The 230686-nt window shown below is 71.5% G+C and carries 205 protein-coding genes, 4 tRNA genes and 1 pseudogene (1 of these 210 running past the window's edge); 98 read left to right on the top strand and 112 right to left on the bottom strand.

What is annotated here, in order from left to right; all coding sequences use genetic code 11:
* Positions 1-231: 231 nt before the first annotated feature.
* Both FXF68_RS00235 and FXF68_RS00240 read left to right on the top strand, forming a co-directional pair.
* A complete protein-coding gene (locus tag FXF68_RS00235; protein ID WP_246178036.1) occupies positions 232-1539 on the top strand; it encodes a sensor histidine kinase in 1308 nt (435 codons plus the stop codon).
* Entirely contained in the window at positions 1491-2135 is a 645-nt protein-coding gene (locus FXF68_RS00240) for a LuxR C-terminal-related transcriptional regulator (protein WP_148353715.1), read from the top strand. Before FXF68_RS00235 ends, FXF68_RS00240 begins: the two co-directional genes overlap by 49 nt.
* Positions 2136-2274: 139 nt before the next feature.
* Here the strand turns inward: FXF68_RS00240 and FXF68_RS00250 are convergent, their stop codons facing one another.
* On the bottom strand, positions 2275-2694 hold the full coding sequence (locus FXF68_RS00250; RefSeq protein ID WP_148756807.1) for a cupin domain-containing protein: 420 nt from the start codon (positions 2692-2694) through the stop codon (positions 2275-2277).
* Positions 2695-2755: 61 nt separating this feature from the next.
* Between FXF68_RS00250 and FXF68_RS00255 the strand changes: the two genes are divergently transcribed.
* Both FXF68_RS00255 and FXF68_RS44340 read left to right on the top strand, forming a co-directional pair.
* Entirely contained in the window at positions 2756-3259 is a 504-nt protein-coding gene (locus tag FXF68_RS00255; RefSeq protein ID WP_148756808.1) for a MarR family winged helix-turn-helix transcriptional regulator, read from the top strand.
* Positions 3260-3454: 195 nt separating this feature from the next.
* Positions 3455-5293: a glycosyl hydrolase family 18 protein gene (locus tag FXF68_RS44340; protein WP_148756809.1), complete on the top strand. Its 1839-nt coding sequence runs from the start codon at positions 3455-3457 to the stop codon at positions 5291-5293.
* Between the two features lie 144 nt (positions 5294-5437).
* Here the strand turns inward: FXF68_RS44340 and FXF68_RS00265 are convergent, their stop codons facing one another.
* Positions 5438-6016 carry a YceI family protein gene (locus FXF68_RS00265; protein ID WP_148756810.1) on the bottom strand — a complete coding sequence of 193 codons (579 nt, stop codon included), beginning with the start codon at positions 6014-6016 and terminating at the stop codon, positions 5438-5440.
* Between the two features lie 132 nt (positions 6017-6148).
* Between FXF68_RS00265 and FXF68_RS00270 the strand changes: the two genes are divergently transcribed.
* Positions 6149-6514 (top strand): winged helix-turn-helix transcriptional regulator, encoded by a 366-nt coding sequence (locus FXF68_RS00270; protein ID WP_148756811.1) that lies wholly within the window; start codon positions 6149-6151, stop codon positions 6512-6514.
* A 181-nt stretch (positions 6515-6695) separates the two neighbouring features.
* Positions 6696-9320: an alanine--tRNA ligase gene (alaS, locus tag FXF68_RS00275; protein WP_148756812.1), complete on the top strand. Its 2625-nt coding sequence runs from the start codon at positions 6696-6698 to the stop codon at positions 9318-9320.
* A gap of 41 nt (positions 9321-9361) precedes the next feature.
* Here alaS and FXF68_RS00280 read toward each other — a convergent pair.
* Positions 9362-9438 (bottom strand) — tRNA-Pro (locus tag FXF68_RS00280).
* A gap of 129 nt (positions 9439-9567) precedes the next feature.
* Here FXF68_RS00280 and FXF68_RS00285 point away from each other — a divergent pair.
* From FXF68_RS00285 to fdh, 3 genes are all read left to right on the top strand, one after another.
* Positions 9568-9638 (top strand) — tRNA-Gly (locus tag FXF68_RS00285).
* A 579-nt stretch (positions 9639-10217) separates the two neighbouring features.
* Complete coding sequence (locus FXF68_RS00290; protein WP_148756813.1) at positions 10218-10955, top strand: VOC family protein; 738 nt, start codon at positions 10218-10220, stop codon at positions 10953-10955.
* A gap of 79 nt (positions 10956-11034) precedes the next feature.
* The gene (gene fdh / locus FXF68_RS00300) at positions 11035-14286 is read left to right on the top strand and encodes a formate dehydrogenase (RefSeq protein ID WP_222869735.1); all 3252 of its coding nucleotides are present in this window, start codon (positions 11035-11037) and stop codon (positions 14284-14286) included.
* On the opposite strand, the gene selA is transcribed toward fdh, so the two are convergent.
* Positions 14283-15647, bottom strand: coding sequence for an L-seryl-tRNA(Sec) selenium transferase (gene selA / locus FXF68_RS00305; protein ID WP_148756816.1), 1365 nt, complete (start codon positions 15645-15647; stop codon positions 14283-14285). The two genes, fdh and selA, sit on opposite strands and share 4 nt — an antisense overlap.
* Positions 15648-15744: 97 nt before the next feature.
* Here selA and FXF68_RS00310 point away from each other — a divergent pair, with 97 nt between their 5' ends.
* From FXF68_RS00310 to FXF68_RS00330, 5 genes are all read left to right on the top strand, one after another.
* Entirely contained in the window at positions 15745-16266 is a 522-nt protein-coding gene (locus tag FXF68_RS00310) for a MarR family winged helix-turn-helix transcriptional regulator (protein ID WP_148756817.1), read from the top strand.
* The gene (locus tag FXF68_RS44345) at positions 16263-17105 is read left to right on the top strand and encodes an EamA family transporter (RefSeq protein ID WP_222869736.1); all 843 of its coding nucleotides are present in this window, start codon (positions 16263-16265) and stop codon (positions 17103-17105) included. Before FXF68_RS00310 ends, FXF68_RS44345 begins: the two co-directional genes overlap by 4 nt.
* A 46-nt stretch (positions 17106-17151) precedes the next feature.
* Entirely contained in the window at positions 17152-18333 is a 1182-nt protein-coding gene (locus FXF68_RS00320; RefSeq protein ID WP_148756818.1) for an MFS transporter, read from the top strand.
* 151 nt (positions 18334-18484) lie between these two features.
* Positions 18485-19762: a family 2 encapsulin nanocompartment cargo protein terpene cyclase gene (locus FXF68_RS00325; protein WP_222869737.1), complete on the top strand. Its 1278-nt coding sequence runs from the start codon at positions 18485-18487 to the stop codon at positions 19760-19762.
* 107 nt (positions 19763-19869) lie between these two features.
* A complete protein-coding gene (locus FXF68_RS00330; RefSeq protein WP_148756819.1) occupies positions 19870-20724 on the top strand; it encodes a geranyl diphosphate 2-C-methyltransferase in 855 nt (284 codons plus the stop codon).
* 63 nt (positions 20725-20787) lie between these two features.
* On the opposite strand, the gene FXF68_RS00335 is transcribed toward FXF68_RS00330, so the two are convergent.
* Complete coding sequence (locus tag FXF68_RS00335) at positions 20788-21606, bottom strand: MarR family winged helix-turn-helix transcriptional regulator (RefSeq protein ID WP_148756820.1); 819 nt, start codon at positions 21604-21606, stop codon at positions 20788-20790.
* 195 nt (positions 21607-21801) lie between these two features.
* Here FXF68_RS00335 and FXF68_RS00340 point away from each other — a divergent pair, with 195 nt between their 5' ends.
* A complete protein-coding gene (locus tag FXF68_RS00340) occupies positions 21802-23262 on the top strand; it encodes a carbon-nitrogen hydrolase family protein (protein ID WP_148756821.1) in 1461 nt (486 codons plus the stop codon).
* A gap of 1 nt (position 23263) precedes the next feature.
* On the opposite strand, the gene FXF68_RS00345 is transcribed toward FXF68_RS00340, so the two are convergent.
* On the bottom strand, positions 23264-24055 hold the full coding sequence (locus tag FXF68_RS00345; RefSeq protein ID WP_148756822.1) for an IPT/TIG domain-containing protein: 792 nt from the start codon (positions 24053-24055) through the stop codon (positions 23264-23266).
* Between the two features lie 223 nt (positions 24056-24278).
* Between FXF68_RS00345 and FXF68_RS00350 the strand changes: the two genes are divergently transcribed.
* From FXF68_RS00350 to FXF68_RS00360, 3 genes are all read left to right on the top strand, one after another.
* Positions 24279-24596: a hypothetical protein gene (locus tag FXF68_RS00350; RefSeq protein ID WP_148756823.1), complete on the top strand. Its 318-nt coding sequence runs from the start codon at positions 24279-24281 to the stop codon at positions 24594-24596.
* A 120-nt stretch (positions 24597-24716) separates the two neighbouring features.
* Complete coding sequence (locus FXF68_RS00355; protein ID WP_222869738.1) at positions 24717-27236, top strand: bifunctional YncE family protein/alkaline phosphatase family protein; 2520 nt, start codon at positions 24717-24719, stop codon at positions 27234-27236.
* Positions 27237-27302: 66 nt separating this feature from the next.
* Positions 27303-28292, top strand: a complete 990-nt coding sequence (locus tag FXF68_RS00360; RefSeq protein WP_148756824.1) for an LLM class flavin-dependent oxidoreductase — start codon at positions 27303-27305, stop codon at positions 28290-28292.
* Between the two features lie 4 nt (positions 28293-28296).
* Here the strand turns inward: FXF68_RS00360 and FXF68_RS00365 are convergent, their stop codons facing one another.
* The 8 genes from FXF68_RS00365 to gabT all read right to left on the bottom strand — a co-directional run bounded on the left by FXF68_RS00365 (position 28297) and on the right by gabT (position 38178).
* Complete coding sequence (locus tag FXF68_RS00365) at positions 28297-29088, bottom strand: SDR family NAD(P)-dependent oxidoreductase (protein ID WP_222869739.1); 792 nt, start codon at positions 29086-29088, stop codon at positions 28297-28299.
* Positions 29089-29098: 10 nt separating this feature from the next.
* Positions 29099-29818, bottom strand: a complete 720-nt coding sequence (locus FXF68_RS00370; protein ID WP_148756826.1) for an ABC transporter ATP-binding protein — start codon at positions 29816-29818, stop codon at positions 29099-29101.
* 6 nt (positions 29819-29824) lie between these two features.
* Positions 29825-31003 carry an ABC transporter substrate-binding protein gene (locus FXF68_RS00375; RefSeq protein ID WP_148756827.1) on the bottom strand — a complete coding sequence of 393 codons (1179 nt, stop codon included), beginning with the start codon at positions 31001-31003 and terminating at the stop codon, positions 29825-29827.
* 217 nt (positions 31004-31220) lie between these two features.
* Positions 31221-32939 carry a branched-chain amino acid ABC transporter ATP-binding protein/permease gene (locus FXF68_RS00380; protein WP_148756828.1) on the bottom strand — a complete coding sequence of 573 codons (1719 nt, stop codon included), beginning with the start codon at positions 32937-32939 and terminating at the stop codon, positions 31221-31223.
* Positions 32926-33783 carry a branched-chain amino acid ABC transporter permease gene (locus tag FXF68_RS00385; RefSeq protein ID WP_148756829.1) on the bottom strand — a complete coding sequence of 286 codons (858 nt, stop codon included), beginning with the start codon at positions 33781-33783 and terminating at the stop codon, positions 32926-32928. The genes FXF68_RS00380 and FXF68_RS00385 overlap by 14 nt, the downstream gene beginning before the upstream one ends.
* Positions 33776-34951, bottom strand: a complete 1176-nt coding sequence (locus tag FXF68_RS00390; RefSeq protein WP_148756830.1) for an ABC transporter substrate-binding protein — start codon at positions 34949-34951, stop codon at positions 33776-33778. The genes FXF68_RS00385 and FXF68_RS00390 overlap by 8 nt, the downstream gene beginning before the upstream one ends.
* 1 nt (position 34952) lies before the next feature.
* Positions 34953-36653 carry an amidohydrolase gene (locus tag FXF68_RS00395; RefSeq protein ID WP_148756831.1) on the bottom strand — a complete coding sequence of 567 codons (1701 nt, stop codon included), beginning with the start codon at positions 36651-36653 and terminating at the stop codon, positions 34953-34955.
* A 163-nt stretch (positions 36654-36816) separates the two neighbouring features.
* Positions 36817-38178, bottom strand: coding sequence for a 4-aminobutyrate--2-oxoglutarate transaminase (gabT, locus tag FXF68_RS00400; protein ID WP_148756832.1), 1362 nt, complete (start codon positions 38176-38178; stop codon positions 36817-36819).
* 91 nt (positions 38179-38269) lie between these two features.
* On the opposite strand from gabT, the gene FXF68_RS00405 reads away from it, so the two are divergent.
* A complete protein-coding gene (locus FXF68_RS00405; protein ID WP_148756833.1) occupies positions 38270-39760 on the top strand; it encodes a PucR family transcriptional regulator in 1491 nt (496 codons plus the stop codon).
* 4 nt (positions 39761-39764) lie between these two features.
* Positions 39765-41192 carry an aldehyde dehydrogenase family protein gene (locus tag FXF68_RS00410; protein WP_148756834.1) on the top strand — a complete coding sequence of 476 codons (1428 nt, stop codon included), beginning with the start codon at positions 39765-39767 and terminating at the stop codon, positions 41190-41192.
* Between the two features lie 16 nt (positions 41193-41208).
* Here the strand turns inward: FXF68_RS00410 and FXF68_RS00415 are convergent, their stop codons facing one another.
* The 3 genes from FXF68_RS00415 to FXF68_RS00425 all read right to left on the bottom strand — a co-directional run bounded on the left by FXF68_RS00415 (position 41209) and on the right by FXF68_RS00425 (position 44978).
* Positions 41209-42288, bottom strand: coding sequence for an alpha/beta hydrolase (locus tag FXF68_RS00415; RefSeq protein WP_148756835.1), 1080 nt, complete (start codon positions 42286-42288; stop codon positions 41209-41211).
* An 85-nt stretch (positions 42289-42373) separates the two neighbouring features.
* A complete protein-coding gene (locus tag FXF68_RS00420) occupies positions 42374-43627 on the bottom strand; it encodes a cytochrome P450 (RefSeq protein WP_246178052.1) in 1254 nt (417 codons plus the stop codon).
* Between the two features lie 10 nt (positions 43628-43637).
* Positions 43638-44978 carry a glutamine synthetase family protein gene (locus tag FXF68_RS00425; RefSeq protein WP_222869740.1) on the bottom strand — a complete coding sequence of 447 codons (1341 nt, stop codon included), beginning with the start codon at positions 44976-44978 and terminating at the stop codon, positions 43638-43640.
* A 160-nt stretch (positions 44979-45138) separates the two neighbouring features.
* Between FXF68_RS00425 and FXF68_RS00430 the strand changes: the two genes are divergently transcribed.
* A complete protein-coding gene (locus FXF68_RS00430) occupies positions 45139-45927 on the top strand; it encodes an acetoacetate decarboxylase family protein (protein WP_148756836.1) in 789 nt (262 codons plus the stop codon).
* Here FXF68_RS00430 and FXF68_RS00435 read toward each other — a convergent pair.
* Positions 45879-46526 (bottom strand): hypothetical protein, encoded by a 648-nt coding sequence (locus FXF68_RS00435; protein WP_148756837.1) that lies wholly within the window; start codon positions 46524-46526, stop codon positions 45879-45881. The genes FXF68_RS00430 and FXF68_RS00435 overlap by 49 nt on opposite strands.
* A gap of 71 nt (positions 46527-46597) precedes the next feature.
* On the bottom strand, positions 46598-47248 hold the full coding sequence (locus FXF68_RS00440) for a maleylpyruvate isomerase family mycothiol-dependent enzyme (RefSeq protein WP_148758111.1): 651 nt from the start codon (positions 47246-47248) through the stop codon (positions 46598-46600).
* A 100-nt stretch (positions 47249-47348) separates the two neighbouring features.
* On the opposite strand from FXF68_RS00440, the gene FXF68_RS00445 reads away from it, so the two are divergent.
* On the top strand, positions 47349-47789 hold the full coding sequence (locus FXF68_RS00445; protein ID WP_067897134.1) for a MarR family winged helix-turn-helix transcriptional regulator: 441 nt from the start codon (positions 47349-47351) through the stop codon (positions 47787-47789).
* 6 nt (positions 47790-47795) lie between these two features.
* Here FXF68_RS00445 and FXF68_RS00450 read toward each other — a convergent pair whose 3' ends face one another.
* A complete protein-coding gene (locus FXF68_RS00450; protein ID WP_222869833.1) occupies positions 47796-48599 on the bottom strand; it encodes an SAM-dependent methyltransferase in 804 nt (267 codons plus the stop codon).
* Between the two features lie 310 nt (positions 48600-48909).
* Here FXF68_RS00450 and FXF68_RS00455 point away from each other — a divergent pair, with 310 nt between their 5' ends.
* Entirely contained in the window at positions 48910-49482 is a 573-nt protein-coding gene (locus tag FXF68_RS00455) for a MarR family winged helix-turn-helix transcriptional regulator (RefSeq protein ID WP_148756838.1), read from the top strand.
* Between the two features lie 69 nt (positions 49483-49551).
* Positions 49552-50484 (top strand): TIGR03619 family F420-dependent LLM class oxidoreductase, encoded by a 933-nt coding sequence (locus tag FXF68_RS00460; protein ID WP_148756839.1) that lies wholly within the window; start codon positions 49552-49554, stop codon positions 50482-50484.
* On the opposite strand, the gene FXF68_RS00465 is transcribed toward FXF68_RS00460, so the two are convergent.
* Genes FXF68_RS00465 through FXF68_RS00475 form a run of 3 tightly spaced genes read right to left on the bottom strand, consistent with a single transcriptional unit; the run spans position 50481 to position 53667 of the window.
* A complete protein-coding gene (locus tag FXF68_RS00465; protein ID WP_148756840.1) occupies positions 50481-51329 on the bottom strand; it encodes a fumarylacetoacetate hydrolase family protein in 849 nt (282 codons plus the stop codon). The genes FXF68_RS00460 and FXF68_RS00465 overlap by 4 nt on opposite strands.
* Positions 51326-52231 (bottom strand): DODA-type extradiol aromatic ring-opening family dioxygenase, encoded by a 906-nt coding sequence (locus tag FXF68_RS00470; protein ID WP_148756841.1) that lies wholly within the window; start codon positions 52229-52231, stop codon positions 51326-51328. The genes FXF68_RS00465 and FXF68_RS00470 overlap by 4 nt, the downstream gene beginning before the upstream one ends.
* The gene (locus tag FXF68_RS00475; protein ID WP_148756842.1) at positions 52219-53667 is read right to left on the bottom strand and encodes an aldehyde dehydrogenase; all 1449 of its coding nucleotides are present in this window, start codon (positions 53665-53667) and stop codon (positions 52219-52221) included. Before FXF68_RS00475 ends, FXF68_RS00470 begins: the two co-directional genes overlap by 13 nt.
* Before the next feature lie 108 nt (positions 53668-53775).
* Here FXF68_RS00475 and FXF68_RS42915 point away from each other — a divergent pair, with 108 nt between their 5' ends.
* Both FXF68_RS42915 and FXF68_RS42920 read left to right on the top strand, forming a co-directional pair.
* Positions 53776-55245, top strand: a complete 1470-nt coding sequence (locus FXF68_RS42915) for an aldehyde dehydrogenase (protein ID WP_222869742.1) — start codon at positions 53776-53778, stop codon at positions 55243-55245.
* On the top strand, positions 55242-55961 hold the full coding sequence (locus FXF68_RS42920; protein WP_222869743.1) for a gamma-glutamyl-gamma-aminobutyrate hydrolase family protein: 720 nt from the start codon (positions 55242-55244) through the stop codon (positions 55959-55961). Before FXF68_RS42915 ends, FXF68_RS42920 begins: the two co-directional genes overlap by 4 nt.
* On the opposite strand, the gene FXF68_RS00485 is transcribed toward FXF68_RS42920, so the two are convergent.
* The 3 genes from FXF68_RS00485 to FXF68_RS00495 all read right to left on the bottom strand — a co-directional run bounded on the left by FXF68_RS00485 (position 55906) and on the right by FXF68_RS00495 (position 58892).
* Positions 55906-56625 (bottom strand): type 1 glutamine amidotransferase, encoded by a 720-nt coding sequence (locus tag FXF68_RS00485; RefSeq protein ID WP_148756843.1) that lies wholly within the window; start codon positions 56623-56625, stop codon positions 55906-55908. The genes FXF68_RS42920 and FXF68_RS00485 overlap by 56 nt on opposite strands.
* Before the next feature lie 162 nt (positions 56626-56787).
* A complete protein-coding gene (locus FXF68_RS00490) occupies positions 56788-57405 on the bottom strand; it encodes a class I SAM-dependent DNA methyltransferase (RefSeq protein ID WP_148756844.1) in 618 nt (205 codons plus the stop codon).
* Positions 57402-58892 carry an acetyl-CoA carboxylase carboxyltransferase subunit alpha/beta gene (locus tag FXF68_RS00495; RefSeq protein ID WP_246178055.1) on the bottom strand — a complete coding sequence of 497 codons (1491 nt, stop codon included), beginning with the start codon at positions 58890-58892 and terminating at the stop codon, positions 57402-57404. The genes FXF68_RS00490 and FXF68_RS00495 overlap by 4 nt, the downstream gene beginning before the upstream one ends.
* A gap of 135 nt (positions 58893-59027) precedes the next feature.
* Between FXF68_RS00495 and FXF68_RS00500 the strand changes: the two genes are divergently transcribed.
* Positions 59028-60455, top strand: a complete 1428-nt coding sequence (locus FXF68_RS00500; protein WP_187437785.1) for an amidase — start codon at positions 59028-59030, stop codon at positions 60453-60455.
* 22 nt (positions 60456-60477) lie between these two features.
* On the opposite strand, the gene FXF68_RS00505 is transcribed toward FXF68_RS00500, so the two are convergent.
* Positions 60478-61824, bottom strand: coding sequence for a sensor histidine kinase (locus FXF68_RS00505; RefSeq protein WP_148756846.1), 1347 nt, complete (start codon positions 61822-61824; stop codon positions 60478-60480).
* Between the two features lie 452 nt (positions 61825-62276).
* Between FXF68_RS00505 and FXF68_RS00510 the strand changes: the two genes are divergently transcribed.
* A complete protein-coding gene (locus FXF68_RS00510) occupies positions 62277-63395 on the top strand; it encodes a serine/threonine-protein kinase (RefSeq protein WP_148756847.1) in 1119 nt (372 codons plus the stop codon).
* Positions 63396-63414: 19 nt separating this feature from the next.
* Here FXF68_RS00510 and FXF68_RS00515 read toward each other — a convergent pair whose 3' ends face one another.
* Positions 63415-64533, bottom strand: coding sequence for a PP2C family protein-serine/threonine phosphatase (locus FXF68_RS00515; RefSeq protein WP_148756848.1), 1119 nt, complete (start codon positions 64531-64533; stop codon positions 63415-63417).
* 120 nt (positions 64534-64653) lie between these two features.
* Here FXF68_RS00515 and FXF68_RS00520 point away from each other — a divergent pair, with 120 nt between their 5' ends.
* Both FXF68_RS00520 and FXF68_RS00525 read left to right on the top strand, forming a co-directional pair.
* A complete protein-coding gene (locus tag FXF68_RS00520; RefSeq protein ID WP_148756849.1) occupies positions 64654-64881 on the top strand; it encodes a hypothetical protein in 228 nt (75 codons plus the stop codon).
* 44 nt (positions 64882-64925) lie between these two features.
* The gene (locus FXF68_RS00525; RefSeq protein WP_148756850.1) at positions 64926-65402 is read left to right on the top strand and encodes a ribose-5-phosphate isomerase; all 477 of its coding nucleotides are present in this window, start codon (positions 64926-64928) and stop codon (positions 65400-65402) included.
* A gap of 17 nt (positions 65403-65419) precedes the next feature.
* Here the strand turns inward: FXF68_RS00525 and FXF68_RS00530 are convergent, their stop codons facing one another.
* On the bottom strand, positions 65420-66541 hold the full coding sequence (locus FXF68_RS00530; protein ID WP_148756851.1) for a hypothetical protein: 1122 nt from the start codon (positions 66539-66541) through the stop codon (positions 65420-65422).
* 43 nt (positions 66542-66584) lie between these two features.
* The gene (locus FXF68_RS00535; protein WP_187437635.1) at positions 66585-67532 is read right to left on the bottom strand and encodes an ATP-binding protein; all 948 of its coding nucleotides are present in this window, start codon (positions 67530-67532) and stop codon (positions 66585-66587) included.
* A gap of 272 nt (positions 67533-67804) precedes the next feature.
* Between FXF68_RS00535 and FXF68_RS00540 the strand changes: the two genes are divergently transcribed.
* The gene (locus tag FXF68_RS00540; protein ID WP_246178066.1) at positions 67805-68344 is read left to right on the top strand and encodes a sigma-70 family RNA polymerase sigma factor; all 540 of its coding nucleotides are present in this window, start codon (positions 67805-67807) and stop codon (positions 68342-68344) included.
* A complete protein-coding gene (locus FXF68_RS00545; RefSeq protein ID WP_148756852.1) occupies positions 68341-69444 on the top strand; it encodes a TolB-like translocation protein in 1104 nt (367 codons plus the stop codon). Before FXF68_RS00540 ends, FXF68_RS00545 begins: the two co-directional genes overlap by 4 nt.
* Positions 69445-69463: 19 nt before the next feature.
* On the opposite strand, the gene FXF68_RS00550 is transcribed toward FXF68_RS00545, so the two are convergent.
* The 5 genes from FXF68_RS00550 to FXF68_RS00565 form a co-directional block, all read right to left on the bottom strand.
* Complete coding sequence (locus FXF68_RS00550) at positions 69464-70228, bottom strand: energy-coupling factor ABC transporter ATP-binding protein (protein ID WP_148756853.1); 765 nt, start codon at positions 70226-70228, stop codon at positions 69464-69466.
* A complete protein-coding gene (cbiQ, locus tag FXF68_RS00555; RefSeq protein WP_148756854.1) occupies positions 70225-70989 on the bottom strand; it encodes a cobalt ECF transporter T component CbiQ in 765 nt (254 codons plus the stop codon). The genes FXF68_RS00550 and cbiQ overlap by 4 nt, the downstream gene beginning before the upstream one ends.
* Complete coding sequence (locus FXF68_RS42925; RefSeq protein ID WP_222869744.1) at positions 70989-71333, bottom strand: PDGLE domain-containing protein; 345 nt, start codon at positions 71331-71333, stop codon at positions 70989-70991. Before FXF68_RS42925 ends, cbiQ begins: the two co-directional genes overlap by 1 nt.
* Positions 71334-71346: 13 nt before the next feature.
* On the bottom strand, positions 71347-72072 hold the full coding sequence (locus FXF68_RS00560) for an energy-coupling factor ABC transporter permease (RefSeq protein ID WP_222869745.1): 726 nt from the start codon (positions 72070-72072) through the stop codon (positions 71347-71349).
* A gap of 121 nt (positions 72073-72193) precedes the next feature.
* Positions 72194-72808, bottom strand: a complete 615-nt coding sequence (locus tag FXF68_RS00565; RefSeq protein WP_246178070.1) for a mycothiol-dependent nitroreductase Rv2466c family protein — start codon at positions 72806-72808, stop codon at positions 72194-72196.
* 168 nt (positions 72809-72976) lie between these two features.
* Between FXF68_RS00565 and pepN the strand changes: the two genes are divergently transcribed.
* Positions 72977-75511, top strand: a complete 2535-nt coding sequence (pepN, locus tag FXF68_RS00570; protein WP_148756856.1) for an aminopeptidase N — start codon at positions 72977-72979, stop codon at positions 75509-75511.
* A 108-nt stretch (positions 75512-75619) separates the two neighbouring features.
* Entirely contained in the window at positions 75620-76618 is a 999-nt protein-coding gene (locus FXF68_RS00575) for a hypothetical protein (protein WP_148756857.1), read from the top strand.
* Here the strand turns inward: FXF68_RS00575 and malQ are convergent.
* Entirely contained in the window at positions 76599-78680 is a 2082-nt protein-coding gene (gene malQ, locus FXF68_RS00580) for a 4-alpha-glucanotransferase (RefSeq protein ID WP_148756858.1), read from the bottom strand. The two genes, FXF68_RS00575 and malQ, sit on opposite strands and share 20 nt — an antisense overlap.
* 28 nt (positions 78681-78708) lie before the next feature.
* Entirely contained in the window at positions 78709-80133 is a 1425-nt protein-coding gene (locus tag FXF68_RS00585) for an amidase (RefSeq protein WP_187437636.1), read from the bottom strand.
* A 234-nt stretch (positions 80134-80367) separates the two neighbouring features.
* On the opposite strand from FXF68_RS00585, the gene FXF68_RS00590 reads away from it, so the two are divergent.
* From FXF68_RS00590 to FXF68_RS00600, 3 genes are all read left to right on the top strand, one after another.
* A complete protein-coding gene (locus tag FXF68_RS00590) occupies positions 80368-81210 on the top strand; it encodes a nuclease-related domain-containing protein (protein WP_246178073.1) in 843 nt (280 codons plus the stop codon).
* A gap of 359 nt (positions 81211-81569) precedes the next feature.
* Positions 81570-83423, top strand: coding sequence for a dihydroxy-acid dehydratase (ilvD, locus tag FXF68_RS00595; RefSeq protein ID WP_148756860.1), 1854 nt, complete (start codon positions 81570-81572; stop codon positions 83421-83423).
* A gap of 94 nt (positions 83424-83517) precedes the next feature.
* Complete coding sequence (locus FXF68_RS00600; protein WP_148756861.1) at positions 83518-83865, top strand: DUF1330 domain-containing protein; 348 nt, start codon at positions 83518-83520, stop codon at positions 83863-83865.
* On the opposite strand, the gene FXF68_RS00605 is transcribed toward FXF68_RS00600, so the two are convergent.
* Both FXF68_RS00605 and FXF68_RS00610 read right to left on the bottom strand, forming a co-directional pair.
* Positions 83862-84074: an FmdB family zinc ribbon protein gene (locus tag FXF68_RS00605; protein ID WP_148756862.1), complete on the bottom strand. Its 213-nt coding sequence runs from the start codon at positions 84072-84074 to the stop codon at positions 83862-83864. The two genes, FXF68_RS00600 and FXF68_RS00605, sit on opposite strands and share 4 nt — an antisense overlap.
* Before the next feature lie 199 nt (positions 84075-84273).
* On the bottom strand, positions 84274-84783 hold the full coding sequence (locus tag FXF68_RS00610) for an HNH endonuclease (RefSeq protein ID WP_067897030.1): 510 nt from the start codon (positions 84781-84783) through the stop codon (positions 84274-84276).
* Between the two features lie 278 nt (positions 84784-85061).
* On the opposite strand from FXF68_RS00610, the gene FXF68_RS00615 reads away from it, so the two are divergent.
* Together FXF68_RS00615 and FXF68_RS00620 are read left to right on the top strand one after the other, a co-directional pair.
* Positions 85062-87164, top strand: a complete 2103-nt coding sequence (locus FXF68_RS00615) for a prolyl oligopeptidase family serine peptidase (RefSeq protein WP_148756863.1) — start codon at positions 85062-85064, stop codon at positions 87162-87164.
* Entirely contained in the window at positions 87161-87931 is a 771-nt protein-coding gene (locus FXF68_RS00620) for a methyltransferase domain-containing protein (RefSeq protein ID WP_148756864.1), read from the top strand. The genes FXF68_RS00615 and FXF68_RS00620 overlap by 4 nt, the downstream gene beginning before the upstream one ends.
* A gap of 43 nt (positions 87932-87974) precedes the next feature.
* On the opposite strand, the gene FXF68_RS00625 is transcribed toward FXF68_RS00620, so the two are convergent.
* On the bottom strand, positions 87975-88346 hold the full coding sequence (locus tag FXF68_RS00625; RefSeq protein WP_148756865.1) for a hypothetical protein: 372 nt from the start codon (positions 88344-88346) through the stop codon (positions 87975-87977).
* A 337-nt stretch (positions 88347-88683) separates the two neighbouring features.
* Positions 88684-89097, bottom strand: a complete 414-nt coding sequence (locus FXF68_RS00630; protein ID WP_148756866.1) for an ATP-binding protein — start codon at positions 89095-89097, stop codon at positions 88684-88686.
* Positions 89098-89208: 111 nt separating this feature from the next.
* Between FXF68_RS00630 and FXF68_RS00635 the strand changes: the two genes are divergently transcribed.
* Positions 89209-90357, top strand: a complete 1149-nt coding sequence (locus FXF68_RS00635) for a helix-turn-helix domain-containing protein (RefSeq protein ID WP_148756867.1) — start codon at positions 89209-89211, stop codon at positions 90355-90357.
* 367 nt (positions 90358-90724) lie between these two features.
* Here FXF68_RS00635 and FXF68_RS00640 read toward each other — a convergent pair whose 3' ends face one another.
* Positions 90725-91336 carry a GNAT family N-acetyltransferase gene (locus FXF68_RS00640; protein WP_148756868.1) on the bottom strand — a complete coding sequence of 204 codons (612 nt, stop codon included), beginning with the start codon at positions 91334-91336 and terminating at the stop codon, positions 90725-90727.
* Positions 91337-91342: 6 nt separating this feature from the next.
* On the bottom strand, positions 91343-92989 hold the full coding sequence (locus FXF68_RS00645; RefSeq protein WP_425458574.1) for an NsdA family TPR-like regulatory protein: 1647 nt from the start codon (positions 92987-92989) through the stop codon (positions 91343-91345).
* A gap of 422 nt (positions 92990-93411) precedes the next feature.
* Here FXF68_RS00645 and FXF68_RS00650 point away from each other — a divergent pair, with 422 nt between their 5' ends.
* The 3 genes from FXF68_RS00650 to FXF68_RS00660 all read left to right on the top strand — a co-directional run bounded on the left by FXF68_RS00650 (position 93412) and on the right by FXF68_RS00660 (position 95398).
* Complete coding sequence (locus FXF68_RS00650; protein ID WP_148756869.1) at positions 93412-93693, top strand: hypothetical protein; 282 nt, start codon at positions 93412-93414, stop codon at positions 93691-93693.
* A gap of 258 nt (positions 93694-93951) precedes the next feature.
* The gene (locus tag FXF68_RS00655; RefSeq protein WP_148756870.1) at positions 93952-94947 is read left to right on the top strand and encodes a mechanosensitive ion channel family protein; all 996 of its coding nucleotides are present in this window, start codon (positions 93952-93954) and stop codon (positions 94945-94947) included.
* Positions 94948-95008: 61 nt separating this feature from the next.
* Positions 95009-95398, top strand: coding sequence for a globin (locus tag FXF68_RS00660; protein WP_148756871.1), 390 nt, complete (start codon positions 95009-95011; stop codon positions 95396-95398).
* 177 nt (positions 95399-95575) lie between these two features.
* Here the strand turns inward: FXF68_RS00660 and FXF68_RS00665 are convergent, their stop codons facing one another.
* From FXF68_RS00665 to FXF68_RS00735, 15 genes are all read right to left on the bottom strand, one after another.
* Complete coding sequence (locus FXF68_RS00665; protein WP_148756872.1) at positions 95576-96982, bottom strand: S28 family serine protease; 1407 nt, start codon at positions 96980-96982, stop codon at positions 95576-95578.
* Between the two features lie 354 nt (positions 96983-97336).
* A complete protein-coding gene (locus FXF68_RS00670; protein ID WP_148756873.1) occupies positions 97337-97930 on the bottom strand; it encodes a GNAT family N-acetyltransferase in 594 nt (197 codons plus the stop codon).
* A complete protein-coding gene (locus FXF68_RS00675) occupies positions 97927-98364 on the bottom strand; it encodes an acyl-CoA thioesterase (protein ID WP_148756874.1) in 438 nt (145 codons plus the stop codon). Before FXF68_RS00675 ends, FXF68_RS00670 begins: the two co-directional genes overlap by 4 nt.
* A gap of 101 nt (positions 98365-98465) precedes the next feature.
* Positions 98466-100130 (bottom strand): energy-dependent translational throttle protein EttA, encoded by a 1665-nt coding sequence (ettA, locus tag FXF68_RS00680; protein WP_148756875.1) that lies wholly within the window; start codon positions 100128-100130, stop codon positions 98466-98468.
* A 73-nt stretch (positions 100131-100203) separates the two neighbouring features.
* Positions 100204-101493, bottom strand: a complete 1290-nt coding sequence (locus FXF68_RS00685) for a GGDEF domain-containing protein (protein WP_148756876.1) — start codon at positions 101491-101493, stop codon at positions 100204-100206.
* A gap of 491 nt (positions 101494-101984) precedes the next feature.
* Entirely contained in the window at positions 101985-102446 is a 462-nt protein-coding gene (locus tag FXF68_RS00690) for a single-stranded DNA-binding protein (protein WP_148756877.1), read from the bottom strand.
* 98 nt (positions 102447-102544) lie between these two features.
* The gene (locus tag FXF68_RS00695) at positions 102545-104251 is read right to left on the bottom strand and encodes a GTPase family protein (protein WP_148756878.1); all 1707 of its coding nucleotides are present in this window, start codon (positions 104249-104251) and stop codon (positions 102545-102547) included.
* A complete protein-coding gene (locus FXF68_RS00700; protein ID WP_246178079.1) occupies positions 104248-106272 on the bottom strand; it encodes a dynamin family protein in 2025 nt (674 codons plus the stop codon). Before FXF68_RS00700 ends, FXF68_RS00695 begins: the two co-directional genes overlap by 4 nt.
* The gene (cobA, locus tag FXF68_RS00705) at positions 106269-107507 is read right to left on the bottom strand and encodes a uroporphyrinogen-III C-methyltransferase (protein WP_148756879.1); all 1239 of its coding nucleotides are present in this window, start codon (positions 107505-107507) and stop codon (positions 106269-106271) included. The genes FXF68_RS00700 and cobA overlap by 4 nt, the downstream gene beginning before the upstream one ends.
* Before the next feature lie 162 nt (positions 107508-107669).
* Positions 107670-108737 (bottom strand): nicotinate-nucleotide--dimethylbenzimidazole phosphoribosyltransferase, encoded by a 1068-nt coding sequence (cobT, locus tag FXF68_RS00710; RefSeq protein WP_148756880.1) that lies wholly within the window; start codon positions 108735-108737, stop codon positions 107670-107672.
* Positions 108738-108759: 22 nt separating this feature from the next.
* Complete coding sequence (gene cobC / locus FXF68_RS00715; protein ID WP_148756881.1) at positions 108760-109785, bottom strand: Rv2231c family histidinol phosphate aminotransferase CobC; 1026 nt, start codon at positions 109783-109785, stop codon at positions 108760-108762.
* On the bottom strand, positions 109782-110408 hold the full coding sequence (locus FXF68_RS00720; RefSeq protein ID WP_148756882.1) for a precorrin-8X methylmutase: 627 nt from the start codon (positions 110406-110408) through the stop codon (positions 109782-109784). The genes cobC and FXF68_RS00720 overlap by 4 nt, the downstream gene beginning before the upstream one ends.
* A 72-nt stretch (positions 110409-110480) precedes the next feature.
* On the bottom strand, positions 110481-111767 hold the full coding sequence (locus tag FXF68_RS00725; protein ID WP_148756883.1) for a bifunctional cobalt-precorrin-7 (C(5))-methyltransferase/cobalt-precorrin-6B (C(15))-methyltransferase: 1287 nt from the start codon (positions 111765-111767) through the stop codon (positions 110481-110483).
* Between the two features lie 14 nt (positions 111768-111781).
* A complete protein-coding gene (locus tag FXF68_RS00730; protein ID WP_148756884.1) occupies positions 111782-112315 on the bottom strand; it encodes a hypothetical protein in 534 nt (177 codons plus the stop codon).
* Complete coding sequence (locus FXF68_RS00735; RefSeq protein ID WP_246178082.1) at positions 112312-112884, bottom strand: GNAT family N-acetyltransferase; 573 nt, start codon at positions 112882-112884, stop codon at positions 112312-112314. The genes FXF68_RS00730 and FXF68_RS00735 overlap by 4 nt, the downstream gene beginning before the upstream one ends.
* A 50-nt stretch (positions 112885-112934) precedes the next feature.
* Between FXF68_RS00735 and FXF68_RS00740 the strand changes: the two genes are divergently transcribed.
* The gene (locus FXF68_RS00740) at positions 112935-113546 is read left to right on the top strand and encodes a TetR/AcrR family transcriptional regulator (RefSeq protein ID WP_148756886.1); all 612 of its coding nucleotides are present in this window, start codon (positions 112935-112937) and stop codon (positions 113544-113546) included.
* 9 nt (positions 113547-113555) lie between these two features.
* Here FXF68_RS00740 and FXF68_RS00745 read toward each other — a convergent pair whose 3' ends face one another.
* Entirely contained in the window at positions 113556-114158 is a 603-nt protein-coding gene (locus FXF68_RS00745) for an ATP-binding protein (RefSeq protein WP_246178097.1), read from the bottom strand.
* A gap of 195 nt (positions 114159-114353) precedes the next feature.
* Between FXF68_RS00745 and FXF68_RS00750 the strand changes: the two genes are divergently transcribed.
* From FXF68_RS00750 to FXF68_RS00765, 4 genes are all read left to right on the top strand, one after another.
* Positions 114354-115199, top strand: a complete 846-nt coding sequence (locus FXF68_RS00750; protein WP_148756887.1) for a helix-turn-helix domain-containing protein — start codon at positions 114354-114356, stop codon at positions 115197-115199.
* A complete protein-coding gene (locus FXF68_RS00755; RefSeq protein WP_148756888.1) occupies positions 115196-115396 on the top strand; it encodes a DUF397 domain-containing protein in 201 nt (66 codons plus the stop codon). The genes FXF68_RS00750 and FXF68_RS00755 overlap by 4 nt, the downstream gene beginning before the upstream one ends.
* 159 nt (positions 115397-115555) lie before the next feature.
* Complete coding sequence (locus FXF68_RS00760; RefSeq protein ID WP_148756889.1) at positions 115556-116575, top strand: LLM class F420-dependent oxidoreductase; 1020 nt, start codon at positions 115556-115558, stop codon at positions 116573-116575.
* Positions 116576-116708: 133 nt separating this feature from the next.
* The gene (locus FXF68_RS00765; protein WP_148756890.1) at positions 116709-118364 is read left to right on the top strand and encodes an acetolactate synthase large subunit; all 1656 of its coding nucleotides are present in this window, start codon (positions 116709-116711) and stop codon (positions 118362-118364) included.
* Positions 118365-118377: 13 nt separating this feature from the next.
* Here the strand turns inward: FXF68_RS00765 and FXF68_RS00770 are convergent, their stop codons facing one another.
* Positions 118378-119178 (bottom strand): methyltransferase domain-containing protein, encoded by an 801-nt coding sequence (locus FXF68_RS00770; RefSeq protein WP_148756891.1) that lies wholly within the window; start codon positions 119176-119178, stop codon positions 118378-118380.
* A gap of 136 nt (positions 119179-119314) precedes the next feature.
* Positions 119315-119542: a hypothetical protein gene (locus tag FXF68_RS00775; protein ID WP_148756892.1), complete on the bottom strand. Its 228-nt coding sequence runs from the start codon at positions 119540-119542 to the stop codon at positions 119315-119317.
* 429 nt (positions 119543-119971) lie between these two features.
* On the opposite strand from FXF68_RS00775, the gene FXF68_RS00780 reads away from it, so the two are divergent.
* The 4 genes from FXF68_RS00780 (at position 119972) to FXF68_RS00795 (ending at position 123100) form a co-directional block, all read left to right on the top strand.
* On the top strand, positions 119972-121180 hold the full coding sequence (locus tag FXF68_RS00780; RefSeq protein ID WP_246178111.1) for a sensor histidine kinase: 1209 nt from the start codon (positions 119972-119974) through the stop codon (positions 121178-121180).
* 54 nt (positions 121181-121234) lie between these two features.
* Complete coding sequence (locus FXF68_RS00785) at positions 121235-121882, top strand: response regulator (RefSeq protein ID WP_148756893.1); 648 nt, start codon at positions 121235-121237, stop codon at positions 121880-121882.
* Positions 121883-121964: 82 nt separating this feature from the next.
* Positions 121965-122312: a hypothetical protein gene (locus FXF68_RS00790; protein WP_246178115.1), complete on the top strand. Its 348-nt coding sequence runs from the start codon at positions 121965-121967 to the stop codon at positions 122310-122312.
* 83 nt (positions 122313-122395) lie between these two features.
* Positions 122396-123100, top strand: coding sequence for a DUF4328 domain-containing protein (locus FXF68_RS00795; protein ID WP_148756895.1), 705 nt, complete (start codon positions 122396-122398; stop codon positions 123098-123100).
* A gap of 15 nt (positions 123101-123115) precedes the next feature.
* Here FXF68_RS00795 and FXF68_RS00800 read toward each other — a convergent pair whose 3' ends face one another.
* The 3 genes from FXF68_RS00800 to FXF68_RS00810 form a co-directional block, all read right to left on the bottom strand.
* Positions 123116-126475, bottom strand: coding sequence for a DNA polymerase III subunit alpha (locus tag FXF68_RS00800; RefSeq protein ID WP_246178117.1), 3360 nt, complete (start codon positions 126473-126475; stop codon positions 123116-123118).
* 1 nt (position 126476) lies between these two features.
* Positions 126477-126752 carry a DUF6504 family protein gene (locus FXF68_RS00805; protein WP_148756896.1) on the bottom strand — a complete coding sequence of 92 codons (276 nt, stop codon included), beginning with the start codon at positions 126750-126752 and terminating at the stop codon, positions 126477-126479.
* A gap of 137 nt (positions 126753-126889) precedes the next feature.
* The gene (locus tag FXF68_RS00810; RefSeq protein ID WP_246178120.1) at positions 126890-127162 is read right to left on the bottom strand and encodes a hypothetical protein; all 273 of its coding nucleotides are present in this window, start codon (positions 127160-127162) and stop codon (positions 126890-126892) included.
* Between the two features lie 325 nt (positions 127163-127487).
* On the opposite strand from FXF68_RS00810, the gene FXF68_RS44350 reads away from it, so the two are divergent.
* The 4 genes from FXF68_RS44350 (at position 127488) to FXF68_RS00830 (ending at position 132594) form a co-directional block, all read left to right on the top strand.
* Positions 127488-128309, top strand: coding sequence for a TetR family transcriptional regulator (locus FXF68_RS44350; RefSeq protein WP_148756897.1), 822 nt, complete (start codon positions 127488-127490; stop codon positions 128307-128309).
* A gap of 78 nt (positions 128310-128387) precedes the next feature.
* Positions 128388-129350: a quinone oxidoreductase family protein gene (locus tag FXF68_RS00820; RefSeq protein ID WP_148756898.1), complete on the top strand. Its 963-nt coding sequence runs from the start codon at positions 128388-128390 to the stop codon at positions 129348-129350.
* Between the two features lie 71 nt (positions 129351-129421).
* Positions 129422-130765: a serine/threonine-protein kinase gene (locus FXF68_RS00825; protein WP_148756899.1), complete on the top strand. Its 1344-nt coding sequence runs from the start codon at positions 129422-129424 to the stop codon at positions 130763-130765.
* A gap of 77 nt (positions 130766-130842) precedes the next feature.
* Positions 130843-132594 carry a serine/threonine-protein kinase gene (locus tag FXF68_RS00830; RefSeq protein WP_148756900.1) on the top strand — a complete coding sequence of 584 codons (1752 nt, stop codon included), beginning with the start codon at positions 130843-130845 and terminating at the stop codon, positions 132592-132594.
* A gap of 12 nt (positions 132595-132606) precedes the next feature.
* Here FXF68_RS00830 and FXF68_RS00835 read toward each other — a convergent pair whose 3' ends face one another.
* On the bottom strand, positions 132607-133560 hold the full coding sequence (locus FXF68_RS00835; protein WP_222869746.1) for an alpha/beta hydrolase: 954 nt from the start codon (positions 133558-133560) through the stop codon (positions 132607-132609).
* Positions 133561-133650: 90 nt separating this feature from the next.
* Here FXF68_RS00835 and FXF68_RS00840 point away from each other — a divergent pair, with 90 nt between their 5' ends.
* A complete protein-coding gene (locus FXF68_RS00840) occupies positions 133651-135369 on the top strand; it encodes a serine/threonine-protein kinase (protein ID WP_187437637.1) in 1719 nt (572 codons plus the stop codon).
* Positions 135370-135379: 10 nt separating this feature from the next.
* Here FXF68_RS00840 and FXF68_RS00845 read toward each other — a convergent pair whose 3' ends face one another.
* The 5 genes from FXF68_RS00845 to FXF68_RS00865 form a co-directional block, all read right to left on the bottom strand.
* On the bottom strand, positions 135380-136021 hold the full coding sequence (locus tag FXF68_RS00845) for a LysE family translocator (protein WP_148756902.1): 642 nt from the start codon (positions 136019-136021) through the stop codon (positions 135380-135382).
* A 104-nt stretch (positions 136022-136125) separates the two neighbouring features.
* Positions 136126-136767, bottom strand: a complete 642-nt coding sequence (locus FXF68_RS00850) for a DUF1444 domain-containing protein (protein ID WP_148756903.1) — start codon at positions 136765-136767, stop codon at positions 136126-136128.
* Positions 136768-136837: 70 nt separating this feature from the next.
* On the bottom strand, positions 136838-138346 hold the full coding sequence (locus FXF68_RS00855; protein WP_148756904.1) for a cobyric acid synthase: 1509 nt from the start codon (positions 138344-138346) through the stop codon (positions 136838-136840).
* Positions 138343-139230: a cobalamin biosynthesis protein gene (locus FXF68_RS00860; RefSeq protein WP_148756905.1), complete on the bottom strand. Its 888-nt coding sequence runs from the start codon at positions 139228-139230 to the stop codon at positions 138343-138345. The genes FXF68_RS00855 and FXF68_RS00860 overlap by 4 nt, the downstream gene beginning before the upstream one ends.
* Positions 139214-139948 (bottom strand): phosphotransferase, encoded by a 735-nt coding sequence (locus FXF68_RS00865; protein WP_246178123.1) that lies wholly within the window; start codon positions 139946-139948, stop codon positions 139214-139216. The genes FXF68_RS00860 and FXF68_RS00865 overlap by 17 nt, the downstream gene beginning before the upstream one ends.
* Before the next feature lie 179 nt (positions 139949-140127).
* Here FXF68_RS00865 and FXF68_RS00870 point away from each other — a divergent pair.
* Positions 140128-140201 (top strand) — tRNA-Arg (locus FXF68_RS00870).
* Positions 140202-140409: 208 nt separating this feature from the next.
* On the opposite strand, the gene FXF68_RS00875 is transcribed toward FXF68_RS00870, so the two are convergent.
* From FXF68_RS00875 to FXF68_RS00925, 11 genes are all read right to left on the bottom strand, one after another.
* Complete coding sequence (locus FXF68_RS00875) at positions 140410-141792, bottom strand: tyrosine-type recombinase/integrase (protein ID WP_148756906.1); 1383 nt, start codon at positions 141790-141792, stop codon at positions 140410-140412.
* Complete coding sequence (locus FXF68_RS00880; protein ID WP_067899665.1) at positions 141789-141983, bottom strand: helix-turn-helix transcriptional regulator; 195 nt, start codon at positions 141981-141983, stop codon at positions 141789-141791. The genes FXF68_RS00875 and FXF68_RS00880 overlap by 4 nt, the downstream gene beginning before the upstream one ends.
* A complete protein-coding gene (locus FXF68_RS00885) occupies positions 141980-143605 on the bottom strand; it encodes a replication initiator (protein ID WP_148758125.1) in 1626 nt (541 codons plus the stop codon). The genes FXF68_RS00880 and FXF68_RS00885 overlap by 4 nt, the downstream gene beginning before the upstream one ends.
* Positions 143606-143661: 56 nt before the next feature.
* A complete protein-coding gene (locus FXF68_RS00890; RefSeq protein WP_246178127.1) occupies positions 143662-145128 on the bottom strand; it encodes an FtsK/SpoIIIE domain-containing protein in 1467 nt (488 codons plus the stop codon).
* A gap of 87 nt (positions 145129-145215) precedes the next feature.
* Positions 145216-145638, bottom strand: coding sequence for a plasmid replication, integration and excision activator (locus FXF68_RS00895; protein ID WP_148756907.1), 423 nt, complete (start codon positions 145636-145638; stop codon positions 145216-145218).
* 125 nt (positions 145639-145763) lie between these two features.
* On the bottom strand, positions 145764-146495 hold the full coding sequence (locus tag FXF68_RS00900) for a GntR family transcriptional regulator (protein WP_148756908.1): 732 nt from the start codon (positions 146493-146495) through the stop codon (positions 145764-145766).
* Between the two features lie 109 nt (positions 146496-146604).
* Positions 146605-146958: a hypothetical protein gene (locus FXF68_RS00905; protein ID WP_148756909.1), complete on the bottom strand. Its 354-nt coding sequence runs from the start codon at positions 146956-146958 to the stop codon at positions 146605-146607.
* Positions 146958-147176, bottom strand: a complete 219-nt coding sequence (locus FXF68_RS00910) for an excisionase family DNA-binding protein (protein ID WP_148758127.1) — start codon at positions 147174-147176, stop codon at positions 146958-146960. Before FXF68_RS00910 ends, FXF68_RS00905 begins: the two co-directional genes overlap by 1 nt.
* Positions 147177-147211: 35 nt before the next feature.
* A complete protein-coding gene (locus tag FXF68_RS00915) occupies positions 147212-147472 on the bottom strand; it encodes a helix-turn-helix domain-containing protein (RefSeq protein ID WP_148756910.1) in 261 nt (86 codons plus the stop codon).
* Positions 147472-147693: a hypothetical protein gene (locus FXF68_RS00920; protein ID WP_148756911.1), complete on the bottom strand. Its 222-nt coding sequence runs from the start codon at positions 147691-147693 to the stop codon at positions 147472-147474. The genes FXF68_RS00915 and FXF68_RS00920 overlap by 1 nt, the downstream gene beginning before the upstream one ends.
* Positions 147690-148052 carry an ATP-binding protein gene (locus FXF68_RS00925; RefSeq protein ID WP_148756912.1) on the bottom strand — a complete coding sequence of 121 codons (363 nt, stop codon included), beginning with the start codon at positions 148050-148052 and terminating at the stop codon, positions 147690-147692. Before FXF68_RS00925 ends, FXF68_RS00920 begins: the two co-directional genes overlap by 4 nt.
* 517 nt (positions 148053-148569) lie before the next feature.
* Between FXF68_RS00925 and FXF68_RS00930 the strand changes: the two genes are divergently transcribed.
* Entirely contained in the window at positions 148570-149847 is a 1278-nt protein-coding gene (locus FXF68_RS00930) for an NsdA family TPR-like regulatory protein (RefSeq protein ID WP_148756913.1), read from the top strand.
* On the opposite strand, the gene FXF68_RS00935 is transcribed toward FXF68_RS00930, so the two are convergent.
* From FXF68_RS00935 to FXF68_RS00950, 4 genes are all read right to left on the bottom strand, one after another.
* On the bottom strand, positions 149828-150487 hold the full coding sequence (locus FXF68_RS00935) for an HAD family hydrolase (RefSeq protein ID WP_148756914.1): 660 nt from the start codon (positions 150485-150487) through the stop codon (positions 149828-149830). The two genes, FXF68_RS00930 and FXF68_RS00935, sit on opposite strands and share 20 nt — an antisense overlap.
* Before the next feature lie 1015 nt (positions 150488-151502).
* Positions 151503-152003 (bottom strand): hypothetical protein, encoded by a 501-nt coding sequence (locus FXF68_RS00940; protein ID WP_148756915.1) that lies wholly within the window; start codon positions 152001-152003, stop codon positions 151503-151505.
* Between the two features lie 999 nt (positions 152004-153002).
* Positions 153003-153260: a hypothetical protein gene (locus FXF68_RS00945; RefSeq protein WP_148756916.1), complete on the bottom strand. Its 258-nt coding sequence runs from the start codon at positions 153258-153260 to the stop codon at positions 153003-153005.
* The gene (locus FXF68_RS00950) at positions 153257-153556 is read right to left on the bottom strand and encodes a DUF6247 family protein (RefSeq protein WP_148756917.1); all 300 of its coding nucleotides are present in this window, start codon (positions 153554-153556) and stop codon (positions 153257-153259) included. Before FXF68_RS00950 ends, FXF68_RS00945 begins: the two co-directional genes overlap by 4 nt.
* 629 nt (positions 153557-154185) lie before the next feature.
* Between FXF68_RS00950 and FXF68_RS00955 the strand changes: the two genes are divergently transcribed.
* The 3 genes from FXF68_RS00955 to FXF68_RS00965 all read left to right on the top strand — a co-directional run bounded on the left by FXF68_RS00955 (position 154186) and on the right by FXF68_RS00965 (position 156908).
* Positions 154186-154422, top strand: coding sequence for a hypothetical protein (locus tag FXF68_RS00955; RefSeq protein ID WP_148756918.1), 237 nt, complete (start codon positions 154186-154188; stop codon positions 154420-154422).
* 634 nt (positions 154423-155056) lie between these two features.
* The gene (locus FXF68_RS00960; RefSeq protein WP_148756919.1) at positions 155057-156211 is read left to right on the top strand and encodes a GNAT family N-acetyltransferase; all 1155 of its coding nucleotides are present in this window, start codon (positions 155057-155059) and stop codon (positions 156209-156211) included.
* 73 nt (positions 156212-156284) lie between these two features.
* Positions 156285-156908 (top strand): GNAT family N-acetyltransferase, encoded by a 624-nt coding sequence (locus FXF68_RS00965; RefSeq protein ID WP_148756920.1) that lies wholly within the window; start codon positions 156285-156287, stop codon positions 156906-156908.
* A gap of 13 nt (positions 156909-156921) precedes the next feature.
* Here the strand turns inward: FXF68_RS00965 and FXF68_RS00970 are convergent, their stop codons facing one another.
* Positions 156922-158682 carry a TauD/TfdA family dioxygenase gene (locus FXF68_RS00970; RefSeq protein WP_187437641.1) on the bottom strand — a complete coding sequence of 587 codons (1761 nt, stop codon included), beginning with the start codon at positions 158680-158682 and terminating at the stop codon, positions 156922-156924.
* 128 nt (positions 158683-158810) lie between these two features.
* On the opposite strand from FXF68_RS00970, the gene FXF68_RS00975 reads away from it, so the two are divergent.
* The 5 genes from FXF68_RS00975 to FXF68_RS00995 are packed head-to-tail and all read left to right on the top strand — an operon-like array spanning position 158811 to position 163798.
* A complete protein-coding gene (locus FXF68_RS00975; RefSeq protein WP_148756922.1) occupies positions 158811-159335 on the top strand; it encodes a GNAT family N-acetyltransferase in 525 nt (174 codons plus the stop codon).
* A gap of 51 nt (positions 159336-159386) precedes the next feature.
* Positions 159387-160685 (top strand): DegT/DnrJ/EryC1/StrS family aminotransferase, encoded by a 1299-nt coding sequence (locus tag FXF68_RS00980; protein ID WP_148756923.1) that lies wholly within the window; start codon positions 159387-159389, stop codon positions 160683-160685.
* A 41-nt stretch (positions 160686-160726) separates the two neighbouring features.
* A complete protein-coding gene (locus FXF68_RS00985; RefSeq protein ID WP_148756924.1) occupies positions 160727-162010 on the top strand; it encodes an inositol-3-phosphate synthase in 1284 nt (427 codons plus the stop codon).
* A 41-nt stretch (positions 162011-162051) separates the two neighbouring features.
* The gene (locus tag FXF68_RS00990) at positions 162052-162843 is read left to right on the top strand and encodes an inositol monophosphatase family protein (protein WP_222869747.1); all 792 of its coding nucleotides are present in this window, start codon (positions 162052-162054) and stop codon (positions 162841-162843) included.
* Positions 162836-163798 carry a Gfo/Idh/MocA family protein gene (locus FXF68_RS00995; protein ID WP_148756926.1) on the top strand — a complete coding sequence of 321 codons (963 nt, stop codon included), beginning with the start codon at positions 162836-162838 and terminating at the stop codon, positions 163796-163798. Before FXF68_RS00990 ends, FXF68_RS00995 begins: the two co-directional genes overlap by 8 nt.
* 47 nt (positions 163799-163845) lie before the next feature.
* On the opposite strand, the gene FXF68_RS01000 is transcribed toward FXF68_RS00995, so the two are convergent.
* Genes FXF68_RS01000 through FXF68_RS01010 form a run of 3 tightly spaced genes read right to left on the bottom strand, consistent with a single transcriptional unit; the run spans position 163846 to position 166445 of the window.
* Positions 163846-164664 (bottom strand): ABC transporter permease, encoded by an 819-nt coding sequence (locus FXF68_RS01000; RefSeq protein WP_148756927.1) that lies wholly within the window; start codon positions 164662-164664, stop codon positions 163846-163848.
* 30 nt (positions 164665-164694) lie between these two features.
* Positions 164695-165456: an ABC transporter permease gene (locus tag FXF68_RS01005; protein WP_148756928.1), complete on the bottom strand. Its 762-nt coding sequence runs from the start codon at positions 165454-165456 to the stop codon at positions 164695-164697.
* Positions 165456-166445: an ABC transporter ATP-binding protein gene (locus tag FXF68_RS01010; RefSeq protein ID WP_148756929.1), complete on the bottom strand. Its 990-nt coding sequence runs from the start codon at positions 166443-166445 to the stop codon at positions 165456-165458. The genes FXF68_RS01005 and FXF68_RS01010 overlap by 1 nt, the downstream gene beginning before the upstream one ends.
* Positions 166446-166612: 167 nt before the next feature.
* On the opposite strand from FXF68_RS01010, the gene FXF68_RS01015 reads away from it, so the two are divergent.
* Positions 166613-168949, top strand: a complete 2337-nt coding sequence (locus FXF68_RS01015; RefSeq protein WP_187437642.1) for a lantibiotic dehydratase — start codon at positions 166613-166615, stop codon at positions 168947-168949.
* A 30-nt stretch (positions 168950-168979) separates the two neighbouring features.
* Here FXF68_RS01015 and FXF68_RS42930 read toward each other — a convergent pair whose 3' ends face one another.
* Positions 168980-170689: a HalD/BesD family halogenase gene (locus tag FXF68_RS42930; RefSeq protein ID WP_222869748.1), complete on the bottom strand. Its 1710-nt coding sequence runs from the start codon at positions 170687-170689 to the stop codon at positions 168980-168982.
* A gap of 242 nt (positions 170690-170931) precedes the next feature.
* Between FXF68_RS42930 and FXF68_RS01025 the strand changes: the two genes are divergently transcribed.
* The 10 genes from FXF68_RS01025 to FXF68_RS01070 all read left to right on the top strand — a co-directional run bounded on the left by FXF68_RS01025 (position 170932) and on the right by FXF68_RS01070 (position 182069).
* A complete protein-coding gene (locus FXF68_RS01025; RefSeq protein ID WP_148756931.1) occupies positions 170932-172161 on the top strand; it encodes an acyl carrier protein in 1230 nt (409 codons plus the stop codon).
* Positions 172158-173648: a class I adenylate-forming enzyme family protein gene (locus tag FXF68_RS01030; RefSeq protein ID WP_148756932.1), complete on the top strand. Its 1491-nt coding sequence runs from the start codon at positions 172158-172160 to the stop codon at positions 173646-173648. Before FXF68_RS01025 ends, FXF68_RS01030 begins: the two co-directional genes overlap by 4 nt.
* Positions 173641-174873 (top strand): type III PLP-dependent enzyme domain-containing protein, encoded by a 1233-nt coding sequence (locus tag FXF68_RS01035; RefSeq protein WP_187437643.1) that lies wholly within the window; start codon positions 173641-173643, stop codon positions 174871-174873. Before FXF68_RS01030 ends, FXF68_RS01035 begins: the two co-directional genes overlap by 8 nt.
* A 3-nt stretch (positions 174874-174876) precedes the next feature.
* Positions 174877-175200, top strand: coding sequence for a phosphopantetheine-binding protein (locus FXF68_RS01040; RefSeq protein ID WP_222869749.1), 324 nt, complete (start codon positions 174877-174879; stop codon positions 175198-175200).
* Entirely contained in the window at positions 175197-176348 is a 1152-nt protein-coding gene (locus FXF68_RS01045; RefSeq protein ID WP_148756933.1) for an acyl-CoA dehydrogenase family protein, read from the top strand. Before FXF68_RS01040 ends, FXF68_RS01045 begins: the two co-directional genes overlap by 4 nt.
* Positions 176341-177522, top strand: coding sequence for an acyl-CoA dehydrogenase family protein (locus FXF68_RS01050; RefSeq protein ID WP_222869750.1), 1182 nt, complete (start codon positions 176341-176343; stop codon positions 177520-177522). Before FXF68_RS01045 ends, FXF68_RS01050 begins: the two co-directional genes overlap by 8 nt.
* Positions 177504-178433, top strand: coding sequence for a hypothetical protein (locus FXF68_RS01055; protein ID WP_148756934.1), 930 nt, complete (start codon positions 177504-177506; stop codon positions 178431-178433). The genes FXF68_RS01050 and FXF68_RS01055 overlap by 19 nt, the downstream gene beginning before the upstream one ends.
* The gene (locus tag FXF68_RS01060) at positions 178430-180037 is read left to right on the top strand and encodes an amino acid adenylation domain-containing protein (RefSeq protein WP_148756935.1); all 1608 of its coding nucleotides are present in this window, start codon (positions 178430-178432) and stop codon (positions 180035-180037) included. Before FXF68_RS01055 ends, FXF68_RS01060 begins: the two co-directional genes overlap by 4 nt.
* A gap of 70 nt (positions 180038-180107) precedes the next feature.
* Complete coding sequence (locus FXF68_RS01065; RefSeq protein ID WP_246178143.1) at positions 180108-181169, top strand: SAM-dependent methyltransferase; 1062 nt, start codon at positions 180108-180110, stop codon at positions 181167-181169.
* A 3-nt stretch (positions 181170-181172) separates the two neighbouring features.
* Complete coding sequence (locus FXF68_RS01070) at positions 181173-182069, top strand: LLM class flavin-dependent oxidoreductase (RefSeq protein ID WP_222868807.1); 897 nt, start codon at positions 181173-181175, stop codon at positions 182067-182069.
* 63 nt (positions 182070-182132) lie between these two features.
* Here FXF68_RS01070 and FXF68_RS01075 read toward each other — a convergent pair whose 3' ends face one another.
* The gene (locus FXF68_RS01075) at positions 182133-183941 is read right to left on the bottom strand and encodes a gamma-glutamyltransferase family protein (protein WP_246178145.1); all 1809 of its coding nucleotides are present in this window, start codon (positions 183939-183941) and stop codon (positions 182133-182135) included.
* A 155-nt stretch (positions 183942-184096) separates the two neighbouring features.
* Here FXF68_RS01075 and FXF68_RS01080 point away from each other — a divergent pair, with 155 nt between their 5' ends.
* Complete coding sequence (locus tag FXF68_RS01080) at positions 184097-184438, top strand: Rid family hydrolase (RefSeq protein ID WP_281292144.1); 342 nt, start codon at positions 184097-184099, stop codon at positions 184436-184438.
* 74 nt (positions 184439-184512) lie between these two features.
* On the opposite strand, the gene FXF68_RS01085 is transcribed toward FXF68_RS01080, so the two are convergent.
* The 4 genes from FXF68_RS01085 to FXF68_RS01100 all read right to left on the bottom strand — a co-directional run bounded on the left by FXF68_RS01085 (position 184513) and on the right by FXF68_RS01100 (position 189268).
* Complete coding sequence (locus FXF68_RS01085) at positions 184513-185403, bottom strand: L-tyrosine 3-hydroxylase (protein WP_148756938.1); 891 nt, start codon at positions 185401-185403, stop codon at positions 184513-184515.
* Between the two features lie 124 nt (positions 185404-185527).
* Positions 185528-186010 (bottom strand): VOC family protein, encoded by a 483-nt coding sequence (locus FXF68_RS01090; RefSeq protein ID WP_148353592.1) that lies wholly within the window; start codon positions 186008-186010, stop codon positions 185528-185530.
* Positions 186011-186021: 11 nt separating this feature from the next.
* Complete coding sequence (locus FXF68_RS01095) at positions 186022-186873, bottom strand: aspartyl/asparaginyl beta-hydroxylase domain-containing protein (RefSeq protein WP_187437644.1); 852 nt, start codon at positions 186871-186873, stop codon at positions 186022-186024.
* A gap of 37 nt (positions 186874-186910) precedes the next feature.
* A complete protein-coding gene (locus FXF68_RS01100) occupies positions 186911-189268 on the bottom strand; it encodes a lantibiotic dehydratase (protein WP_246178150.1) in 2358 nt (785 codons plus the stop codon).
* A 218-nt stretch (positions 189269-189486) separates the two neighbouring features.
* Here FXF68_RS01100 and FXF68_RS01105 point away from each other — a divergent pair, with 218 nt between their 5' ends.
* Both FXF68_RS01105 and FXF68_RS01110 read left to right on the top strand, forming a co-directional pair.
* Positions 189487-191409 (top strand): FAD/NAD(P)-binding protein, encoded by a 1923-nt coding sequence (locus FXF68_RS01105; protein WP_148756940.1) that lies wholly within the window; start codon positions 189487-189489, stop codon positions 191407-191409.
* An 83-nt stretch (positions 191410-191492) separates the two neighbouring features.
* On the top strand, positions 191493-192914 hold the full coding sequence (locus FXF68_RS01110; RefSeq protein ID WP_148756941.1) for a condensation domain-containing protein: 1422 nt from the start codon (positions 191493-191495) through the stop codon (positions 192912-192914).
* Here FXF68_RS01110 and FXF68_RS01115 read toward each other — a convergent pair.
* The 4 genes from FXF68_RS01115 to FXF68_RS01130 all read right to left on the bottom strand — a co-directional run bounded on the left by FXF68_RS01115 (position 192880) and on the right by FXF68_RS01130 (position 196704).
* A complete protein-coding gene (locus FXF68_RS01115) occupies positions 192880-194253 on the bottom strand; it encodes a TrpB-like pyridoxal phosphate-dependent enzyme (protein ID WP_148756942.1) in 1374 nt (457 codons plus the stop codon). The genes FXF68_RS01110 and FXF68_RS01115 overlap by 35 nt on opposite strands.
* Positions 194250-194525, bottom strand: coding sequence for a phosphopantetheine-binding protein (locus FXF68_RS01120; protein ID WP_148353587.1), 276 nt, complete (start codon positions 194523-194525; stop codon positions 194250-194252). The genes FXF68_RS01115 and FXF68_RS01120 overlap by 4 nt, the downstream gene beginning before the upstream one ends.
* Positions 194526-194594: 69 nt before the next feature.
* Positions 194595-195446 (bottom strand): phytanoyl-CoA dioxygenase family protein, encoded by an 852-nt coding sequence (locus FXF68_RS01125; protein ID WP_148756943.1) that lies wholly within the window; start codon positions 195444-195446, stop codon positions 194595-194597.
* The gene (locus tag FXF68_RS01130) at positions 195439-196704 is read right to left on the bottom strand and encodes an ATP-grasp domain-containing protein (RefSeq protein ID WP_148756944.1); all 1266 of its coding nucleotides are present in this window, start codon (positions 196702-196704) and stop codon (positions 195439-195441) included. Before FXF68_RS01130 ends, FXF68_RS01125 begins: the two co-directional genes overlap by 8 nt.
* Positions 196705-196844: 140 nt before the next feature.
* Here FXF68_RS01130 and FXF68_RS01135 point away from each other — a divergent pair, with 140 nt between their 5' ends.
* Positions 196845-197219 (top strand): VOC family protein, encoded by a 375-nt coding sequence (locus tag FXF68_RS01135; RefSeq protein ID WP_222869752.1) that lies wholly within the window; start codon positions 196845-196847, stop codon positions 197217-197219.
* Here the strand turns inward: FXF68_RS01135 and FXF68_RS01140 are convergent, their stop codons facing one another.
* The gene (locus FXF68_RS01140) at positions 197220-199040 is read right to left on the bottom strand and encodes an AfsR/SARP family transcriptional regulator (RefSeq protein ID WP_148756946.1); all 1821 of its coding nucleotides are present in this window, start codon (positions 199038-199040) and stop codon (positions 197220-197222) included.
* A gap of 1655 nt (positions 199041-200695) precedes the next feature.
* Positions 200696-200977 (bottom strand): hypothetical protein, encoded by a 282-nt coding sequence (locus tag FXF68_RS01145; RefSeq protein WP_148756947.1) that lies wholly within the window; start codon positions 200975-200977, stop codon positions 200696-200698.
* A 366-nt stretch (positions 200978-201343) separates the two neighbouring features.
* Here FXF68_RS01145 and FXF68_RS01150 point away from each other — a divergent pair.
* Both FXF68_RS01150 and FXF68_RS01155 read left to right on the top strand, forming a co-directional pair.
* A pseudogene (locus tag FXF68_RS01150) lies at positions 201344-202443 on the top strand (IS256 family transposase).
* A 384-nt stretch (positions 202444-202827) separates the two neighbouring features.
* A tRNA-Ser gene (locus FXF68_RS01155) sits at positions 202828-202902 on the top strand.
* Positions 202903-203308: 406 nt separating this feature from the next.
* Here the strand turns inward: FXF68_RS01155 and FXF68_RS01160 are convergent.
* Positions 203309-205180, bottom strand: coding sequence for a CocE/NonD family hydrolase (locus FXF68_RS01160; protein WP_222869753.1), 1872 nt, complete (start codon positions 205178-205180; stop codon positions 203309-203311).
* Positions 205181-205951: 771 nt separating this feature from the next.
* On the opposite strand from FXF68_RS01160, the gene FXF68_RS01165 reads away from it, so the two are divergent.
* Complete coding sequence (locus FXF68_RS01165) at positions 205952-206914, top strand: sulfotransferase domain-containing protein (RefSeq protein ID WP_222869754.1); 963 nt, start codon at positions 205952-205954, stop codon at positions 206912-206914.
* On the top strand, positions 206911-207090 hold the full coding sequence (locus FXF68_RS01170; protein WP_148756948.1) for a hypothetical protein: 180 nt from the start codon (positions 206911-206913) through the stop codon (positions 207088-207090). Before FXF68_RS01165 ends, FXF68_RS01170 begins: the two co-directional genes overlap by 4 nt.
* A 188-nt stretch (positions 207091-207278) precedes the next feature.
* Here FXF68_RS01170 and FXF68_RS01175 read toward each other — a convergent pair whose 3' ends face one another.
* The 5 genes from FXF68_RS01175 to FXF68_RS01195 form a co-directional block, all read right to left on the bottom strand.
* Positions 207279-209126: an AMP-binding protein gene (locus tag FXF68_RS01175; protein WP_187437646.1), complete on the bottom strand. Its 1848-nt coding sequence runs from the start codon at positions 209124-209126 to the stop codon at positions 207279-207281.
* Positions 209123-209560: a VOC family protein gene (locus FXF68_RS01180; RefSeq protein WP_246178155.1), complete on the bottom strand. Its 438-nt coding sequence runs from the start codon at positions 209558-209560 to the stop codon at positions 209123-209125. Before FXF68_RS01180 ends, FXF68_RS01175 begins: the two co-directional genes overlap by 4 nt.
* 226 nt (positions 209561-209786) lie before the next feature.
* The gene (locus FXF68_RS01185) at positions 209787-210482 is read right to left on the bottom strand and encodes a three-helix bundle dimerization domain-containing protein (protein ID WP_148756951.1); all 696 of its coding nucleotides are present in this window, start codon (positions 210480-210482) and stop codon (positions 209787-209789) included.
* Positions 210483-210824: 342 nt separating this feature from the next.
* Positions 210825-212024, bottom strand: coding sequence for an epoxide hydrolase family protein (locus tag FXF68_RS01190; RefSeq protein ID WP_222869755.1), 1200 nt, complete (start codon positions 212022-212024; stop codon positions 210825-210827).
* A gap of 326 nt (positions 212025-212350) precedes the next feature.
* Positions 212351-213145, bottom strand: a complete 795-nt coding sequence (locus tag FXF68_RS01195; RefSeq protein ID WP_148756953.1) for an alpha/beta hydrolase — start codon at positions 213143-213145, stop codon at positions 212351-212353.
* A gap of 223 nt (positions 213146-213368) precedes the next feature.
* Between FXF68_RS01195 and FXF68_RS01200 the strand changes: the two genes are divergently transcribed.
* The 4 genes from FXF68_RS01200 to FXF68_RS01215 all read left to right on the top strand — a co-directional run bounded on the left by FXF68_RS01200 (position 213369) and on the right by FXF68_RS01215 (position 218333).
* Positions 213369-213869, top strand: coding sequence for a DUF3237 domain-containing protein (locus FXF68_RS01200; RefSeq protein ID WP_148756954.1), 501 nt, complete (start codon positions 213369-213371; stop codon positions 213867-213869).
* Between the two features lie 38 nt (positions 213870-213907).
* Positions 213908-216703 carry a helix-turn-helix transcriptional regulator gene (locus FXF68_RS01205; RefSeq protein WP_148756955.1) on the top strand — a complete coding sequence of 932 codons (2796 nt, stop codon included), beginning with the start codon at positions 213908-213910 and terminating at the stop codon, positions 216701-216703.
* 150 nt (positions 216704-216853) lie between these two features.
* Positions 216854-217228, top strand: a complete 375-nt coding sequence (locus FXF68_RS01210) for a hypothetical protein (protein ID WP_148756956.1) — start codon at positions 216854-216856, stop codon at positions 217226-217228.
* Positions 217229-217298: 70 nt separating this feature from the next.
* Positions 217299-218333: a serine/threonine-protein kinase gene (locus FXF68_RS01215; protein ID WP_148756957.1), complete on the top strand. Its 1035-nt coding sequence runs from the start codon at positions 217299-217301 to the stop codon at positions 218331-218333.
* Positions 218334-218497: 164 nt separating this feature from the next.
* Here FXF68_RS01215 and FXF68_RS01220 read toward each other — a convergent pair whose 3' ends face one another.
* The gene (locus tag FXF68_RS01220) at positions 218498-218929 is read right to left on the bottom strand and encodes a DUF6010 family protein (protein ID WP_148756958.1); all 432 of its coding nucleotides are present in this window, start codon (positions 218927-218929) and stop codon (positions 218498-218500) included.
* A gap of 244 nt (positions 218930-219173) precedes the next feature.
* Between FXF68_RS01220 and FXF68_RS01225 the strand changes: the two genes are divergently transcribed.
* From FXF68_RS01225 to FXF68_RS01235, 3 genes are all read left to right on the top strand, one after another.
* On the top strand, positions 219174-220121 hold the full coding sequence (locus FXF68_RS01225; protein ID WP_148758136.1) for a GlxA family transcriptional regulator: 948 nt from the start codon (positions 219174-219176) through the stop codon (positions 220119-220121).
* Positions 220122-220529: 408 nt separating this feature from the next.
* On the top strand, positions 220530-220940 hold the full coding sequence (locus FXF68_RS01230; protein WP_222869756.1) for a ribonuclease domain-containing protein: 411 nt from the start codon (positions 220530-220532) through the stop codon (positions 220938-220940).
* Between the two features lie 42 nt (positions 220941-220982).
* Positions 220983-221303: a barstar family protein gene (locus FXF68_RS01235; protein WP_222869757.1), complete on the top strand. Its 321-nt coding sequence runs from the start codon at positions 220983-220985 to the stop codon at positions 221301-221303.
* 106 nt (positions 221304-221409) lie between these two features.
* Here the strand turns inward: FXF68_RS01235 and FXF68_RS01240 are convergent, their stop codons facing one another.
* From FXF68_RS01240 to FXF68_RS01250, 3 genes are read right to left on the bottom strand one after another with little or no spacing between them, the layout of a single operon-like run.
* Entirely contained in the window at positions 221410-222138 is a 729-nt protein-coding gene (locus FXF68_RS01240; protein ID WP_148756960.1) for a hypothetical protein, read from the bottom strand.
* Positions 222135-222929: a hypothetical protein gene (locus FXF68_RS01245; protein WP_148756961.1), complete on the bottom strand. Its 795-nt coding sequence runs from the start codon at positions 222927-222929 to the stop codon at positions 222135-222137. Before FXF68_RS01245 ends, FXF68_RS01240 begins: the two co-directional genes overlap by 4 nt.
* Complete coding sequence (locus FXF68_RS01250; RefSeq protein ID WP_148756962.1) at positions 222926-223297, bottom strand: hypothetical protein; 372 nt, start codon at positions 223295-223297, stop codon at positions 222926-222928. The genes FXF68_RS01245 and FXF68_RS01250 overlap by 4 nt, the downstream gene beginning before the upstream one ends.
* 69 nt (positions 223298-223366) lie before the next feature.
* Here FXF68_RS01250 and FXF68_RS01255 point away from each other — a divergent pair, with 69 nt between their 5' ends.
* From FXF68_RS01255 to FXF68_RS41990, 5 genes are all read left to right on the top strand, one after another.
* Complete coding sequence (locus tag FXF68_RS01255; RefSeq protein ID WP_148756963.1) at positions 223367-224173, top strand: hypothetical protein; 807 nt, start codon at positions 223367-223369, stop codon at positions 224171-224173.
* Positions 224174-224485: 312 nt separating this feature from the next.
* Positions 224486-225994: a substrate-binding domain-containing protein gene (locus FXF68_RS01260; protein ID WP_148756964.1), complete on the top strand. Its 1509-nt coding sequence runs from the start codon at positions 224486-224488 to the stop codon at positions 225992-225994.
* A gap of 582 nt (positions 225995-226576) precedes the next feature.
* On the top strand, positions 226577-227233 hold the full coding sequence (locus FXF68_RS01265) for a class F sortase (protein ID WP_246178161.1): 657 nt from the start codon (positions 226577-226579) through the stop codon (positions 227231-227233).
* 349 nt (positions 227234-227582) lie between these two features.
* Positions 227583-228626 (top strand): glycosyltransferase family 2 protein, encoded by a 1044-nt coding sequence (locus FXF68_RS01270; protein WP_148756965.1) that lies wholly within the window; start codon positions 227583-227585, stop codon positions 228624-228626.
* A gap of 2 nt (positions 228627-228628) precedes the next feature.
* Positions 228629-228793 (top strand): hypothetical protein, encoded by a 165-nt coding sequence (locus FXF68_RS41990; protein ID WP_187437647.1) that lies wholly within the window; start codon positions 228629-228631, stop codon positions 228791-228793.
* Between the two features lie 113 nt (positions 228794-228906).
* On the opposite strand, the gene FXF68_RS01275 is transcribed toward FXF68_RS41990, so the two are convergent.
* Positions 228907-230686 carry the 3' portion of a GDSL-type esterase/lipase family protein gene (locus FXF68_RS01275; RefSeq protein WP_187437648.1) on the bottom strand. It continues 1211 nt past the right edge of the window, so 1780 of the gene's 2991 nt are visible here — the last part of the coding sequence; its start codon lies beyond the right edge, outside the window; it ends in the stop codon at positions 228907-228909.

The following is a 230686-nucleotide window of genomic DNA, read 5'->3' on the forward strand; positions in this document are numbered from 1 at the left end:
CTGGATGTCGCCGTTGCATTGTCCAGGGATCCGGGCCCGTTGTCTTGTCGACCGCCGTGTCGGTCGCCTTCCCGCCTGCCCGTGACCGCGCGATCACGGACCGGGGCGGGGTAGGGGTAACTCCCCCGGAGGGTGCCGGTGAATGGGGGCTTAGCACCACCGATCCCTGGACGGCCACCGAACACAATGATGGGGTCGGATCGCCAGGGAACGCACTCCATGGAGGAACACGTGAGCGACAGCGAGCGCCTCGCCGAGCGACTCGGAGGGTACGCGCGGCGTGCCTTCGTCGGCCTCGTCCGGGGCGTGATCCAGATCGTCCTGGCGTTCACCGTGAACCTGCCGCTGTTCATCCTCGCCGTGCTGTCGATCGCGTTCATCCCGCTGGGCGTGGGCGTGCTGCTGGCCCCGGCCGTGTTCGGCGCGATCAGGTCGATCGCCAACCAGCAGCGGGTGTGGGCGGACGAGTGGCACGGGGTGCGGATCGCCGTCCCGTACCGGGCGGAGCCCGCCGGGGGCCTCGGCCCGTTCGGACGGCTGGGCCGGCTGCTCACCGACCCGGCCACCTGGCGCGACCTGCTGTGGACGATCCTGAACGTGCCGGTCGCGCTCGTCCTCGGGATCTTCGGCGGCGGGCTCGTCCTGTACGGCCTGGAAGGCGTGTTCGTCGCGCCGTGGCTGTCGATCGTCACCGCCTACGGCTGGGGCCCGTTCTGGCCGCTGGAGGACTGGGGCGCGGTCGGCATCGTCGGGTCCGTCGTGCTGGGCGCCGCGCTGATCGCGGTGTCGGTCCCGGTCGGGCCGATGTTCCTGAAGGCGCACGCGCTGTTCTGCCAGTCGCTGCTCTCCCCCACGCGCTCCGCGCTGACCGAGCGCGTGCAGCGGCTGACCGAGACCCGGTCGGAGACGGTGGACGCGTCCGCCGCCGAGCTGCGCCGCATCGAGCGCGACCTGCACGACGGCGCGCAGGCCCGGCTCGTCGCGCTGAGCATGAACATCGGGCTCGCCGAGGAGATGATGAAGCACGACCCGGAGACCGCGCAGCAGCTCCTCGCCGAGGCGCGCGCGGCGAGCGGGACGGCGCTGACCGAGCTGCGCGACCTCGTCCGCGGCATCCACCCGCCGGTGCTGGCCGAGCGGGGCCTCGACGGGGCCGTCCGGGCGCTCGCGCTCGGCCTGCCGCTGCCCGTCGACGTCCGGGTCGACCTGCCCGGACGCGCCGACGCCCCGGTCGAGTCGGCGGCCTACTTCGCGGTCGCGGAGATGCTCGCGAACGTCGTCAAGCACTCCGGCGCCGCGCGGGCCTGGGTCCAGATCGAGCACACCGGCGACCGGCTCCTCATGATCGTCGGGGACGACGGGACGGGCGGCGCCGACCCCGCGCGCGGGTCCGGCATGCGCGGGATCGAGCGCAGGCTGGCCGCCTTCGATGGCACGATGGCCGTGACGAGCCCGCGCGGCGGGCCGACCGTCGTGACCATGGAGCTGCCGTGCGCGTTGTCATCGCCGAAGATCTCGCCCTCCTCAGGGACGGGCTGATCCGCCTCCTCGGCGCCTTCGACTTCGACGTGGTCGAGGCGGTGGACAACGGCCCCTCCCTGCTGCGGGCGCTCACCACGCACCGCCCGGACGTGGCGGTCGTGGACGTCCGCCTCCCGCCGACGTTCACCGACGAGGGCCTGCGGGCCGCGCTCGCGGCCCGCAAGGAGATCCCCGGGCTGCCGGTGCTGGTGCTGTCGCAGCACGTGGAGCAGCTCTACGCGCGCGAGCTGCTGTCCGACAGCGGCGGCGGCATCGGCTACCTGCTGAAGGACCGCGTGTCCGACGTCAAGGTCTTCGTCGAGGCGGTGCGCCGGGTCGCGGGCGGCGGCACCGCCCTCGACCCGGACGTCGTCTCCCAGCTCCTCACCCGGCACGCCCGCGAGGAGCCGCTGCAGCAGCTCACCCCCCGCGAGCGCGAGGTCCTCGGCCTGATGGCGGAGGGACGGTCCAACGCGGCGATCGCGGCGAAGCTGTTCGTCACCGAGAAGGCGATCAGCAAGCACACGAACAACATCTTCGGCAAGCTCGGGCTGCCGCAGTCCGAGGACGACAACCGCCGTGTCCTCGCCGTCCTCGCCTATCTGGGCGCCTGAGCCGCCGGGCCCGGCCGTGTCAGCGCGCCCCGTGTCAGCGCGCCCCGTGTCAGCGCGCCCCGTGTCAGCGCGCCCCGTGTCAGCGCGCCCCGTGTCAGCGCGCCCCGTGTCAGCGCGCCCCGTGTCAGCGCGCCCCGTGTCAGCGCGCCCAGGGCGGGACGAGCCGCTCGGCGCCCTGCGGGGCGATGGCGCAGCGCGTGTCGTCCACGAGCTTCTCCGGGTCGTAGACGAGGCATCCGGCGTGGGCAGCGACCACCGCGGTGAACCCGGCGTCCGGCGGGGTGGTCATCTGGCGCGGCACGTCGGCGGGCAGGACGAGCGTGTCGCCGGGGCCCGCCTCCAGCGTCCGTCCGTCCAGGTCGATGGACACGGTTCCGGTGAGGAACGTCCAGACCTGCTCGGTGTCGAAGGCGTGCAGCGGCCCCGTCCGGCCGGGCGCGAAGTCGACGCGCCAGACGGCGATGCCCTCGGTGCCGCCCTGGGTGGGCGTGGCGAACGTCGTCATCGTGCCGTTGGGCGTCTCGGTGCGGCGGCTCTCGGCGGCGCGGATGAGCGTCATGGTCCTCGATCCCCTAAGTTAGACAATGCAGTTGTCCATATAGTCAACGAGGTTGTCTTTTATGTCAAGCGATGGTGACCCCGGCGGCCCTGGCGAGCCCGCCGACGCGCCCGGCTACGAGCTGCCGCTGCGCCTCTTCCTGGCCTTCCGCGGGATCGTCGACGAGCTGAACGCCGAGCTGGCCCGCCAGGGGCACCCCGACCTGCGTCCCATGCACGGCTTCGTCTTCCAGGCCATCGGCCCGCAGGGCACGACGGCGGTCGAGCTCGGCCGCAGGCTCGGCGTCTCCAAGCAGGCGGCGGGCAAGATGATCGAGTCGCTGGAGCGCGCCGGGTACGTCGAGCGCGGCGCCGACCCGGTCGACGCGCGGCGTAAGATCGTGCGGCTGACCGCGCGCGGGACCGACTCGCTCGACCGCGCCGCGCTGATCTTCGAGCGGATCCGGGACGACTGGGTCCGGCGGCTCGGCGCGGACCGCGTCCGGGCGCTGGAGCACGATCTTCGGCAGGTCACGCCCGCCGATCCGTGGCGGCTCGACGTCCCGGGCTGGTTCGGTGCCGGTTGAGATTTCTTTGCGAGGTTCCGACCCATATGTGCCCAGGCAGCCGCTTAGACCACCCCGCGCGGGGCGATCACGGCGCGCGCAAGCCCTTGAACGCACCGTTCCACCCGGTTACCATCCACCCAATTCTTAGGAAAGTTTCCTAAGAGTTGCTGGGAGATTCCTGTTTGTTTCGGGGGCCGGACCGAACGGAGAATCATGTCAAGACCGGGCGGACGGCGAGCGATCGCGCTCGTCGGCGCAGCTACTCTGGCGGTCGGCACCGCCCTGCTCTCGGCGCCGCCGGCGTCGTCGGCGGGGACGGTCACCGCCACCTGTACGAAGACCTCTGACTGGGGCTCGGGCTTCGGCGGCTCGTGCACGGTCACGAACGGGACGAGCGCCGCCCTGAGCGGGTGGAAGGTCGAGGGCGACCTTCCTTCCGGCACTTCCGTGACCTCTGTGTGGGACGCGACCAAGACCGTCTCCGGGAACCACTACACCTTCACCAGCCTCGGGTGGAACGGCGCGGTCGCCGCCGGGTCCAAGGCCACCTTCGGCTTCAACGGCACCGGCTCCGGCTGGTTCACCGGGTGCAAGATCAACGGCGTGGCGTGCGACGGCTCCGGCGACCCCGGCGGGCCGGGCGACGACACCGAGGCTCCCACCGCTCCCTCCGGTCTCCGCGTCACCGGCAAGACCGCCACCAGCGTTTCGCTCTCGTGGACCGCCTCCACCGACAACGTCGCCGTGTCCGGCTACGACGTCTACAACGGCAGCACCAAGGCCGCCTCGACCACCGGCACCAGCGCCACGGTCACCGGCCTCTCCGCCAAGACCGCCTACACGTTCAGCGTCAAGGCCACGGACGCCGCCGGGAACACCTCCGCCGCGTCCGCCTCCGTGTCGGCCACCACCGACGAGGGCGGCGGCAACGGCAACGCCGGCGACAAGGTGATCGGCTACTACACCAACTGGGGCGTCTACCAGCGCAACTACCACGTCAAGAACATTGAGACGAGCGGTTCGGCGAGCAAGCTGACCCACATCAACTACGCCTTCGGCAACGTCCAGGGCGGCCGCTGCACCATCGGCGACGCCTACGCCGACTACGACAAGGCCTACGGCGCCGACCAGAGCGTCGACGGCGTCGCCGACAACTGGGACCAGCCGCTCCGCGGCAACTTCAACCAGTTGCGCAAGCTGAAGGCGAAGCACCCGAACCTGAAGATCCTCTGGTCGTTCGGCGGCTGGACGTGGTCCGGCGGCTTCGGCCAGGCGGCGCAGAACCCGGCCGCGTTCGCCGACTCCTGCTACAACCTCGTCGAGGACAAGCGCTGGGCGGACGTGTTCGACGGCATCGACATCGACTGGGAGTACCCGAACGCCTGCGGCCTCTCCTGCGACACGAGCGGGCCGGACGCGTTCAAGAAGCTCCTGGCCGCGGTGCGCGCCAAGTTCGGCTCCGGCAACCTGGTCACGGCCGCCATCACCGCCGACGCCAGCAACGGCGGAAAGATGGACGTCACCGACTACGGAGGCGCCGCGCAGTACGTCGACTGGTACAACCCCATGACCTACGACTACTTCGGCGGCTGGGACGCGAAGGGACCGACGGCCCCGCACTCCCCGCTCACGTCCTACCCGGGCATCCCGCACGAGGGCTTCAACACGAGCGACACGATCGCCAAGCTGAAGGCCAAGGGCGTCCCCGGCAGCAAGCTCCTGCTCGGCCTCGGCTTCTACGGCCGCGGCTGGACGGGCGTCACGCAGGCCGAGCCCGGCGGCACCGCGACCGGTCCCGCGCCCGGCACCTACGAGGCCGGCATCGAGGACTACAAGGTCATCAAGTCCAGGTGCCCGGCCACCGCCACCATCGCCGGAACCGCCTACGCCAAGTGCGGCGACCAGTGGTGGAGCTACGACACGCCGTCCACCATCGGCGGGAAGATGAAGTACGCGGGCGCCGAGGGCCTCGGCGGCGCGTTCTTCTGGGAGCTCAGCGGCGACACGACGAACGGTGAGCTCATCTCCGCCATCAAGAACGGTCTCGGCTAAGCCGCGCCCGTCAAGAACGGTCTCGGCTGAGCTGTTCGCAGAGGGGGTCCTCCCAGCCCCTTCAGTACAGCCGAGACATCGGGCCCCTGACCAACCGGACGCCGGTCAGGGGCCCGCCCTTTTCCCCGCGGTGCGGCCGTGCGCTCAGTCCGTCTGGAGGACGGCCTGGATCTCCAGGACGATCTGGACCTTGTCGCTCAGCGCCAGCCCGCCGCCCGGGATCGTCGTCCCCTCGCCCACGCCGAACTCGAGCCTGCTGATCTCGCCGGTCGCCGTGAACCCCGCGCGGGCGCCCTTGAACGGGTCGTCCTGCCGGAACGGGTCGGGGCCGAACCCCTCGGGCACCAGGTCGAGCGGGACCTCCCTGGTCAGCCCGCGCAGGGTCAGCTCGCCGTCGAGGACGAAGCCGTCGCCGCCGGGACGGAGCCCGGTCGAGCGGTAGGTCATGATCGGAAACTTCTCCATGTCCAGGAAGTCGGCGGACCTGACGTGCTCGTCGCGCTGGGCGTTGCCGGTGTCGATCGAGGTCAGGTCGATGGTCGCGGCGACGGACGAGTCGAGCGGGTCGGCGCCGGTGGTGATCGTCCCCTCGAACGTCCCGAACCGGCCGCGCACCTTGCTGACCATCATGTGCCGGATCGTGAAGCCGACGCCGGAGTGGGCGGGGTCGATCGTCCACGTGCCGGCGACGTAGCCGGGGACCTCGACAAGCTCGGCGGTCATCGTGTCTCCTAAGGTTATGAAAGGTAAGGCGGTTCCGATCAGGAACCGTGGAGCGCGCCTCCATGGTGCGGACGCGCCCGGCCCCGGCACAAGAAGGCACTTTTTCCTGCCCTGGTCACCTGGAGAGAACCAATGGAGTACACGGCGGAACGCTGCCGCGCCCGCGAGACCCTCGACCGGGTCGGCGACAAATGGTCGCTGCAGGTCATCGCGCTGCTCGGCGAGCGCACCAAGCGGTTCACCGAACTGAAGCGCGAAATCGACGGGATAAGCCAGCGGATGCTCACCGTCACGCTGCGCGGATTGGAGCGCGACGGCATCGTCACGCGCAAGGTCTATCCGGTGATGCCGCCGCGCGTGGAGTATTCGCTGACCGAGATGGGCGCGACGCTGATGGACGCGGCCAACACCCTCGTCTGCTGGGCGGAGAGCCACCTGGCGGAGATCGACGCCGCCCGCGCCGCCTACGACGCGCGCAACGCCGACCCGGAGGGGTGAACGCGGGCGGGCGGCGAAATGGACGTGCCGTCGCGGTCCGCGTCGCGTAGCGTGGAAGGCGATATGGACCTTCACGAGGTGGGACGGCGAGCTAGCCGCGCCGAGCTGGGGAACGAGCAGTCGTGCCCGGCCCGGCTCGGCGGTGTGCGCCGTCATCCCATCGACCTCGTGAGGCCGTCCCATGCGCTCTGCTGACATTCGCTCGGCATTCCTCGACTTCTTCCAAGACCGCGACCACCGGGTCGTGCCGTCCAGCCCGCTGATCCCGTCCGACCCGACGCTGCTGCTGGCCAACGCGGGCATGAACCAGTTCAAGCCGTACTTCCTCGGGGAGACGGCGCCGGAGCATTCGCGGGCGGTGTCCGTCCAGAAATGCGCGCGGACGTCCGACATCGAGAACGTGGGCCGCACCACGCGGCACGCGACGTTCTTCGAGATGCTCGGCAACTTCTCCTTCGGCGACTACTTCAAGGCCGAGGCGATCTCCTGGGCGTGGGAGCTCTTCACACGCCATTACAACCTCGACCCGGAACGCCTCTGGGTGACCGTTTACCTGGACGACGACGAGGCGGCGCGGATATGGCGGCGCGTCGGCGTCCCGGCGTCCCGGATCCAGCGCCTCGGAATGGAGGACAACTACTGGTCGATGGGCGTCCCCGGGCCGTGCGGGCCGTCCTCGGAACTGCATTACGACCGGGGCCCTTCCTTCGGTCGCGAAGGCGGGCCCGCCGTGGACGGCGAGCGCTACCAGGAACTGTGGAACCTCGTCTTCATGCAGAACCTTCGCGGTGAGGGGACGGGCAAGGGCGGATATCCGATCCTGGGCGAACTGCCCGCGAAGAACATCGACACCGGGCTCGGACTCGACCGGCTCGCCACCGTCCTCCAGGACGTGGACACGGTGTGCGAGACGGATCTGCTCGCGCCGACGTTCCGGCTCGTCCAGGAAATGGCGGGCCGCGAATATCCGGGACGCGACGGAAGCGACGAGTCGACGTCGTTCCGGATCGTCGCGGAGCATTCGCGGTCGGTCGCGTTCCTCATCGCGGACGGCGTCCTGCCCGCGCGGGACGGCCGCGGCTACGTGCTGCGCCGCCTGATGCGCCGCGCCGTCCGGCACGCGCGCAGGCTCGGCATCGACGAGCCGGTGCTGCCGGAGCTGACGGCCAGCGTCGTCGGAAACCTCGGCAAAACCTGGCCCGAGCTGGCCCGGCAGGAGGACCTGATCCGGCAGGTCGTGTCAGCGGAGGAGGAGGGCTTCGAGCGGACCCTCCGCCAGGGCTCCCAACTCCTCGACGCGGCGATCGCCCGCGCGAGCAGCACGATCTCCGGGCGGACCGCGTTCGAGCTGCACGACACCTACGGCTTCCCGATCGACCTGACCGTCGACGCGGCGCGCTCGGCGGGCCTCACCGTCGACGAGACCGAATTCGCGGAATTGCTCGAAGATCAGCGCCGTCAGGCGCAGCGAGCGGGCCGGGGCCGCAAGGGCGACGCGGTCGCGCGCGCGGACGCCTACCGGCGGAGCACGGCTCAGCACGGCCTCACCGACTTCGTCGGCCACTCCGCGACAAAAGCGGAAACAAACGTCCTCGCGCTGCTGGACTCCCACGGTCCTCTCCAGAGCGCGGCCGAGGGCGACGAGGTCGAGCTGATCCTGACGCGCACGCCGTTCTACGCGGAGTCCGGCGGCCAGGTCGGGGACACGGGCGTCGTGCGCACCTCGTCCGCGACGCTCCGAGTCCTCGACACCCGGCTCGGCCTGGACGGCCTGCACGTGCACACCGTCCGCGTCCTGGACGGCGAGGTGCGCCCCGGCACGGCGGCGGAGGCGGTCGTCGACGCGGACCGCCGGGCGGCGACCGCGCGCTCGCACAGCGCGACCCACGTCCTGCACGCGATGCTGCGCCGCCACCTCGGCGACCACGCGGCACAGCGCGGCTCCCGCGTCGAGCCGGGGCGCCTCCGCTTCGACTTCGCGCACTTCTCGTCCTTCGACACCGAACCCGTGCAGACGCTCGTCAACGAGTACCTCCTGGACGATCCGGACGTCCGCGTGTGGGAGGCGTCGCGCGCCGAGGCGGAGGCGGCGGGGGCGTACGCGCTGTTCGGCGAGAAGTACGGCGACTCCGTCCGCATCGTGGACATCGGCGACGCGTCCCGCGAACTCTGCGGCGGGACGCACGTCGGCCACGGTTCCCAGGCGGGGCCGGTCCACATCGTCGGCGAGTCGTCCATAGGCACCGGCCTACGCCGCATCGAAGCCCTCACCGGCGCAGACGCGCTACGCCACTACGACCACCAGCAGGCGCTCCTCACCGAACTGGCGGAGTTGCTGAACGTCCGCCCAGACCAGGCGCCGGAAAAACTGCGCCAACGCCTGGAAACACTGGCCGAGACCCAACGCCACCTGGAAACTCTGCACCGCGCCTCCCTGGACGCACACGCGGAACGGCTCGCCTCCCAGGCCGCCCCAGTCCCGGGCGGCTGGCTCCTGGCACGGTCAATCCCGTCCCTCACCAGCACCGACCTACGCACCGTCGCGACCGGCGTCCTCACCCGCCGCGGCCCGCGCGGCATCGTCATCCTGGGCACGACGACCGAAGGAAAAGCCGCGCTGGTCGCCGCGACGAACACCACCATCCAGGCCCGTGACGTCCTCTCCACCGCGGCACGCGAGGTAGGCGGCGGCGCGGGCGGCAAGGGCCCCCTGGCGAACGCGGGCGGCCGCCACCCCGACCGCCTCCCCCAAGCGCTCAACACGGCGGCGACGGAGGCCCGCACGATCCTGGCGACACTCCCCTAGCCAGAACGGGCCGCCCGATTCTTCCGGGCGGCCCGTTCCGCTGGTCGGGCTGGCGGGATTTGAACCCACGACCCCCGGCACCCAAAGCCGGTGCGCTACCAAACTGCGCTACAGCCCGCACGTCACGACGACGCGAGAAGTCTAGACCCGATCCGCCACGGCCCGCTCGGCCTCCCGAGGGCACGCCCACCCCCGCGAACCCTGTACGCTACGGGATGGCGGCCGAGGCCTGACACCTCATTCGCACGCGGGCGTAGCTCAATGGTAGAGCCCCAGTCTTCCAAACTGGCTACGCGGGTTCGATTCCCGTCGCCCGCTCCCATCGAAAAGCCCAGGTCGGCTCAGGTGCCCCTGGGCGCCTTCCCTGGCCGCCACCGCGATGACCGCCGAAGCCGCGCAGGTCCCGGACTTCGACCACCGCTGGATGGCATTCAGCCCCGCCAACGTCCAATTCCGCTACGGAACATTCCCCACCTCGGGCGACGCCGCGCCGGTTGCTAAGACGGAGGGTGGGCGCTAGGGACGGCGGTGGGGCAGCCGGGCGGGTTAGGTGGGCTCTTCTCCGAGGCCCGTGGCGAAGGCGAATTTCGCTACGAATTGCTCCGAGGCTGGGGCCCTCTTAGCCGGGTCGCTCGGCGGGCCACAGGAAGGGCACCCGTTCCAGGGAGCCGTTCGAGAATTTGCGGTAAAGGGCTCGGGGGAGACCGGGGGCGCGGCCAGGACGGCATCGCGAGGGGCGAACACGTCGTCGAGGAAGACCTCGTGGAAATGGGCGGTGCCGGTCACCAGCCGGACGGGTCGGACGGTCACCCTAGATGTGTTCATGTCCAGCAGGAACATGGTGAGGCCCCGGGTCCGGGACGGGTGGTCGGTTGGGCGGGCCTACGATCGGGGCGTATGGGGTTGCAGCTTGTTCAGGTGAATTTCAAGGCTCGGGACGACGCGGCGCTCGGACGGTTCTGGGCGGACGTCCTCGGGTGGGGCGTCTCCAGTGAGGGGCCGGGTGTTACCAACGTCGAGCCTGTGGGGTTCGACTGGCCTGATCCGACGGCGGTGTGCGTCGACTTCGTGACCGTGCCGGATCCGGAGACGGTGAAGGATCGGGTGCATCTCGATCTGGCTAGTACGTCTGAGGCCCATCAGGCGGAGTTGGTCGCGCGGTTGGAGGCGCTGGGGGCGACGCGTGCCGATGTGGGGCAGGGAGACGTCCCGTGGACGGTCATGGCCGATCCGGAGGGCAACGTGTTCTGCGTGCTGGAGCCCCGGGAGATCTACCGGGACACCGGGCCGATCGCCGTGGTGGTCGTCGACTGCGCGGATCCGCGGGCCATGGCCCGGTTCTGGGACGAAGCGCTGGATTGGACGCTGCACGAGTTGACCGACGACCACGCGGTGCTGCGTTCGAGCGAGGGCGTCGGGCCGTATCTGGAGTTCCTCCGCAAGTCCGGCGAGAGGGCGTGGTGGAACCGCATCCACCTCGATGTGCTGCCGTCCCCCGTCGAGGACAAGGAGGCTGAGGTGGCTCGGCTGAAGAGTCTCGGCGCGACCGATCTCGACGTCGGCCAAGGTGATGTGCCGTGGACGGTCCTCGCCGACCCGGAGGGCAACGAGTTCTGCGTCCTCGGCAGAGGGTGAGGCGGAGGGCCACGGCGGTGTTTCGCTCGGGGGACGTCGGGTAGGTGGGACGGCGCGCCGCGGTGAGGGGTGGTGTGACGTGGGCGTTCGTACTTGGATCGGGTCGTGGCCCGTCTACCGCCAGTTCACCGGGGACGACCCGCTCGGGCGGGGTGCCGCGGCGAAGAGCGCGGGCTCCGAGCGGATCAAGGCGCGGGTGAGCACGGCCGACAAGGTCGTGAAGTCCGTCTGCCCGTACTGCGCCGTCGGTTGCGGGCAGGACGTGTACGTCCAGGACGGCAGGGTCACCCAGATCGAGGGCGACCCGGACTCACCGGTCAGCCGGGGGCGGCTGTGCCCGAAGGGCTCGGCCAGCCTCCAGCTGACCACCGGGTCCGCCCGCGAGTACCGGGTGCTGTACCGGCGCCCGCACGGAACCGAGTGGGAACCGCTCGACCTCGACACCGCGATGGACATGATCGCCGACCGGGTGATCGCGGCGCGGCGGCAGGGGTGGCAGCAGGAGGAGGACGGCGTCCCGGTGCGGCGCACGCTGGGCCTCGCGAGCCTCGGTGGCGCGACCCTGGACAACGAGGAGAACTACCTGATCAAGAAGCTGTTCACCGCGCTCGGCGCGGTGCAGATCGAGAATCAGGCCCGCATTTGACACTCCTCCACCGTTCCCGGTCTGGGAACCTCGTTCGGACGCGGCGGCGCGACCACCTTCCAGCAGGATCTGCAGAACGCGGACTGCATCGTCGTCCAGGGCTCGAACATGGCGGAATGCCATCCGGTTGGGTTCCAGTGGGTGATGGAGGCGAAGGCGCGCGGCGCGAAGCTCGTCCATGTCGACCCGCGGTTCACGCGGACGAGCGCCGTGGCCGACGCGCACGTACCGCTGCGTGCCGGTAGCGACATCGCGTTCCTCGGCGGGATCGTCAACTACGTCCTGCAGAACGAGAAGTACTTCCGCGACTACGTGGTCGCGTACACGAACGCGCCGGTGATCCTCTCGGAGGACTTCCGCGGCACCGAGGACCTGGACGGTGTGTTCTCCGGCTTCGACCCGGAGAAGCGCGTGTACGACCACACGACCTGGCAGTACGCCGGGATGAACGTCCAGTCGGCGGCCGGTGAGCGCGACATGCAGTGGGACGAGCGCGCCGAGGCCGTGTCGGAGGCGGGACGCGGCGAGGCGCACGGCTCGGGCGGCGCCGCGATCGGCGAGGGCACGCCCGAGCGCGACCTGACGCTGGAACATCCCCGGTGCGTGTTCCAGGTGCTCAAGCGGCACTTCGCGCGGTACACGCCGGAGATGGTCGAGCGGATCTGCGGCGTCTCGCAGGACCGGTTCCGCGAGGTCTGCGAGCTGATCGCGGAGAACTCCGGGCCCGACCGGACCACGGCGTTCGCGTACGCGGTCGGCTGGACGCAGCACACGGTCGGCGTCCAGTACATCCGGACGGCCTCGATCCTCCAGTCGCTGCTGGGCAACATCGGACGGCCGGGCGGCGGAATCCTGGCACTGCGCGGGCACGCGTCCATCCAGGGCTCGACCGACATCCCGACGCTGTTCAACCTGCTCCCCGGTTACATCCCGATGCCGCACGCCCACACCAACGAGAACCTGGACGCGTTCGTCCAGGCGGAGTCGGCGGAGAAGGGCTTCTGGGGCAACATGCGCTCCTACATCGTCAGCCTGCTCAAGGCGTACTGGGGCGACGCCGCGACCGAGGACAACGACTACTGCTTCGACTACCTCCCCAGGCTGACCGGGTCGCACAGCACGTACGAGACGGTGATGGCCCAGATCAACGGCACGTGCAAGGGCTATTTCCTGATGGGCGAGAACCCGGCGGTCGGGTCGGCGAACGCGAAGCTCCAGCGGCTCGGGATGGCGAACCTGGACTGGCTGGTCGTCCGCGACTTCTCGCTGATCGAGTCCGCGACGTGGTGGAAGGACGGCCCGGAGATCGAGACGGGCGAGATGCGCACCGAGGACATCGGCACCGAGGTGTTCTTCATGCCCGCCGCCGCGCACACCGAGAAGGACGGCAGCTTCACCAACACGCAGCGGATGCTGCAATGGCACCACCAGGCCGTGGAGCCCGCCGGGGAGGCGCGCAGCGAGCTGTGGTTCATGTACCACCTGGGCCGCATCATCCGGGAGAAGCTCGCCGGGTCGGAAGCGGCGATGGACCGTCCGCTGCTCGACCTCACCTGGGACTACCCGACCCACGGCAGGCTGGACGAGCCCGACGCCGAGGCCGTCCTCGCCGAGATCAACGGACGGGACGCGGACGGGAATCCGCTGTCGTCCTACACGCAGCTCAAGGACGACGGGTCCACGTCGTGCGGCTGCTGGATCTACTGCGGCTGCTACGCGGACGGCGTGAACCAGCCCGCCCGCCGCAAGCCCGGCTCCGAGCAGAGCTGGGTCGCGCCGGAGTGGGGCTGGGCGTGGCCCATGAACCGGCGCATCCTGTACAACCGGGCGTCCGCCGACCCTGACGGCAACCCGTGGAGCGACCGCAAGGCGCTCATCTGGTGGGACGCCGACAAGGGCAAGTGGACGGGCCACGACGTGCCCGACTTCGTCGCCGACCGTCCGCCCGACTACCGGCCGCCGGACGACGCGACCGGCCCGGACGCGCTCGCCGGGGACGACCCGTTCATCATGCAGGCGGACGGCAAGGCGTGGCTGTACGTCCCGGCCGGGCTGACGGACGGCCCGCTCCCCGCGCACTACGAGCCGCAGGAGTCGCCGTTCACGAACGCGCTGTACGGGCAGCAGCGCAACCCCGTCCGGCATCTGCTCCCGCCGCATCCGGACGACCGGTTCGCGCCGAGTAACGGCGCGCCCGGGGCGGAGGTGTTCCCGTTCGTCGCGACGACGTACCGGCTCACCGAGCACCACACGGCGGGCGGGATGTCGCGCTGGCAGCCGTACCTGGCGGAGCTGCAGCCGGAGTTCTTCTGCGAGGTGTCGCCGGAGCTGGCGGCCGAGCGGGACCTGGAGCACGGCGGCTGGGCGACGATCGTCAGCCCGCGCAATGTGGTCGAGGCGCGCGTCCTGGTCACCGACCGGATGGCCCCGCTCACCGTGGAGGGGCGGACGCTCCACCAGGTCGGCCTCCCCTACCACTGGGGTCCGAACGGCTACAGCAGGGGCGACGCGGCGAACGAGCTGCTGCACCTCGCGCTGGACCCGAACACCCACATCCAGGAGGCGAAGGCGCTGGCGGTCGACATCCGGCCGGGGCGGCGCCCGCGCGGGCGGGACGCGGCGGCGCTCGTCCGCGAGTACCGGGAGCGCGCCGGGATCACCGCCGAGACCGGCACCGAGATCTAACGCACGAGCCGGACGGCCCGGACGATCTCGTCGTCGTCGCCGGGCGGGACCGCGCGCAGGTCGAGCAGGCAGCGGCCGCCGTCGACGCGTCCCATCACGGCGGGCGCGCCGAGCCGCAGCCGGGCCGCGTACGGCTCGGGCAGCGACACCGCCGCGCTCGGCAGGACGACGCCGGGCGCGCCGCCGCCCCCGACCGCCGCCTCGCTCGCGACGGGCCGCGCGTCCACCCCGGCGTCGCGGAGCCGGGCGGCGAGGCGTTCGGCGCGCCCGCGCAGCGCCTCCGGGTCGGCGTGCAGGGCCAGCGCGGTCGGGGTGGCGGGGCCGCGCAGGGTCGCCTCCAGCGCGGCGAGCGTCGTCTTGCCGACCCGCAGCGCCCGCGCGATCGGATGGCGGGCGAGCCGCCGGACGAGGTCCTCTCTGCCGAGGGCGATGCCGCACTGCGGGCCGCCGAGCAGCTTGTCGCCGCTCGCGGTGACGAGGCCGGCGCCGGCCTTGAGCATGGACGCGGCGTCCGGCTCGTCCGGCAGCAGCGGCTCGGGGGCGAGGAGGCCGGAGCCGATGTCGGCGACGACGGGAACGCCGAGACCGGCCAGCTCCGAGACGTCGGCGCCGCGCGTGAAGCCGGTGACGCGGAAGTTCGACGGGTGCACCTTGAGGATGAAGCCCGTCTCGTCGCCGATCGCCTCGGCGTAGTCGGCGGGGGTCGTGCGGTTGGTGGTGCCGACCTCGCGCAGCCGGGCGCCGGTCGCGGCGAGCAGCTCGGGGATGCGGAAGCCGTCCCCGATCTCCACCATCTCGCCGCGGCTGATCACGATCTCCCGGTCGCGCGCGAGCGCGGTCGCGGCCAGCACGAGCACCGCCGCGCCGTTGTTGACGACGTGCGCGGCCTCCGCCTTCGGCACCCGCTCCAGGAGCGCGTCCAGGACGGACCGTCCGCGCCGCGCGCGACGGCCCGTCTCCAGGTCGAGCTCGACGTCGGTCGGGCCGGACGCCATGGCCGCGGCGTCGCGGGCCGCGTCCGACAGCGGCGCCCGCCCGAGGTTCGTGTGCAGCAGGACGCCGGTCGCGTTGATCACCGGACGCAGCCCGGACGCGGTCGGCGGCAGCGCCGCGACGGCGGCGTCGGCCACCGCGTCCGGCGGGATCTCGCCGCTCCGGGCGCGCCGCTGCGCCGCGCCGATCGCGGCCTTCACGATCCCGCGGCCGAGCCGTCCGGCCGCCAGCGCGAGCCGCGGTTCGGCGAGGAGGGCGTCGGTGCGGGCGATCCGCCGCCGCGCGTCCCCGCCCGCCTCCTGGCCCGCGTCCTCGCCCGCGGCCTCACCTGCGGCCGGGGGCGCGCCGGGCACGGCTTCACGATCCATCGGGCGACCTCCGCGGTGTTTCCGCCAGCATCGCACGCGCGCCGCGCCGCACCGGGACCGGCGCACGCCGAAGATCCCGGTGTATCATGCATGAGTCATGCATGATGAACGGTTGGCGAACCTGCTGGGCGCCGCGTCGCTGGCGGTGACCGACCTCGTCCTCGCCGGGACGACGGCCGCGGGACGGGTGAGCGCGAGCGGCGCCGCGGCGCTGATCGTCCTGTCCGAGGCGCCGGGGCTGGGCGTCACCGAACTGGGCAGGCGGGTCGGGCTGACCCAGTCCGCCGCCGCCCGCATGGTGGACGGCCTCCAGGACGCCGGGCTCGCGCGGCGGCGGCCCGGCGGCGGGCGCGCCGTGGAGGTGCGGCTGACCGCAAAGGGCGAGGACGCGGCCCGCCGCGTGCTCACCGCGCGGGGCGCGCCGCTGGCCGAGGCGCTGGCCGTCCTGGACGGCGGCGAGCGCGAGGCGCTCACCGTCATCCTCGGCAAGCTCCTGGCCCGCCTCTACGAGACGATCGGCGACTCGGACGTCCTGTGCCGGCTCTGCGACCGGCGCTGCTGCACCGAGGGCGCGGTCTGCCCGGTCGGCCAGGCCGAGCGGGACGCGGGAGGCGCGTGACCGGCCCGCTCCTCGCCCTCGCCTCCGCGCTCCTCTACGGCGTCGCGGACGTCTGGGGCGGCCTGCTGTCGCGGCGCTCCGGCTTCGCCGCCGTCGCGTTCCTCGGCCAGGCCGGAGGGCTCGTGTTCGCGGTCGTGGCCGCGCTGCTCGTCCCCGCGGAAGGCGTCGCCGCCGCCGACCTCGGGTGGGGCGCGGCGTCCGGCGTCGGGACGGGCCTCGCGATGGTGTTCCTCTACCGGGGCATCAGCCGGGGGAACCTGAGCGTGGTCGTCCCGGTCAGCGCGGTCGGCGGGGTCGCGCTGCCGGTCGTCGCGGGCGTGGTGTTCCTCGGCGACCGTCCGGGGGCGGTGTCGTGGGCCGGGATCGCGGTCGTGCTGCCCGCGCTGTGGCTCGTGTCCCAGTCGCGGTCGGACGAGCGCGGCCCGGTGCGCGCGGCCCTCGTCAACGGGCTCATCGCCAGCGTCGGCATAGGGGTCCAGTACCTCGCCCTCGCGCAGGCGGGCGACGGCTCGGGGCTCTGGCCGGTCGCCGCCGGACGGGTCGCCGCCGTCCTCGCGGTCGCGCCGATGATGTGGCCGTCCGGGCGGCGGCCGCCGCCCGGACGGGCGAGCCTCTGGCCGGCGCTGAACGGCGGCCTCGCGGCGGCGGCGCTCGTCTGCTACCTGCTCGCCACGCGGGAGCAACTGGTGGTCGTCGCGGTCGTGCTGTCGTCGCTGTACCCGGTCGTGCCCGTCCTCCTCGGCGTCACGGCGCTGCGCGAGCGGCTGTCGTGGCCGCAGGCGGCCGGGCTGGCCGGAGCGGGCGCCGCCGTCGTCCTCCTGACGCTCGCGTCCTCCTGAGGGCCAAACAAACGGGGGCGGTCCGGGTGCTTCTACCGTGATGGACATGAGCGAGGCACTTCGCGGCAAGCAGGACGTCGGCGGCAGGCGGCCGCGGCTGGTCGGCAGGCGGCTGGCGCTCGTCTTCGCCGCGACCTTCGCGAGCCTGACGGGCGTCTTCCTGCTGCTGTCGGTCGTCCCGATGTACGCGTCGGCGTCCGGGGCGGGCGGCGTCGGCGCGGGGCTCGCCACGGGCGCGCTGATGCTGTCCACGGTGCTCGCCGAGCTGGCCCTCCCCCGGCTGCTCGCGCGGTTCGGGTACCGGCCGGTGTTCGCGACGGGCCTCGTGCTGCTCGGGCTGCCGCCGATCGCGCTCGTCTTCGCGTCCGACATGGCGACGATCACCGTGGTGAGCCTGGTCCGCGGCCTCGGCTTCGGGGTCTCGGTGGTGGTGACGAACGCCCTGGTGGCGGCGATCGTCCCGGCGGAGCGGCGGGGCGAGGCGCTCGGCCTGTTCGGGCTCACCGCCGGGCTGCCGACCGTCCTCGCGCTGCCGCTCGGCGTCTGGCTCGCCGGGCACGTCGGCTACACGCCGGTGTTCCTCGCGGGCTCGGCCGTGACGCTCGCCGCCCTCGCGACGCTGCCCGGCCTCCCGAGCCTCCGGCCGGCGGCGACCGAGCAGGCGTTCGGCATCGTCGCCGGGCTGCGGACGGCGGCGCTGCTGCGTCCGGCCGCCGCGTTCGCCGCGACCGCGATGGCGGCGGGCATCCTCGTCACGTTCCTGCCCGAGGCCGTCCCGGACGGGCGCGTCGCGGCGGCGGCGCTGCTCGTCCAGCCCGCCGCGACCACCTTCACCCGCTGGTGGGCCGGACGGGTGGGCGACCGCCACGGCGCCGGACGCCTCCTCACGCCCGCCCTCGTCGCCGCGGCGGCCGGGGTCGCGCTGCTCGTCCTGGTGCCGAACCCGGTGGCCGTCCTCGCCTCCATGGCGCTGTTCGGCGCGGGCTTCGGCGTCGCGCAGAACGTGAGCCTCGCGGTGATGTACGAGCGGGTGCCGCCGTCCGGCTACGGGACGGTCAGCGCCGTCTGGAACATCGGCTACGACGGCGGCATGGGCGCGGGCGGCGCCGCCTTCGGGGTGATCGCGGCGCAGACCGGCTATCCGCCCGCGTTCGCGCTCACCGCCGCGGTGATCGCCCTCGCGGTGCCGCTGACGCTGTCCCGGCGCGTGCCCGGACGCCGGAAATGACCCCTGACGGGTGGTTACATGCTGTCACCCTCAAGCAAGGCGATGTCCAGTTGTAGTCGTGCTGAAGCTGTGAGTAACTGGTCCCCGGGAGTCCGGACGGCTCTCCGCGGGGAGCGGCCGTCCACCGCAATGACCAGCGAGGGGACCGATTATGGACGACATCGCGGAGCGGGGGGCCCGGCTCCTGTCCGGCCCGTCCGGGCTCGGCACGTCGGCGGCGCGCATCACGAACCTGCTGAGCCCGCCCAAGGGCCCGCCGACACACCCGCCCGCCACCGAGCCGGCGGGCGTCACGACGGAGGCCCCACCTACCGAGCCCGCCGACGGACCTACGGACCTACCTACGGACGCGCCTGACGTTCCGGCCGCCGGGCTTCCGGCCGATGTGCCGATCCCGCCCACCCGTCCGCTGCCGAGCCCGACCCGCAAGGGCGGCCACTTCTCCCCCGGCTACGCCGCGCGGGAATGGGGCGACGGCTCCCTGCCTCCGCTGTACCTGCCGGTGACCGCCCGGATCGACGACGACCTCGCCCGCGTGGTCAACGACCGGCTGGTCGCCTGGGCTGAGGAGGTCGGCATCTACGCCGACCAGATCGACCAGTTCCGCGAGACCGGGTTCGGACGGCTCGCCGTCCTCGCCCACCCCGAGACCGACGACGTCGACGCGCTGCTCCTCGGCGCCAAGATGAACGCCGCCTGGTGGGCCAGCGACGACTACTACGCCGACGAGACCGACCTCGGCGCCTCCCCCACCAAGCTGCCGCCCCGCCTCGCGCTCGTCACGTCCGCGATGGACCCGCCGCCCCCCGCGGGCCGGTACACCGCGCAGCTCGAGGAGGCGATCCGCGCCGACCCCGTCCTCATGGCGCTGCGCTCGGCCACCGACCACGCGCGGCGGCTCGCCACGCCGTCGCAGATCATGCGGCTCTGCAACATCACGTCCCAGATGTACGTGAGCTGGACGGCCTACGCCGCCTGGCGGCACCTCGGCGAGCTGCCCCCGGTGTGGCGCTACCTGGCCGCGCGGCAGCACGACAGCTTCTACACCTCGATGACGCTGATCGACATCGTCGGCGGCTACCACCTCGACGCGAACCTGTTCTTCGAGCCGCGCGTGCACCGCGCGGTGATGCAGGCCGGCACCGCTTCGGTGATCGTGAACGACCTCCACTCGGCGGAGAAGGAGGCGGCCGACGACCTGCCCGACTGCAACGTCGTGCTGCTGATCGCCGAGGAGGAGGGCTGCCCGCTGCGCGAGGCGGCGGAGGCGGCCGTCGCGCTGCACAACGACTTCGTCCGCGCCTTCGAGGCCGCGCAGAAGGAGCTCGCCGCGATCCCGTCCCCCGAGCTCCAGCGGTTCCTGCTCGGCGTCCAGGGCTGGATGGCGGGCGGCTTCGAATGGCACCAGGGCAGCCGCCGCTACCGGTGACCCCCGGGCCGCCCTCCGACCCGGCCCGCCACCTGACCCGGCCTGTCACCTGACCCGCCCCGCCCTCCGACCCGCCCCGACCACCCTCCGAGAAAGGATCACCACGTATGGCCTCTACCACGGGCAGCCAGGTTCTGAGCAGCCTCTACCAGCACTCGGTCGCCGACTACTGGAACGCCGAGAGGAACCCGGTCAACCTGCGGCTGGGCGAGGTGGACGGGTTCTACCACCACCACTACGGCATCGGCGCCGTCGACTGGACCGTCCTCGACGGCCCGGCCGAGACCCGCGAGGAGCGGACGATCGCGGAGCTGCACCGGCTGGAGTCCGCCCAGGCGGAACTGCTGATGAACCACCTCGGCCCCGTGCACCCGTCCGACCGCCTCCTCGACGCGGGGTGCGGTCGCGGCGGGTCCAGCCTCATGGCCAACCAGCGGTTCGGCTGCCGCGTGGACGGGGTGTCGATCTCCGAGTCCCAGGTCGAGTTCGCGACCGAGCAGGCCAGGCGGCGCGGCGTCGACGACAAGGTGAGCTTCCACTTCAAGAACATGCTCGAGACCGGCTTCGAGACGGGAGCGTTCCAGGCCGTCTGGAACAACGAGAGCACGATGTACGTCGAGCTCGGGCTGCTGTTCGCCGAGCACTCCCGACTACTACGCCGCGGCGGCCGGTACGTGACCATCACCGGCTGCTACAACGACGCCTACGGGCTGCCGTCGCGCGCCGTGAGCGAGATCAACGCGCACTACATCTGCGACATCCACCCGCGCAGCACGTACTTCAAGGAGATGGCGGCGAACCGGCTCGTCCCGGCGAGCGTGATCGACCTGACCCCGGCCACGATCCCCTACTGGGAGCTGCGGGCGAAGTCGTCGCTGGCCACCGGCATCGAGGCGGCGTTCCTCGACGCCTACAAGGGCGGCAGCTTCCAGTACCTGCTGATCGCCGCCGACCGCGTCTGACCGTCCCCGAGGCCCGGCCCGCCACCGTCGCCTGTGGCGGGCCGAGCCCTTGCGCGGCGACGTTCAGGCGTGCCCGGGCGAGGACGGCGATCCTGGCTCCTTGCGGCCGGGCTCTTCGTGTCCGGGGTCTTTGCGGCCGGGCTCGGTATGGCCCGGGTCGGTGTGCCCAGGCTCCGTGAGGTCGTACTCGGCGAATCCCGGCTCGGGGAGGCCCGCCTCGGCGCGGTCCGGTTCGGGAGCGTCCTGCCGGGGACGGCGCGGCACCGCGTCCGGCGAGCGGGGCGCGAGCTCCTCGCCGCGGCCCGCACCGGCGTCGCGCCGGCCGTCGCCCGCGCCCTCGGCGAGCAGGCCGGACGTCTCCAGGTACTGGAAGCCGCGCGGGGTGATGTCCCAGGCGTTGTGCCGCCACTCCTTGCGCCGCCACACGAGCCCCGCGGACAGCAGCCGGCGTCCGACCCGGCTGACCTCGGTCTCGTCGGTGCCGAGCGCGGCGGCGAGCTGCTTGTTCGACATGCCCTGGCGGCGGTGGACCGCGACGAGGAAGCGGGCGGCGTGGCTCTCCGGCCGGAGCCCGAGCTGCAGCCCGGACGGCAGCCGCCGCAGCGCCCAGTGGACGACGTCGATCAGCCCGAGGATCCGGCCGCGCTGCTCGCGCTGCGCGCCGTCCAAGCCGGTGACGTCGAGATAGTGGCGGTGGAGCCACTGCAACCCGTCCTGGCATTCCACGAGGGCTGGTTCGTCTGCGCTCAGCGAGGCGTCGGTGATCAGCATCCCGAGGGCGCTGAAGTGACCGTCGCTGATGACCTTGGCGTGTTCCATCGAGTCGATGAGACGCCGGACCTCCGTCCGGCGGTCACGGGCGGAGGCGGTAACAGCGCTCATGGTCACACTCCCGGAGTAGGCGAGCACCGTTGGACCACTCCAGGGTGCGTCCATGCCAAGTGATTGTCAAGTGACCCAGTCCTCAGTATCGCCAGAAGGACGTATGTGTAGCGGAGGACGCTGAAAGGCGGGGCCTGGCAGAGTTAACATCGGTCCACCACCCGTAACCGCGCGTGTCAACCCCCGGGGGCGCTTATGACGGATCAGTTGGCGGCGGCCGAGTACTCGGCGGAACCAGCTGATCTCTTCGTCCAGCTGTACGACGCGATCCCGGACGACGTCTTCGAGGGCTGGGCGGCGACGCGCTGGTACGCGGCGGAGCGGGTGCGGCGGGAGGCGAACGAGATCGCCGACTCGGTCCTCGCGACCGGCACGTTCGACCCGGCGCGGACGGCGGGCATCGTCGACGCGCGCGGCGACCGCGGGCGCTTCGTCATCCTGCTCGGCCTCGACATCGCGCTCGCCCACGCGAGCCCCTACGGGCCGTACCACGACGCGCCCGCGCTGGCCGGAGTGCTGGTCACCTACCTCACCGAGGGCAAGCTGAACGGGCCCCGCACGACCGGCGCGCTGCTGCCCCGCTGCGCGTTCGCCGGACGCCCGCGCGGGCTGCGGACGAAGGCCGAGTTCTTCGGGGTGCACCGCGTCCCGGCGGCCGAGTGGGCGAGGATCGACCACCGCGTGCTGCCCGCGGTGAACGACCCGCACCTCAACCGGGACGAGCCGGTCGCGGTCGGCTGCGCGCCGGTGCTGGAGACCTACGACGACATCGAGATCGAGTTCGAGGAGCGGGCGGGCCTGACCGTGTACCGGCTCCGCCCGATGGACACCTCGGGCATCCGCAGCCGGGTCAAGGCGATCATCCGGCGGCTGGACGAGTCCGGCGCGCAGCTCGCCGTGATGCCGGAGGCGTCGCTCTCGGACTCGCTGCTGGAGCTGTGGAAGGAGGTCGCGTTCGACACCGCCGCCCGCGACCGCGCCCGCCGCCCGCTGCGCTTCCTGCTGCTCGGCACCGGCCCGATCGGCGGCGGCGACCCGCCGCCGAACCGCGCCGTCCTGCTCGACCGGTGGACGGGGCAGGAGCTCCTCGTCCAGGACAAGCTGTCCGGGTTCACGCTGGACGCCGACCAGATGCGGCTGTGGCGGCTGCCGGACGCGCCGTCCACCGGGTCGGCCGTGGAGTACGCGCGGCCCGGCCGGAAGGTGTCCGTGCTCGACTCCTCGCTCGGCCGCCTCGCCGTGCTGATCTGCGAGGACCTCGCCCGGTCGGTCGACTGGGAGCGGGAGCTGCGCTCGGCCGGGGTGTCGCACCTGCTCGTCCCGATCTTCTCCAAGCCGATCCTGGAGTTCCGCTGGGAGCAGCGCTCCGCCGAGCGGCAGGTCATCGAGCTCGGGACGTGGGTGACGGTGTCCAACAGCCTCGCGGTCGGCGCCGCCATCCCGGACGACGAGCCCCGCGTCCCCGGCCCCCGCTACACCTGCCTCGTCACCGGGCCGAAGAGCCTCGACCGCGTCGCGTACCAGACCGAGGGGCAGTTCGGCGTGGCGCGGACGGGCGCCGAGCTCGGGCGGCTGCCGACGTCCGAGCTGCCGCGCGTGTTCCCGGGCGCCGCCTACGACGCCTGGTTCGACCACTGGCACGACGACAAGCGGTAGCTCAGTCGACGGTGAACGGCTCCGGGCTCACCGCGGACCCGGCCGGGGTGTTCACGACCGGCGGCGCCGTGGTGGCGCCCGCGGGGAGGGTCGTCCGCACCAGCGTGTCCGTCGCGTCGATCACCGCGGCCCGCGCCGCGCCGAAGCGGACGCTGGTCGCCCCGTCCAGCCCGTCGCCCCGGATCGTGACGGCCGTGCCCGGCGGCCCGTTGTCGGGGTCGATGGCGGAGACCTTCGGCGGGATGGCGTGGTCGCGGCCCCGCTGCGCGGGCGCCAGCAGGGTGGCGAAGACCGCGCGGAACTTCTCGGCGGTCTCGCGGGAGAACTGGCCGACGAGCGCCGCGATGGCGGCGACGCCGTACGGGTTGACGTCGTCGGCGCCGCCGAGCGGCGAGGTCAGCCCGCCGCGCACCACGAGGTAGACGATCAGTCCGAACAGCGCGCCGACGATCGGGAGCGTCAGGTACATCATCAGCCAGCTGCGGCGCAGCGCCCGGTTCCCGATGTACCAGTAGAACGACCGCAGGACGTGCGTGACCGCGCCGAGCGCCCCGGCCGCCATGACCACCAGGAACAGGCACGTGTCGCGGGACACCGCGGGCGACCAGCCGAACAGGTGGACGGTCTTGGCGGCGGCGGCCGGCGCGCGGCCGTCCGGCGCGGGGCGCGGCGCGGGCGGCCACGCCTCCACCAGGACGATCACCAGCAGGGCCGTGAGGACCAGCAGGACGGCGAACACGATCACGATGTCGCGGGTGCGGGCGTATTCGCGTCCGACCTCTGAGTCGGCCACGGCTCTCCATTCTGTTGTGCGTGCCTGTTGCGGGCGCCTGTTGCGCGCTGCTCGTCGTCCCCCTGCCGATTATCGAACCGCGCCGGGACGGCGTTTCGCCACTCCGCCCTCACGCGCGGGCGGCACGGCACTCGCTGCCACGAAGGCGTTACAGGACTCTCGCGCGGGAACGTCGCGAAGCGTATGATCCAGGTCACTTTCACAATCGATCAAGGTGGGCGCCATGACCGAAGCCGTGTCCGCAGCCGCCGTCCCCGCGCCGTCCCGCCGCCTCGCGCTCGGCGTGGGCGCCGACGGGACCTACACCCGCCCCGGCCAGGCGGCGGCGTTCGTCCTCGGGCTCGTCACGACGTTCGTGTTCCTCCCGCTCGTCGTCGTGGCCGCGCTGCTCTACACGCGGGCCGAGACGCGGTTCGCGGACGACCCCGCGCGGGCGCGCGTCCTCGTGCGGTGGTCGTGGCTCTGCATCACGCTCTTCCCGATCCTCGCCGCGGGGGCCATTGGGGCCGTCGTGGCGGCCATTGTGGCCCTTACCGGTTGATCTTCTCCGGCGCTTAACCTCGGGCTCACCCGCCGTCCGGAATGACGATCTACGTTCCGGTCGGCCGCCGTTCACGACCACCTTTCCCCCAGGGTGGGACGGCGGCGCCAGGAGGCGCTGATGAGACTCCGATCCAGACGCGCGGTCGCCGCAGCGGCGGCGCTCGTCGTGCTGAGCGGCGGGGCCGCGTACGCGGGCACCCGCAAGCAGGCGGGCCCGCAGGGCGACGGCACCGGCGTCACGCCCGTCGGGCACCTCGTGACACCGGCCGGAACGCAGGTGACGCTGGGGCTGCTCCCGCTCGCGTCCGCGCTGAGCCCGGACGGCTCCCGCCTGCTCGTCGTCAACGCCGGGCAGGGCGTCCAGTCGCTCCAGGTCGTGGACACCTCGTCCGGCGCGGTCGGCCAGACGATCGGCTACAAGAGCCCGCAGGCGCTCTACGCGGGCGTCGCGTGGAGCCCGGACGGGAAGCACGCCTACGCGAGCGCGGGCGGCAACAACAAGATCCGCGTGTACGACGTCGCGGACGGGACGCTCACCGAGAAGGCGTCCATCGCGCTGCCGACGACGAACCCGGACGGCCAGAAGGTGAACATGTTCCCGGCGGGCCTCGCGGTCACGCCGGACGGGAAGCGGCTCCTCGTCGCCGACCAGCAGGCGGACGCGCTGTCGGTGGTCGACCTCGCGTCCGGGAAGGCGGAGACGACGGCGGTCGGGCACCGGCCGTACGGCGTCGCCCTCGGCAAGGACGGGAAGACCGCGTACGTCGCGAACCAGGGCGCCGCTTCGGTGAGCGTAGTGGACGTGTCCGGCACGGCGCCCACCGTCGTAGGGAACGTTCCAACCGGCACGCACCCGAACAAGATCTCGCTCAGCGCCGACGGCTCCCGCGCGTTCGTCACGGCGGGCGACGGGGACGAGGCCGACGTCGTCGACACGGCGCGGAACAAGGTCGTCCGGAAGATCGACCTGAGCCCGTACAACGGCGCGCCGATCGGCAGCAACCCGGTCGCGTCGGCGCCGTCCCCGGACGGGCGGCTGCTCTACGTCGCGAACTCCGGCAACAACGACGTGGCGGTCGTCGACCTGCGCCGCGGCCGCGTCACCGGCATGATCCCGACCGGCTGGTACCCGACGTCGGTGCACGTCCTCGGCGACCGGCTGCTGGTCGTCAACGCCAAGGGGCTCGGCGCCGGGCCGAACGACGGACCCGGCAGGCCGGACCCGCACGGCGGCGGCACGGCCGACAAGTACATCGGCTCGATGATCAAGGGGACGCTGTCGCTGATCGACCGTCCGTCCGACCCGGGGCGGCTGCGCGCGTGGTCGCGGCAGGTCGTCCGCAACAACGGGTTCGACGAGCGGGACCGCGTGCGCGGCGGGCGCGGCGACGGCGGGCACGTCGTCCCGCTGCACCCCGGCGCGAAGACGCCGATCAAGCACGTCATCTACGTGGTGCGCGAGAACCGCACCTACGACCAGGAGTTCGGCAGCATCGGCAAGGGCGGCGGCGACCCGAGCCTGAACCTGTTCGGCGACGAGTCGGCGCCGAACGCGCGCGAGCTGTCCCGCCGGTTCGTCACGTTCGACAACTTCTACGCCGACGCCGAGGTCAGCGCGCAGGGCTGGAACTGGGTGGTGGGCAGCAACTCCAACCCCTACTCCGAGCAGGTGTGGCCCGCGAACTACTCCAGCCGCAACGCGCCGTACCCGTCCGAGAACGGGACGCCGGAGATCGCCCCGAACAGCGACCCGAAGGACGCCTACATCTGGCAGCGGCTCAAGAGGGCGGGCGTCCCGTTCCGCAACTACGGGTTCTACGTGTCGCACGACGCGCAGGGCCGCGCGTCCGCCGAGGACCCGGTGCTGAACGCCGCCACCGACCCCGATTTCCACGGCTACGACCTCGCCTGCCCGGACAGCCCGAACTCGTTCACGCCACTGTCGAAGACGTGCGGCGCGCCGCGGATCAGCCGGTGGCTGACCGAGTTCCGCGCGTTCGAGAAGAGCGGGAAGCTGCCGTCGGTCGAGTTCGTCCGGCTGCCGAACGACCACACGGCCGGGACGAAGGCGGGCTCGCCCACCCCGCGCGCCTACGTCGCCGACAACGACTACGCGCTCGGCCTGCTCGTGGACGCGGTGTCGAAGTCGAGGTTCTGGAAGGACACGGCGATCTTCGTCACCGAGGACGACGCGCAGAACGGCCCCGACCACATCGACGCGCACCGCACGCTCGCGCTGGTGATCAGCCCGTACACGCAGACGGGCAAGGTCGACTCGACGTTCTACAGCACGGTCTCGATGGTCCGGACGATCCAGCTGATCAGCGGCATCCGGCCGCTCACCCAGTTCGACGCCTACTCGACGCCGATGACGGCGGCGTTCACGTCGAGGCCGAACGCGCGTCCCTACGACGCGGTCGTCCCGCAGTGGCCGCGGACGGAGACCAACTCCGCGTCCGCCCCGCTCGCGGCGATCTCCGCCCAGCAGCAGCTCGGCAAGGAGGACCAGATCGACGAGCGGACGTTCAACCAGGCGATCTGGCAGAGCGTCCGCGGCAAGGGCGCCGAGATGCCCGAACCCCGCCACCGCCTCCCCGGCGCCCCGACCGTGGAACACGACGATGACGACGACGACTGATTGACACTGATTGACCAGGAAGGGGGCCGGGGAAGAGGACGGAGACCGGACGGGTTGGCACTGTTCATGAGCGTTCCCTTCTCCGTCCTCGACCTGGCCCCCGTCGTCAGCGGCTCCACGTCCGGCCAGGCCCTGCGCAACACCCTCGACCTGGCCCGGCACGCCGAGCGGCTCGGCTTCCACCGGTACTGGCTCGCCGAGCACCACGCGATGCCCGGCATCGCGAGCTCCGCGACGGCCGTGCTGATCGGGCAGGTCGCGGCGGCGACGTCCGCGCTGCGGGTCGGGTCCGGCGGGATCATGCTGCCGAACCACGCGCCGATGGTGGTGGCCGAGCAGTTCGGGACGCTGGAGGCGCTCTTCCCCGGCCGCATCGACCTCGGCCTCGGCCGCGCGCCCGGCACCGACCAGGCGACCGCGCTGGCGCTGCGCCGCTCCCCGCAGGCCCTGTCCGTGGACGACTTCCCCGAGCAGGTCGTCGAGCTGCGCGGCTACTTCGGCGCGGACAGCAAGGTCACCCCGGCGGCGGGCAACGAGCCGCCGGTGTGGCTGCTCGGCTCCAGCGGGTACAGCGCGCGGCTCGCCGGGCTGCTCGGGCTGCCGTTCGCGTTCGCGCACCACTTCAGCGCGCAGAACACGGTGCCCGCGCTGAACCTGTACCGGGAGTCGTTCCGGCCCGGCGCGCTGGCCGAGCCGTACTCGATGATCGGCGTGGCGGTCACCGCCGCCGACACCGACGAGCGGGCGGTGGAGCTCGCCCAGCCGCAGGCGCTCGCGTTCCTGCGGCTGCGGCAGGGCAACCCGGGGCTCCTCCCGACGCCGGACGAGGCCGCGTCCTACCCGTACACGGCGATGGACCGGCAGATGATCGACTCGCGGCTGGCCGACCAGGTCGTCGGCGGGCCCGAGACGGTGCGGCGCACGATGGACGCGCTGATCGAGCGGACCGGGGTCGACGAGGTCATGGTCACCACCCAGGTCCACGACCACGCCGACCGGCTGCGCTCCTACGACATCCTCGCCGACCTCTACAGCCTCGCGGCGAGCCCCGCGTGACCGCCTAGCGGGGCTTGACCTGGAAGTCGAACGGGACGGTGCCCGGGTCGGGCAGGGCGGTGCCGCCGTCCACGCTCAGCACGGCGCCGTTCACGTACGACGCCTCGGGCCCGAGCAGCCACATGATCGCGGCGGCGGCCTCGGCCGGGCTGCCCGCCCGGCGCTGCGGGACGAGCCGGGTCACCTCGTCGTACGCCTCCTCCCTGGTCAGGCCGTGCGGCTCGCCGAAGAGGGCCATCTCCATGTCCGACATCTCGGTGCGGATCCAGCCGGGGCACACCACGTTGGCGCGGACGCCCTGCGGACCGTAGTCCGCCGCGATCGTCTGGGTCAGCATGGTGAGCCCCGCCTTGGACGTCGCGTACGCCGCGACCCCGGCCGGGACGCGCAGCGCCGCCACCGACGAGACCGTGACGAGGGATCCCTTCGCCTCGATCAGGTGCGGCAGCGCGGCCCTCGCCAGCAGGAACACCGAGGTCAGGTTGGTCCTGATCGTGGCGTCCCAGTCGTCGGGCGACAGGTCGAGGACGGCGCCGTTGCGCAGCGTGCCCGCGTTCGCGACGATCCCGTCCAGGCGGCCGTGCGCGGCGACGACGTCCTCGACGAGGCCGGCGACCTCGTCCGGCGCGGCGACGTCGCAGACGCGCGGCTCGGCGCCCGTCTCCGCCGCGACCCGGTCGAGGGCCTCCTTGCGCCGCCCGCAGATCACCACCCGGTCCCCGGCGGCGGCTCCGGCGGCGGCGACCGCCGCGCCGATCCCGCTGCCGCCGCCCGTGACGATCAGCACCCGTTGCATTCGCATCTCCCTAGTTCCGCCGTCCGCCGCCCTGGGGCACCGATTCTCCAAGGTAGGCCGCGTGGAGCACGTTCGGCGCCTTGCGCAGCGGCGCGGCGGGCCCGCTGTGCGTGAGCCGCCCGCCGGCCAGCACGTGCGCGGTGTCGGCCACCGCCAGCGCGAGCGTCGCGAACTGCTCGACGAGCAGGACGGCGACGCCCTCGTCCGCGAGCGCGCGGACGGCGGGCAGCAGCCGCTTGACGATCACCGGCGCGAGGCCGAGCGACATCTCGTCGATCAGCAGCACCGACGGGGACATCGCGAGCGCGCGGGCGAGCACCACCATCTGCTGCTCGCCGCCGGACAGCAGCCCGGCCTGGACGTCCATCCGCTTCGTCAGCTCGGGGAACAGCTCCAGCGCCCGGTCGGCGCGGGGGCCGCGCCGCACGGCGCGCAGGTTCTCCGCGACGGTCAGGCCGCTGAACACGGTCCGGCCCTGCTCGACGAGCGCGATGCCGCGCTTGGCGCGCGACACCCGGTCGAGCCCGGAGAGGTCGTCGCCGTCCCCGGTGAGCCGTCCGGACGCGAGGGGCAGGACGCCCGCGATCGCCTCCAGCAGCGTCGTCTTCCCGGCCCCGTTCGGGCCGAGCAGGACGGTCACCTGCCCGGCCGGGACGGTCAGCGAGACGTCCCGGACGATCGGGGCGCCGCCCCGGCCGACCGACACGTCCTCAAGCCTCAGCTCCCTCATGCTCCATCAACCATTCGGCAGTTTGATCCAATCTGATGTGAGCACCGCCCAGCCGCCCTGTCCGTCCGGCTGGACGAACTTCGCGGCGAGGTTGGATGCGTGGGCGTCACCGGGGCCGAACGCGAACGGCGTCCCGGTCATCGCGGAGGGCAGCGGCCGCAGCGTCTTCATCGCCTCGGTGACGGACTCGCGGGTGATGTCCCCCTTGATCGAACGCAGCACCGTGACCAGGTGCTTCGCCGCGAGATACCCGCCCTGCGCGAAGGCGGTCAGCGGCACCTTGTGCTCCTCCATGGTGGTGCGCCATTCCCTGTTGGCCCGGGAGGCCGACTCGGTGTACGGCTCGAACTCCGACAGCGCGATGACGCTCCTCCCGGACGAGCCGAGCGCCTTCCCGACCTCCTCGGTGTAGGCGGGCGCGAGGAACAGCCACTTGATGTCGGTGACGTTCTGCTTCTGCGCGGCCTTCACCCAGCCGATCAACTCGGGCTCGACGCCGTTGAACAGGACCGCCTCGCAGCCGGCGTTCCGCGCCCGCAGGATGTAGGGCGTGAAGTTCGAGGGGGCCGTCGCCAGGCTCAGGTCCATGATCAGCGGCTTCTTGCCGGTGAGCCGGGACCAGCGCGCCACGCCCTCCTTGTACGCCTCCGCGGTGCCGCCGATGATGGACAGGAAGACGCAGAGCTTGTTCAGCTTCAGCGTCTCGGACGCGTAGTACAGCGTCACGGTCGAGCCGAAGAACGGGCCGGTGTTGACCGGCGAGATGTTCGCCGAGCTGAAGCAGCCGGGGTCCACCCCGACGCCGCGCACGTCGGTGATCTTGGCGCGCGCGTAGACCGCGCCGTTGACCTGGCAGTCGAGCAGGCTCGCGCCGCCCGCGAGCGCCACGGCCTGCTTCCGCTCGATGACGTCGCGGCCGGCGAGCGCGGCGCCCGCCGGATCGCCCTTGTCGTCGGCCATCGTGTAGACGATCTTCCGGCCGTTGATGCCGCCCTTGTCGTTGACGTCGTCGAAGACGGCGCGGGCCGCGAGCGAGGACTCGGGGAACGTGACCGGGCCGCTGAGCGTCGACACCGACGCGATGTTGATCGGGTCGTCGGTCTCGGCGGTGCCGGTCCCGGCGTCGCCGCAGCCGGCCAGCGGAGCCGCCAGCACGGCGGCGAGGAGGATCTTCGTGATGCGCATCCCAAAATGCCTTCGGTGTGGACGACCATCCGCCGAGGCGGGCACTTGCGGTAGGTCGCGGGGGTCGAGGGCGGTGAGTACGCCGTCGAAGACAGCGACGTCCGCCGCATTGCCAGGTCGAGGACGTCCTTCCGATCCTCGGGCGAATCCTGCCACGCGGCGTTGCAGATGTCGGCGAAAACAGCATTTGGGAGGCCATTGCGGTGTCCGACCCTGGTCACGTGAGAGCCACCTCCTCGTCACCCAGGTAGGCGCGGGCGACCTCGGGCCTCGCCAGCACCTGCGCGGGCTCGCCCTCGGCGATCACCGCGCCGAAGTCGAGGACGACGATCCGCGCGCAGGCGCGCCGGACCATGTCCAGGTCGTGCTCGATCAGCAGCACCGACGCGCCGTAGCGGGCCGGGACCTCGACGAGCCGGTCGGCGAGCGCGAGCGACTCGGCGTGCGCGAGGCCGGCGGCGGGCTCGTCCAGGATGATCAGTTTCGGCTTGGCGAGGATCGCGGCGGCGACCTCCAGCAGGCGGCGGCTGCCGACGTCCAGGTCGGCGACGTGGGCCTCGCCGGGCGGGCAGCCGAGGAACTCGCGGATCTCCTCCAGCTCGTCCCGGGTGACGAGGCGGTGCGCGGCGAACCGCAGGTAGGCGTCGACGGCGAGGCCGGTCGGGACGCGGTCCTGCTGGAACGTGCGGCGCAGCCCGGCCCCCGCGCGGCGGTGCACGGGCAGCCCGTCGAGGCGGCGGCCGTCCAGGGTGACGGACCCGGACGCGGACGGCAGGAACCCCGACAGCGCGTCGATCAGCGTCGACTTCCCCGCGCCGTTCGGCCCGATGAGGCCCATCACGGTGCCCTCCGGGACGACGAGGTCCACGCTTTGCAGCGCGGTGACCTGCCCGTACTTGACGCCGACGCCCTTGGCCTCCAGCAGCGGCTTCGCGCCGAGCGGCGGCCTGCCGCCGCCGGCGGTCTCGCGCGGCGGCGGCACCGCGGCGGGCCGCCGGGCCCGCAGCCGCTTCGCGAACCCCTCGCTGATGCTGGTGCCCTGCGACAGCGCCTGCACGGCGCCGACGCCGAACAGCACGTTCGCCCAGTCCTGGGAGATCCCGGCGCGCCGGAAGAACTCCGGAATGAACATGATCAGGAAACCGCCGAACAGCGCGCCGAACACGAACTCGCTGCCCGCCATCACGGCGACGACGAAGAGGGCGAGGGAGCCGATCGTCCCGAAGTTCTGCGCGGTGATCATGCCGACCTGGCCGGCGAGCAGCCCGCCCGCGAGCCCGGCCGCGAACGCGCTGAGCGCGAACGCCGACAGCTTGGCGCCGGCGACGCTCGTCCCGGCGGCGGCGGTGGCGCGCTCGGAGAACCGGACGGCCCGCCACGACGCGCCGACCCGGGTGCGTCCGACCCATTCGACGCCGAGCGAGAGGACGACGAACAGCAGGCCGGCGTAGACGAAGTACTGGCGGTCGGTGGCGATGAACTCCGGCCGGATGACCTGCTGGTAGCTGTCGACGCCGGGGAAGTTGATCGCGGACACGACGACGTCGGCCGCGGCGGCGAAGCCGAGCGTGACGACGGCGAGGTGCACGCCGCGCAGCCGCAGCGCCGGGAGCCCGATGAGGATGCCGAACGGCATCGCGACGACGCCGCCGGCGACCGTCCACAGGATGAGGGTGCCGGGCGCCGACCACACGTTGAGCTGGGCGACCGTCCACGCGCCGACGGCGGCGAACGAGAGCTGGCACAGCGAGTTCATGCCGGCCCGGCCGACGATGCCGAGGCCGAGCAGCGCGACCGCCGACACGAGCGCCGACGTCGCGAGGAACAGCCAGTACTGCGGGACGGCGACCGCGGCGACCACGACGACGAGGAGCGCCGCCAGCGGCTGCCGGAACATCGCCGTCCGTTTCACCAGGTTGGGATCAACGCGCGGCATCCCACACCTCCCGCCGCTGGGACCAGATGAGAATGGCGAGGATCGCCAGGAAGGGCACCGTGTCGCGGTACTGCTGCAACTCGCTGACGTGGGCGAGCGCGCCCTGGAGCGCGCCAAGTCCGAGGCCGCCCGCGACCGTCCGGCCGAGGCTGCGGAACCCCCCGACGAGCGCCGCCGCCCCGGCCGGGATGATCATCAGCGCCAGCGACGTCTGGTCGCTGGTCTGCTGCGGCGCGACGACGAGCAGGACGGCGGCGGCGAGCAGCCCGGTCGCCGCCCACATGCCGACGCCGAGCCACCGGGACGGGATGGCGTGCAGCTCCGCCGTCGTCGGGCGCTCGGACAGGGCCCGCAGCCGCAGGCCGAGGACCGTCTTGTCGAGGAACAGCCAGGCGCCCGCCGCGACCGCGATCGAGCCGACCGTGCACACGGCCGCCGCCTCGGTGATCGTGATGCCGTTGACGGTGAACAGCGACCCGCCGAACTTGCCCGGGATCCGCCGCGGGTCGGTGCCGTAGGCCAGGTAGGACGCGGCGAGCAGGGACACGAGGAACGCGATGGAGATCGCGGACCGCTGGTCCGCGCCCGCCTCGCCGAACCAGCGCCCCATCACCCAGCCGAGCGCGGCGGCGACGACGGTGGCGACGACCAGCCCGGCGAGCGCGGCGAGCCCGTAGGGCCAGCCGTGGTCGACCGTGAGCGCCATGGTGTAGACGCCGATCACGCCGATCGCGACCTGCGCGAAGTTCACGGCCCTGACCAGTCGGAACATCAGTGTGAGGCACAGGCCGAGGGCGGCGTACGCACCGCCCCCGGCCAGGCCCGCTATCGCACCCTCAAGCATTGGGGAGTTTGATCCAGTCCGGGGTCAGCACGGTCCAGCCGCCCTTGCCGTCCGGCTTCACGAACTTCGCCGAGGTGTTGGGGGCGTGCTTGTCGCCGGGTCCGAACGCGAACGGCGTGCCGGTCATGTTCGAGGGCTGCGGCTTCAGGTCCTTCATCGCCTTGGTGACGGACTCGCGGGTGATGTCGCCCTTGATCCCGCGCAGCACCTCGACGAGGTGGGTGGCGGCCAGGTAGCCGCCCTGCGCGAACGAGGTGAGCGGCACCTTGTGGTCGGTCATGATCTTCTGCCAGTCCTGGTTGGCCGGGGACTTCGCGTCGGTGTACGGCTCGAACTCCGAGAGCGCCACGACGTCCTTGCCCGCCGGGCCCAGCGCCTTCGCGATCTCCACGGTGTACGCGGGCGCCAGGAACAGCCACTTGATGCCCTTGACGTTCTGCGCCTGCGCCGCCTTCACCCAGCCGACCAGCATGGGCTCGGTGCCGTTGAACAGGACCGCCTGGCAGCCCGCGTCCCGGGCCCGCAGGATGTAGGGCGTGTAGTCGGTGGTGTTCGCCGACAGGCTCAGGTCGGTGATCAGCGGCTTCTTACCGGTGATCTTGGACCAGCGGTCGACGCCCTCCTTGTAGGCGTTCGCCGTGCCGCCGATGATGACGAAGAACGAGCAGACCTTGTTCAGCTTCAGCGTCTCGGACGCGTAGTACAGCGAGACCGTCGAGCCGAAGTACGGGCCGGTGTTGACCGTCGAGATGTTCGGCGAGCTGAAGCAGCCCGGGTCGATCCCGATCCCGCGTATGTCGGTGATCTTGTTCTGCGCGTACAGCGGGCCGTTGACCTGGCAGTCGACCAGGCTGGCGCCGCCGGCGAGGGCGACGGCCTTCTTGTTCTGGATGACGTCGCGGGCCGCCAGCGCGGCGCTCGACGGGTCGCCCTTGTCGTCGGCCGCGGTGTAGGCGATCTTCCGTCCGTTGATGCCGCCCTTGGCGTTCACGTCGTCGAAGACGGCGCGGGCCGCCTGCGACGCCTCGGGGAACGTGACCGGGCCGCTGAGGGTCGACACGGACCCGATGTTGATCGGCCCGTCGTCGGAGCCGGAGCCGGAATCGCCGCAGGCCGCCAACGGGGCGGCGACCAGCGCGGCGGCCAGCAGAATCTTTGCGATGCGCATCTCACATGCCTTCGGTGCTGTGGACGACGCGGCCGTCGAAGACCGTCATCGCCACGGGGACGTCCGGGAGGTCGTGCGGGTCGAGGCCGGTGAGGCAGCCGTCGAGAACGGTGACGTCCGCCGCCTTGCCTGGTTCGAGGGAGCCCTTCCAGTCCTCGGCGAAGTCCTGCCACGCGGCGTTCGCCGTGTAGGCGCGGACGGCGTCCGGGAGGCCCACGCGCTCCTCGGGGCCGAACGTCCGGCCGCTCGCCTTGGATTCACGCAACAGCATCGCCGTGATGCCCTGCCGCCAGTTCGGGTAGGTGACGGGGGCGTCGGAGCTCGCCGTGACGGGGATGCCCGCCTCGATCGCCGAGCGCACGGGATACTGGTAGGCGGCCCGTTCGGGGCCGAGCATCTCCTCCAGCATGTCGACGATCGTCCATTTGATCGCCGGGTTCATGTTCGCGCCGAAACGGTGTTCGGCGAGCTTCCGGAGGCTCTGGGCCCCCGGGAGGTCCGCGTGGATCACGTAGTGCCGCGGGTCGTCGCGGGGGTGCTCGACCTGCGCGGCCTCAAGGGCGTCGACGACGGCGTCGAGCGCCCGGTCGCCGGTGACGTGGATGCCGAGCTGGTGGCCCGCGACGTGCGCGAGCCTGACCATCTCGTTGAGCTCGCGGGCGCGCAGCGCGTCGGCCGCGCCGTGCACGCAGAGGCAGCCGAACCCGCCGCCCTCGTACTCGTCGTGCATCCAGGCGGTCTTGTTGGGCGGGGTGCCGTCCGCGAAGATCTTCACGCCGAGGACGCGGAGCAGGCGCGGGTCGACGTCCGCGGGGATCCGCGCGGAGTCGAGGCCCGCGGCGATCTCGGCGGCGGAGCCGCCCATCCCGGTCAGCAGCAGCAGGACGCTGACCCGCGCGCCGAGGTCGCCGGCGCGGGCGAGGTCGGCGTAGACGTCCAGGGTGAGCTGGTCGGCGGCGCCCGCGAACAGGCTCTTGCCGCCGGGGCCGAGGCCCGGCTCGGTGAAGCTCGTGATGCCCTCGCGCTGGAGGACGGCGACCGCCTCCCGGATGGCCTGCTCGACCTCCGCGCGGGTGTAGGCGGGCAGCCGCCCCTGGACGAGCTCCTGGGCGCGCTCGGCGAGCAGCCCGGTCGGGTTGCCCGCGCCGTCGGCGTGGACGACCCCGCCCTCCGGCGCCACCGTGTCGCGGTCGACCCCGACCAGCTCGAGGGCGCGGGAGTTGGCCCAGGTCAGGTGGCCGGTGAAGTCCTGGAGGTAGACGGGGTGGGCGGGCGAGACCGCGTCCAGGTCGGCGCGGTCGGGCATCCGGTCGGCGTCCTTGCACTCGGCGAGGTAGCCGGGGTCCCAGCCGTACCCGCGGATCCACTCGCCCTCCGGGGTCGCGGCCGCGGCCTCCTTCACCGCCGCCTGGATGTCGGCGATCGACCGGACGGTCGGGTAGCCGACGTCCAGCGCGAGCGGCGGACGGGCCACCCCGAAGGCGCAGCCGTGCAGGTGCGAGTCGTTGATGCCGGGAAGCGCGGTGCGGCCGCGCAGATCGACCACCTCCGTGCGCGGACCGGCCAGCGCGCGGATCTCGGCCGTGTCGCCGACCGCGGTGACCGTCCCGCCGGTGATCGCCAGCGCGCGCGCCGCGGAGAACTCCGCGTCGACGGTCAGGACCTCGCCGTTCAGCAGCACCAGGTCCGGGTTTGCGTCCATCCTCCGCCCCTCCTTTGGGCCCAAACGTATTTGCGAACGTACGGGCCCGAAAGACGGAGGGTCAATAACGGGCGCATAACGGAGTGACGCCCTTCACAAGCCCCCGGGCACGATGAAACCACCGACCCTCCCCGAGGGTCGGTGGAATCGGGATCTTGGCAGGTCAGTCCGTGAAGGCGGCGTCCAGTACGGCGAGCCCCTCGGCGAGCAGCCCATCGGAGATCACGAGCGGCGGGAGGAAGCGCAGCACGTTTCCGTACGTGCCCGCCGTCAGCACCAGCAGGCCCCTTTCGTGGCACCGCCGGGCGACCCGCGCGGTCAGGTCCGGGTCGGGGTCCTTCGTGCCGGGCCTGACGAGCTCGACCGCGAGCATCGCGCCGCGGCCGCGGACGTCCCCGATCGCCGGCACCCGCTCGGCCAGCGCGCGCAGCCGGGGCAGCATGACCTCCCCGATCCGGCGGGCGCGCTCGGTCAGCTTGCCGTCCTCGATCTCCTCCAGCACGGCGAGCGCCGCCTCGCAGGCCAGCGGGTTCCCGCCGTAGGTGCCGCCGAGCCCGCCGCCGTGGACCTTGTCCATGATGTCGGCGCGGCCGGTGACGCCCGCGAGCGGCAGCCCGCCCGCGATGCCCTTCGCCGTCGCGACGATGTCCGGGACGACCCCCTCGTGCTCGCAGGCGAACATGTCGCCGGTGCGGGCGAAGCCGGTCTGCACCTCGTCCGCGACGAACAGGATGCCGTTCGCGCGGCAGAACTCGGCGAGCGCGGGCAGGAAGCCGGGCGCGGGGACGATGAACCCGCCCTCGCCCTGGATCGGCTCGATCACCACCGCCGCCACGTTCGACGCGCCGATTTGCTTCTCGATCTGGTCGACGACCTGCGCCGCCGCCTCCGGGCCGCAGTTCTCCGGGCCGGTCGGCCAGCGGAACGGGTAGGCGAGCGGCGCCCGGTACACCTCCGGCGCGTACGGGCCGAACCCCTGTTTGTACGGCATGTTCTTCGAGGTCAGCGTCATCGTCAGCAGCGTCCGGCCGTGGTAGCCGTGGTCGAAGACGACGACCGCGTCCCGGCCGGTCGCGTAGCGCGCGATCTTGACGGCGTTCTCCACGGCCTCCGCGCCGCTGTTCACCAGGAACGAGCGCTTCTCGTGGTCGCCGGGCGTGATCCGGTTGAGGTTCTCGCAGACCGCGACGTACGACTCGTACGGCGCGACCATGAAGCAGGTGTGGGTGAAGCGCTCGGCCTGCGCCTTCACCCGAGCGGCGACGCGCGGGTTGGCGTTGCCGACGTTCGTCACCGCGATGCCGGAGCCGAAGTCGATCAGCGAGTTGCCGTCCGCGTCGACGACGACGCCGCCGTCCGCGTCCGTCACGTACACCGGCAGGACGCTACCGACCCCGGGCGGCACCGCCGCCGTCCGGCGCTCGTGCAGTTCCCGGGAGCGCGGCCCGGGGATCTCGGTCACGACGCGGCGTTCCTGCGGCAGCCGTTCGCCGCTTGCGGGCGGGGCAGGGTCCTGGCTGGTCATGGCCCGAACATAGGCCGGACGCCGCCTACGATGAACAGTACGGGACGGCGAATTCCGTCCCTCCGGATGGACACTTTGCACAGGGATTGCGATGCCGCCCACTCTGGCCACCGTCGCCGCGCTCCCCCAGCTCGGCCTGCGCTCGCGTACCGGGCCGCTCCCGGAGACGCCGGTCGTCTGGGTCGCGGTCAGCGAGCTTGAAGACCCGACGCCCTTCCTGGAGGGCGGCGAGCTCGTCCTCACCACGGGCATGCGGCTGACCCCGGCGAACGCCGCCGCGTACGTGTCCCGCCTGGTCGGACGGGGCGTCGCCGGGCTCGGCTTCGCGGTCGGCGTCATCCACGACACCGTCCCGGCGGAGCTGCTCGCGGCGGCGCGGGCGCAGGGGCTCGTCCTGCTGGAGGTGCCCCGGCCCACCCCGTTCATCGCGATCGGCAAGGCCGTCTCGCGGATGCTCGCCGCCGAGTGGTACGAGGACGTGACCCGCGCGTTCCAGGCGCAGCGGGAGCTGACCCGCGCCGCCCTCACCGGGCCGGGCGCGCTCGTCGCCCGGCTCGCCCGGCTGCTCGGCGGGTGGGCGCTGCTGCTCGACCCGGCGGGCGACGTCCGGCACGCCGAGCCCGCCGCCGCCCGCGACCGCGCCGCCGCGATCGCGCCCGAGCTGCCCAGGCTGCGCCGCCGCACGCCGGACGGCGGGACGGCCGCGAGCCTGGCCCTCGCCGTCCCCGACGACCACGTCGTGGTGCAGCGGATCGGGCTCGGCGGGCGGCCGCGCGGGTTCCTCGCCGTCGGCACGGGCGCGCCGCTCCCGCACGCCGCGCACACCATCGTCGGCGCGGCCGTCGCGCTGCTGACGCTCCAGTCCGAGACCCCGCGCACCGGTCGCGACCTGCGGGCCTCGGTCGCGGCGCTGCTGCTCGACCGGCCCGGCGACGCCCCCGACGTGCCGCGCGGGCCGGTCCGCGTGCTGGCCTGCGCGGGCGGAGCCGCCGTCCCGGACGCGCTGGAGTCCGACCCGGCCGGGGCCCGCTGCCTGACGTTGCCGCTCGGCGGGCACGCCGCGGTGATCGTCCCGGACGGGCTGCTCGGCGCGGTCGAGCCGCTGCTCGCGGGCACCGGCCCGGTCGGCGTCAGCGACCCGGCGGCCGGCGGCCTCCCGGCGGCCCTCCCGGCGGCGCTGCGGCAGGCGGAGGAGGCGCTCGCCGCCGCCGTCCGGGCGCGGCGGGACGTCCTGCGCTACGCCGACCTTCCCGGGCAGGGCGTCCTGCGGCTGCTGGAGCCCGGCCCGGCGGGCGCCTTCGCCGCCGCGCTCCTCGCGCCGCTGCGGGACGAGGGCCTGGTCGAGACCGTCCAGGCGTACGTCGCGGCGAACGGGCAGGGCGAGGCGGCCGCGCGGGCGCTCGGCGTCCACCGGCACACCCTCCGCTCCCGGATGCGCCGGGCCACCGAGGTGCTCGGCCGCGACCCGGACGATCCGGCCGTCCGCGCCGAGCTGTGGATCGCCCTCGCCATCTCGTCCAGCGGCGACGGGCGGATTGGACATCGTGGCGACTCGCATCACGGCTCGCCGGAGATAGCGTGAACGTATGAACGTGACTCCATTCTGGCTGGCCGGCCGGCCCGAGACCGGTGCCGGCGAGCTCACCGTTACGCACCCCTACGACGGCCGCGTGGTCGGGACGGCGGCCGTCCCGACGCCGGAGCAGGTGGAGGAGGCCGTCGCGGCGGCCGACGCGCTCCGGGCGCGGGCCGCCGCGCTGCCGCTGCACGTCCGGGCCGAGGCGCTCGCGCACGTGTCCGCGCGGCTCGCCGAGCGGTCCGAGGAGGTCGCCCGGCTGATCACCGGCGAGAACGGCAAGCCGCTGCTCTGGGCGCGCGGCGAGGTGGCCCGCGCGGTCTCGACGTTCCGGTTCGCCGCCGAGGAGGCCCGCCGGTTCAGCGCCACCACGCAGCGGCTCGACACCGACCCCGCCGCCGAGGGCCGGATCGCCTACATCACCCGCGTGCCGCGCGGCCCGGTGCTCGGCATCTCGCCGTTCAACTTCCCGCTGAACCTCGCCGCCCACAAGATCGCCCCGGCGATCGCGGCGGGCACCCCGATCGTGCTGAAGCCCGCCCCCGCGACGCCGCTGTCGGCGCTGCTGCTCGGCGAGCTGCTCGCCGAGACCGACCTGCCCGCCGGGATGTTCTCGATCCTGCCGGTGCCGAACGACCGGGCGTCCGCGCTGGTGGACGACCCGCGCCTGCCGATCGTCTCGTTCACCGGCTCGGTGCCGGTCGGCTGGGCGATCAACGACCGCGCGCCGCGCAAGCACGTCACCCTCGAACTCGGCGGGAACGGCGCGGCCGTCGTCCTGCCGGACGCCGACCTCGACTGGGCCGCCAAGCGCATCGGGCTGTTCTCCAACTACCAGGCGGGGCAGAGCTGCATCGCCGTCCAGCGCGTCTACGTCGACCGCTCGGTGTACGAGGAGTTCGTGCCGAAGCTCGTCGAGACGGTCGCCGCGCTCGTCACCGGCGACCCGTGGGACGACAAGACCCAGGTCGGCCCGCTCGTCAGCCAGGAGGCGGCGGAGCGCGTCGAGTCCTGGGTGGACGAGGCCGTCGCCGCGGGCGCGAAGGTCCTCACCGGCGGCACCCGCGAGGGCGCGGCGTACGCGCCGACCGTCCTCGCGAACGTCCCCGACGACGCGAAGGTCTCCCGCGAGGAGGTCTTCGGCCCGGTCATGCTCGTCCAGCCGGTGGACGGCGTCGACGAGGCGTTCGCGCTGGTCAACGACTCCAAGTTCGGGCTCCAGGCGGGCGTGTTCACCCGCAACCTCGACATCGCGTTCCGCGCGCACCGCGAGCTGGACGTCGGCGGCGTGGTGATCGGGGACGTCCCGTCCTACCGCGCCGACCAGATGCCGTACGGCGGCGTCAAGGACTCGGGCGTCGGACGCGAGGGCCTCCGGTCGGCGATGGCCGACTACACCGAGGAGAAGGTCATGATCCTCACGGGGCTGCCGCTCTAGCCCGCTCTGGCCCGAGCTAGCCGCGTTTCCGGGGCCCCGCGTACAGACCCGTGCGCAGGGCCCCGGCCGCCTCGGACAGCGCCTCGCGGAACCGTCCGCCGAGCGACCACGTGTTGACGAACCCGTGGAAGAGGTCCTCCTGCCGCCGCAGCGCGACCGGCACTCCCGCCTCCCGCAGGCGTTTCGCGAACTCCTCGCCCTCGTCCCGCAACGGATCGAACCCGGCCGTGACCAGATAGGTCGCCGGGAAACCGCTCAGATCCTCAGCCAGCAACGGCGACGCCTTGGGCTCGGCGCGGCGGCCGACGTCCGGGCAGTAGTGGTCGCTGAACCAGACCATGTCGGCGTCGGTCAGGTAGAAGCCGTCGCCGAACACCTCCCGGGACCTGCGCCGCACCGTCATGTCGGTCGCCGGGTAGATCAGCAGCGCGAAGTCGGGACGGCGCTCGGCGAGCAGCCCGACCACGGCGGCGAGGTTGCCGCCCGCGCTGTCGCCGCCGACCGCGATCGCGTCCGGGTCGGCGCCGAGCGCCCCGGCGTTCGCCGCCGCGTGGGCGTAGGCGGCGAGCGCGTCGTCGGCCGCCGCAGGGTAGGGGTGCTCGGGCGCGAGCCGGTAGTCCACCGACAGGACGCGCACCTCCGCGTGCACCGCCAGGTACCGGCACACCGTGTCGTGCGTGTCGAGGTCGCCGACGACCCATCCGCCGCCGTGGTAGAAGACGAGCAGCGGGGACCCGTCCGGCAGCCCGCGCGGCGTGTAGAGCCGCGCCGGAACCCCGCCCGCGTCCACGTCCTTGGCCCCCACCGGCCGCCCCGGAACGCGCCTCAGATAGATCTGGCTCCGCCCGAGGCCGCGCCGCGCCGCCGCCACCGTGGGCGAGCTCAGCTTCGAGCCCTCCAGGCTGACCAGCCGAAGGAGGAACTGGGCGTCCAGCGAGAGCTCCTGGCCGTCCCGCCGGACCGGGGCCCCGGCGATCAGCCGCCTGACCGGCTCGGGCAGCCCGAACGCCGCCCGCAGGAACGCGCTCACCACCGAGGGCGGAACCTTCTCCGCGACCCGCTCAAGCCCGCTCACCGCGCCATCGCCACCCGCCATACGATCACCCTCCAGCCCAGGTCGACGCCTACCCTACTCTCCAGTAGCCCTGGAGGCGGGCGCCGCACCCGGCCGACCCGTACGCCTAGGCGAGGGTGACGGCGACGGGCATTTCCTTGATGCCGTTGACGAAGTTGGAGCGGACGCGGCGCGGCTCGCCCGCGAGGCGGATGTCCGCCAGGCGGGGCAGGAGTTCCTCGAACATGATGCGCATCTCCAGTCGGGCCAGGGCGGCGCCCAGGCAGTAGTGCGGGCCGCCCTTTCCGAAGGCGATGTGGTCGTTCGGGCTGCGGGTGACGTCGAAGCGGTCCGGGTCGGCGAACACGTTCTCGTCCCGGTTGCCGGACGCGAACCACAGCACGACCTTGTCGCCCTCGCGGATCCGCGCGCCGCCCATCACGGTGTCGCGGGTCGCGGTGCGGCGGAAGTGGTAGACGGGCGACGCCCAGCGCAGGAACTCCTCGACCGCGCCCGGCATCAGGCCGGGGTCGTCGCGCAGGCGCTCGGCCTGGTCGGGGTGGTCGATCAGGGCGCGCATGGCGTGCGTGACGGCGTGCCGTGTCGTCTCGTTCCCGGCGACGACGAGCAGCAGGAAGTAGTTGTCGAAGTCGCGCTCGGAGAGGGGCACGCCGTCCGCCGGGGGCTGGTTGACGAGGCGGCTGATCAGGTCGGTGCCCGTGCCGCCGCGGCGGCGGGCGGCGAGCTCGCGCCCGTACTCGAAGACCTCCAGGGAGGCGGGGCTGCGGAACGGGAGGTCGCGGTACAGCTCGCTCTCCGCGCTGTGCAGCAGGACGTCCGCGTAGTCGGGGTCGGTGTTGGCGATGATCCGGTTGCCCCAGTCGATGAGCTTGCGGGTGTCGCCGTCGGGGACGTCCAGCATCCGGGCCAGCACGTTGATCGGGAAGTCGGCGGCGATCTCCGCGACGAAGTCGAACGTGTCCGCGGTCAGGGCGGCGTCGAGGGTGCGGGCGGTGAGGCCGCGCAGGAACGTCGCGTACCCGGCGACGGCGCGGGGCGTGAACTCCCGGGACAGGAGGCGGCGCAGCGCCAGGTGGCGGGGGCCGTCCATCTCCAGCATGGAGCGGCGGATCCCGGCCTGGCGCTCGTCGACCTCCTCCAGGTTCACGAACTCCTCGGACGTGAACGTGGCGGCGTCGCGGTCGGCGGCGACGATGTCGGCGTGCCGGGTCAGGGACCAGAAGCCGCGTCCGCCGTCCGGCTCGGGGTTCCAGTGGACGGGCGCGGCGCGGCGCAGCTCCGCGAACATCCGCCAGGGCGTCTCGCCGTCCATGAAGTTGTCCAGGTCGGCGAGGTCCACGGCCAGGGTCTCGTGCGGCAACCGGGCCCCCTCAGAGGTGGTAGGCGTACTCGGTGAACTCCCAGTCGGTGACGTGCCGGCGGAAGCGCGCGACCTCGTCCCGCTTGTAGGTCAGGAAGGCGGTGACGAACGGCTCGCCGAGCACCTCGGTGAGGGCCTCGTCGGCGGCGAGGGCGTCCAGCGCGGTCGGCAGGTCGCCGGGCAGGACGGGCGCCTTCGCGGCGTCGTAGCCGTAGCCCTCCAGCGGCGGCGGCGGAACGGCCTTGTCGCGGATGCCCAGGTAGACGGCGGCGATCAGGCCCGCGATGCCGAGGTAGGGGTTGGCGGACGCGTCCCCGAGCCGGACCTCCATCCGGGACGCCTCGCCCCGCTCCGGCGGGATCCGGACCATGGCGCTGCGGTTGTCGAGCCCCCAGTCGGTCAGCCAGGGGGCGAGGCTGTCGGGCCCGAACCGCTTGTAGGAGTTGATCGTCGGGTTGAGCAGCGCGGCGAGCGCGGGCGCGTGCTCCAGGACTCCCGCGATCGCGTGGTGCGCGGTGTCGGAGAGGCCGTCGGGGTGGGAGCCCGCGAAGACGCTGCGCCCGTCTCCGTCCAGGCAGGACAGGTGGACGTGGAACCCGGACCCGTCCTGGTCGTTGAACGGCTTGGCCATGAAGGTGGCGAGCCGTCCCTCCGACCGGGCGATCTCCTGGACGCCCGCCTTGAACCGGAACGCGCGGTCGGCGGCGTCGAGGGCGCCGGAGTGGTGCAGGTTGATCTCGAACTGCCCGCCGCCGAACTCGTGGTTGCCCATCGTGACGCCGAGGCCGAGGTCGCGCAGGTGCCGGAGGGTGCGGAGCAGGTGGCCCTCGGGGTCCCCCTTGCGCCCGGCGGTGTAGACGTTGCCGGTCGCGTCCCCGTACCGGCGCCAGCCGGTCGGCGAGGACGGGTCCGGGTCGCACACGTAGTACTCCAGCTCGGGCCCGGCGACGGCGTCCAGCCCCAGCTCGCCGAGCCGCGCGACGGCCCGCCGCAGGACCTCGCGGGGCGCCTCGGGGCAGGGCTCGTCGCCGTCCGGCTCGAACGCGTCGCCGACGCAGGACGCGACGCCGTCCTCCCACGGGATCGGGGCGATGGTGGACAGGTCGGGCCGGATGCGGATGTCCGGGAGCCCGGCGTCGAGCCCGCCAGGGACGTCGACGGTCCCGCCGCCGGGCGTCGTGTGGTAGACCGCGCGGCAGAACGACAGCCCGTGCTCCATGACCGCGGGCAGCCGCTCGACGAGCACGTCCCGGGCGCGCTCGACGCCGATCAGATCGGCGTAGGACACCCGGACCACGTCGATCCCGTCGGCGGCCAGCCGTTTCACCACGTCCTCGACCGGTCGGCTCACGCACACTCCCTCAGATCATTTGGGCTCAAACCATATGGCGGCCGGGAGACTCCTGACAAGACTCCTGCCCCGAATGCCCTGATCACCAGCGCCGGAGTGGCGGATCACGGCGGAACCAACTATCGTACGGGCCCAAACGACTTGTTTCCGGGAGGACGTGGTGGCGACCGTGCGAGGCTTCCTGCACCCGAGGACGGCGACGGGCCGCTCGTCCCTGATCCCGAGCCCGCCCTGGCACTACTCGGGCGACCTGCTCACCGTCGAGTACCGCACGGACCCGGCCCGCGTCGCCGAACTGCTGCCCGCCCCACTGTCCCCCGCCGAGGAGGACCCGGGCGCGGTCGCGATCATCTGGGCGGACTGGCAGTCGTGCTCCGCGTCCGGCGAGGAGCTGCTCGACCCGGTCCGCGCGCAGTACAAGGAGTGCTTCGTCGTCGTCCGCTGCTCCTTCGAGGGACGGACCTACTCCCGCTGCGTCTACATCTGGGTCGACAAGGACTTCGCCATCGCGCGCGGCCTGCACCAGGGATATCCGAAGAAGCTCGGCTCGATCCACCAGACCCGGCCGCACCCGTACGGCCAGGGCGCGCCCCGCCTCGCCGAGGGCGGCCGGTTCGGCGCTACGCTCGCCGCCGCCGACCGCCGCCTGGCCGAGGCCGTGGTGACGCTGCGCGGCCCGTCCGAGACGAACGGCTTCGTCAACGGCCACCCGATGGCGCACCACCGCTACCTGCCGTCCATCGAGCCCGGACGGCCCGCCGCCCTGGACGAGCTGATCGAGTCGGGTGCGGCGAGCTTCGAGGCGGGCCCGGCCTGGACGGGCGACGCCGAGCTGACCCTCTACGACTCCCCCACCGAGGAGCTCTCGCTCCTCACCGTCGAGGAGCCCATCGCCGCGTACTACCGCCAGGTCGGCGTGGTCTGGGACGGCGGCCGCCGCCTGGCCTGAGCCCGGCGCCGGTAATAGGCGACCGTGACGGCGGCCAGCAGCGGCCCCCACGCCACCAGCGGCACGTAGGCGACGACCCCGAGCACGCCCTTCCAGTCCTGGAAGCCGATGGGGAAGTCGTCCCGCTCCGGGTCTCCCTGGATGGTCTCGTGGAGGACGAGGCTGGTCACGACGGTCCACGTCCACATCACGGTCAGGATCGCCGCCCCCACGGCGGCCGGGACCACGGCCGCCGCCGTGGGGACGCGGCGTCCGCGCAGTCCCGGAATCCAGTGGGGGAACACCTCGCCCCAGCCCGCGATCAGCCCGATCCCCAGGAAGGCGAACGCCTCCGACACGATCGACAGCAGCACCACGTACAGCTCCATGGGCAGCCACGCCGGAACGTCGCCGCGCATGTCCTCGGACCCGGACGCCGGGGGGTCGATGATCGGCAGGTGGAGGGTGAACGCGGCGATCCGCCACAGCCCGGACGGCAGCACCGTGAACGGGATCGCCAGCGCCGCGATCCGCGCCCACCGGGGAACGCCCGGGACGGGTTCGTGCGCGGCTCCCCAGGCCGCGCGCAAGCGTGCGGGCGATGCGGTCACGAGGGTCATCGTTGCCCCTTCCGGCGACGGTTCGTGGACGCCCCCAGTCCACCGCCGCGCGCCGGGGATCTGATCACCCGTCAGCGCGGTGCCGCTCCCCCGGACGGGTGAGATTCCGCGCCGGTCAACGCCGCGACGCCCGGCCCGTCCAGCCGCGCCAACGCGGCGCCGTCCCGCCCGGTGAGCAGCAGGAGAAGCGCGGCGATGGGGCCGGAGACCTCGGGCCCGTCGCCTACCGCCCAGGCGACGTCGGTGGCGGTCAGCCGCACTCCGCGCAGCCGCCGCCGGGCGTGGAAGGGGAACCCGATCCGCCAGGTGATCTCGGCCGAACTGAGCGCCGCCTCCGGCGGCATGGCCCGGTCGATCCCGAGCGGGACGGCGATGTCCTGCCCGTGGACGAGGACGTCGAGCATCGCGTACCCGAGCTTCTGCCCCGGCGCGAGATGCCGGGACCCGGACGCCTCCCTCAGCTCCGCCGTCAGCCGCTCCGGCGAACGGCGGGCGGCCTCCCGCCGGGCGGTGTTGTCGATCATCCGGTTGAAGCCGCCACCGGCCCTGACCGCCTCGACCAGCGTCCACCCGAGCCGGGCGCGCGGCGCGAGGCCCAGATGGGCGGCCACCTCGCGGACCCGCCATCCCGCGCACAGCGAGGGCCGCTCCCACTGCTCGTCCGTGAGCCCGGCGAGCAGATCGGCGACTCCCGCCCGCTCGGCGTCGATGACCCGCCACATCCCCGCAGCATCCACGCGCGCCTCGCCTTGGTACGATCGACTTTTAGTCAGCCTCTCTGTCTAAATTAATTCGAACCTCTGACTAATGTCAAGGAGTCGCATGGCGGCCGAACCCAACATCGGCGTCCTGCTGTTCATCGCCTACCGGTCCTTGGAGAACCACGTCTTCGCGGAGCTGGCGGCGGCGGGCCACGACGACATCACGCAGGCGCAGGCCAAGCTCCTCCAGCGGGTGGACGAGGACGGGTCCCGGCTCAGCGACCTGGCCGAGTCCGCCCAGGTGACCAAGCAGACGGCCGGATACCTGGTCGACCAGTTGGAGAAGGCCGGATACGTGGAGCGCACGATCGACCCGGCCGACGCCCGCGCCCGCCTGGTCCGCCTGACCGCCCAGGCCCGCGCACTCCGCCCCGTGGGCGACGCCGCGGTCGCCGAAGTCGAGGCCCGATGGACGGCCCACCTGGGCAAACGCCGCATGGACCAGCTCCACGACATCCTCACGCGGCTCCGCGAGATCACCGACCCCTACCTAGACCGCTGAACCGAACTAAGAAGGCTTACGAGCCACCGCGGCGTATCCGGCGACTTCCTTGGGCTCTCCCCAAGGCGTGTGCTCAGGACGCCACCGAGACATCGACACCACACCCGGCTCCAGCACGTCCAGCCCCTCAAGGAACGAGCGGATGGCGTCCCGACCCCGCGGCACCATCGGATTCGCGGACTTCTGGTTCCACTCGGCCTGCGCCTCCTCCTGAGCGGTCTCCCCCGCGTCGAAGTCCAGCGTGGCATGCGTCATGACCAGGTAACTGCCCGACGGAACCGCGTCCATCAGCCGACGCAGAATGAGCTGCGCCTCTTGGTCCTCATGCACGAAATGCATGATCCCCAGCAACATGACCCCGACCGGCCGCGAGAAGTCCAGGGTCTCGGCGGCCCTCTCCAAAATCCCGCCGGGATCACGAAGGTCGGCCTGAATGTAGTCGCACACACCCTCAGGGCTACTACTCAACAGCGCCCGAGCATGCGTGAGAACAAGCGGATCATTATCCACGTAAACGATCCGCGACTCCGGAGCGACCCGCTGCGCCACCTCATGCGTGTTGTCCATGGTCGGCAGCCCGGTGCCGATATCCAGGAACTGGCGGATCCCGCCTTCCCCGGCGAGATGCCTCACCGCCCTCCCGAGGAAGGCGCGATCGGCCAGCGCGATGTCCACGATCTGCGGGAACATGGCCTGGAACTGCTCGGCCGCCCGCCGATCGACCTCGTAATTCTCCTTGCCACCGAGTAAGAAGTTCCAGACCCGCGCCGAATGCGGAACGGACGTGTCGATGCGAGGCGCCTCCGACAACGCCACCACCTCCCGGAGTGATCAACTAGCAGGACAACCTAGCGATCAAGACTCCGGAGAGCGTCCCCCCACTACCGATCTGACCGTAGGTGGACGGACCAGTAGCGTCCGTGAGCGCGGACGCCGCCGCCCCGAAGACGCCGATCCGACGCCACCCGGCTCCGGCGGACGAAGCCGGCACGCCCGCGCCCAGCGCGCACGGGCGGCCCCCGTTCGACCTCGCACGGTTTTCCGGACCGCGGGGATCGTACGGAGCCAAACGAGGCCCGGTAAGGGGTAGATTCACATTCTGTCCAAAGAGAGGACGCACGTGACCGGGCACCACACACTGCAAGAGACCGAGCAGGCCATCCAGCGGCGCCTCGGCGACGTCCCCCTGCGGCACGACGCGATGATGGCGGTCTCCAACATCTACCGCGCCGCCGCCGCCATCCGCCAGCACTTCGAGAGCTCGGTCCTGCGCGGCGCCGACCTGACCTGGACGGCGTTCGTCGTCCTCTGGGTCGTCTGGATCTGGGACGAGATGGAGACGCGCCACGTCGCCGAGGAGGCGGGCATCTCCAAGGGCACGCTCACCGGCGTCGTGAAGACCCTGGAAGGCCGCGGCCTGATCGAGCGCGGCTCGCACGCGACCGACGGACGGCTCGTCCTCCTGCGCCTGACCTCGAAGGGCCAGGAGCTGATGCGCGGCCTGTTCCCGGCGTTCAACGCCGAGGAGGCGTTCGTCGTGGAACGTTTGAGCACCGACGACAACAAGGACCTCGCCGAGACGCTCCGCTCCGTCATCGAGCACCTGGAGGACGAGGGCGAGCAGCGCCGGGCGGCCCTCCGCGAGCAGTCGCCGCCCCCGCCCCGCCGCTCGGGCCGCCGCTCCCGCGCCTGAACCGGGCCGGCTCCCGGACAGCTCCCGGTACCCCTTGCCCGCTATCGTTTGGGCCCATACGATACCGGGATGACGCCACGTTTCGTGCTCGTGCTCAGCGAGAACTGGACCCTGACCACCGGCCGCGACCTGCCCGTCCTCGTCCGCTGGGCGCGGGAGGCGGAGGACGCGGGCTTCGACGCCGTCATGGTCAGCGAGCACATCGTCCTAGGCCCGGACGCGGGCGCGAAGGGCGTGATGGGCAACCCCCGCGACTACGCCTACCCCGGCAACCAGGACCCGTTCACCCCGTGGCCGGGCTCGCTGATGCTGCTCGGGGCCATCGCGTCCGCCACCACCCGGATCAGGCTCGCAGCGGCGGCCGTCCTCGCCCCTCTCCGCCACCCGCTGGCGCTCGCCCGTGACATCGGCACGCTCGACCTCCTTTCGGAGGGACGCCTCGTCGTCCAGCCGACCGTGAGCTGGAGCCGGGACGAGTACGCCGCGATGGGCGTCCCGTTCGAGAAGCGGGGCGCGATCCTGGACGAGCAACTGGAGATCTGGGATCTGCTCTGGCGCGGCTCCCCCGTCTCCTACTCCGGGACCCACTTCTCCTTCGAGGACGTCTACTTCGAGCCCCGCGCGTACCGTCCGGACGGGCCGCGCATGTGGTTCGGCGGGCAGCACCTCCACGACCGCCTCCTGGACCGCCTCGTGAAGTACGGCCACGGCTTCCACCCGCTGGGCCGTCCGACCCCGGACGAGGTGGACCGCCTGAAGACCGCGATGTCCGCCGCCGGCCGCGACGCCGCCGACCTGGAGATGATCGGGGGCTGCCGCCCGGTCTTCCCCGACGACGACTCCGTGTCCCCGCTCGAACCGGCGCTGGAGAGCATTCCCGCGCAGCTCGAGCAGGGGTTCACGACGTTCTGCATCAAGCCGTCCCAGTTCACGGACGACCCGGATGCGGTGGGAGCGTTCTGCCGCGAGGTTGTGAACCGCGCGGCAGCCCTCACCTCCTAGGAGGAACGCGGCGGGCGGATCCCACGGAATTCCCAGTCCCCACCGAGCACGGTGGACATGACCTCCTCCGACTCGGTGGGCTGGGCTCCGCAGTCGTCCCGGACCGGCACGGGCCCCGCGACGATGTGGTTGCGGAGCCGTCCGAGCCCTTCCGCCTCGACCTCCACCACGTCCCCCGGCTGGACGGGACGCGAGTTGGCGGGCGTCCCGGAGAGCAGCACGTCCCCGGGGTAGAGCGTGATGGTGCGGGCGATGTCGGCGACGAGGTAGTGCATGTCCCACTCCATCTCGTCCGTACTGCCGTCCTGGACGAGTTCGCCGTTCACGTACGTCCGCAGGTACTTCCCGTGGAAGTCCCAGTCGGTAACGAGACCCGGCCCCAAGGGACACAGGGTGTCGGCCCCCTTCACTCGCAGCATCGACCCCGCGTCCGTGTCACGGAAGTCGTGCAGCCCGTAGTCATTCGCGACCGTGTACCCGGCGATGTAGTCCCCGGCCTCCTTGGGCGACACGTTCCGCGCCGTCCGGCCGATGACGATCGCGATCTCGCCCTCGTAGTTGAGGTACTTGCACCGCTCAGGCCGAACGACCGCCCCGCCATGCGAGTTCAGCGCGGAGATCGGCTTGTGGAAGTACGTCGGAGCGGACGGCAGCTTCGTCTGGAACTCCTCGACACGGCTCCGATGGTTGAGGTGCACCGCCACGACCTTGGACGGCTCACAGGGCGGCAGATGCACGGCGTCGTCGAGCCCGACACGCCGCCCGTCCCCGCTGACCAGCTCGTCGCCGTCCCGGACGACGACCGTGGCGGCGCCGTCCAGCAGGATCCGTCGGTACTCGGTCATCGGCTGGTCCATCCGTTCTCGGGCCGGTCGAACCAGATGTGCACCTGGCCGGTTCCGACGGAGTTCTCGTACTGGCTGTACAGGCGTCCCGGAGCCGCGCAGGCGTGCTCGCCCAGGGCGCCGATCATCATGAGGTAGTGCCCGAAGCGCGCCTCGGGCTTGAAGGTCAGGAACTCCGGCATGGTGTCGAGGACGCGGCCGTGGTCCCCGGCGGTCAGCCACGCGATGCGCTGCTCGTCGGCCGCCCGCGCCTCCGGCGTGAAGATGTGCTCGGGCCCGGACGCCTCGTGGTCGCGGATCACCCGCAGCGGCCAGAACGTGTGCGACAGCGCGCCGGACGCGATCAGCAGGACCCGCCGGTCGGTCTCGGCGATCGCGTCGCCGAGCGCCCGGCCGAGCCGCAGGAAGTCCTCGGTGTCGGCGGTCTGGCAGACCCCGATCGACATCCACCGCTTTCCGGGCAGGCCGAGGTAGGGGTCGTCGCGGACGCCGAGGTGCGTCCACAGGTTCACGGTCGCGTAGTAGATCGGCAGGTAGGGGTCGTCGATCGGGGTGATGTACGTGCCGTGCCTGTCGGCGTACCGGGCGACCGCCCGCGCCAGCTCCGGATCACCCGGGAAGTCGTACGGCATGCGGCACATGCCGCGCGGCAGCTCCTCGGACGTGTAGAGCCCGGCGCGCCGCTCCTGCGCGGTGGTGACGAACTCGACGGTCGTCGCCCAGTGCGAGTCGAGGACGACGACGGTGTCGTAGTCGTCCTTCTCGAACACGTCCAGGCGGAGGCGCTCCAGCCCGGAGACGAGCGTGGTGTCCTCGCCGTTGTTCAGTTCGCGCCGGGTGACCTCGGGGAGCACGATCGTGGGGACGTGCGCGAGGAGTCCCGCGCCGACTATTTCGCCCATGGCGCCGTCACCGTGTTCTTCAGGTCGCAGTAGAAGTCGAAGCTCCAGTCGCCGCCCTCGCGTCCCATCCCGGACTGGCGGGACCCGCCGAACGGGGCCTTGAGGTCGCGGACGAAGAAGCAGTTGACCCACACCGTCCCGGCCACGAGCCGCTCGGTGACGCGCCGCGCGCGCTCCGGGTCGCCCGTGGCGAGCGTGGCGGCGAGCCCGAACCGGGTGCCGTTCGCCATGGCGACGGCCTCGTCCTCGGTGTCGAACGTCTGGAGCGTGAGGACGGGCCCGAAGACCTCCTCGGTCAGGATCTCAGCGCCCTCGGGCGCGCCCGTGAAGAGCGTGGGCCGGTAGTACAGCCCGCCCAGTTCCTCGTTGGGACCGCCGCCCATGAGGGCCTGCGCCCCGTCCGCCTTGGCGCGCTGGACGAAGCCGTCCACGCGTTCGAGGTGGCGGCGGTGGATCTGCGGGCCGATGTCGGTGGTCTCGTCCCGCGGGTCGCCCTGCCTGATCCGCCCGGCCTTCTCCAGGAAGCGCGCGGTGAACTCGTCCGCGATGGACGACTCGACGAGCAGCCGGGTCGCGGCGAGGCAGACCTGCCCGGCGTTGTCGTACTGCTCGACCGCCAGGTCGACGGCGAGGTCGAGGTCGGCGTCGGCGAAGACGAGCAGCGGCGACTTGCCGCCGAGCTCCAGCGACAGCGGCGTCAGGTTGGGCGCCGCGGCGGCGGCGATCGTCCGGGCGGTGGGGACCGACCCGGTGAAGCTGATCCGCCGGACGTCCGGGTGCGCGGTCAGCGGCCCGCCGACCTCCGCGCCGTAGCCCTGGACGACGTTGAACACCCCGTCCGGCAGGCCCGCCTCGGCGGCGATGCCGGCGAGCAGCGACGCGGTCAGCGGCGTCCACTCGGCGGGCTTCAGCACGACCGTGTTCCCGGCCGCCAGCGCGGGCGCGATCTTCCACGTCGCGAGCATCAGCGGAGCGTTCCACGGGGTGATGAGCGCGCACACGCCCGCCGGGTCCCAGCTGACGTGGTTGGTGTGCCCGCGCGTCTCGAAGTCGTCGTGCCCGAGCTTGAGCAACCAGTCCGCGAAGAACCGGAAGTTGTGCGCGACCCGCGGCATCACGCCGCGCCGGTGCGACCGGATCAGCGCGCCGTTGTCGGCCGTCTCGACCTGGGCGAGCTCCTCGATCCGCTTCTCCACGCCGTCGGCGACGGCGTGCAGCAGCCGGGCTCGCTCGTCCCGGCTCGTCCGGGCCCAGGCCGGGAAGGCGCGGCGGGCGGCGGCGACCGCCGCGTCCACCTCGGCCGCTCCGCCCCGCGCGATCTCGGCGAGCGGCGTCTCGCCGATCGGCGAGACGTCGGTGAACGTCCCCGCCGACCGGACGCGCTCGCCGCCGATCCAGTGCCCGGGGTCGACGGCGACCCCCGCGACGGTTGCCATCGCTCCACCTCCATATTGTTTGGTCCCAAATAATCTAGGAAGCGGGGGTGCGATGGTCAAGCCGCGGCGACTACTGTTCGGGATCAAACGAAATTTCGAGGAGGGCCTGTGAACGACGTCCCGTACGAGGAGTGGCGCGCCCGCGCCGCCGGGCTCGTCCCGTACACCGGGCACCACGTCGGCGGCGTGTTCACCGGCACCGGCACGACGCCGGTCGTCTCGCCCCGGGACGGCAGGACGATCGCGCGCGTCGCGTCCGCCGGGACGGCCGAGGTCGACGCGGCCGTCTCAGCCGCCCGCGACGCCTTCGACACCGGCCCGTGGCCCCGCCTCTCCCCCGCCGAGCGCAAGGCCGCCCTGCTCCGCTGGGCCGACCTGGTCGAGCGCGACCGCGCGACGCTCGCCCTCCTGATCAGCCTGGAGATGGGCAAGCCGATCACCGAGGCGTACGGGATCGAGCTGCGCGCGGTGATCAACTGCCTGCGCTGGTACGCCGAGGCCGCCGACAAGCAGCTGGACGAGTCGCCGCGCACCGCGTCCTCGTCGCTGGCGCTCGTCACCCGGGAGCCGGTCGGCGTCGTCGCGGCGGTCGTCCCGTGGAACTTCCCGCTGACGATGGCCGCGTGGAAGCTCGCCCCCGCCCTCGCCGCCGGATGCGCGGTCGTTCTCAAGCCCGCCGAGGAGTCGCCGCTGTCGGCGCTGCACCTGGCCGCGCTCGCCACCGAGGCGGGGCTGCCGCCCGGCGCGTTCAACGTCGTCAACGGCCCCGGCGAGGTGGCCGGACGCGCGCTCGGCGAGCACCCCGGCGTCGACGTCCTCGCCTTCACCGGCTCCACGGAGGTCGGCCGCCATTTCCTCCGCTACGCCGCCGACTCCAATCTGAAGCGCGTGTGGCTGGAACTCGGCGGGAAGTCGCCGAACATCATCCTTCCGGACGCCCCCGATCTGGAGGCCGCCGCCGACACGGCCGCGTGGGGCATCTTCTTCAACGCGGGCGAGATGTGCACGGCGCCGTCGCGGCTGCTCGTCCACCGCTCGATCGCCGCCGAGGTCGTGGACCGCGTCGTCGCCCGCGCCGAGTCGCTGCGCACCGGCGACCCGCTCGACCCGGCCACCGAGATGGGGCCGCTGGTCTCCGCCACGCATCACTCCCGCGTCCTCGCGCACATCAGGGCCGCGCAGTCGGACGGCGCCCGGCTGCGCACCGGCGCCCAGGTCGACGGGCGTTTCATCACGCCCACGGTCTTCGACCAGGTGAAACCCGAAATGCGGGTGGCGCGGGAGGAGATCTTCGGGCCCGTCCTCGCCGTCCTCGAATTCGACGACGTGGACGAGGCCGTCGCGCTCGCCAACGACACCGACTACGGCCTCGCCGCCGCCGTCTGGACGTCGAACCTCTCCACCGCGCACCGCGTCTCCCGCGCCCTCCGCGCCGGGACGGTCTGGGTCAACTGCTACGAGGAGGGCGACATGAGCGTCCCGTTCGGCGGCGTCAAGCAATCGGGCCACGGCCGCGACAAATCCCTGCACGCCCTCGACAAGTACACCGACCTGAAGACGACGTGGATCGAACTGTGACCAGCCCGACGCGCCCGCTGATCGCCCTTCCGGCCCGTTTCTCCGAGTCTGCGTCCGCGCTCCGCTACCGGGCCGAGGTCGCGGCCCGCGCCCTTGTGGAGGCGGTGTTCCAGGCGGGTGGTGAGCCGTTCATCATGCATCCCGCCGCGCCGTTCGACGCGTCCCGGCTGGCGCGCTGCGACGGCGTCCTGCTGCCGGGCGGCGGCGACCTGCACCCGCGCCATTACGGCGAGAAGACCGAGCACGAGGCCCTTTACGACGTCGACGACGAGCAGGACGAATTCGACCTCGCCCTCGCCGCCCACGTCCTGGAGGCGGGCGTCCCGACCCTCGCGATCTGCCGGGGCCTGCAAATCGTCAACACCGTTCTCGGCGGGACGCTCAACCAGCACATGCCCCGCGACCACCGCCACAAGGTGCATTCGGTGAACGTGAAGCCCGGCACCCTTCTGGCCAAGACCCTCGACACCGAGGAGACCACCGCATCCTGCTATCACCACCAGGCGATAGCGACCCTGGCCCCCGCCCTGACCCCGACGGCATTCGGGTTCGACGGCACGATCGAGGGCGCGGAACTGGCGGAACCCGGGCATTGGTTCCTGGCCGTCCAATGGCATCCCGAGGACACGGCCGCCACCGACCGGACGCAGCAGTCGCTGTTCAACGCCCTGGTGCAGGCGTCCGCCCGTTCGTCCGCTCAAGGAAGGCGTCGATGAGGGCGAAGGTGCGGCGGGTCGACTCGGCCTCGTCCCGCTGAACCTCCGCCAGGACCGCTTCGGGGTCGATGCCCCGTGCGCGCATGAGCGCGGCGGCGCCGTGCGCCGCCCAGAGCCCGAACTCCTCGGTCGTGATCTCGGGGTGGAACTGCACGCCCATGGAGCGCCCGAGGACGAACGCCTGCGAGGAGACGGCGCTGCGCGCGACCTCCACGGCGCCCGGGGGCAGGACCCACCGGTCGAAGTGGAACTGGAACCAGGGGCCGGGGCCGACGAGCGAGGGGTCGTCCGTCTCGACGTCCACCCAGCCCATCTCGGGGCTCGGCGACCGCTCCACCGCGCCGCCGAGCGCCGCGGCGAGCGCCTGGCCGCCGAAGCAGACCCCGAAGACCGGAACCCCGGCGCGGTGCGCGGCGGCGAGCATCCGCAACTCGGGCTCGACCCAGGACGCGACGGCCGGGTCGTACACCGACCAGGGCGCGCCCATCGGGACGATCAGATCCCACTCCTCCGGGTCGGGGAAGTCGAAGACCACGCCCGGCGTGTGCTGCCGCTCCTCGGGCACCACCATCAGTTCGGTGACCTCGTACCCGTGATGGACCAGCCGCTCCCCGACCGGCCCGGACGGCGAAACATGATCATGTTGTACCAGCAGCGCGCGCACGGCACCCCCTCCCGGACCAAATCGTAAGCCCCCAAACGACCTTTCCCGTACCGGTTCGCCGCAATGCGTACGGTGGCCGCTTTCCTACGAACCGTCCCCGAATCGGGGCCACCCGGAACAGGGAGCGGCGGGAGGGCGCGGCGAGCCCGCGCCCCACAGGGCTCAGGGCTTGCGGACGATGAGGTGGCCCGAGGGGACGCGCTCGCTCTCCAGGGCCGCGCGGCCGACCCGGCACACCTCCACGAAGCCCGTCTTGCCAAGCAGGGCGGCCATCGGCTCCAGCGGCCAGAGGTAGGCGAGCGCGACCCGGTGGTCGTACGGGACCGGCTCGTCGCCGTCGCAGGACTGGAACCCGATCAGCAGGTGCCCGCCGGGGACGAGCACCCGGTACAGCTCGGCGAAGACCGGCGGCAGGTCGTCCGGGGCGGTGTGGATCGTCGAGTACCAGGCGAGGACGCCGCCGACGCTCTCGTCCGCGATGTCGAGCGAGGCCATCGTCCCCACGTCGAAGCGCAGGTCGGGATGCTCGGCGCGGGCCAGCTCGATCATCTCCGGGGACAGGTCGATCCCGAACGCGTCCAGTCCGAGCGACACCAGGTGGCCGGTCAGCCGCCCCGGCCCGCAGCCGAGGTCGGCGACGGGGCCGAGGCCCCGGACCATGTCGGCGAACGCCGCGAGCATGGCGCGGTCGAGCGTCATGTCGGCGAGGGCGTCGCGGAAGGTGTCGGCGTAGAGCTGGGCGACGGCGTCATACGCCTCGCGCGTGGCGGATTCGGTCATGGGCCGGAACGGTAGCGCGCCTGCCGGGACGCCGCCGTGCCGGGCGCGAGGCCCGCCAGGGCGCGTCCGACGGCGGCGGCCGCGCGGCGGCAGAACGCCTCCGGCTCGTCGGCGGCGTCGGGACGCTCGTCCACGAGGACGTCGGCGAACCCGTCGCGGAGCAGGTCCGCGGACCGGACGCCCTGCGCCGCCGCCAGCTCGTCCGCGCGGGCCGGGGTCCGGTGGACGATCAGCGACGCCCCCTCCGGTGGCAGCGGCGCCAGCCAGCCGTGCCGCGCCACGAGCACCCGGTCGGCGGGCAGCAGCGCGAGCGCCGCGCCGCCCGCCCCCTCGCCGAGCAGCAGGCACAGCGTCGGCGCGGGCAGCGAGATCAGGTCGGCGAGGCAGCGCGCGATCTCCCCGGCGAGGCCGCCCTCCTCCGCCTCGGCGGACAGCGCGGCGCCCGGCGTGTCGACGACGGTGACGAGCGGCAGGCCCAGCCCGGCGGCGAGCCGCATGCCGCGCCGCGCGACCCGCAGCCCGGCCGGGCCGAGCGGGTTCCCGGCGCGCTGTCCGGCCCGGTCCTGGCCGACGAGGACGCACGGCGCCGCGCCGAACCGGGCGAGCGCGAGGACGATCCCCCGGTCGGCCTCCCCCTCGCCGGTGCCCGACAGGGGCGTGACGTCCGCCGCGCCGTGCCGCAGCAGGTCGCGGACGCCCGGACGGCCCGGCCGCCGCGACCGCTCGATCGACTCCCACGCCGCCGTCTCCGGCACCGCCGCCGGGACGAGCGGCACCGGCGGGGCGGCGGCCGGAGGGGCGGACGGCGGGGCGCCGCACAGGACGTCCAGCGCGCGGGCCGCCACCTCGGCCAGGTCGTCGACGCCGACCACGGCGTCCAGCAGCCCCTTCGCGGCGAGGTTCTCGGCGACCTGCACGCCCGGCGGGAACGGCTCGCCGCGCAGCCCCTCGTACACGCGCGGCCCGAGGAACCCGATCAGCGCGCCCGGCTCGGCCGCCGTGACGTGCCCGAGCGACCCCCAGGACGCGAACACTCCCCCGGTCGTCGGATGCCGCAGGTAGACGAGGTAGGGCAGTCCCGCCGCGCGGTGCGCCGCCACGGCGGCGGTGATGCGCGCCATCTGGACGAACGCGGCCGTGCCCTCCTGCATGCGGGTCCCGCCGGACGACGGCGCGGCGAGCAGCGGCAGCCGCTCGGCGGTGGCGCGCTCCACGGCGGCGACGATCCGGTCGGCGGTGGCGAGGCCGATCGACCCGGCGAGGAAGCGGAACTCCGACACGACGAACGCGACGCGGCGGCCCCGCAGCCGCCCCTCCCCGGTGTGGACGGCCTCGTCGCAGCCGCTGCGCTCGCGGGCGGCGGCGAGGTCCCGGCCGTAGGGCGAGCCGGGATCGGGCCCGGTTCGGGGCGGGACGTCCCAGGACGTCCGCCGGCCGCCGTCGAGCACGCGGCGCAGCAGCCCGCGCGCCCCGACCCGTTCCGTCACGTGCTCCATCATGACCGTGAGGGCTGGTCAGGGGCCGTCCGGGGTGGACACTGGAGGCACCGTGGCAGAAGGGACGTCGCCGTGTCCGAAGAGATCACCGTGCCCGCAGAGATCACCGTGCCCGCAGAGATCACCGTGCCCGAAGAAGGCGACGCGGAGGTCCGCTTCGCGTCCGCCCGTGAGCTGGCCCGCCGGATCCGGGCGCGCGAGCTGTCCGCGCGGGAGGTCGTGCAGGCGCATCTCGACCAGATCGAGCGGACGAACCCGCAGGTCAACGCCATCGTCACGCTGGTCGCCGAGCGCGCCCTCGACCAGGCGCGGGACGCCGACGAGCGACTCGCCCGCGGCGCCGCCCCCGGTCCGCTGCACGGCCTGCCCGTCGCGCACAAGGACACGCACGCCACCGCCGGGATCCGCACGACGTCCGGCTCGCCGATCTTCGCCGACCACGTCCCGGCCGCCGACGACCTCGTCGTCGAGCGGATCCGCGCCGCCGGGGCGATCACGCTCGGCAAGACCAACGTGCCGGAGTTCGCCGCCGGGTCGCACACGTTCAACCCGATCTTCGGCGTGACCCGCAACCCCTACGACCCGTCGCGGTCGGCGGGCGGGAGCAGCGGCGGCGCGGCGGCCGCGCTGGCCTGCGGCATGCACCCGATCGCGGACGGCAGCGACATGGGCGGCTCGCTGCGCAACCCCGCGTCGTTCTGCAACGTCGTCGGGTTCCGGCCGTCGCCGGGACGGGTGCCGTCCTGGCCGGTGCCCGCCGGGTGGGCGACGATGGGCGTGCAGGGCCCGATGGCGCGGACGGTGGCCGACGCGGCGCTGCTGCTGTCCGTCCTCGCGGGCCCGGACCCGCGCAGCCCGATCGCGCTGGAGACGCCGGGCTCGGCGTTCGCCGTCCCGCTCGACCGCGACCTCGCCGGGCTGCGCGTCGCCTGGTCCCCCGACCTCGGCGGGACGGTCCCCGTCGACCCCGCCGTGACGGGTGTCCTCGAACCGGCCGTGAAGGTGTTTGAGGAGCTGGGCTGCGCGGTCGAGGAGGCGTGCCCCGACTTCTCCGGCGCGGACGAGGTCTTCCGGACGCTCCGCGCCTGGCATTGGGACGTCGCCCTCGGCTCCCTCCTGGACGAGCGGCGCGCCGACTTCAAACCGTCCCTCGCCGCCAACATCGAGGCAGGCCGCGTCCTGTCCGGCTCCGACGTCGGGCGCGCCGAAGCCCTGCACACGGCGCTCTTCCACCGCGTCCGGGAGTTCTTCGGACGGTACGACGCGCTCCTCCTCCCGGTCAGCCAGGTCCCGCCGTTCGACGCCGGGATCGAGTACCCGGACGAGGTCGCCGGGCAGCCCATGCCCGACTACCTCGAATGGATGCGGTCGTGCTTCCTCGTCTCGGCGACCGGCTGCCCAGCCCTGTCGGTGCCCGCCGGGTTCACCGGGGACGGCCTCCCGGTCGGGCTCCAGATCGTCGGCCCGCACCGGGCGGACCTCGACGTCCTGCGGATCGGGCACGGGTTCGAGCAGGCCACCCGCCATGGGACGCGCCGCCCTCCTCCCGCCTGAGTCCGCTCGCCTGAGTCGGCGCTCAGCCGTCGTCCAGCGGGAGGCGCAGGACGAACCGCGCGCCCTTGTCGCTCTCGGCGGCGACGAGCGTCCCGCCGTGCGCGCGGGCGATGTCGCGGGAGATCGTCAGGCCGAGCCCGGTGCCGCCCGGGTCGCGGCCGCGGCCCTCGGCGAGCCGCTGGAACCGCCAGAAGACGCGCTCGCGGTCCTCGGGGGCGATGCCGACGCCGTCGTCCAGGACCTCCAGGACGGCGTCGCCCCCGTCCGCCGCGACCGTCACCCACACCCGCGACGCGGCGTGCCGCTCGGCGTTGTCGAGCAGGTTCGTCAGCAGCCGGACGAGATGGTGCGGGGTCGCGCTCACCATGATCCCGTCCGGCGCGGCCACCTCGATCGGGACGCGCCGGGGCCGCCGCCCCGTCTCCGCCCGGACCAGCTCGCCGAGATCGATCCGCTCCCGGGAGACGTGCACGCCCGCGCCGAGCTTCGCGAGGATCAGCAGGTCGCTGACGATCCCCTGGAGCCGGTCGGCGTCGGCGAGCGCGGCGCGGGCGACGGCGGGCCAGTCCTCGTCCTCGGGGTGTTCGAGGGCGACCTCGAGCTGCGCGCGGAGGCCGGTCAGCGGGCTGCGCAGCTCGTGCGAGACGTCCGCGACGAAGCCGCGCTGCCGGGTCAGGGCGGCCTCCAGCCTGCCGAGCGTCACGTTCACCGACTCCGCAAGCTCGGACACCTCGTCCTTCGGGCCGGGCACGGTGACCCGGCGGCCCGCGCCGCGTCCGGTGATCTCGGTCAGCTCGCCGCTCATCACCCGCACCGGGCGCAGCGCCCGCCGCACCGACAGCGACACGATCCAGGCGAGCGCGACCGTCGCGATCACCACCAGCCCCGCGAGCAGCCCGGCGAGCAGGCCCCGGTACCGGACGAACAGCGTGCTGGGCGCGCCCACGTGCACGATCCGCCAGCCGCCGGGAGAGCTCACCTTCTCGGAGACGACGTACACCGCGCCCTTCCCCGGAATGTCGATCGTGTGGGACTCGGGATGCCCGGGCCTGCGCGGCGGCGGGACGTCCAGCGGCCCGTGCCCGGCCAGCGAGTCGCTCGACGCGACGAGCGCGCCGTCCGCGCTCACCACCTGGAGGAGGGTGAACTCGGTGTCCTGGACGGGCAGCGTCCCGTGCGGGTCGGTGCTGTGCACGAGCGTGCTCACGTCCGTGACGACGAAGTCGCCGCGCTCGTGCAGCCCGCCGTACACGACGCCCCGGACGGCCTGGTAGAAGATCACGGCGCCGATCGTGAGGAGCAGCGCCACGACGAGGGTCGCGGCGGCGGTCACGCGGGTCCGCAGCGACCAGCGCGACGGCGTCAGCACGCCCCGGAATCTCCGCACCCCGGCGCCCCTCCCCCTTCCGGCACGCGCGGCCCGCACGCGGCGCCGGGCGCCGCGCGCGTCCAGCGCCTGGGGGTTGAACGCAGAACTGGTTGTTACCTGGTCATTGCTCGCCGAAACATGGCCGCACGCTGGGCGGACGTCCCGATCGACCTCCGATCGTCCTCGGGGTGCACGCGGCGTGGCGACCGCGTGACCTCCTCATTTCCGGACGATCCGTCGGCCCTGCGAATGGCGCGTTCCACGGCACGGCCCGCGCACTTCCTGGAAGATCACGCCATAATCCGCCGCCGAACGGGGATGGACGGACTGCGGGAGAGACACCGGGTGCCCGCGGAGACCCCAGAGACCACGGGAACACCGGAGCCGAAGGCCCCGGAGGACGCCGGGGCCCTCGGGAACGAAACCTCGGGAACGGAGTAACGGGAGCGGGCATGGACGGAGACATCAGGCCGCTCGAACCCGCCGACCCGCGCGAGGTCGGCGGCCACACGCTGCTCGGCCGCCTCGGCACCGGCGGCATGGGGACCGTCTACCTCGGCGCCGACCCGGTGTCCGGCGGGCGCGTCGCCGTGAAGACCATCCATCCGCACCTCGCGGGCGACCCGGCCTACCGCCGCCGCTTCAAGGACGAGGCGTACCTCGCCGGGCGCGTCGCGTCGTTCTGCACGGCGCGGGTCCTCGCGCACGGGGAGGAGGACGGCCGTCCCTACCTCGTCACCGAGTACGTGGGCGGCATCTCGCTGCACGACCGGCTCGTCGACGACGGCCCGCTGCCCGCCGCCGACCTGCACGGCGTCGCCGTCGGCGTGGCGTCCGCGCTCGCCGCGATCCACGCGGCCGGGCTCGTGCACCGCGACCTGAAACCCGCCAACGTGATGCTGACGCTGTCCGGGTGCCGGGTGATCGACTTCGGGATCGCGCGGAGCCAGGACATGCCCGGCGCCACCGCCGCGACCGGCAAGGTCCTCGGCACGCCCGGCTGGATGGCGCCCGAGGTGCTGATCGGCGGGCCCGCGACCTCGGCCGCCGACGTGTTCGCCTGGGGCTGCCTCGTCGCCCACGCCGGGACGGGGCGCATGCCCATCGGCGGCGACCCGGCCACCCTGCGCACCGGGGCCGACGAGCCGGACCTGTCCGGGCTGCCGGAGCCGCTCGTCCCGGCGGTGCGGTGGGCGCTCGCGCGGAATCCGGCGGACCGCCCGCCCGCGTCGGAGCTGCTGCTCGCGCTCGTCGCGCAGCCGCCGGTCGGCGTCGGGGCGGCCGCGCGGCCGGCGCCCGCGGCGGCCGTGGCGGCGGGCGGGGTGGAGATCGCCGTGCCGCGCCGGCCGCGTCCGGCGCCGTCCCCGCCGCCGCACGTGCCCCCGCGCCTCGCCGCCGATCCGGTGGAGACGCCGACCAAGGCGTTCACGCCGCTCGGCTGGGCGGTGACCGGGCCGTCGTCCCGGACGCGGCTGCTCGCGGGCCTCGGCGCCGCCGCGGGGACCGTGCTGATCGGCGCCATCATCGTCGGCCGCGCCCAGGCCAGGCTCGACCAGCGGGCACGCCGCTAGCGGGCGCGCCCGCGGCGGGTCAGGTGCGCCAGATCACGACGAGGGCGCAGTCGTCGTCGCGGGCCGCCGCCATCGTCTCGACCAGCTCGCGCGCGCCGCTGCCGAAGCCCTGCGGGACGAGCCGCTCCGCCTCGCCGAGCAGCCGGTCGATGCCCGCGTCGAGGTCGCTGCCGGGCGACTCGACCAGCCCGTCGGTGTAGAGGAGCAGCGCGTCGCCGGGGCGGAGCGTCCCGTGCTCGGGGACGCACCGCAGGTCCGGGACGACGCCGAGCACCACGCCCTTGGCCGAGCTGACCTGCCAGACGCCGCTGCCCGCGTCGAACTGCACGGCGGGCGGATGGCCCGCCGACTCCACCGTGTACTCGCCGGTCTTGAGGTCGACCACGACGTGGACGGCCGTGACGAAACCCTCGTCCCACCGCTGGCGCTGGAGGTAGACGTTGCACGCGGGCAGGAAACGATCAGGCTGGACCGATCCAAGCAGCCCCCCGAACGCACCGGACAGCATGAGCGCTCGTGTCCCGGCGTCGGTTCCCTTTCCGGACACGTCGACGAGCGCCACCTCCAGCGTCCCGCCGTCGCAGGTCGACACGACGAAGTCGCCGCCGAACGACGACCCGCCCGCCTGCAGCAGGACGACCTGCGAGCCCCAGCCGTCCGGCAGCTCGGGCAGCTCGCCCTGGCGCTTCAACCGGTCGCGCAGCTCCAGCAGCATCGAGTCGCCGCGCAGGCCCTGGACGCCGAGCTTCTGCCGCGTCCGGGCGAGGCTCAGCGCGAGCACCGCCGTGATCGTCAGCGTCGCGATCATGCCGGGGCCGATCGCGGCGACGTCCTGCGAGGCGTTGTAGGCCGCCATCGCCACGACGACGCCGAGCAGCGCCAGCAGGGCGCGGACCTTCAGCAGCAGCCCGCCGCCGAGCACGATCAGCACCAGCGCGCCGGACGGGGCGAGGCCGCGCGAGTCGCTGGACGTGGCGAGCCCGATCGCGATCGCGGCGGCCGCCAGCCCGGCGAACATGTACCGCTCCCTGGTGAGCTTGCCCCTCCGGAGCCAGCGGTACAGCGCCACCAGGATCGGGATCCTGCGCAGCACGGCTCGCAGCCTCGGCGGAAGGAAATGCACCAGTCGTTGAAGCATTACTCCGGCACTGTACCGACCAAACACGTCCGGGGGCCCGCATCCGGGGCACCGGCGGGGCCTTGCAACGGTCCAGCCTCTTATGATCCTGATTACCTGCGTTCTTTGAGGGAGCGGCACATGGGGCAGCCCGGCATGCGGATCACGGTGGACGCGGCGATGCGGGCGCGGGACGTGTCCCGGCCGAGACCGGAGGGCGAGGGGCCGCCGCAGCCCGTTTCGCAGCCGCCCGCCCCCGGGGACTCGGCGGCGGGGGCCGCGCGGCGGACGAAGGCCGCCAAGAACGAGCGGCGCCGCCTCGGCAAACGCGGCGGCGCGCCCCGGCGGCCGTCCGCGGACGGGGCCTAGCCCCGGCGCGCCGACGGGTCCCGGAGCCTGCCACAATCGGGCCCATGCGCGTGTTTCTGGGAACCGACCATGCAGGCTTCGAGCTGAAGGAGCACCTGGTCTCCTGGCTGAAGGAGAACGGGCACGAGGCCGTCGACTGCGGCGCGTTCGAGTACGACGCCGCGGACGACTACCCGCCGTTCGTCCTGCGCGCCGCCGCGCGGACGGCCGCGGAGCCCGGCACGCTCGGCGTCGTGATCGGCGGCTCCGGGAACGGCGAGGCGATCGCGGCCAACAAGGTCAAGGGCGTCCGCGCCGCGCTGGTCTGGAACGAGGACACCGCGCGGCTCGCCCGCGAGCACAACGACGCGAACGTCATCAGCATCGGCGCCCGGCAGCACGACCTGGCGACCGCGACCCGGTTCCTTGAGCTCTTCCTCGGCACCGCGTACTCCGGCGAGTCGCGGCACACCCGCCGGATCGACATGCTCTCCGACTACGAGCGGACCGGCGAACTCCCGCCGCTGCCCGACGAAGGCTGACGTCCCGCCCGGCCGGGCTACTCGTCGCGCCGGCGGTCGATCCGGGTGCGGTCGGCGAGGTCGAGGTCGTCGTCGTCCCGCTCCGGGGTGTCCTCGGGCGGGTCGGCGGGGGCGTCGTCCCGCTCGTCCGCCGTCTCGGGCTCCGGCGGCTCCTCGTCGTCCGCCGCGGGCTCCGGCGCGGGCGCCTGCGGAGTGGACGGCGCGGCGGGCTGAGCGGCGGGCTCGGCGGCGGGCTGGGCGGGCTGCTGCGGCGGGACGGGCGGCGCCCCGAACTGCTGCGGCGCGGACGCTCCCGGCTGCTGCTGCGGCGGCACGGGCGCGGCGCCCCACGGCGGCTGCTGCCCCTGGCTCTGCGGCGGGACGTACGGCACCGCCGACGGATGCGGCTGCATCGGCTGCTGCGGTGGCATCTGCTGGTGCGGCTGCATCTGCTGAGGCGGCGCCTGCTGCGGCATGGGCTGCTGGTGCATCTGCTGCTGCGGCAGGTGCGGGCCGGGCTGCTGCGGGACGTACGGCTGCTGCCCGCCGTACGGCTGCTGGCCGCCCGGCGGCATCCCCTGCTGCACGCCCTGCTGCATGCCGTACGGCTGCGCGCCGCCCCCGTACGGCTGCTGGACGCCCGGCGTGCGCGGCCGGGACATGAGGAAGCCGCCCACCGCGCCGAGCCCGGCGATCCAGCCGAACGCGAAGCCGGACGAGACGCCCTGGCTGATGGACGTGAAGATCGCCTCCGACGCGGACCTGAGGTCGAGCGTCCAGTACAGCAGGGGGCCGAACACGAGCCCGGCGATCCCGGCCGCGACGATCGCGGCCCACCAGCCGACGATCAGCGCGCCGAGCGGGCCGCGGTTCGCGTCGAGGATCCGGCCGGCCGCCGCGACGAGCGCCGCCAGCAGGACGTAGAACAGCAGGGTGGTGAAGTCGACGGCGAGGACGAACGTCCACTTCGAGCCGTCGGCCGGGGTGAACCGCCATGCCAGCGCGTGCGACCATGACACCAGCGGGCCGATGCCCTCGTTGTACCTGAAGTCGCTGTCCCTGATGGCGTCGACGACCCACTGGTTGTCGAAGAGGAGAGCGAAGACGGCGACGGGGAGCACGGCGCCGCCCGCCATCATGAGGATCCGGCGCATCGTCATGGTCGAAGGGTAGTGCCGATCACCCGCCGCCGGTAGGCGTTCGTCACCCCGCGTAGGCGACCGGAAACCGGAAATCCGGATCGACCTGCGCCTCGAGGTTCTCGCCCGTCGCGCGGTTCGCCCAGCTCCGCGCGTTCTTGACGTGGAACTCGACGGCCTGGCGCTGGTACTTGTCCCAGTCCTTGACGCGGGCGTCCACCTCGGCGCGCATGCGGTCGAGGGCGGCGGTGTTGGCGTCCTCCAGCGCGACGCCGTCCCGGCCCTGCTCCACGGCGCGGACGGCGGCGGACTGCCCGACCCACGTCAGCAGGTCGTCCCCGACGTGTTCGCGGAGGTAGGCGACGTCGTCCTCGGTCTGGACCTTGTTGCCGACGACGCGGATGGCGACGTCGTAGTCGCGGGCGTACTCGGTGTACTGCCGGTAGACGCCGACGCCCTTGCGGGTGGGCTCGGCGACCAGGAACATCAGGTCGAACCGCGTGAACAGCCCGGACGCGAACGTGTCGGCGCCCGCGGTCATGTCGACGACGACGTACTCGCCGGGACCGTCGACGAGGTGGTTGAGGTACAGCTCGACCGCGCCCGTCTTGGAGTGGTAGCAGGCGACGCCGAGGTCGTCGTCGTTGAACGGCCCGGTGGCGAGCAGCGTGACGCCGCCGACCTCCTGGCCCGCCGCGTGGATCGGGTCGTCGCCGCGGAAGCGGAGCAGCCGCGAGCCCGCGCCGGGCGGGGTCGTCTTGACCATGCTGGACGCCGAGGAGACGCGCGGGTTGTCGCCGCGTAGGTACTCCTTGATCTCGGTGAGCCGGTCGCCCAGGGCGGGGATCTTGGCGGCGCGGTCCTCGTCCAGGCCGAGCGCGACGCCGAGATGCTGGTTGATGTCGGCGTCGACGGCCACCACGGGAAATCCGCGCCCGGCGAGGCGCCGGACGAACAGCGACGACAGGGTGGTCTTGCCGCTGCCGCCCTTTCCCACGAACGCAACCTTCACGAAAACCCCATTTCGGAAATGAAAACCGTAACCGTTGTTCCTTCGGGGTCACGAGTCTGGCAAGCCCGGGAGTACCCGCGCAAGCGGAAACCCCGAACCGAAAATTCACCCGGCGCGAGCACCCGGCGCGAACGCCGTGCGAGGCGGCCCGAGCCCTGTGAACAGGCCGGTTCCCCTCGCCGTGTCCAACGCCGGGACGCCGCCGGGCCCGGGAGCGAAGACGAATCGGCCACGGCGAGCAACCTCGGCGCGGCCTCGCGGGTGTCATAGGCGTGGAAACAGAAGAAGCGGTAGCCCGCGGCGGCGGTCCCGGAGGCGGGGACGATCCGGCGGCCATGCTCACCGCGCTGTTCGCGGACCATCACGTGTCCCTCGTCCGGCTGGCGCTGCTCGTCGTCGGCGACCGGCCGACGGCCGAGGACGTCGTCCAGGACGTGTTCACCGCCATGCACGCCAGGCTGGAGCGGCTGCGCGACCACGACCGGATGCTCCCCTACGCGCGCCGGGCCGTGGTCAACAAGTGCCGCACCGTCCTGCGGCGGCGGAGGCTCGCGGGCCGCCTGCACCGCCACTACGAGCCGCCCGTCTGGTCGGCCGAGTCCGCGGCGCTGCTCGGCGAGGAGCACCGGGAGGTGCTGGCCGCCCTGCGGGAGCTGCCGGACCGCCAGCGCGAGGTCCTCGTCCTGCGGTTCTACCTCGGCCTGGACGAGGCCCAGATCGCCGAGGCCGCCAGGATCTCCCGCGGCACCGTGAAGTCGACGTCGTCGCGGGCGCTGGCCGCGCTCGCCGCCAGGTTGGGGGAGGAAGAATGAGCCAGATCGAGGACCGGCTCGGCCGGGCGCTCGACGCCGCCGCCGAGACGGTGCGGCCCGAGGACCTCAGACCGCTTGCGGCACCCGAGGCCGGAACGTCCCGCCGCCGGGCGGCCCGCCAGTGGGCGCCGGTCGCCGCCGTGCTCATGGTCGTCATGGTCGTGGCCGGAGCCGTGCTGGTGACCAGGCAGAACGATCAGGCTCCGGATAAGCGGCCGGTGTCGGCGGCGACGCGCTACCTGCTCGCGCTGCCCCCCGCCGAGGGTCCGGACGTCCACGACCGGGCCCGGATCGTCGACCCGCACTCCGGACGCTCGCTCCAGGAGGTGTCCGTCCCGCGCGGTGTGGGGCGCTGGTCGGGGGCGGCGGGCACCGCCGACAACCGGACCTTCTTCCTGCTGGGCTCCCCCGGCGACGGCGAGGACGGGCCGGACCGCCTGTACCGCCTGCGCATCGACGACCGCGGCCGCACCGTCGCGCTCGACCGGCTGCCCGGCGGCGACCTCCCCGGCATGTCCGTCGGGCGCCTGACGGCCTCCGCCGACGGCGGCACCCTGGCGTTCACGGTCGACGCGAGCAAGGGGCCGGACCGTCCGGGCGTGGCCCTGACCGTGCAGAAGGTCGCGAGCGGGCACCGTAGGGCCTGGGACCTGACGGGATACGCCGAGTACCTGTCCTTGAGCGCGGACGGCCGCCGGCTGGCCTTCGCGTGGTTCTCCTCGCCCCACGGCGACGGCGTCCGGGTGCTGGACGTCGACACGCTCGCCGGGGACCCGGCCGCCTGGGGACGTCCCGTCGTGTCCGTCCCCGGGCCGCTGGACGAGGTGAGGAACCTGTGGCTGCGGGCGGACGGGCGGAGCCTCCTCGTGGAGTCCGCGCAGACGTCGCGCGCGAGGCTCGTGGAGGTGGCCCCCGCCACCGGCGCGGTCACCGGCACGGTGCTGGAGCGGACGGCGTTCAACGTCTTCTGCCGCTCCGCCGACGGCCGCTACCTCCTTCTGACCACCGGTACCAAGATGCAGTGGCTCGATACCCGGGGCGGCCGTGCCGTCCCCGTCCGCGACACCGGGAACGTCACGGGCAGGGAGGTCGTCTGCTGATCGCGACCGTCCCCCGGGATCAGCGGACGGCGGCGGCCGGGTCGAAGCCGAAGGGCAGTTCGAGCCGGTGCTCGGCGAGCAGGCCGGCGTCGGTCAGCAGGTCCCGGGTCGGACGGTCCGCGGCGATGACGCCGCCGGACAGGATCACCGAGCGCGGGCACAGCTCGGCCGCGTAGGGCAGGTCGTGCGTGACCATCAGGACGGTCACGTCCAGGCTCAGCAGGATCTCGGCCAGCTCGCGGCGACTCGCCGGATCGAGGTTGGAGGACGGCTCGTCCAGCACGAGGATCTCCGGCTCCATCGCGAGGACGGTCGCGACGGCGACGCGGCGCCGCTGCCCGAACGACAGGTGCTGCGGCGGGCGGTCGGCGACGTCCAGCATGCCGACGCGGGTCAGCGCGTCCCGGACCCGGCGGTCCAGCTCGGCGCCGCGCAGGCCGAGGTTGGCGGGGCCGAACCCGACGTCCTCCCGGACGGTCGGCATGAAGAGCTGGTCGTCGGGGTCCTGGAAGACGATCCCGACGCGGCGGCGGATCTCCCGCAGCGCCTTCTTGTCCTTCGGATCGACGGCCAGGCCGCCGACCCGCACCGCGCCGAGGCCGCCGTGCAGGATGCCGTTCAGGTGCAGGACGAGCGTCGTCTTCCCGGCCCCGTTCGGCCCGAGGAGGGCGACGCGCTCGCCGCGCCCGATGGTCAGGTCGACGCCGTAGAGCGCCTGCGTGCCGTCGGGATAGGCGTAGGCGAGGCCCGTCACCTCCAGCGACGGCGGCGCTTGCGCGGTCATGGGACCATCCAAGCAGCCAGCGTCACGAGGGCGGCGGCGAGGGGCAGCGCGGCGGCGGCCGTCCACTGGACGGCGGTCGCGCCGACGTCGTGCGTGACGGGCATCCGCCCGTCGTAGCCGCGGCTCACCATGGCCAGGTGGACGCGCTCGCCCCGCTCGTACGAGCGCAGGAACAGCGCCCCGACCGACTTCGCGAGCACCCGCGTGGCGCGGACGTCGCGGGCCTCGAAGCCGCGCGACACCCGCGCGACCTTCATCCGCCCGAGCTCGGCGGTGACGACGTCGCCGTAGCGCAGCATGAACGTCGCGATCTGCGTGATGAGCTGCGGCATCCGCAGCCGCTCGATGCCGAGGAGCAGCAGCCGGGGCTCGGTGGTGGCGGCGAGCAGGATCGACGCGACGACGCCGAGCGTCCCCTTGGCGAGGATGTTCCAGGCGCCCCACAGCCCGCTCTCGCTGAGCCGCAGCCCCAGCACGCTGATCTTCTCGCCGTTCGCGACGAACGGCATGAGGAACGCGAACGCGACGAACGGCACCTCGATCACGATGCGCCGCGCGACCGTCGGGAAGGGGACGCGGGCGGTCGCGGCGACGGCCGCCAGCAGCACCGCGTACACGCCGAACGCCCAGATCCGCTCCCGCGGCGTGGCGACGACCAGCAGCACGAACGCGAGGACGGCGACGAGCTTGCACTGCGGCGGCAGGCGGTGCACCGGCGACGTGCCGGGCACGTACAGCCGGTGCGCGTGCCCGGCGCCCATCAGCCCTTCCGGGACGGTTCGGCGGACGCCTTCGCCTGCTCCGGAGCGGCGGCGGCGCCGCGCCGCCGGACGGCCCAGAACAGCCCCCCGCCGACCAGCAGGACGGCCCCGACGCCGATCACGCCGGACAGCCCGCCCGACAGCCGCGCGTCGTCGACGCCCTTGACGCCGTAGTCGCCGAGCGGCGAGTCCTTGAGGGAGTGGTCCTTCTCCTTGGCGGAGATGCCCTTGTCGGCCGCGACCTTCTCCAGCCCGTCCGGGTTGGCGCTGGCGTAGTAACTGACGATCCCGGCGAGGATGAGCGAGACGATCAGGAACCCCGCGAAGAACCTCTTGGTGGTCATCGGAACGCTCCTCTCAGACCCGGGACGGCTCGGCCGGCCCGTCGGCGGAACCGGCGGCGGGACGTCCGGCGGTGCGCAGCTCCAGCGGCTTGATCAGCCCGCGCGCCCCGTAGACGAGGTCGGGCCGGACGGCGAGCACGCTCGACACCGTCACCGCCGTGATCAGCGCCTCGCCGATGCCGATCAGCACGTGCACGCCGATCATCGCGGTGGCGACCTTGCCGATCGACACGTCCGCCGTCCCGCCGAGGGCGTAGATGAACGTGAACATGACGGCGGCGGCGGGCACCGAGACGACCGCGGCGGCGAACGACGCCCCGGCCACCGAGGCCCGCGTCTTCGGCAGCACGCGCACCAGCAGCCGGAACAGCCCGTACCCGACGATGACCGTGGCCAGCGCCATCGTGGTGATGTTGACGCCGAGCGCGGTGAGGCCGCCGTCCGCGAACAGGAGCGCCTGCATGAGCAGGACGACCGATACGCACAGGATGCCCGTGTAGGGCCCGACGAGGATCGCGGCGAGCGTCCCGCCGAGCAGGTGCCCGCTCGTCCCGGACGCGACCGGGAAGTTGAGCATCTGCGCGGCGAACACGAACGCGGCGGTCAGCCCTGCGAGCGGCGCCGTGCGGTCGTCGAGCTCCCGCCTGGCGCCGCGCAGCGCGATCCCCACCCCGACGACAGCGACCGCACCGGTCGCGACCGACACCGGCGCATCGATGAATCCGTCCGGTACGTGCATGCTTCACCGCCCCTACCCGTTTTCGATAGGACCAGTTTGAAGGCATCGACCTAGTAGTTGCAACTAAGTCGCAACTACGTCACCGTGGCGGCACCCTCCGATGCCCCGGCGCCCTCCCCGGTCAGTCGAAGATCGGGTCCCTGGTGCGGGTCCGCTTGAGCTCGAAGAAGCCGTCGGTGGACGCGACCGCCAGGACGCCGTCGAAGAGCTTTACGGCGGCCTCGCCGCGCGGGATCGGGGTGACGACCGGGCCGAAGAAGGCGTGCCCCTCGACCTCGATCACCGGGGTGCCGACCTCCTGGCCGACCCGGTCGATGCCGTCCTTGTGGGACGCGCGGACCGCCTCGTCGAAGTCGGTCGACTCGGCCGCCGCGGCGAGCGACGGGTCCAGCCCGGCCGCCGTCAGCGACGCCTCCAGGAACTCGCGGTCGAACTTCTGCCGCTCGTGGTGGCGGCGGGTGCCCATCTCCGTGTAAAGGCGTCCTAGAACCTCAGGGCCGTACTTCTGCTCGGCGGCGATGCAGACGCGCACCGGCTTCCAAGCGTCCTTGAGCCCGCGGCGGTAGTTCTCGGGGATGTCCTTGTCCTCGTTGAGGACGGCGAGGCTCATCACATGCCAGCGCACGTCGATCGGGCGCTGCCGCTCCACCTCCAGGATCCACCGGGACGTGATCCACGCCCACGGGCAGAGGGGGTCGAACCAGAAGTCCACCGGCGTGCGCGCGTCGGTCGTCAACGTCTGCCTCCTTGGCCTGTACCAGGTACGTGAATGCGACAACCGGGGGCCGCCCGTCCTGATTCCCGGCCGCGCGAGGGACCCCAAGACCGTGGCGGGGCGGGCCGGATCGCCGTCCGGTTGGTAGACATGGGGGCACCAGACGATAAAGCCGACCGAGGAGTTCATGTGGCAGGCAACCTCACGCGCGACGAGGCGCGGGAAAGGGCCCGGCTGCTCGCCGTCGAGTCGTACACGGTCGAACTGGACCTGACGACGGGCAGTGAGCGGTTCGGCTCCACCACGGTGGTGCGGTTCGGGAGCGCCGAGACCGGCGCGTCGACGTTCATCGACCTGCACGGCGCCGTCGTGCGGGAGGTGACGCTGAACGGGAACGCGCTGGACCCCGCGTCCTACGACGCCGAGAAGGGGCGCGTCCCGCTGCCCGGCCTCGCCGCCGACAACGAGCTCCGCGTCGTCGCCGACTGCGCGTACTCGCGCTCGGGTGAGGGCCTGCACCGGTTCGTGGACCCGGTCGACGACAGCGTCTACCTCTACACGCAGTTCGAGACGGCCGACGCGCACCGGATGTACACCTGCTTCGACCAGCCCGACCTCAAGGCCACCTTCGAGCTGACCGTCAAGGCGCCCGAGGACTGGGAGGTCGTCACGAACGAGGCCGCCGAGTCGGCCGAGGGCGGGACGTGGCGCTTCGCGCCCACCCCGAAGATCTCCACGTACATCACGGCGCTCATCGCGGGGCCGTACCACGTCGTCCGGGACGAGTACCGCCGCGCCGACGGCACCGCCATCCCGCTCGGCGTGTACTGCCGGGCGTCGCTCGCCGAGCACCTCGACGCGGACGCCATCGTCGACGTCACCCGCCAGGGCTTCGCCTACTTCGAGCGGGTGTTCGGCCGCGCGTACCCGTTCGGCAAGTACGACCAGCTCTTCGTCCCCGAGTTCAACGCGGGCGCGATGGAGAACGCGGGCGCGGTGACCTTCCTGGAGGACTACGTCTTCCGTTCGAGGGTCACGGACGCGGCGTACGAGCGCCGCGCCGAGACGATCCTGCACGAGATGGCCCACATGTGGTTCGGCGACCTCGTCACCATGCGCTGGTGGGACGACCTATGGCTGAACGAGTCGTTCGCCACGTACATGAGCGTCCTGTGCCAGGCGGAGGCCACGAAGTGGAAGGGCTCGTGGACGACGTTCGCGAACCTGGAGAAGGCGTGGGCGTACCGGCAGGACCAGCTGCCGTCCACGCACCCGATCGCCGCCGACATCCCCGACATCCGCGCGGTCGAGGTGAACTTCGACGGGATCACCTACGCCAAGGGCGCGTCCGTGCTGAAGCAGCTCGTCGCCTACGTCGGCCTGGACAACTTCCTGGAGGGCGTGCGGGGCTACTTCGACCGGCACGCGTGGGGCAACACCGTCCTGACGGACCTGCTGGGCGCGCTGGAGGAGAGGTCCGGGCGCGACCTCGCCGCGTGGTCGAAGGAATGGCTGGAGACCGCCGGGGTCAACACCATGCGCCCCGAGTACGAGGTCGACGCGGACGAGAACTTCACGTCGTTCACCGTCCTGCAGGAGGCGAAGCCCGACTACCCGACGCTGCGCTCGCACCGCCTCGCCATCGGGCTCTACGACCGGACGGACGAGGGGCTCGTCCGGCGTGAGCGGGTGGAGCTGGACGTGGTCGGCGCCCGCACCGACGTGCCGCAGCTCGTCGGGCGCAAGCGGCCCGACCTCGTCCTGGTCAACGACGACGACCTCACCTACGCCAAGATCCGGCTGGACGAGCACTCGCAGCGGACGCTGGTCGAGCACATCGGCGAGATCAAGGAGAGCCTCCCCCGGGCGCTGTGCTGGTCGGCGGCGTGGGACATGACCCGCGACGCCGAGATGGCCACCCGCGACTACATCCGGCTGGTCGCCAAGGGCATCAGCGGCGTCACCGACATCTCGGTCACGCAGACGCTGCTGCGGCAGGCGCGGACGGCCGTCCAGCAGTACGCCGACCCCGGGTGGCGCAAGGAGGGCCTCGCGCTGCTCGCGGACACGCTGTCGGCGCTCGCCCGCGACGCCGAGGCGGGCTCGGACTTCCAGCTCGCCTACACGCAGGCGTTCGCGGCGTCGGCGGTGTCCGACGAGCACCTGTCCTTCGTGCAGGGGCTGCTGGACGGCTCCCAGGTCCTCGACGGCCTCACCGTCGACACCGACCTGCGCTGGTCGCTGCTGCGCCGCCTCGTCATCACCGGACGGGCGGGCCAGGCCGAGATCGACGCCGAGCACGAGCGCGACCGGACGGCCGCGGGCGAGCGGCACGCCGCCGCGTGCGCGGCCGCGATCCCGTCCGCCGAGGCCAAGTCCGCCGCGTGGGACCGGATCGTGTCCGGCGACCTGCCGAACGCGGTGTACCGGGCGACGCTCGGCGGGTTCGTCGAGCCCGACCAGGCCGCGCTGCTCGTCCCCTACGTCGACCGGTACTTCGCCGAGGTCGGGCGGGTGTGGAAGGAGTGGTCCAGCGACATGTCGCAGACGTTCGCCGAGGCCGCCTACCCGTACCTCGTGATCGAGCAGTCCACGATCGACCGCACCGAGGCGTATCTGGCCGACGAGAAGCCACCGCCCGCGCTCGCCCGGCTGCTGTCGGAGGGACGCGACGGGGTGGCCCGCGCGCTGCGCGCCCGCGCGAAGGACGCCACCGCGTCCTGACCCGGCCTGACCCCGTATGTATGACCCTGTGCAGGTGCCCCGTGACCGTGCGATCGTTACATGGTCACGGGGACGGCGGCACCGCCGGGGCCATGGGGAGGGGTCGATGTGAAGACGGCTCGGGACGTTCTCACCGCGCTGGCGCGCCGGTACGCCTTCGGCGACCTGGAGGCCCTGATCGCGCAGGGCGCCCTCGGGCCGGCCGGCCGATCCACCGGGGTCGCGGCGCTCTGCGCGTTCGGGCAGCGCGTCCTCGACCTCGACGCCGAGGACTTCGGCATGCCCGAGGACGTCGGCGAGGTCCCGCCCGACCTGCTCGACCGGGCGCGGGCCAGCCGGATGCCGCAGACCGCGCGGGAGCGGCCGCGCGGGGCGCTCGCCAGCCTGCGTCCCGCGTACTCGCTGCTGCTGGAGGTCATCGCGGTCCGCTGGTACCGGCGGGACATGGCGGCGCTGGTCGCCGCCGTGCACATCGCCAGCGAGTACCTGCCGATGCTCGCCTGGGAGCCGGTCCTCGGGCACGCCGGCGACCCGGCCAGGATCGGCGCGGCGGTGAACGGCGAGGGCAGCCGGTTCGGCGTCCCCGTCGACCCCGGGTCGCCGCGGATGTGCGACCACACCCGGCCGGAGCGCGCCGCCTGCGAGCGGACGCTCCGCGTGTCGCGGGAGCCGGGGCCGGGCTGGCGCGCCTACCTGGACCGCCAGCACAGCCAGGTCGCCGCCGCGCTCGGCGACTGCGCGGCCCGCTGCCGCACCCCCTGCACGGTCGTGACCCGGCTGGACGACCTCGTCCGCGCCGACCTCGCCGGCCGGTGCCGGCTCGCCGCCGACTTCACCGACGGCGCGCTCGTCAAGCTCCGGCACGCCGCCCCGGTCGGGCACGGGTTCGGGGTGCCGTCGCCGGAGGAGGTCCAGTCGGCGTGGGCGCGGGCCCGCACGTCGCTCGCGCACCAGCCGGTGGGCAAGGCGGCCCTGGCGGGCGCGGACGACGACCCCTATCCGCTTCCCGGCCTGCCCGCGCTGTTCTCGGCGATCGCCGCCGCCGACCTGCGTCCCGACACGCTGCTCCACGACGTCACGAAGCGGATCACTTCGGCGCTCGGCTGAAGAGGTTCAGCGCGCGGGCGTCGAGGTCCTCCAGCAGGACGGGCGTCCCCTCCGCGTCGGCGAGGGGCACGCGCCAGTTCGGGTACTCGTCGGTGGTGCCGGGCTGGTTCTGGGTGCGGCGCTCCCCCACGGCGTCGGCGAGGGAGATGCCGACGAGGCGGGCCGGGGTGCGGGTCAGGAAGTCGTGGAGCGCCGTCACGATCCGCTCGTCGTAGGCGGTGGAGCCGTCCGCTAGGGCCCGCATGACCTCTTCGGGCGCGGCGTCCAGCAGGCCCTCCCCGTGCAGGACGTCCAGCCAGCCGGAGAGCGCGCGGCGGTGGTCGTCCTCCTCGTCGGCGCGGGGACGGGTGAGGAGTCCGAGCCGGTCGCGCAGCTCGATGTGGTCACCGTGGACGAACCCGGTGATCGGCGGCATGTCGTGCGACCCGACCGTGGCGAGGGACGCCTCGCGCCACCGCTCCGCCGGTTTCGGACGCCCCGACCCGTCGCGCTCGAACCAGAGCAGGGACGTGCCGAACACGCCCCGCCTCGTCAGCTCGTCGCGCAGCCCTTGCTCGACGGTGCCGAGGTCCTCCCCGACCACCACCGCGCCGAACCGCTCCGCCTCCCACGTCAGGCAGCCGAGGAGCGCGTCGCGGTCGTAGCGGACGTAGGTGCCGTCCGCCGGGGACGCGCCCTCCGGCACCCACCACAGCCGCGACACCTGCATGGCGTGGTCCAGGCGGATGCCGCCCGCGTGCCGGAGCGCCGCCGCCGCGAGCTCCCGGAACGGCGCGTAGCCGCCGCGGGCGAGCGCGTCCGGGCGCCACGGCCGCTGGCCCCAGTCCTGGCCGCGCTGGTTGAACTCGTCGGGCGGCGCGCCGACGCTCATCCCCGGCGCGTACAGGGACTCGTCGGCCCACGTGTCGGCGCTGCCGTGAGGGACGCCGACCGCCAGGTCGTGGACGATCCCGACCGCCATCCCCGCGTCCAGCGCCGCCCGCTGCGCCGCCGCGAGCTGGCCGTCCAGCCGCCACTGGAGCCATTCGTGGAACCGGGCGCGGGCGTGCCGGGACGGGTCGTCCATGACCGCGTGGTCGCCCGCCCGCCGGAGCGCGGCCGGCCAGCGCCGCCAGTCGGACGTCCCCTGCTCCTCGCTGATCGCGCACCAGGTCGCGAAGCGGGCGAGGGCCGGGCCCTCCCGGCGGCGGAACTCGTCGAAGAGCGGGTCGGGGGCGTCCCGGCGGGCGCGGTACATCGTCTCGAAGGCCGCGAGCTTGGCCGCCCAGACCGCGTCCCGGTCGAGCAGGCCCGTGCCCGCGCGCAGTGCGGCGGCGGTCGCCGCGAACCGCTCCCGGTCGTCGGCGGGCAGCGCGGCGTACTCGGGCATGTCCTCGACCCGCAGGTAGAGCGGCGAGGGGAAGCGGCGGCTCGCGGGCGAGTACGGGGACGGCCCGACCGGCGGGACGGGCTCGGTCGCGTGCAGCGGGTTGACCAGGACGAAGCCCGCGCCGAGCGTCCGTCCGGACCAGGCCGCGAGGTCGGCCAGGTCGCGCAGGTCGCCGAGCCCCCAGGACGCGCGCGAGCGCACCGAGTAGAGCTGCGCCGTGAACCCCCACGCGCGCGGCGGCGGCCCGAGCGCCGCGGGCGCCACCAGCAGTTGGACATGGACCGGATGCCGGTCGCGGAGGCGGCGGACGCGCAGCCGGTGCCAGCCGGACGGCACGTCGACCCGCTGCTCCAGCGGCTCGAACCCCAGCCCCGGCGGCTCGCCGCCGCCGATCTCGATCTCGACCTCGGCGTCCTCGCCCTGCCCGAGGTAGCGGCGGAGCTCGGCGAGGATGGGACCGGTCGCACCGCCGTCCCCGCGCCGGACGACGAGGGTCGGCGGCAGCGCGTCCTCCCGCGCCCGCTCCCGTTCCAGCGCGTCCCGGACGCCGGCCGGGGACGAGGCGTCCACCCCGAGCGCGGCCAGCACCGCGACGAGCGTGTCCGGCGCGACGGCGACCTCGCGCCCCCGCCAGTCGTCGTACCGGGTCGCGACGCCGTGGTACTCGGCCAGCCTGGTCAGTTCGTCGGCCATCCCTGCACCATGCCCGGTGCGGGCGGGGTCACGCCGTCCAGATCGGGGGCTTCCGGCCGATCCAGGGGCGGGCCTCCTCTAGCTGGGCGGACAGCGAGATCAGCGTCCCCTCGCCGCCGAGCCGCCCGGAGAGCATGATCCCGATCGGCAGCCCGTCGCCGTTCCAGTGCAGCGGCACGTTCACCGAGGGCTGGCCCGAGATGTTGTACATCGCGCAGAACGGGGTGAACCGCTTCTGCCGCTCGAAGTTCTCGGCGGGCTCCTGGTCGTGGAAGTAGCCGACCGGGGCGGGCGGCTGGGCCAGGGTCGGGTGCAGGATGGCGTCGAACTCGTCCATCACGGGGAACGCCGCCCGGAGCGCGCTCTGCAACGCCGCGTGCGCCTGGAGCAGTTCCGGCGCGCCGGTCGCCTCGCCGCGCGCCCGCAGCCAGCGGGTCAGCGGCTGGAGGAGGTGCTCGCTCTCGTCCGCGACGGGCGTCAGCGTCGCCATCACGCCCCAGAGCGTCTCGAAGTGCGGGACGAGGTCGGGCCCGAACACCTGCGGCATCTCGACGACCTCGTGCCCCAGCTCCTCCAGCAGCGCGGACGCCTCCTCGTAGGCGGCGACGCAGTCGGGGTGCACCTCGGCGTCCGGCACGGCGGGCTGGATGCTCCGCGCGATCCGGAGCCGCCCCGGCCGACGCTCCGCGTACGAGGAGAACGTTCCATCGACCGGCGGCGCGGCGTACAGGTCGCCGGGCATATGGCCCGCCATCACGTCCAGGAGGAGGGCGGCGTCGCGGACGGTCCGCGCGATGGGCCCGTTCGCGGACAGCCCGAAAAGGTCCGGGACGATCGGCCCGTGCGACACCCGGCCGCGGGTCGGCTTTATCCCGACCAGCCCGCACACGCTGCTCGGGATGCGGATCGACCCGCCGCCGTCGCTGCCCTGCGCGACCGGCGCCAGCCCGGCCGCGACCGCCGCCGCGGCGCCGCCGCTGGACCCGCCCGCCGACCGGGACGTGTCCCACGGCGTCCGCGCGGGCGGGGACACCGCGCCCTCGGTGTAGCAGGGCAGCCCGAACTCCGGCGCCGCCGTCTTGCCGAGCAGGACGGAGCCCGCGTCCCCGAGCCGGGTCACGACGTTGTCGTCGGCGAACCCGGTCAGGTCGGCGTACACGGCCGAGCCGAAGGTCGTCCGGACGCCGTCGACGAGGTTCAGGTCCTTCACCGGGACGGGGACGCCGTGCAGCGGCGGCAGCTCCGCCGGGTCGGCGGCGTCCAGGACCGCCTTCTCCGCGATCCTGGCCTCGTCGCGGGCCCGTTCCGCGGTGACCGTCGCGTAGGCGCCCACCTGCGCGTCGAGCCGTTCGATGCGGGCCAGATAGTGGTCGACGATCTCGACCGGCGATACTTCCCTGGTGCGGACGGCCGCCGCCATGCGGGTGGCGCTGAGGTCATGAGGTTGTGTCACAGACCGGAACGCTAGACGCCGTGTGCGTGGGCATCAAAAAGGGCAGGCAGGATGACAGCGGTCGAAGGGAGAAGAATACTTACGTACCCATCCCTGACGGCAGTGAATCACTCACGCGCGGCGACAAAACTATTAACCCGGCATGACTAGTCGCCAACCGGACTGATGATTACTCTGCGCACGGAGGATCATGCCCCCGAAGGGAAAGGAATACGGAGCGTCACCATGGCGACCATGGAGCGGGGCAATACGCAGGCGGCCGGGGCGCAGGCCACGGCCGGGTCGGACGAGGCGGCGGCAGAGGAAATGCGTGAGCACCATCACCAGGCTCCGGTGAAGGAGCGTCCCGAGGAGCCCGAAGAGCCCGAGGAGAACCCGGTCGCGACCGTGCTCGACGACCCGCGGACCCGCCGCTGGCTGTGGCGGGGCGGCGTCGCGGTCGGCGCGGGCGCCCTCGTCGGGCTCGTCGCCGGCTGGCGGCTCGGCCTCACGCTCGCGGTCCTCGTCGTGATCGCGGACGTCGTCCGCCGCTCCCGCACGGACTCCACCGTCACCGCCTGGCAGAAGTCGTCGGCGGCCGAGCGGCGGACCGAGAAGCAGCTCAAATCCCTGCAGCGCAACGGATACCTCGTGCTGCACGCGCGGGCCGTCCCGCGCGACGACGAGGGCGTCAGCGACGGGCGGATCGACCACCTGGTCATCGGCCCCAGCGGCGTCTACGCCATCGACTCCGAGAAGTGGGACAAGCGTCTCCCCGTGCGCACCATGTCCCACCTCAAGCTCTTCCACGGCCCCTTCAACAAGAAGGACCGCCTCGACGAGGCCCGCTGGGAAGCGCAGATGGCGAGCAACATCCTCGGCGAGTCGGTCGGGTTCGACGTGCCGGTGCAGCCGTCCGTGGCGATCTACGGACCGTCCATCCCGTGGAAGGTCATGCGGGTCAGGGACGTGGACGTCTACGCGGGCAACCGGGCGCGGGCCTACCTGCGGCGCCGGCCGAAGATCCTGACGGACGGCGACGTCCAGCGGATCTTCCAGGCGGCCGAGAAGGCCCTGCCGCCGAAGTACCCCGACTGAGGACCGGCGCGGCCCGACTTCCCCGGGCCGCCCGGACGTTCCGCGCCCGCCCCGCGCGGCCGCGACGAGCACGGCGGACCGGTGTCCGCCCCGCGTACCGGTACGACGGAGAGGCCGGGACGTCCCGCGTCCCGGCTTTCCGCACGTCTTCGGGCGATTCGGCGGCGGCCCGCGGTTGGTAGCATCGACTGGACACCGGCCCGCCGCGCGAACCTCCGCTGAGCCGGCGGCAGCGCCGCGACCCGCCGCTGCGATCCCAGTACGGCGCCTCGCCCGCCGCGCCCACGTCCGCGCGGCCCGCGACCGCGCGCACGGTAGAACCGCAGGGCACGCCGCCCCAGCTTGGAGAGGTCCCGATCATGCCACCGCTCAGGTCACGCACCGTCACCCACGGCCGCAACATGGCGGGCGCGCGCGCCCTCATGCGCGCCAGCGGCGTCGAACGCGAGGACTTCGGCAAGCCGATCGTCGCGGTGGCGAACAGCTTCACCCAGTTCGTGCCGGGCCACGTCCACCTGGACGAGGTCGGCAAGGTCGTCGCCGGGGCCGTCCGCGAGGCGGGCGGCGTGCCGCGCGAGTTCAACACGATCGCCGTCGACGACGGCATCGCCATGGGCCACGCCGGGATGCTGTACTCGCTGCCGTCCCGCGAGGTGATCGCCGACGCGATCGAGTACATGGTCAACGCGCACTGCGCGGACGCGCTCGTCTGCGTCTCCAACTGCGACAAGATCACGCCGGGGATGCTGCTGGCCGCGCTGCGCCTCGACATCCCGACGGTGTTCGTGTCCGGCGGGCCGATGGAGGCGGGCAAGCCGGTCGAGGGCGTGATGGACGGCAACAAGCTCGACCTCATCGACCCGATCATCGCGTCCGCCGACTCCTCCCTGTCGGAGGAGAAGCTGCTGGAGATGGAGGAGAGCGCCTGCCCGACCTGCGGGTCCTGCTCCGGCATGTTCACCGCGAACTCGATGAACTGCCTCACCGAGGCGATCGGGCTGGCGCTGCCCGGCAACGGGACCGTCCTCGCCACGCACACCGCCCGCCGCCGCCTCTACGAGGACGCGGGCCGCACCGTCGTCGACATCGCCCGCCGCTACTACGACGGCGACGACGACTCCGTCCTGCCGCTGAACATCGCGACCCGCGACGCCTTCGCCAATGCCATGGTCCTGGACGTCGCCATGGGCGGCTCCACCAACACGATCCTGCACCTGCTCGCCGCCGCGACCGAGGCGGGCGCCGACTTCGGGCTCTCCGACATCGACGAGCTGTCCCGCCGCGTGCCGTGCGTCTGCAAGCTGGCCCCGGCCACCGGCAAGTACCACGTCGAGGACTGCCACCGCGCCGGCGGCATCCCCGCCCTGCTCGGCGAGCTGAACCGGGCCGGGCTGCTGCACAGCGACGCGCACTCGATCCACTCGGCGTCCCTGGACGAGTTCGTCGCCAAGTGGGACGTCCGCTCCCCCGACGTCCTGCCCGAGGCGGTCGAGCTGTTCCACGCCGCGCCCGGCGGCGTCCGCAGCACGTCGGCGTTCAGCCAGAGCGCCCGCTGGGAGTCGCTCGACCTCGACCGTGAGAACGGCTGCATCCGCTCGGTCGAGCACGCCTACACCGCCGACGGCGGGCTCGCCGTCCTGCGCGGCAACATCGCCCCGGACGGCGCGATCGTCAAGACCGCCGGGGTGGACGAGGAGCTCTGGACGTTCACCGGCCCCGCCGTCGTGTTCGAGTCGCAGGACGACGCGGTCGAGGGCATCCTCGGCGGCAGGGTCAAGGCCGGCGACGTCGTCGTGATCCGCTACGAGGGCCCGAAGGGCGGCCCCGGCATGCAGGAGATGCTGTACCCGACGAGCTTCCTCAAGGGCCGCGGGCTCGGCAAGGCGTGCGCGCTGATCACCGACGGCCGGTTCTCCGGCGGGACGTCCGGCCTGTCGATCGGGCACGCCTCCCCCGAGGCGGCGGGCGGCGGGATCATCGCCCTGGTCGAGGACGGCGACCGCGTCGTGATCGACATCCCGAACCGCGTCCTGGAGCTGGACGTTCCCGCCGACGAGCTGGAGATCAGGCGCGAGAAGCTGCTCGCCGACCTCGGCGGGTACCGGCCGCGCGACCGGAACCGCCCGGTGAGCGCCGCGCTGCGCGCCTACGCGGCGATGGCGACGTCGGCGTCCACGGGCGCGGCCCGCGACGTGTCGCAGATCGAGGGCTGAGCGCTACGTCGGAGGTAATGGCCTTCGTTCCCCGTCAGGGGCCAGAGTGGCAGGGCCGGGGAAGCCCGGCCCCGCCGCTCGGAAGGAGACCACGATGACCGCGTACGCGCTCGCCCACCTGCGTCCCCGGCCGCCGCTGCACGAGGACGTCTTCGTCTACATGGAGCGCATCCAGGCCACCATGGAACCGTTCGGCGGGCGGTTCCTCGTCCACGCCAGCGACGCGGAGGTGCTGGAGGGAACGCTGGAGGGCGGCTACGTACTGGTCGAGTTCCCCGACATGGCCACGGCCCGCGCCTGGTACGCCTCGGACGCCTACCGCGAGATCCTGCGCATGCGAACCGACCACATGGAAGGCACGGTCGTCCTGCTGGACGGCGTCCCCGAGGACTACGACGCCACGCGGACGGCCGCGGCTCTGCGCAAGGCCCAGGAGGGCTAGGAGCAGCACCCGCCGCCGCAGCACCCGCCGCCGCCCCCACCCGCCGGACGAGTCGGCGCGGACGCACCGGTGACGGCGACCGTGGACAGCAACTTGACCGTGTCGTCATGCCCCTCCGGGCACGGCGCCGGATCGGACGCATTGATCATCGGCCGGGACACCTCAAAGGTCGACCCGCAAGCACGGCAACGATAGTCATAACGAGGCACCCACCCAGAATACGTGTTTGCCCAGGGGGGCGACCCCCTGGAACCCCCGTTACGAGCCGGTCGATCCTCACGGCACGGTACGGGTCGCCGGGACCGTGCGGGTTCGTTGCGTGCCGCTGCGGTCGACCGGCTCGGCGGGCCGTGCGGCCTCCGGGCGCTGGGCGCCCTCCGGCCGCCCGGCCCGGACACCCCTAAGAGATCACGCGGCGGGCTCCGTTACATATGCGGCCCATTGGGGGTCGCCGTCGTGGATCAGGCCTATCAGGCGCCAGTGGGCGCCTCTTGGGACGGCGGGGGTGACGGTCAGGGTCCAGCCGATTTCGGACAGGAGGCGGTCGGCCTTGCGGTGGTTGCAGGTCATGCAGGACGCGACGCAGTTCTCCCAGGTGTGCTTGCCGCCGCGACTGCGCGGGTGGACGTGGTCGATGGTCTCGGCGCGGAGCCCGCAGTAGACGCAGCGGAAGTTGTCGCGGCGCATCAGCGCGGCGCGGGTGAGGGGGACGCGGGTCCGGAACGGGATGCGGACGTAGCGGCGGAGCCGGATGACGGACGGGACGTCGACGGCCATGGTCGCCGAATGGAGCACGGCGCCTGAGGTGTCGTGGTGGACGATCTCGGCCTTCTCCCGAAGCACGAGGCAGACCGCCCGCCGGAGCGGGAGCGTGGTGAGTGGTTCGTACGTCGCGTTCAGGAGGAGGACCTGTCTCATCTCAGACGCCCTCCGCCGGGCTGTCCTGCTGTTCCTCAGCCTCGGCGGGCGCGACGGGGCGCGCCTCGCACCGAGGCCCGATTATCGATTCCGGTACCTGCGCACTCGCCATGAGGACCTCCCCGGGGCGAACCGACCAAAATCAGTGTGGCGTCTGAGGGAGGCCGTCCGCTACCCCAATAGTCCCCCTTCGGGGGGCTGATCGAACGCAAACCCCGGTTCGCGGCGCGTTGGAGAGCGCGGGACGGGCCGCCCGGAAGGCCCAATACAGTGCATCCATGACGCCGTTTCCGCCCGCGCACCGCGCGGACATCGTCGAGGAGATCCACGGACACCGGGTCGCGGACCCGTACCGGGCGCTGGAGGACGCGGGCAGCCCGGAGACCAGGGAGTGGCTCGCCGCCCAGGACCGGCTGTTCCACAAGGTCGCGGACGCCCTGCCCGGCCGGGCGGGGCTGCGGGGGCGGCTCACCGAGCTGCTCGGCGCGGGCAGCGTCGGCGCGCCGGTGTGGCGGGGCGAGCGCCGGTTCTTCACGCGCCGCACCGCCGAGCAGGAGCATCCGGTGCTGTACACGGTCGGCCCGGACGGCTCCGAGCGTGTCCTCGTCGACCCGACGGCCCTCGACCCGGAGGGGACGACGACGCTGGACGGCTGGCAGCCCGACAAGGAGGGGCGCCGCCTCGCCTACAAGCTGTCGACGGGCGGGGACGAGGAGTCGCTGCTCTACGTCATGGACATCGCGTCCGGCGAGCGGGTGGAGGGCCCGATCGACCGCTCCCGGTACTCGTCGGTGGCGTGGCTGCCGGGCGGGGAGGCGTACTACTACGTCCGGCGGCTGCCCGCGCGGGACGTCCCGGCGGGCGAGGAGCAGTACCACCGGCGCGTCTACCTGCACCGGGTCGGCACGGAGCCCGACACCGACGACGTCCTGATCTTCGGCGCCGGGATGGACAAGACCAACTACTACGGCGTGGGGGTCAGCCGGGACGGCCGGTGGCTGACGGTCTCGTCCTCGCAGGGCACGGCGCCGCGGAACGACCTGTGGATCGCGGACCTGTCCGCGTCGCCGCTGGAGTCGCCGGGGCTGCGGCCCGTCCAGGTGGGCGTGGACGCGGGCACCGGCGTGCACATCGGGCGCGACGGCCGCGCGTACATCTTCACCGACCGCGACGCGCCCCGCTCCCGGCTGTGCGTGGCCGACCCGTCCGACCTGGCGTACGAGGCGTGGCGGGACCTGATCCCGCAGGACCCGGAGGCCGTCCTCACCGACTTCGCGATCCTGGACGACCTGGAGAGGCCGGTCATCCTGGCGGGCTGGACGCGCCACGCGATCAGCGAGATCACCGTCCACGACCTGGAGACCGGCGAACAGACCGGGACGGTCCCGACACCCGGGCTGGGCTCGATCGGCGGCATAGTCGAACGCCCCGAGGGCGGCCACGAGGCATGGTTCGGCTACACCGACAACGTGACCCCGTCCTCGGTCATGCGCTACGACGCACGCACACGCGAAACGACACTCTGGGCGTCCGCACCGGGCACGGTCGAGGTCCCGGAGATCGAGACGCGCCAGATGACCTACTCATCGGCCGACGGCACCCAGGTCCGCATGCTGGTCTCGTCCCGCCCCGGCCACACGGGCCCGCGCCCGACCATCCTCTACGGATACGGCGGATTCAACATCTCGCTCACCCCGTCCTACTCGGCGAGCATCCTGGCCTGGGTCGAGGCAGGCGGCGTCTACGCGATCGCGAACCTGCGCGGCGGCTCCGAGGAGGGCGAGGACTGGCACCGCGCCGGGATGCGCGACCGCAAGCAGAACGTGTTCGACGACTTCCACGCCGCCGCCGAGAAGCTGATCGAGGACGGCCTGACGACCCCGTCCCAACTGGCGATCTCGGGCGGCTCGAACGGCGGCCTGCTGGTAGGCGTCGCGCTGACCCAGCGTCCCGACCTGTACCGCGCGGTCGTCTGCTCGGCGCCCCTCCTGGACATGGTCCGCTACGAGCGCTTCGGCCTGGGCCAGACCTGGAACGACGAGTACGGAACCGCCGACGACCCCGAGGAGTTCGGCTGGCTGATCGGCTACTCCCCGTACCACCACGTCCACCCGGGCACCGCCTACCCGGCCGTCCTGTTCACCACCTTCGGCAGCGACACCCGCGTAGACCCGCTCCACGCCCGCAAGATGTGCGCCGCCCTCCAGTACGCGACCGCCTCAGAGGCCCCGATCCTCCTCCGCAACGAGTCAGACGTAGGCCACGCGGCCCGCTCCGTGACCCGCTCGGTCGACCTGATGACAGACACCCTCTCCTTTCTCGCCGCCCAGACCGGCCTCCCCCTGGGCGACGAATTGACGAGTGGTCTAATAACAGGATGACCATGGTGCAGAGCCCCATAGACCGGCTCCTCGCGCTACTGCGCGAGGAGCCCACCCGACCGGACGTCTCACAGGGCTTCTTGGACCTGCTGCCCCCGGAGACGCCCCGCTCCCCCTCGCTAGCCCAATCGGTAATGGAAACGAGTTTCCTACCGAAGATCTACGAGCGAATCTGGCGCCCCATAGGCTTCAACGTGGCGAAGGGCTGGCCGCTAGGCCCGGACACGGCCACCGAACAAGCCATGGCCCGAGACTGGCTGGCCCTCTCTGGAGGCCCAGCGACAGTCCTGGACGTGGCCTGCGGCCCCGGCAACGTAACCCGAGCCCTATCAAAAGGCGTGGGAGAAGGCGGCCTACTCATAGGTCTGGACGCATCGCGACCAATGCTGACGCGCGCCGCGGAAGACACAACAGACCCGAAAATCCAATACGTCCGAGGCGACGCGACAGACCTACCCTTCCGCGACGCCACCTTCGACGCCGTATCCTGCTTCGGCGCCCTCTACCTGTTCAAAGACCCCTGGGCAGCAATAGACGCAATGACCCGCGTCCTAAAACCAGGCGGCCACCTAACAATCCTCGCATCCCGCCACCCAGCCATACTCCCAACCCCACCCGCAGCCCGATCCCTACTACGCCGAGCCACAGGCTACAAAATCTTCGGCGACAAAGAAATAACAGCGGCACTCAGAGATCGCGGCTTTCAAGACCTGAAGCAACACCGCTACCCCTTCATGCAACTGGTAGGCGCAAGCCGACCCCAGTAGGCAGTAAGCCGGGGCCAGGCGCAAGCGGCCCCCACCCGCTCGGTCAGGTGCTCTTCTGTTCCCGGGTAACGGTTGGCGCAACGCCGAGATTCTTGGCGAGAAAAGCGTGCATCTGTTGCTCCACCGAGCTTCGGACCTTCTTGCAACGCCGCCTGGAGCATTCTGCGAGTTGCCAGGTGACGAACAGATCGGGATTGATTCTATAGTGCACGCCGAATCTCATGGGAGTACCGCCTAGCGCAGCGAACTGCTTCGCTTGCGGGTATTGCCGGAGAATGTCCTCACGGATGGCTTCATGCGCCGCCGTAGTGGTGGGGTATCGGTCCCAGCCGAAGAAGAGATTGACGTCAATGGCGTTCTCAGTGGACATCTTCGCGGAGTCGAACTTCAGTCGCAATATATGCCAATGCGTCATCGCACCCCCTCTTTCGCGTTCCCTCCGTCAGCCACTTAGGGCCACCGTCGCCCATGGCGCATTATTCCGAACCAGAAGAGCTTGTCAAACCATTTCAGTTCCGCACGAACCGTCTGGATGTCGCCGTGGACGGCACGGTGAACCTGGCAACGGTTGATGCTCCACATGTCACGGTCCGTCCGAACGATGTCCCATTCCGGGAATCGGCACCGCAACACTTCGAGTTGCCATCTTTCCTGAATCCTTCGGAGTATGTGCACTTAGAACCCCTCAAGAGGCTGGAGACGAAGCGGAGTTAGGCGGCGGGGAGTGTGGGGCTCTCGACCCCGCCGGAGTCTCACTTAGAAGTCTCGACCTCGAACCAGACGTTGCCGCCGGTCTCGTCCACGTACGAGCCCCAGGCGCTCGCGAGCGCGTTGACGAGAAACAAGCCTCGCCCGTGCTCGGGATATTGCGTGCCGGGCTCGGTGATTCTCGGCGTGCTGTGCGCGGAGCCACCGTCGATGACCTCGACCCGGATTCGGTCCCACAGTTCGATGACGAGAAGCAGGACCTTCCCGCCGTTGTCCTTCGAGGCGGAGTGCACGATGGCGTTTGTGACTGTCTCGCTTGTGCACTGCTCGATGACTTCAACAACGTTTTGAGAAAAGCGTTCCGTCAGCATGACACGAATTGCCCGGCGCGCTCGGGAGACTTCTTCAGGAGAGCAGGAGAGCGTCACTCCTTTCATTGGTGACGTGAATGTCTTCATTTTCTCTCCTCGCGTTGCGGCGTCCGCTTCGTACTTTCGAGTGAGTCATATCCTGTCACCATGTCCAAGAAGCGCTAGCGCGTCATGTCCGTACGCGCATACGCTGACATCATGGAGGCACACAACATCTCCGAGGCACTTAAAATGATCTTGGAAGGGCGTGGTTGGACCCAGGGCCGCTTAGGCTCTGAACTGGACATGGATCAGCCCACGGTGTCGCGCCTGATCAGTGGCAAGCGAGACCTGAAGATCAATCACGCTGCCGCGTTGCTAGCCCGTGTAGGCTGGAAAATACGCATAACCCCCGAAAGTGAGGAGTCGGACCCCGTGAAGCGTCGCGAATTCATCATCGCTGCCGCGTCGGTGACCCTGATTCCAACACCCACATCCAGCCCCTACAAAGACTCGACCTACGTCCAGATGCTGGCCAATCGACTTTCCACGTCGGAACTCCAGTTCGGCGGCTCTCCGCTCGTCTCGACAGCACTGCGTCACGTTCGGAACGTGAAAGGTGCAATCACCAGCCGGGACCGCGCCCTTCAACAGGCGGCATCCAACCTCGCAAGGAGCGCATCGCTGATCCTTTACGACGCGCGACTTCCCCGGGAAGCCGAAGAAGTCGGATCAGTCGGACTAACGCTCGCGCGACGTGCGAACCACGTCGAAGGTGTCGCGCACAGCCTCGAGAATCTCTGTTGCTTCACAACCTCAGTCGATTCACAAAAGGCAGCGCACTACGCACGAAGGGGGCTCCTGCTTGAAGAGATCACGAGTGAACATCGGGCACGTTTGAACGCCCGGTTGGCGGTCGCACTCGGCTGGCATGCAAGGACGTCGAGCTTCAGCATCAGTGAATCGCTATCCGCCATGGACACTGCCCGTGAACTGGACGGGCTCTCTCCGATCACTAAGGGCGTGATCGCCGGGAATGCCGGATTATCCTTCGCGAGGATACGGAACTACGACCGGGCCAATTCGGCATTTGACGCGGCCGTCCGCAGGTTCGAGGATCTCCCGTTGCTCGCCGCGACCTGGCGCGGGAGCCAGGTCTTGGCGTCGCTGCGCGCAGGCCAGGTTTCACAAGCGGCGAACCAAATGGAAGACCTGGCCTCAATAGTTCCACTCGTGACCTCAGCACGATCGGACAGGAACGTGAGGCAGATTCTTACCTATGCGAATCAGTGGCACCGTGTCCCCGAGATGCGAGAGGCGATCGGGCACCTCCGCTCCGTTGCGACGCCAGCTCCCCGGCGAACGTAGAGGGATGATCGGGGTTAGCCGACGGCTGGTCAGGTTGGCCAGCGAGAACCTGGCCGAAACCAAAAGCGAAGCGAGCGCAAGCGAGCGAGCAGCACCCACCCGCACCCACTACTGCACAAAACCCCAGCCACCACAGAACCCCGCAACAACCAAAAGAGTCGCGATCGCGTCCGAAGGCAGGTTCGAGCGAAGCGAGAACCCGATCGCGCAGCGAGCCGCAAGGCGAGCCGGAGCGATGCAGCGATCGCACCGCGTTTCTCGACGATGGAGGGCCGCCAAGGCCCGAAGGAGGAGAGAAACGCAATAAACAAGCGGGGCCGTCCCGTCGGGCCGCGCCACCGGCGTGACGACCCCGCGGCTCAGGTGTTCACCGGAGTGGTTTCTCGATGTAGATGTTGACGATGCCGCCGATGGTCTCGCGGCGGGTCTCCGTCCAGCCGAATTTTCGGTAGAGGGCGAGGGCGGGCTCCTGGAGTTCCGTCGTGTCGGCGCGCAGGATGCGGTAGCCGTGTTCGACGGCGCGTTCTTCCAGGGCTTGGACGAGCGCGGCGCCGTAGCCGCGGCGTTGCAGGGCGGGCAGGACGCGGAGGCGGACCATTTCGGCGGCGTCGAGTGCGGGGGCGCCGGGGGCATAGCCGCCGTAGGCGCGGGCGTGGCCGCCGGGGACGAGGTCGGCCCGGCGCAGGCCGCCCATCGCGACGATGCCGCCGTCGAGTTCGCCGACGAGGAATTCGCCGTCGTTGCGGAGGTAGATGTCGTCCATGCGGAAGAAGTCGTGGTCGTAGTAGACGCCGTCGCCGGGGCGCAGGCCGACCTGGGCGAGGCCCTCGCGGTGCAGGGCGAGGACGATGCCGTGGTCGGCGGCGTGGTAGCGGCGCAGCCGGAGGTCTCCGAAGCGCCATTCGGGCGGCTCGTCCCTCAGCCGGACGAGGGTGCGGGCGGGGTGGCCCGGCCAGGAGGCGTTGTCGGGCGTGGCCATGCCGGGTCAGACCTGCTCGGACGGCGGGACGGACGGACGGCCCTGCGTCGGACTCTGCACCCAGGGCCCGGCGAGGGCCTCGTAGAAGTCCTTCAGCCCGGGGATCTCGCCGTGTTTCGCGGAGACCGCGGCGCCGATCTGGCGGGCGCGGTGCACGAGGATGTCGGACCGGTGGTCGGACGGCAGGTCGAGGATGGCCTCCTGCCCGGCGGCGAGCGCGGCGTCGGGGTTGCCGCCGTGGAGTTTGCACATGGCCCGGTCGAGTCGGACGAGGGTGAGGTCGACGCGGTCGGTGGGCGAGTAGAGGGTGAGGGCGTGGCTGAGCGCCTCGTCGCCGTGCTTGTGGTCGCCGAGGCTGGTGAAGGTGTCGCCTTCGTAGAACGCCATCTGCCGGTCGGTGAACCCGAAGACGAGGTCGCCGGTGTCGGTCTTGGAGAGTTGGTCGAAGACCGAGCGGCCGCGGACGAGGGCGCGCCGGGCGCTCGGCGCGGCGTCGCCGCGGCCGCGCAGCGCGAGCATGCCGAGCGCGCGGGCCTCCACGGCGGGGGCCATGGCGGCGGCGACGCCGGGCGTCCGGCCGGCGAGGTCCTGCGCCTTGCGGGCGAGGTGCAGCGCCTCGCGCGGGTCGCCGTAGTACATCGGGACGAGCGACTCCCGGACGGTCACCCAGGCGCGCAGCTGCCGGTCGCCGGTCTCGTCGGCGGCGGTGCGCGCGGTGCGGAAGAACGAGCGGGCGAGCCGGTGGTCACCGAGGTTGATCATGATCAGCCCGGACAGCCCGGACAGCTGCGCGGCGATCCGGCAGAGCCGCTCCTGGAGCTCGACCGGCTGCCGCTTGTCGCACATCCGCCGCACCTCGCTGAAGTCCAGCAGGACGTCGCAGAGCATGCGCAGGGAAGGGGTGGCCTGGTACTGCTGTCCGTAGCCGTACGTGGTCTCCTCCCACTGGTCGAGCATGGTCGGCGAGACGGTCGCGCCGACGAGGGTGTCGTCCATCTTGCGGCGCAGGTTGTCGACCGCGCCGAGGAACTGACCGTCGAGCGCCACGCCCGCTCCGGCCAGAAGTTGCAGCAGGGTCCTACGAAGCACGATGTCCTCCTCTCCCACATCAATGTTCAGGGGGCCGTCTGCGCGGTCGGGGCCCCGTAGGTCGGTCACCGTCGCCCAGGGCCGCTCTCCGGACCTGGGGACGATCGCCCCGACGAGAGCGTCGGGGTCTTGAACCGGGCGCCGCTCGGACACCCGGGGCTGGGGGACGCTCCCGGCGCCTGAACGGACGGCGTGGCCGCGTCCGCAGATGCAGGGGCTCTGGTAGTCGAGCGCGTCGGGCTCGACCCGGTAGACGGCGCACAGGTAGTGGAGGTACTCGGGGCCGGGGCGCTTGTAGCCGCTCTCGTAGGCGGACAGGAGGGTCTCGCCTAACCGGGGCGGGGGCTTGCCGTCCACCTCGTAGAGCGCCTTGACCTGGGCGACGATGTCGGACAGCGCGACGCCGTGGGCGAGGCGGTGCGCCTTGACCCGGCTGGTGCCGAACAGCGGGCCGCACGCCTCGTGGATCTCCTGCGCGATCTCGACCGGGGAGCGCCCTCGGGCGAGGGCATGCGCGCGGATCCGGCGAGCCACGTCCGTTTCTTTACGGGGGGGATCCGACATCGGCTCCGGCCTCCTCCACCGTCGGGCGGGGACGTCGCTTCCCGGGGGGGAGGACGATCGTCCCGGCCACGGCGACCGGTCATTTTGATTGGCCACGAGAGATAATCTCTCGCGCACGCAGCGTAACCCCCGTCACAGTGCGGGCCAAGCGATTCGGCGGAAGTGGTGACCTCCTGGACGGGTCCCGCCCACCGTGGGTAGAGAATCTTCCTCCGTAGGGGTGGAGACTTCCTCTGAGGTGGGGCAATCCGGTTCTCCGCCGGACGCGGCGTCACTTGACCAGGCACCGTGAGAGTTGCAATTCTCGCCGCGGGTGACCGAACGGCTCCACAGAGTCGATCATCAGTCGATCACCCGTCCGGTGCTCGCAGAGCCCGCGCCCGGCAACGCGGCCGGCGCTCGCCTACGGAGGGGGTGCGAAGGTGGTCAGCGACAGACGCGTCGGCTACCTCGAACAGCTTGAGCACGAGCTCGACACGCGGGGGCTCGTCGCCCGCGTCGTCCGGACCCGCTCGGGCCCGGCGTTCCTGCGGGTCGTGAACCCGGAGGCCGCGAGCCTCGCGGAGGACGTGACGTGCGCCCCCGCCCCCGAGACCAAGGACCACTACTTCTGGTGGTCGTGGGGCGAGCGGATGCACCGCGTGGACGACGTCGGCGGCGCCGCCCTCAAGCTCGCGCACGTCCTGCAGCCGCTGCGGCGCTGACCCCGGCGGACGGGCGTTCCGGCGGCCGCCGGAACGCCTCCCAGACCGGGCGCGCCCCGCGCCCCGCGGCCGGAGAGACAGCGCGGCGGTCGCGGGCGCCGCAGGGGCGCGCCCGCCGGTCCAACCCTCCCCGGCCAGCCGTGACCATCCCCGAAGCGAGTATGAACCGGTCGGAAACGTCCCCTACGATCAGGCTCGTACCCGCCGGGGGCACGGCGCGGTGTCCAGGCACCACAATGGCCGGGGAGGGTTCTTCGCATGTCGTTCGCCGTCGCTTCGTCGTTGCCGTGGGCTCAGGACGGCACCCCTGAGGCAGCCTGCGGCGACTCCACGCCGACGACCGCGTGCCGGCTCGTCTGGAACATCTCGCACAACAGCGGGTTCACGAAGTTCTACGCGGACTGGCTGGACGCCCCGCTCGGCACCCTCTCCAAGATCATCCTCACCTTCGTGATCGCGCTGATCGTGCGCAACCTCGCGCACCGGATGATCAGCAAGGTCACGATGCAGATGGCCGAGGGGACGATGGCGGAGAAGGTCCGGGAGCGGTCCCGGACGGTCTTCGACGGCAACCCCGTCCTGCTGAACAAGCGGCGCGCGCAGCGGGCGCAGACGCTCGGCTCGGTGCTGAGATCCATCGCGTCCATCGTGATCATGGGGACGGCGGCGTTCAGCATCCTCGGCTCGATCGGCCTCAACATCGCGCCCATCCTGGCCAGCGCGAGCGTCATCGGGGTCGCCGTCGGGTTCGGCGCGCAGAACATCGTCAAGGACTTCCTCGCCGGGCTGTTCATGCTGCTCGAAGACCAGTACGGCGTCGGCGACATCATCGACGTGGGCGGCGCCAAGGGCACGGTCGAGGCGGTCACGCTGCGGGTCACGCGGATGCGGGACGTGAACGGCGTCGTCTGGTACGTCCCGAACGGCGAGATCAAGAGGGTCGGGAACGAGTCGCAGAACTGGGGCCGCGCCGTCCTCGACATCCCGGTCGACATCCACGAGGACACCGAGAAGGTCAAGGAGATCCTGCAGAGCACCGCCGACGAGATGGTCGCGGACGGGCCGTGGAACGACATCGTCCTGGAGGAGCCGTCGGTGTGGGGCGTGCAGGCCCTCGCCGGTGACGCGATCGTGATCCGCGTCGTGTTGAAGACCGCGCCGGGCAGGCAGGGCGATGTGGCGCGCGAGCTGCGCGAACGGGTCAAGCGGTCGTTCGACGAGGCGGGCGTCACGGTCGCGACCCCGGCGCCGTGACCGTCCAAGATCCGGATCGGGACGCGGCCCGCGCGGGGTCTCGCATAGGGTGGGGAGCGCTATGGCTGAACAGGTGACCTTCTACGAGGCGGTCGGCGGCGAGGAGACCTTCCACCGGCTGGTGCACCGCTTCTACCAGGGCGTCGCGGACGACCCCGACCTCCGCGCCCTCTACCCCGAGGAAGACCTCGGCCCCGCCGAGGAGCGGCTCCGGCTGTTCCTGATCCAGTACTGGGGCGGTCCGTCGACCTACAGCCAGCGGCGCGGGCATCCGCGGCTGCGGATGCGGCACGTCCCCTTCGTGATCGACGAGGCCCAGCGGGACGCCTGGCTGCGCCACATGCGGGTCGCCGTCGAGGAGCTGAAACTGCCCGAGCCGCTGGAGCAGCAGCTCTGGAACTACTTCACGATGGCCGCCCAGAGCCTCGTGAACGCTCCGACGCCCCGCTAGATCCGCCGCCCCGCCAAATCCACGTGGGCGCCAACCTCGGCTCCGGCTTGCCCATGGCCGCATTCCGGCCTGCCCGTCCGCTGAAGCGGCCGAGAAGACGGCGCGGTGTGCCCGGCCGTGCCAGGGGTCGGCGCACGGGCCGGGCACACCGCGAGTTCCGCTACCGGACTTCCGGAGCTACAGCGGCGGGCGCTGGAGCTGCAGCGGGTCGTCGGCCGCCGGGGCGGACTTGAGCGACTGCGTCCCCGCCTCGACACCGGCCCAGCGCTTGAGGTCGGCGATCGCCTTCGCCTTCTGCTCCGGGGTGAGCTTGTCGATCAGGCGGGCGCTGTGGTTCATGCCCGGCGCGACGTAGACGGCCGAGTCGCGGCTGCCGTGCCCGAGGCGGAACGGCTCGGAGCCCCACGGGTCGTTCGAGCCGTAGAGGAACAGCATGTGGTTCGCGTTTCCGCGCACCCAGCGGTCGATGTCGCGCATCGCCTTTCCGCGGTCGAACCGCATCGGGATGTCACGCGGGACGTAGGTGCGCGGCTGGTAGCTGCTCTCGTACCGCAGCAGCGGGCGCAGGCTCTTGAACTTCGGCGTGGGCCAGCCGAGCTGCGTGCCCGCCTGGTAGTAGTACGGAATGTAGGGCTGGAGGCCCTGGTCGCTGTAGAACGACAGCCCGGAAATGGTGTCGAGCGTCTGGTAGATGTCGTCGTCGGACGCGTTCACCGCGGGCAGCGACGCGCAGTCGGACTGCAGGCTGTACTGCCAGAACGCCCACTCGTAGTCCATTACCGAGTTCTCGAACGCGCGGTCCTGCGTGCGCAGGATGGTGAACGTCCAGCCGCCCTCGTCGGCCGCGGCCTTGAAACGCTTGAGCATGGCCGGCCGGCGCTTCAGGAACTCGCGGGCGAGCGCCTTCACGTGGGCGCGGCATTCCGGGTCCGTGCCGACCTTCTTGAAGAAGTCGTCGTAGGCGTGGTCGTCGTTGTTGTTCACGTCGTTAGGGGCCACGTACACGACGCTGCCGTCCACGTCACGCGGGTAGAAGCGCTTGTGGTAGACGGCCGTCATGCCGCCCTTGCTGGCGCCCGTCGAAATCCACTTGCCCTTGTAAATGGTCTTCAGCGCGCCGATGAGGCGGTGCTCGTCGGTGGCGGCCTGCCAGATGTCGTCCTTCGACCAGTCCGCGGGCTCGGGACGGGACGGCGTGAAGTACCGGTACTCCACGGAGATCTGGTTGCCGCCGACCAGGGCCGTCGGCTCGGCCGTGAACATCGTCTCCGGCGTGTTGTATCCACTGGTGTAGAGCACCATCGGCCGGTCGGACGCCTTGTGCTGAAGCATGATGCGCTGCTCGAACCAGGGCCCGCGCGGCTTCCGGTGGTCCACCGGCTGCCGGTATTCGAGCCAGAACCAGCGGTAACCGGGCAGCGCCGACGTCTTCTCGGTCACCTGCATCCCGGGAATCGCCCTGAGCTGGTCAAGGATGTCGACGGCCTGAGCCGTTCCCCGCTGGGCCGTGCCCGCATGCGTGGTGCCCGCCTGCGCCGCCGTGACGCCCGCCCCGGTCATACCCGCGGCGAGCAGCAGTGCCATCGCTCCTCGTGAGACGCGCCGCATTAGTGCCCCTTTCGCGTGGGTTCTCCACATTCGCGTCGCGACCTTAGAGGGAGAAGGGTGCCGAAAACGGATTGCTGTTGCGCTTGTTACCTATCCGTGACGACTCGGTTGTCACGGCCCCCGCCCGCCTCCAGCACCCCGCGCCCGGCCGAATGCGGAGCGCCGCCGCACACGGCACGCTCGAACGCGGAGACGGCCAAACGAAGGGCGACCGAACGGGGCATGGCCGAACGCGGGCTTGGGTGAACGCGGGCTTGGGTGAACGCGGGCTCGGGTGAACGCGGGCTCGGGTGAAGCGGGGCGCGCACGGCGTCACACCGACGGAGCGGGTCAGGCGGGTGGGGTGGGGGTTATGCCGTCGTCCCAGGGGGCCAGGCGCTCGAAGAAGCGCTCGTCGTGCCAGCGGCCGTCCAGGTGGATGTGGCGGCGGGCCGTCCCCACGACGGTGAAGCCGTTCCGTTCCAGGACGCGCTGCGAGGCGTGGTTGTCGACCCTCGTGAACGCCTCGACGCGGTGCAGCCGCAGGTCGCCGAAGGCGACGTCCAGGGCGCGGCGCACCGCCTCGGTCGCGACGCCGCGTCCGGCGTGCGCGCGCGCCACCCAGTAGCCGAGGAAGCAGCTCTGCAGGGGGCCGCGCAGGACGTTGTTCAGCGTGATCCGTCCGGCGATCTCGCCCTCCAGCAGGATCACGCCCGGCCACATCTCGCCCGTCGCGTACGCCTCCACAAGGCGCTGGAGGTTGTCGCGCTGGCCGTCGACGGTGAAGTAGGCGTCGTCCCGCACCGGCTCCCAGGGGCGCAGGTAGTCGCGGTTCTCCGCGTAGAGCGCGGCGAGCGCCTCGGCGTCCGCCATCTGGACGACGCGGAGCCGCACCTCCGACCGGACGTCGGCGAGCCGGGGCGGCGTCCCCGCCGGCGCGGTCATGCGCCCGGCGCCAGGTAGCGCCCGACGAACTCCCGTTCCGCCTCGGTGAAGCGGCGCAGCCGGTTCGTCTCCGGGTCGAACGCGACCATGGTGGACGTCGCCTCGGCGTAGACGTTGTCGTCGTCCCGCACTTCGTAGGCCAGCTTGAACGACGCGGCGCGGGCCTCGGTCACCCAGGTCTCGACCCGGATCGGGTAGACGGTCGGCAGCAGCGGCAGCCGGTAGTCGATCTCGTGCCGCGAGACGACCATGCCGCGGACCGGCTTCTCCCCCTTGCGCACCGGGTCGCCGTGGAACATCTCCAGCCGCGCGTCCTCCAGGTAGCCGAGGAACCTGACGTTGTTCACGTGGCCTTGGGAGTCGATGTCGCCGAACCGGATGTGGAACTCGTACACGTGCCGGTACTCGGCCTCGGGCAGGTCGGTCTGCTGCATGTCCTCGCCTGGGGGTACGGGAAACCGGTCCGGCCCGATGTTACCCGCAGCGGGTTCGTCCACCGCGGGCGCGCCGGGCGCGCCCGCGGTGGACGGGTGGATCAGTCGCGGGTGAGCTTGCGGTGCGTCACGCGGTGCGGACGGGCCGCGTCGGCGCCCAGTCGCTCGATCTTGTTCTTCTCGTAGTCGGCGAAATTGCCCTCGAACCAGAACCAGTTCGAGCCCTCCTCCCACGCGAGGATGTGCGTCGCGATGCGGTCGAGGAACCACCGGTCGTGCGAGGTGATCACGGCGCAGCCGGGGAACTCCAGGAGGGCGTTCTCCAGGCTGGACAGGGTCTCGGTGTCGAGGTCGTTGGTCGGCTCGTCCAGCAGCAGGACGTTGCCGCCGAGCTTGAGGGTGAGCGCCAGGTTCAGCCGGTTGCGCTCCCCGCCGGACAGGACGCCGGACGGCTTCTGCTGGTCGGGGCCCTTGAACCCGAACGCGGCGACGTAGGCGCGGGACGGCATCTCGACCTGGCCGACGTTGATGTGGTCGAGACCGTCCGAGACGACCTGCCACACCGTCTTCTTGGGGTCGATGCCGCCGCGGCCCTGGTCGACGTAGGAGACCTTGACGGTCTCGCCGAGCCGCAGCTCGCCCGCGTCCGGCCGCTCCTCGCCGACGATCATCCGGAACAGCGTGGTCTTGCCGACGCCGTTCGGGCCGATGACGCCGACGATGCCGTTCGGCGGGAGGCTGAAGGACAGGTCGTCCATGAGGACGCGGTCCTCGAAGCCCTTCGTCAGCTTGTCCGCGACGATCACCGTGTTGCCGAGCCGGGGGCCCGGCGGGATCTGGATCTCCTCGAAGTCGAGCTTGCGGGTCTTGGCAGCCTCGGCCGCCATCTCTTCGTACCGCTCCAGGCGGGCCTTGCTCTTCGTCTGCCGGGCCTTCGGGTTGGACCGGACCCACTCCAGCTCGTCCTGGAGGCGCTTCTTGCGCTTGGCGTCCTTGTTGCCCTCGACCTTGAGGCGGTCGGCCTTCTTCTCCAGGTACGTGGAGTAGTTGCCCTCGTACGGGTAGCAGCGGCCCCGGTCGAGCTCCAGGATCCAGGTCGCGACGTTGTCGAGGAAGTAGCGGTCGTGGGTGACGGCCAGGACGGTGCCCTCGTACTTGGCGAGGAACTGCTCCAGCCACTGGACGCTCTCGGCGTCGAGGTGGTTGGTGGGCTCGTCCAGCAGAAGCAGGTCGGGGGCTTCGAGGAGGAGCTTGCACAGCGCGACGCGGCGGCGCTCACCACCCGACAGCTTCGCCACCTCGGCGTCGCCGGGCGGGCAGCGGAGCGCGTCCATGGCCTGTTCGAGCTGGCTGTCGAGATCCCAGGCGTTGCGGTGGTCGAGCTGCTCCTGGAGCTTGCCCATCTCCTCCATGAGCTCGTCGGAGTAGTCCGTCGCCATCTTCTCGGCGATCTCGTTGAACCGGTCGATCATCGCCTTGGTCTCGGCGACGCCCTCCTGCACGTTCCCGAGGACGGTCTTCTCCTCGTTCAGCGGAGGCTCCTGCTGGAGCATGCCGACCGTGTACCCGGGCATGAGGCGCGCGTCGCCGTTGGACGGCTGCTCCAGACCGGCCATCATGCGCAGCAGCGTCGACTTACCGGTGCCGTTCGGTCCCAGGACGCCGATCTTCGCGCCCGGGAGGAAGTGCAGGGTGACGTCGTCGAGGACGACCTTGTCGCCATGTGCCTTGCGCACACGCTGCATCGTGTAGATGTACTCGGCCATATTTCAAGCCTAGAGGGTCGCGGGCACCGCTTCGTCGCGGCGCGGGAGGTTACACGGCGCGTTACGCGGTGCGCTACGCGGCGGGGGCCGGGGGGCCGTCGAGGGCGGGGAGACAGACGCGGTCGCGGCCGGACGACTTGGCGCGGTACAGCGCCAGGTCGGCGGAGGCCATCAGCTCCAGCAGGTCTTCGCCGTGGGTGCGGAACAGGGCGACGCCGACGGACACCGTGACCGTCACCGTGCCCTCCTCCGCCGGGACGGCGAGGCGCCGCACCCGGCCGCGAAGCCGCTCGGCCACCCGGCACGCCTCCACGGTGTCGGCGCCGGGGAGGAGGACGACGAACTCCTCGCCGCCGAACCGCCCGACGACGTCGTAGTCGCGGAGCTGGTGGCAGAGCGTGTTCGCCACCCCGATGAGCACCTGGTCGCCCATGAGGTGGCCGTGGGTGTCGTTGACGCGCTTGAAGTGGTCGATGTCGATCAGCAGCAGGGCGACGGCGTCGTGGGTGCGCTGGGCGCGGGACAGCTCGGTGTCGGCCTCGCGCTGCCACGCCGAGGCGTTGAGCAGACCGGTCTTGGCGTCCGTCCGGGCGGCGGCCTGGAGCTGCTGGTGCATCAGGCTCCGCTGCAGCAGGACGACCGGGGGCAGCGCGAGGAGGAGTAGGCCCAGCGTCAGCGCGCTCGTGATCGCGACGAGGATGCCGACGCACAGCTCGACCACGTCCAGTAGGAGGATCTCGCGCGTCCAGAGGACGTCGCGCCAGCGGCTCTCCGGGTTGGCCGCGTGCGCGGCGATCGCCACGATCGCCGTGTTCACGACCGTGAACAGCGCGGCGCACCCGACCGCCGCCGGGATGCCCGGATACCCGTCGACGACCCAGTCGCGCGCCCCCTCTAACGGCTCCGGCACCACCAGGTGGAACACACCGGACGCGCCCGCCCCCGCGATCCCGTACGCCGCCGCGACCAGCACCCGCCGGTAGATCAGCGTCCGCCGCACCCGGAACTGCAGCAGCGCCTGGAGCGGCACCGGCAGCAGCAGCGAGTAGACCGGCGGGAGCAGCAGCGCCACCGGCAGCCACCACGCCGACAGCAGGTCGCGCGCGACCCCCGCGGGCATGCCGAGCCGCCGGGACGCCTCGATGCACACCGCGCTGCACGCGAGGAGGGCCGCGAACGTCGTGACGTCGCCGATCCGGAACGGCGTCTCGACCAGCCCCGCGGCGATCAGCCCCAGATGGACGGCGACGACCACCGGAACGTAGACCAGGAGCAGGGGCGGACGCCCCAGAAGCGCCCGGCGCCTCGGCCTGCGGGCCAGCTCCCCACCACGGTCCTCGGCGGACGACTGCACTGCCGTCATCCTTCCCCCTTACGCGCATCACGTTGTGTAACACGATAGTTGCAACGTGTGCGGAAGGGGCGTGAAACAGGTACGTTCGGGAACGCACATGCGGGTGACAGCCGAGGTCGCCTCGCATCAGGGACCGCGGAGTCGCGGTCCCCGGCACATCCTGAGGGGGATACACCATGCGCGGCGTTTCCTGGATCTGACCAGGCCGCAGAACCCCGACGGTGCGGGGGCGACGACCGGCGGCCGAACCACCGCCGGCCACGCCCCCGCTCCCCGGAGAAACACCTCCCCCCACTTCCCCCCTCAGGGCCCGCCGGCCCACCCCGCGCCCGCCGAAGCCCAAGGCCAGGCGCCCTCTCCACCTGCCCAAAGAACGCCAGCCTTTGGCTGTGCTGTCGCCTACCCGAGGTCGCCTTGCCGCGTGGCTAGGGCGGGTGGTCAGGGGTCCGCTTCTTCGCTCGGGGCGGCGGGAGGGCGATCGGCTTCTGGTGGCGGGTGGGTCAGGCGGCTTTGGGTTCGGGTTCTTCGGTTGGGGTGAGGGCCCATTCGTCGGCGGTCTCGCGGGCGAGGCGGCGGTCCTCCTCGGTCAGGGGGCCGTTGCGCTGGGCGGCGCGGAAGTCGGCGGTGCCGCGGGTCAGGTCGGGGCCGAGGGTGAGGGCCTCGACCTCGGCGGAGAAGCGCCACTGGTCGTCGCGCTCGTACTGGCGGATCCGCAGGCGGCCGGTGACCAGGACGGGCGTGCCGCGCTGGAAGTCGGAGCCGTTGACGTTGTCGGCGAGGCCCCGCCAGCAGTTGACGGTCAGGAACAGGGCGTCGTCGTCCTGCCACTGGCCGGTCTGGCGGTCGAAGCGGCGCGGCGTGCAGCCGACCCTCAGCGACAGGAACGGCGTCCCGTTGGCGGTGACGGCGTAGCGGGGCTCGGCAGCGACCCAGCCGGTGATGGTGACGTGCGCCTCGTTCATGAGCGTCCTCCGTGGGGCTCGTGCAGTTCACGTGCTGACGAGTCCACGGTGACGCAGCGCGACCGGTCCCCGGAAGCGAAGCCGCGATTGTGGATAACTCAGGTGCGGCCGAGCGCGACGTCCACGTCCCGGCGGAAGCCGGCGTACACTTTGAGGTCCTCCTCGATGGGCACGACCACCTTCTCCCGCGCGACACGTTCGATGCCGACGCGCATGTGGTGCTCCATCTTCTCGGCGTGTTTCGCCGACGACAGCGCCACCAGGTTCCGGCACGCGGACGCGGTGAGCCACCCCATCCCCAGCGTGCACACCACGAGCACGGCGACGTACGGGATCAGGCCCGGCTCCCCGAGGAGGCCGCCGGGGTTGTCGCCGCCGAGGTCGAAGACGCCGTAGGCGACGAGCAACCCGATCCAGACGACGCTGAGGACGGCGACCAGCACCAGGAAGTACTGCCAGGTCTTGACCAGCCACCACCAGCGCGGCACCTGGTTGAACGTGGGCAGCGCGTCCTTCAGGGACTCGCCGAGCGCCTCGGGGATCTCGGTCGCGTGCGCGCGGGCGGCGGCGCGGACGGACCGTCCCCAGTGGGCGGGCAGCTCGGGCGTGATGCCCTCGGTGACGCCCTGGAGCGCGTTGTCGACGTCGCCCTGCTGGGCGCCGATCGGCCCGGTGAAGGCGCCGCGCAACTCCTCGCGCAGTTCGGTGAGCCGCATCCGGCGCAGCGGGTCGGAGCGCAGCCGCGCGACGATCGCGGCGACCGGCCAGCCGACGAAGTCGGCGGCGCGCAGCTCGTAGGCGCTCTCCATGGCCTCGGCGACGGCGGGCGCGCCCGCCGCGTCGGTCAGCGCCTGGACGAGGTCGCCGCGCCGCCCGTCGTCCACGGTCGTCGGGGGCTCGCCGTCGAGCCGGTACCCGGCGAACCGCTCGGCGACCCGGTCGACGTCCGCGGACAGCCGCTCGGTGCGGGCGCGGCGGGCGGCGACGGTGTCGACGAGGATGTCGCGGAAGCCGTAGACGCCGTCCTCGGCGATTGCGGAGGTGGTCACGATCCGCGGGTCGGCGAGGCCCTCGGCCTCCAGCAGGCGGCGCAGGTCGGCGACGCAGTCGTCGATCTCGTGCGGGGCGAGCCGGTCGACCTGGTTCAGCACGATGAGGGTCACGCCGGTGTGCCGCGCGAACGGGACGATGTAGTTGCGGTGCAGCGCTGCGTCCGCGTACTTCTGCGGGTCGACGACCCAGACCAGCAGGTCGGCGATCGTGACGAACCGGTCGACCTCGGCGCGGTGCATCGCCTGGATCGAGTCGTGGTCGGGCAGGTCGATGAGGACGAGCCCCTGCAGCGAGGCGTCGGCGCGTTCCAGGTCGAGGGCGCTGGCGCGGGCGTAGCGGTGCCTCTTGTCGACGTCCAGCCAGTCGAGCAGGGGGCCCGCGCCGTCCAGGCCCCAGACGCAGGCGTGCGCCTGGGACGTCATCGGCCGCCGCATCCCGGTGGGCGACAGCTCCAGCCCGCAGATCGCGTTGAACAGGGACGACTTGCCGCTGCCGGTGCCGCCCGCGAGGGTCACGACGGTGTGGTCGCCGGACAGCCGGAGCCGCTGCCCGGCCCGGTCGAGGAGCGCGGCGGCGTCCTCCAGGACGGGCTGGTCGAGCCGTCCGACGCCCGCCTGGACGAGCCGGTCGAGGCCGTTGAGCCGTTCGGTCAGCCCGGGCGGCGCCGCGGGTGCGGCGCCGTCGCCGGGGCCCGGGAGCGGGATCCCACCGGTTTCCGCGGGCGGGTTCGCGGGGATGGCCGAGGTGGTCATCGGGCGACCTCAAGGTTGTAGGTGGCCTGGTAGAGCTGGACGGGGACGGTCTCGTCCGGGATGCCGGCGGAATCGAGCACCTGCCCGAACCTGATGGCCTCCTCGTCGAACAGCATCCCGATGCGGCTGCGCAGGTCGGCGCGGGCCTTGGCGCCCATGCCGCGCAGCGACTCGGCGCCGAACAGCGCCTTCAGCAGCCGCTGCGGGACGGCGCTGTTGCCGCCCTCCACGGCCACCTCGGACGTGCCGTACCCGAGCAGCCCGATCATCAGGACGAGCGAGACCGCCTCGGTGTCGAACGAGACCAGCTTCGCGACCGAGCGCTTGGTGACGCCCTCGGTGCGGATCAGCTCCTGGACGTGGTCCTGCCAGGAGCTGACGGCCCGGGTGACGCGGCGCGACAGCTCCGGGGAGACGTGCACGAGGTCGGCGCCGGCCGCGGCGAGGACCTGCCGTCCGGCCGGGTGGTCCCGCCAGCGGGCGATGACCTGCTCGGCGCCGTGCTCGGCGGACGCCATGATCAGTGATTCGAGCCCGCTGCGCAGCGCCGCCTTGAGCGCCCGCACGCGGGCCGGGCTGCTGCGCCGCCGGCGGCTCGCGGACCGGCCGCGCCGGGGCCGCTGGGCGTGCAGCGAGCGGAGCAGGTCGCCGGTGCCCGCGAAGTCCTGCCAGCGGGCGAGGACCTCGCCGCGCAGCAGCGAGCCGTTGCGGGTGGCCTCGTCCAGCTCGGCGAGCGCGGTGCCGTACCCGGCGTCGACCTCCCGCGCCAGCTCGGTGCGCTGCGCGACCTGTGCCTCGACCTGCCGGGCCAGCTCGGGGACGCGGGTGCGGAAGCTGTCCAGGACGGCGGCGAGGGTGTCCTCGATGACGATCTCGCGGTCCTCGGCGTCCTCGGCGACGCCGGTCAGCCAGGCGCGGATGTCGGCGACGACCTCCTCGGGGAGGCGGCTGTCCTCGACGCGGGTCTCCGGGACGGTGAACCGCCGCGCGTCGCCGACCTCGTTCTCGTCCAGCATGGCGCCGAAGTGCTCGACGATCTCGGCGCCCTGCGGCCCGGCGCCCTGCGGGACGCGGGACAGCACGACCCCGATCGTGGCGCCGTTCTCCTTGGCGCGCTGGAGCATCTGCCACACCTGCGCGTCGGCGTACCGGGCGGCGGTCGTGACGCACAGCCACAGGTCGGCGGCGGCCATCAGCTTGGTGGCGAACTCGTAGTGGTCCTCGAAGACGGAGTCGAAGTCGGGGCTGTCGAGGAGGGCGAGGCCGGGCGGCAGGACGTCGCTGGTGATCACGACGAGCTGGTCGCCCGCGATCGCGTCGGGGGCGGGGCCGCGGACGCGCCCCATGCCGGGCAGCATCGGGCCCTCAAGGAACCAGCGCGCGTGGTCGGGATGGCAGACGAGGATCGGGCTGCTGGTGGTCGGGCGGAGCACGCCGGTGGCGCTCACCCGGGACCCGACGAGCGTGTTGACCAGCGTCGACTTGCCCGCTCCGGTGGAGCCGCCGAGCACCACGAGCATCGGCGCGCCGGCGGCCTGGATGCGCGGGAGGACGTAGTCCTGGAGCTGGTCGCGCAGCTCGTCGCGGGCCTCGCGGGCCTCCTCGACGCCGGGGACGTCCAGCAGGAAGTCGAACGCGCCGAGCTGTTCGCGCAGGACGTTCAGCGCCCGGGTCAGCTCGCCCTGGTGGGCCGTGCCGCGCGCCGGGCGGACGGCGCGCCGCCGCGCGCGCTTCGGCCGCTCGGGCCGGTCGTCGCCGCCGCTCTCGGGCTCGGCCGCGGGCCCGGCCGCGGGCTCGGCGGCGGGCTCCGTCTCGACCTCGGCCTCTTGATCCTTGGCGTTCGTGTCGCCGGACTCCTTCTTGGACCGGGTGCCCGACCGCCGCCGCCGCGCGCCCTTGCCGGGCGTGCCCGCGCCGGGCGCGGCGCCCTCGCCGGGCGCCGCGGAGTCGTCCGCTCCGCGGCCCGGGCCGGCGCCGGCCTCCTCGTCGTGGACCGCGCTCTGCTCTGCGGGGGGTGTCACGGATCCCGTCCCATGTCCGCTCGAATCATGTCGATCTCTCGTGCCACGTTGACGACGTCGCCCACGACCACGATCGCCGGGGGCCGGACTTCACCGGCGGCCATCTCACCGGCCACCGTGCCCAGCGTCGCCGTCAGCGTCCGCTGGCCGGGGAGGGTGCCGTCCTGGACGACGGCGACCGGCGTGTCGGACGACCGACCATAGCGCATGAGGGCCGCCGCGATCAGCGTCATCCGCTCGACCGCCATGAGCAGGACGATCGTGCCGCCGCTGCGGGCGAGCGCCGCCCAGTCGACCGTCGAGTCGGGGTGCCCCGGCGGGACGTGCGCGGAGACCACGTGGAACTCCTGCGCGACGCCGCGGTGGGTCACCGGGATGCCCGCCGCGGACGGCACGGCGACCGCGCTGGTGATGCCCGGGACGACCGTGACGGGCACGCCGTGCCGCGCGCAGTACAGGGCCTCCTCGCCGCCGCGGCCGAACACGAACGGGTCGCCGCCCTTCAGCCGGACGACGAAGCGCCCCCGCCGGGCGTGCTCGACGAGGTACTCGTTGATGCGGTCCTGCGCGACCGTCCGGCTGTAGGGGATCTTGGCGGCGTCGAGGACCTCGACGTCGGGGGGCAGCTCGTCCAGCAGGCCGCCGGGGGCGAGCCGGTCGGCGACCACGACGTCGGCCATCGCGAGCAGCTGCCGCCCGCGGACGGTGATCAGCCCCGGGTCGCCGGGCCCGCCGCCGACGAGCGCGACCCCGGCGGGCTTGCGGCGGGAGTGCCGGGACTCCAGGCCGCCGTCGCGCAGCCCCTCGACGACGGCGTCGCGGATGCCCGCGGCGCGCCGGGGGTCGCCGCCGAGCAGCACGCCGACGGTGGCGTCGCCCGCGTGCCCGGACGCGGGCGTCCAGGCGGGCGAGGACTCGGCGTCGTCGGCCCGGACGGACCAGATCCGCGCGGCCTCGGCCTCGGCGACGACGTCGCCGTTGACCTTGGCGTCGTCGGTGACGGCCTGGACGAGCCAGGCCCCCGCGCAGTCGCCGGGCCGGTACGGCCGCTCATGCCAGACGATCTTGTCGCGCTCGGCGAGCCCCTGGAGCGAGGCGGTGACCTCGGGTGAGACCAGGACGACGGCGGCGCCCGCGTCCAGCAGCGCGGGCACGCGGCGCTGCGCGACCCGGCCCCCGCCGACGACGAGGACACGCCGACCGCGGAGTCGCAGTCCTAGCAGGTACGGGGGCACGTGCTGTTCTCTCGATCGTGAAGTGCGGGGCGGCCTGCGGGCGCCGGTTACGGACAACTGTCTTTGTGGAACAAAGGTACTCGCGTTCAGGAGTGCATGGAGAGGGCCTCCGGCCAGTCGATAGCCGAGCGTGACTCATTCGGTGATCGATTGGTTACGGACTCAGGCCTCCTTCTCGCTGACGCCCGCGGAGTCGAACGTCGCGACCTCGTGCAGTACCCGCACCGAGCCCTGGACCAGCGGCAACGCCAGCAGGGCCCCGGTCCCCTCGCCCAGCCGGAGCTCCAGGTCGACGAGCGGGCGCAGGCCGAGCGCGGCGAGCGCGGCGGCGTGGCCGGGCTCGGCCGAGCGGTGCCCGGCGACCCACGCGGCGGCGGCGTCGGGGGCGAGCGCGGCGGCCGCGAGGGCGGCGGCGCCGGCGATCACGCCGTCCAGGATCACCGGGACGCGCAGCGCCGCCGCGCCGAGGACGAACCCGGCGATCCCGGCGTGCTCCAGCCCGCCGACGGCGGCGAGGACGTCCAGCGGGTCCGCGTCCTCGGCGGGCAGGCCGTGCCGGGCGAGCGCGGCGCGGACGACCTCGACCTTGCGGGCGTGGGTGGCGTCGTCGACGCCGGTCCCCCGTCCGGTGACCCGCTCGGGCGGCAGGCCGGTGAACGCGGCGATCAGCGCGGCGGACGCGGTGGTGTTGGCGATCCCCATGTCCCCGGTGATCAGGCACCGCGCGCCGTTCGCCACGAGTTCACGGGAGATTCCGATGCCGGTCTCGACGGCGCGGCGGGCCTCGTCCAGGGTCATGGCGGGGCCGCCGGTCATGTCGGCGGTGCCGGGCGCGACCTTGCGGGCGAGCAGGCCGGGCGCGGGGGGCAGGTCGGCGGCGACGCCGATGTCGACGACGGTGACGTCCGCGCCGACCTGGGCGGCGAAGGCGTTGACGACGGCGCCGCCCGCGAGGAAGTTGGCCACCATCTGCGCGGTGACCTCCTGCGGCCACGGCGTGACGCCCTGCGCGTGGACGCCGTGGTCGGCGGCGAACACGGCGACGGCGGCGGGCTCGGGCGGCGGGGGCGGGCACCGTCCGGCCAGCCCGGCGAGCTTGACCGACACCTCCTCCAGGACGCCGAGCGACCCGGGCGGCTTGGTGAGCCGGGCCTGGTGGTCGCGGGCGTCCCGCATCGCCGCCTCGTCCGGCGGGGCGACGGCCGCGACGGTCTCCTCGATCAGGTTCACGCTGTCCTGCCTTTCCGGAAGATCAGATGCCGAGTTCGCCGAGCATCCGCAGCAGGACGTCGTTGGACGCCCTGTCGCGCACCGTGATGCGCAGCCAGTCGGGGCCGAGGCCCGGGAACGTGTCGCCACGCCGCACGGCGTAGCCGCGCTGCCGGAGCAGCGCCCGGATGCCGAGGCCGTCGGGCACGCGCAGGCACAGGAACGACGCCCGCGCCTCGGGCACGACGTAGAGGCCGCGCGCGGCCAGCTCGGCGGCGAGCCTGTCCCGCTCGGCGGCCAGTTCGACGGCCCACGCCTCCGCCTCGGCGACGGCCTCGGGCGCGGAGCACGCCTCGATCGCGACGAGCGCGGGCGTGGACACCGCCCACAGCGGCTGCGCGTCGGCGAGGCGTCCGACCAGGTGGGGGTCGGCCAGGACGTATCCGGCGCGCAGCCCGGCGAGGCCCCACGTCTTGGTGAGGGAGCGGATCACGGCGATCCCGGCGGGGAGCCTGCCCGCGAGGGACTCCGGCTCGCCGGGGACGCAGTCCATGAACGCCTCGTCGACCACGACCGTCCGGCCGGGACGGGCGAGCGAGGCGACCGCGCCGGCCGGGTGCAGCACGGACGTCGGGTTGGTGGGGTTGCCGATCACGACGAGGTCGGCGTCGCCGGGGACGTCCGCCGGGTCGAGGGTGAAGTCCTTGCCGAGGACGACCCGCCGCACCGCGTGCCCGGCGGCCCGCAGCGCCGCCTCCGGCTCGGTGAACTGGGGATGCACGACGGCGGCCTTGCGCGGCGTGAGCACCCGCGCGAGCAGCACGAACGCCTCCGCCGCGCCCGCCGTGAGCAGCACCTCGCCGGGGGCGCGGCCATGCCGCCGCGCGACCGCCCGGCGGGCGGCGCGCGGGTCGGGGTAGGCGGCGAGGTCGGCGACGGACGCGCGGATCCGCTCGGCCAGCCAGGCGGGCGGGGTGCCCGTCCGGACGTTGACGGCGAAGTCGGCGAGCCCGTCGCCGACCTCGGCGTCGCCGTGGTGGCGCAGGTCGACGTCCAGGGGGCGGGTCATGGACGGCCCTCCTCGTGGTGTGGCTGCTCGTGGTGTGGCTGCTCGTGGTACAGCAGGGCGTTGACGGCGGCCGCGGCGACGACCGAGCCGCCCTTCTCCGAGGCGTTGCTGAGCTGCGGCAGGCCGCTCGCCCGCAGCGCCTCCTTGGCCTCGCGCGCGCCCGCGAAGCCGACCGGCACGCCGACCACCAGCGCCGGGTCCACCCCGCGCGCGATGATCTCCGCGATCGCCTCCGGCGCGGACCCGACCGCCCAGACCGCGCCCGGCCCCACCTCCGCGTACGCGAGCCGGACGGCGGCGGCCGACCGGGTGATCCCGGCGGCGCGCGCCATCCGGGCCGAGGCCGGGTCGCTGGCGTGGCAGACCGCCTCGCGGGCGCTGATCCCGGCGGCGACCATCCCCTCGTCGGTGACGATGGGCGCGCCGCCGCGCAGCGCCGTCCAGCCCCGGTGCAGGTGCTCCTCGCTCGTCACGAGGTCGACCGCGTACTCCAGGTCGGCGGTGGCGTGGATCACCCGCTCGGCGACGGCCCGCCACAGCGGCGGCATCGGGGACAGGTCGACGCGGGACCGCAGGATCTCGTACGACCGGACCTCGATCGGATGGGGCTGACGGACGGTCAACTGCGCCTCCTGCTTCGGGTTCCGGACCACCAGGGTGTCACGGGACGCGGCGCGCTATCGCACTATGCCGGGCTAGTTCGACTTGCTCGACTCGCCGGATTCGCCCGGCCCGTCAGGGGCATCCGGCTCGGCGGGCAGGGCGGGGGTGGTGTCGATGGGACGTCCGGTCCGGGGCGGGCGGCGGCCCGCCGCCGGGACGCCCCGCTCGCCCCACACGACGATCACCGGTTCCGCCGGCGGCGCGTCCAGCGGGGACGCCTGGAGCCGGACGGCCGCAGCCGCGAACCCGTCCTCGGCCAGGGCGTCCAGCATCTCCCCCGCCGCGCCGTCCTCTGGCGCGACGGCGACGAGCCGGGACGGGCCGAGCGACGCGCACGCCCGCACCGCCTCCGCCCCGGCGACCCCGGGACCGAGGAACACCGCGTCGGGTCTCGGCAGGTGGTCGGCCGCCGAGCGCACGTCCCCCGACGCCATCGCCACCTTGACCCCGTGCACCCGGACGTTCTCCCGGATCCGCTCGCACGTCGCGTAGTCGCGGTCGACGGCGACCACGGCCGCGCCGAACCGCGCGCATTCGACGCCCACCGAGCCGTCGCCGGACTCCACGTCCCACACCATGTCCCCGACCCGCGGGCCCAGCTTGGCCAGGACGAACGCCCGCACCTCCGGCCGGGGCCCCGAGCCGTCGCCGAACGCGTCCGAGGGAAGCGCCCATCCGGCGGGCCCGGGAGCGGTCCCCGAGATCCAGCACGACTCCCCCAGTGCGCGCCGGTTGTCGAGGACGAGCACCACGTCCGGCTCATTCCAAGGACGAGTGGTCGCCTCAGCCGGACGGACATAAACGACCCGCTCCCCCGGCCCGTCGAGGTCTTCGCAGACGACGAACGAACGTGGAGTGACGGGAAACAGCGCGCGCGCCAGCTCCGCAGGCCCCGCCCCAGGCCCGGTCAGCACGGCCACTTTGGGATGGGCCCGGCAGGCGTTCACGGCCTGCCTGAGGTGCCCGTCCCTGGCGGAGACGACCAGCGCGTCGTCCCAGGGCAGTCCCGCTTGGGCGAACGCCCGCGCGACCAGAGGCGCGGCGGGGAACGTCTCCGGGCCCTGACCGTCTTCCAGCAGCGGCCGCAACACACCGAAATGGCCGGGGTCGCCGTCGACGACGAGCACCACGTCCTGGTCGGTGACGTCCACGCCTCGCAGGGCGCCGACCGGGTCATCGGTGGCGATTCTCTTCGCGTCCGGCGGCAGGGGCAGCGCGTCCAGCAGGCGGGCCTCGCCGATGACCAGGGCGGCGTTGTCCAGCGCCGCCCGCGCCGCCTCGGCGAGGGGCGAACCGTCACGGCCGACGACCGTCAGCATGGCCTGCTCGCCGCCTACCGAGCCGTTCCGGGGGGTGTGGGGGGTCGTCCCCCCACATGAGACCGGGCCCGACTACGGCTCATGCGGCCGTACATGCCGACCATGCGCTCGCCCTCCGCGTCCACGAGGACCACCTGCGCGGCGACCGGGCTGGCGGACGTCCCGGCGGCAGCGGCGGCGAGGCGCTCCAGCTCCCCGGCGGTCCGGCGGCACAGCTCCCGGCCGCACGGGCCGAGCCGTCCGGCGGACTCCCACAGCTCGTAGGCGTGCCGGGACGTCGGGGCGTCGGCGACCTCGGCGGCGAGCGCGGCGCCGCCGTCCATGTCCAGGGTGATCGAGTCCAGCACGCCGGTACCGCCGAGGAAGGCGGTCTGCTCGTCCATGCCCGCGACCAGGACGAACCGCTCGATGCCGTCCGCGACCGCGCGCTCGACCGCCGCGCCGAGCCGGTCCGGGCCCGCCTCCGCGAAGCACGATCCCGGCAGCGTCGGCATCATCCGGCGGGCCGCCTCGCCCGCGGTCGCGCCGTGGACCACGCGTGTGCTCATCGCTGCCCCTTGTGCGCCGGGTCGGTCGAGATCCGGCTGAAGACGACCATGTCGCGGCTGATCCCGTCGGCGTCGCGCTCGGCGCCCCGCGCGACGCCCTCGCGTACGAACCCGGCCTTCTCGGCGACGCGGAGCGACGCCCCGTTGGTGACCATGGCGCGCAGCTCGACGCGGTGCAGTCCGCAGTGGTGCAGCGCCCAGGCGGTGATGAGGGAGAGGGACTCGGTGGCGTGGCCGCGTCCGCGCACGCCGGGCCGCATGCCGTAGCCGACCTCGCAGCTCAGGTGCTCCCAGTTCACGCGGAACAGCCCGATCGTGCCGAGCAGGTCGCCGGTGCGGGGATGGATGGTCGCGAGGTGGATGCCGAGGCCGAACCGCTGGAGCTTGTGGACGCCCTCCCGCAGGAACCACGCGATGGGCTCGGCCTCCAGGACGCCCGGGAAGTTGGGCGGGAGGAAGTCCTCACCCGCGCGGATCACCTCGATCAGCGCGGGCGCGTCGTCGAGTCCGAACGGGCGAAGCACGACCCCTTCGCCCTCCAGACGGACCTGTCCATCGAAGGCGTTCACCCGCGCTCTCCTCCGCCTGCCTCGACCACCGCACAGCATAGGCTGTCGCGGTGAGCTACCAGCGCCTGTCCCCGGACGAACGGCGCGCCCAGATCCTGGACGTCGCGCGGCGGATGTTCACCGAGCTCCCCTACGCCGAGGTGTCGACCGCCGCCATCGCGCGCGAGACGGGCGTCCAGCGCGGCCTGATCCACTACTACTTCGGGACGAAGCGCGAGCTGTTCCTCAAGGTCGTCCAAGGGCTCACGGCGGAGGCCGCGCTGCAGGCGCCGCCGCCGGACGAGCGGCTCAGCCTCGCCGAGGCAGTCGAGCTGTGCGTGGACCTGTTCCTCGACACGGCGGAGCGCAACGCGACGACCTGGTTCGCGGCGCTCGACGCCGAGGGCTTCGGGCAGGATCCGGAGCTGCTGCGGATCGTGAACCGGTTCCGCGACGAGACGGTGGAGCGCATGCTCGCCGTCCTGCGGGTGCCGGAGCCGACCGAGACGCTGCGCGCCGTCCTGCGCGTCTACTCCGGGCTGGCGGACGCGGCCACCCGGCAGTGGTTGCAGGAGCGGACGCTCGACCGCGCGCAGGTCCACACGCTTCTCGCGCGGTCGCTGCTCGCGCTGGTGAAGGACATCGGCCCGGCCCTCGAACGCGACCGCCCGGCGGGGGACTAGAAGGTCTGGCTAGCGGAGCGCGGCGGCGGCGGTCGCGCCCGGCACGGCGAACCAGACGGCCTTGCCGCGGACGGACGGCCCGAGCCGCGACCGGGCGCGCCGCGTCCCCCACCGCCCGCCGGACAGCTCGCGGACGATGCTCAGCCCGCGCCCGCAGTCGCCGGACGTCCAGGAGTAGCCGGGCAGCGCGGCCTCCGCGAACGCGTCGAAGATCGCGCAGCGCACCTCCCCGGCCGCGCCCGCGTCCGGCGGCTCGGGCGGCTCCGGCGGCTCCGCGCCGCCGAGGTAGAGCCACAGCTCGTGCGGCCCGTGGTCGCCCGCGTGCTGGTGCGCGTTCGTGGCGAGCTCGCTGACCATGAGCTGCGCGTCGCAGATCGCGCCGGGCGGCACGCCCAGCGTGGCGAGCGCGTCGCGCAGGACGCGGCGGGCGTGCCCGGCGCAGCCCGGCCCGCCCGGAAGGGCCCAGACCCAGCCGGGCCGCGCGCCGACCCGGGCGGAGCGCCCGGCCGCGGCCGTCGCTGCGTCGGCGGTGATCGCATCGGCCGTCATCGCATCGGACATCGTCTCCGCCGTCGGTTCGGCTGCCGTCGGTTGGGCTGACGTGCTGTTCACGGGTTCCTCCCGCGTTCCGGCCGGCCGGGCGTCCCACCGCCAGGTCCGTCACAATCGGTCCCCGTGCCGTTACAGGGCCAAGGGTCTCGTGAGATTCTCACCTTCGCAACTGCATTCGCGGAATTGCTCTGCCCTTCCTGCCGGGTTCGTCAATCGCGTTGTGACGCGCCCCGAGAGTGGTAAGACTCCACTCCCATGACCTACCGCCCGACCGTTCGTGGCCGCCGCCTGGCAAGGGAGCTCCGCAAGCTGCGAGAAGAGCAGGGCCTGACCCTCCAGGAGGTGGCGGACCGGCTCGACTGGTCGCGAGCCACCGTCTCCCGCCTCGAAACGAGCCAGACCCGTCCGAAACCCGGCGACATCGCCGACATCCTCGATCTCTACGGCGTGCCGAGCCCCGACCGCGACGCGCTGATCACACTCGCCCGGCAGGCCGGGCAGCGCGGCTGGTGGACGGCCTACCAGGACGTGTTCGCCGGCAGCTACGTCGCGCTGGAGGACGAGGCGTCCCACATCCGCACGTGGGACCCGCAGCTCGTGCACGGGCTGCTGCAGACCGAGCCGTACTCGCGCGCCGTGATCACCGCGGGCCGGCTGCTGCCCGCCCAAGAGGACATCGAGCGTCGGATCGCCGCCCGCAAGATCCGCCAGGCCCTGCTCGACCGGACGGACGCGCCGCGCCTGCAGGTGATCTTCGACGAGGCGGTGCTGCGCCGTCCGATCGGCGGCGCGGCCGTGATGCGCGAGCAGTTGGAGGCGCTCGCCAATGTCGGAGCGACCCGCCCATCCGTCACGATTCAGGTACTTCCATTTACAGCACGGGAGCATGCGGGCCTAGACGGACGATTCACCATATTGTCGTATCCAGACCCCGCTGACCCGGATATCGCCTACGTAGAGGGCACCATGGGCGACGTTTACCTTGAGAGTGCTGAGGCAATAGCAAAACATAGGGATCGCTTCGAACGCATTGAAGGAGCGGCCCTGTCCCCCGAGGATTCCGCGCACCTCATAGCCGAGGCAGCAAGGAGCAGCCCGTGACCAACCCGCAGCGCGAACTCACCGGTGCCGTCTGGCGCAAGTCCTCCCACAGCGGGAGCGGCGATCAGTGCGTCGAGGTGGCGTCGCTGACCGGCGACCTTCGCGCGGTCCGTGACTCCAAGGACCCGGCCGGCCCCGCGCTGGTGCTGACGCGGTCCGCCTGGCGGAGCCTGTTGAGCGCGATCAAGGAGGTCTAGCGAGCAATTCCCCCCGGGGGCCGCGGCGCGCGTGCCGCGGCCCCCGCCCATGTCCGGCCCCCGCCCATGTCCGGCCCGCCCCGCGCGAGGGCGCGTCCCCTTCCGAGGAACTAGAACGTGTTCTAGTATCGCGTGCGTCGCCAACCCGGAGGGTGTCCCATGACCGCGGACCTGAAGCTCGGCATCAACGTCGGCTACTGGCAGCGCGACCCCGACGACCAGACCGAGACGGTGCTCGCCGCCGAGCGCTGCGGCTACGACTCGGTGTTCACCGCCGAGGCGTACGGCTCCGACGCGTTCACCCCGCTCACCTGGTACGCGGCGCGGACGTCCCGGATCAGGCTGGGCACCGCCGTCGTGCAGCTCTCGGCGCGCACCCCGGCGGCGACCGCGATGCACGCGCTCACGCTGGACGCGCTGTCCGGCGGGCGGCTGATCCTCGGGCTCGGCGCGTCCGGCCCGCAGGTCGTGGAGGGCTGGTACGGGCAGCCGTTCCCGAAGCCGCTCGCCCGCACCCGCGAGTACCTCGACATCGTCCGGCGGGTGTGGCGGCGCGAGGAGCCGGTGACGAGCGACGGCCCGCACTACCCGCTCCCCTATCCGGGCGGCGCGGGGCTCGGCAAGCCGCTGAAGTCGATCGTCCATCCGGTGCGCCCGGAGATCCCCGTCTTCCTGGGCGCGGAGGGGCCGAAGAACGTGGCGCTGGCCGCCGAGGTCGCGCAGGGCTGGCTGCCGCTGTTCATCGACCCGCAGCAGATCGAGCCGGTGTTCGGCGCGTCGCTCGCGGGACGTCCGGACGGCTTCGAGATCGCCGCCACCGTCGTCACGATCGTCACCGACGACCTGCGCGGCGCGCTGGAGTTCGCCAAGATCCCGCTCGCGTTCTACATCGGGGGGATGGGCGCCCGCGACCGCAACTTCCACCTCGACATGATCGGCCGGCTCGGCTACGCGGAGGAGGCGGCGCGCGTCCAGGCGCTGTTCCTGGAGGGCCGCCGGGACGAGGCGATCAAGGCCGTCCCGGACGAACTGGCCGACGCGATCTCCCTCCTCGGCCCGCTCGGCCGGATCAGGGAGCGGCTCGACCTGTGGCGGAACAGCCCGGTCACCACCGTCCTGGTCGCCGGTGTCAGGGACGAGCCGACCCTGCGCGCCCTCAAGGACCTCGCCGACTCCTGAGCCGGAGCCTGAGCCTGAACCCGAGCGACCTTCGGGAGATCAACCCCACATCCCCGTCTGGAATGGAGGTAGGGCTACGGGCGCTGCACCTAACAGCACCCGGCGATAAGCATGACTGGAGATGGGACACACGATGTCCACGCAGGAAGACGCCGCCCGCCTGCTCGTCAGGATCCTTGAGGCGGAGGGCGTCGAGTACGTATTCGGCATCCCGGGCGAGGAGAACATCCATTTCGTCCACGCTCTGAACGACTCGTCCATCCGCTACATCCTCGTCCGGCACGAGCAGGGCGCGGCGTTCATGGCGGAGATCTACGGGCGGCTGACCGGGAAGGCGGGCGTGGCGTCGGCGACGCTCGGCCCCGGCGCGATCAACCTCCAGCTCGGCGTCGCGGACGCCACCACCAACAGCACCCCGGTCGTGGCGATCTCCGCGCAGGTCGGCCTGGACCGGATCTACAAGGAGTCGCACCAGATCATCGACCTCGTGTCGCTGTTCCGGCCGGTGACGAAGTGGGCGGAGCTGGCGCCGACCGCCGAGTCGCTGCCCGAGGTGGTGCGCAAGGCGTTCAAGACGGCGCAGACCGAGCGTCCCGGCGCGGTGTACCTGGCGATCCCGGAGGACGTCGAGGCGGCGAAGGTGCCGGCCGATCTGCGGCCGCTGCCGGTCAACGTCGTCCGGACGCAGGAGCCGTCGCCGTCGCAGATCGCGCGCGCCGCGGACGTGCTGGCGCTCGCGCGGCGGCCGGTCGTCCTCGCCGGGCACGGCGCGACCCGCGCCCGCGCGAGCGAGGCGCTCGTCCACTTCTCCGAGCACCTCGGCCTGCCGGTCGCGACCACGTTCAACGGCAAGGGCGTCTTCCCGGACGACCATCCGAACGCGCTCGGCGCGGTCGGGTTCATGCGCCACGACTACGTGAACTTCGGGTTCGACGAGGCGGACGTCCTCATCGCCGTCGGCTACGAGCCGCAGGAGTTCGACCCGGTCAAGATCAACCCGAACGCCGACAAGAAGATCATTCACATCCATCAGTTCCCGGCGGAGGTGGACGACCACTACCCGGTCGAAGTCGGCATCCAGGGCGACATCTCGCGGACGCTCCGCGCATTGGCCGACTCCGTCCACCGCCGCTTCGACGTGAACGGGACCGGCCGCAGGATCCGCCGGATGCTCGCCGAGGAGCTGGCCGAGGGCGCGACCGAGGACGGCCACCCGCTCTCCCCGCGCCGGATCGTCGCGGACGTCCGCGAGGCCATGGGACGCAGCGACATCGTCCTCGCCGACACGGGCGCGGTGAAGATGTGGATGGCCCGCATGTACCCGACCTACGAGCCGAACACGCTGCTCGTGTCGAACGGGCTGTCGTCGATGGGGTTCGCCGTCCCGGGCGCGATCGCCGCGAAGCTCGCGCACCCGGAGCGGAAGGTGCTCGCCGCGACCGGGGACGGCGCGTTCCTGATGAACTCGCAGGAGCTGGAGACGGCCGTCCGGGAGAACATCCCGATCACGGTGCTGGTCTGGGACGACTCCGCCTACGGCCTGATCGGCTGGAAGATGGACCTGGACCTCGGCACCAGCTCCAACATCACGTTCGGCAATCCCGACTTCGTGAAGTACGCGGAGAGCTTCGGCGCCCGCGGCTACCGGGTCGAGTCCGCCGGGGAGCTGCTGCCCACGCTCCGCAAGGCGCTGGACGACGACGCGGTGTCGGTGATCGCCGTCCCGGTCGACTACTCGCACAACCTCCGGCTCACCGACAAGCTGGGAGAGTTGACCGACCCGTTCTGAGGCTCCGGAGGGATCAGGCGCGGCAGACGATCTCGCCGTGGGTGACGGAGAACCAGCCGTCGCCGGCCGCCGCCCACTCCTTCCAGCCCTCGTACACGCGGCGCAGCTCGTCGCGGGTGGCGTGGCCGCCCGCGACGGCCGCGTCCGCGACCCCCGACCTGAGCATGCGCCCGCCCCAGGACTCGCTCCACCACTCGCGCTCGGCGGGCGTCGCGAAGCACCAGGCGGACGCGGTGGCGGTGACGTCGGTGAACCCGGCCTCCCGCGCCCACGAGACGAGGCGGCGCCCGGCGTCCGGCTCGCCGCCGTTGCCGCGCGCCACCTTGTAGTAGACGGGCAGCCAGGCGTCCATTCCGGGCGGGTTCGGGTGCCAGATCATCGTCCCGAAGTCGGCCTCGCGGGCGGTGACGACGCCGCCCGGCCGGGTCACGCGGCGCATCTCGCGCAGCGCCTGGACGGGGTCGGCGATGTGCTGCAGCACCTGGTGCGCGTGGACGACGTCGAACGTGCCGTCCGCGTAGGACAGGGCGTGGACGTCGGCGACGGCGAACTCGACGTTGTCCAGCCCGGCGGTGTTCCGGCGGGCGTCGGCGAGGACGGTCTCGGCGGCGTCGACGCCGACGACCCGGCCGGGGGCGACGCGCTCGGCGAGCCCGGCGGTGATCGTGCCGGGGCCGCAGCCGACGTCCAGCACCGACGCCCCGGGGCGCAGGTGCTCGATCAGGTGGGCGGCGGAGTTCTCGACCGTGCGCCACAGGTGCGAGCTCAGGACGTTCTCGTGGTGGCCGTGCGTGTAGGTCGCCTTCGGGGTCATGCGGATCACCTCTCTGTGCCGTCCCCGCACCCTACGCCCAGTTCTCAGATATCGAGAAACGTGTCTTGAAATGTGAGACGCACAGGCAAAGGAGAAGGGGACCGGAGGCCGGTCCCCTTTCGCCGGGTGCGCGCGGTCAGGCCGCCACGGCCACGCGGGCGGGCCTGCGCCGGACGGGCCGCGCGGGCACGCGCGCCGCGGGCAGCGTCTCGACCGGGGCCAGCGCGGGCGCGGCGGCGGTCTCGGCATAGGCGTTCAGCGTGGCGTGGGAGAGGTCGGTGAGCCACGGCTCGACGACGGTCCGCTCGGCGGGCCCGTCGAGCCGCGGGTAGGAGAGATGGAACGTGCCGGTCGCCGCGCTCATGTCGACACCCCTTCCTTCTTGCCCGGTGGCCCCGCGCCGGTGCGGTCGCCACCGTCTGCGACATACCCCTTGGTACGTCGTTACAAGCCACTTGGTTCGACACCTGTTCCCGGGTGTCTCCCAAATCACAAGGTCAACGCTACGCACCGGGTCTGACATTCTCGAACGTTTATTCGGCCGGAGCCCCGGCGCGGGGTCAGGAACGGCGGGCGCGGATCGACTCGGCGATCTCCATGACGGGCATCACGATCCCGCCGTAGACGACGAAGGCGGCGAACGCCAGGATGAGGGGCAGATATATCAAGGACATGCCTCCAGCGTGCGCGCCGGGGACGGCACGCCGCATCGGGCGCGGGTCCGGTCCCGAGAGGCGCGGATCAGCCGAACGGCTGATCCATCGGTCCGCCACGGGTCGTACGCTGCCTGAGCGTGAGCGACATCGGCGCGCGGCTCGACCGCATCCACTCGGTGGGCGGCTGCCTGCTGCGCCTCGCCTACGCCGGGTTCGCGGGCCTCTACCTGCTGGGCTGCGCGGTCTCCGTCCTCGGCGAGCTCGGGACGCTGTGGCTGGTGGCCGTCGCGGCGGTCGCGAACGGCGCCGCGATCTCCGGCCGCCGGTTCGCCGGCTGGACGTTCGCCGCCGTGTCGCTGTCCGCGCTGACCACCCTCTACGGCGGGCTCGCGGGCGTCCCGGCGCTCGGCGAGCCGAGCCTGTTCGCGGAGGTCGGCGGCCTGCTGATCGTGCTGGCCCGGACGGTGTGGCGGACGGACCGGCAGCGGCTCGTGCCGACCTCCGTCATGATCGGCGCGGCGATCATGACGACGCCGCTGCGCTACTCGCCGCTCGCCGCGCTGCTGTTCACGGCCCCGCTCGGCGTCACCGTCGCGGTCGCCCTCGGCATCGGGCTGTACCTGCGCGCCGTGGACGCCCGCCGGTCCCGCGCGCTCGCCGCCGCGCGCCGGGACGAGCGCCTGGAGCTGGCCCGCGACCTGCACGACTTCGTCGCCCACCACGTGACGGGGATCGTCGTCCAGGCGCAGGCGGCGCGGTTCACGGCCGGGTCCGGCGCGGCCCACTCGCCCGAGCAGCTCGACGCGATGCTCGGCGGGATCGAGAAGGCGGGCACCGAGGCGCTGACGTCGATGCGCCGCATGGTCGGCCTGCTCCGGGACGCCCAGCACGTCGACGCCCCGGACGGCGAGGCCCGCGGGGACGGCGGCGCCGCGACCCGTCCGGTCGGGGACCTCGCCCGGCTCCGCGAGCTGGTCGACGGGTTCACCCACCCGCCCGCCGCGCTGACCCTCGCGCCCGACCTCGGCACGCTGCCGCCGGAGGTCGCGACGTCGGCGCACCGGGTGGTGCAGGAGGCGCTCACCAACGTCCGCAAGCACGCCGCCGACGCCGCGACCGTGCAGGTCACGCTCGCGCGGGTCGGCCACGGCGTCGAGGTCGCGGTCCGGGACGACGGCCGGGGCCGCGGCCGCCGGCTCCCGTCCGGCGGGTTCGGGCTGACCGGGCTGGCGGAGCGGGTCGGCGCCCTCGGCGGGTGGCTGCGCGCGGGCCCGCGCCCGGACGGCGGCTGGGAGGTCGTCGCCGTCCTGCCGGTCCCGGACGGCCGGACCGCCGCCGGCCGCTGACCACTGAGCGCCGACCGCTGACCGCTGACCGGGGATTGCTGACAGAATCGGCGCGTGGCCATCCGCGTACTGATCGCCGACGACCAGGAGATGGTCCGGACCGGTTTCCGGATGATCGTCGACTCGCAGCCGGACATGGAGGTGGTCGGGGAGGCCGCCGACGGCGTCGAGGCCGTCGAGCTGGCCCGGCGCCTCCACCCGGACGTGTGCCTGTTCGACGTCCGCATGCCGAGGATGGACGGCCTCGCCGCGACCCGCGCCCTCGCCGGCCCGGACGTCCCCGACCCGCCGCGCATCGTGATCGTCACGACGTTCGACCTGGACGAGTACGTCTACGGGGCGCTGCGCGGCGGCGCGGTCGGGTTCCTGCTGAAGGACAGCGGGCCCGCGCTGCTGGTGGAGGCCGTCCGCGCGGCGGCGAGCGGCGGGTCGCTGGTGTCGCCGTCGATCACCGTCCGGCTGCTGGAGCACCTCGCCCGGCCGTCCGCGGCGCCGCGCCCGCCGAGCGAGCCGCTCACCGACCGGGAGGTGGACGTCGTCCGGCTCGTCGCCCGCGGCCGGACGAACGAGGAGATCGCCGCCGAGCTGTTCGTGTCGCTGTCCACGGTGAAGACGCACCTCGGCAACGTGCACCGCAAGCTCGGCACCCGGAACCGGGTGGAGACGGCGGCGTGGGCGTGGGAGTCGGGCCTCACCGCCTGACCGGGGAACGACCGGCCCGGGGAACGACCGGCACGGGGAACGACCGACACGGGGGAAGGGAGAGGCGCTGGCACCGGAGTCGATGAACGGGCTGCCCGTGACCGTCCTGATCGTCTGGGCGCTGTTCGCCGCCGGGTGGGGCCTCGTCCTGCTGCGGCTGCGCGGCGGGCTGCGCGGCCCGGACCGGGGGCCCGCGCTGTTCGCGCACGCGGTGACCCCGGCGGCCGCCGTCCTCGCGTTCTCGCTGGCCGGCTTCGGCTCGCTGTACGCGACGATCGCGCTGACCGCCGAGTGGTGGGCGCTGCTCGCGGTGACCGGGTTCCGGCCGGAGCGGCTGCTGTCCACCGGCGGGCTCGGCCGCCTCGCCGCGTGGGCCGCCGTCACCGCGGCGGGCACGGTCGCGGCCGTCCGGCTCGTCTTCCATGTTTGAGCGTGAACCCGTGTGGGGCCGCGTAAGTCAAACGTACGTAGTATCCAAAGCAGCGAAGCGCAAAAGGCCGTCGGAGGTGGAGCATGCCGTGTGCGTTGTGCGGCGACATCATCCCGGCCGAGGTCGCCCGGTGCCCGGCGTGCGGGGCGTGGGCGCGGCGCCGCGACTTCCGCGCCGTCGGCGTGGCCGTGTTCATGCTGCTCGGCTTCAACGCGTTCGTCGCGCTCGGCTCGGGGATCAGCCTGCTCAGGTTCGCGCACCCGCTGCGCGGGGCGACGCATGACAGCTACGACGCGGCGAGCACCGGCCACGCCATCGCCCCCTACGCGGACGTGTTCACGATCAGCACGATCATGGCCGCGGTCACCGGGGCGCTGTACCTGACCTGGCTGTGGCGCGCCTACCGGCAGTCCCCTGGGCCGCACCGGTACCACCGGGCCTGGGTGCTGCTGGGCTGGGTGACCCCGATCGTCAACCTGTGGATGCCGCCGCGCGTGGTCTACGAGGTCTGGGTGAACAGCGGCCGGTACCGGACAGCCGAGCGCCAGGCCGCCGGGCTCGTCGTCGGGGGCTGGTGGGCGTGCGCCCTGCTCGGGCTCGTCCTCGGGCACGCGTTCACGCACGGCAGCGTCGACACGCTCGCCGACGCCCGGTTCGACGTCCACGTCGGCGTCGCCGCCGCCGCGTTCCAGGCGCTGGCCGCGACGCTGGCGATGGCCACCGTCTTCCAGATCACTCGGTTGCAGTGCCTGTTCACGTCGTCCTCGGCCCAGACCCCCGGGCCCTAGCCAGCCGGGGCAGGGCTAGGGCGTCGGGCCGGACGATCCCTGGCTGGTGTGCCACAGGCGCGCCGCGGGCGGGCGCTTGACCGCGCCTCCCGCATGGCCGACGTCCGAGTACGGCGACATCGCGAACCCCGTGGGATGGACGATCCGCCGCCCCACCGGGCGTCCCGGACGCGGCGGCCCCGCCATCGCGGCGCGGACCGCGTCCATGCCGCCGCGCAGCCACTCCTCGTGCAGGACGGTCAGGTCCCAGCACGCGTACGCGGTGATCGACGCGGTGCCGGAGCCGGGCCGGGCCGCGGCCGCCCGCCGGACCCGGCCGCGCGCGACGAGCAGCCAGCGGCCGAACACGGTCGCGGCGCACCTGTCCTGCACGGACTCGAAGAACGTGAGGTCGACCGGGCCGGTCGCGTCGTCCAGCGTGGCGAAGATCACCCGCTGCCCGGACCGGACCGCCGGGGTCTGCGTCGCGACCTTCACCCCGGCGACGAGGACGTCCGCCCCGTCCGGACGTCCGGGCAGGTCGGCCGCGCGGACGACGCCGAGCGCGTCGAGCAGCCCGTCGAAGAACGTGACGAGGTGGCGGCTGACGTCCATGCCGAGGACGTCCAGCTCCGCCTCGACGACCTCGGCCGGGGTCATCGGCGGCAGCCCGCCCGGCGCGGCGTCGTCGGCCGGGACGAGCCCGAGCCCGGCGCCGTCCGCGCCGTCGAGCGGGAGCTGCCCCGCGACCTCCGGCGGCGGGGCGGCGGACCGTTCCAGCGCGCCGACCCGGCAGAGCAGGTCGCGGCGCAGCGCCCCGGTGTGGACGCCGTCGAACCCTCCGGCGAGGACGAGCCGCTCCGCCGTCGGCCGGGACACCCGGGCGCGCCGCCAGAAGTCGGTCAGCGACACGTACGGCCGGGCGTCCACGATCTTGTGCACCTCGGCGTCGGAGATGCCCCTGACCTCGCTCAACGCGACCCGGATCCCGGCCGGGCCGCCCTCCGACACCGGCTCGACGTGCCACGAGGCCGCCGACCGGTTGACGTCCAGCGGCAGGATCGGGACGCCGAAATGCCGCGCGTCGTCCAGGATGACCCGCTTCGGATACATGCCCGGGTCGTGGGTGAGGACGCCCGCGTAGAACGCGGCCGTGTGGTGCCGCTTCAGCCACGCCGACTGGTAGGTGGGCAGCGCGAACGACGCGGCGTGCGCCTTGCAGAACCCGAACGCGCCGAACGCGGTCAGCATCCGCCACACGCGCTCGACGGTCTCCGCGCCGTAGCCGCGCGCGAGCGCCCGCTCCCGGAACCACGCGCCCACGACGGCCTGCCCCCGCTCGTGGTTGAGGCTGCGCCGCGCCGCCTCCGCCTTCGACAGCCCGCAGCCGGTCATGACGTCGAGGACGCGGAGCACCTGCTCGTGGAAGACGACCACGCCGAGGCTCTCCCGCAGCGCCGGTTCGAGGTCGGGGTGCGGGTAGGCGGGCTCGCGCGTCCCGGCGCGGGCCTCCAGGAACGGCGTCACCATGTCGGAGTTCACCGGCCCGGGACGGAACAGCGAGATGTCGAGGACGAGGTCGTCCAGGTCGCGGGGCTGGAGGCGGCCGATCAGCTCCCGCTGGCCGGGCGACTCGATCTGGAAGCAGCCGAGCGTGCGGGACGTGCGGACCAGCACGTACGTCGCGGGGTCGTCGCGCGGGACGTCCTCCAGCGCGATCTCCTCCCCCGTCGTCCGCGCGACCTCCGCGACCGCGTGCGCCATCGCCGACTGCATCCGGACGCCGATCACGTCCAGCTTGAGCAGGCCCATCGCCTCGACGTCGTCCTTGTCGAACTGGCTCATCGGGAAGCCGGTCGCGGCCGTCTCGACCGGCGTCCGGTCGCGCAGCGTCGGGTTCGACAGCAGGACGCCGCACGGGTGCATGGCGACGTGCCGGGGCAGGCCGTCCAGCCGCTCGGCGATCCGGAACAGGACCTCCAGCCGCCCCGAGGCGAGGTTGCTCTGCCGCAGCTCCGGCAGGTCGTGCAGCGCGGCGCGGAGCTGGCTCGCCCGGATCTGCGGGAACGCCTTCGCGATCGCGTCGATCTCGGCGGGCGGGAGCCCGACCGCGTTGCCGACGTCGCGGATCGCGCTGCGCGCCCGGTAGGTCTCCATCATCGACACGCAGGCGGTGCCGTCCGCGCCGAACCGGTCGAACAGCGCCTGGTACGCCTCCAGGCGGCGGGCGGACTCGACGTCCAGGTCGATGTCGGGCAGGCCGTCCCGGCTGTCGGCAAGGAACCGCTCCATGAGCAGGCCGTGCCGCAGCGGGTCGAGGTCGCCGATGCCGAGCGCGTAGGTGACGAGGCTGCCCGCGCCCGAGCCGCGGATCGCGCAGCGGATGCCCCGCGCCCTGATCAGCGCGGCGGCGTCGGCGACCGTGAGGAAGTAGGACGCGAGGCCCTTCCGGGCGATCACCGCCAGCTCGTCGTCGAGCCGCGCCGCCGCCGTCCGGGAGCCGTCCAGGCCGCGGCGGGCCAGGCCGTCCGCGCAGCGGGCGACGAGCCGCGCGTACGGGTCGCCGCCGACGGACGGCAGGTGGACGTCGTCCATGCCGAGGTCGCGGGCCGGGTCGAGGACGCACCGCTCGGACAGCCGCCGGGTCTCGGCGAGCAGCGCGTCCGCCTCGTCCGGGCCGCAGGCCAGCTCGGCGACCCGGCGCATCTCCGGCACGGGTTTCAGGTACGCCTGCCCGGTCCGGTCGTCCAGGTGGCGGCGGTCGAGCGGGACGCGGCGGCGCGTCACGTCCAGCACCTGCGCGACGGGATGGTCCTCCGGGTCCAGGTAGCGGACGGCGTTGCCCAGCACCGCGGGAACCCCGGCCGCGCGGGCGAGGGCGAGCATCCGGGCCGCGCGGGGCCCGTCGCCCTCGTCGAGGCGGTTCACGATCTCGACGGCCGTCTCGACCGTGCCGCGCCACAGCCGCAGGAGGCGGGCCGCGACGTCCGGACGGCGCCCGGCGACGGCGCGGCCGACGTCCGACCACGGCCCGAGCAGGACGACCAGGCCGTCCGCGTGCGCGCCGACCATCTCCCGCGTCACCAGCGGGTTCCCGCGCTCGCCCGCCGCGTGCGCGGCCGTCACCAGGCGGCAGAGCGACCGGTACCCGGCGCGCCCCGCGGCGAGGACGACGATCCGCTCCTCGCCGGTGGACGCGACCTTCAGGTCGGCGCCGACGACGGCGCCGATCCCCGCGTCCGCGCATGACAGAACGTGACGGACGGCGCCGTACAGCCCGTCCCGGTCGGTCAGCGCGAGCGTCTCCATGCCGAGGCCCGCCGCGCGCTCGGCCAGCGCCGCCGGACTGGCGGCGCCGTACCGGAGCGAATAGCCCGAAGCGACATGAAGGTGCACGTCAATCCCATACCCGGGATAGCATCCAGCTGTCGGCGGGCACGTCGTAGCGCAGCTCGTAGACGCCGATCTCGCGGCCCGGGGCGGCCTCGACCCGCCAGAACTCCCGCTCTCCGGTGGCCTCGCCGTCGGGCTGCCGCTCCCGCCACCAGTCACGGGTCGTGACCCAGTGCTCCAGCACCCGCCGGACGGTGTAGAGCCGGCCACGCCAGACGAACCGGACCGGACGTCCGTCGCTCACCCAGACGTCCACCGGGTCGCCGAACACGCGCGTCATCTGCCTCCCCCTCGCGCCCACCGCACGGGGGAAGGACATGCGGACCTGTGACGATTCGAACGGATGTTCGCATCAGGGAGTGTAGGGAAGTCGCCGCCCCGCGAGCAAGGCGGGTCGGCGGAACGCGCGCCCGGCGGTCAGGCGAGCAGGCGGGCGAGCCGCTCGGCGACGTCGGCGACGTCGGCGACGTCGGCCATCCCGCCGCCCGGCCACAGATAGGACCAGCCCTCGCCGGACGGGGTGGCGACGACCATGAGCTGCCTGCGCGCCCCCGGTCCCGACACGCTCAGCAGTGACTCCCCGGGGCCGGTCAGCCGCCAGGACAGGCCGTGGGCCTCGACCTCGTGCGCGAGGGCCGCGAGGTGGCGCTTGCGCACCTCGGCGATCCCCCGTCCACCGACTACAGACACAATCAGCCGCCTCAGCATGGTCCGAGCCGCCGGGCGATGACCTTCGGCGACCGTCCGGCGACGGTTGGTGACCGACTCTCAGCATGACCCGGATTCCCTCGCTGCGCAGCGGAAATCCACAGAGTGGGACGGTCGCCGGAATATTCGGCGAGGATGGACCGTGGAGGGAGCCGCGACGCGCCGGGCGGCGACGCGCCATTCCGGGGCTCCGGGACGGGTTCCGGACGGTGGAACCCGGCGGTCATACGGAGGGCGCGTCCGTGATAAAAGCCTCTGAGAGCCGGGCGCGCAGCGCCCGCGTCCAGCGGACAGAAGGAGCGAGCCGATGAGCGCCGTCCCCGCCGGCGACCCGTCGAGCCCCGAGACCGGCGGCGCCCCCGCCCGCGACGGTGCCCCCGCGCAGGAACCGGAAACGCCCGGTCAGACGCCCGGTCAGACGCCCGAACAGCCGCCGGAGACGCCGCGCCCGCAGGCGCCCGAGCGACCGGCGGAGCCCGGGCAGCCGCCCGAGCCGCCGGCGGGGCGGACGCCCTCGCTCGCGGGCCTGCGCGAGCGCAAGAAGCAGCGGACCCGCCTCGCCCTCCTCGACGCGGCGCTCGACCTGTTCCTCTCGCAGGGCTACGAGGAGACCACGATCGACGAGATCGTGGCGGCCGTGGAGGTGTCGCAGCGGACGTTCTTCCGCTACTTCGCCACCAAGGAGGACGTGATAACCGGCACCCTGGCCGAGCACGACCGCGTGCTGAAGGAGGCGCTCGCCGGCCGACCGGCCGAGGAGCGGCCGTTCACCGCGCTGTTCGAGGCGCTGCGCGTGGTGCTGTGCGCGATCGCCCAGGGCGACCCGACCGACAGCGCCCGGTTCCGCCGCGTCCGGAAGGTGATCGAGTCGACGCCGTCGCTGGTCACCGCGCACATGGCGGCGCACTCGGCGACGACGGACGCGCTCGTCGCCGAGATCGCGCGGCGCGAGGGCGTCGACCCCCTGGCCGACCTGCGCCCCCGGTTCGTCGTCGCGTTCTTCATGGCGGCGACCAAGGTCGCGTTCGAGGACTGCGCCCGCCGCGACATCTGGGACGCGGGCACCGTCGCGGCCCGCGTCGAGGAGGCCGTCGCGCTCATCGGCCGCACCGTCCGCGACTGGGTTTGACCGCCCGCCGGGTGGAATAGCCCGGCGGGGAGACGGGTTGCCGTGATCGTTCCCAACCGTCCGGCAGGAGGACACCACATGCGCGCGATCGTCGTCACCGAGACCGGCGGGCCCGAGGTACTGGCGCCCGCGGAGCGGCCGCGGCCGGAGCCCGGCCCCGGCGAACTGCTGATCGACGTGGCGGCGGGCGGCGTCAACTTCATCGACGTGTACTACCGGACGGGCCTCTACCAGCAGGAGCTCCCGTACACGCCAGGCGTCGAGGCCGCCGGGACGGTCGCGGCGGTCGGCGACGGCGTCCGCGAGTTCGCGGTGGGCGACCGCGTCGCCTGGGCGAACATCCAGGGCGGGCACGCGGAGCAGGCCGCCGTCCCGGCGGACAGGGTCGTGCCCGTGCCGGACGGCGTCGGCCTGGAGGACGCGGCGGCCGTCCTGCTCCAGGGCATGACCGCGCACTACCTGACGCGGGCGACGTACGCGATCCGGGAGGGCGACACCGTCCTCGTCCACGCTGCGGCGGGCGGGATGGGGCTGCTGCTCGTCCAGGCGGCGACGGCGCTCGGCGCGCGGGTGATCGGGACGGCGTCCACGCCGGAGAAGCGCGAGCTCGCCGCGAACGCGGGAGCCGACGCCACGCTCGGCTACGACGACTTCGCCGCCCGGGTGCGGGAGCTGACCGGCGGGGAGGGCGTCGCGGCCGTGTACGACGGGGTCGGCGCGGCCACGTTCGACGGGAGCCTCGCGAGCCTGCGCCCGCGCGGCGTCCTCGCGCTGTACGGGGCGGCGAGCGGCCCGGTGCCGCCGTTCGACCCGCAGCGCCTCAACGCGGCGGGCTCGGTGTACCTGACGCGGCCGTCGCTCGTGCATTTCATCGCGGCCCGCGAGGAGCTTCTGGAGCGCGCCGCCGACGTCTACCGCTGGGTGGCGGACGGCCGGGTGAAGGTGCACGTCGGACGCCGGTACGACCTCGCCGACACCCGCTCCGCGCACGCCGACCTGGAGGCGCGGCGGAGCACCGGCAAGCTCCTGGTGATCCCCTGACCGTCCCTCCGGAGGAGGGCGGCTCCCTTAGGCTGGGCTCGGATATACGATCTTCGAGGAGCCCGCCCGCCATGACGACGTACGCCGCCGGACCGCTGGAGCAGGACGAACCCCGCGTCCTCGGCCCCTACCGCCTGCTCGGACGGCTGGGCCGGGGCGGCATGGGCACCGTGTACCTGGCCGCCGAGCCGGACGGGCGGCGCGTCGCGGTGAAGGTCGTGAACCGCGACCTCGCCGGGGAGGCCGCGTTCCTCGCCCGGTTCCGCCGCGAGGTGACGGCGGCGCGGCGCGTCCACCGGTTCTGCACCGCTCCCGTGATCGACGCCGCGCTCGACCAGGACCCGCCCTACATCGTCACCGAGTACATCGACGGGCCGAACCTGGAGACGGCCGTCGGCGACAGGGGCCCGCTGGGCGGCTCCGATCTGGAGGGCCTCGCGGTCGGCGTCGCCACCGCCCTCGCCGCCATCCACGGGGCGGGGATCGTGCACCGCGACCTCAAGCCCGCGAACGTGCTGCTGTCGTCCACCGGGCCCCGCGTGATCGACTTCGGCATCGCCCGCGCCCTCGACGCCACGGACGGCCCCACCCGCACCGGCCAGTTCGTCGGGACGCCCGCCTACATCGCGCCCGAGGTCCTGCGCGGCGAGACCGTCGAGCAGGCGTCGGACGTGTTCTCCTGGGGCTGCGTCGTCGCCTACGCCGCGACGGGGCGTCCCCCTTTCCAGGGCAGGACGGTCGCCGAGACGTTCCAGCGCATCGGCGGCGAGGAGCCGGACCTGTCCGGCCTCGACCCGCGGCTGCGCGAGATCGTCGCCGCCGCGCTGCACAAGGACCCGCGGCGCAGGCCGTCCGCGCGGCGGCTCCTCACTCGGCTCGTCGGCCAGGACGACCTGGAGCACACCACCGAGACGATCTCGCTGTCCTGGCGCGGGCCGGAGGCGAACGGCGACGCCCCGGCGGGCCCGGCCGGCGCCCGCCGCGCGACCGACGTGCCGCGGCCCCGGCCCGCCGCCGAGCGGCCCGCGGCCGCCGCGCCGGTCGCGCCCATGCCGAGCGCGACCTCCGCGTCCTCGTCCTCGTCCACGTCGTCGTCCGAGGGCGAGCCGACGGTGGTCGTCGACCTGCCGTTCCCGGCGTCGTGGCAGGGGCCGCGCCGCTGGTTCAGCCTGCTCAGGGGGATGCTCGTCGTCCCGCACCTGGTCGTGATGCTGGCCATGTACGCGCTGCTCGTGGTCGTGATGTCGCTGAGCTGGCTGGTCGTGCCGTTCACCCGGCGCTACCCGCGGGTGCTGTACCGGCTGGCGGTCGGCTGCCACCGCTGGTCCGGCCGCGTCATCGCCTACGCCTTCGGGCTCACCGGCGAGGTGCTGCCGCCGTTCCGGACTCTGCCGCGGGCGCGCCGAACGTCCTGAGCGCTTCGCGCGTCCGAATCACCGAGGCCCGCTAGGGTTCTCCGGAAGACTCCCGATTCCCCCAGTTCAGGAACGCGATGACCACGCACGCAGGAGAGAACGGCGAGGCCCTGCGCCCCGAGGACCCCGCGGAACTCGGCCCCTACCGGCTCGTCGGCCGGCTCGGCCGCGGCGGCATGGGAACGGTCTACCTCGGCACGGACCGCGCCGGCCGCAGCGTCGCCGTCAAGGTGATCAACCGGGAGCTGGCCGGGGAGGCCGCGTTCCGGGACCGGTTCCGCCGGGAGGTGACCGCCGCGCGGCAGGTCCGCCGGTTCTGCACCGCGCCGGTCATCGGCGCCGAGCTCGACCGGGACCCGCTCTACGTCGTCACCGAGTACATCGAGGGCCCGAGCCTGGAGCGCGCGGTCGCCGAGCGCGGCCCGCTGCCCGGCTCCGACCTGGAGGGCCTCGCGGTCGGCGTCGCCACCGCCCTCGCCGCCATCCACGGGGCGGGGATCGTGCACCGCGACCTCAAGCCCGCGAACGTGCTGCTGTCGTCCACCGGGCCCCGCGTGATCGACTTCGGCATCGCCCGCGCCCTCGACGCCGCCGACGGCCCCACCCGCACCGGCCAGTTCGTCGGCACCCCGAACTACCTGCCGCCCGAGCTGCTGCGCGGCGAGCAGGTGACCCCCGCCTCGGACGTGTTCTCGTGGGGCTGCGTCGTCGCCTACGCCGGGACGGGCAGCGCGCCGTTCGCGGGCAACACCGTCCCGGAGATCTTCTACAAGGTCGCGCACGAGGAGCCGAGGCTCGACGGCCTCGACCCCGACCTGCGCGACGTCGTCGCCGCCGCGCTCGACAAGGACCCGCGGAGCCGGCCGTCCGTCCAGGACCTGCTGGCCAGGCTGGTCGGCAGCGGGCAGACCGACCCGGCGACGCTCGCGGAGACCGTCCAGGCGGGCTGGCACGACCCGGGGCGCGGCGGACTCGGGAACGGGCTGCCGAGCGACCCGACCGTCCAGGCCCGGACGGGCGCCCCAGGGCAGGCCGCGTCCGGGCAGGCCGCGTCCGGGCAGGCGGTGTTCCGGCAGCCGACGGCGATGCTCGGCGCGGACGTCACGCGCGGCGATCGGCGGGCGGCGGGACGGCGGTTCCCGCGCCGCCCGCTGATCATCGCGGGGGCGGGCGTCGCCGTCCTCGCCGTGCTGGCCGTCGTCGGGTTCGCCGTGCTGGGCTCCGACGGCCCGCCGGACAAGCTCGCCACCGTGTTCAGCGACGACTTCTCCAACAAGGACTCCGGCTGGGGCCTCTACTCGGGCGAGAACAACTACCAGAACGGCAAGTACCGGATTCTGACCGACACCACGCACGCGAGCGTGCTGGAAACGGTGCCGAAGAACGACTTCGCCCCCGATCCGATGCTCGCCACCGTGACGGCCTCCGTGGTGCAGGGCCCGGACGACGCCGCCTACGGCCTGAGCTGCCGGACCTCCGCCGACAACAACGACAAGTACCTCTTCGTCGTCCGCAACGACGGCAAGGGCGCGGCGCTCCGCAAGTACAACGGCGACAAGGGCAGCAAGGAACTGGACGCGCCCGACTCCGTCCCGGGGTTCGCCAAGGACGAGCCGAACAAGCTGCAGATCGCGTGCGAGAGCGGCGAGGGCGGCAAGTGGGTCCGGCTGCGGCTCTGGGTGAACGGCGAGCGGGTCATCGACGCGAAGGACGACGACCAGCCGCTCGGCAACGGCAAGGCCGGGCTGCGGGTCGAGCGGGGCGGCAACCCGGCCCAGCAGGTCGTCGCCGAGTTCGACGACTTCGACCTGTCCAAGATCCTGTCCTAGCCGGGGCGCGGCCTAGGCGGGCAGGTAGCCGTTCGTCCAGCGGGTCAGCTCGGCGAACACCTGCGAGCGGGCGGGCTCGGCCGACAGGACCAGGTCGTGCAGGCCGCCCTCGATCCGGACGAGCGTCACGTGCCGTCCGATCCGCGGCGCCCAGCGCGCCATGTGCTCGACGTCCAGGACGGCGTCGGCGCCGGTCACGTCCAGAACCTTCCGGGTCGGACGGACGCTCCGCGCCGACGCCATCACCAGCACCGGGACGTCGACGTCCAGCCCGCGGTGCAGCCGGAGCTGGCCCCGGCGCACGGCCGCCAGCCACGCCGCCCGCACCGGGAACCCCGCGATCGGCTTCCAGCCCAGGTCGAAGTCCCATTCGCCCTCGTGGTCGCGGTGGAGGCTGCGCGGATACCGCTCGGACACGCTCGCCGGGAGCTTCGCCTTCGGGAACCTCGGCCGCAGCGCCCGCGCGAGGCCCGCGCCGAGCTTGCGCATGACGAGCGGCTCGGCGATGTCCAGGAACGGGCTGTTGAGGACGACGCCGTCCACCAGCCCCTTGCCCCGCGCGTGGTCGGCCCACAGCGCGGCGATCAGCCCGCCGGTGGAGTGGCCGTTGAGGAGGAGCGCGTCGTGGCCGTCCACGTCCCGGACGATCCGCACCGCCTCGTCGATCTCCGGGAAGTAGTCCGACAGGCTCTCGACGTAGTTCGGGGTCTGGTGCGGGCGCAGCGACCGCCCGTACTTGCGCAGGTCGAGCGCGTAGAAGTCGAAGCCGAGATCGAGGTAGAAGTCGGCCAGGTGCTTCTGGAAGAAGTAGTCGACGAACCCGTGCAGGTACAGCACCGCACGGCGCGACGGGACGTCCCGGCGGCGTCTCACCAGCGTCGCCACGACCTCGCCTTCGGCGTCCTGGCCCATCGGCAGCTCGATCGCCTCGTAGCCGGTGCCGAGCACATCCGCCGTCACGTCCACGCTTCCTCCCGCAGAGATTTGCGAACAATGCCCTTTGTCGCGGCGTCAAATGAACAACACCAGTGTCCTTCGCCTCCCGGGAGTCGAGCCATGCAGGGTCCCCTTCGCGACCGCGACCCGCGGCGGCTCGGCCCGTACCGCCTCACCGCCCGGCTCGGCCGCGGCGGGATGGGCACCGTCTTCCTCGGCGCGGACGGCGCGGGCAGGCAGGTCGCCGTCAAGGTCGTCAACGCGGAGCTGGCCGACGACGAGGCGTTCCACGAGCGGTTCCGGCGCGAGGTGACGGCCGCGCGGCAGGTCCGGCCGTTCTGCACGGCCGCCGTGCTGGACGCGCGGCTCGACGGCGAGCCGCTGTACGTGGTGACCGAGTACGTCGCCGGGCCGTCGCTGGAGGAGGCCGTCAAGGCGGGCGGCCCGCTGCGCGGCGGCGACCTGGAGTCCTTCGCGGTCAACATCGCGACCGCGCTGAGCGCGATCCACGGGGCGGGGATCGTGCACCGGGACCTCAAGCCCGCGAACGTGCTGCTGTCGTCCACCGGGCCGCGCGTGATCGACTTCGGCATCGCCCGCGCGCTCGACTCGACCGACGGGCCGACCCGCACCGGGCAGTTCATCGGCACGCCCGCCTACCTGGCGCCGGAGCTGATGCACGGCCGGGAGGTCACCCCGGCGGCGGACGTGTTCTCCTGGGGCTGCGTCGTCGCCTACGCGGGCACGGGGCGCGTCCCGTTCGGCGGGGGCGCACTCCCGGAGATCATCCACCGGGTGACGAGCGCCGAGCCCGATCTGGAGGGGCTCGATCCGGCCATTCGGGAGGTCGTCGCGCGGTCGCTCGCCAAGGACCCTGTGGAGCGTCCGGCGGTCAAGCAGTTGATCAGTGCCCTGACCGGCGAGAACGACCCGCCCGTGACCCTCGCCGCGCCGTTGGGGACGCCGCCCGCGGCGGAATTCGCGGCGGGGCCCGCGGTGGAGCCTGCGGTGGAGCCGACGCTGCCGGGCGGCGGCGCGCCGGGGACGCGGGCGGCGTCCGCGCCGGTGTCCGCGTCGGTGCCCGCGCCGGCGCCCGCGAGGCTGGCGCGCTCCCCGCAGCGGCTCGGCCTGCTCGTCGTCACCGTCGCCGCCGCCGTGGTGCTGTCCGTCATGGCGCTCATGCCGGACCGGATGTCGTCCGGCGACGGCGCGGCGGAGGGCGCGCAGGCGCCGGCCAGCTCGGCGCTGTCCGACGGCGAGCCGCCGAAGCGCGACGAGAAGGTCTTCGAGGACGACTTCGACGACGCGGGCGCGGGCTGGAAGGCGACCGCCGGCGCCCGCTACGCCGACCGCGAGTACGTGCTGAGCGGGGCGGCGTCGACGAGCGGGACGACGGCGGGAGGCGGGGCGGTCGCGGACGCGCCCGTCCCGGTGGTGCCCCGGTCGCAGCTCATCGAGGTGAAGATCGAGTCGATCGGGTCGGACGGCGAGGCCGGGGTCTTCTGCCACGGGCGGCGCGGCTTCGCGTTCCTGCTCAGCGTCGGCGGGCACGCGCGGATCGCCGCCTTCGGCTCCACCGGGACGCTGACCGACATCGCGGCCAACCCCGCCGTCGACGTCCGCGACAAGCGCAACCGCGTCCAGGCCGCGTGCGTCGTCCAGGACGGGCACCTGTCGCTCGGCATGTGGGTGAACGGGAAGGCGGCGGTCAACGCCACCCGGCCGCTGCCCGCGAACTCGGGCACGCCGGGGCCGAGCGGCCTGCTCGTCAGCCGCCCGGACGGCGCCTCCGGCCGTCCCGGGGCCGCGTTCGACGACTTCTCGCTCTGCTCGGTCTGACCGGCGCGGGTCAGTCCTTGCGGCCGGTGGCCGCGACGGTGACGCCGAGCCCGATCATCATCAGCCCGCCGGTGCCGCCGATCGCGGCGAGGCGGCGGGGCGAGCGCGCGAACCACTCCCGGGCCGTCCCGGCGACGAGGCCCCAGACGCTGTCGCTGAGCAGCGCGATCACCGCGAAGACCAGCCCGAACACGATCATCTGGAGCGCGACGTGCCCGTGCTCCCGGACGACGAACTGCGGCAGCACGGCCGCGAAGAACACGGTCGTCTTCGGGTTGGTGAGGCCCACCAGGAAGCCCTGCGACAGGGCGCGGAGGTCGCCGCCCTGGGTCCGGTCGTCCGCGCCGATCGCCTCCTGGAGCGAGCGGCGGTGCCGGATCGCCTGCACGCCGAGGTACACGATGTAGACCGCGCCGACGATCTTGAGCGCGGTGAACACGAGCGCGGAACGCTCCACGATCGAGCCGACGCCGACCGCGACGGCGACCGTCAGCACCAGCGCGGCGAGCACTCCGCCGACGACTCCGGCGAGCGCCGTGCGGCGGCCGTGGGCGAGCGCGCGGCCGACGACGAACAGCACGGACGGCCCGGGAATGATGATGATCGCGAAGGCCATCGCGGAGAAGGCCAGCATCTGGTCCATCGACACCATGGGCCGCACCCTAAGCACCGGGTTCGCCACATTCCCACTGAATTTTCGCGAACACCCCGGATCACGACATGGCTCACTTGGTCGGGCGGACCTCAGGGTTCGGGCTACGGCAGGACGTCCCAGCTCCCGGCGCGGCGGACCAGCAGGTCGTGGGCGAGGAGGGTGCCCGCGGGCACGTCCCAGGCGGGGTCGGCGTCCTCGCCCCGGTCGGCCGTCCACACGCGGGCGACGGTGCGGCGGAGCCGGTCGACGCCGTCAGGATGGCCGGTACCGGACGCGATGAACATGTCCCGCGCGGGGACCGCGACGACGAGGTCGCCCTCGACGTCCTGGGCGAGCTTCTCCATGAAGCCCTCGTCCAGCAGGAGGCCGGATTCCAGCGTGCCGCGCCCGCGCAGCTGCCCCGCCCCGCCCGGGGCAAGGGTGACCGTCACGGCGCGCACCTCGGGATCCCAGCTCAGGCCGAGGTCGGGGCGCAGGTCGCGGAGGTTGGCCACCGCGTTGCGGCGCAGTTCCTCGGGCGGCACGCCGAGGTCGGCGCAGTGCCGCCGCGCGATGTGCTCGTGCCGCCGTCCGGACGGGACGCCCTCGTCGGCGATCTCCACCGCGTAGGTGACGTAGAGCCCGGCGGCGAACGGGTCGCGGACCGGCTCCTCGTCCGGGGGCAGCGGGAACTCCAACTGGACCTCGGCCGGGACGCGCGCCTTCATCAGCGGGACGATCAGCCTGGACCGCGGCTCGGTCACGGGACGCTCCTCCTGACGCCTGCCTGTTGCTCGCCTGTTGCTCGCCATTTGCGGCCGGTTCTCGAATGGATCACCCTACCGGTCGGGGCGGCCCGGCAGGTGGGACGACGGGCAGGCCGTCCGGCGCGCCTTCCCGGATGATCCGCCAGACGGCGTCGACGTCCAGATTCTCTTCGACGAGGTCGCCGAGCGCGTCGAGGGTCGCCTCCCTGATGGCCGCGAACGACACATCGGACGCGGGCGTGAAATGGCGCCCGCTTTCTTGGGCCACGTCCTGGAGGAAGGCGCGGCGGAAACCGTCGTTCTCCATTGCGCCGTGCCAGGTCGTGCCCCAGACCGCGCCTTTCCGGCATCCGTCGAGGAACGGCTCTCCGCGCGCGGTCACGACGCCGTGGTGAATCTCGTAGGCGTGGACGTCCTCGCCGTAGGCGCTCCCGTGCGGGCGGCCGAGGATCTTCTCTTCCCCGAATTCCACTTCGGCGGGGAGGAGGCCGAGGCCGTCGATCCGTCCGGCTCCCGACTCGACGTGGTCGACGATTTCGTCCGCGAGCATCTGGTAGCCGCCGCAGACGCCGAGCACGGGACGTCCTTCGCGGGCGCGCCTGGCGATCTCGTCCGCCATTCCGCGTTCGCGGAGCCAGGCGAGATCGCTCACGGTGGCCCGCGTCCCCGGAAGGACGACCAGATCGGCCTCCGCCAGATCCCCCGCACTGGCCGCGTACCGGACGACGACTCCCGGTTCGCAGGCGAGGGCGTCCAGGTCGGTGAAATTGGATATCCGCGGAAACCGGACGACCGCGATGCGCAGTGTCTCCCGCCCGACCGGGCCTCGCGCGTCGGGACGCGGCGCGTCCAACGCGAGGGTGTCCTCGGAGTCGAGATAAAGGCCGAGTCTCCAGGGCAGCACGCCGAGAGTCGGACGTCCGGTGAGGGCTTTGAGCTGGTCAAGGCCCGGTTCGAGCAGTTCCCGGGCGCCGCGGAACTTGTTGATGACGAATCCCGCGATGAGCGCCTGGTCCTCGGGTTCGAGAAGGGCGACCGTGCCGAACAGCGACGCGAAGACACCGCCCCGGTCGATGTCGCCGACCACGATCACGGGAAGGCCCGCGTCGCGGGCGAGGCCCATGTTCACGATGTCGCCCGCGCGCAGATTGATCTCGGCCGGGCTTCCCGCCCCTTCGCAGATCACGACGTCGTATTCGGCGCGGAGTTCCACGAGGCTATCCCGGACGACGCCCCTCAGCCATTCCTTGTGCTCCCCATAGGCGAGCGCGTCGACCTCCGCCACCGGACGCCCAAGGACGACGACCTGGCTGCGCCGGTCACTGCCCGGCTTGAGCAGCACCGGATTCATCGCCGCCTTCGGCTCGACCATCGCCGCCTGCGCCTGCATGTACTGCGCGCGTCCTATCTCCGCGCCGTCGCTCGTCACCATCGAATTCAGCGACATGTTCTGGGCCTTGAACGGCGCGACCTTCACGCCCCTGCGCGCCAGCCACCGGCACAGCCCCGCCGTGACGACGCTCTTGCCCGCGTCGGACGTCGTCCCCGCGACCAGCAGCCCCGGGTACCCGGTCACCGCAGCGCCCAGACAATGGCCGCCGTCGCGAACGTCACCGCCGCGGAAAGCCCCACGGCCCGCCTGATGTCGCGGACTTCGGGCGCCCGACCGTCCCCCATTTCGGGACGGCGCTCAGCGCGTCCCCCATATTCGTTCTCTCCACCGAGCCGAACTCCGAGCGCCCCGGCGAAGGCGGCCTCGCACCGTCCGGCATTGGGACTGGGATGCTTCCCGCCGTCCCGCCGGAACACCCTCCAAGCCTCGCCTCCCGAACAAAGCGAGACCAGCGCACCGGTCGCGCGGGCCGGAACCCAGTTGGCGACATCGTCGAGTTTCGCGGCGGCCCACCCGAATCGCTCGTACCGCGGATTCCGGTAGCCGACCATCGCGTCCAGCGTGTTGACGGCCCGGTACATCAGCAGCCCGGGAATGCCGCCGACCGCACCCCATACCAACGGAGCGACGGCCGCGTCGCTCGTGTTCTCCGCCACCGACTCGACGACCGCCCGGGCCAACTCTTTCGCGTCCAGCCCCTCGGGGTCGCGGGCGCACAAATGGGAAAGCCGCCCGCGAGCCGCGTCAACGTCTCCGCGCTCCAGCATGCGGGCCATGATGAGGCCCTCGCGCCCCAATGACGTCCCACCGAGAACGGCCCACGTACACGCCGCCGTCACGAGGACATTCCCGCGCCCCACCCGCTGCAACCCGACTCCGACCACTCCCGCGCCGCCCACGAGCACCCCGGCGAAAACGGCCCCGCGCCACCGAGAATCCCCATAAAGAAAGCCTTCCGCCCTCGACGCGACCCGTCCGAATCCGGCGACGGGATGCCACCTCTTCGGATCGCCGAGCAGCGCGTCCAGCGCCACCCCGAGCACAAGCCCCTCAGCAGAGACGCGCATCGAGTTCATCCCAGTTCCGCTCAAGCCAATCCTGCGCCCGCCGTATCCGCTGCCCGGCGACCGGCCACATCCGCCCCCATCCGCCACCGCCCCGGGCCCGGTTCCGCATCGCCCGATAGGACCTCTCGAACCTCACCCGAGCCGCCGGAAGCACCTCCCGCCGCCGTTCCCGCTCAAGCCCGTAGGCATCGCAGAAAAGCCGCAGCCTGTGCCCGACGTCGGCGCGGTACAACAGCGCGTCCCGATCGGCCGGATCGGCGATGGGCCCCCAATGCCGCAGCGCCGTGACGACATCGAACAACCGGGTGGTCGGCCGCGCCAGATCGAAATCAATCAACGCCGCCGGAACCCCGTCCCGGAACACGACGTTCTCGAACGTGACATCACAATGCCCGATGACCTCGAACTCCCCGTCGAGGTTCGAGGTCTCCCCGTCCCACGGCGCGCCGTCCGGAGCCTCGTACGAGGCCACGGCCTCGTGGTAGCCCCTCAACAACCGCCCGACGCCACGCAGCGCGTCCTCCGAGACCGCGTACCCGGGCAGCGGCCTGCACGGCGCCTCCCCCGGCACCCAGCTCAGAACCTCGCGTCCCCGTCCGTCCACGCCCAGCACCCGCGGCGCCCCGTCGAACCCCACCGACTCCAGATGCCGCAACAACCCGTGCACGGCCGGACTGTGCGCCCGCAACGGCCTGCGCACCGTGTCCCCGACCCGCACCACACCCTCCGAAACACCCCCATCGGAGAGCGGCACCTCAATGTTCACCACCACAGCACCCCAAGATAAGCCTCCGAACCCACCACCCACGCCCGTTCACCCGTGGTAGTGGCGTTATAGGTGTGGAGCCGGAGGACCCGCCCCCTTACACTGTGTCCCGGCGTCCCGCCGGGCGCCGAGCGCCCGTAGCTCAGCTGGATAGAGCATCGGACTTCTAATCCGACGGTCGCGGGTTCGAATCCTGCCGGGCGCGCCCCCATGAACAGCAAAACCTTGCTCTGACCTGCACGAACGCCCGTCGCGGGCGGTTGCGCCGGATGCAGCCAGATGCCACCGAAGGCAGCCCCACGGTACCGTTCCCGGAATATACGCGGAATGACTTGGGGCACGTTTGCGCAGGTCAGCCCAGACGCGAAGAGAGGCCCCGGAACGATCCGGAGCCTCTCCACGGCGGTTGTCGATCATGCTGCTAGCGCGTCCTCTATGCGCTGGTTGGCGACATCCCGCTGCCCGTCTATGCACTTAGCGTAAACACGCAACATCACATCGACGCCGTGCCCGGCGCGTTCGGCCGCTTCGGGCGCATGGACGCCAGCGTTCAGCCAGAGCGACACCGCCGCATGCCGCAGGTCGTACGGCCGCGCCGCCAACGGGGACTCGACCTGATCGGGCATGAGGGCCAGGGCGCGAGCCTGCTTCCAGACTTGCGCGTACGCCGACCCGGAGAACGACCGGCCGCTACTGGTGACGAACAGCCGCCCGTCCTCAGCCGTTCCGAAGGCGTCGAGGTGCTCCCGGAGGATCGCCACCAGCTCAGGCGGGATCGGGACCGGCCGGACGGTGTCGTCCTCCCGATGCTTGAGGCCCCGATCGTCGAAGGTCTCCCCCGAGTCGGTGTACCGCTTGTTGGTCTGAGGACGGGTCTTCTTGACCGTGATCAGCCCCCAGCCGGTCGCCGGAAGTTCGCAGTCCTGACGGCGCAGCCCCGCGGCCTCAGCCGGACGAAGGCCAGCGAAGTACATGCACGCGAACATCGCCCGCAGACGAGGGCCACGCGACCGGCCGACATAGGACACCGCCGTCAGCAGCTCACGGGCCTGCGCCGGGTTCACGACGACGCGACGATCAACCGCCCCGTTCTGCTTCGGCGGACGCCACTTCACCCGATCGAGCGGATTCGCCGCGAAGTCCCCGGCTTCGACCGCGTAGCCGAGCGCATGCTTGAACACCGCCCGCTTGCGCCGGAAGGTCGAGGAAGCCGCGGGCTTTCCGTCGAGCTGGAGCGCGAGAGCCTCCAGCGCGGCCCGCGCCAACCGCGGTTCGTTCACCTCCGCAATCGGCATGGATGCCGCCTCCAGCCACCGCAGCGCCGCACCGAGGTCAGGCTGCATCGGGGGACGGCGAGCCTCCGGGACGAAGACGTGTTGCCGAAGCAAGACCCGCAGAAGCGCAGCGTCCGGCCGCCCCGGCATGTCCTTGACGAACACGAGCGTCACCGCCGTCATGGTGTCGGTGAGTCCCTCACGCGACTTGGCCGCCGCGTGTGGCCATCGCGCTTCGACGTATGCGCGCGCGAATTGCAGCCAGGTCCGAGAGGTCGCCGCTTTGAGCATGGACACCGGAAGGCCCGTGTCCATATCGAACGCCTCACCGTCCTTCGAAGCCTGCCGCAGGTCAGACAGGAAGCTCTTTGCCTGCGACGACCGTTCGAACGTCCGGGACTTCTCACGGCCGCCGACCGTCCAACGCGCGGTGTAGGAGATGACCTTGCCCGGCTTACTCGACCTCGGCCCGGCTTTGTTCGGCCGAAGCTCCCAGAGCTTGACCTTGTAGGACGTGTTCATGCGGCCTCCCGCAGCGACCAGAGCCACGCGTCGAGGTCACTTCGGTAGATGCGAATCTCCCCGTTGGGAAGCTTGATTCCAGCCGGAGCCCGACCAATCTCCCGCCACCGATAGAAGGTCCGCCGAGAGATCCCGCCGAGTTCCTCTAGAACCTGGTCGACGGTTAGAAGCTCGTCCCGCTTGCCTCTCACGCTGCCTCCCGAGTTGCCGAAAGTTCCGGAGTGGTGTTGTGGGTCGCGGCGTCGAGCTGGCGGCGCCGTTGGATGCGTTCGTTGATGAGGAGCAGGAGCCGTTGATCGGTCGGCTTCACGTCCGGGTCACCCGGCCCAGCGCGTTCCCAGATGTGCACGGCTTTCGGGTCGGCGGGGTTGGCGACGGGTATTCCGGCCTCAGCCAGCCGTGCCAGGACCCACGCCTTCCGGTCCGCCTTGTGATCGGCCAGCGTCTTACCGGACCATTTGCGGGACACCAGGACCCGGCGTCCGCCGTAGCCGAGGTGTTCGCGACGGTGTGCTTTGCCTTTGCAGAACCCAGGCGCCATCCCCTTGCGCGGGTTCTTGGGCTGCACGCCATACCGCAGCCAGTTCGCGCACGTAGGTGAGCAAGGTTCGTAGCGGAGGGCTTCGGCCATCCGGTCGACGTGTTCGCGTTGCGCGTCAGTTTGCGCCTGGTGGCATTCGGCCACGCCTTTGACCAGGTACTTGGTGAGGTAGCCGATCAGCTTGCGGGAGTGCGGGGAGTCGGTCAGGACGCCTTGCGCGTCGATCTGCCGCCCGAACCGCGCCACGTGCAACGGCTCGGCGTCCTCCTCCGTGCCGAGGGTATCCAGTGCTTCATCCCAGGTGGGCAGTACCTCGCCGGTCGCCGGGTCGAGGTAGCCGCCCCCAGGCCCGGCCGCGTCGTCCCAGACCGGGAGGTGATCCCCGGAGAACACCACACGGTCAGTCGAGGGCCACCACACCTGGTGATAGGTCGCCGCCACCACCTGGCGCAGTTCAGCGCGGGAGATCGTACCCCGGATGGCCATATGCAGGTGGGGAGCCAATCGGCGTTGGGGTTCGACGGTGGCGAAGTATTGGACGTCGTAGCCGACGAACCGGCGTAGGTTCTGCACGAACCGGTCTACGAGCTTGGAGAAGTGCAGGGCGTCCCTCGCGGCCCGCGTGTAGTCGTAGGTGGCCGGGTCGACCGGGGTTCCGTCCGAGCGCACCCGCCCGTAAGAGTCCAGGGTCAGCGTGAGGAACAGCGAGGGCCGGAACGTCTGCCCGTCCTTACCCCGGAACACCTTGCCGACCGTGCGGGAGTCGACCGGACGGCGAGGCAAGTCCGGCGCATCCTGCCTGCGTCGAGTCGATCGGGTCCGCCGGCCCCTGCCCTCATCACCGGTCTTGAGCCCGCAACGCACGCCAGAGCGTTCGATCTCGTGATCGAGGTCGCGGACAACGGCGTCCCAGAACTCCGTTCCCTCCCCGTCCGACGTCCCGTTCTCGCTCGCCTGGTCACGGGCCGCCGCCGCGTGCGCCCGCAGTTCCATCCACGCGCGTTGTTCGACGTCCGGGTCGGCGCGGGTGATGACGGGTTCCTGGGTGAGGTGCCAGCCCTGGGCACACTGCACGGCGCGGAGTTTGCGCTTGCGTTCGGCGCACGAGGGACACACCGAGGCGAGCGTGTGGCCGCACGGGACGTAGACGATGTCGCCGGTTCCGGTGGTCAGGTCCACTCGGCGCATGGGGATGGGGCGGATGCAGACGCCGTGTTCGACCGCGACCGCTTCCAGCACCCCGCGCGCCAGCGGCGGCAGTGTCTTGACCACGGGTCCGGATTCGGAACCGTCCTTGTCGGTCTGGGGTTCGTCGAGGATGGGTTGCCTCACGCCGCCCCCTCGACATCGACGTCGGGCAGGGCGAACGCGACCATGGCGCGAATGTCGTGATCAGAGACGTAGGCGGCGCGCACCCGCACCGGATCCGGGGAGGTCTCCAGCCGGACGAACCCCACCCCCGCGCCCACCTCGGGGAGCGAGGAGATCTGATCGGCCAGCGCTCCGCGGTCCCGCGCGCCGTCTCCCAGGACCATGTCGACCTGTTCGTCTTCGTCCAGGCGCAGGGCGATCCGGTCAGGGAACAGGTTGCGCAGGTTGTTGACCTCCTTGCGCGCGTCCTGCTGCGCACCGATCACGCAGTACCCAACCGACCTGCCTTGCGAGGTGAGGACGGCAAGGGCTGATTCGGCGCGCCGCCGTAGGTCGCGTTCGGGGCAGTAGGCGGTCAGGAACGCCAGCTCATCCACCACGATGACCCGGAACGGGAACTCATGCGTGGGTGTGAACGACCGGGTGAGTCCGGCGAACCGTTCGGCCCGCGCGTTCATGTCCTGGGCCGCCGCTTCGAGAAGCTCGACCATGCCGCCCTTGGGGTCGTCGCTGTAACGGCCGTACCGCTCGAACAGCGCCCGCCCGAACGACAACTCCATGCGTTTGGGGTCGATGGCCCAGACCTCCACCAGCCCGCCGAGCATGAGCGGCAGTACCGCGCGGATGGTGGACCAGATGACCGACCCCTTTCCGGCCCCGGTCGCGCCCGCGATGAGGACGTGGGTTCCCAGCAGCCGCAGCCGCCACGGCGACCCGTCCTCCTGGCGTCCGATCAGCAGGCCGGACAGGTCGACGTCGGCCGGGTCAAGGATGGGCAGGGCGGGAATCGGTTCGGCGAGGGCATCGCGGCGGACGAACTCCAGCCAGATCCGGCCCGGACGGTCCCCGTCCCGCACCCGCACCAACGACGCCCCGAACCCATGCGCCAGATTCACCGAGACCTTTTCCCATGCGTCGGGAGCCTGGCCCTTGAGCATGCGGACCAGGACGCGATCGGACGTTGGTCCGCAGCGGACGCGGACGAGGGAGGGCAGGTATTCGCGTCCCTTGTGGACCTTGGTAAGTCCGGCCGTGACGAGGACGGGTTGCCAGTCGCGCCGGTACACCGACACCCGCCGCCACCAGGACCGGGCCGGGCGGACCACCCACCGGACTGCGGACGGACGGTCCGCCACCGCCCACACGGACAGGCCCACGGCGACGAGGACCAGGAGCAGGACGGGGACGGTCCAGCCGAACCGGTAGCCCAGCCAGGCCAGCGCGGACGCGACGGAGACGGGGACGATGTTGCGGATCAGGAAGACGAGCGTCCGCACGGCCGCGCGGACGAGGTTGACGATGAGCACGAGCCCTTCGGGCATGTGCCACACCGGCGGCGCCCACTTGGGGGCCGCGAACGGGTCACGTTGGGCTTCGACCGCGACGTTCTCACCGGGGCCGAGCTTGCGGAACTCCCATGCCATGATTGGTGCACCTCTTCTTTGCGCTGTTCACAGGGAGAGATCGGGGCGGCCGGAGGTACCAGCTCCAGCCGCCCCACCTTTCTCGGGTCAGGCCGCGTCCTTGGCGGCCGTGTCCTTGCCCGCCGGGCGGCCTTGCGGTTTGTGGTTGGCCGGGCGCATCGCCGCCGCCTTGAGCGAGTAGGCGAGGCGGTTGTTCTGGCTGTTGACGTACGGCGTCACACTCAGCCCGTCGAACTCCACCGGCACGAACGGAAACCCGGTCGGGGCTTCGGGCATGATCGGCTGGACGGGCGCGGTCAGCTTGACCTTGAACGTGCCCTTGGCCGCCGGGTCGGCGTCCAGCACCTCCACCGCCCAGACCAGTTCGCCCGACTCCTTGTCGCGGGCCTGGACGAAGTTCTCGCGGGTCGACCGGTCGAAGTCCCGCACCGGCTCGACGCCGCCCTTGATGAACGCCCCGAACGGGAACACATCCCCGAACGCGACCTTGAACGGACCCTGCACTGCCATGACGATCACTCCTGTTTGCTTGATCCTGTGAGCGACAACTCGTCTTATCGAGTTGCCGTACAAGGAATGTACCTCGCTCGGAACGAATCGCTAGGGGTGTAAGTCGACTTATCGAGTGATCTGTGTCACAAGGTGTAGCTGTCTTCCAGGACGTGCAGCGACCCCGGAAGTGTGACCTCCACGACTAGGACGGTCCGCCCGGACGAGTCCTCCACCGAGCCCAGCACCGACAACACCGGCTCACCCTCGCCCAACTCCAGCGCCGCGCGCTCCTCCTCGGTCGCCCGGCGAGCCCGCAGCCGCTCGCGCACGCGAGACAGCCGCTCCTTGCCCGCAGCGGCCAGCAGTTCGCGGACCGGGACCGTCAACGGCCCCTCTTGGTCGAGCCCGGCCGTACGTGCGACATCCAGCGGCGCCCACAACGACACCAGCTCACTGGCGATCGAGTCATACAACCCGACATAGCGCCGCAGGTGAATCGGCGCGGACTCCGCCAGCCCCAACAGCAACGCGACCTGATTGGGGGCGGGGCGACGCCCGGTCTCCAGCACCCGCACCGATGCCCCGGTCTCCTGACGATCCAGCACGGCCAATCCGGGCCGGTTGCTGTCAGAGGCCCGCGAGGACGGGCGAGCTTTCACGAACGTGCCGCGTCCGTGCTCGCGCTGGAGTTCGCCGAGCAACTGCATCTCGTTCAACGCGCGGACCACGGTCGGGCGCGCGGCCCCGAACTCCCGCCCGAGCGCCGTCTCCGAGGGGATCTGCGAGCCGACAGGGTAGGTTCCGTCCTCGATCCGGCGACGCAACGTCTCGATGATCCGGACGTACTTCGGGGCGTACATGGCGTCATCCGACATGAGGACCTGCTAACAGCTCGACAACACGAGTTACACAAGCAAACCAGACGTCCCCGGCAATGTCACGCCCACCCCCAGTCCACGACCAGGCAGTTCTACACCCTCACGCCTAGCCGCTGGCCACTTGCAGGACGCCGAGACAACCACGCGAGACCAGATGGAACGCCGCCAACAACACCTCATGCCCCACGCTCACGTCCAAGAGTGCAGCATCCAACTCGGCCACCCATTCCGGCGGGTGAAGCGGGGCCTCCTGCCGGGCGTGCCGCTGGACGTCCGAAGCCCTGCCCTTGAGGAACTTGGTCACGTCCGCCACGTCTTCGATCACCTGGGCCAGCGACTCCAGCGCCATCGCCACCTCCAGCAACCCAAGCCGCTCCAACCCACCGCGACCGGCCAGCTTGTTCACACCATCGGACCACGCCGCCAGCAAATCAAGCTGGTCCTGCATCTCACTGCCCATCACACACCCCCGTCCACGCGCTCTGGCCGTACGGTCCGCCGTGCGCCCACCTTGCGCGGGCCCCACGCACCACCGTTCTTGACGTACTCGACCTGCTCACGGGAGAACCGGCGCTCATCGCCCGGCGTGCGAACGCACGACAAGTTCCCGACCAACGCCCACCGCGAAACCGTCCGGACGTGCACACGAAACACCTCGGCCACCTCATGCGGACGCATCAACTGCCCGGAACCGAAATCCCACCCATCGACGATCACGACGTCTCCCCGTCAAGACCGCTGGGCCCCGCATGCGGGGCGGTCGGGGCCAAGCTGTCGGGGTTGTTCATGAAGTGCTCGATCTGCTCACGGCTGAACCGTCGTATTCCGCCCAGGGTCCGGACGCAGGAAAGCCGTCCCTCATCGGCCCAGCGCGCCACGGTCGCAGGACCGACCCGAAACATGTCGGCCACCTCGCCGGGGGAAAGAAGCTGACCGGGCCCGAAATCCCAGCCGTCGACTCGCACATTGGGCATCAGGGGGTTTTCCTCTGGTTGAACGCCACCACCGGTGGCGGGGGGAGTTGGGGGGATTGCTCGTCATGGATGGACAGAACCAACCGGGCGTGCTGGACGCGGTCGGTCGCCTGCTTGCGTTCCTCGTCCGGGACGGGGAGCTTCGCCGAGAGCCAGGGGCCGTATGTGCGCAACACGGCGAGCTGATACCAGGCGTCGACCGTCACAGCATCAGGGCTCATGAGGCGGTCCATTCGGCGTAGACGACCTTCCCGCCCTCCGGCCCACACCACACCCCGACGTGTGCGGCCAACTCCGCGATGACCGCGATACCCCGGCCCCCGTCGCCAACGGCGGTCTGCTCGGTCAGGACGGGCAGGTTCGCGGCGTCGGCGTCCCACACCTCCACCGCGTACACACCGCCCACCGAATAGGCGCGCACCCCGATCACCTCGGTCTTGGCATGCCGGATCGCATTGGTTGCCAACTCCGACGCCACGACCCGAACGTCATCGAGATCGACCGGCCACCCGGCCGCGATCTGACCAACGTGATCACGGGCCCGCTTGGCACTCGCACCTTCAACGGCCAGAAAGATCATCTGCCGTCAGCCTCCCAGCGGCACGAAACGGCAGCATTCGCACGTCCGCGCCTTAGCCCTGGATAGAAGCGGGCCCGGCGACACGAAGCCTCAACCGGTACCGTCCGGTCGCTCCTGGGGGCGAGCAACCAAACCCGGTCCCCCCACTCCACGCCGCCGGACCCGCAGCCCTGTCACGCGACAGCAGCCGGATCGATCCCTTGGCACTCGGCGCACCGCTCCCGCCGCCGCTCCGGACCACGACGAGCAGAACCACGCCGCATCACCAGCAGATCGACCCGGGACGACACCCAGGACCACCCGCGGCCGCCGCAGTGCTCACACCCGCTGTCCGCCTGCTTGTCTCGCATGACGCCAAGGCTCCCGCCATGCAACGTCCTATAGAAGGTCCTGCAAGGGACTTGAATAGGACTCTTAAAGGACGTACGCATGCGTTAGACGGGTCACAGTGTCTAGTCAGGGCCCATATGCGAGCTAGAGTCGGACTCAAAGCGGACTCACAGCGGAGGGAACGACGATGCCGCGCCCAGCAGGCAACACACGGCTAAAGGCAGCCCGCCAGCACGCCGGATACGCATCTCAGCAGGCACTTGCCGACGCCATGACGGCGACGGCCCCCTTGCTGGGCTTGGGCAACATCCAGATCAGCGCCCGCCAGATACGACGGTGGGAATCAGCCTCCCCGCCGTGGCCCCGCGCCGACCACCAGCGCCTCTTGGTCCACATCCTGAAACTGCCCATCGAGGAACTGGGCTTCACCCCGCCCTGGGAGACAGCCGACGCTTCCGCCCCTTCACGGCCGATCACCCCTGCTCCCGCCGTCACCGGCCAGGGCACCGGTGCCACGCTTCCACTCCCCAAGGCCAACGCCGCCGTCCAGCCGCCCACGGTCGGAGCCGACTTCGCCGCCATCAACGGCGCATTGCGCCGCCTGTACTTCTCCGTCCAGCCCGCCCAGCTCCACCCCGCCGTGGTCGAGCACACCAAGCTAGGCACGCATCTCCTCGCCGAGACCACCGGCGTCCCGCGGACCATCCTCGCCACCGCACTCGCCGAGTCCCTGCTCCTGGTCGGCCGCATCGAGTTCTTCGACCTACGCCAGCCCGAAGACGCCGACGCCTCCTATGTCCGCGCGCTCCAAGCGGCCGGAGAAGCCGACGACCCGCTGTTGGGCGCCGCAATCCTCGCCCACGCCGCATTCATCCCCGGATGGGACGGCCGACGCGACGAAGCCACCGAACGCATGCGCGCCGCCCGCACCTACGCCCGACGCGGCACCGCACCCGCCGAGTTCCAAGCATGGCTGGACGCCGTCGAAGCCGAATGCGAAACCCGATGCGGCCACCCCCGCCAAGCTCTACGCCTCATCGACCACGCCGAGCGCATGCTCACCGAGAGCACCGGCCAGCCGGCCCCCGACTGGTTCAACTGGTTCTCGCCGATCAGCCTGGCCTCATTTAAGGGAGACACCCAGCTCAAAGCCGGTCAGCCCGCCCAGGCCAAGGCCACCCTCCTCGGCGTCCTGGAGGCGATCGGCGACACCAACGCCAAACAGCGCACTGTCATCCTCGGCGACCTGGCCGCCGTCGAAGTCGCCCAGAACAACCCCGAGGCCGCATGCTCCTACGCCGAGCAGGCCCTAGACCAACTCGCCGTCACTTGGTACGCCACCGGCATGGACCGCATCCACGACGTCCGCCGCGCCCTGCAGCCATGGGCCGACACCGACCACGTCCGCCGCCTGGACGACCGCCTGTACGGATGGCAGACCACCCTCAGCGCCCTGCAGCGTTGAACTCAGCGACCCGGCCCGGAAGCTCGGCCAGAGAATCAATCCGCATCGTCGGAACACGGTCGGCTTCCGGGTCGTCCTGCTGGATGATCCCCCACGGCCCCCGCCGGATCAGCGCCGTCTGCAACCCCACCTCAGCCGCGGGCATGATGTCGTTGTCCAGCCGGTCACCCACGTACAGCACTTCCCCGGCATCACACGGCGCAGCCTCCACCACACACCGGAAGAACCCCGGATCAGGCTTGGACACACCCCAGTCATCCGACGTCGCGACCATGTCGCACGGCAGCTCCAACGACCGCAAGATGCCCCCGGCCCGCACCGTCTGATTCCCCGCGATCCCCACCCACAGCCCATCACCCCGAAGCTTGGCCAGCGCCGGACGCGCGTCCGGGTACAAGTCCTCTTCCCCGAACGTCTCAGGCCGCCCAGCCCTCACCCGCTCCTCACGCTGCCCCGTCAGGTCAAACCCCGGCGCGAACACCTGGAACGTCTCCCGGTAGTCCAGCCCCCGAGCAATCACCGCCCCGAACATCGCCGAGAACGTATGCCGAGGCACCCCCAACCAGTCAGCCCACGTCCCATACTCCCGAGACTCATCAACCAGACACTCACCCACATCAAACACAACAGCCCGGATCATGCCCGCCACCCTACGACCAGGCCCCCAACTCGACCCCACCCAGCCAAACATGAAACCCCGGATCGACAAGCAGGATCCCCACGCTTTCAAGGGCACTCGCCAGGCGGGGCCGCAGCCAGTCAATGCGGTTGGGCGCGCGGCTTCCTTAGTCCGGTTCCGCCGTACCGTGAAGGACCGCCATCCTAGGCTGCCTCTTCAAGGCAATGGGTCACTCGTCAAAGTTGGCGAGGTAAGCGGCAGGGCCCCGATCTCTACTCAGGATCCAACAGCCGAGCAGAGACGACCGCATCCTCACCGAGCAGTGTAATAAACCACCGCTCTCGGTCCAGATGGATAAGGTCTTTTCGGTCAAGCCCCTTAAGAGTTCGGCGGAGATTCGTTCGCATGGAGGGGCGAATCCATAGGCTCAACTCATCGACAGTAGCACCTGTCGCTCCACGCCAATAGAGAAGTGCCAAACAGAAGTCAGATGCCCGGAGATCACGAAGGATCCTCGGTACGCCATTGAACATCTGAATTACTGGCACCTCTTTATTGATGAGGTCCGTAATTATTCTATGCGCCTCATCGGGTGAGACCTTATGAAAGAGTCGGACGAGTTCAGCTAGAACCCACTCCATATTGTGCACAACGAGCGTTGCATCCTGCAGATTTGGGTCTATACCGTCTGCCAAATGGGCAGCATCACGCTTATTTCTCATATCATAGATTAAGCGTAGCGTTCGGGGGATATGAAGCCGAACACTATCGTTGCTAGGGCTGTTTTCAAGCATTGTCATCATACGATCCACACTAGGCAGCGTTTTGCCCATGGGGACGTATGATCCTGAACTAGTCCACTGGAGTATACGAAATACTACTTCAGTGAACCGGCCGCCCTCGATCATGTTTGGCCGCAGATCCGACCGATAGAAACGTTGCTTCGCCTCAGAGAAAGCCGCTAGAAGTTCCCTGCTAAGTTCCGGAGGCACTCCAGCCTGTTGAAAGCTCTGCTCAATTTCTGCAAGGCCAGCGGTCATCGAGGTAGACCAAGGAGACTGCTAACTTTTTCAATACCTTCACGGGACAGTTTATACGCCTTCCCGTCCTTGAATACCCTCTTTGCAGCGAGGTTATTCTTGAGCGATTGAGAGGGATTGGAGATCTTTATTCCCTGGTCAATCAACAGCTTGTTGGCGTCGGCTGTAGAAAAAGTACTGTTGGCGCTTCGTTTTGAGACGTAGAAGCCAGCGATAAGAATCTGATCTGTTCCGCTAGCCCCACGAGGGAGGCGATGAATGGCCTCTCCGAACTCAGGCAGCTCCGCCTCGGCGCGGGTACCCTGATCATCAGAGGCGACATTCGCACCGGTCTGAATCGAGTTGTCTGCAGACACAAAGCTTTGCAACATCGATTCGGGAAGCTTCTCCAGCATTTGCCTTACCGTGTCCTTGTACTGAGCGATGAACGCTTCGGACCCCTCGACTTCAAATTCACCGCTAGCCAGCGAAATGCGCAATCTTGCGTCTGAGGTCACGTTTCCCCCTCCCCCGCGACCTCCCTCGATCGCGGTCCACTACAACGTAGGGGGATAGTATGCGCCGGACTTCGCCAGGGTGCAAACAGAGAGACCTGCAGTTCGAACTAATGAACGAATACCGCAGCTTCATGCTGCCTCAGGTCAACCGTGTCGCCGTGCCCCCTTCGCACTGACGCCCTATATGATCAATTTCTTATTGACCAGGCGAAATTAGCCTTGCATCACTGCTTCTACTCGTGGAATCACGGTGTAGGTTAGGGCGATTCAAGATCGTCGTCCTTGACATGTCATCGTGAGTGGCCAAAGACGGTCAAGCGGACCTGCTTCGAGCATGTCTCCCGCAGGTCAAAACGTGCGCTCTCCGAGTGATCTGTCGTATCGTCTCGCCGTTGGTACGGGAGTGTGGTGCTGGCCAGGAGAGTTGTGGAGACACTCCAGGACAACCCTGATCTTGTTTCGGATCGAACCCGCTGCCGAATTGGGCTGTTTGGGATCAAGGGGCGGCGGCGCTCAGGCCGCTGGCGCGGCCCCGCGCCTGGCCGCCCGGAGCGTGCGGCGTGGGCGCCGGTCACCGGACGGCCGCGCCGGGCCGCGCATCGCTGCGTGGCTGGCCCTTCTGCCCGGCCGCCCGCTCCGCTCGGGGTCGCACCGCCGCCCAAGCCCGAACCTCGTCCGTCGCGCAAGAGCCCCGTCATCAACCAGCACCAGGGCATGTCCCCTGGTTGAGCATTGCGACAGTCGCCAGGATCAGCACGGGGGGTGGTTGCGCGAGCTCGAACAAGGGGGCTTCGCAGCCCCCTTGACCCCGGCGACCCGGAGGGCACTCCCGCGCGAACCTGTCTGTCTCGGGGTTGCGCGCCGTTCGCGCGGGAGCACCCTCCGGACAGGGTCCGCTCGTCCGTTACGGGATGCGCTGCGCGGAGATTGCCAACCTCGCGAACTGGTCAGCAGCTCACGCGTGTAGAGGGCGAGGAAGGGAGAACAGCGGCTACGCCGCTAGCCCGTCCAGAGGATGTCGATGATGCGGAGCGTCTCGGCCTCTTCGTCCACCAGGAGCGTCAGCATGCCTTCGCTGTTGGATCCGAAGAAGGCGTGCCGGACTGCTGTTTGCTCTGGCCGTTCCGGTACCGCGTCCCATGGGGCTTCCAGGAGCTGGAGGAGGCGTTCGAGGAGTGGGCCGTTGCGGACGTCTTCGGGAAGGCCGTTCAGTTCGTAGAGTGCGCGTCCATGGAAGCCGTCGAAGCGGTAGGTCACACCCGGCCTTCCCAGCCCGGCGGGGTGTAGCGCACGAAGCTCTCTTCACGGCCCTGTAGGGCGTCCTGGACAGCTTCGTCGTAGCCGGGACGGGCGTAGGCGATGGCCCGCAGACGCCATTGCCGCAGCAGGGTTTGAACCTGCTTGAAGCGCGCCAGGTCGTGAGCCGCGTCGAGCGCCTCGTCATACTCGGCCCGGAACTGGTCACGATGCGAGGGTGGGAGCGCATCGAAGATCGCGGCCGGGTCCTCACCAGGATCACGCGGCGCGGTCGGTTCCTCGGGCTGGGCGGTCATGGTGTCCAATCTACCTGTGGGGCACGTCGAGGCAGGGCCCACGACGGCAGGACGCGGCCACGAGCAAGATCCGGAGTATGCGCGGAATGATCTTGCTCCCGGTGGGTGGACGCTCGGGAGTGTGCGCAGGTCGGCGGGGATACTGACCGGCTGGAGCGCTTCGGACTTCTAATCCGACGGTCGCGGGTTCGAATCCTGCCGGGCGCGCCACCCCTGACCTGCAGTCTTACCACTGCCAAGATCCCGGATTTCGTCCGGCATGTCCTCGTGTCTGCTCGATGTTTGCTCGGCTGTCGCAGACCTGTCGTCGACCCCGTCTCCAACCCCGCTTAACCGCTAGTTCCAGGTACCCTGGCCAACGCGCCGACATACCCCCGACAACCACGCCCTGACCGGGGCTGGACGTCTCTCGGCCAACCGATTGGCTTGAGACGGCGCACCTGTGTCCGCGTCCAACCCGAGGCTCGGATGCGGACGCCCGTGCGAAGAGTCCGACGGTCAACCTCCGCTGGTCATCGTCTTGACACCTCGGGCCAGGTGGGCGATGCGTCCCGGTGTCGCCGTTTCGGCACGTTCGGCCTCAGCCCGGCCGTTGAGGCCGAGATCGACGCCAGCCAAGGAGAGGCCCCGTGGCTCGGCTCGTGGTCGTGCTCGGCCAGATCCCGCGTGCGGTGGTGCAGGTCGTCTCGATCCTCACCGTGAAGGTCGACGAAGTCCTTGTGGTGCGAAACCTGACACAGCTCGAACTCGCCTACTGGGAGAGGAACCCCAGCCTGTTCCGCGACCCCGAGGCGGCCCTCAATCAACTACAGAAGGCCGTGGTCGACGACGAACGCCGCGACCCACCACCAACTGTCTCCGCCTAACAGACACAACGCCGTCGCGTCTTCGGTCGTGACGATGACGCCGCCCGTGCTGGCGTGATCCGCTTTAAGCCAGGTGCATGCCTCTTGACTGCATCAGGCGATCTCAGAACCGCGATCCTCTGGCTGCAGAAAAGCATCTTGATTTGGCAGGCGGCAGGCTTACACTGCCTCGGCTAGACGAGCCGGTGCACCTCGCCGAGGCGCGCACACACCTATGCGCGAGTGCCTCGCCATACGGCATCGAGGCCTCGCGCCGCCGGAACTCTCGGTGGTTGCACACGGCTGCAAGGCTTCTGAGCGATTGGCTCACCCAACTGGGGTCGGCCGTGACCGACCAAGCAGAGCGGGTTAGCGCGACGGGCCTGCACAACCCGGGCCTGTTCGTCGCCCAGGCCTTGGCCGCAGGAGTGTAGGAGGAGATCCCGCTACTCGCCCTGCCCTCCGCGCTCATGACCGCCGCCCGGCTTGGCAGATCCTCACCGCGGTATGTCTCCTGCGGGTGATCCCACATGCCTCCCTCGGTGCCGGTCTTGATCTCTGCGCAGTGTTCGCCGGGGCGGCTGGTGGATGTACCTCGGGTCGCCCTGGCTATGGCTGTAGCCGTGGTGTACCGCGGGCGGTCAGTGTGGCGGGCATGGGAGGCCAGCGTTCCGATGGCGGTCCGGCCACCGAGCGAAGCGATTGGCGGCCGTGCTCCGAGTCAGCGGACGTATGCGCGCCACGTGTTCGCGTGGTCGGTGGAATTGGCGAGGTCGAGGCGGAGTGTTGGAATGCGCTGGCCGGGGCCGACGACTTTTACATGTCTCACGAGTGGTTGGCTTCCATCGAGCGTGATCGTGTCGCTAGGGTCCGGTACGTGCTGGCGCTGGCAGGTGATCGGCTGATAGGTGCCTTGCCGATTTATCGATTGCTGTATGAGGGCGGCACGTTTTATCAGAATCAGCGCTTCCGGACGCTGTTGGGCATTGAAGGCGACCATTTGGTCGCGGGCTCCCGGCTGTGCAATCGTGGTGGTGTGCTCTTGGCCGACGATCTGCGAGCGGACGTGGGTGAGCAGACGGTCCGGGTGCTGCTGCAGGCCGCGCTGGCGGTGGCCGAGGGCGAGGGCCTGCACGGAATCGTCTTGCCCTATCTGCCGGCCGCGCAGGTGCAGCGAATCCGGCGAGCGGCGTGGGTGGTCGCCGCGCGGGATGACGCCGAGGCGATCGTCAGCGGCGCGAGCGTGGGCGTGGACGCCTATGTCGAGCGGCTGCCGAAGAAGCGGCGGTACTACGCGCGCCAGGAGCGCGACCGGTATGCAAAGGCCGGTTGGCGTTCCGGCGTCGAGCCGCTGGCGGGCTGCGTCCCGGAGGTCGCGCGTCTGGTGAGCGAGGTGAACCGGCGCCACGGCGACACGGTGCCCGACTTCCTGCTGCGGCGGATCTTCCGCTGGGAGGCCAGGGCGGTCGGCCCTCGTGCCGTGGTGCTCACCTGCCGGGACGAGCGCGGCGCGCTGGTCGCCTGCGCCGTCGACTTCGTGTGGCGCGACATGCTCTACCTGCATGCCGTCGGGCTCGATCACGAGCGGCTGCGGGACTCGTTCGAGTACTTCAACCTCATGATCTACCGGGCGATCGAGTATGCGTCCGAGCAGGGTCTGGACAGGCTGCACCTGGGGCTGGTGACGCGTGCGAAGACACTGCGGGGCGCGGTGGCGAACCCGCTGTGGACGGCGGCCGTCTTGTGCGGGACGGCCGGTCGCGCCCCGGGGGTCCGGTTCGTCGACGGCTCGGCCGACACCGGGATGTAGGGCCCGACGGTTCTGGCGCCGCGGGCGTCCCGCGGCGATCCTGGTGGTGCAGAGCCGGAGTGGAGGGGACGAGATGAAGGCCGAACCGCTGTCGCTTACCACCAGGGAGCTGACGACGCAGACGTGGCCGGACTTCGAGACGCTGTTCTCTCAGGGCAACGGCTGGGACTTCTGCTGGTGCATGGCCTTCCAGCGCGACAAGCCGCTGCCGGGGTCTCTGCACCGCACCCGGGCCGAGCGCAGCGTCGTGAACCATCGGGACAAGCGGGAGCTGGTGTGCCAGGGCCGGTCCCACGGTGTGCTCGTCTACGACGGCGGGGCCCCGATCGGATGGTGCCAGTACGGCCGGAAGGACGAGCTTCCGCTGATGGACGGCCGCCGCGGCAGGTTCGCCAAGCCGCCGCTGGACGGCGTGCCAGCCGAGGACTGGCGTGTCACCTGCTTCGTCGTCGCCAAGAAGTACCGGCGGCGCGGTGTCGCGGCGACCGCGCTGCGCGCCGTGCTCGCCGCGATCGGCGACGCCGGAGGCGGGCTGGTCGAGGGCTATCCCCTCGATCTCGCGACGAAGGACCGATGGGGCCCTGGGACCTGGTCCGACTACGGTCATTTCGGCACGGTGTCGATGTTCGAGGCGGAGGGATTCACGCGGGTCGGAATGCTCCGCCCCACTAACGCGATCATGCACAAGGACGTCTGAGGGCGGCCTCGGCTCAGAACGCGAACGTCGTCTCGACGGTCCGCCCGCCGCCCGCCCGCTCGGCCGCGGACGCGGCGAGGTCGCGCGTCACGCACATGCGCTGGAGCCAGCGGTCCTGGCCGTCGTATCGGGCGGTGAACTCCGAGCGCGCATGCACGGCACGGCGGTTGTCGATCACCAGCAGGTCACCGGTGGACAGCCGGACCCAGCGTCTGACCTGGTTGGCCGCGGTCCGCAGGGCCTGCACCGCGGCCTCGGCCTCCTCGGTGAGGCCGACCATCAGGTCGAGGTCGAAGTTCAGGAAGGGATCGTGCGGGTCGCCGTACAGGATGGGCACCGCCGGCCCGTTTCCTTCCGTGGCGTTCGGGCTGCCGAACGAGTAGTCGATCCCGGGACGGTACAGCGGCTCGAAGAGAATGGCGCGCTCGCAAAGCGTCAACCGGGAGAGAATCATGCGGACGCCAGCGGTGATGGTCTTCGCCTCGTTGTCGTGATCGGGTCGCAGGCACAGCAGGAGAAGGTAGTCGGGCGGGTAGGGGTGAAAGCCCATTTCGGTGTGGAAGCCGAGCAGGATAGAGGAGCTTTCAGAGGATATCTTGTTGGCGTTCTCGGGTGTCGGGACGACGTTCTGGAACAGGGAGCCGGACTGTTCCTGCAGATAGGTGAACGGTGATCCGAGCGCTGAAGCGAAGGCCGCCAGCCACAGTTCGCTGAGCCACCGCTTGCGGTGCGGACGTGCATGTGGATCCACAGGAGTCGGCGGCAGGGACGCCCCCAGAGGCAGGCCGGAGACGAGGAGAATCCCGTAGTCGTTGGACCGTTCGCGGAATGTGCCGACCGTGTGCCTGATCGACCTGGGAAGTTCATGGAAACACAGTTCGGCCGCTGCGATGAAGGCGTCGTCGTCCTCATTGGAGTCTGGTAGCTCCGTGGCGGTGATCGGGTCCAGTTCCGCGCGGAGGGCCGAGGCGTCGATGACGTGCGGGCCGGACGCGCGCGCCAGACAGGGTTCGGGATCGAAGGAACGTGTGGCGAACGCCTGGCCGCGGACCTTTTCGGCATGCCGCTCGCCGACCGACGCCTCGACCTGTCCGGTGGCCAGCCATGAGATCGCGTTCAGTAGGAACAGCAGGTTGTCGCGGCGTCCCAGGAACGGAAGCGTGAACATGTCGGCATTGCTGACGACGACGATCCGGCCGTCGCCCCGGGTGGCCGCACCGGCGACGGTGTGCCCGGCGTGGCTGAGCAATGCGGTCATGTCCGCTTTGATCGGACGGGCCCGGTGAAGGTGGACGGTGTCGATTCCGCCCATGATCGGGTGGCCTGGAACGGCGGCGCAGGTGACGTCGTAGGTCAGCAGATGCTCGGCGGTTGGACGCTGCTGGGAGACGAAGATGCCTCCAAAGGAGAAACGGGCCACTGCCGAGGTCAGTGACTCGCTTGGTTGCGTTGGAGGACGATCGCCGTCGCCGAAGGCGAGGATTCCGCCTCCGCCGTCGAGGAAATTCGCGAGCAATGCGGACTCCTCTGCCGTCACCGGCCGGTCGGCTTCGCGGCCGCCGGTGGGCATGAGAAGTACGTCGGTTCGAGCGAGCGTCTCCGCCGTCCACGGCCGGTCGATGATCTGCGTGCGCTCGGCGAAACCGTCGAAGATCTCGGGTAGGTGCGCGACGTAGCCCAGTTCGGTGTACTCGCGAGTGGAATGTCCGCCGGTTCTCCGTTTCGGATCGGCGGTCCATACCCTAGAATGCGAGAGGTCCAGTGCAACGCGCATCGTCGTGATCGACCTTTCTGCTGCGGTTCCATTGGAGCTCCGCGCCCACGGAGATTTCCGATCGTAAGCAGATGCCATACACCACCCGTACAGACAGGGTGGACTCGCGCGGGAAGGACGCCGAGACGATGCCTCTTTTTCCGGGCTGGCGATCGCTGGCCCGAAGTCTCGTGCCCGACGACTTCGACGTGCCGACCGAGTGGCGCACACCCGTGTTCCGCTTGGAGGCGCTGAGCGAACGGCACAACGAGGGCGACCACGAGGCTTGGATGTCCAACATCCCCTTCGTTCAGGCCACCGCGGGCTTCGCCGGCACGACATGGCCCCCGTCCGAGGGCATGTCGCTGGAGGAGAACATGCAGTCGGTGCGCCGCCACATCCGGCATTTCGCCGCCCGAGTCGGTTTCACCTACGCCGTCATGCCGTCCGGAAGCGACGACGTCATTGGTTGCGTCTACCTCTACCCCGCGGCCGACGACGAGCACGACTGTGAGGTCCGCACGTGGGTGCGTGCCGATCTGGCCGTCCTGGACGCACCGGTCCACCATGCGGTCACCGAATGGGTCGAGACGGCATGGCCGTTCCAGGCGGTGCTGTCACATCCCCGGCCGCGACACCAGAGCGTGACGCCTGGCCGGGACGCCTGGGCGTGACCGTAGGCCGCATGTAGGGGGCGCGTATGTGCGCTGTCCAGTCTCTGAGCCATGACGCAACCGCCTCGGGTGTCCGGTGCCCGCCGGTCCCGGCCTCTGCCGGAACTGGCCGTCAACGGCGGCACGCCGGTGCGCTCGCCGCGACGGCGCTGGCCGGAGTGGCCCGTCCCGGCGCCCAACGCCGACCGCAATCTGCGCGAGGTTCTGGGCGCCGGCCGCTGGGCGATCAGCGGCCCGCAGGGACCGGAGTTGTTCGAGCGCCGGTTCGGCCGAGCCTTCGCCGCCTACACCGGCTCCCGGTATTGCGTTCCGGTCGACCACGGTTCCAGCGCGCTGGTGATCGCGCTGGAGTCGCTGCGGCTGGACCACGGCGACGTCGTCCTGGTGCCCGCCCTGACCTGGATCGCCTCGGCGTCGGCGGCGCTGCGCGCCGGGCTGCTGCCGCTGCTGGTGGACGTCGACCCGGCCACCGGCTGCATGACGGCCGAGCATCTGGACACCGATGTCCCGGCACGCGCGGCCGTCGTGGTGCACTGGGCGAACGTCATGGCGGACGTGCCCGCGCTGGTGAAGGCCGCCGCCGCACGCGACATGGTCGTGATCGAGGACGCCGCGCAGGCGCACGGCGGCCGGTGGGAGGGGCGCGGCGCCGGCTCGATGGGCCGCCTGGGCTGCTTCAGCTTCCAGGACCGCAAGGTGCTGACCGGTGGCGAGGGCGGCGCCGTCGTCACCGACGACGGCGCCCTCGCGGTCGCGCTGGAGGAACTGCGCGCCGACTCGCGCAGCTACCGCCCAGAACCCGCCGGGCCGGACGAGTTGGAGCTCGCGGAGACGGCCGGCATCCATGGCGCGAACTTCTGCATGAGCGAGTTCAACGCCGCCGTCCTGTGCGCGCAGATCGAGGTCCTGGAGGAGGAGCACGACCGGCGTGAACGCAACTTCCGCCTGCTGGCGGGCCTGCTGGCCAGCATCGACGGAGTGCGGTTGCTGACTCCGGCGCCCGAGCAGACACGCCTGGCGATCTACGAGGCGACCTTCATCTTCGATGACCTGCCCCGGGGCGTGACCAACCAGGACATCGCGACCGCGCTGTCCGCCGAGCTCGGACGCGGCTTCTACCTCACCGACACGCCCCTGCACCGAAGCCCGCTGCTGCGGCCGTGGACCAAGCCGACGCTCAAGCCGCTCGCCGACCGGTTCGCCGACCTGCACCGAGGACGCCGGTACCCGGTGACCGATCACATCGCGACCCACTGCGTGCAGACGCACCACAGCGCTCTCCTGGGCGACGCCACGGACATGAACGACATCGCCGAGGCGATCGACAAGGTCACCCGGGCCATCGGCTGACGGACCGCGTCGGCGATGAACCTTCCACAGTGAGGTGCAGCATGACCACCCGCGCTTCCAGCCCTGGTCCGGCGGCAGTCCCGCTCACGGGGCCGCCCGACGTCCAAGCGTCCGAGACCCGGTCCGCCCAGCCGACCGGGAGGCCGCGCGACACCGGCGACGCCGAACTCGTCGGCGTGTGGCTGCACGGGGCCCGCGGCTCGGTGGCGACGACCGCCATCACCGGATTGCTCGGCCTGCGCGAGAACCTCCTGCCTCCCATCGGGTGCGTGACCGAGCGTCCGCCGTTCGACGAGGTTCGCCTGCCGGTGTGGTCGCGGATGGTCGTGGGCGGGCACGACATCACCGGCGACCCGATTGACAAGCGCGCCGAGGCCCTTGTCGCGAGCGGCGTCGTCCCGCACGCGGTCTACCGGGCGGTCCGGCCGGGGTTCGGCGAGGTCGAGGCCGAACTGCGTCCTGGATACGACCCGGCGGTCCAGCGCGGCCCGCAGCGGGAGGCCGTCGAGCGGATGGCCGCCGACATCGAGGACTTCCGGGCCCGCCACGGGCTCGACCGGGTCGTCGTGATCAACGTGGCCTCGACCGAGCCGCCCACGCCGCCGTCGCCGCAGACCGCGGATCTGGCCGCGTTGGACGAGGCGCTCGGCGACGCGTCCCAGCGCGTGCTCCGCCCGAGTTCGGTGGCGGCCCTGGCCGCGTTCCGGTCCGGCTCCGGGTTCGTCGACTTCACACCGTCGACCGGCGCGCGGCTCCCGGCGCTGGCCCAGGCCGCGCGAGAGCACGGCGTGCCCTACGCCGGGTCGGACGGCAAGACCGGAGAGACCCTGCTGCGCAGCGTCCTCGCGCCCATGTTCGCCTCGCGGGCGCTGCACGTGCTGTCGTGGACGGGGACCAATCTGCTCGGCGGCGGCGACGGCGCGACACTCGCCGACACCGAGACCGCCCACAGCAAGCTGCGCTCCAAGTCGGGCGTCCTGCCGTCGGTCCTCGGCGAGGACGTGACCGCGCCGCTGCACATCGATTACGTGCCCGACCTGGGCGATCACAAGACCGCGTGGGACCACGTCTCCTTCGAGGGCTTCCTCGGCGTCCGGATGACGATGCAGCTGATCTGGCAGGGCGTGGACTCCGCCCTGGCCGCCCCGCTGGTCCTCGACCTGGCCCGGCTCGTGCCCGCCGCCCACGCCGCCGGGCACGTCGGCCCCGTCCGGGAACTCGCCTACTTCTTCAAGGACCCGATCGACCAGGACGTGCACGCCTTCGCCCGCCAGGACCTGCTGCTGGCCCGGTGGGCCGAGTCCCTGCCGCGGCGGGCCGGCTGATGCTTTCCAGCCGCCGACACTCCTCGTCCAGGAGGGCCGGGGTGTCCACCCGGCCCCGCGACGGGCTCGCCGGGCTGGCGTTCACCGCCGCCCGCGCCGGCGGGCGACAGGTTCTGCGCCTGCTCGGCGACGCCGGGACGCGGGCACGGGTCGACGCCGCCGACGAGCACGCCCGCGATCCGGTGACGGCCGCCGACCTGGCCAGCGACGAAGCGATCCGGACGGTCATCGGGCGGCGCCGCCCGGACGACGCCTGGCTCACCGAGGAGTCCGGCGCCCGTCCCGGGACCTCGGGGCTGCGCTGGGTCGTCGATCCGCTGGACGGGACCGTCAACGTCACCCGCGGCATCCTGCGCTTCGCGGTCAGCGTCGCCGTGGAGTCCGAATCAGACGGGGCCGTCCTGGCGGCCGCCGTGGTCCAGCCCGCCTCCGGGGAGTGGCTCGTCCTGGATGACGGGACAGTGAAGGCGAGCTCCGGCCAGGCGCCGGGCGTCAGCGCCCGCGAGCCGGGCAGGGCGCTGGTGGCGTTCGCCGTGCCGAGCCCGCCCGCCGCCCGGCGGGCCGCCTACACCGGTCTCGCCGTCGTCGCCCCGCGGGTCCAGGACCTGCGCAACTTCGGCTCGACGGTCTGCGACCTGGCCGCCGTGGCGACCGGACGCCTCGACGGGTTCCTCAGCGTCGACCCGAAGCCGTGGGACCTCGCGGCGGGCGTGGCACTGGTCGAGGCGGCGGGCGGGACGAGCCGCCGCTGGCACCGCTCCGACGGCCTCTGCTTCCTGGCCGTCGGCGGCGCGGCCGTCGTGGACGCGCTGCACAGGTGGACCGATGAGTGACCTCCCGATCCCTTTCCGGCTCGCACTGGTGGGCGCGGGACGGATGGGCCGCCAGCATCTGGCGGCTCTGGCCACCAGCCGGACCGTCGAGATCACCGACATCGTCGAGCCCGAGCCCGCGACACGCCGCGCGCTGCCGGACGACGGCCGACGGGTCCATGCGAGCCTTCCCGACCTGCTGGCCCACCGGCTCCCCGACGGCATCGTGGTGGCCGCGCCGACCGACGAGCACGCCGGGCTGACCAGGACGGCCGTGGCCGCCGGAGTGCCCGTGCTGTGCGAGAAGCCCGCCGGACGCTCAGCGCGCGAGGTGGACGAACTGGCCGCCTTCGCGGCGGCGCACCGCGTCCCGGTGCAGGTCGGCTACTGGCGCCGCCACCTGCCGGTGCTCGCCGCGCTGCGCGAGCGGATGCGGACCGCCGCGCTGGGCTCGATCTACCTGGTCACCGCCGCGCAGTGGGACGGTGAGCCACCGGCGGCGGTGTTCCGCGCGACCAGCGGCGGGATCCACCTCGACATGGGCGTCCACGAGTTCGACCAGATCCGCTGGCTCACCGGCGAAGAGGTGGTGGACGTCCACGCCGCGGTCGCCGGCCACGTCGAGGACCCGGCGGCGGCGACCGCCGGAGACGTGGACGGCGCGGTCGTCACCCTGCGGCTGTCGGGTGGGACTCTCGGCACGGTCAGCCTCGGCCGCTACTTTCCCGGAGGCGACATGGTGCGGGCGGAGGTCTTCGGCTCACGCGGGTACGAGCGCCATGACCTGCTCGATCCCGTGGATCCCGGTCGCGTGTTCCACGACGCGCTCCGCCGACAGGCCGATGCCTTCGCAGACCTCGTCCGGACCGGGCGCCGCTCGGGCGCGTCCCTGCTCGACGCGGCCCGCGCGGTGGAGATCGCCGAGAGGGCGGCCGCCGCAGTGCGCACCGCCGGGCCCCTGACCGCCAACCGATAGCCCCCGCACCAGCGAACTTTCATCCAGTCCGCGTATCCAATCCACGCTCAGACGCGGAACTTGCGCATCAGCCTGCGCGAGGCCAGGACCAGGCTGCCCACCAGGAGCGCCAGCAGGTAGGCGGCGTTGCCCAGCAGGCTCCATCCGATCTGGTCGAGCGCGATCCCGCGCACCAACTCCACAGCGTGGTAGAGCGGAGTGAGCTCGACCAGCACCTGAGCGGCCCGCGGATAGTCGGTGACGGGCACGAACGTCCCGGAGAACAGGAACAGGGCAGTCTGCACGATGCTGATGTAGTCGTAGTCCTCGAAGACGCGCATGATCGTGGCGATCACCAGGCCCACACCGCCGAAGGCGAACCCGACCAGCAGCGCCGCGGGAACCGTCGCCAGCGCCGACCAGGGGCCGATCAAGCCCATCCCGGCCATCATCGCCAAGAACGCGCCGCTGTAGAGACCGCCGCGCACCATCGCCCAGGCCAACTCGCCGAACGCGATGTCGACGGGCGTCACCGGCGTGTTGAGCACCGCGTCGTAGAACCGCATCCCGGTGATCTTGACGAAGAAGTTCACGCCGGACTCGATGATCGAGCCGTTCATCGCCGCCGCCGCCAGCAGCGCCGGGCCGACGTAGGTCAGGTACGGGACCGTCCGCCCGCCGCCCACCGCCACGTCGCCGACCAGGTCGCCGACACCCCATCCGATGGCCAGCAGGTAGAACACCGGCTCGGCGAAGCCCGACAGCAGCAGCCACCAGTAGCCGCCGCCCGAGCGCATCAGCGCCAGGTTCTGCTCGGTCACCGCCGCCGCCCGATGCAGGCGGAGCTGCTCTCCTCCGACGGCGCGCGCCGCGACGGCCACCAGCATCGGTCTCTCCTTCCCGCCGACCGTCGCCGGCTAGGTCGCCAGCCGCTTGACGAACCGCGGATGGGCCAGCGCGAGGCCGCCCGCGAACCACGCCGCCAGCACGCCGACGTGCGCGGCCACCGGCCATGCGGTGCCGGTTCCGAGGGCCGCCGCGCGGCACAGCTCCACGCCGTGCCAGAGCGGCAGCGGGTAGGCCACCATCGAGAGGGGCTCGCGCAACTGGTCGACCGGGAAGTAGGCGCCGCTGAAGAACGTCATGACCATGGTGGCGAACCGCATGACCGTCATCAGGTACGGGCCGGTCACCGAGGCCGAATAGGCGAACATGGGCGCGGCGACCGACAGCCCGACCAGTGCCGCAACCAGCGGCGTCAGCACCGCCCACGCCGAGCCGACCGCCCCGAAAGGCACCATGACCACCAGGAACGCGGCCGACGCGGCGGCCACCCGCAGCGCGATGTAGAGCAGGTGACCGGCGAGGATGTCGGCGACGCGGACCGGCGTGGCGGCCATCCCGTGATAGACCTTGTCCCAGGTCATATAGGACTGGACGGGGAAGCCCGACTCGGTGATCGCGACCTGCATCCCGGTGAACGCCAGCATCCCTCCGGCGATGTAGTGGAGGTACGGCACCGGCAGCGCGTCGCCCCTGTCGACGTACTCCCCCACCGACGCGCCGACGCCCACGAACAGCAGCACCGGCATCGCGAACGAGCTGAACAGCGTGCTGCGCCACATCCGGCGATAGCTGACCAGGTGGTACTCCAGCACCGCGACCGAGGGGTGGGCCATCAGTCCTCCACCAGGGTGCGGCCCGTCAGGCGCAGGAAGACGTCCTCCAGGCCGGCCCTGCGAACCAGCACACCCGACGGCGCCAGGTCGCGCCCGTACAGGACGGGAGCCACCGTGTCGCCGTCCGCGGCATAGAGCAGGATCCGGTCCGGGAGCACTTCGAGGCGGTCGCCGATGCCCTCCAGCTTGTCCGCGTACGGCTCCAGGGCGTCGTCGCCGAACCTCAACTCGACCACGTCCTTGGTGCAGTACCGCTCGATCAGCGACGGCGGCGATCCCTCGGCGACGATCTTCCCAGCGTCCATGATCACCAGCCGGTCGCAGAGCTGCTCGGCCTCGTCCATGTAGTGCGTGGTCACCACGAGCGTGACGCCGCGCCGCTTGAGCCGGAACAGCCGGTCCCACACCAGGTGCCTGGCCTGCGGGTCGAGGCCGGTGGTGGGCTCGTCGAGCAGGATGACGTCGGGATCGTTCACCAGCGCGCGGGCGATGGCCAGCCGCCGTTTCATGCCGCCCGACAGCGTGGACACCTTGCTGCCCGCGCGCTCGCCGAGCTGCACGAAGTCCAGCAGCTCCGCCGCCCGCCTGCGGGCGTCCCGGCGGGAGATCCCGAAGTAGCGGGCGTAGGTCGTCAGGTTGTCGCCGGTGGTCAGCTCCGGGTCCAGGTGGTCGTCCTGCGGGCAGACGCCGAACCGGGCGCGGATCGCCGCGCCGTCGCGCAGCGGGTCCATGCCGAGGACGGTCAGCTCCCCGCCGCTCGGCGGCGACACGCAGCCGATCATGCGCATCGTGGACGTCTTGCCCGCGCCGTTCGGACCGAGGAACCCGAACGCCTCGCCGGCGTGCACCGCGACGTCGACGCCGTCGACGGCGATCCGGTCGCCGAACCGCTTGACCAGGCCGCGGGCGTCGATGAGCGGAGTGTCGGAGCTCGGGCGGCCCGGTGATACCGGTACCGTCTGCTCGGCTGGTCCAGGGCGCGCGGTCACACCGGCAAGCCTGCTCGGCTTTGATACAGACGCAGTACACGCGGCTCCGCCGGGCACGTCCGTTGCGAGGCGGACCGCGCAGAGCACGCCTCACTTATGCCCCGTACGGCCCCTGTACCAGCGGCATATGGGCGCGGCGGAACGTGGCGGCCGTGAAGGAGCCACCTGTGACCACGCCATCGCCAAGCGCGCCCGGCAGGCCCGAACACCGCTTCCAGCTCGGAGGCTCGGCGTGGTGGCTGTGGCACGACGCCGTCTTCCGCTCCACCGGCTTTCCCGTCGGCGGGCTCTCCCGACTGTCCGCACCGGAACTGGCCCGGTTGGCCGACGCCCACCTGGCGGGCGGGGCGACCGTCGAAGACGTGGAGGCGGCGGTCGCACGCACCGCCGAAGCCCAGGCACGGCGGATCGACGCCCTCGTCACCGACGAACGCCTCCGCGAGGCGGTCATCTGGGAACAGGCGTCCGCGCCCGCGCTGCTGGACGCCCTGGCGGACACCGCCGGCCAGCCGCGCGACGACCGCCGCCGCGAGCTGGAGAACGCCTTCGGACGGCTCTGGCAGCGGTACAGCGCCGTCAACGACACGATCGGCTTCTTCGGGCCGTTCGTCTGGGCGACCCTCGACCCGCGCGCCGCGCGGACCGTGGCGACCGCCGGGCCCGTCCGCCCGTCGCGCAGGGAGGTGTTCCTGGAGGCGTGGGCGATGGCGGCCTACGGTGCCAGGCTCGCCGAGCGGCCCGAGTTGCGCCGCTGGATGCCCCTCTCACCGCGCACCCACCATTTCCTGGACGGCGACACGATCCGCAGGCCGGGCCTGCCGCCGATCACCGTGACGCCCGAGGAGGCGCGGGCGATCGCGCTGTGCGACGGACGGCGTCCCGCCGCCGCCGTCGCCGCCGACCTCGCGGCCGCCGGCGTCCTCGGGACCGGCGTCGACGAGGCGGCCGCGCTGCGGTTCCTGAGCGGCCTGGTCACCCGGCGGCTGCTGGAGTGGAACGAGAACCTGCCGGTCGGCCCGGAGACCGAAGACGTACTCGCCGAACGCATCGCGTCGATCGGCGACGAGGAACTCCGGGCCAAGGCCCAGGAGGGTCTGGACGCGATCCGGTCCGCCCGCGACAAGGTCGCCGCCGCGGCGGGCGACCCGGACTCGCTGCTGCCCGCGCTCGAAGCCCTGAACGCGGTGTTCACCGACGTCACCGGCCGCGCACCGCGGCGTCCCGGCCACGGCTATCCCGGAAGCAACGTCTGCTACGAGGACACCATTCGCGACGCCGACGTCACCCTCGGAGGCGACGTGCTCGCGCCCGTCACACCGGCGCTGACCATCGCCCTGCAGGCGGCACGATGGCTGACGGCCGAACTCGCCCACCGCTTCGAGACGGCCCTGGCAGAACTCATCCGGGTCAAGCACGCGGGCGCAACCGGGCTGTCGCTGGCCGACGTGTGGGACGACGGCCTCGAAATGCTCCTTGGAACCGGGCGGAACCCATTCCCCGATGTGCTCAGCGAATTCGAAACGCGCTGGCGGGAACTGCTGGAGCTCGACGACGACGCACGCCGCCGGAACGTCGCTTCCGCGCGACTGCGGGAACGCGCCGAGCGGCTGTTCGCCGCCGACCGCCCCGGATGGTCGCTGGCCCGGATCCACAGCCCCGACCTGCTGCTGTGCGCACCGTCCATCGAGGCGATCAACGAGGGACTCTTTCTCGCCGTTCTCGGCGAACTGCACGTGGCGTATGCGACCTATTCCATTCCCACCCTCACCTGGGCCCAGCCCGATCCGCACCGGCTGATCGACCTCGCCGTCCAGGACTACGGGCGGCCCCGCATGATCCCGCTGGTGCCCGCCGTGTGGTCGCGCTACGCCAAGCGGTCCCTGCAGTTCTACGACCACCGGGCCGACCGGTACATCGGGTTCGCGCGGGCGACCGGCGTCGCGGCCGACCGCGTCGTGACCACAGGGTCCGTCGCGATCGAGCCCACCGCCGAAGGCCTCGCCGGCAGGCCGCCCGGCGGCGCGCTCATCCCGCTGACCGAGTTCTTCGGCACGCACCTGTCGATGTGCTGCACGAACGCGTTCCGCGAGGTCATGCAGGGCGCCGCGCACACGCCGCGGGTGACGATCGACAATCTGGTGATCTGGCGGGAGACCTGGCGGCTGACCCGCGCCGAGATCGCGGCGCTGGCCGCGCCCACCGGAGAGGCCGCCGCCTACCTGGCCGGACGCCGCCTCGTGGCCCGACGCGGGCTTCCAGAGCGGTGCTTTGTGCGGCTCTCCACCGTGAAGAAGCCGATCTACGTCGACTTCACCAGCCCGCTGTACGTGTCCCTGCTGGGCTCGATGATCCGCTCCGCCCTGAACGGCACCGGCCGCGCCCTGGACGTCACCGTGACGGAGATGCTGCCCGACCTGGACGCGACGTGGCTGCGCGACACCGAGGGAAACCGCTACCTGTGCGAGTTCCGGCTCCAGGTCACCGACGCCGAGCCCGCGCGTTGACTGCCCTCCGGCGGTGCCGGCGGTCCGGGATCAGACGTAGGACTCCCGGGTGCCGCGCCGCCGGACGTCCAGCGCGGCGCAGTGGAAGGACCCGCCGATCGCGTTGAGGTGCTGGAAGGGCAGCGGTATCGGCTGGAAACCGTGCCGCTCAAGCTGCCGCGCCAGGCCGACGTCGCAGGAGTCGACGACGACGCGCTCCTCGTCGACGCTCAGCACGTTCATGTTGATCCAACCGCTGGTCATGCAGCGCGGTACGGCTCCCGCGGGACGCGGCCCCTCGGCCACGATCTTGTCCCAGCGGGCGAACGGCGAGCGCGCCAAGGCACGCTCCGACACCCGGGTCGGGTTGACCAGCACCACGCCTGGACGAAGCGGCAGGACGGTCGCGTCGATGTGCATCGCGTGCGGGTCGTCGACGTCCAGCAGCGTCACCGTGAAGTCGGTGCCGAGGTAGTCCCGCAGCCACCGCACTCCCGCGCGGTTGGTGACGTTGCTGAGCTGCCCGACGATGTCCCTGCCCACCCGAACGAAGTCGGCGGCGTCGAACGCCGGGGCCGACTCGTTGACCGCCCACGGCCCGGAGTCGGCCGCGACCCGGTCGGGATCACTCCGGGGAGCCGACACCCATGCCGCTCCCCCGGCGCCGTACTCGGCCAGAAGCGCCCGGTAGGCGGTGGTCTCCTCCTGCCGTGACCGCCACGCCATCGGCGCCTCGATGATCCGGCTGCCGACGACGAGCAGGCAGTCGCGCGGCATGGCGCTCGTGTACCCGCCCCGCCCCGCCCAGTCGACGGCGTCCGGACGCCGTACGGTCACGCCCATACCGGACAGCTCGTCGGCCAGCCGGTCCAGCTCCTCCTGCGCCGCGTCGACGATCTCGGCCGGGAACGGGGAGCCGCCGTTCGCCAGGAACATGTCCTGCCATTCCTCCGGCATCGTGGCGCGGATCATGCGCTCGGACTCGCGTGGGATCGCGCTGCCCGTGGCCACGCCCACGATGACCTCTTCCAGCGGGTCCCATTCGGTGTAGGAGTTGACCGGTGAAGTCTCGTCGCTGGATTGCGTGCGGGAGTACAGCAGCCCTGGCGACTCGGTGCCGCCGGTCGTCTGCGGACTGAGCGCGTAGGCGAAGTTGAATCCCAGCCGGCGGCCCGTCCGGCCCAGCGGCGAGACCATGTGCGCGGTGGTGTCGGACCTGAGCAGGTAGGCGTCGCCCGCCGCGAGTTCGACCTCCACGTACTCGTCCATGACGCCCAGCACGCTCGCGGCGTCCTGCAGCAGCCGAGGGCGCGCCCCTTCGGGTGCGACCTCCACCACGACCACCACCGACAGCGGGTAGTCGTCGAAATGCGCGCCGAAGGTGTCGCCCGGTTCCACCAGGGAGTTGAGGACGTAGCGGTCCACGTCCTCATACAGCGGGTACACCTCCTGGCCGACGATGTCGCCGATCAGTTGCAGCAGGTCCGGTGAGTAGTACAGGTCAGGGACGAGCGTCGAGAGGGCGTCGATGACGGGTGCGCCGAGAGTCCGCATCCGCCGGGTCGAACCGTCCATGCACTCCATCTGGAAGTCCTTGCGGACGGAGTGGTCGAGAAGCCGGCCGGTCTCCTTCGCCAGCAGCCTCAGACCCGGGCTCGACAGGAAGCCCGGCATCACGGCGAACGCGTTGGAGTCGTAGTCCGAGCCGAGCCGCTTCAGTTCGGACTCGTCACAGGCGGTCCACTCGTCTCTGATCAGCATCGTTCCCCCTCGGATGGGTCACAGGCGAGCGTGCCGGGAGCAGATACGCCAGCGGTACAGCTCATCTCCAGACGGGCGGGCTCCGCAGCGGCAGAGTCCGCCGGGCGGGGCCCTGGCTTCTGAGCGCACCCGACCTGTACGCGCGGTGTATGCGGCCGGGCCACTCTCGATCGCAGGCGGCCACCCGCCCGGCGGCCGCCGGGCTCCTAACGGAGGCCGGGCTCCTAACGGAGGGAAGGGCGTTGCCTGCGTACGATCCCGCACGCCGTGCCCCGGTCACGGGGCATCGGTGGGAGTCGGCCCTGCGCGGGCTGCGCGCCGAGGCGCTCGACTGCGTGCAGACGACGGTCGCGCTGCTCGCCGACCACGTCCACGGCGTCGGCGCGCACCTGGCCCTCGGCACGGACTGGCGGTTCCCGACGCCGCACGACGCCGCCGCGGCGAGCCTCCGACCGCCGCTGTCGGCCCGGCTGGCGCAGGCCGCGCGGCTCGGCCTGTCGGCCGTCCCGTCCGGGAGCCAGGCCGCCTCCGGTGACGTGCGCGAACGCGCCAAGGCCGGTGAGCCGGTCTTCCTGGTGGCGGACGCCTACGTCCTGCCGTGGGTGCCTTACACCGGGCACCGGCACATGGCGCACAGCTTTCTGCTCGCATCCCGTCCCGGCGGCCACCTTGTGGTGGACGCCTACCACAACGACACCGAATGGGGCCCCGCGCGGCCCGGCGCGTGGGCCCTGACCGACGGTGAGCTGGACGCCGTCCTCGCCGACGGCGCGACCGTGGTCACGATCGAGCCGACCGGGAAGCGCCCGGTGCCGCCCGCCCCGGCGGAGGTCCTCGCAGCCAACGCCGCACAGGCTCAGGACGCCGCCGCCCACATCGACGGCTACATCGCCGCGGTCGAGCGCGGCCTCGATGACACCGAGGCCGTCGAGAACCTGGTGCTCGACATCTGGCTGCTGGGCAGGGAACGTCTGCTGCACGCGCTCTGGCTCGGCGAGCATCCGGCGGCGGCGCGCGCCCGTGAGCATGCCGCCGCCTGGCGGCGGTTGGCCGCGCACAGTTACCTGGCGATGCGCAGGGCCCGCGCGGACGGCCGGTTCGCCGGGACCGTGCTCGCGGAGATGTCCCGGCAACTGCACGCCGACGCCGACCTGGCCCGCTCGCTCGCGCCAGAACCGCCGCCGACTCCGGCCGGCGACGTGCCACCGGTCGGCGCGGTGACCGTCGCCGTCCTCGACGCGGTGCGGCACACGCTGCGGCTGGACGAGCAGACCATCCGTGCCGCCGGGACCCTGCGCGCCCTGCCGGGCTTCGACTCCTTCCGCCTCGTCGACATCATCAGCCGGGTCGAGGACCGGCTCGGCGTCCGGCTGCCGGGCGACCTGTCCGGCGACAAGCTCAGCGACATCGACGGGCTGTGCGAGCTGTTCACGGCCGCGGCCACCGAACGGGCCGGGCGGAGCGGGCGATGACGACTCTCCTGCACGACCTCCTGGACGCCACCGCCGCACGCCGTCCAGGGCATGTCGCCGTCCGCGACCACGACACCGAACTGCGCTACGCGGACCTGGCCGCGCGAAGCCGCAGGCTGGGCGACTGGCTGCGCACCACCGGTGTACGGCGGCACGACCGGGTCCTCCTCGCCCTGCCCGCCGGTGTCGACCTCGCCGCGCTGGTCTACGCTTGCTCCCGCGTCGGCGCGGTGTTCGTCGTCCTGCGTCCGGACACGCCCGCGGCGGTGGCCGCCCATGTCTGCGCCGACTCGGCGGCGACCCTGATGGTGACCGACTCGCAGCCGCTGCGCCGGGTGGCCGCCGAGCACCGCATCGCCGCCTACAGGCCACCGGACGCCGCGCACCCGACGCACTGCGGCCCGGACGGGCCTTCGCCCGTTCCGGTGCTGCCGGTCGATCCGGCGTGCTTCGTCTACACCTCGGGCAGCGTCGCCATGCCGAAGGCGGTCGTGAGCACGCACCAGCAGATGACGTTCGCGGCCAGGGCCGTCCAGTCCCGGTTGCTGTACCGCCCGGCCGACGTGGTCTACAACCCGCTGCCGCTGTCCTTCGACTACGGCCTCTACCAGCTTTTCCTCTGCGCGATCGGCGGCGCGCGGCTGCACCTGGCCACCGCCGAGGACGCCGGGCACCGGCTGGTCGCCCGCCTCGCCGAGGCGTCCGCGACGGTGCTGCCCGCGGTGCCCTCGCTCGCCGCGAACCTCGCGCGCCTGCTGGAGCGCCGTCCGGCCCCGCTGCCGGGCCTCCGGCTGATCACCAGCACCGGGGCCGCCATGCCCGACGACCTGCTGCGGCGGCTGCGGCGGCACCTCCCGCAGACCCGGATCCAGTTGATGTACGGCCTGACCGAGTGCAAACGGGCCACCATCATGGATCCCGACGAGGACCTGGAACGTCCGGGCGCGTGCGGCCGGGCGCTGCCCGGCACCGAGGTGTACACCGTCGACGACCACGGACGGCGCCTGCCGCCGGGCCAGGTCGGCGAAGTGGTCGTCCGCGGCCCGCACGTGATGGCGGGCTACTGGCGGCACCCGCGGCTCACCGCGCAGCGCTTCCACCGCGCCGAAGGGCTGTTCCCCGAACTCCGCACGGGCGACTACGGCCGGCTCGATGAGTCCGGATGCCTCTACTTCGTCGGACGCCGAGACGACCTGTACAAGGAGCGCGGCGTCCGCGTCAGCACGATCGAGGTGGAGGCGGCGGCGCTGCGGGTTCCGGGCGTGCACGCGGCGGCGGTCGTGCCGCCCTCGGACGGGACAGGTGGAGCGACCCTGTTCGTGCGCGCCGGGCTCTCGTCCGAGCGGGTGCTGAACGCGCTGCGCGACGAGCTTGAGGAGGCCAAGGTCCCCACGCGCTGCGTGGTCATGGACGAGCTGCCGCTCAACGCGCACGGCAAGATCGAGCGCCGCGCGCTGGCGAGCCTGGCCGGTGCCGCCGATGACTAGCCACTGGACGCACATCGCGGACCGATTCGGGACGCCGGCCTACGTCTACGACCTGGACGAGGTCACGCGGGCGCACGACCTGCTGCGCGCTGCCCTCCCTCAGCCGAGCCGCCTGCTGTACTCGCTCAAGGCCAATCCGCATCCGGCGATCGTGCGCACGCTCACGGCGCTCGGCTGCGGCGCCGAGGTCTGCTCGGTCGGCGAACTCGCCACGGCGCTCGACGCGGGTGCGGCACCGGAACAGGTCCAGTACACCGGCCCCGGGAAGACCGACGCGGAGGTGGCCGAGGCCGTCAAGTCCGGTGTGCGCTGCTTCTCGGTCGACTCACCGACCGGGCTCGACCAGGTGACGGATGCCGTGGACCGCGCCGACGGCCCGGCCACGATCCTGTTGCGCGTCAACGGCACGGCCACCGCGCCGGGTCAGGGGCTCGCCATGACCGGCGTCCCCTCGCAGTTCGGCGCGGACGAGGCATGGGCGCGCCGGCACCTGCCCGCCGTCCGCGACCGCATCGCCGGCTTTCACCTGTTCCAGGGCACCAACCTCGCCGACGAGGCGGCGCTGCTGGCGCAGTTCGACGCGGCGCTGCAAACGGCCGCCCGCCTCGCCGCCGCCACCGGGTACCGGCCGCGCGTCCTCAACCTGGGCGGCGGCTTCGGCGTTCCCTTCGCCCGTTCGGGCGCGCTACCGCGGTTCCCCGCATTGGCGGACGTGCTGGCCGCCAGGCTCGACGCGATGTTCCCGGCCTGGCGCGACGGGGCACCCGCGGTGGTGTTCGAGTCGGGACGGTACCTGACCGCCGCCTGCGGCTCGCTGCTCACCCGGGTGACCGATGTCAAGCGCTCGCACGGCCGTCCGGTCGTGGTCCTGGAGTCGGGCGTCAACCACCTCGGCGGGATGTCGGGACTGCGGCGGCTGCCGCCGATCGTGCCCGAGCTCGTCGCGGGCGACGGCGAGCCCCGCGCGACCCTGCGCGAGGCGATCATCGCCGGGCCGCTGTGCACTCCGCTGGACACCTGGGCCCGTTCGACGGACGTGCCCGAACTGCGTCCGGGCGACCTGGTACGGGTGCCCAACGTCGGAGCGTACGGGCTGTCGGCCAGCCTGCTGGCCTTCCTCGGCCGCCCGGCGCCCCGCGAGGTCGTCCACGCGGGCGGCGCCGTCACCGAGGTGTCGCAGCCGGCGGTGGTACGGCTGCCCGCCGAGCCGATCGAAGGGACCTGACCCATGGACGCCGACACCGGCACCAGCACAGACATCGGCACAGACATCGGCGCCGAGAAGCCTGCCGAGGCGGGCGCCGGGCTGGACGCCGGGTTCGCCGAGCTGCTGTCGCGCCATCTGCGCTACCTCGGCTCCGCGCCGCTCACCGGCGACGCCCGGCTGCGCGACCTCGGCCTGGACTCGATGCAGGCCATCAACCTGCTGTTCGCCATCGAGGACGCCTACGGCGTGTCGATCCCCGACGAGCTGCTGGTCGACGAGACCTTCGAGACCGGCGGCAACCTGTGGTCGGTGGTCGTCAGGCTGCGCGAGGAGGACCAGCGGTGAACCCGGCCGACCGCGACGCCGTCGAAGCGACCTGCGAGGCCGCCGAGCGGGACGCCGCCGCGGCCGACGCCACCGCCACGTTCCCGGTCGCGGCGCTCACCGCCATGCGCGACACCGGGCTGCTCGGCCTCACCGCGCCCGCCGACCACGGCGGCCGCGGCGGCGGCGTCACCGACCTGGTGGAGGCGACGATCCTGCTGGGACGCGCCGACCTGTCCGTCGCCCTGATCTTCACCATGCACTGCCAGCAGGTCATGACGCTCGCCCGGCACGCCGGGCCGCGGCTGCGCGAGCGCGTCCTGCCCCAGGTCGCCAAGGGCGCCATGTACCTGGCGTCGGTGACGACGTCGGCGGGCTCGGGCGGGCGGCTGCAGACCTCCTCGTCGCCGAGCCTGCGCGACGGCGACCTGATCCGGATCGACCGGGACGCGCCGATCGTGACGGGCGGCGCGCACGCCGACGGCTTCCTGATCACCGTGCAGACGGCGGGCGCCGCCACACCCGGCCAGGTGGACCTGGTGTTCGCCGCCCGCGACCAGCTCGACGTGCGGGTGCTCGGCGGCTGGCAGCCGCTCGGCATGCGCGCCACCGAGAGCGCGCCGATGCGGCTGACCGGCGCGGTTCCGGCCTGGCAGACGGTCGGCGAGCCCGGCGGCTTCCCGGCGATCGCTGCGGGCCTGTTCGCCCCGCTGGCGCACGTCGGCTGGGCCGCCGCCTGGCTCGGCACCGCGGCGGGTGCGCTCAGCAGGGTCGTGCGGCACCTGCGCGGGCCCGGACGGTCGGCGGCGGGACCGCCGGGCGAACTCGCCCGCGCGCACCTGGCCACGGTCCGCGGCCGCCTCGACGTGGTCAACGCGTTGCTCCGGCACACCGCCGCCGTCTTGGACTCGGTCGGCGATCTCAGCGCGCCGCCCGTCCAGCTCTTGGTCAACACACTCAAGGTGCGGGCCTCGCAGGAGTGCTATCAGGCAGTCGACGAGCTGATCGACGTGGCCGGGCTCAAGCACGGGTACATGGCGGGATCCGCCCTCGGGCTGGAGCGCGCGCTGCGCGACCTGCGCTCGGCGTCGCTCAACTACAGCAACGACCGCCTCACGCTGGCCAACGGATCACTGGCCCTGATGGACTCGCAGGTCCACCTTGTCTGAACGCCCGGCGTCCGGACACGCCGACGCGTTCAGGCGCACCGTCGTCAACGCGGCGGACGCCACCGGGACACGCCCACTGTGGCGCGCTCTCGGGAAGCTCGGCGTGCTGGACGGCCTCTATGACGCGGCCGAGGTGAACACAGCCGAGGTGGACACCAAGCGGCTGGACGTCCTGCTCACCGAACTCGACGCGCGCCAGCCGCTGGGGACGGTGCTGGCGGTGTGCGTCCAGGTCGCGTCCGCCATTCCGCTGCTCCGCTCCGCCGCGCACGTCAGCCCCCTGGCGCGGACGGTCGCCGCCGAGGCGCAGCGCGGCGAGGCGGTCCTCGCCCTGGCGGCGACCGACGCGGCGGCCTCCGGCTCCGCCCTGATGAACATGGGCACTCGCGCCCGCATCGACGACGATGGCGTCACCATCAGCGGCGGGAAGGACTGGATCGCCAACGGCGGCGCCTGCGACTACGCGCTGGTGCTCGCCCGCCACCGCCCGGCCCGCCATTTCACCAGTTTCTGCTGGACGCTGGTCCCGGCCCGGCATCCCGGAGTGCGCCGCGAGCGGGCCGCCACCCGGCACTTCGCCGGCGCGGACGTCGCCCACCTGCGCTTCGCCGACGTCCGGCTGGACCGTGCGCACGTGATCGGCAGGCCGGGCCGGGCACTGGCCGAGTTCGCCCGGCACATCGGCGCCGAGCGGCTGGCGGGCGCGCTGTGGGCCCGCGCCCTGTGCCGGCGCGTCCTCCGCGACACCCACCGGTACCTGTCGGAGCGACCAGCCGATGGAGGCTCGCTCTGGCACAACCAGGCCGTCCGCGAACGCTTCGCCCGGTGCCTGGTCGAATGGAGCCGCCTCGACGCCATGTGCGCCGCGCACACCGCGACCGCGCACACCGGCGGTACGTCCGCGATCACCGACGGGATGGTACTCAAAGCGGCCTACGCGCAGAGCGCCGACCGGATCCTCGGCGAGTGCGCGGACCTGCGTGGCGCCGAGGCGTTCAGCGACGGGCCGTTCGGCGACGGCGGCCTCGCCGGCCTCCGCGCGCAGGCGGCGATGTTCGGGATCGCGGGCGGCGCCACCGGCGCGATGCTCGCCGCCATCGCCGACAACGCCGCCGACCTCCTCGGCGCCGGTGCACGAGGCGAAGCGGAGGTGCCATGGCAGCGCTCGGGCTGACCTGCTACACCGCCAATCTGCACCGCTACCTTGACGCCGAGTGGGACGCGGACCGGCTGATCGCGTCCTCGATCCGGCTCTCGGTGCGCGCGGACGGCGACCGGCTCGCCTTCTCCCACCACGCGCCGCCGCTGGACCGGCTGCCGGACGGCTCGCTCCTGCGGTACCGCGGCACACACTCCGTCCCGCCCGCATTGCCGCACCTGGAGGCCGAGCTGAAGCGGCACGGCCGGACCCTCGTCGTCACCGACGGCGCCAGGCTGCCCTGGTCGGTGACCTACGGCGGGCGGCCCGCCCCGCACTGGCTGCTGATCGACGGACACCAGGCCGACTCCTGGCACGCCGTCGACGAGTTCACGGCCCTGCTGCCCGACGGCAGCCGGCAGCACGCCCACCGAGGCTGGCTGAGCACCGCCGAGTTGTCCACGGCCATGGCGGTGCCGCCGTCCTGGACTCCCGAGCAGCACCGCCGCAACACGCTGGCCTTCGGCTCACCGGTCCCGGTGCCCGCGGCGGCGGCGCTGTGGCTGCACCGGAGTCCCGGCACCTCTGGCCCGGCGCGATCCACCGACGCCGAAGGCTGGCTGACCGGCGACGACACGGTCCTCCCCTTCCTCGCGAACCGGCTGAGCGGGGACGGCGCGCTCCTCTCCCGCCACCTGGAAGACCTCTGGGCCGCTGCGGGTCACCGATGCTTCGCCTGCCGCCACCGGCTCGCCGCAGAACCCGACGATGACACACGGCAGGAGCTAGAGGCGACGCTCGCGCGCTGGGAACGGCTGCCCCAGACGCTGAGGATCGCGACCGAATCCGCCGACCGCGGCCGACCACGCCTCAGCCTGATCCGCGCGTCCCTGACGGGCCTGCTCCACATGCCGGACGACGAACAGGCACCAGAGGGAGCACGATGACCGCCGAAGCCGTACCGGCCACCCTCGACGCCTGGTTCACACGGACGGCGCACCGGTTCGCCGACGCCTGCGCGCTGGAGGTCGGCGGCGTCGGCCTCACCTACGGGCAGTTGGCCGGACTCGCCGAGCACGTCGCCGCACGCATCAGGGCGGTGGCGACGCCCACCACTGTTGCGCTGGTCGCCTCTCGCAGCGTGGCCGCCTATGCGGGCTACCTGGCGACACTGCGGGCCGGTGCGGCGGTGGTCCCGCTGAGCCTCGACGCCCCGTCCGGCCGGTGTGCCGCGATGTGCCGCGCGGCGGGTGTCGGCGCCGTGATCGTCGACGCCCGCGGAGCCGGCGCGGGCGGCGAGGTCGCGCGCGCCCTCGATGTGCCCGTCGTCGACTTGACCGGTGAGCGCTGGTGGGACCGCGTCCCGGCCGCCGCCGACGCCACCGCCGCGTCCGGAACGGGGCCCGACGACTTGGCCTACGTCCTGTTCACGTCCGGGTCGACCGGGCGTCCGAAGGGCGTGCCGATCCGCCACCGCCAGCTCGCCGACTACCTCGCCCACTCCACGCGAAGGTATGAGATCGCGCCCGGCTGCCGCGTCTCCCAGACCTTCGAGCTGTCCTTCGACCCGTCGGTCTTCGACATGTTCGTCACCTGGGCGGGAGGCGGCACGCTGGTGGTCCCGCAGCGCGAGGAGATCCTCACCCCGGCACGGTTCGTCACCGAGCGGCGGGTGACCCACTGGTTCTCGGTGCCCTCGGTGATCTCGCTCGCCCGTCGGCTGCGCGGGCTGCCCGCGGCGAGCATGCCGGAGCTGCGCTGGAGCCTGTTCGCCGGCGAACAACTGACGCTCGCCCAGGCCGCGGTCTGGGCGGACGCGGCACCGCGGTCCGTCGTCGAGAACCTCTACGGCCCGACCGAGGCGACCATCACCTGCACCGGCTACCGGCTACCGGCCGACCGCGCCCGATGGCCCTCGACGGTCAACGGCACGGTGCCGATCGGCCGGGCCCATCCGCACCTTGAGGTCGTCGTCCACGATGGCGAGGGCGCGGCCGGCGAAGGCGAGTTGTGGGTGCGCGGATCGCAGCGCTTCACCGGCTACCTCGACCCCGCCGACGACGCCGGAGCCTTCGCGCCCGGCACCGCGCCCGGCACCGCGCCCGGCGACGCCGCGTGGTACCGCACCGGCGACCGCGTCCACTGGCAGGACGGCGAGCTCGTCCATCTCGGCCGGACCGACGACCAGGTCAAGATCGCCGGCTTTCGCGTCGAGCCCGGCGAGGTCGAGGGCGTGCTCCGAGCCTGCCCAGGAGTGCACGACGTCGCGGTCGTGGCTGTCGCGGCCGACGACGCCGCGGGCGGACGTCTCGAACTGCACGCGGCCTACACCGGCGAGCGCCGCGGCGAGGACGAGCTGACCGAGCACGTCCGGCACCGGCTGCCCGCGTACATGGTGCCGGTGCGGCTGCACCACCTGCCGCGCCTGCCGGTGAATCCCAACGGCAAGGTCGACCGGCTCCGCCTGCGCGAGGTCTGCGCGGCGGCGGCCCGGCCCGGCGGAGCCGCAGCCTCCGCGGCTGTAGGCGATGTGTATCCGCCGTCACGATGATCGTGGTCAGCGGCGTCGCGCCGTCGCCGGGTGGTGCGACGGCGGACTCCGATTCCAGAAAGGAGTCGACGTGTCCGTCACCGACCGGGCTTCACCGGAGGTCGTCGAACTGTGGGACGGTGAGCGCATCAGAGGCTGGCAGGACTACCACCTCGCCGGCGTCGCCGACCTGATCAGTGCGGTGAACCTGTCCCAGTCGCTGCTGGCGCTGGTCGGCTCAGGCATGCTCGACCGGCTGCGCCAGGACGGCCCGTGCCCGCGCGACGCACTGCTCGACGGTCTCGATCCCGAGGTCGGCGCCGGTTTCCTGCGCTACCTGTCGGTCTGCGGCGTGCTGGAGGAGTTCGGCGGCGCTTACCGGCTCACCCGTCGTGGCACCATGCTGACCAGCGACATAGCGCTCGCCAGGCTCGGCTTCTACCTGGAGGCGTACGGCCCGGTCACCCGGGCGATGACCGACCTGCTCACCGGCTCGGCCCGCTACGGCGTCGACGTGACCCGGGCGCCGGCGGCGCTCGGCCGCCACTCCGGCACCGTCTCCACGATGTCCTACCTGCCGATCGTCCGCCGCGCGATGGCGGGACGGTCGGCCGCCCGACTGATCGACCTCGGCTGCGGCACCGGGTCGCTGCTGATCCAGCTCTGCCAGGCGGACCCGGAGCTGACGGGCGTCGGTCTGGACATCGCTCCAGAGGCGATCGCGGCGGCGCGGGAGACGGCCGACCGCGCCGGCGTCGGCGACCGGGCCCGGTTCGCCGTGGCCGACGCGTTCGACCCGGCGACCTGGCCGGACGGATGCGACGGCGCCGAGGTGATCTGCGGCATCGGCGTCCTGCACGAGCACTTCCGGGACGGCGACGGCCGGGTCGTGGAGCTGCTCGACCGGTACGCCGACATCCTCACCGGCGACCGCGTGCTGCTGATCGGCGAGCCGGAGGTGCGCTACGACAACCGGGAGAACGACTCCGACTTCTTCCTGGTCCACGTCCTGACGGCGCAGGGAATCCCGCGCGACCGGCAGGGCTGGCTGGCCGTGTTCGACAGGACGCGCCTCCAGTGCAGGCGGCTCTACACCAGCGCGGTCGCCGGTCCTCGCACCTGCTTCTACGAGCTGACGCCCGAGAAGGAGTGACCCGTGCGCCTCGGCGTCATGATCTTGACCGAGGAGCCGTGGCGGACGAACGCGCACCGCTGGCGCGCCGCCGAGGAACTGGGGTTCGACTCCGCCTGGACCTACGACCACCTGCACTGGCGAGGGCTGCGCGGCAGCCCGTGGTACGCCAGTCTCCCGGTGCTGGCCGCGGCGGCGGCGCTCACCGAGCGGATCACCATCGGCGTCATGGTGGCCTCACCCAACTTCCGGCATCCGGTGACGCTCGCCAAGGACGTCATGACCATCGACGACATCTCCGCCGGACGGTTCGTGCTCGGCATCGGGGCGGGCTCGCCCGACGCCGGAGACGCCGCCGCGCTCGGCACGCCCCCACTCCCGACGGGCGAGCGAGCGGCCCGGTTCGCCGAGTTCGTGGAACTGACCGACCGGCTGCTGCGCACGCCGCTGACCACCCACCGCGGGCGGTTCTACACCGTCCAGGACGCCGTGATGATCCCGGGCTGCGTGCGCGACCCTCGCGCGCCGCTGGCGATAGCGGCGAGCGGGCCCCGCGGCCTGGCGCTGGCGGCCCGGTACGCGGACGCCTGGGTGACCATGGGCCCGACGGACTGGTCGCGTACCCACGAACCCGCCGGATGCCTGGCGGCGGCAACCGAGCAGATGGCCCGGTTCCGGACGGCGTGCGCGCGGGCGGGCCGCGATCCCGGCGACCTCGACCGGATCTTCGTCAGCACCGGCTGGGCGGGCGACCCGCTCGCCTCCCCGAAGGCGTGCCTGGAGATGGCCGAGCGCTACGCCGCGGCGGGCTTCACCGACCTGATCGTCCACTGGCCCCGCCCGTCGGGCGTCTACGCGGGCGACCCGGCGATGCTGGACCGCATCGCCGAGGAGGTGCTACCGCAGATCCACCGGCTCTGAGCCACCCGCGCACGGCGCTCCATGCACACGGCGCTCCATGCGCACGTCTTACATGCGCACGTCTTACATGCACACGGCGTAGGCCTGCCGTCCGCGAGGGCCCGCCGCGGCGCGGACCGTCCCGCCGTCCCGGTCGACGCCCGCGACGCACGTCTTACTGCCCAGCGACAGTTCCGGCACCACCTGGACGTCGTGGCCGCGCCGCCGCAGATCTTCCACGGTCTCCGGCGCGGTGCCCGCCTCCACGACCAGGACTCCGGGACGGCACGCCCGGGGCGTGAACGACGAGGAGAAATGGTCGCTGTGAAACAGCGGCACCTCCGTAGCGGATTGCCAGTCCAGGCCGAACTCGGTGATGGCGAGGAAAGTCTGGAGCGTCCACACGTCCTGCCGGTCTCCGCCGGGCGTCCCGAAGGCGAGGAAGGGTTCGCCGTCGCGCTGCACCACGGTCGGGCTGAGCGTGGTCCGGGGCCGCTTGCCCGGGGCCAGGCCGTTGGGATGCCCGTCGAGCAGCCACATCGACTGCGCCCGGGTGCCGAGAGGGAATCCGAGGCCCGGGATCACCGGCGAGCTCTTCAGCCATCCTCCGCTCGGGACGGCCGCCACCAGATTGCCGTGCCCGTCGGCGACGGCGACCGTGCACGTGTCGCCGGGACGGGTGGTGGCCGCGAGGACGATGGTCGGCATGCCGCTCTGCAGCTGGAACATCCAGTCCTCCAGCTCCGGCATGGGCGTGTCTTGGACCGGCCGCGGCATCCACGACGAGCGGCCGCCGGGCGTGCCGGGCTGCGGGTCGCGGGCCGCGCCGTCACCGATCAGCTTCCGCCGTGCCGCGTTGTAGTCGGGACCGAGCAGGTCGTCCATCGGGACGGCCACATGGTCGGGATCGCCGTACCAGGCCTCCCGGTCGGCGAAGGCGAGCTTGGCCGCCTCGGCCAGGGTGTGCACGTACGCGCCGCTGCCTCGGCCAAGGGCGCCAAGGTCGATGCCGTCCAGCAGTGCTAGTTGCTGCGCGAAGACGGGGCCCTGCGACCAGGGCCCGGTCTTGTGCACCAAGTACGGGCCGTAGGTGAAACTCGTCGGCGTCTCGACGGGCGCCCGCCAGGACGCCAGATCGTCGGCGCACAGCAGCCCGCGGTGCCGCCGTCCCGTCGCGTCCAGCACCTCGCGGCCTTGGGCGAACTCGCCGATCGCCGCCGCTACGAATCCCTGGTAGAACGCCGCGTGCGCCGCCTCCAACTGGGCGTCGCGGTCGGCCGACACCGATTCGGCGTGGCGGAGGATGCGCCGCATCGTCTCGGCCAGCGCCCGGTTGCGGACCACCGTGCCCGCGGCGGGCGGTGTGCCGTCCGCGTTCAGGTAGGTGCGACCGGACTCCGGCCACGCGTTCTGGAACAGCGGCGCCAGAGCGCCGATGGCCCGCGCGGCGTCGGGCACCAGCGGATGACCGCGCTCGGCGTAGCCGATCGCGTGTTCCAGGACGTCCGCGAGCCGCGCCGTGCCGTGGTCGAGCAGGAGGCGCAGCCATGCGCCGAAGGCGCCGGGAACGCAGGCGGGCAGCAATCCTGACCCTGGGATGCTGCGCAGGCCGAGCGCCTGGAAGCGCTCGATCGTCGCGGCGGCCGGTGTCGGGCCCTGCCCGCAGATGACCGTGGTGGTACCGGTGCCGGCCCGGTGGGCGACGATGGACACGTCGCCGCCAAGCCCGTTGGAGTGCGGCTCGACCACGGTCAGGACGAAGCCCGCCGCGACCGCCGCGTCGAAGGCGTTGCCGCCCCGGTCGAGGACGGCCATGCCCGCCGCCGAGGCGAGCCAGTGCGTCGTGGAGACCGCGCCGCGTGTTCCGATCAGTTCGGGACGGATGACGGACACAAGCTCCCCTTTCCCTTCGGCCGGAACGTCGTCCGCGCCGCCGCGGAGCGAGCCTCCGCCAAGCGGCGGTGGACCTGTAGACTCGGCTCATCGACCGGCAATCGCGACACGGCGCTGACCGCACGCTCATCTCCGACCAGAGCCCGGCGGAGCGGATCTTCGGTTTCTCCCGCGCGGTGCGGGTGGGCGGTTTCATCAGCGTCGCCGGCACGACGGCCATGGCGCCGGACGGCCCGGTCGGCGGAGCCGACATGGCCGAGCAGGCCAGGGAGGTCCTGCGCCGGATCGCCTCCGCACTGGAGCGGGCCGGAGCGGGCATGCCCGACGTCGTGCGCAGCCGGGTGTTCGTCACCGACATCAGCGCCTGGCGGCAGGTGGGCGAGGTGCACCGCGAGGTGTTCGCCCCGATCCTGCCCGCCGCCACGATCGTGGAGGTGTCGGCGCTGTTCGACCCGCGCCTGCTGATCGAGATCGAGGTGGACGCGATCGTCGCGTGACCGCGCGGCGCGGCGTTGACGGGCTGCGAGTCGGGCAGCGAGTCGCCGACCGGCGGCGCGGTGGTGACCCGGCATCAGCCGAGGCCGACCGGGCGCGCACCGGTCACCGCGGACGGCATCCGGACGTCGGAGCCGGCGACCTCGTCCAGGATGCCGATGATGCCGTCCTCGCAGGCGGCCACCTCCGCGAACCACGGCTCCCCGATGCGGTCCGGGGCGCCGTGGCCTTCGGGATGCAGGCCGTTGACGGCGCAGTCGCGGACGATCGCCACCAGCCGGCGCTGCAGCTGGGCCGTCACGTCGTGCTGAGTGACGGCGCCGCGCAAGGTCAGGAAGTAGTTGTCGTAGAGCAGTTGCAGCACGCGCAGGTCCCCCGATCGGAAGGCGGAGCGCCGCAGGAGCGACTGCCCGTCGGGCACCAGCCGGGCCGCGATCACCTCGTGCACCAGCCGCTGCACCCTGATCGCCTCCACCAACTCCCGGGCCTCCACCGTCTCGGTGAGCGCGGTGCGCCGACCGCGCAGCAGATCCTTGATCGGCCAGTAGTCGGGAGCCCAACTGCCGCTGAAGGACGGATGCCGCAACCTCATGCTCGGCCGGATCATGTCCTCATACAGGCCGCGCGGGCAGGTCGCGGTGTACAGGAGCATGGCGCAGTAGCCGCGGACGTAGTTCCGCACCGAGACCAGCATCGAGTCCACCTCGTCCTGTGAACGGGAGCCCGCCGGATGCGAGGACGCGTCGTGGACGAGCTGCCCGATCAGCCGCCACAGGATGAAGCTGACCTGATGCCCGGTGATCCACCGAAACCAGAAGAGTTCCTCCGCTCCGGGGACGGCCTCGGCCCCTTCGGCCCCGTCGGCCCCGTCGCCCTGGTCGGCCGGTTCCGCCGCCAGGCCGAACCGCTCGATGAGCGAGCCGCGCACGGGACCCGGCCCGGCGGCACCCGCGTCGGGGTCCTCCACCGGTGGATGCCAGGCGCCGGGCGGCGGGAGCGTCAGGGGCTCCAAGCCGAAGGGGCGACCACCGAAGTCCCAGCGCCGCGGTGACGGACGGCCCGCCAGGACGGGCCACGGAGCATGGTCATGGCTAGGCCGCTCGCGGGACATGAGTGAACTCGAATTCCAAGCCGTTGACGTCGAATGTGTAGAAACTGCTGACGCCGTCGTCGACGACGATGGGGCTGGGTGGGTCCTTCACCGCGAAATCGAAGCGGCCCGATTCGAACAGGTCGATCCAGTGCCGTCGTATCGTCACCAGATCCTGTGGGTCGCTCACGGCGAGGCAGAGGTGCTGGTACTGGGTGACGCTCTCGCCCGGTGCCGGTGCCGGGCGCCCTTCGCGTTCGAACAGGTGGATCCGCACGGTGCCGACCGTCATCTCCACCAGCCGCCTGATGCCGGGCAACCGGCCGTTGGTCAGGTCGGAGAAGATCTCCTGCGTGAAGGTCGGGCGGGCGCCGAAGAACGCCTCGTACCACTTCTGGGAGTTCTCCAGGTCATTCGTCTGGACGGCGATGTGATGGAACACCGGAAGGGGCTCGGGGAAGGGATGTGCTTTCTGGTTGGACATGCGAGTCGGCCTCACTCATTCCTTTCCAGGGCGCACACTTTGTACAGCTCCTCGATCCGTGCGCCGACGGCCGGGTCTTCGGCGTCCCGGGCGATCTCGCTCATCGCGTCCCAGGCGAACCGCTCGCCGCCGTCCGCCCGGTAGCTCTTGCGGATCACGATGCCGAACACCTCGTTCAGGTTCTCGAGGTCGACGACTCCGGCGAGCGCGCGGATCGCCGTCCGCTGCTCGTCGGTGAGCTTCGGCCGGTGCACCAGGTTCGGTTCGGGGATGCCCTGGACCGGGTTCCGCTCGATCCGCAGCAGCGCGTCATCGGGCAGGTCCGCGAAGTCCATGATCAGGTGCACCCGGCGAATGTCGGACAGCACCGCGGCGCTGTGCATTCTGGAGACGTCCAAGGACCACAGCTCACCGGGGAACATCCGGTAGACGGTGCCGTCCTCCATGAACAGGCAGGTCTCGTCGGTGGTCAGCGGGACGTGCAGCCGGTGCGCCGCGCGCGCCGCGGTCGGTTTGTCGGTGAACTCCAGGAAGTCGCGGTGCGGGAGCAGCACGGCATCGGTCATCACCACCAGCCGCGCGAAGCGCAGGTGCTCGACGACGACCGACTCCTCGATCAACTGCCGCAGATACGGCAGCCGTTTCCCGTAGACCGTCGGCTGCGCCGGCAGGCTGGTGTCGTAATGGGCGATGACGCCGTCGCCGACCTCCCCGCCGCACGACCAGATCATGCAGGTCTTCCACGGCTGGCCGCTCTGGAATTCAGGGTATTGCTCGGCGTAGTGGAAATCCCTGCCGAGTTCCAGCTCGTCCTGAACGCGAGACCGGTCGATCGAGATCCGCCCCAGCATTTGGGTACGCATGGTCATTCCCTCCCGGTCAACGCGCCACACGACATGCTCAGTGGCGCTCGTATGCGGCTGATACATCGGCGGTACGGTCGACTGTGTCGGCGTATGCGGGATCGGTCACCTGCAGCCGCAGTTCTCCGAAATAGGTGCGGCCCTCCTGGTCGGGCACCCAGGTCTGCTCCTGTGTCGGCAGCATCTCGCTGACGGCGACCTGGGTGCGTTCGCCGTGCGCGGCGGCCGCCGCGCGGACCGCGGAGCCGAACGAGGCGACGAAGGCGGGGCTGGTGAAGTCCACGTACACCGGCTTGCTCTCGGTGGCGATCTTCGCGAAGCACCGGTCGGGCAGTCCGTGCTCGGCCACCAGCCGGCGCCCGGCCAGGTACTGGCCGGGTTCGTCGCCGCGCACGGTGAGCCCGCCGAGTTGCGCGGCGGTCATGCGCCAGGTCTCCCGCGTGACCACGAGCCGGTCGACGGTCACCCGCGGCGTGTGCGGACCTTGCGTCACGCCTTTGAACGCGTCGGCGACGACCGTGGACAAGAACATCCCGAACAGCTCGATCGCGGGCACCCGTTCCCCGGTCGGCAGTGTGGCGACCGGCCGGCCGTCCACGACCTCGACGGTGACGGCCTCGGTCGGGACCAGCCGGTGGGTATCGACGCCGCCGGTGCGGGTGAAGGCGATGTTCCAGTCGTCCGGCGCGGGCTCGGCGTACACCAGCCGTCCCGCGTACTTGGACCAGGTGAGCGGCAGCAACGGCACCATCCGGGGACGGCCGAAGTCCCGCACCATCGCCTCCAGCATCCGGCCGGGCTCGGCCTTGGGCCAGTTCACGGCCCGGTCGCACAGCGTTCCGCTGGCCACGTGCAGCTCGCCGAGCACCACCAGGTAGTCGCCGCGGTTGACGTTCTCCACCGACTCGGCGCAGATGTGCAGGTCCGGGCTGTGGACGCGTGCGGCCGACCAGCCCGGCCGATCGGCGGCGAACAACTCCGCGACCCGGCCCGCCAATCCGGCGCTCGTGCATTCGACCCTTCGCTGCGACTCGGGGAGGCGCGGCAACCCGAACAGCGTCCGCCATCGGGAGACGAGCTCCTCCAGCCCGGCGTCGACCGGCCCTGCGCCGCGGCCGGAGACCAGCTCGATCGCCGGGTACCAGATGTCGCTGAGCCGGACGGGCCCGCCCGTTCCCTTCTCCACCAGCCGCAGCAGCTCCCGTTCGTAGGCGGCCGCGATGTCGGCGGTCAGCCAGCGCGCGATCTGCATCACCAGCGCCAGTGCCGGGGCCATCGCGTCGATGACGCGGGAACCGACGGTCAGCCGCAGGTCGCGCGTGGTGTCCTCGTAGCACAGGCCGCGTCCCGCGTAGGTCTGGCCGAGGCGCTGGCGCGGTTCCCGGCCGGTCAGCGCGGTGAACTCGGCGTCCAAGGCGGCCATCGCCGGGGCGAGCGCCGCGGGATCACCGGCGGCCCCGGCCACCGCGGCGCGGGCCGCCCGCAGCCGCCGCAGCCCCTCCGATGCTCTGCGCCGCAGGCCGTCATCGCCGATCGCCGCGATGCGGTCGTCCAGGACGGTTTCGGTGTGCGGGGCCACCGGCAGGTTCGCGTCCCATCTGATCAGCTTGCGGGACGCGAGGCCGGCCAGGAGTTGGTAGCCCTCCTCGGTCGTGCCGACCGGCGTCCGCGCGTCCGCGACCAGGTCGGCGACGATTCCGGCGGCCGGGCGCCGCCCGTCGCACCTCGTCAGGACCGCGGTCTCCCGCTCTGTCAGTGTGAGGGGATCGCGCCCCGGCCGACGCAGCAGGTCGCCGTCCAGCCAGAAGTGCGGCATCGGTGTCGGCGGAAGCTCGCGCCGCAGCTCCGGGTCCTCGGCGAGCCGCGCCCCGTAGGCGGCCAGCGCCCACGGCTCCAAGAACACGCGGCGCCGGTCGAGGAGCCGCGGGCCCGGCGTCGCGTCGAAATCCGGCACGGATGGATCAAGCGTCGCCCAGGTCAGCGGGCCGAAGAAGCCGATGGTCTCGGTCTTGGCGCAGTACCGCTGCCAGTAACGGGACAACTGCTGCTCGCGGTACCGCCACTTGCTGGTGCGCGATCCGCCCGGTCCCCGGCCCGCGATCGCGTCGAGCAGGACGACGGTGGGCGGGTTCTGCCAGGTGATCGCTTCGCGCAGCAGCGGATCGGCGCTGATGCGGCGCAACTCGGCTGAACTGGCGGCGACCGCGCGGTCGAACTCGGCAGCGAACGCGCCCGGTTCGGCGGTGCCGGCGAGGTGTGCGTCCGCGACGGCCGCGCACTGCGGGGCCGCCAGCAGGTCCAGCCCCGCGGCGGGGAATCCGGTCGTCCGCAGCAGCACCTCTCGCCACACCGTCCACGGCGTGTTCCCGAGAGGGAAGCGATGCCTCACGTCCACGGCGGCGCCCTTCCGCGTCCGGTCTGCGTTCCGAAGATGACCGGGCCGGTCCGCCGTAGCGACCCGGCCTGCCGCAAGCCTCCGGCCGCCGCCTACAGCACGGCTACAACCGCCGGCGTGTACGGGCCATATATCCGCCCTGGGAACACTGGGCGCGCGGACCGCCGTGGAGCGGGCCGCGAGGCCACGCGCGGCCCGTCTCCTGGAGGGATCGGTGGATGGCAGTCGGCAGTACCCACCAAGGCGCCCACCAAGGTGTGGAGGTACGGGACGGCACGGCCGCAACGGTCGCCGCGGCGCCCGTGGTCGCGGACATCGCGATCATCGGGTTCGGGTCGCGCGGGCTGAGCGTGCTTGAGCGTGTCGTCACCCTCGCCCGCGATTCGCCCAAACGCCCGGCGGGTGAGGGCGGGCCGGTGCGGGTGGCGGTCGTGGATCCGGCGGGCACCGGTTGCGGTGTCCACGCCCCGGATCTGCCTGGCTATCTCCTGCTCAACTCGCCGTGCGCGGAAGTGTCGATGTTTCCGGACGAGGGAACCGTGCCGCTCGGGACCGTTCGGCGAGGGCCGAGCCTGTACGAATGGGTCAGCGAAGGCGTCGCAGGGCCGCAGGAGGACTCCTTGCCCCGGCATCGGCCTGTGCATCCGGCCGACTATCTGCCTCGCAATGTCCTCGGTGAGTATTTGCACTGGTTCAAGGGCCAGGTGCTGGACTCTGCGGGCGGCCACGTCGAGGTCACGATGCTTTCCACGACCGCCGTCGACGTTCGTGACGAGGCCACCGGCCAGCGTTCGATCGTCTGCGCCGACGGCTCGACCGTGCTGGCCCGGCACGTCTTCCTCACGACCGGATACACCGCCGAGAACGACCCTCCAGACGAGCCGGGCCGCGAGCGGACGATCGGCAGTCCCTATCCGCTGCCCGGAGACACCGACGCGATCGCGCCCGGGCAATCGGCCGCGATCGCCGGATTCGGCTTGAGCGCGATGGACGTGATCGCCTGCCTGACGGTCGGCCGAGGCGGCCGGTTCTCCGGCAGGGGTGAACGGATGCGGTACCTGCCGAGCGGCGCGGAGCCCGTGCTGCTGCTGTACTCCAGGACCGGCGCCCCGTACCGGGTCAGGCCCAGAATCGGCCGGGACGGCCCCGCGGACCCGCCGGTCGCCTTCACCACCGCCGCGATCGACGCGCTGCGCCGCAGCCGCGGCCCGCGCCTCGACTTCCGCATCGACGTGCTCCCGCTGCTCCTCACCGAGATGCACATCGCCTATCGCCGCGCCCAGGCGCGGCGCGCGCGCCTAGGCGACGTCCTGCTGATACTCGACGACCTGTCGCGCGACCCGGAACCGGCTCGGCTGTACCGGACGCTCGACGCCTTGGCGACCCGGCTCGGCGCGTTCGACGCCTGGGCGGCCCTGGACGGCACGGCCGGGATGGCCCGCCGGGACAGCGCGCAGTACGCCCGCTGGCTCGTCGACGCCATGCGAAGCGACCTGCGGGAAGGCGCCCGGCCGCTGTCCGAGAGTCCGCTCAAGGCGGCGCTGGAGGTCATGGAGGACCACCGGGACGTGATCCGGCACGCGATCGACTTCGGCGGCATCACCGACCGGTCCCGCGCCTACTTCACCGGCCCGATGACCTCCCTGTTCAACCGCGCGGTCGTCGGTCCGCAGTGGGAGCGGCAGGCCGAACTGCTGGCGATCATGGCGGCGGGCGTGGCGCGCGCGCCGTTCGGACCGGCTCCGGCGGTGTCGTGGCACGCCCGGACGAGGCGCTGGCGGATCGTCTCGACCGGGCTCGGACGGCCGCATTCGGCGGCGGCCGACTGGCTGATCCGGGCGCGCGTGCCGCCGCCCAGCGTCGACTCGTCCGCCAGCCCGCTGCTCGCCGCGCTGCGCCGCGCCGGGCGGATCCGCCCGCTGCCGCCCGAGAGCGGCCGGCCGAGCGGGATCGACATCGACCGCGACCAGCACCCACGGGCCGTCGACGGGCAGCCGGACACGCACATGTGGGTGCTCGGCCCGCTCTGCGAGGGAGCCACCTACTACAACAACCAGGTCCCGTCACCGGCCCAGTTCTCCCGTCCCGTCCATGACGCGCATCGCTGCGTCGCGGCCGCGCTCGCCGACCTGCCGGTCTGACCCGGCCATGGGCCGGCGGCGAGCCCGGCCGACCCGAGCCCGTACGTTGCGACAGCCGAGGTGATCTCCGTGCGTGATGCCCTATGACCGAGCACGTCCAGTCGGCCGGTCTGCTCCCGGCCCAGGAAAGCCATTGGGAACTGATGTGCGGGCTGTCGCCCGACGCTCCGGGCGCGTCCCGGTTCATCGTCGTGGACAGCCGGTTCATCGATTCGCCCATGGACCATGAGGCCGTCAAGCTCGCCTTCGCCGACGTCACCCGGCGCCAGGACGCGCTGCGGCTGGTCTTCGACACGATCGACTACGAGCCCCGGATGCGGATCGAGGCAGCGACCGAACCGCAGGTGGAGTACCTGGATCTGTCCGCGCTCGGCACCGCCGCGCAGCACGACCGCATCGCCGAACTGGTGTATTGGGAGAACAACCGCAGTTTCGACCTGCTGCGCGGCCCGGCCTGGCACGCCTGGTTCGTCCGGCTCGCCGCGGACCGCCATTTCCTCAATGTGTGCTTGTCGGAGGCCATCGCCGACGGCTGGGCCACCAAGGCGCTGGTGGAGGACCTGCTGGCCGGGTACGCCGCGCAGGTCGGCACCGCCGCGCCGCCCGAGCCCGCGCTGTCGTTCGCGGAGATGGACGCGATCCAACGCAGCCGGATGGAGCCCAGCGGGGACAGGCTGGAGTTTTGGCGCGAGCGGTTGCTCCCGCTGCCGGACGGTTCGCTGTTCCAGGCGCGCACCACCGCGCGGACCTCGGTACTCACCCGCGACCGGATCGACGTCACCTTCACGCCGGAGCTGCTGGCGACGCTCAGCCGCCGCGCGTGGCAGGCGCGGACGACCGTCTACATGGTGCTGATGGCCGCGTACCACGCCCTACTGTCGCTGGAAACCGGGCAAGAGCGGACGGTTCTGAGCACCGTGACGCTCGGCCGGGCGAGCAGGCGCGAGCGCCGGTCGCCGCTCCCCTGCACGGTCGACCCTTACGTGGTCACGACGCTCACGCCTGGGACGTCTTTGCACGAGGCAGTCCGGAGAACCCATGCGGCGATGGAGGAGGCGATGTCCAACCTGGTGCCCTACACATCACTGGCCCGCGCGATCAATCCCGCCTTCGACTCGCAGCGTCCCTGGCCCGACAGCGACCTGTGCCACGGAAACTTCTACGCCGCCGCGTTCGGCGACTCCGACATCACGCTGGCGGGAATGCGTGTGCGAGCACCGCTGCTGCCCGGCCGCGAACCCGCGGGCGGCAGCACACCCACGCTGTACGCGGGGACCTTACCGTCCGCCCAGCAGGACGTGTGGACGGCGTACTGCGGGCCGAGCATGGAGGTCTACCCGGAACGGGACGGGTGCGCGCTCATCTACAACGGCGAGATGTACGCCCACGAGGAGATGAAGTCCTACATGGACTCCTACCTGTGGGTCGTCGAGGAGATGGCGGCCTCTCCGGAGACGACGATGCGGGAGCTCAGCGAACGGTACGCGCTCCGAGACGCGCGCTGACGCCGACAGCGGCCGGCTGGGCGGGCAGCCGGTCCAGCGCGGCCGCGATCCGCTCAGGAGCCGCCGCGGAGTCGCGCATGCTGCCGTCGTGGAAGGCCGCGTAGGCCGCCATGTCGAGGAGCCCGTGGCCGCTGACGCCGAGCAGGATCGTGCGGCGAACGCCCTCGTCGTCGGCTCGCCGCGCCTCGACGACCGCGCCATGCACGGCATGCGCGCTCTCCGGCGCGGGCAGGACCCCCTCGGCCTTGGCGAACTCGACGGCGCTGGCGAACACCGCCCGCTGCGGATAGGCAGCCGCCTCGATGAGTTTCCGGTCGTACAGAGCGCTGACGAGTTTGGACGCGCCGTGATACCGCAGGCCGCCCGCGTGAATCCGCTCGGGCGCGAAGGTGTGGCCCAGCGTGTACATCTTCTGCAAGGGCGTGCTCCGCGACGCGTCGGTGAAGTCGTAGGCGTACCGCCCCCGGGTCAGGGTCGGGCACGCCGCGGGCTCGACCGCCACGCAGCGCGGACGCGGACCGTCCGCCGGGCCGATGAACGGCATGCACAGCCCGCCGAAGTTGCTTCCGGCGCCGAGCGAGGCGATCACGACGTCCGGAGCGCGGCCCGCCTCGGCGAGCTGGGCGGCGGCCTCCAGGCCGATGACGGTCTGGTGGACGATCGTGTACGTCTCACCGCTGCCCGTGCAGAAGTAGCCGCCGGGCTCCCGCGCGTCGGTCAGCGCCTCCGCCAGGGCGATCGAGAGGCTGCCCTGCTCCTGGCCGTCGGCGCGCGCCCTGCGTCCGACCTCCGTCCGGTCGGACGGGCTGGCCAGCACCGACGCGCCGAGCATCTCCATCATGGTGCGGCGGTACGGCTTGTCGGCATAGCTGGAGCGCACCATGTACACCGTGCAGGCGAGCCCGAACATGGCGCACGCGGCGGCCACGGCCGTGCCCCACTGCCCGGCCCCGGTGCCGACGACGAGCCGGGTGGCGCCGGCGCGCCGGTAGTAGTACGCCTGCGCGACCGCGCTGTTGAGCTTGTGGCTGCCGCTGAGATTTCCGCCCTCGTACTTGTAGAAGATCGCGCACCGGGTGCCGAGCGCCCGCTCGAACGCCGCCGCGCGGCGCAGCGGCGTCGGCCGCCACTGCCGGTAGCGCTGCGCCACCTCGTCCGGGATCGGAATCCAGGACTTCCCACCGATCTCCTGCCGGATCAGCGCGGGCGGCACCCGCAAGGTGGTGGTCCGGGGCGTGGTTCGCGGGGAGCCTGAGCGTCCTGGCGGTGGCACATCGGGCGGCAACTCGAAACCCAGATCGGGCAGGACGTTGTACCAGGCGCCGGGGACCTCGGTCATTCGGACAGGTCCATGGCCGACACCGTCAACGACTGGCGCATCAGCGCGACGATGTCGTCGACGGTGTCCAGGCGGCCGTTCATGATGGCGGCGTCGTCGAGGTCGATGTCCAGCAGCTCTTCGAGATTGACCAGCAGCCGGACCAGTTCCAGCGAGGTCAGGTCCAGCTCGTCGCCCGGCTGGTCGCCGTCGTGGTCACCGTCCCCGTCACCGCCCTGCCGCACCTGGTCCACAGCCTCCACGACGATCTGGCGCAGTTCTTGGTCGTTCATGTGGTGTCTCACCCTCGCGAATCGGGACGGGACGGAGACGCGCCGTCATCGCGCGGCGCACCGCCGGTGTCATCGGCTGTAGACGAGCGGGCATTGAGCATCGATGTCGAGGGAGTCGCCCACCTTGAGCGCGGCGAGCAACCGCCTGGGGAGGATGTTCGGCGTCCCGTTGAACGTGGCGCCCGCCGGCATCCAGGAGATCGCGAACGCGGGTCGCGGAAGCGGGGTCATGTTGGCGCCCGCCGCGTGCGCGGTGTCGCCTCCGTGGACGATGAGCGAGCCGGCCCGGACCGGGCACGGGACGGGCTCGGCGAACTCCCACTCGGGATTGAGGTGGCGAAGGCCGTCCAGCCGCATGTTGCCCTTGGTCGTCACACGCGCCTTGTGGCTGCCCGGCAGGTAGTGCATGCACCCGTTGCGCAGGTCGGCGTCGACGAGCGCGATCCAGAACGTGGACGCGCCCGGATGGGTGAAGGAGAACACCGGGGTGTCGGTGTGCCAGCCCGTGGGTTCTCCCCACGCGGGCTTGAACATGGTCTGGTCGTGCCAGATCCGGACGCCGTCGACGTCGGCCAGGTCGCACGCCATCCGTCCGAGCCTGGGATCGAGGACCAGATCGCGCACCCTCACGTCGGTCTGCCAGAGGTTCACGTGCTGTGACAGCACCCGCACCCAGGCCCGGCTGTGCTTGGCGAGGGCTTCGCGCAACCGCAGTCCGGACAACGGCTGAGGCTCCCCGGCCTCCTCGGCCCGCGGTTCGTCCGGTTCGCTCGGAAGCCGGGCGTCGCCGCGCTCGCGGACCGCGTCCTCAAGGACCGTCCGCCAGTACCGCGTCTCCGCGTCGTCCAGGAAACCCTCGACGACGAGGAAACCGTTCTCGCGGTAGGAGTCGATCTGCGCCGAGCTCAGCTCGTCACGCATGGGCCACCTCCGATCGGCGGTCGGGGTGTTCGACGATGCCCATCTCCCGGCCGAGCCTGCCGGTGGCCTCGCGCAGCTGCCGGTCGAGCCGGTCGCGGTCGGCTCCCCAGCCGACCGCGTATCCCGCGCGGCCCTCCTCGCTCACCGGGAGGCGCGCCCGCTGGCCGGGCAGGACGAGCTGGTTGACGATCTTCACGTCGGGCAGCCCGGCGATGACGGTTGCCGGCGGGACGAACCTGCGGACCGGCCCGCTGCCGACCAGGAAGCGCACCTCCGCGAACGGCACCGGCGACCAGGCGGCGTCCGGCTCGGGGAGCGGCGGCGTCCGGCCCAGGGCCAGCCGCGCCTGAGCTTCGTACAGGTTGATCCCGGTGACCCGCTCCGTCAGTTCGGGCACCAGCGCACCGCCCGGACGGAAGGTGACCTCCAGCAGCGTCCACCGGCCGTCGTCGATCTTGAATTCGGCCTGCATCACGCCGTCCCGCAGCCCGTAGGCGTCCGCGACCAGCCCGATCTCGGACGTGGCGGTCTCGCGGTCCGGCTGGACGGCGGCGTACTTGGCGGACACGGCGATGAACCCGTCCGGCCCGACGTACTCGGCGTCGCACACCGAGACGAAGGCGGGCACCCCGTCGACGACGACCGCGTCGACGCAGACCTCCCGTCCGCCCACGAACTCCTCGATGACCACCGTGCGCGAGGGCGACAACGAGCGAACCACCGGCCACTGGCGGCGCGCCTCGGCGGCGTCGGCGACCTGGAGCACTCCCGCGCTGCCCGCGCAGTCGACCGGTTTCAGGACGCTCCAGCCGGAGCGGCCGTCGTAGAAGGCGTCGAGGTCGTCGGCGCCGGAGACCTGCCGCCAGCGCGGCGTAGACAGCCCGCGCCGTTCACCGACCCGGCGCTGGAGCAGTTTGGAGCGGGCGATCAAGGCGATCTCGGGCCCGATGCCGGGAAGGCCTGCGTCGTGCGCGACCTGGGCGGCCGTCAGTTGGGAGTTGTCGGCCAGGGTGACGACGCCGTCGCACGAGCGCGCCAGTTCGGTCAGCTCCGTCACGGCGGCCGAGCCGTCGCGCGGGTCGAGCGCGGCGAAATGGTGGACGAGGTGTTCGTACCGTCCGCCGGAATAGCCGTCGGCCAGCACGATCTCCAATCCCAGCTCCCGCCAGACGGCGAATGCGTGGTCGCGCATCGTGCTCGCGCCCACCACAAGGAGCCGGGGACGGGAACGCCGTGCCCCGACATGTCCAGCGCTCATGAGATCAAATGCTGCTCAACACGAGTACAGGCGTGATACATCCCGGCTATGGCCGGACGGCTAGCGTCACAAGTGGGCGGTGAAGCTCTATCGTGGGGCCGGTGAATCGTGATCGCAGAGTGCGGATGGACGTCACGTCCGTGACCATCAGCGCGCCGAATCCGCGCGAGCTGGCGGCATTCTATGCGCGGCTGCTTGGCTGGCCCGTGGCCGATGTAGAAGAGCCCGAACCGGGCGAACCGCCCGAGTCCGGCTGGGCGAAGGTACGCCCGCCCGCGGGCGAAAGAGGGCCGACACTGAACTTCGAATACGACGCCGACTACGCACGGCCAGCGTGGCCGACCGCGCCGGGCAGGCAGCAGATCATGGAACACCTCGACATAGCCGTCGAGGATCTCGACGCGGCCGTCGCGTGGGCCGTCGAATCGGGAGCCGTGCTCGCCGACTATCAGCCGCAGCCGGACGTCCGGGTGATGCTGGATCCGGCCGGTCACCCGTTCTGCCTTTTCCTCTGACTATCCCGCCTTCTCCCGCTCGACGTCCCGGGCGAAGCATTCCCGAGCGTAAAGCCCGAGAATTCTCGGCAGATGATAGGTCGGGACGCCGGACTCGGGCTCACGTGAGATCAGCAGCCCCTCGTGGACGAGCCGCTCCAGCAGGCGATCGGCGGCGAAGGCCGGGAGCCCCAGCGCGGCGCCGAGATCCGCCGCCGTGATGCGGTCGGACGCCAGCCGCCCGCACATGCCGAACGCCCTGCGGCAGGCCGGGTCCAGGGCCTGGCGGCTAGTGTCGAACAGCCGCCGCAGGGACATGCCGTCCACGACGAGTTCGTCGAGCACCCGCTCCCCGTCGCGCAGGTTCTCGGCGAGGAAGCGCAGCGGGTGGCGGGGCCGCGCGGCCAGCCTGGCGCCGACGATCCGGATCGCGGCCGGCAGCCGGCCGCACGCCTCGACAATGGCCGTCGCCGCCGCGTACTCCCGCTCGGTGCGGTCCACGCCGATCAGGTGGCTCAGCATCTGCACCGCAGCGCTCACCGACAGCGGCTCCAGCGCCAGATGCACGTCGGCGCGGATGCCGACCAGCCACCGCCGGCTCGTCACGATCAGCAGGCTCCGGCCGAGACCCGGTAGCAGGGAGATCACCTGATTCGCGTCGGCCGCGTCGTCCAGCACGATGAGCGCACGCCGCTCGGCGAGCACGGACCGGTAGAGGGCCTGCCGGCCGTCCCAGGTCCGCGGGATCGCCTCCGGCATCAGTCCGAGGGTGCCCAGCAGCTCGGCGATCGCGTCGCTGGGCGACCGGGGCTCGGCCGTCGATCCCCGCAGGTCGAGGTAGATCTCACCGTCGGGATGGGCGCCGCACACGGCCCGTCCCGCGGCGACCGCGGTGGCGCTCTTGCCGACTCCCGGCACTCCGGAGACCAGCACGGTCGGCACGTGGTCGACCGCGCCGCGGTCCGTCCGGTCGACCAGCGCGCGGACCCGCGCCACCTCGGCGTCCCGGCCGATGAGGGTCGGGGCCCCCGGAAGCTGGCGCGGCGTCAGCACCGCGGACGTCGTCCACCTCCGCTCCGGCCAGGCCACGTCCAGGACCGCCGCGCCCTCCAGCACGGCGGCGTGGACCTTGCGCAGCGCCGGGCCCGGCTCCACTCCGAGTTCCCTGACCAGCCGTTCCCTGGCCTGGGCGAACGCCGCCAGCGCCTCGCTCGTCCGGCCGATCGCGTGCAGGACCATCACCAGCGAACACCACAGGCCCTCGTCGAGCGGCCGTTCACCGATCAGCTCCTGGAGCGGGGCCACCAGGCCCGCCCGTTCGCCGAGGGCCAGCCTCGCGTTGATCCAGTCGGTCTGCGCCTGCCAGCGCAACTCCTCCAAGGCCACGGTCTTGGCGCGCATCTCGGCGCCCAGTTCGAGTTCAGCCAGCGGCGTGCCCCGCCACAGTCCGATCGCGTCGCCCAGCAAGGTGACGGCGTTGGCGTAGCCGCCCGACCGCAGCGCAAGCTGCCCATTGCCGACTAGCGTCGTGAAACGTTGAAGATCCAACTCTTCGGGGTGGGTGTGGAGCCGGTAGCCGCCCGGGTGGCTGTCCAGCCTGTCGCGGTGGCCCGATCCCCGCAGGATCGTGCGTAGTTGGCAGGTGTAGGTGCGGACGTTCTCCACCGCCGAACGCGGCGGCGCGTCGTCCCAGATGCCGTCGATGATCCGATCAAGCGTGACCACTCTCCCAGGGTGCAGAAGAAGGATGGCAAGTAGCGCGCGGATACGTTTGGCATTGATGACGATCGGGAGTCCGCCGGGACCCACGACTTCGAGGGGGCCCAACACGTAGTACCTCATGTGGAATCTTTCGCAGACACGCTTAACACACCATGCGAGAACGCCGTTCTGCACTTTGCCGCAGGCACGGCCGACCGATGAATGAAACTAATGAAGCAGCGAAGGGTTCAACGTTCCGCTGATCTGGGAGCCGTCTTGAAGGAGGGGGCACCGCCGGAACCGGGTACGGGGACGGCGTCTAACCTAAATCCGTTCGCGGCGGTGGGGGCAGCCAAGTAGACAGCGATCACCCCTTCCCCAAGCGGCCGGAGCCGGGGCCGACGGCCCTCGTCCAGCACTGTGACCTCGCAGCCGGGTATGTGTGGCCGGCCAGGTTCCACTATGCATGCTCGACTGGTATCTGAACATACTTGACTTCATCTAGTAAATATCGGCCCTGCTGACACAGCGCCAATCGCAGGTCCCAAAATCAAAATAATACTCGGCGTGACCCTCGCTTTACCGGAATATTGCATTCCCAGCCGAACCCGTCTGGTAGGGGCTTCGATGTCATCGTGATGCAATTGCATAGATGCGCCCGAGATGTCAGCTCTCTGTGTTGATCGGACGCCCTCAGTCTTCGCTTCGCTCAAGCTGATCCGAGCGCGCAGAGACGGCGAGTCGGGCGTGAGCAGGAGCACCGACCGCAGCAGTGTCCCGCGCCACAGCGACAAGGACGGCCTGGAACGCGGCCGTGCGGCTGGCCGACCTGCCGCTTAGCAGACCGCAGCGCGATGGTTCGCAACCTCAGACCGTGGGGCGCAACGCCGACACCGACAAGAGCGTCGAGATACCCCATGAGCCTGGGTAGTGGCCTGCCAGTCATCTTCGGTCATGTACTTGGGACCTCCCCCATGCGCGGGCCGCACCCCGACGCAGGGCAACGTCTCAGCGTAGATCGCGGATCATCCCCGCGCGGGGAGCACTCCTTCGCCGCCTCTACCGCCAGCTAATGATTGGGACCATCCCGCGTGCGCGGGGAGCACGTCCAGTCCGGCCACGCGATCACGTCGCCCGGGGGACCATCTCCCCGCGTGCGCGGGGAGCACCACTCTTGCTGACCTGGGACTCTATGGAACGGTCGGGCCGTTCTGAAGCACTTTCGCAGATTCAGACATTTCGGGCTCGGGTCAGCGGCGGCCGCAGCAGCGGCGTTTTGATGCCTTGCCCCAGCCCGCGGGCGCGGGCTCGGAAGAAACGGCCGACTAGGTTGTTCTTCAACTCCGGCCCCGGCACCTCCGCCAATAACCCCGGACACGTCGGCCTCGTCATCGGCGGCGGCAAGATGATCGCCGCGCCCCACACCGACACCGTCGTCCAAATCCAGTCCTACCGCCGCCCCAGCCTGCTCGGCTTCACCCGTCCATGGTCATCCTGGACGCCAGCCGCCGCCATCGTCTGGTCCCGGCGTTGGCTAGATGAAGCCTGGATGCGGGCATCTGCGCCACCGTGGCGCGAACCTGGCGTGCGGTGCCGCCCACGGCCCAACAGTGCCCTAGTCAGCGCCTGGCCCGCCCTTGAACTCGTCGGCTCATTCGGGCTGCTGATGGCCCTCACCCACGGGACGGTGCCGCGCCGGGCAGCCGCGCCCACGGTCAACGGAACAGCCCTTGATCCCCTACTTCTCCAGACGAAGAGCCGGACGATCAAGGGCTGTTCGGCTCACCGGCCGACCGTCATCCCCGGGTCTGGTGCGTGACGAAAACGGTCTGGTGGATGCTGCAGGTCACACGCGAGACAGAACTCGCCGACACCCACGGCCCGAAGCAATCGAGATCGCCGAGGAATGGGACGTACTGCCGCGCCCACACCCGGTGCTCTCCGGTGCCGCCGGTGCACCGGCTCTCGTAGTTCTGGCCGTCGACCTGCCTGGCGACGCAGCCGGTCGGGGCGGCCGCGGCGCCGGACGCGGTGCCCACAAGCGCCGACGCGGCGGCCACGCCAGCGAGCGAGATCATCGCTGTCCGCCTTCCGACCCGCGCTGTGCGTGTTCTCTTCATGATTTCGTCCCTTCACATGGGGGTTGGTTACGCCGCCCGCGCTTCCAGTGGCCGATGCGGCACGCCCACCCGTCCGAGCGCAATCACCCGAGATTCGTGTCCGGGTGGTCGCTGGATGACCGATCGACGGGGTTTCTGATCGGCCGGCCCGGATGCGACGGCCCCGCGTGGCGTCGACTGGCGGGTGCGTGGATCACCGGCGGTGGGGTTGCGTCCACGGAGGTGGTGTATGCGTTTGACCTGGTCAGAGGGCGTGGCGTCGTGACGTGAGACGGCCATCGCGTGATCCTTCGAATCGACCAAGATCAGAAGGAGAGGAACGCGATGGCCGTGGACAACAGTGTGGACCCTTCGGGCTGGCTGGCCGAGCAGATCGGGGCGTGTGAGCCCGATGTATTGCGGTCGATGGTCAAGACGATGGCCGAGGCGCTCATGAGCGCGGAGGCCGACGCGGTGTGCGGCGCCGACTACGGGATCCGCTCGGACGAGCGGGTGAACCCGCCGCCACCTCCTATCCGCTGGGGGTGTCGACGCGGCGGGTGGACAGGCTGGTCGAGCAGATGGACATCAAAGGCATCTCCAAAAGCCAGGTCAGCGAGAATGTCCAAGGTGCTGGACGCCCAGGTCCAGGCGTTCCGTGACCGGCCTTTGGAGGGCGGCCCGTATGCGTTCGTGTGGGTCGATGCCCTGACCCAGAAGGTCCACGAGGGCGGCCGGATCGTCAACGTGCACGTGCTGGTGGCCACCGGCGTCAACGCCGACGGGCACCGCGAGATCCTGGGGGTGGAGGTCACCTCGGCCGAGGACGGCGCCGGGTGGCTGGCGTTCCTGCACGGGCTGGTGGCCCGCGCCTGACCGGCGTCCAGCTGGTGATCTCCGATGCCCACGCCGGCCTGGTCGAGGCGATCGGAGCGACCCTGCCCGGGGCTGCCTGGCAGCGGTGCCGCACCCACTACCTGCGCAACCTGCTGACCAGGGTGCCCAAGTCGGCGCAGCCGTGGGTGGCGACGCTGGTAGGCACCATCTTCGACCAGCCCGCCGCCGACGAGGTCCACGCCCAACACGCCCGTGTCGTCGTCTCACTGGAGGCCAAGCACCCCGATGCGGCCGAACATCTGGACCAGGCCAAGCCCGACCTGCTGGCCTTCAACGGCTTCCCGCGCCAACTCTGGCGGCAGATCTGGTCCAACAACCCGCAAGAACGTCTCAACAAGGAAATCCGCCGCCACACCGACGTGGTCGGGATTTTCCCCGACCGGGCCGCGATCGTCCGCCTGGTCGGCGCGGTTCTGATGGAGCAGACCGATGAGTGGACCGAGGCCCGCCGCTACATGGGACTGGAGTTCCTGACCAAAGCCTGCCTGCGCGTCATCGACGGCCCAGCACCCGACCCCGAGATCGACCAGCGAGAACTCACCGCTTAACCTGCAGAACAGGATCACGCGAAGATCAACTCTTACACCACTCCAGTGGACGTGACCGCACGCGGGGCTGGTGTCCCGGAGTCCTCGGTGAACCAGACTGGGAAAGCGTGCTTCCCGCCTGCGCGGGGATAGTCCCTCCATGTAGCCCGCCATACAAGACGGTGGAATCCACAGGGACGAGATCTCCAGGTTGTTGTCCCAGTGGTGGCAGCGTAGCTGCCGTTTGTGCCCCGCCCCGAAACTCGAACCTGCGCAACACCGGATTGTGTCTGCTCGTTGTTTGCTCGTATGTCGCGGAACATACCGCAGCCGCCAGCCTGAAAGGACATTGAAGCTGGCGGTTAACGGCGCATAATGGGGTAGGGCGACAGGGTTCGACACTTGGCATAATGGAGTGACAGCGTTTAAGTCGGACTTCTAATCCGACGGTCGCGGGTTCGAATCCTGCCGGGTGCGCCACCCCTGACCCGCAGTCTTACCACTGCCAAGATCCCAGATCTTGCCCGATACGTCCCCCCGTCTACTCGACGTCTGCTCGGTTGTCGCGGACCTATCGCCGACCCCGTCTCCATCCCGCTTGATCACCAGCTCCAGGTGCCCTTGACCAACGCGTCGACGCATCCGCGACACCACGTCCTGGCCGGGGTTGGACGGCTATCGGCCGACCAATTGAGTTGAGACGCCGACTCGGTGTCCGCGTCCAACCCGAGGCTCGGATGCGGACCCCGGCGCAAAGAATCCGACGGTCGACCTCCGCCGGTCATCGTGTTGACACCTCGGCCAGGTGGGCGCTGCGTCCCAGTCAGGTCTACCCGACCTCCGGCTGACCCGCGGCGGGGGGCGCGGGCCAGCCGTTACGCCGGGGTCAGCGGACGGGCGCCGGGATGATCGGCAGCGTGATCGACGACGGGTGCTCCGGGTCGTGCAGGACGGTCTGCGACGCGGGCTGCGTGGTCGTGTCGGCGCCGAACTTCCCGCCCGTGTTCGGGTTCCGGTCGTACATCGGGAAGTTGCTGCTTGAGATCTCCAGCCGGATGCGGTGGCCCGCCTTGAACATGTTGCTGGTCGGCCACAGCTTGATCGTGTACTTGTAGACCTCCCCGGGGGTGATCAGCTCCGGCTTCTCCAGCGAGACCCGGTACCGGGCGCGCTGGATGCCGTCCCGGACCAGCATCGAGGTTCCGTCCGGCCCGACGTCGGTGAGCTTCGCCGTCCAGTCGGTGTCCTTCGCCGAGGACCTGGCGTACAGCGTGACCGAGATCGGGCCGGTGACCTCGGTGTCCTTGGTGAGCTGCGGGGTGCTGTAGACCAGCACGTCCGGCCGCTGCTCGACGGACCGCTGGTCCCGCGGGCCGCCGGGCACCGAGCTCTGGAAACGGCCGCCGACGCTCGGTACCGGGTTCGCCGGGTCGTACTGGTACTGGTCGGCCTTCTCGCCCGTCGCGGGCACGGTGGTGTCGAGCGTGCCGCCGCCATTTGCCGTGTTCGCGTCGCCCTTGCTGTGCAGGTAGTACGTGGTGTTGGCGGTGCCGGGGATCGGCCAGGAGTCAGCCGTGCGCCACTTGTTGGCGCCCATCACGAAGACCTTCACCGGCGGATCCTTGTCCACGCCGTTGTCGATCCCCTTCAGCCAGTGGTCGAACCAGCGGAGGTGCAGATCGCCCCAGGCGACGACCGCCTCCGGACCGAAGTCGACGTCGCCGACCTTGCGGCCCGAGCCGCCGTGCGTCCACGGCCCGACGAGGAGCTGCGTACCCTGCCGGGCGACCTCGGACCCGCCCTGGGCGCGCATCCCGGCGAAGTTCTCCACCGTCCCGTTGAGGAAGATGTCGGACCAGCCGCTGAAATTCAGCGACGGCACCTTGACCTGCGGATACTTCGTGCGGATGCTCCAGCGCTTCCAGTAGTCGTCGTAGCTCGGGTGGTCGACCCAGTCGAAGTAGTACGGCGCGATGCGGTCGTCCTGCGGGTACAGCGGCGGGAAGTTGTTCAGCGGCTGGTACCGGTACCACTTGGTGTGCAGGTCCTTGGACGCCTGGTTCATCTCCGCCCGCAGCTTCGCGCCGTCCGGGAGCTTGCTGGTGACGCCTCCGGTGAGGAAGCTCAGCAGCCAGTCCTGGATGAACGCCTGGTAAAGCGCGCCGCCCTCGTAGGTCCATCCGTCGTAGATGTCGGAGGACGTGAACCCCGGGGCGATCGTGACCAGGTGCGGGGGCGCGAGGGGGGCGGGCAGCCACTGCGTGAGCCCCGGATAGGAGAACCCGTACATGCCGACCTTGCCGTTGGAATGCGGCAGAGCGGCGGACCACTCGATGGTGTCGTAGCCGTCCTCGGCCTCGCTCCGGTACGGGTAGAAGGTGCCGTCGGACTTGTACTCGCCGCGGACGTCCTGCACCACGACGATGTAGCAGGCCTTGGCGTAACGGTCGGGGGCGCCGTAGACGAAGCTCAGGGCGCCCTCCTTGTTGTAGGGCAGCCGCATCAGGATGACAGGGAACTTACCGTCCCCTTTCGGCGTGAACACGTTGCTGCGCAACACCGTCCCGTCCCGCATAGTGGCAGGGACGTCCTTCTGGACGTCGAATTCGCACACCTCCGCCTTCGACGCCGTGTCGGCCGCCGCACCGGGCACGGCGGCGGCGACGCCACCCAGCAGCACCACGGCCGCCGCCACAAGGGACAGCCGCCAGCTGCGACTTCTTCTGTTCGCCCAGGTCGTCCGCCGTCTCGCGCGCATCGCCGCAACCCCTTCCCGGCCGGGGCGGCGGGGCCGCCCGCCGACTGTTCGATGTCGTCGGGCGGAGCATCGCATGATCACGACGGCTGGTCAGGAGGGCGGTCAGGGGTTGTCGGCCGAACGGTCGATCGGCGCGACGAACGGTCCGTTTGTGGCGAATTGCCGGAATCTATCGGACGCGAACTCGCCCCCTTCGTCGGTGCATCGCGCTGCACGTCTAGACCGGCTCGGCGCCGTGCCCGGCGGCGATCGCGTCAATGTGGCGCGTCAGCTCGAAATCCTTCACATACTCGGCCCGGAACTGATCACGATGCGAGGATGGGAGCGCATCGAAGATCGCAACCGGGTCCTCACCAGGATCGCGGCGCGGACGATTCCTCGGGCTGGGCCGTCATCTTTTCCAATCTACTTGCGGGGCACGTCGAGGCAGGGCCCACGACGGCAGGAAGCGGCCACGAGCAGATCCGGAGCGAGCACGGAATGATCTTGCTCCGGGCGGGTGAATGCTCGGAGTGTGCGCGGGTCGATGAGGCCGCCGCCCGGCCGGAGCGCTTCGGACTTCCAATCTGACGGCCGCGGGTTCGAATCCTGCCGAGCATGCCACCCCTCACCCGCAATCTTGCCACCGCCAAGACCCCGGATTCCGTCCGGCATGTCCTCCCGTCTGCTCGCTGTCTGCTCGGCTGTCGCAGACATGTCGCCGAATCCGTCTCCAATCTCGCTTGACCACCATGGTTGACTGCCCGATCTGGTTGCCGCCATTCTCCCCGCATGGGCTTGGGGGAACGCGTTCGCTACCAGACCTCCTTTACGGACTCGGCCCGCTGGGATGGGTTCGTGTTCCGTCCCGGCGACATCGTGATCAGCACCCCGGCGAAGTGCGGCACGACCTGGCTGCAGATGATCTGCGCCCTGGAGATCTTCAAGACCACGACATTCGACCGGCCGCTCGACCAGATCTCGCCGTGGCTGGACGTCCTGCTGCGCCCGCTCGCCGGAGTGCTGGCCGACCTCGAGGCACAGACGCACCGGCGGTTCATCAAGACCCATACGCCCCTGGACGGATTGCCCTTCGACGACCGGGTCACCTATCTCTGCGCAAGCCGGGACCCCCGGGATGTGGCCATGTCCTTGGACAGCCATGCCAGCAACACCGACCGGGCCGTGTCCCTCGCATTGCGGGAGGACGCCGTGGGAGCCGCGGTCCTTAACGAGTTGCTGGCCAACGCTCCGTCCCCGCCGAGCGGGACTGCACGCGAGCGCTTCTGGTCCTGGGCCAATCCCGCCGCGCCCGGGAAGGCCGTGTCCGACCTGGAGATCATGCTTCACCATCTAGACACGTTCTGGCAGGTCCGCGACCAGCCGAACATCGTGCTGCTGCGCTACGAGGACCTCCTTGACGACCTCGAAGGGCAGATGCGCTACATAGCAGCCCGGCTCGGGATCGCCATCACCGAGACAGCCTGGCCGGACCTAGTTCAGGCCGCCACGTTCGCGGCCATGAAGGGCCGGGCTGGCGAGCTCGCGCCCGAAGCCAGCCACGACGGCTTCTATCACGACCGCACTCAGTTCTTCCATAGCGGATCAACAGGCCAGTGGCGGCAAGTCCTCAGCGAGGAGGAGCTTCCCCGGTACGCCGCCCGAGTCGCCGAATGCGCGCCCACGGACCTCGCCGCCTGGATCCATCGGCCCGCGCTGCCAGCGGCAGGCAACCTCCAAGGGCGCGGTGCATGAGTGAAGACGCGCCGGAGCTGACCGCGAAACTGGTGGCGGACAGCGTCGTGCCGTCGCAGCCGACGATCTCGCTCGACGGGCGCCGGGTTGCCTACGCCATTGCTCCGATCGGCTGCAAGACAGAGCGTCGAATGTGCGCGATATGGCTGGACGGTAGCTCACCCTCGGGAAGCTGATCGTCATCAGCCTGACCGCCAGGCCTGGTCGATGAGGGCCCTGGCCACAAGCCCCGACAGGCCCGCCTGCGATTCGACCCCGACTCCCCGGTCGCCGACGGCCGCTGGCCCTTCGACACCTGAAACCGCAAAGGCGGGGCCACTTCGAGCCGTCACAACAGCGCGGACCCCGCACCCGGTGGGGCCTCCTACGGGGCGTGGGCGGGTAGGTGAATGTCAGCGATGATGTCGAGGCCGGTGCCGGTGGACAGCCAGGCGCGTAGGTCGGAGCGTTTGATTTTCTTGGACGTGGTGTAGGTGAGCGTGCGAACGAGGAGCAGGCGGTGAAGGCGGGCCCATTCGCCGATGCGTTCGTCCACCAGGCCGCGCAGTTCGCGGGCCAGGTTCGCCGGGTCGAGGTTCTGGTCGCGCGGGACGACGAACGCGACGGGCACCTGGGTGTAGAGCGGGTCGGGTGCGGCGACGACGGCGCAGCGTTCGACGGCCGGATGGTGTCCCAGGACGTGTTCGAGGTCGATTCCGGAGAGGCTGTCGCCGCCGACGTTGATGATGTCGTCGGTGCGCCCGGCGATCCACAGGTATCCGTCTTCGTCGATGTGTCCGGCGTCGGAGGTGTCGTAATAGCCGGGGAATTTCGTGAGGTAGGTGTCGATGAATCGCTGATCGTCGTTCCACAGCGTGGTCAGGCAGCCGGGCGGCAGCGGGAGTTTTATGGCGAGGTGGCCCTGCTCCCCCGCCGGTAATGGTCGGCCGTCGTCGTCCAGGACCTCGATCCGGTAGCCGGGCAGCGGCCGGGACACCGAGCCGGGCTTGACCGGCAGCAGGCCGGGGCCCAGGCAGTTCGACGCGATGGGCCATCCGGTCTCGGTCTGCCACCAGTTGTCCACGACGGGACAGCCGAAGAACTCCCCCGTCCAGGCCAAGAGGTCCGGCTCGACGCGTTCGCTGGCCAAGAACACCGCGCGCAACGGAGAGCCGTCCACCCCGAGCGGCCGGTCCCGGTGGGACGCCCGGCGGAGGCGGCGCAGCGTCATGGGCGTGGTGAACAGGACGTCCACCCCGTACTCGGAGATGATCCGCGGGAACGCCGAGGAGCCGGAGGTGTCGACCGGTGATCCCTCATGGACGACGGTCGTGGCACCGCTGACCAGCGCGCCGTAGACGGTGAAGGAGTGGCCCATCACCCACCCGGGGTGGGAGTCGGTCCAGAAGACGTCGCCCGGACCGACGCCGAAGACGTTCTCCACCGCCCAGCGCAGCGCGGTGAGGTAGCCGCCGGTGTCACGGGTGACGGCCTTGGGCCGCGCGGTCGAACCCGAGGTGTAGAGCAGGTAGAGCGGGTGGGTGGACGGCACGTGGACCAGCCGCGACCCTGCCGTCCCGGAGTCGGCGACGAGGCCGCTCCAGTCGAGATCGCGTCCGGCGGCGAGCGTCCACCGGCCCGCCTCCGGCCGCTGCAGGACGACGATGTGGCGCGGCTGGTGGGCGGCCCCGGTGAGAGCGGCTTCGAGGAGCGGCTGGTATTCGACGGCGTCCGGGCCGTCGAATCCGCCGGACGCGGTGAGGACGATCGCCGGGCGCGCGTCGTCGATGCGGTCTCGCAGGACGGTCGCCGGCACGGAGGGGATCACCACTGAGTGGGTGAGTCCCAGCCGCGCGCAGGCGAGCATCGCAACGACGGTCCGCGCGATCGCGGGCATGAAGATCAGCACCGTGTCGCCGGCGTTCGGGCGGAGGCTGTCGAGGGCTGCGGCGAACGCGACGACCTCCCGGTGCAGGCGGCGGTAGGTGTAGACGTCCTTGGCGCCGGTCCGCGGACTGTCGAAGATCAGCGCGGGGGCGTCGCCGCGGCCTTCGGCGAGGTGGACGTCCAGGCAGTTCTCCGCCGCGTTGATCGTCCCGTCGGGGAACCAGCGGTAGAGCGGAGCGCTGGACGCGTCCAGGGTCGTTTCCCAGGGCTTTTCCCAAACGAGCCTGGCGGCCTGACGCTCCCAGAACGCCTCGGGATCGTCCAGCCACTCAGTGTGTGCGTTCAACGGCCCGGCAGACGGGTGGTGACCTCCTGAACGAACCATTGGTTGCCGTCGGGATCGGCGAACGAGACGAATGACCCGTAACTCTGCCGATCCGGGGCCAGGCCCACCACCCGCGCGTCGGCTCCGGCATGGTGGAACACCCCGGCCGCGTCGTGGAACACCTCGCTCACCTGGACGCCGTGCCCAGCCAGTTCGGCCCGGGCAGCCTCGATGTCGTCCACGATCAGTTGCAGGCCCTGCGCCGACCCGGGCCAAGCGCGAGTGACGCCGGTGCCGAAGATGACAGAGCAGCCCGAGCCGGGAGGCGTCACCTGCACGACCCGAAAGTCGGGACCGGTGATCACATCAGCGTCCAACCGCCAGCCCAGCCCCTCGTAGAAGGACTTGGCACGATCCACATCAGCGACCGGGACCACCACGACCTCAAGCCTCATCTCCATGCCCGCCAGCCCTTCCCCTGAAGGTCGACGACCGCCTTCATCAGCCGCCGAACACGGTCCTGGCGGCCACGCTAACCCTGGCGGGCGCGTCGATCCCGTCCGTTGAACACCCCTGGCCGACACCGGCAGACAGCCTTGCCAAGCGCCCGGCTCATCGGCAGTGCCGATCAGCCCGGTTCGCTGTCCTCGGCGTCCTCACGACCCCGACCAGCGGTCGACTTCATCGGCTCTGGGTAATTTCCCGTTGCGGAGCGGCTCGATCCGGCAGGTCGGAGGTGAGCGCCTGGCGAGCGAGCCGCTCGACAAGCACGGGCACGAAGTCCCGAACGGGTCTGTGGTCGAAGCGACGGTAGATCGCGTCGATGGCGTGGGTCACCTGTGCGGGACCATGATGGTCGGCGAAGCCACGGATGAGGCGATCGGTCACCGTGCGCATGACGTGCTCCTCGCGTTCTACCGGGTTCCCGGACGGAGTGATGGTCAGCCCGCCGCGACCGGGAGGCGGCTGAGGCATGAGCTTCTCCGCCAGATGCGAGTATCCGAGCGGGCAGGGCCCGAGCTGCGGCGGCGCCGTGTCCACGGCCGCCAGATGCGCCTTGATGGCGACACTGACCAGCGAGACCAATAACGCGACGTCGCCATGGCCACCCAGAAACATCTCCACCCAGCCGCTACCAGGCCGGATTCGCACCGAGGCCCGCTCCCCCAGCGGCCCGCGCAAGCGTTGAACGAGCGGCCAGGTCAGATACAACTCGGCTTGATCACACCCGTGCAGGTGGACGATCTGATCACCGTCACAGGCGAAAGCCCGCCCGAACCCGCAATCGGCCTGGCACAACCTCAGCGCCGGCCAGCCGTTCAGTTGCCCCACCACGTAGTCGGCCAAAGAGATCCGCAGGCCACCGGTCCCACCCATGCCCGTAGGATCCGGCGCGAACGCCGCGACCACCACCCCGCACGGCCCAATTGTTACCAGAATGGTTCCCTGAACACCATTTCGCCGGTGGAATCTCAGTACAACGACCGAATACGGACATGCCCTCGCTCAATCCCGCGCGGCGCAGGAAACACACCGTCCGAGGACGCACGTAGGACGCCCGGTTGAGCAGCCGTCGGCGCTCCGGTGAGGAATGGCCGAGGAGATACACGGTTCGATGGTCCGAGAACTAGGTCACGATCCCGCCTCCAGGGCTTCCTCGCGCATTTCAGATGCCTGCCCAACCCATTCAGGCTCCGCTCAGGCGGTGGCGGTTCGGTTTCAGCGCAGCGATCGGAACGCGGTTCGGATCTCAGCGGCGAACAGCTCGGGTTGCTCCCAGGCGGCGAAGTGGCCGCCGCGGTCGAGCCGGTTGTAGTGAATGAGGTTGTTCGGGTAGGCGCGCTCGGCCCAACTGCGCGGCGCTTGGTACAACTCGTCGGGGAAGACGCTGATGGCGAACGGGATGGAGATGTCCTTGGCGTCGAAGAAGTCGGCCTTGTTCTCCCAATAGAGACGGGCCGAAGAGACACCGGTGCCGGTCAGCCAGTACAGCGTGATGTTGTCCAGGATGTCATTGCGGGTGAGGCCGCCTTCCAGGCGCCCTTGCAGGGCCTGTTCGACCAGACCGGGCTGACCGGTGCCGTCCCCGTGATCGAGCATGAACGCGGCCAGGTCGACGGGCGAGTCCACCAGCCCGTACATCGTCTGCGGACGCGTCGACAAGATCTGCGCATAGGCCACGTGCGAGGCGTAGAAACGGCTCAGCTGCTCATAGGCGCGTAGTTCCTCGTCCGAGAGGCCCGATGGCGGCGGGTCGCCGCGTTTGACCGCCGCGTTGATGGCGGCGGGAGCGGTTCCGGGCATGTTGGAATGGATGCCGAGCAATTCCGGGGCCGCCTGCACACCCATCTGCTGGGTGACGGCCGCACCCCAGTCGCCGCCCTGCGCCACGAACCGGGTGTAGCCGAGACGCCTCATCAGCGTCACCCACGCCCGCGCGATGCGGACCGGGTCCCAGCCGGGCGTGGCCGGCTTGGCCGAGAACCCGTACCCCGGCAGCGACGGGATCACCAGGTCGAAGGCGTCCCGCGCGCTCGCGCCATGCGCGGTCGGGTCGGTCAGCGGCCCGACGATCTTCAACTGCTCGATGACCGAACCGGGCCATCCGTGCGTGACGATGAGCGGAAGCGCGTCCTCGTACCGGGACCGGACATGGACGAAGTGGATGTCGAGCCCGTCGATCTCGGTGACGAAGTGCGGCAGTTCCGCCAGCCGCGCCTCGCACCCGCGCCAGTCGTAGTCCGACCCCCAGTAACCCGCCAGCTCCTGCATTAAGGCCAGCCGGACGCCCTGCGAATCATCGGTGACCGTCTCACGCTCAGGCCACCTGGTCGCATTCACACGCCTGCGCAGATCGGCCAGTTCCGCCTCCGGAAATCCGATCTGGAACGGACGCACCGCATTCTCTTCAGCAGCCACCTTCGTCTCCTCAACTCTTGGGAACGCCCGCACGGCCTACGCCAGCGTCGGGCGCTGACCGCCGCTCATATGACACGACGGCCAGTAGGACCGGGGGGGACGGGACGACGGTGAGCCGACAGCACTTCACGGCGCCCACGGTCGCACTGTGAGTCTCCCCCAACGTCCGCGTCAACAACCCTGACCCACCGCGGCCAGCGTCCGGCCGGGGCAGCGCCCGCCGAGCGCGACACCACTCTCCCGACCCTCGTCAGGACGCTCATGAACGCATCGATCGGCAGGCGCGAAAATCCCGCACCGCGGCCTGACCGCTGGTCAGACATTGATCACCGGGCGTGTTCCAGGGCCCAGGCCAAGGCTTCGTCGGCGATCTGTTCCGCGCCCTTCTGCGCGGGGATGAGATGGGCGTAGCCCTGGTATTCGCGGATCTCGGTGATCGTGTCGGACTTGTAGTGCTTCTTGTTGGACCGCTGGACGGCCGGAGGCATGAGATGGTCCTCGCTGCCGGAGATGAACAGCAGCGGCGCCCGGCCGTTGTTGTGGTAGTCCACCCAGGTCTCCTGCGGGCCTGGCCGGAAGTTCGCGAGCACGCTGCCCCACAGGATGCCGCCGTTGGCCGGGATGTGATAGCGCTCGTACGATGCCCGGGACTCCTCCTCGGTGAAGGTGTTGGTGAAGGCGTACCGCCACTGCTCCGGTGTGAGCCCGACGGCCTTGTGCCGATTGGCGGGGCTCTTGAGCACCGGGAACGTCGACTTCACCTGCGACAGCGGCACCACCTTCACGCCCTCGGTGGGAGCCGAGTTGAAGACGACGCCGGCGGCCCCGAATCCGCGATCGAGCAGGATCTGAGTGAAGGTGCCGCCCGCGGAGTGGCCCATGATGATCGGCGGGCGGTCGAGCTCGCGGACGATCCCTTCGAGCTTGTCGATGATCGCGGGAACGGTGACGTCGGCGATGACCTGCGGGTCGGCGCGCAGCGCCTCGACCTCGATCTCGAAACCCGGGTAGCCGGGAGCGATCACCCGATACCCCTTCGTCTCAAAGTGGGTGATCCAATGCTCCCAACTCCGCGGCGTCACCCAGAAGCCGTGCACAAGAACGATGGTGTTCGGTTCCATGCCCTCAGCATCAACCGCAACCGGCGATCAAGCACTACCCGGCGAGCCAACATCTCCATAGACCCAACCAAAAGTCGGCAATGAGATGCCCTAATACGCCGTCAGGTCACAATGGCGTGCTTGGGGCTCACGCTCGGTGGTGTCGCTCGCCGGCGGATGCGGACGGCAGCACCAGTGGGTCACCCGGGCGCGAACGGGTGCCCCGGCGGGCCAGGCTGGACGGATGATCAACGAACTGCCCGGTCCTTCCCTCACGCAGGTGTTCCGCTTGCAGGCCGTACTCGGCACCCCGCTCGACCTCGGCACCCCGCTCGACCTCGGCACCCAGCTCGACCTCGGCACCCCGCTCGACCTCGGCGATCTCGGGTCCGGCAGGCGCCTGATCGTGCCCTTGACCGGGGGCCGCTTCACCGGGCCCGAACTCAACGGCAACCTGCTGCCCGACGGCAGCGCCGACTGGCGGTCCGAGCTTGCGGACGGCACCGTCCTGGGTCACCTGAGGTACACGCTGCGTACTGACGGGGGCGAGCTGCTCCAGGTCCGCTCGCGGGCCGTCGGGTACGGCGGGGCACAGGCCGACCCGGCCGGCGACCATCTGGTCCGCGCGACCACGCGGCTGCGAACCGCCGCCCCGAATCTCGCCTGGGTCAACCGGGGTGTGTTCGTCAGCGTCGGAGCCCACCGGGGCGCGAGCCTGACCTACGAGACATACCTGATGTCGTGACATAGCTACGCATCACCCGTTGCGGTCATACTGCTGGGATGACGGGCAGTGCGGTCCCCGAGTCACTGCTGCTCGGCCGCCAGGCCGAGTGCGCCGCGATCGAGGCGCTGCTCGATGCCGCTCGCGACGGGCACGGATCGGTCCTGGTCGTCCGTGGCGAGGCCGGGATGGGCAAGACGGCGTTGATGGAATACGGCGCGGCCCGCGCGTCGGCGTTCCGCGTCGTCCGTGTCGCCGGCGTGGAGTCGGAGTCGGAGCTGATGGGCGCCGGGCTGCAGCGGCTCCTCGGCCCGTCGCTGAGCGAGGAGGCCCGGCGGCTGCCCGGTCCGCAGAGCGCGGCCCTCGGGACCGCGCTGGGCCTGCGGGACGGCCCCGCGGCCGACCGGTTCCTGGTCGGCCTGGCCGTGCTCGGCCTGCTGAGCAGGCTCGCCGACCAGCGTCCCCTTCTGGTCGTGGTCGACGACGCGCAGTGGCTGGACTCCGTTTCCATGCAGGTCCTCGCCTTCGTCGCCAGACGCCTGGCCGCCGAACGCATGGCGATGCTGTTCTCGTTACGCGAGCCGGGCGTCGACACCGGCCTCGACGGGCTGCCCGCTCTCGTCCTGGCCGGGCTCGGTGTCCACGACGCCCGCCGGTTGCTGGGCTCGGTGATCCCCGGCGGGCTGGACGAGCAGGTGCGCGACCGGATCGTGGCCGAGACCCAGGGCAACCCCCTGGCCCTGCTGGAACTCCCCCGCACGATGACGCCGGCGGAATTAGCCGGGGGGTTCGGACTGCCCGATGCTCGCATGCTGTCGGGACGCATCGAACACAGCTTCGTGCGGCGCGTCGAGTCCCTCCCCGCCGACACCCGCCTCCTGCTGTTCACCGCCGCCGCCGAGCCGGTCGGCGACATGCTGTTGCTGATGCGCGCGCTGGAGCACCTCGGCATCGCCCTGGACGCCGCCGCTCCCGCCGAGGCGGCGGGACTCATCGATCTCGGCCCGCGAATGGTGTTCCGGCATCCGCTGGTCAGGACCGCCGCCTACCGTGCCGCGCCGCCGGAGGTGCGCCGCCGCGGCCACGCGGCACTGGCCGAGGGCACCGATCCCGAAGCCGACCCGGATCGCCGTGCCTGGCACCGCGCGCACGCGACGGCGGCGCCGGACGAGGACGTCGCGGCCGAGCTGGAGCACCGCGCCGCCCGCGCGCAGGCCAGGGCCGGCGCCGAGGCGGCGGCGGCCTTCCTGGAGCGGGCGGCCGAACTGACGCCCGACCCGCGCCGGCGCGGAGTGCGGGCGCTGGCCGCCGCGCGCGCCAAGCTCGACGCGGGCGCGCCCGGCGAGGCCGAAGCCCTGCTCGCCCTCGCCGCGATCGCTCCGCTGGAGGTGGCCGACCGGGCGCTGCTGGAGCGCGTGCGCGCCCACACCGCGTTCGCACGCACCCGGGGCAGCGACACCCCCACCCTGCTCAGCGTGGCGGCCACGCGGCTCGAACCCGTTGATCCAGACCTGGCGCGCGAGACGCATCTGGAGGCCATGTGGGCGCTGATGCGCAGCGGCCGGTTCGGTACGGCCGACGGCGTGCTGACGGCCGCGAAGGCCGCGCTGGCGCCGCTCGGCGGTCACCCCGTGCGGGCCGTCGATCAGTTCCTGGAGGTGCTCGTCACCCGGCGCACGCAGCCGCACGGCCAGGTGCTGCCGGCGGTGGCCCGGGCGCTGGAGACCTTCCAGCGCGAAGGACTACGCCGGGACAACATCGCCTGGTGCTGGCTCGCCTGCCAACTGGCCATGGACGTGTGGGACGACGCGGCCTGCGCGGCGATGGCCGGCGGTCTGGCCGAGGCGGCCCGCGAGCGCGGCATGCTGACGGTCCTGCCCTTCGCGCTGAACTACTCCGCCGCCCACCACCTCTTCGCGGGACGCTTCGACCTCGCGCAGCAGCTGATCCAGGAAGCCGATTCCATCACTCGCGCGACGCGCAACGTCGCCGTCGCCGACTTCTCCATCCTGCTCGCCGCCTGGCGAGGGGAGCGCGATCGAACCTTAGAGATGCGGGAGCGCGTACTCGCCGACGCGACGGCCCGGGGCGAGGGCTTCGCCGTGGAGGCGGCCGAGTGGGCCGCCGCGACCCTGCACCTGGGCTACGGCGAGTACGGCGCCGCCGCTGACGCCGCCCAGCGCGCCTACGAGCCGGAGGGGATCGGGTTCACCGTGTGGGTGCTGCCCGAGCTGATCGAGGCGGCCGTGCGGTCCGGCGACCGGGCCACGGCGCAACAGGCCTTCGAACGGCTGGCGGAACGCTCGGCGACCAGCCAGGCGCCCTGGGCGCGCGGCATCGAAGCCCGTTCCCGGGCGTTGCTCAGCGAGGGCGGCAAGGCCGAGGAGCTGTACCGGGACTCGATCGAGCACCTCGCACGCTCCCGCGTCACCGTGCACCAGGCCAGGGCTCAGCTGATCTACGGCGAATGGCTGCGCAGGCACAACCGCCGGGTCGACGCCCGCGTCCAGCTCAAGGCCGCGCACCACGCCTTGGACGCCATGGGCGCCGATGCGTTCGCCCGGCGCGCCGAACGAGAGCTGCTCGCGACCGGGGAGACGGTGCACAAGCGAACCGACGACCCGGCCGCGCGGCTCACCCCTCAGGAAGCGCAGATCGCGGGACTGGCCCGCGACGGCCAGACCAACCCGGAGATCGCCGCGCGGCTGTTCCTGAGCCACCGCACCGTCGAATGGCACCTCCGCAAGGTCTTCACCAAGCTGGACATCGCCTCGCGCAAGGAGCTGGCGCGAGCGCTGCGGGCCACCGAGCCCGCGACGGACCAGCCCCTTGGCCGAAGTCACCCGACCGCCTGACCGTCGCTCGTCCCATCGCGCCAGTGGACGACCAGGGCACGCCCCAGGGGTCGGCACGGGCGCGAGACGACGCGACCGCGGGCGATCGTGGACGCATCACCCCCAAGGGCACCCGGAAGAGTGGCCCTGCCAGCCAAGGAGGCAATCCTCATGAGGAGTGTCAAGAAGGTCCTGATCGCGGCCGCCGCCAGCCTGACCCTGGGCCTCGGGATCACCGGCGTCCTCGCCCAGCCGGCGTCCGCCGCCACCGGCACGTGGAAGCTGTGCGACGACTGGAACCTCTGGTCCATCACCCGCGACTGCCTGACCGGCACCAACAACAACCCGCCGCGTGTTCCCGACCTGCGCGCCTGGGCCTACAACGACGCCATCTCCTCCATCAAGACGAACTCGGTGGCCATCGAGGCCTGGACGAACGTCAACTTCCAGGGCACCTACGGCTACTTCGCACCGAACTCGGTCTGGAACGCCCTGGACTACCCCTACGACAACTCCATCAGCGCGATCTCCTACCCCGGAGCCTGATGCCTCTCACCGGAGGGTGGACGCACCTCCACCCTCCGGAGTCCGGTGAATCGTGAAGGGAGGGTGCGCCATGTCAGCGAAGCCGCGCGCGACGGTCCGGTTGTTCGCCACGATCACCGTGTTCGTCCTGACCATCGCCAGCTGCGCCTCCGCTCGTTCTGAGGCGCCGAAGGGTGTGTCAGCGCAGCAGATGGTGCACCTGCTCCAGAGCCAGCTTCCGCCGGGAGAGCTCTCAGGGCAGCAGGGGCATGGGCTGAGTTCCCGGTCCGGTCCCGCGCCCTCCGCCCAACTGCTCTTCGGCTCGAACGGGAACGCAGCGAAGGTGTCGGTGAAGCTCAACAGGTGGCCCGTGCCGGTCCCCGTTCAGTACGCGCAGTGTCCCGATACCACCTACCACCCCTACAGCCACTGCACCCAGACCGTCCTGCCCACCGGAGCCCGGCTCGTCCTCGACCGCTCCCCGAGCGACGAGGACCACCCGTCAGCGGGCGAGCTCCTCAGCGCCCTGCTCACCTACGAGGACGGCAGGCAGGTGTTCGTGTCGGAGACCGGTCGTCCCACCCTTCCTCTGACGCATCGGCAACTCGCCGCCGTGGCGACCTCTTCTCGGTGGAATCCGGTTCTCGCGGCGATGCCCGAGCCGTCCGCCCCTCCGCGGAGCGGATCGGTCTCCAGGCTGACGGCACCGGAGATCAATCGCATCCTCCAGCGGCTGCTTCCGGCAGGGGTGCGCGCCGGGCGACCGGGCGGCGCGGACGGCTTCGGACACCTCGCGGTCGACGACGGCCACGGCAAGAGCCTCGTCGCGGTCAACGTCCAGCGGTGGAGGCCCGGCGACGCGGCCATGACGCAGGTGTTCCGGAACGCCGTCACTCTGCCCGACGGCACCCGTGTCAGCACACGCCGGGGTCCTGCCCCACGCGGAGGAGCAGGCGCCATCGAATGGACCGTCGACACTCTCGGCGCGGACGGCCTGCGGGTGGTGATCTCGACGCTCAACGCGGGCGCCTACCGCCTGCCCGCCGACCGCAGCGCACCGGCCCTCACTCTTGAGCAGCTCCAGCGCATCGCGCTCGACCCCGCCTGGCGCCGGGCCACCGGCTGACGGCTCCGAGACCTGGAACCGGTCGAGCCCCGCACCATCCCGCCCGGAAGCCCGCTCACGAGCTCTCCGCAGCGTCGGATACGCGGCCGACCGGCACTACACCGAGATCAAGGTCGAGGTCATCGAGCCGCCGCGTGGTCTTGATCGGCACGACGGTGGCTCCTTCAGGATCTCTTCGACAGCGACATGTGGCGCAGACCGGCCGATCCGTTCTTGACGCGATCAATGACCGAGCGGCCTCCGGCCAGCGCCCACAGGGCGATGACGGGGTCGCAGAGGGCGCAACCGAACGAGGAATCGTGGAAGGACGGGATGATCGGGTCGCCCTTGACGTGGTGAACCACGTCCCACGCGGTATGAAGCAGCCAGCCGATCCCGATGAACGTCCACGAGTCCAGCCCGCGGTAGGCGACCAATGTGACGACCGCGGTGAACAGGAGTTCCCACAACCCGAGGCCGCCGCCGCTGATGTAGGCGGCTCCCGCCCCGGCTACGAAGACCGCGTTGATCCGCCGCCGGTGCGGCTCCTGGATCAGCGACATCAGGGTGATGAAGCCGAGCCCGATCAGGATCGGCGCCACAATGGGAAGCAGCATCGCTTTCTCCTCGCAGATACGCGGTGCGGACGCGCGGCGCGGAAACGCGGTGACACCGCGGCACGGCCGGTCGGGATCGACACCGAAGATAAGCGGCCAAGAAACCCGTCTCCCAGTGGCACTCCTGCCATACACCAACGGAATAGCGCCAACCGCGGAAACTCTGTATGCCCAGGCAAGATGAGGGCCGTCAGCCCGGACCCGCCTCAGCGCGTAGCACAATTTGGCCATGCACAATGTGGCCATGCACAATGTGGCCGTCCTCGCGCTGGACGGAGTCATCGCGTTCGATCTGACCACTCCGGTCGAGGTCTTCGCCCGCAGCCGCCTCCCCGATGGGAGCCCGGGCTACCAGGTGCGCGTCTGCGCTGAGACACCGCAGGTCGACGCCGGTGTGTTCACCCTGCGCGCACCCTGGGGACTGGACGACCTCAAAGACGCCGACACCATCATCGTCCCCGGCAACACCCACCCCACGGCAGCCCCGTCACCGGCCGTCCAGGACGCGCTGAAGGCGGCCGCGACCGACGGCGCCCGGATCGCCTCCATCTGCACGGGCACGTTCCTGCTGGCCTCGTCCGGCCTGCTCAGCGGCCTGCGCGCGACCACCCACTGGTCCGCGGCCGCCCAACTGGCCGCCGCGTATCCCGACATCGAGGTGGACCCCGACGTCCTGTACGTCGACAACGGCCAGATCCTCACCTCCGCGGGCGCCGCCGCAGGGCTGGACCTGTGCCTGCACCTGATCCGCCGCGACTACGGCTCGGCGGTCGCGGCGCACGCCGCCCGCCTGTCGGTCATGCCCCTCGAACGTGAGGGCGGCCAGGCGCAGTTCATCGTCCGGCCGTTCCCGACCACGCCCCGCGGCTCCGCGCTCGAACCCTTGCTCCTCTGGCTTCAGGACAACCTGTCCCGCGACATCACCGTCACCGACATGGCCCTCCACGCCGGGATGAGCCCGCGCACACTCATGCGCCGCTTCCGCGAGCAGACCGGGACCACCCCGCTCCAGTGGCTCCACCGCACCCGAATCCGCCAGGCGCAACACCTGCTGGAGACCACCGGCCACACCATCGAACGCATCAGCGTCCAGACCGGTTTCGGCTCCCCCACCGCATTCCGCGACCGCTTCAAACGCATCACCGGAGTCAGCCCCGCCGCCTACCGCCGCACGTTCGGGGAACCGTCGTAACCCACCGCCCGGCGCGGATATCGGCATCGAAGACCAGGCGCAGGAGACGGCTCGCAAACTCGGCCGGACAGGGCGCCTACTGACCGCGCGTTCGTGCCGGGTCGTGGGACGGCCTCCGGCGAGCCTGCCCGACCGTCGGGGCGCTGCCCACGCTTCAGCACGGCAAGGAGCCACGCCATGGCCTCGGCTCGGCCCGCCAGGACAGCCTCCGCGAGTGCCTTTTCAGGCAGCATCAGCAGGGCTCGCGGGCTGCCGTGTCATCGACGGTTCTGGGCCGGTGTTCATGCAGTCTTTGTCAGTTTCTTGTTGATAGTGCTGATCAACGAAGTCATCATGACGACTGTTCGCGCAGTCCAATCCGAGGGAAGGGGAATGTCCCTCGGTAGGCATTCGTTCGTGGGAGGTTCCGTGCTCGAAGTGCGTTCCCAGCCGTCCTGGCCGAAGCGGGCCGTCGTCATTCTGATCAGCGTGATGTGCGCGACGGGCGTCGCGGTCGACGTCCCGGCGAGTGCGACCGTCTACAACTCCTGCACCATCTCGCGCTGCTCCGACGGCCGCTATGCCGCGTCGGTGTGGGCCGGGAAGGGATGGCCGTCCAGCAGCGGCTGGTACACCTGGCCGGACGGCCGTTACAACTACACCGGCGGCGTCTACCACAACTACGACGGTCAGCTTCCGGCGAGCGCGTCCTACCACGAATACGACGTCTACTCGCGGGCAAAGGGCGCCTCTCGCGACGCCTACCGCATCGTTCACGGCAGCACCGGCGCGGTCTATTTCTCCCCGGACCACTACTCCAACTTCTACAAGATCTCCTAGAACGGGGCCCGTCCGATGACCTCGCTGCCACCTTGGCTGACGGTGACCAGCGACCCGGCGCCGGCCGTCGTCGACGGGCACGCCTGCCGGACTCGCGCCGCCTTCTTCCGCGAGGCGGCGCGGGCCCTCAAATTCCCCGCCCACTTCGGGCAGAACTGGGACGCCTTCCTGGACTGCCTGCGCGATCTCGACCGTCCGGCCCTCATCGTGGTGCACGCCGACGAACTCCTGGCGGACGAGGACCCGCGACAACTCGCCATCCTCTTCGAGATCCTCTCCGAAGAAGAACTGCCCACGACATTGACCGCCTCCCCCGGCAAGCTGCCGACTCTGCACGCCCGCCTGACCGCCGTCCTCCACTGACAACGGTCCCCACGCGTGGACGGGTTCAGAAGCCCGATACCAACCCACGTTGCTGTCCAAAGCCCGCTGAGCATCGCCAGATATCGCGCGTCCGGGCGAATCTGGGTTAGTGGCCGAGGAGCGATGTGCCCATGGCCAACAGGACGGCGAGGAGGACCGCCGAGACAAGCCAGTTGTATACGGACCTGGGTTTGGCACTGTCGGCCATCGCTTTGCCGATCAGCCCGGTGGCGGCGCCGCCGAAGAAGCCTCCGAGCAGGCCCACGGTCGTCGAGGTCCGCCAGAAATCGTCGGACCCCGTGCCGATCATGAGGAATCCGAGGAACGACAGCGCCCAGACGCCGAAGCCGACCACCATCAGCAACCGGCCTGGCCCGCGTCCGAACAACAGCGATTCCATGACGCTGTCGCCGCCGGTGAATTCCGTGATCTGCTGCTCGTCGTTCAGGCGAACGTCGCGGTGAGCGGTATAGGCGACGCCGTGATCGGTCACGTTCACGTGTGTCCGGAATTCGATGCGTTCACCGACCGGCAAGAGCGGAGTGAGGGTGTGGTCGACCAGCTCACGCAGACCCGGGGCCGCCTGTGGGTCGTCGCGCAGCAACCGCGCGAGCCGGTTCCGCCATTCCACCTCCAGGCCGGCGCGGGTCCGATCCTCGCCCGCGAGCGCTTGGCCGCGAACTTCGCCCAACTCCGCGCGGATGTCGTTCCGCAACGGATGGCGCCTCGCCCAGAAATCGGCGACCGCGTCGCGGGCGGCCGCCCACTCGTCTGAGCACAGGACCCGGACGAGCGCCACCGCCGCGCCCGCAGCCAATGCCTCCTGCTCGCTCACCCACATGACGCCCGCCCGAACAACGCGTCCGGTGCCGCCCCGTTCGTCAAGATCAGGAACGCCACGGCCAAGCCGGCCACGACCACTGCCGTGATGAGCCAGTGCGCGGCGAGCCGACCGCGTTTGGAGGCGGCCAGTTCCGACCCCGCCGTTACGACGAGCCCCCCGACGAACACCACGGCCAGCGCCACCGAGGCCGTCGGCAGGTCACTCGGCAGCGGTGTCGTCCCCGGCGCGCAGGGCCCGGTGAAGGACGCGGCCAGCCTGATCATGCCCACCGCGACCAGGGCCAGGCCGATCACGATCAGCAGCCGTCCGGGGCCGCGCCCGCTCAGCACGAGTTGGAAGAGGTCGGCGGAGTCGAATCGCCGGATCCGCCGGATCCGCCGTGCCTCCACGTCCCGGCCCGCGATGATGATCTCGCCGTGACCGGACACGTCGCCGGTCATCTCGATGACGTGCACGCGGCTGCGATCGCTCGGCGGCAACCGCGGCCCGAGCTCCTCGTCGAGCAGCGGCCGCAGCGTCCCGGCATGCCCCGGCTCGGCGCGGACGAGCCGGGCCAGGCGCATCTCCCACTCGATCGCCAGGTCCCGTCGCAGAGCCGCGTCCGCGGCCGTGAGCTCGGCGTGCATGAGCCCGAGGTCGTCGCGGACCTGACCGGCCTGGTCCGGCCGAATCCCGCTCCACCAGGTGACGATCGAGGCGCGGGCGGACTGCCAGTCGTCGCCCGCGATCGACAGCATGACCGCCTCCGCCGCGGCGCGGACCAGCAGGTCGGTCCGGGTCATCGCCGGATGTCGAGACGGAGGTCGCGGCCTGCCTGGTAGATCCGCGCGCGGCCGCTCGCCTTCGCCGTCATCGTGATCGGCGGCGCCGTGCCGAACTCGGCGCGGAGGAGTGCGCCGGCCTCGGCGTCGGCGCAGATCAGGTCCAGCAGCCGGGTGCGCCAGGCGCGGGCGAGATCGTCTTCGGAGCCTGCTCCGGCGAGCAGGTCGTCCCGGGCCCGGTCGAGTTCGGCCGCGATCGCGTCCGCCTGGTCGGGCCGGGCACGCCGCCACGCGTTGAGCACCGAACTGCGGGTGCTCACCCAGGCGTCGGTCGCCATCGCGCCGATCAGCGCGGACGCCGCCGCCGTCGCCAAGGTCAATTCGTCCATCTGGCCGCTCCCCGTGTCGTCCTTCCTTCTATGATGTGGGAAAAAGCGCCGGAGCACCCCGGAGTAACAATGATCGGTGCCATTGTCGCCGTCATCGCGGCATTCATGATCGCCGGTATCGTCGCCGGGGTCGTCGCGGCGAAGCGGGAACGACGCCGCCGCGCCGAATTCCTGCTGTTCGCGGAGTCACATGGCTGGACGGCCGAAATCGATCCGGCCGCCTATCCCGACCCTGTCGCGACCGCGGGCCAGTCTCCACGCACCCAGTGCACGCTGGAGAAACGCATCGGCGCCCAATGGATCATAATGAACTGGCACCGGTGGACGGAAACTGTGATCGAACCCGGCCGCGGCAGCGACGACTCCGACCGGGTGCGGGAGATCACCAAGGACCTCACCCGCTATTTCGCACTGCTCTCCACCTCGATTCCGGACATGACGGTAAAGCGTCGGTCCCGGGTAGGCGGCCGTCTCCGGCGCAACCAGGCGACCGGCGATCCGCGCTTCGACCGCACCTTCCGTATCGAACATCGTCCGGGCACGGAGGTCGCGTCCTTCCTGACGCCGGACTTACGCGCCGACATGCTCACAAAGACCGTCCCCTTATGGGAGATCGAAAACGGTGTTCTGATCCTCGCCTTCGAGGACCGCCCTACCATCGACAACCTCGACGCACGGGCCATCGCGACGGGACGCGTCGCCGCCCGCCTTCTCGGCGAGGCCCCACCCGCCGCCGAAGAGACCGACCAGATCGTCCGCAAGCGCATCGACTGGCGGCACCCTTACCGCGACCACTCCCCGTCCGACTTCCTGGCCGGGTTCCTAGGCCTCGGCGCCCTGATCGCCGCCATCATCTACCTCGTATCGCACAAGTGAGGACGAGGCCGTCGCCTACATGGTCTCCGCCTACCGTTCCGGAACTTGGCGTCCCCTTCCGAGCCGCTCTCCGCGACGTCCGACGAAAGCAGAGTGCGTCTCCGGTGGAAGGCCGCTGAGCCAGCCATTGAATCGGTCCATTATGGGCCGCATGCGGCGACCGGATTCTCGTAGATGAATCAGCCGCCACTCGTAGTTCACTTGCCGGTTAACGCCGGGTGACGTCGAGATATGCAAGCCCTTTATTGAACGGTTCGCGGTACTTTGAGCGTCTCATCGTGGCCGGTTCCTCCGCGTTCAGGGAGAAGGCTCATGCGGGGCGATGCGTTCGACGTGCTGACCAGCTTGAATTCGGCGCTCGACAGCAGGGGGCTGTTGACCGGGCTGACGGTCGGCGTGGTGACGTTCGTCTGCGGCCTGGTGTACGGCAGGTTCCGCAAGCGCCGGCTGATCAGCTGGGCCGTGCTGTACGACGAGCCGATCAACCGGACCTTCCAGGACGACGGCCCGGACATGTGGGAGATCTCCTCCCAGGGACAGGAGATCGACAAGGGGAGCCTGGTCGTCCTGGACATCGCCAGTTCCGGCCGGGACGACATCGTCGAACAGGACTTCGCTCTGCCGCTGTCCTTCCAGTTCCCCGGGCGCGAGGTCGTCCATTTCAAGGTCCGCGATTCAGAGCACGTGCGCAGAAAGACCATCGACGCCCCCGACGAGGAGATGCAGCCGCCCGACGACCGGTCGAAGATCGTCCTGCCGCTCTTCTCGCTGAACCGGGGCGTCGGCTTCAAGTTGCTGGTTCTGCTCAAGGAAACCGCCTCCGGGACCGGTACGACCAATGACCGCAACTACCAGGTCGTCGACGGCGGGACGGTGCGGGGCGGCGAGATCCAGCGGCGCAAACCCCACGACCGTCGCTACTGGTTAAGGGTGATCGCGATGGGCACGGTCCTTTTGCTGTTGCTCGGTCTCACCGGTGGCATCTATCTGGCGAACCGGGTCGTCACCCCCGCCCCTGAATGCGCGATCGGCGCGTTGACCGTCCAGGGCTCGACCGCATTCGCGCCGATCGCCAACAACGTGGCCAACGAATACGAGAACGCCTGCACCGGCGCGTCGATCACGATCTCCGCCGTGGGAAGCGGCGCCGGTCTGGACGACCTGCGCCAGCGTCCGACCCCGGGAGTGATCGCCATGACCGACGGCGAGGAGGAGGGGAGCACGCCGGGGCTGACCGTCCGCCCGGTGGGGCTGGTGATCTTCGCCGTGGTGGCCAACAAGAACCTCAAGCTGTCCGACCTGACCACCGCACAACTCCGCGACCTGTTCCGGAACAGCCCGTCTTCGGCGAACGGCAGCTTCATCGTGGTCGGACGCGACAACCGCTCGGGCACCCGACGAACCTTCGAGCAGACCGTCCTGGGCACCCGAAGCACCGACTTCCCGTCCTCGGCCACCTGCCCGACCTTCCCTCAGAGCGCACCGACCGCCTGCACGATGAACACCACCATGGACCTGCTCACCTACATCGACCGCACGCCGAACGCCATCGGATACGCCGAAGCCGACGCGCTCACCTATTTCCCGAACGTCAGGACCCTTCGCATCGACGGCGTCCCGGCCACACGCTCGGCCACGCTGAAGGGCTCCTACCATTTCGTCGCGACCGAGTACCTCTACACCGCGGGACAGCCGCACGGCCTGACCGCCGACTATCTGCAATTCCTCACCAGCGACCCGATGACGGCGCGGCTGCGCGACCACAGCTATGTCGGCTGCTCGGAACTGTCCGGCACCGCGCTCGCCGGCCAATGCACCTGACCGTGGTCCGTAGTTCGTAGGCCCGGTTCGCCGGGTCGACGTCGATTCTAGAAAGGCTGTCGCCGCCGACGTTGACGATGTCGTCGATGCGTCCGGCGGTCCAGAGGTAGCCGTGGACATGGCGTCAAAGCCCACCCGGCACCTGGCCTCCTCTCTGAAGGCGTTTCGGACGCAGGGGATGGACCACTCAATTTGACCTTGACCTGCGACGACGGGTTTTGCGGACGGCGGAGAGGCCGCTTCCGGCCAGCGCCGCTTGTACCCCCGCCCGGGCCCCAATTCGTCGTCGCTACCCCTTCCGATGAGCTCCGCGGTCCGGCCAAAGAACCGCGTCTTCGCAGGTCAGAGGCCATGAACGAGGACGACCAGGCGACCGCTTTGGTCCGGTCCGGACGACGGAAGCGACCTCGTCAAATGAGCCATCACTAAAGGATCTTGATTGGAGAACCTCACAAGTCACAAGCCGTTCAATTGCGGTTTTACTCACACAAAGAATGAATCTTCACCCCAGGCATTACGGTTCCCATCTGCGCCGCGATACGAGGCGCCATCACCATCGGTCGAGCGGGGGGAGTACGTCCCGTGGTGCATCGTGGCCCGCGCCCGCGCGTCCTCGCGGCCGCCGCCGCCGGGCTGTCCGGCCTGGTCGTGGCGGGCCTTCTGATCGTCCAGGCGTTCGGGGGGCACCAGGCCGCCGCTCCGCCCATGCCCGACGACGCCGCGTCCAGGCCCGCCGCGCACCCCGCGTCGTCCCTGACGACGCTGCCGCCTTCGGTGCCGTTGCGTCTCGACGTACCGCGGATCGCCGTCCGGACACCGCTGATGAAGCTGGCCAAGAACCCGGACCAGACCGTCGAGACGCCGCCGCTCCCCCGTGCCCGGGAAGCGGGCTGGTACCGGCTCGGCGCCGCTCCCGGCAGCCGCGGGGCGGCCGTGATCATCGGACATGTGGACACGGCCGACGGCCCCGCGGTCTTCTACCGCCTGGGCGCCCTCCGCCCCGGCGACCGCGCGAGCGTCCTGCGCGCCGACGGCCGCACCGCCGAGTTCCGGATCGACTCGGTCGAACACGTCGGCAAGAACCGGTTCCCCACCCGGCGGGTGTACGGCGACCCCGGCTACGCGGCGATCCGGCTGATCACCTGCGGCGGGCGCTTCGACCGCCGCAGCGGTCACTACACCGACAACGTCATCGCCTTCGGCCACCTGACCCGGGTCAGCGGCACGGGGACGCGCTGACATGCGCCCCGACTCCGAGCACGGCATGGCCGTCCCGCAGCGTCCCACCGGCCACCACCTGGGACACCACCGGCTCTCCCAGCGCGAAACCCTCCCGCCCGGCCATCTGGCGGTCCCGACCGCATGGGGCCCCGGCGCCTCGCCGACCGTCACCGTCCCGGACCGGGTGATGCCACGCCACCGCCCGGCGCCCCCGCAACCGGTCGCACCACGTCCACCCGCCCCTCCTCGCCGACCGGTCGCCACGCCACCGCCCCGCCCGCGTCCGGCGCGGGCACCGGCACCGGCACCGGCCCGAGCCCACCCCCGGGACGGCAAACGCGACCTGCCCCCTATCCAGCCGGACGCGATGCGGGTGACGGTCCTCATCCCGGCGCACAACGAAGCGAAGCAGATCACCGAGACGATCGCCTCCCTGCGCCGGCAGGAACGCGCGCCGGACCACATCGTCGTGATCGCGGACAACTGCACCGACGCCACCGCCGCGTTCGCCCAGCTCTGCGGCGTCGAGATCGTCGGGACGCGCGGGAACCGGCACAAGAAGGCGGGCGCGCTGAACCAGGTCCTGGACCGGCTGCTGCCGATCTTCGGCCCGGACGACGCGATCATGGTGATGGACGCCGACTCGGCGCTCGATCCCGGGTTCATCCGGCACGGCGTCGACTACCTCGCCTCAGGCCGCTACGCCGCGGTCGGCGGCACGTTCACCGGCAAACCGGGCGGCGGCGCGGTCGGGATGTTCCAGCGCAACGAGTACGCCCGTTACGCCCGGGACGTCCGGCGGCTCCAGGGCAAGGCGCTCGTCCTGACCGGCACGGCCACCATCTTCCGCGCCGCCACCCTTCAGAAGGTGGTCGCCGCCCGCCGCGAACGCCGCCTCCCCGGCCTCCCCCACGTGTACGACGTCCGGGTGCTGACCGAGGACAACGAACTCACCCTCGCGATCCTGCACCTCGGATTCCGCATCCTGTGCCCGAAGGAGTGCATCCTCACCACCGAGGTCATGCCGACCTGGCGGGAGCTGGCCCAGCAGCGGCTTCGCTGGAAGCGCGGCGCACTGGAGAACCTCGTCGACTACGGCTGGACGCCGATCACCCGCCCCTACTGGGGACGGCAGCTCCTCTCCTTGATCGGCATCCTGGTGATCACCGCCTACCTGTCCTCGCTCGCCTATTCGGCGATCTGGCTCGGCGGGATCCAGATCAGCCCGATCTGGGCCGCCGTCACGGTCATTTTCATGGTCGAGCGGGTGGTCACCGTCCGGCGGCGGGGCCCGCTCCAGATGGCCCTCGCCGGCACCATCGTCGTCGAAATGATCTTCGACGTCTTCCTCCAGATCGTCCAGGCCCGTGCTTTCTGGCAGGCCGCCTGGCGCAAAGAAAGGAAATGGTAGGCATGTATAACAATCCCCCCATCGGCGGCGTGGCCGCCGGGTTCGGTGGCGCCGCGGCCGCCTCCCCCTGGCTCGGCCTACAGGCCCTCTGGATCGGCCTGGCCCTCTTCACCGTCGTCTCCGCCGCCCTGGCGGTAAAGCGGATCCTCCCGGCCCGCAAGCACTGACCCGGCAGGACCGCAGCCATGCCGACACACGTCGGCCGCTGAAGACGGCTTCTAATGCGTTCGGTCCTGCGGCCTGATGTGAGGCCGCAGGACCGTCCTATGGGGAACGCGGATTATGGGTGGAAGGTGTCGAAGTAGTCGGCCGGGAGTTTGTTGAGCCAGGCGTGGGCGACGCCGGTCCAGCCGATGCGCAGGAAGTCGGCTTTGCCGTCCCCGTCGAGGTCGGCGAACTGGATGTCCTTGGGCGGAAGGTCCCCGTCATCGGCGATCTTGCCGATGTCGCGGTAGGTGCCGCCGGAGCCCCGGGGGCCTTCGTTGATCCAGGCCCTGGCGCCGCCCTTGAGCGTGATGAGGATCCGGTCGGCGCGCCTGTCGCCGTTGATGTCGGCGTACCTGATCTCCCTGGGGTTCTGCAGGGCGCCGCTGATCTGCTGCGGGGGCGTCCAGTCCAGGTAGGTCAGCTGCCGTTCGGTGGCGAAGCCCCGGTTGTACCAGGCGGTCGTGGTGCCGTCCGGTTTGATCAGCAGGTAGTCGTCGCGGCCTCCGCCGGTGACGTCGGCGAACCGGATCTTGGTGGCGGGGTCGATGTTCAGCCGCTCTCCCGCGGAGCCGTTGGAATAGACGTGGGTGTTGTCGCGGGTTTCCATGCACATGCGTGAGCCGGACGGATTGTCGGCCTTCCAGGTGTGCAGGTCGATGGTGCCTTTCAGGTCGACGACCATGCAGTCGGGGAAGCCGTCGCCGTCGACGTCGCCGAACCGCAGCTGATTGCCGACCGCTCCGGGGCGAGGTTTATAGGAGTTCTGGCCTTCGACGAACGGGACCCATGCCTTGCCGGACGGGCCGCCGTTCCACCAGAACCGGAAGTTCTGATTTTTGTCCACCGTGACGAACTCGGCCTTGCGGTCCTGGTTGATGTCGACCATCCAGAATTTGTCGGTGGAGGGAAACTGCTTGGCCTGGATGACCCCGCGGTCCTCCCAGTTCGTGCCCAGTTTGGAGCTCTTGTCGTCGGTGCCCGTGCCGCCGTCGGTGATTCCGCAGGCGTCGGACACCTCTCCGGAGTCCTGGTAGACCGGATCGAGGATCCGTCCCTGCGCGTCCGCCTCGTTGGCCGCCTTCACGAACGCCGCGCCGATCTTGTCGTAGCCCTGGTCGGTGGGATGGTTGGCGTCCGGGCCGATGTCGGAGAGCTGCAGCCCGGTGTCGACGTACATCACGTTCACACCCTCGTCCCCGAGCCGCTCCACCAGGCCGGGGATCTGGGCGTTGAAGGCCCTGCCCCGCGCGTTCCAGGCCGGGTCGGGGTAGGGCTGGACCCCGGCCACCAGCACGAGGGTGCTCTCGGCGTCCTTGCTGATCTGCCTGATCAGCGATTCCAGCCGTCCGATCGCGCCGTCCATCTGGTAGTTCTGGTTGACGTCGTTCCCGCCCGCGATGAGCGTGATGATGTTGGGTTTGTAGAGCTTGACGGAGCAACTGGCCTTGTCGGCGATCTCATGGATCTTGCGTCCCGACCAGCCTTCGTTGTCCCGGTCCGCCATCCGGCCGACCCGCACCGAGCCCACCAAGTCCACCTGGGGGGTGTCGTCGGTGTCGTTCATGAGCTTGGCCCTGGTGCCCCCCTCGCCGGTTTCCCCGCCTTTGCGTTCGGCCAGCTCTTGCAATCCCTGGTCGAGGACGTCCCGGTAGCCGTTTCCGTCCGAGCTCTTCTCGCCATAGGTGGTCGATGACCCCAGCGGCATGGCGCGGTAGGCGTACCGCTGCTCGTCGCGGGGGCCGACGATCCAGTTCTCGGCCGATGCCATCTCGATGGCGGCGTCGAACGCCTCGGCCATCTTGGAATACCCGCGGTCGTTGAGATTCAGGCCGTCGCCGGTCAGATCGTCGGTC

Origin of the sequence: Actinomadura decatromicini (assembly GCF_008121305.1) — a bacterium.
Classification (GTDB): domain Bacteria; phylum Actinomycetota; class Actinomycetes; order Streptosporangiales; family Streptosporangiaceae; genus Spirillospora; species Spirillospora syzygii.

Bases quoted from the DNA above. Each gene is read 5' to 3' on its own strand.
- cbiQ (WP_148756854.1), bottom strand. From the start codon at position 70,989: ATGGGCGCCGGGCACGCGCACCGGCTGTACGTGCCCGGCACGTCGCCG.
- FXF68_RS01095 (WP_187437644.1), bottom strand. From the start codon at position 186,873: ATGCGTACCCAAATGCTGGGGCGGATCTCGATCGACCGGTCTCGCGTT.
- FXF68_RS01170 (WP_148756948.1), top strand. From the start codon at position 206,911: ATGAGTGAAGACGCGCCGGAGCTGACCGCGAAACTGGTGGCGGACAGC.
- FXF68_RS01090 (WP_148353592.1), bottom strand. From the start codon at position 186,010: ATGTCCAACCAGAAAGCACATCCCTTCCCCGAGCCCCTTCCGGTGTTC.
- FXF68_RS00375 (WP_148756827.1), bottom strand. From the start codon at position 31,003: ATGCGCATCACGAAGATCCTCCTCGCCGCCGTGCTGGCGGCTCCGCTG.
- FXF68_RS00290 (WP_148756813.1), top strand. From the start codon at position 10,218: ATGGGGTTGCAGCTTGTTCAGGTGAATTTCAAGGCTCGGGACGACGCG.
- FXF68_RS42925 (WP_222869744.1), bottom strand. From the start codon at position 71,333: ATGACCACCAAGAGGTTCTTCGCGGGGTTCCTGATCGTCTCGCTCATC.
- FXF68_RS00645 (WP_425458574.1), bottom strand. From the start codon at position 92,989: ATGTCGGATCCCCCCCGTAAAGAAACGGACGTGGCTCGCCGGATCCGC.
- FXF68_RS01180 (WP_246178155.1), bottom strand. From the start codon at position 209,560: ATGAGGCTTGAGGTCGTGGTGGTCCCGGTCGCTGATGTGGATCGTGCC.
- FXF68_RS00545 (WP_148756852.1), top strand. From the start codon at position 68,341: ATGAGCCAGATCGAGGACCGGCTCGGCCGGGCGCTCGACGCCGCCGCC.
- FXF68_RS41990 (WP_187437647.1), top strand. From the start codon at position 228,629: ATGTATAACAATCCCCCCATCGGCGGCGTGGCCGCCGGGTTCGGTGGC.
- FXF68_RS00760 (WP_148756889.1), top strand. From the start codon at position 115,556: ATGACCGCGGACCTGAAGCTCGGCATCAACGTCGGCTACTGGCAGCGC.
- FXF68_RS00690 (WP_148756877.1), bottom strand. From the start codon at position 102,446: ATGAACGAGGCGCACGTCACCATCACCGGCTGGGTCGCTGCCGAGCCC.
- FXF68_RS01255 (WP_148756963.1), top strand. From the start codon at position 223,367: ATGATCGGTGCCATTGTCGCCGTCATCGCGGCATTCATGATCGCCGGT.
- FXF68_RS00750 (WP_148756887.1), top strand. From the start codon at position 114,354: ATGACCTACCGCCCGACCGTTCGTGGCCGCCGCCTGGCAAGGGAGCTC.
- FXF68_RS01115 (WP_148756942.1), bottom strand. From the start codon at position 194,253: ATGACCGAGGTCCCCGGCGCCTGGTACAACGTCCTGCCCGATCTGGGT.
- FXF68_RS00795 (WP_148756895.1), top strand. From the start codon at position 122,396: ATGCCGTGTGCGTTGTGCGGCGACATCATCCCGGCCGAGGTCGCCCGG.
- FXF68_RS00875 (WP_148756906.1), bottom strand. From the start codon at position 141,792: ATGAACACGTCCTACAAGGTCAAGCTCTGGGAGCTTCGGCCGAACAAA.
- FXF68_RS00390 (WP_148756830.1), bottom strand. From the start codon at position 34,951: ATGCGCATCGCAAAGATTCTGCTGGCCGCCGCGCTGGTCGCCGCCCCG.
- FXF68_RS00610 (WP_067897030.1), bottom strand. From the start codon at position 84,783: ATGAGACAGGTCCTCCTCCTGAACGCGACGTACGAACCACTCACCACG.
- FXF68_RS00470 (WP_148756841.1), bottom strand. From the start codon at position 52,231: ATGGGCGAAATAGTCGGCGCGGGACTCCTCGCGCACGTCCCCACGATC.
- FXF68_RS00685 (WP_148756876.1), bottom strand. From the start codon at position 101,493: ATGACGGCAGTGCAGTCGTCCGCCGAGGACCGTGGTGGGGAGCTGGCC.
- FXF68_RS01195 (WP_148756953.1), bottom strand. From the start codon at position 213,145: ATGGAACCGAACACCATCGTTCTTGTGCACGGCTTCTGGGTGACGCCG.
- FXF68_RS00440 (WP_148758111.1), bottom strand. From the start codon at position 47,248: ATGTGGCGGGTCATCGACGCCGAGCGGGCGGGAGTCGCCGATCTGCTC.
- FXF68_RS44350 (WP_148756897.1), top strand. From the start codon at position 127,488: ATGAGCGCCGTCCCCGCCGGCGACCCGTCGAGCCCCGAGACCGGCGGC.
- FXF68_RS00475 (WP_148756842.1), bottom strand. From the start codon at position 53,667: ATGGCAACCGTCGCGGGGGTCGCCGTCGACCCCGGGCACTGGATCGGC.
- FXF68_RS00630 (WP_148756866.1), bottom strand. From the start codon at position 89,097: ATGAAGACATTCACGTCACCAATGAAAGGAGTGACGCTCTCCTGCTCT.
- FXF68_RS00960 (WP_148756919.1), top strand. From the start codon at position 155,057: ATGGGAGGCCAGCGTTCCGATGGCGGTCCGGCCACCGAGCGAAGCGAT.
- FXF68_RS00380 (WP_148756828.1), bottom strand. From the start codon at position 32,939: ATGCCGCGCGTTGATCCCAACCTGGTGAAACGGACGGCGATGTTCCGG.
- FXF68_RS00335 (WP_148756820.1), bottom strand. From the start codon at position 21,606: ATGAGCGCTGTTACCGCCTCCGCCCGTGACCGCCGGACGGAGGTCCGG.
- FXF68_RS01270 (WP_148756965.1), top strand. From the start codon at position 227,583: ATGCGGGTGACGGTCCTCATCCCGGCGCACAACGAAGCGAAGCAGATC.
- FXF68_RS00820 (WP_148756898.1), top strand. From the start codon at position 128,388: ATGCGCGCGATCGTCGTCACCGAGACCGGCGGGCCCGAGGTACTGGCG.
- FXF68_RS00250 (WP_148756807.1), bottom strand. From the start codon at position 2,694: ATGACGCTCATCCGCGCCGCCGAGAGCCGCCGCACCGAGACGCCCAAC.
- FXF68_RS00775 (WP_148756892.1), bottom strand. From the start codon at position 119,542: ATGAGCGCGGCGACCGGCACGTTCCATCTCTCCTACCCGCGGCTCGAC.
- FXF68_RS00890 (WP_246178127.1), bottom strand. From the start codon at position 145,128: ATGGCATGGGAGTTCCGCAAGCTCGGCCCCGGTGAGAACGTCGCGGTC.
- FXF68_RS00915 (WP_148756910.1), bottom strand. From the start codon at position 147,472: ATGCCCAATGTGCGAGTCGACGGCTGGGATTTCGGGCCCGGTCAGCTT.
- FXF68_RS00655 (WP_148756870.1), top strand. From the start codon at position 93,952: ATGTCGTTCGCCGTCGCTTCGTCGTTGCCGTGGGCTCAGGACGGCACC.
- FXF68_RS01055 (WP_148756934.1), top strand. From the start codon at position 177,504: ATGGCAGCGCTCGGGCTGACCTGCTACACCGCCAATCTGCACCGCTAC.
- FXF68_RS00770 (WP_148756891.1), bottom strand. From the start codon at position 119,178: ATGACCCCGAAGGCGACCTACACGCACGGCCACCACGAGAACGTCCTG.
- FXF68_RS44340 (WP_148756809.1), top strand. From the start codon at position 3,455: ATGTCAAGACCGGGCGGACGGCGAGCGATCGCGCTCGTCGGCGCAGCT.
- FXF68_RS00920 (WP_148756911.1), bottom strand. From the start codon at position 147,693: ATGAGCCCTGATGCTGTGACGGTCGACGCCTGGTATCAGCTCGCCGTG.
- FXF68_RS00970 (WP_187437641.1), bottom strand. From the start codon at position 158,682: ATGCGCGTTGCACTGGACCTCTCGCATTCTAGGGTATGGACCGCCGAT.
- FXF68_RS01040 (WP_222869749.1), top strand. From the start codon at position 174,877: ATGGACGCCGACACCGGCACCAGCACAGACATCGGCACAGACATCGGC.
- FXF68_RS00340 (WP_148756821.1), top strand. From the start codon at position 21,802: ATGACGGATCAGTTGGCGGCGGCCGAGTACTCGGCGGAACCAGCTGAT.
- FXF68_RS00695 (WP_148756878.1), bottom strand. From the start codon at position 104,251: ATGACCACCTCGGCCATCCCCGCGAACCCGCCCGCGGAAACCGGTGGG.
- FXF68_RS00825 (WP_148756899.1), top strand. From the start codon at position 129,422: ATGACGACGTACGCCGCCGGACCGCTGGAGCAGGACGAACCCCGCGTC.
- FXF68_RS01225 (WP_148758136.1), top strand. From the start codon at position 219,174: ATGCACAATGTGGCCGTCCTCGCGCTGGACGGAGTCATCGCGTTCGAT.
- FXF68_RS01145 (WP_148756947.1), bottom strand. From the start codon at position 200,977: ATGATCTCGCTCGCTGGCGTGGCCGCCGCGTCGGCGCTTGTGGGCACC.
- FXF68_RS00510 (WP_148756847.1), top strand. From the start codon at position 62,277: ATGGACGGAGACATCAGGCCGCTCGAACCCGCCGACCCGCGCGAGGTC.
- FXF68_RS00560 (WP_222869745.1), bottom strand. From the start codon at position 72,072: ATGCACGTACCGGACGGATTCATCGATGCGCCGGTGTCGGTCGCGACC.
- FXF68_RS00930 (WP_148756913.1), top strand. From the start codon at position 148,570: ATGCCGCGCCCAGCAGGCAACACACGGCTAAAGGCAGCCCGCCAGCAC.
- FXF68_RS00985 (WP_148756924.1), top strand. From the start codon at position 160,727: ATGACCACCCGCGCTTCCAGCCCTGGTCCGGCGGCAGTCCCGCTCACG.
- FXF68_RS00360 (WP_148756824.1), top strand. From the start codon at position 27,303: ATGAGCGTTCCCTTCTCCGTCCTCGACCTGGCCCCCGTCGTCAGCGGC.
- FXF68_RS00325 (WP_222869737.1), top strand. From the start codon at position 18,485: ATGGACGACATCGCGGAGCGGGGGGCCCGGCTCCTGTCCGGCCCGTCC.
- FXF68_RS00660 (WP_148756871.1), top strand. From the start codon at position 95,009: ATGGCTGAACAGGTGACCTTCTACGAGGCGGTCGGCGGCGAGGAGACC.
- FXF68_RS00590 (WP_246178073.1), top strand. From the start codon at position 80,368: ATGGAGCGGGGCAATACGCAGGCGGCCGGGGCGCAGGCCACGGCCGGG.
- FXF68_RS00925 (WP_148756912.1), bottom strand. From the start codon at position 148,052: ATGATCTTTCTGGCCGTTGAAGGTGCGAGTGCCAAGCGGGCCCGTGAT.
- FXF68_RS00995 (WP_148756926.1), top strand. From the start codon at position 162,836: ATGAGTGACCTCCCGATCCCTTTCCGGCTCGCACTGGTGGGCGCGGGA.
- cobC (WP_148756881.1), bottom strand. From the start codon at position 109,785: ATGACCCGCCCCCTGGACGTCGACCTGCGCCACCACGGCGACGCCGAG.
- FXF68_RS00980 (WP_148756923.1), top strand. From the start codon at position 159,387: ATGACGCAACCGCCTCGGGTGTCCGGTGCCCGCCGGTCCCGGCCTCTG.
- FXF68_RS00465 (WP_148756840.1), bottom strand. From the start codon at position 51,329: ATGACCGAGTACCGACGGATCCTGCTGGACGGCGCCGCCACGGTCGTC.
- FXF68_RS01250 (WP_148756962.1), bottom strand. From the start codon at position 223,297: ATGGACGAATTGACCTTGGCGACGGCGGCGGCGTCCGCGCTGATCGGC.
- FXF68_RS00620 (WP_148756864.1), top strand. From the start codon at position 87,161: ATGACCATGGTGCAGAGCCCCATAGACCGGCTCCTCGCGCTACTGCGC.
- FXF68_RS00905 (WP_148756909.1), bottom strand. From the start codon at position 146,958: ATGGGCAGTGAGATGCAGGACCAGCTTGATTTGCTGGCGGCGTGGTCC.
- FXF68_RS01030 (WP_148756932.1), top strand. From the start codon at position 172,158: ATGACGACTCTCCTGCACGACCTCCTGGACGCCACCGCCGCACGCCGT.
- FXF68_RS00350 (WP_148756823.1), top strand. From the start codon at position 24,279: ATGACCGAAGCCGTGTCCGCAGCCGCCGTCCCCGCGCCGTCCCGCCGC.
- FXF68_RS01210 (WP_148756956.1), top strand. From the start codon at position 216,854: ATGAGGAGTGTCAAGAAGGTCCTGATCGCGGCCGCCGCCAGCCTGACC.
- FXF68_RS00310 (WP_148756817.1), top strand. From the start codon at position 15,745: ATGCATGATGAACGGTTGGCGAACCTGCTGGGCGCCGCGTCGCTGGCG.
- FXF68_RS01035 (WP_187437643.1), top strand. From the start codon at position 173,641: ATGACTAGCCACTGGACGCACATCGCGGACCGATTCGGGACGCCGGCC.
- FXF68_RS00790 (WP_246178115.1), top strand. From the start codon at position 121,965: ATGAACGGGCTGCCCGTGACCGTCCTGATCGTCTGGGCGCTGTTCGCC.
- FXF68_RS00550 (WP_148756853.1), bottom strand. From the start codon at position 70,228: ATGACCGCGCAAGCGCCGCCGTCGCTGGAGGTGACGGGCCTCGCCTAC.
- FXF68_RS01120 (WP_148353587.1), bottom strand. From the start codon at position 194,525: ATGAACGACCAAGAACTGCGCCAGATCGTCGTGGAGGCTGTGGACCAG.
- FXF68_RS00845 (WP_148756902.1), bottom strand. From the start codon at position 136,021: ATGGTGTCGATGGACCAGATGCTGGCCTTCTCCGCGATGGCCTTCGCG.
- FXF68_RS42930 (WP_222869748.1), bottom strand. From the start codon at position 170,689: ATGCTGATCAGAGACGAGTGGACCGCCTGTGACGAGTCCGAACTGAAG.
- FXF68_RS00265 (WP_148756810.1), bottom strand. From the start codon at position 6,016: ATGACCGCCGAGCTTGTCGAGGTCCCCGGCTACGTCGCCGGCACGTGG.
- FXF68_RS01220 (WP_148756958.1), bottom strand. From the start codon at position 218,929: ATGCTGCTTCCCATTGTGGCGCCGATCCTGATCGGGCTCGGCTTCATC.
- FXF68_RS00515 (WP_148756848.1), bottom strand. From the start codon at position 64,533: ATGCTTCAACGACTGGTGCATTTCCTTCCGCCGAGGCTGCGAGCCGTG.
- FXF68_RS01110 (WP_148756941.1), top strand. From the start codon at position 191,493: ATGACCGAGCACGTCCAGTCGGCCGGTCTGCTCCCGGCCCAGGAAAGC.
- FXF68_RS00600 (WP_148756861.1), top strand. From the start codon at position 83,518: ATGACCGCGTACGCGCTCGCCCACCTGCGTCCCCGGCCGCCGCTGCAC.
- FXF68_RS01140 (WP_148756946.1), bottom strand. From the start codon at position 199,040: ATGAGGTACTACGTGTTGGGCCCCCTCGAAGTCGTGGGTCCCGGCGGA.
- FXF68_RS00525 (WP_148756850.1), top strand. From the start codon at position 64,926: ATGCGCGTGTTTCTGGGAACCGACCATGCAGGCTTCGAGCTGAAGGAG.
- FXF68_RS00635 (WP_148756867.1), top strand. From the start codon at position 89,209: ATGGAGGCACACAACATCTCCGAGGCACTTAAAATGATCTTGGAAGGG.
- FXF68_RS00935 (WP_148756914.1), bottom strand. From the start codon at position 150,487: ATGATCCGGGCTGTTGTGTTTGATGTGGGTGAGTGTCTGGTTGATGAG.
- FXF68_RS01215 (WP_148756957.1), top strand. From the start codon at position 217,299: ATGTCAGCGAAGCCGCGCGCGACGGTCCGGTTGTTCGCCACGATCACC.
- FXF68_RS01105 (WP_148756940.1), top strand. From the start codon at position 189,487: ATGGCAGTCGGCAGTACCCACCAAGGCGCCCACCAAGGTGTGGAGGTA.
- FXF68_RS00805 (WP_148756896.1), bottom strand. From the start codon at position 126,752: ATGACGCGCGTGTTCGGCGACCCGGTGGACGTCTGGGTGAGCGACGGA.
- FXF68_RS00365 (WP_222869739.1), bottom strand. From the start codon at position 29,088: ATGCAACGGGTGCTGATCGTCACGGGCGGCGGCAGCGGGATCGGCGCG.
- FXF68_RS01000 (WP_148756927.1), bottom strand. From the start codon at position 164,664: ATGCTGGTGGCCGTCGCGGCGCGCGCCGTCGGAGGAGAGCAGCTCCGC.
- FXF68_RS00460 (WP_148756839.1), top strand. From the start codon at position 49,552: ATGACGCCACGTTTCGTGCTCGTGCTCAGCGAGAACTGGACCCTGACC.
- FXF68_RS01005 (WP_148756928.1), bottom strand. From the start codon at position 165,456: ATGGCCCACCCCTCGGTCGCGGTGCTGGAGTACCACCTGGTCAGCTAT.
- FXF68_RS01200 (WP_148756954.1), top strand. From the start codon at position 213,369: ATGATCAACGAACTGCCCGGTCCTTCCCTCACGCAGGTGTTCCGCTTG.
- FXF68_RS00385 (WP_148756829.1), bottom strand. From the start codon at position 33,783: ATGCTTGAGGGTGCGATAGCGGGCCTGGCCGGGGGCGGTGCGTACGCC.
- FXF68_RS00765 (WP_148756890.1), top strand. From the start codon at position 116,709: ATGTCCACGCAGGAAGACGCCGCCCGCCTGCTCGTCAGGATCCTTGAG.
- FXF68_RS00415 (WP_148756835.1), bottom strand. From the start codon at position 42,288: ATGGCGGGTGGCGATGGCGCGGTGAGCGGGCTTGAGCGGGTCGCGGAG.
- FXF68_RS00675 (WP_148756874.1), bottom strand. From the start codon at position 98,364: ATGCAGCAGACCGACCTGCCCGAGGCCGAGTACCGGCACGTGTACGAG.
- FXF68_RS00965 (WP_148756920.1), top strand. From the start codon at position 156,285: ATGAAGGCCGAACCGCTGTCGCTTACCACCAGGGAGCTGACGACGCAG.
- FXF68_RS00910 (WP_148758127.1), bottom strand. From the start codon at position 147,176: ATGCGTCCGCATGAGGTGGCCGAGGTGTTTCGTGTGCACGTCCGGACG.
- FXF68_RS01060 (WP_148756935.1), top strand. From the start codon at position 178,430: ATGACCGCCGAAGCCGTACCGGCCACCCTCGACGCCTGGTTCACACGG.
- FXF68_RS01130 (WP_148756944.1), bottom strand. From the start codon at position 196,704: ATGAGCGCTGGACATGTCGGGGCACGGCGTTCCCGTCCCCGGCTCCTT.
- FXF68_RS01205 (WP_148756955.1), top strand. From the start codon at position 213,908: ATGACGGGCAGTGCGGTCCCCGAGTCACTGCTGCTCGGCCGCCAGGCC.
- FXF68_RS00355 (WP_222869738.1), top strand. From the start codon at position 24,717: ATGAGACTCCGATCCAGACGCGCGGTCGCCGCAGCGGCGGCGCTCGTC.
- FXF68_RS00830 (WP_148756900.1), top strand. From the start codon at position 130,843: ATGACCACGCACGCAGGAGAGAACGGCGAGGCCCTGCGCCCCGAGGAC.
- FXF68_RS01185 (WP_148756951.1), bottom strand. From the start codon at position 210,482: ATGGGTGGGACCGGTGGCCTGCGGATCTCTTTGGCCGACTACGTGGTG.
- FXF68_RS01160 (WP_222869753.1), bottom strand. From the start codon at position 205,180: ATGCGCGCGAGACGGCGGACGACCTGGGCGAACAGAAGAAGTCGCAGC.
- FXF68_RS00410 (WP_148756834.1), top strand. From the start codon at position 39,765: ATGAACGTGACTCCATTCTGGCTGGCCGGCCGGCCCGAGACCGGTGCC.
- FXF68_RS00270 (WP_148756811.1), top strand. From the start codon at position 6,149: ATGGAGTACACGGCGGAACGCTGCCGCGCCCGCGAGACCCTCGACCGG.
- FXF68_RS00520 (WP_148756849.1), top strand. From the start codon at position 64,654: ATGGGGCAGCCCGGCATGCGGATCACGGTGGACGCGGCGATGCGGGCG.
- FXF68_RS01245 (WP_148756961.1), bottom strand. From the start codon at position 222,929: ATGACCCGGACCGACCTGCTGGTCCGCGCCGCGGCGGAGGCGGTCATG.
- FXF68_RS00730 (WP_148756884.1), bottom strand. From the start codon at position 112,315: ATGAGCACACGCGTGGTCCACGGCGCGACCGCGGGCGAGGCGGCCCGC.
- FXF68_RS00490 (WP_148756844.1), bottom strand. From the start codon at position 57,405: ATGACCGAATCCGCCACGCGCGAGGCGTATGACGCCGTCGCCCAGCTC.
- FXF68_RS00665 (WP_148756872.1), bottom strand. From the start codon at position 96,982: ATGGCACTGCTGCTCGCCGCGGGTATGACCGGGGCGGGCGTCACGGCG.
- FXF68_RS00640 (WP_148756868.1), bottom strand. From the start codon at position 91,336: ATGGCCACGCCCGACAACGCCTCCTGGCCGGGCCACCCCGCCCGCACC.
- gabT (WP_148756832.1), bottom strand. From the start codon at position 38,178: ATGACCAGCCAGGACCCTGCCCCGCCCGCAAGCGGCGAACGGCTGCCG.
- FXF68_RS00615 (WP_148756863.1), top strand. From the start codon at position 85,062: ATGACGCCGTTTCCGCCCGCGCACCGCGCGGACATCGTCGAGGAGATC.
- FXF68_RS00725 (WP_148756883.1), bottom strand. From the start codon at position 111,767: ATGCTGACGGTCGTCGGCCGTGACGGTTCGCCCCTCGCCGAGGCGGCG.
- FXF68_RS00370 (WP_148756826.1), bottom strand. From the start codon at position 29,818: ATGAGGGAGCTGAGGCTTGAGGACGTGTCGGTCGGCCGGGGCGGCGCC.
- FXF68_RS00625 (WP_148756865.1), bottom strand. From the start codon at position 88,346: ATGACGCATTGGCATATATTGCGACTGAAGTTCGACTCCGCGAAGATG.
- FXF68_RS00860 (WP_148756905.1), bottom strand. From the start codon at position 139,230: ATGCGCGTCTCTGCTGAGGGGCTTGTGCTCGGGGTGGCGCTGGACGCG.
- FXF68_RS00320 (WP_148756818.1), top strand. From the start codon at position 17,152: ATGAGCGAGGCACTTCGCGGCAAGCAGGACGTCGGCGGCAGGCGGCCG.
- FXF68_RS01125 (WP_148756943.1), bottom strand. From the start codon at position 195,446: ATGCGTGACGAGCTGAGCTCGGCGCAGATCGACTCCTACCGCGAGAAC.
- FXF68_RS00330 (WP_148756819.1), top strand. From the start codon at position 19,870: ATGGCCTCTACCACGGGCAGCCAGGTTCTGAGCAGCCTCTACCAGCAC.
- FXF68_RS00900 (WP_148756908.1), bottom strand. From the start codon at position 146,495: ATGTCGGATGACGCCATGTACGCCCCGAAGTACGTCCGGATCATCGAG.
- FXF68_RS01260 (WP_148756964.1), top strand. From the start codon at position 224,486: ATGCGGGGCGATGCGTTCGACGTGCTGACCAGCTTGAATTCGGCGCTC.
- FXF68_RS00530 (WP_148756851.1), bottom strand. From the start codon at position 66,541: ATGACGATGCGCCGGATCCTCATGATGGCGGGCGGCGCCGTGCTCCCC.
- FXF68_RS00405 (WP_148756833.1), top strand. From the start codon at position 38,270: ATGCCGCCCACTCTGGCCACCGTCGCCGCGCTCCCCCAGCTCGGCCTG.
- FXF68_RS00950 (WP_148756917.1), bottom strand. From the start codon at position 153,556: ATGACCGCCCAGCCCGAGGAACCGACCGCGCCGCGTGATCCTGGTGAG.
- FXF68_RS00445 (WP_067897134.1), top strand. From the start codon at position 47,349: ATGGCGGCCGAACCCAACATCGGCGTCCTGCTGTTCATCGCCTACCGG.
- ilvD (WP_148756860.1), top strand. From the start codon at position 81,570: ATGCCACCGCTCAGGTCACGCACCGTCACCCACGGCCGCAACATGGCG.
- FXF68_RS00395 (WP_148756831.1), bottom strand. From the start codon at position 36,653: ATGGACGCAAACCCGGACCTGGTGCTGCTGAACGGCGAGGTCCTGACC.
- malQ (WP_148756858.1), bottom strand. From the start codon at position 78,680: ATGGCCGACGAACTGACCAGGCTGGCCGAGTACCACGGCGTCGCGACC.
- FXF68_RS00435 (WP_148756837.1), bottom strand. From the start codon at position 46,526: ATGACCCTCGTGACCGCATCGCCCGCACGCTTGCGCGCGGCCTGGGGA.
- FXF68_RS00255 (WP_148756808.1), top strand. From the start codon at position 2,756: ATGTCAAGCGATGGTGACCCCGGCGGCCCTGGCGAGCCCGCCGACGCG.
- FXF68_RS00670 (WP_148756873.1), bottom strand. From the start codon at position 97,930: ATGACCGCGCCGGCGGGGACGCCGCCCCGGCTCGCCGACGTCCGGTCG.
- FXF68_RS00840 (WP_187437637.1), top strand. From the start codon at position 133,651: ATGCAGGGTCCCCTTCGCGACCGCGACCCGCGGCGGCTCGGCCCGTAC.
- FXF68_RS01165 (WP_222869754.1), top strand. From the start codon at position 205,952: ATGGGCTTGGGGGAACGCGTTCGCTACCAGACCTCCTTTACGGACTCG.
- selA (WP_148756816.1), bottom strand. From the start codon at position 15,647: ATGGATCGTGAAGCCGTGCCCGGCGCGCCCCCGGCCGCAGGTGAGGCC.
- FXF68_RS00895 (WP_148756907.1), bottom strand. From the start codon at position 145,638: ATGGCAGTGCAGGGTCCGTTCAAGGTCGCGTTCGGGGATGTGTTCCCG.
- FXF68_RS00975 (WP_148756922.1), top strand. From the start codon at position 158,811: ATGCCTCTTTTTCCGGGCTGGCGATCGCTGGCCCGAAGTCTCGTGCCC.
- ettA (WP_148756875.1), bottom strand. From the start codon at position 100,130: ATGGCCGAGTACATCTACACGATGCAGCGTGTGCGCAAGGCACATGGC.
- alaS (WP_148756812.1), top strand. From the start codon at position 6,696: ATGCGCTCTGCTGACATTCGCTCGGCATTCCTCGACTTCTTCCAAGAC.